Annotated in this window: 133 protein-coding genes and 1 tRNA gene (1 of these 134 only partly in view); 83 read left to right on the top strand and 51 right to left on the bottom strand. The window is 53.6% G+C overall.

The features are described 5' to 3' along the window. Positions 1-306: 306 nt before the first annotated feature. Both IMQ33_RS07970 and mdtD read left to right on the top strand, forming a co-directional pair. The gene (locus tag IMQ33_RS07970; protein ID WP_065683388.1) at positions 307-996 is read left to right on the top strand and encodes a FadR/GntR family transcriptional regulator; all 690 of its coding nucleotides are present in this window, start codon (positions 307-309) and stop codon (positions 994-996) included. Between the two features lie 37 nt (positions 997-1,033). Continuing rightward, positions 1,034-2,452: a multidrug transporter subunit MdtD gene (mdtD, locus tag IMQ33_RS07965; RefSeq protein ID WP_161713296.1), complete on the top strand. Its 1,419-nt coding sequence runs from the start codon at positions 1,034-1,036 to the stop codon at positions 2,450-2,452. On the opposite strand, the gene rbsR is transcribed toward mdtD, so the two are convergent. The 7 genes from rbsR to kup form a co-directional block, all read right to left on the bottom strand. Beyond that, a complete protein-coding gene (gene rbsR, locus IMQ33_RS07960) occupies positions 2,449-3,450 on the bottom strand; it encodes a ribose operon transcriptional repressor RbsR (RefSeq protein WP_098929366.1) in 1,002 nt (333 codons plus the stop codon). The two genes, mdtD and rbsR, sit on opposite strands and share 4 nt — an antisense overlap. A gap of 4 nt (positions 3,451-3,454) precedes the next feature. Further along, positions 3,455-4,381, bottom strand: coding sequence for a ribokinase (rbsK, locus tag IMQ33_RS07955; protein ID WP_024527391.1), 927 nt, complete (start codon positions 4,379-4,381; stop codon positions 3,455-3,457). A 62-nt stretch (positions 4,382-4,443) separates the two neighbouring features. Next, positions 4,444-5,331, bottom strand: coding sequence for a ribose ABC transporter substrate-binding protein RbsB (gene rbsB, locus IMQ33_RS07950; RefSeq protein ID WP_024484669.1), 888 nt, complete (start codon positions 5,329-5,331; stop codon positions 4,444-4,446). Between the two features lie 25 nt (positions 5,332-5,356). Then, complete coding sequence (gene rbsC, locus IMQ33_RS07945; RefSeq protein ID WP_024484670.1) at positions 5,357-6,325, bottom strand: ribose ABC transporter permease; 969 nt, start codon at positions 6,323-6,325, stop codon at positions 5,357-5,359. A 6-nt stretch (positions 6,326-6,331) separates the two neighbouring features. After that, positions 6,332-7,837, bottom strand: a complete 1,506-nt coding sequence (gene rbsA, locus IMQ33_RS07940; protein WP_021181446.1) for a ribose ABC transporter ATP-binding protein RbsA — start codon at positions 7,835-7,837, stop codon at positions 6,332-6,334. Between the two features lie 7 nt (positions 7,838-7,844). Continuing rightward, positions 7,845-8,264: a D-ribose pyranase gene (gene rbsD / locus IMQ33_RS07935; RefSeq protein ID WP_021181445.1), complete on the bottom strand. Its 420-nt coding sequence runs from the start codon at positions 8,262-8,264 to the stop codon at positions 7,845-7,847. Positions 8,265-8,430: 166 nt separating this feature from the next. After that, a complete protein-coding gene (kup, locus tag IMQ33_RS07930) occupies positions 8,431-10,299 on the bottom strand; it encodes a low affinity potassium transporter Kup (RefSeq protein ID WP_065683392.1) in 1,869 nt (622 codons plus the stop codon). Between the two features lie 309 nt (positions 10,300-10,608). On the opposite strand from kup, the gene ravA reads away from it, so the two are divergent. Then, complete coding sequence (gene ravA, locus IMQ33_RS07925) at positions 10,609-12,117, top strand: ATPase RavA (protein ID WP_098929365.1); 1,509 nt, start codon at positions 10,609-10,611, stop codon at positions 12,115-12,117. A 2-nt stretch (positions 12,118-12,119) separates the two neighbouring features. After that, entirely contained in the window at positions 12,120-13,583 is a 1,464-nt protein-coding gene (gene viaA / locus IMQ33_RS07920; protein WP_065683394.1) for an ATPase RavA stimulator ViaA, read from the top strand. Between the two features lie 3 nt (positions 13,584-13,586). Here the strand turns inward: viaA and asnA are convergent, their stop codons facing one another. Beyond that, on the bottom strand, positions 13,587-14,579 hold the full coding sequence (gene asnA / locus IMQ33_RS07915; RefSeq protein ID WP_024527384.1) for an aspartate--ammonia ligase: 993 nt from the start codon (positions 14,577-14,579) through the stop codon (positions 13,587-13,589). A gap of 155 nt (positions 14,580-14,734) precedes the next feature. Between asnA and asnC the strand changes: the two genes are divergently transcribed. The 18 genes from asnC (at position 14,735) to IMQ33_RS07825 (ending at position 33,701) form a co-directional block, all read left to right on the top strand. After that, on the top strand, positions 14,735-15,196 hold the full coding sequence (gene asnC / locus IMQ33_RS07910) for a transcriptional regulator AsnC (RefSeq protein WP_021181440.1): 462 nt from the start codon (positions 14,735-14,737) through the stop codon (positions 15,194-15,196). A gap of 394 nt (positions 15,197-15,590) precedes the next feature. Continuing rightward, positions 15,591-16,178 carry a DUF308 domain-containing protein gene (locus IMQ33_RS07905; RefSeq protein ID WP_065683396.1) on the top strand — a complete coding sequence of 196 codons (588 nt, stop codon included), beginning with the start codon at positions 15,591-15,593 and terminating at the stop codon, positions 16,176-16,178. 50 nt (positions 16,179-16,228) lie between these two features. Then, on the top strand, positions 16,229-16,543 hold the full coding sequence (gene hdeB, locus IMQ33_RS07900; protein ID WP_065683397.1) for an acid-activated periplasmic chaperone HdeB: 315 nt from the start codon (positions 16,229-16,231) through the stop codon (positions 16,541-16,543). Positions 16,544-16,736: 193 nt separating this feature from the next. After that, positions 16,737-18,203: a basic amino acid/polyamine antiporter gene (locus IMQ33_RS07895; protein WP_196062661.1), complete on the top strand. Its 1,467-nt coding sequence runs from the start codon at positions 16,737-16,739 to the stop codon at positions 18,201-18,203. A gap of 82 nt (positions 18,204-18,285) precedes the next feature. Continuing rightward, positions 18,286-20,658, top strand: coding sequence for an Orn/Lys/Arg decarboxylase N-terminal domain-containing protein (locus IMQ33_RS07890; RefSeq protein WP_196062660.1), 2,373 nt, complete (start codon positions 18,286-18,288; stop codon positions 20,656-20,658). 72 nt (positions 20,659-20,730) lie between these two features. Beyond that, positions 20,731-22,242 carry a basic amino acid/polyamine antiporter gene (locus IMQ33_RS07885; RefSeq protein WP_074423314.1) on the top strand — a complete coding sequence of 504 codons (1,512 nt, stop codon included), beginning with the start codon at positions 20,731-20,733 and terminating at the stop codon, positions 22,240-22,242. A gap of 471 nt (positions 22,243-22,713) precedes the next feature. Then, positions 22,714-23,154 carry an FMN-binding protein MioC gene (gene mioC, locus IMQ33_RS07880; RefSeq protein ID WP_024484681.1) on the top strand — a complete coding sequence of 147 codons (441 nt, stop codon included), beginning with the start codon at positions 22,714-22,716 and terminating at the stop codon, positions 23,152-23,154. Positions 23,155-23,535: 381 nt separating this feature from the next. Next, the gene (gene mnmG / locus IMQ33_RS07875) at positions 23,536-25,425 is read left to right on the top strand and encodes a tRNA uridine-5-carboxymethylaminomethyl(34) synthesis enzyme MnmG (protein ID WP_021181433.1); all 1,890 of its coding nucleotides are present in this window, start codon (positions 23,536-23,538) and stop codon (positions 25,423-25,425) included. Positions 25,426-25,564: 139 nt separating this feature from the next. Continuing rightward, the gene (rsmG, locus tag IMQ33_RS07870) at positions 25,565-26,185 is read left to right on the top strand and encodes a 16S rRNA (guanine(527)-N(7))-methyltransferase RsmG (protein ID WP_098929363.1); all 621 of its coding nucleotides are present in this window, start codon (positions 25,565-25,567) and stop codon (positions 26,183-26,185) included. A 636-nt stretch (positions 26,186-26,821) separates the two neighbouring features. Then, positions 26,822-27,205 carry a F0F1 ATP synthase subunit I gene (gene atpI / locus IMQ33_RS07865; RefSeq protein ID WP_024484684.1) on the top strand — a complete coding sequence of 128 codons (384 nt, stop codon included), beginning with the start codon at positions 26,822-26,824 and terminating at the stop codon, positions 27,203-27,205. A 22-nt stretch (positions 27,206-27,227) separates the two neighbouring features. Continuing rightward, a complete protein-coding gene (gene atpB, locus IMQ33_RS07860) occupies positions 27,228-28,007 on the top strand; it encodes a F0F1 ATP synthase subunit A (protein WP_065683402.1) in 780 nt (259 codons plus the stop codon). Between the two features lie 49 nt (positions 28,008-28,056). Next, positions 28,057-28,296 carry a F0F1 ATP synthase subunit C gene (atpE, locus tag IMQ33_RS07855; RefSeq protein WP_004393045.1) on the top strand — a complete coding sequence of 80 codons (240 nt, stop codon included), beginning with the start codon at positions 28,057-28,059 and terminating at the stop codon, positions 28,294-28,296. Positions 28,297-28,352: 56 nt separating this feature from the next. Further along, positions 28,353-28,823 carry a F0F1 ATP synthase subunit B gene (gene atpF / locus IMQ33_RS07850; protein ID WP_024484686.1) on the top strand — a complete coding sequence of 157 codons (471 nt, stop codon included), beginning with the start codon at positions 28,353-28,355 and terminating at the stop codon, positions 28,821-28,823. 14 nt (positions 28,824-28,837) lie between these two features. After that, complete coding sequence (atpH, locus tag IMQ33_RS07845) at positions 28,838-29,371, top strand: F0F1 ATP synthase subunit delta (protein ID WP_024527380.1); 534 nt, start codon at positions 28,838-28,840, stop codon at positions 29,369-29,371. A gap of 12 nt (positions 29,372-29,383) precedes the next feature. Then, positions 29,384-30,925: a F0F1 ATP synthase subunit alpha gene (gene atpA, locus IMQ33_RS07840; RefSeq protein WP_065683403.1), complete on the top strand. Its 1,542-nt coding sequence runs from the start codon at positions 29,384-29,386 to the stop codon at positions 30,923-30,925. Positions 30,926-30,982: 57 nt separating this feature from the next. Then, on the top strand, positions 30,983-31,846 hold the full coding sequence (gene atpG / locus IMQ33_RS07835; protein ID WP_021181426.1) for a F0F1 ATP synthase subunit gamma: 864 nt from the start codon (positions 30,983-30,985) through the stop codon (positions 31,844-31,846). Between the two features lie 32 nt (positions 31,847-31,878). Further along, complete coding sequence (gene atpD, locus IMQ33_RS07830) at positions 31,879-33,261, top strand: F0F1 ATP synthase subunit beta (protein WP_024484688.1); 1,383 nt, start codon at positions 31,879-31,881, stop codon at positions 33,259-33,261. Between the two features lie 20 nt (positions 33,262-33,281). After that, complete coding sequence (locus IMQ33_RS07825) at positions 33,282-33,701, top strand: F0F1 ATP synthase subunit epsilon (RefSeq protein WP_004933814.1); 420 nt, start codon at positions 33,282-33,284, stop codon at positions 33,699-33,701. Here the strand turns inward: IMQ33_RS07825 and IMQ33_RS07820 are convergent. Beyond that, on the bottom strand, positions 33,682-33,948 hold the full coding sequence (locus IMQ33_RS07820; protein WP_196062659.1) for a hypothetical protein: 267 nt from the start codon (positions 33,946-33,948) through the stop codon (positions 33,682-33,684). The genes IMQ33_RS07825 and IMQ33_RS07820 overlap by 20 nt on opposite strands. 47 nt (positions 33,949-33,995) lie before the next feature. Here IMQ33_RS07820 and glmU point away from each other — a divergent pair, with 47 nt between their 5' ends. From glmU to IMQ33_RS07755, 13 genes are all read left to right on the top strand, one after another. Further along, positions 33,996-35,366, top strand: a complete 1,371-nt coding sequence (gene glmU / locus IMQ33_RS07815) for a bifunctional UDP-N-acetylglucosamine diphosphorylase/glucosamine-1-phosphate N-acetyltransferase GlmU (RefSeq protein ID WP_196062658.1) — start codon at positions 33,996-33,998, stop codon at positions 35,364-35,366. A 348-nt stretch (positions 35,367-35,714) separates the two neighbouring features. Next, complete coding sequence (glmS, locus tag IMQ33_RS07810) at positions 35,715-37,544, top strand: glutamine--fructose-6-phosphate transaminase (isomerizing) (RefSeq protein ID WP_098929362.1); 1,830 nt, start codon at positions 35,715-35,717, stop codon at positions 37,542-37,544. Between the two features lie 122 nt (positions 37,545-37,666). After that, positions 37,667-38,782: a hypothetical protein gene (locus IMQ33_RS07805; RefSeq protein WP_196062657.1), complete on the top strand. Its 1,116-nt coding sequence runs from the start codon at positions 37,667-37,669 to the stop codon at positions 38,780-38,782. 1 nt (position 38,783) lies between these two features. Continuing rightward, positions 38,784-39,863, top strand: coding sequence for a GNAT family N-acetyltransferase (locus IMQ33_RS07800; protein ID WP_196062656.1), 1,080 nt, complete (start codon positions 38,784-38,786; stop codon positions 39,861-39,863). A 327-nt stretch (positions 39,864-40,190) separates the two neighbouring features. Continuing rightward, positions 40,191-41,231 carry a phosphate ABC transporter substrate-binding protein PstS gene (pstS, locus tag IMQ33_RS07795; RefSeq protein ID WP_065683408.1) on the top strand — a complete coding sequence of 347 codons (1,041 nt, stop codon included), beginning with the start codon at positions 40,191-40,193 and terminating at the stop codon, positions 41,229-41,231. Positions 41,232-41,321: 90 nt separating this feature from the next. Then, positions 41,322-42,278 carry a phosphate ABC transporter permease PstC gene (gene pstC, locus IMQ33_RS07790; protein WP_024527373.1) on the top strand — a complete coding sequence of 319 codons (957 nt, stop codon included), beginning with the start codon at positions 41,322-41,324 and terminating at the stop codon, positions 42,276-42,278. A gap of 1 nt (position 42,279) precedes the next feature. Next, positions 42,280-43,170 (top strand): phosphate ABC transporter permease PstA, encoded by an 891-nt coding sequence (gene pstA / locus IMQ33_RS07785; protein ID WP_065683409.1) that lies wholly within the window; start codon positions 42,280-42,282, stop codon positions 43,168-43,170. Positions 43,171-43,223: 53 nt separating this feature from the next. Continuing rightward, the gene (pstB, locus tag IMQ33_RS07780) at positions 43,224-43,994 is read left to right on the top strand and encodes a phosphate ABC transporter ATP-binding protein PstB (RefSeq protein ID WP_370454353.1); all 771 of its coding nucleotides are present in this window, start codon (positions 43,224-43,226) and stop codon (positions 43,992-43,994) included. A 12-nt stretch (positions 43,995-44,006) separates the two neighbouring features. After that, a complete protein-coding gene (gene phoU, locus IMQ33_RS07775) occupies positions 44,007-44,738 on the top strand; it encodes a phosphate signaling complex protein PhoU (protein ID WP_024484696.1) in 732 nt (243 codons plus the stop codon). A gap of 167 nt (positions 44,739-44,905) precedes the next feature. Next, positions 44,906-45,745: an ABC transporter substrate-binding protein gene (locus IMQ33_RS07770; protein WP_065683411.1), complete on the top strand. Its 840-nt coding sequence runs from the start codon at positions 44,906-44,908 to the stop codon at positions 45,743-45,745. 70 nt (positions 45,746-45,815) lie between these two features. Next, a complete protein-coding gene (locus tag IMQ33_RS07765; protein ID WP_196062655.1) occupies positions 45,816-46,541 on the top strand; it encodes an amino acid ABC transporter permease in 726 nt (241 codons plus the stop codon). 1 nt (position 46,542) lies between these two features. Beyond that, the gene (locus tag IMQ33_RS07760) at positions 46,543-47,283 is read left to right on the top strand and encodes an amino acid ABC transporter permease (RefSeq protein ID WP_024527369.1); all 741 of its coding nucleotides are present in this window, start codon (positions 46,543-46,545) and stop codon (positions 47,281-47,283) included. Positions 47,284-47,487: 204 nt separating this feature from the next. Then, on the top strand, positions 47,488-48,048 hold the full coding sequence (locus tag IMQ33_RS07755; protein ID WP_024527368.1) for a DUF1440 domain-containing protein: 561 nt from the start codon (positions 47,488-47,490) through the stop codon (positions 48,046-48,048). A gap of 46 nt (positions 48,049-48,094) precedes the next feature. Here IMQ33_RS07755 and yieH read toward each other — a convergent pair whose 3' ends face one another. Beyond that, positions 48,095-48,760 carry a 6-phosphogluconate phosphatase gene (gene yieH, locus IMQ33_RS07750; protein ID WP_065683413.1) on the bottom strand — a complete coding sequence of 222 codons (666 nt, stop codon included), beginning with the start codon at positions 48,758-48,760 and terminating at the stop codon, positions 48,095-48,097. 212 nt (positions 48,761-48,972) lie between these two features. On the opposite strand from yieH, the gene IMQ33_RS07745 reads away from it, so the two are divergent. Next, complete coding sequence (locus tag IMQ33_RS07745) at positions 48,973-50,310, top strand: NCS2 family permease (protein WP_021181404.1); 1,338 nt, start codon at positions 48,973-48,975, stop codon at positions 50,308-50,310. An 80-nt stretch (positions 50,311-50,390) separates the two neighbouring features. Here the strand turns inward: IMQ33_RS07745 and IMQ33_RS07740 are convergent, their stop codons facing one another. From IMQ33_RS07740 to rpmH, 8 genes are all read right to left on the bottom strand, one after another. After that, the gene (locus IMQ33_RS07740) at positions 50,391-51,443 is read right to left on the bottom strand and encodes a hypothetical protein (protein WP_196062654.1); all 1,053 of its coding nucleotides are present in this window, start codon (positions 51,441-51,443) and stop codon (positions 50,391-50,393) included. 92 nt (positions 51,444-51,535) lie between these two features. Next, positions 51,536-52,102, bottom strand: coding sequence for an NADPH-dependent FMN reductase (locus tag IMQ33_RS07735; protein WP_024483320.1), 567 nt, complete (start codon positions 52,100-52,102; stop codon positions 51,536-51,538). A 188-nt stretch (positions 52,103-52,290) separates the two neighbouring features. Then, positions 52,291-53,010 (bottom strand): 4'-phosphopantetheinyl transferase superfamily protein, encoded by a 720-nt coding sequence (locus tag IMQ33_RS07730; RefSeq protein WP_098929357.1) that lies wholly within the window; start codon positions 53,008-53,010, stop codon positions 52,291-52,293. 255 nt (positions 53,011-53,265) lie between these two features. Next, on the bottom strand, positions 53,266-54,630 hold the full coding sequence (gene mnmE, locus IMQ33_RS07725) for a tRNA uridine-5-carboxymethylaminomethyl(34) synthesis GTPase MnmE (RefSeq protein WP_161713283.1): 1,365 nt from the start codon (positions 54,628-54,630) through the stop codon (positions 53,266-53,268). Between the two features lie 113 nt (positions 54,631-54,743). Next, positions 54,744-56,384, bottom strand: coding sequence for a membrane protein insertase YidC (yidC, locus tag IMQ33_RS07720; protein WP_024483314.1), 1,641 nt, complete (start codon positions 56,382-56,384; stop codon positions 54,744-54,746). Positions 56,385-56,386: 2 nt separating this feature from the next. Continuing rightward, a complete protein-coding gene (gene yidD, locus IMQ33_RS07715; protein ID WP_025120915.1) occupies positions 56,387-56,644 on the bottom strand; it encodes a membrane protein insertion efficiency factor YidD in 258 nt (85 codons plus the stop codon). After that, positions 56,608-56,967, bottom strand: a complete 360-nt coding sequence (rnpA, locus tag IMQ33_RS07710; protein ID WP_025123954.1) for a ribonuclease P protein component — start codon at positions 56,965-56,967, stop codon at positions 56,608-56,610. The genes yidD and rnpA overlap by 37 nt, the downstream gene beginning before the upstream one ends. A gap of 18 nt (positions 56,968-56,985) precedes the next feature. Beyond that, the gene (rpmH, locus tag IMQ33_RS07705) at positions 56,986-57,126 is read right to left on the bottom strand and encodes a 50S ribosomal protein L34 (protein WP_004093983.1); all 141 of its coding nucleotides are present in this window, start codon (positions 57,124-57,126) and stop codon (positions 56,986-56,988) included. A gap of 684 nt (positions 57,127-57,810) precedes the next feature. Here rpmH and dnaA point away from each other — a divergent pair. From dnaA to yidA, 5 genes are all read left to right on the top strand, one after another. Continuing rightward, on the top strand, positions 57,811-59,205 hold the full coding sequence (gene dnaA / locus IMQ33_RS07700; protein WP_021181394.1) for a chromosomal replication initiator protein DnaA: 1,395 nt from the start codon (positions 57,811-57,813) through the stop codon (positions 59,203-59,205). A 5-nt stretch (positions 59,206-59,210) separates the two neighbouring features. Then, positions 59,211-60,311 carry a DNA polymerase III subunit beta gene (gene dnaN, locus IMQ33_RS07695; protein WP_021181393.1) on the top strand — a complete coding sequence of 367 codons (1,101 nt, stop codon included), beginning with the start codon at positions 59,211-59,213 and terminating at the stop codon, positions 60,309-60,311. Positions 60,312-60,466: 155 nt separating this feature from the next. Then, positions 60,467-61,552: a DNA replication/repair protein RecF gene (gene recF, locus IMQ33_RS07690; protein ID WP_021181392.1), complete on the top strand. Its 1,086-nt coding sequence runs from the start codon at positions 60,467-60,469 to the stop codon at positions 61,550-61,552. An 18-nt stretch (positions 61,553-61,570) separates the two neighbouring features. Beyond that, positions 61,571-63,985, top strand: coding sequence for a DNA topoisomerase (ATP-hydrolyzing) subunit B (gene gyrB, locus IMQ33_RS07685; protein WP_196062653.1), 2,415 nt, complete (start codon positions 61,571-61,573; stop codon positions 63,983-63,985). 125 nt (positions 63,986-64,110) lie between these two features. Next, complete coding sequence (yidA, locus tag IMQ33_RS07680; RefSeq protein ID WP_196062652.1) at positions 64,111-64,920, top strand: sugar-phosphatase; 810 nt, start codon at positions 64,111-64,113, stop codon at positions 64,918-64,920. Between the two features lie 217 nt (positions 64,921-65,137). On the opposite strand, the gene IMQ33_RS07675 is transcribed toward yidA, so the two are convergent. The 3 genes from IMQ33_RS07675 to IMQ33_RS07665 all read right to left on the bottom strand — a co-directional run bounded on the left by IMQ33_RS07675 (position 65,138) and on the right by IMQ33_RS07665 (position 69,113). After that, a complete protein-coding gene (locus tag IMQ33_RS07675; RefSeq protein WP_196062651.1) occupies positions 65,138-67,702 on the bottom strand; it encodes a fimbria/pilus outer membrane usher protein in 2,565 nt (854 codons plus the stop codon). Between the two features lie 101 nt (positions 67,703-67,803). Next, positions 67,804-68,481, bottom strand: coding sequence for a molecular chaperone (locus IMQ33_RS07670; RefSeq protein WP_196062650.1), 678 nt, complete (start codon positions 68,479-68,481; stop codon positions 67,804-67,806). A 101-nt stretch (positions 68,482-68,582) separates the two neighbouring features. Further along, on the bottom strand, positions 68,583-69,113 hold the full coding sequence (locus IMQ33_RS07665; RefSeq protein ID WP_196062649.1) for a fimbrial protein: 531 nt from the start codon (positions 69,111-69,113) through the stop codon (positions 68,583-68,585). Between the two features lie 588 nt (positions 69,114-69,701). On the opposite strand from IMQ33_RS07665, the gene IMQ33_RS26380 reads away from it, so the two are divergent. The 6 genes from IMQ33_RS26380 to IMQ33_RS07635 all read left to right on the top strand — a co-directional run bounded on the left by IMQ33_RS26380 (position 69,702) and on the right by IMQ33_RS07635 (position 78,278). Further along, entirely contained in the window at positions 69,702-70,718 is a 1,017-nt protein-coding gene (locus IMQ33_RS26380; RefSeq protein ID WP_196061646.1) for a fimbrial protein, read from the top strand. 944 nt (positions 70,719-71,662) lie between these two features. Further along, positions 71,663-72,187, top strand: a complete 525-nt coding sequence (locus IMQ33_RS07655; RefSeq protein WP_074030836.1) for a fimbrial protein — start codon at positions 71,663-71,665, stop codon at positions 72,185-72,187. A 75-nt stretch (positions 72,188-72,262) separates the two neighbouring features. Beyond that, positions 72,263-72,934 carry a molecular chaperone gene (locus IMQ33_RS07650; protein ID WP_196061647.1) on the top strand — a complete coding sequence of 224 codons (672 nt, stop codon included), beginning with the start codon at positions 72,263-72,265 and terminating at the stop codon, positions 72,932-72,934. Between the two features lie 142 nt (positions 72,935-73,076). Next, positions 73,077-75,638 carry a fimbria/pilus outer membrane usher protein gene (locus IMQ33_RS07645; protein WP_196061648.1) on the top strand — a complete coding sequence of 854 codons (2,562 nt, stop codon included), beginning with the start codon at positions 73,077-73,079 and terminating at the stop codon, positions 75,636-75,638. Positions 75,639-75,648: 10 nt separating this feature from the next. Then, positions 75,649-76,677 (top strand): fimbrial protein, encoded by a 1,029-nt coding sequence (locus tag IMQ33_RS07640; RefSeq protein ID WP_081375808.1) that lies wholly within the window; start codon positions 75,649-75,651, stop codon positions 76,675-76,677. Positions 76,678-76,997: 320 nt separating this feature from the next. Further along, positions 76,998-78,278, top strand: a complete 1,281-nt coding sequence (locus IMQ33_RS07635; RefSeq protein WP_186579032.1) for a DUF3748 domain-containing protein — start codon at positions 76,998-77,000, stop codon at positions 78,276-78,278. On the opposite strand, the gene IMQ33_RS07630 is transcribed toward IMQ33_RS07635, so the two are convergent. Beyond that, positions 78,279-78,638 carry a YceK/YidQ family lipoprotein gene (locus IMQ33_RS07630; RefSeq protein WP_196061649.1) on the bottom strand — a complete coding sequence of 120 codons (360 nt, stop codon included), beginning with the start codon at positions 78,636-78,638 and terminating at the stop codon, positions 78,279-78,281. Positions 78,639-78,944: 306 nt separating this feature from the next. Between IMQ33_RS07630 and ibpA the strand changes: the two genes are divergently transcribed. From ibpA to IMQ33_RS07615, 3 genes are all read left to right on the top strand, one after another. Further along, on the top strand, positions 78,945-79,358 hold the full coding sequence (gene ibpA / locus IMQ33_RS07625) for a small heat shock chaperone IbpA (RefSeq protein ID WP_021181374.1): 414 nt from the start codon (positions 78,945-78,947) through the stop codon (positions 79,356-79,358). Between the two features lie 69 nt (positions 79,359-79,427). Then, on the top strand, positions 79,428-79,856 hold the full coding sequence (gene ibpB / locus IMQ33_RS07620; RefSeq protein ID WP_024483305.1) for a small heat shock chaperone IbpB: 429 nt from the start codon (positions 79,428-79,430) through the stop codon (positions 79,854-79,856). A gap of 167 nt (positions 79,857-80,023) precedes the next feature. Further along, positions 80,024-81,682 (top strand): putative transporter, encoded by a 1,659-nt coding sequence (locus IMQ33_RS07615; RefSeq protein ID WP_196061650.1) that lies wholly within the window; start codon positions 80,024-80,026, stop codon positions 81,680-81,682. 59 nt (positions 81,683-81,741) lie between these two features. Here the strand turns inward: IMQ33_RS07615 and IMQ33_RS07610 are convergent, their stop codons facing one another. Together IMQ33_RS07610 and IMQ33_RS07605 are read right to left on the bottom strand one after the other, a co-directional pair. Then, positions 81,742-82,992 carry a valine--pyruvate transaminase gene (locus IMQ33_RS07610; RefSeq protein ID WP_024527350.1) on the bottom strand — a complete coding sequence of 417 codons (1,251 nt, stop codon included), beginning with the start codon at positions 82,990-82,992 and terminating at the stop codon, positions 81,742-81,744. Between the two features lie 134 nt (positions 82,993-83,126). Next, a complete protein-coding gene (locus tag IMQ33_RS07605) occupies positions 83,127-85,193 on the bottom strand; it encodes an alpha-amylase (RefSeq protein WP_196061651.1) in 2,067 nt (688 codons plus the stop codon). 188 nt (positions 85,194-85,381) lie between these two features. On the opposite strand from IMQ33_RS07605, the gene IMQ33_RS07600 reads away from it, so the two are divergent. Then, entirely contained in the window at positions 85,382-85,630 is a 249-nt protein-coding gene (locus IMQ33_RS07600; RefSeq protein ID WP_024527348.1) for a CopG family ribbon-helix-helix protein, read from the top strand. Continuing rightward, on the top strand, positions 85,620-85,907 hold the full coding sequence (locus IMQ33_RS07595) for a type II toxin-antitoxin system RelE/ParE family toxin (protein ID WP_071784396.1): 288 nt from the start codon (positions 85,620-85,622) through the stop codon (positions 85,905-85,907). Before IMQ33_RS07600 ends, IMQ33_RS07595 begins: the two co-directional genes overlap by 11 nt. A gap of 141 nt (positions 85,908-86,048) precedes the next feature. Here IMQ33_RS07595 and ghrB read toward each other — a convergent pair whose 3' ends face one another. From ghrB to IMQ33_RS07525, 14 genes are all read right to left on the bottom strand, one after another. Further along, positions 86,049-87,023 carry a glyoxylate/hydroxypyruvate reductase GhrB gene (ghrB, locus tag IMQ33_RS07590; RefSeq protein ID WP_196061652.1) on the bottom strand — a complete coding sequence of 325 codons (975 nt, stop codon included), beginning with the start codon at positions 87,021-87,023 and terminating at the stop codon, positions 86,049-86,051. An 81-nt stretch (positions 87,024-87,104) separates the two neighbouring features. Then, the gene (locus tag IMQ33_RS07585; protein WP_065683425.1) at positions 87,105-88,373 is read right to left on the bottom strand and encodes an MFS transporter; all 1,269 of its coding nucleotides are present in this window, start codon (positions 88,371-88,373) and stop codon (positions 87,105-87,107) included. Positions 88,374-88,495: 122 nt separating this feature from the next. Continuing rightward, the gene (locus IMQ33_RS07580) at positions 88,496-89,443 is read right to left on the bottom strand and encodes a sugar kinase (RefSeq protein ID WP_230326657.1); all 948 of its coding nucleotides are present in this window, start codon (positions 89,441-89,443) and stop codon (positions 88,496-88,498) included. Then, positions 89,440-90,198: a sugar phosphate isomerase/epimerase gene (locus IMQ33_RS07575; RefSeq protein ID WP_161713276.1), complete on the bottom strand. Its 759-nt coding sequence runs from the start codon at positions 90,196-90,198 to the stop codon at positions 89,440-89,442. The genes IMQ33_RS07580 and IMQ33_RS07575 overlap by 4 nt, the downstream gene beginning before the upstream one ends. Before the next feature lie 433 nt (positions 90,199-90,631). Next, positions 90,632-91,666 (bottom strand): LacI family DNA-binding transcriptional regulator, encoded by a 1,035-nt coding sequence (locus IMQ33_RS07570; RefSeq protein ID WP_065683427.1) that lies wholly within the window; start codon positions 91,664-91,666, stop codon positions 90,632-90,634. Between the two features lie 70 nt (positions 91,667-91,736). Further along, entirely contained in the window at positions 91,737-93,008 is a 1,272-nt protein-coding gene (locus IMQ33_RS07565; protein WP_196061653.1) for an MFS transporter, read from the bottom strand. A gap of 82 nt (positions 93,009-93,090) precedes the next feature. Continuing rightward, complete coding sequence (locus IMQ33_RS07560) at positions 93,091-95,217, bottom strand: alpha-galactosidase (RefSeq protein ID WP_196061654.1); 2,127 nt, start codon at positions 95,215-95,217, stop codon at positions 93,091-93,093. 129 nt (positions 95,218-95,346) lie between these two features. Further along, a complete protein-coding gene (locus IMQ33_RS07555) occupies positions 95,347-96,354 on the bottom strand; it encodes a LacI family DNA-binding transcriptional regulator (protein WP_161738891.1) in 1,008 nt (335 codons plus the stop codon). Between the two features lie 118 nt (positions 96,355-96,472). Continuing rightward, positions 96,473-97,132 carry an OmpA family lipoprotein gene (locus tag IMQ33_RS07550; protein WP_024527339.1) on the bottom strand — a complete coding sequence of 220 codons (660 nt, stop codon included), beginning with the start codon at positions 97,130-97,132 and terminating at the stop codon, positions 96,473-96,475. 280 nt (positions 97,133-97,412) lie between these two features. Further along, positions 97,413-98,849, bottom strand: a complete 1,437-nt coding sequence (locus IMQ33_RS07545; protein ID WP_196061655.1) for a 6-phospho-beta-glucosidase — start codon at positions 98,847-98,849, stop codon at positions 97,413-97,415. A 26-nt stretch (positions 98,850-98,875) separates the two neighbouring features. Next, complete coding sequence (locus IMQ33_RS07540; RefSeq protein ID WP_024527337.1) at positions 98,876-100,384, bottom strand: PTS transporter subunit EIIC; 1,509 nt, start codon at positions 100,382-100,384, stop codon at positions 98,876-98,878. A gap of 176 nt (positions 100,385-100,560) precedes the next feature. Continuing rightward, a complete protein-coding gene (locus IMQ33_RS07535; protein ID WP_065683432.1) occupies positions 100,561-101,292 on the bottom strand; it encodes a MurR/RpiR family transcriptional regulator in 732 nt (243 codons plus the stop codon). A 76-nt stretch (positions 101,293-101,368) separates the two neighbouring features. Continuing rightward, complete coding sequence (locus IMQ33_RS07530) at positions 101,369-101,815, bottom strand: N-acetyltransferase (RefSeq protein ID WP_024527336.1); 447 nt, start codon at positions 101,813-101,815, stop codon at positions 101,369-101,371. Then, positions 101,812-102,384 (bottom strand): DNA-3-methyladenine glycosylase I, encoded by a 573-nt coding sequence (locus IMQ33_RS07525; protein WP_024527335.1) that lies wholly within the window; start codon positions 102,382-102,384, stop codon positions 101,812-101,814. Before IMQ33_RS07525 ends, IMQ33_RS07530 begins: the two co-directional genes overlap by 4 nt. Before the next feature lie 193 nt (positions 102,385-102,577). Between IMQ33_RS07525 and IMQ33_RS07520 the strand changes: the two genes are divergently transcribed. From IMQ33_RS07520 to IMQ33_RS07485, 8 genes are all read left to right on the top strand, one after another. Beyond that, positions 102,578-104,566, top strand: a complete 1,989-nt coding sequence (locus IMQ33_RS07520; protein ID WP_196061656.1) for an autotransporter outer membrane beta-barrel domain-containing protein — start codon at positions 102,578-102,580, stop codon at positions 104,564-104,566. A gap of 812 nt (positions 104,567-105,378) precedes the next feature. After that, positions 105,379-106,122 carry a LuxR family transcriptional regulator gene (locus IMQ33_RS07515; protein ID WP_065683435.1) on the top strand — a complete coding sequence of 248 codons (744 nt, stop codon included), beginning with the start codon at positions 105,379-105,381 and terminating at the stop codon, positions 106,120-106,122. Between the two features lie 292 nt (positions 106,123-106,414). Next, complete coding sequence (glyQ, locus tag IMQ33_RS07510; protein WP_024483285.1) at positions 106,415-107,323, top strand: glycine--tRNA ligase subunit alpha; 909 nt, start codon at positions 106,415-106,417, stop codon at positions 107,321-107,323. Between the two features lie 8 nt (positions 107,324-107,331). After that, a complete protein-coding gene (gene glyS, locus IMQ33_RS07505) occupies positions 107,332-109,401 on the top strand; it encodes a glycine--tRNA ligase subunit beta (protein WP_196061657.1) in 2,070 nt (689 codons plus the stop codon). 197 nt (positions 109,402-109,598) lie between these two features. Then, entirely contained in the window at positions 109,599-110,318 is a 720-nt protein-coding gene (locus tag IMQ33_RS07500) for a DUF3053 domain-containing protein (RefSeq protein ID WP_196061658.1), read from the top strand. A gap of 547 nt (positions 110,319-110,865) precedes the next feature. Then, positions 110,866-112,782, top strand: coding sequence for a PTS mannitol transporter subunit IICBA (locus tag IMQ33_RS07495; RefSeq protein ID WP_065683438.1), 1,917 nt, complete (start codon positions 110,866-110,868; stop codon positions 112,780-112,782). A 63-nt stretch (positions 112,783-112,845) separates the two neighbouring features. After that, positions 112,846-113,994, top strand: coding sequence for a mannitol-1-phosphate 5-dehydrogenase (locus tag IMQ33_RS07490; protein WP_065683439.1), 1,149 nt, complete (start codon positions 112,846-112,848; stop codon positions 113,992-113,994). Positions 113,995-114,158: 164 nt separating this feature from the next. Continuing rightward, positions 114,159-114,716 carry an MltR family transcriptional regulator gene (locus IMQ33_RS07485; protein ID WP_024483278.1) on the top strand — a complete coding sequence of 186 codons (558 nt, stop codon included), beginning with the start codon at positions 114,159-114,161 and terminating at the stop codon, positions 114,714-114,716. Here IMQ33_RS07485 and IMQ33_RS07480 read toward each other — a convergent pair. Beyond that, positions 114,713-115,321 (bottom strand): LysE family translocator, encoded by a 609-nt coding sequence (locus IMQ33_RS07480; RefSeq protein ID WP_196061659.1) that lies wholly within the window; start codon positions 115,319-115,321, stop codon positions 114,713-114,715. The two genes, IMQ33_RS07485 and IMQ33_RS07480, sit on opposite strands and share 4 nt — an antisense overlap. A 137-nt stretch (positions 115,322-115,458) precedes the next feature. On the opposite strand from IMQ33_RS07480, the gene IMQ33_RS07475 reads away from it, so the two are divergent. Both IMQ33_RS07475 and IMQ33_RS07470 read left to right on the top strand, forming a co-directional pair. After that, entirely contained in the window at positions 115,459-116,928 is a 1,470-nt protein-coding gene (locus IMQ33_RS07475; protein ID WP_196061660.1) for a PLP-dependent aminotransferase family protein, read from the top strand. A 67-nt stretch (positions 116,929-116,995) separates the two neighbouring features. Continuing rightward, positions 116,996-117,358, top strand: a complete 363-nt coding sequence (locus IMQ33_RS07470) for a YibL family ribosome-associated protein (protein ID WP_024483275.1) — start codon at positions 116,996-116,998, stop codon at positions 117,356-117,358. A gap of 52 nt (positions 117,359-117,410) precedes the next feature. Here IMQ33_RS07470 and IMQ33_RS07465 read toward each other — a convergent pair whose 3' ends face one another. The 5 genes from IMQ33_RS07465 to fdhD all read right to left on the bottom strand — a co-directional run bounded on the left by IMQ33_RS07465 (position 117,411) and on the right by fdhD (position 122,638). Beyond that, positions 117,411-118,193, bottom strand: coding sequence for a class I SAM-dependent methyltransferase (locus IMQ33_RS07465; protein ID WP_196061661.1), 783 nt, complete (start codon positions 118,191-118,193; stop codon positions 117,411-117,413). Positions 118,194-118,242: 49 nt separating this feature from the next. Further along, complete coding sequence (gene yiiM / locus IMQ33_RS07460) at positions 118,243-118,914, bottom strand: 6-hydroxyaminopurine reductase (protein ID WP_196061662.1); 672 nt, start codon at positions 118,912-118,914, stop codon at positions 118,243-118,245. 100 nt (positions 118,915-119,014) lie between these two features. After that, entirely contained in the window at positions 119,015-120,937 is a 1,923-nt protein-coding gene (locus IMQ33_RS07455) for a methyl-accepting chemotaxis protein (RefSeq protein ID WP_196061663.1), read from the bottom strand. Positions 120,938-121,058: 121 nt separating this feature from the next. Continuing rightward, the gene (gene sodA / locus IMQ33_RS07450) at positions 121,059-121,682 is read right to left on the bottom strand and encodes a superoxide dismutase [Mn] (RefSeq protein WP_024483271.1); all 624 of its coding nucleotides are present in this window, start codon (positions 121,680-121,682) and stop codon (positions 121,059-121,061) included. Between the two features lie 128 nt (positions 121,683-121,810). Continuing rightward, positions 121,811-122,638 carry a formate dehydrogenase accessory sulfurtransferase FdhD gene (gene fdhD / locus IMQ33_RS07445; protein WP_037434388.1) on the bottom strand — a complete coding sequence of 276 codons (828 nt, stop codon included), beginning with the start codon at positions 122,636-122,638 and terminating at the stop codon, positions 121,811-121,813. A gap of 173 nt (positions 122,639-122,811) precedes the next feature. On the opposite strand from fdhD, the gene fdnG reads away from it, so the two are divergent. The 8 genes from fdnG (at position 122,812) to IMQ33_RS07405 (ending at position 134,235) form a co-directional block, all read left to right on the top strand. Then, entirely contained in the window at positions 122,812-125,859 is a 3,048-nt protein-coding gene (fdnG, locus tag IMQ33_RS07440; protein ID WP_080673316.1) for a formate dehydrogenase-N subunit alpha, read from the top strand. Between the two features lie 12 nt (positions 125,860-125,871). Continuing rightward, positions 125,872-126,783, top strand: a complete 912-nt coding sequence (gene fdxH, locus IMQ33_RS07435; protein ID WP_021807291.1) for a formate dehydrogenase subunit beta — start codon at positions 125,872-125,874, stop codon at positions 126,781-126,783. Continuing rightward, a complete protein-coding gene (gene fdoI / locus IMQ33_RS07430) occupies positions 126,780-127,418 on the top strand; it encodes a formate dehydrogenase cytochrome b556 subunit (RefSeq protein ID WP_024527318.1) in 639 nt (212 codons plus the stop codon). The genes fdxH and fdoI overlap by 4 nt, the downstream gene beginning before the upstream one ends. Further along, positions 127,415-128,344 carry a formate dehydrogenase accessory protein FdhE gene (gene fdhE / locus IMQ33_RS07425; RefSeq protein WP_024527317.1) on the top strand — a complete coding sequence of 310 codons (930 nt, stop codon included), beginning with the start codon at positions 127,415-127,417 and terminating at the stop codon, positions 128,342-128,344. Before fdoI ends, fdhE begins: the two co-directional genes overlap by 4 nt. Before the next feature lie 181 nt (positions 128,345-128,525). Next, positions 128,526-129,176 (top strand): DcrB-related protein, encoded by a 651-nt coding sequence (locus tag IMQ33_RS07420; protein WP_098929312.1) that lies wholly within the window; start codon positions 128,526-128,528, stop codon positions 129,174-129,176. A gap of 71 nt (positions 129,177-129,247) precedes the next feature. Further along, positions 129,248-130,639 (top strand): L-seryl-tRNA(Sec) selenium transferase, encoded by a 1,392-nt coding sequence (gene selA / locus IMQ33_RS07415; RefSeq protein WP_196061664.1) that lies wholly within the window; start codon positions 129,248-129,250, stop codon positions 130,637-130,639. Further along, positions 130,636-132,477, top strand: coding sequence for a selenocysteine-specific translation elongation factor (selB, locus tag IMQ33_RS07410; protein WP_161738883.1), 1,842 nt, complete (start codon positions 130,636-130,638; stop codon positions 132,475-132,477). Before selA ends, selB begins: the two co-directional genes overlap by 4 nt. A 219-nt stretch (positions 132,478-132,696) precedes the next feature. Beyond that, entirely contained in the window at positions 132,697-134,235 is a 1,539-nt protein-coding gene (locus tag IMQ33_RS07405; protein ID WP_098929306.1) for an aldehyde dehydrogenase family protein, read from the top strand. A gap of 45 nt (positions 134,236-134,280) precedes the next feature. Here IMQ33_RS07405 and IMQ33_RS07400 read toward each other — a convergent pair whose 3' ends face one another. After that, positions 134,281-135,525 carry an MFS transporter gene (locus IMQ33_RS07400; RefSeq protein WP_065683537.1) on the bottom strand — a complete coding sequence of 415 codons (1,245 nt, stop codon included), beginning with the start codon at positions 135,523-135,525 and terminating at the stop codon, positions 134,281-134,283. Positions 135,526-135,755: 230 nt separating this feature from the next. On the opposite strand from IMQ33_RS07400, the gene IMQ33_RS07395 reads away from it, so the two are divergent. After that, complete coding sequence (locus IMQ33_RS07395; protein ID WP_196061665.1) at positions 135,756-136,748, top strand: acyltransferase; 993 nt, start codon at positions 135,756-135,758, stop codon at positions 136,746-136,748. Here IMQ33_RS07395 and IMQ33_RS07390 read toward each other — a convergent pair. Together IMQ33_RS07390 and IMQ33_RS07385 are read right to left on the bottom strand one after the other, a co-directional pair. Continuing rightward, a complete protein-coding gene (locus IMQ33_RS07390; RefSeq protein ID WP_173410062.1) occupies positions 136,745-137,662 on the bottom strand; it encodes a GlxA family transcriptional regulator in 918 nt (305 codons plus the stop codon). The genes IMQ33_RS07395 and IMQ33_RS07390 overlap by 4 nt on opposite strands. A 2-nt stretch (positions 137,663-137,664) precedes the next feature. Further along, positions 137,665-138,216, bottom strand: coding sequence for a cysteine hydrolase family protein (locus tag IMQ33_RS07385; protein WP_196061666.1), 552 nt, complete (start codon positions 138,214-138,216; stop codon positions 137,665-137,667). A 245-nt stretch (positions 138,217-138,461) separates the two neighbouring features. Here IMQ33_RS07385 and IMQ33_RS07380 point away from each other — a divergent pair, with 245 nt between their 5' ends. Further along, the gene (locus tag IMQ33_RS07380) at positions 138,462-139,004 is read left to right on the top strand and encodes a CS1 type fimbrial major subunit (protein WP_196061667.1); all 543 of its coding nucleotides are present in this window, start codon (positions 138,462-138,464) and stop codon (positions 139,002-139,004) included. Positions 139,005-139,103: 99 nt separating this feature from the next. Here the strand turns inward: IMQ33_RS07380 and xylB are convergent, their stop codons facing one another. Together xylB and xylA are read right to left on the bottom strand one after the other, a co-directional pair. Then, positions 139,104-140,555, bottom strand: coding sequence for a xylulokinase (gene xylB / locus IMQ33_RS07375; protein WP_196061668.1), 1,452 nt, complete (start codon positions 140,553-140,555; stop codon positions 139,104-139,106). A gap of 51 nt (positions 140,556-140,606) precedes the next feature. Continuing rightward, positions 140,607-141,926 carry a xylose isomerase gene (xylA, locus tag IMQ33_RS07370; protein WP_074030879.1) on the bottom strand — a complete coding sequence of 440 codons (1,320 nt, stop codon included), beginning with the start codon at positions 141,924-141,926 and terminating at the stop codon, positions 140,607-140,609. Between the two features lie 376 nt (positions 141,927-142,302). Between xylA and xylF the strand changes: the two genes are divergently transcribed. The 8 genes from xylF to IMQ33_RS07330 all read left to right on the top strand — a co-directional run bounded on the left by xylF (position 142,303) and on the right by IMQ33_RS07330 (position 153,568). Next, entirely contained in the window at positions 142,303-143,298 is a 996-nt protein-coding gene (gene xylF / locus IMQ33_RS07365; protein WP_161713234.1) for a D-xylose ABC transporter substrate-binding protein, read from the top strand. 28 nt (positions 143,299-143,326) lie between these two features. Then, positions 143,327-144,868, top strand: coding sequence for a xylose ABC transporter ATP-binding protein (locus tag IMQ33_RS07360; protein ID WP_065683455.1), 1,542 nt, complete (start codon positions 143,327-143,329; stop codon positions 144,866-144,868). Beyond that, the gene (xylH, locus tag IMQ33_RS07355; protein WP_024527305.1) at positions 144,846-146,030 is read left to right on the top strand and encodes a xylose ABC transporter permease XylH; all 1,185 of its coding nucleotides are present in this window, start codon (positions 144,846-144,848) and stop codon (positions 146,028-146,030) included. Before IMQ33_RS07360 ends, xylH begins: the two co-directional genes overlap by 23 nt. Positions 146,031-146,081: 51 nt before the next feature. Further along, entirely contained in the window at positions 146,082-147,260 is a 1,179-nt protein-coding gene (xylR, locus tag IMQ33_RS07350) for a D-xylose utilization transcriptional activator XylR (RefSeq protein WP_024527304.1), read from the top strand. A gap of 115 nt (positions 147,261-147,375) precedes the next feature. Then, positions 147,376-148,722: an esterase-like activity of phytase family protein gene (locus IMQ33_RS07345; protein ID WP_065683458.1), complete on the top strand. Its 1,347-nt coding sequence runs from the start codon at positions 147,376-147,378 to the stop codon at positions 148,720-148,722. A 260-nt stretch (positions 148,723-148,982) separates the two neighbouring features. Beyond that, complete coding sequence (locus tag IMQ33_RS07340) at positions 148,983-149,672, top strand: helix-turn-helix transcriptional regulator (protein ID WP_196061669.1); 690 nt, start codon at positions 148,983-148,985, stop codon at positions 149,670-149,672. Positions 149,673-149,891: 219 nt separating this feature from the next. Further along, positions 149,892-152,135 (top strand): Orn/Lys/Arg decarboxylase N-terminal domain-containing protein, encoded by a 2,244-nt coding sequence (locus IMQ33_RS07335; protein WP_370571821.1) that lies wholly within the window; start codon positions 149,892-149,894, stop codon positions 152,133-152,135. A gap of 80 nt (positions 152,136-152,215) precedes the next feature. Continuing rightward, positions 152,216-153,568, top strand: coding sequence for an amino acid permease (locus IMQ33_RS07330; protein ID WP_059199219.1), 1,353 nt, complete (start codon positions 152,216-152,218; stop codon positions 153,566-153,568). Positions 153,569-153,934: 366 nt separating this feature from the next. On the opposite strand, the gene IMQ33_RS07325 is transcribed toward IMQ33_RS07330, so the two are convergent. After that, positions 153,935-154,879: an Rpn family recombination-promoting nuclease/putative transposase gene (locus tag IMQ33_RS07325; protein ID WP_186529653.1), complete on the bottom strand. Its 945-nt coding sequence runs from the start codon at positions 154,877-154,879 to the stop codon at positions 153,935-153,937. Between the two features lie 670 nt (positions 154,880-155,549). Continuing rightward, positions 155,550-156,134 (bottom strand): DJ-1/PfpI family protein, encoded by a 585-nt coding sequence (locus IMQ33_RS07320; protein ID WP_021181316.1) that lies wholly within the window; start codon positions 156,132-156,134, stop codon positions 155,550-155,552. 174 nt (positions 156,135-156,308) lie between these two features. Between IMQ33_RS07320 and IMQ33_RS07315 the strand changes: the two genes are divergently transcribed. The 3 genes from IMQ33_RS07315 to IMQ33_RS07305 all read left to right on the top strand — a co-directional run. Then, positions 156,309-156,403 (top strand) — tRNA-Sec (locus IMQ33_RS07315). A 595-nt stretch (positions 156,404-156,998) separates the two neighbouring features. Then, a complete protein-coding gene (locus IMQ33_RS07310) occupies positions 156,999-160,286 on the top strand; it encodes an STY4851/ECs_5259 family protein (protein ID WP_196061671.1) in 3,288 nt (1,095 codons plus the stop codon). A gap of 12 nt (positions 160,287-160,298) precedes the next feature. Then, positions 160,299-166,049: the 5' portion of a DEAD/DEAH box helicase gene (locus IMQ33_RS07305; RefSeq protein WP_196061672.1), read on the top strand. Its footprint extends 570 nt past the window's final position; only the first 5,751 of its 6,321 coding nucleotides appear in the window; the start codon lies at positions 160,299-160,301; its stop codon lies off the right edge, out of view.

Genomic DNA, 166,049 nt, shown 5'->3' with positions numbered 1-166,049 from the left:
GGCGTATACTACGCGATTCCCCTGAAGAGTCAACCTTTATTTCGATGTTTTCACCGGGTTGGTCTTCCTGGCTGGGCGACTGGTTCTCGTTAGAGGAGTCGTTGTTCCCGGTCAGTGGAGGCGCATTATAGGGAGTTCTCGGAAGGGCGCAACCCCTAAATTCAAAAAACTTTTCAAGCGCGGCTTTTTTCGGCAAAACGCTGTCTTGTTCGTCGTTTTTGCCACTTTTTCCCGAAAACAGCCGTAGAAGCTGGCGCTCCCTGGCGTAAAATGAAAGATAACAATGCAGTTAAAGGAACCGCAGCCATGCAATTCGATGCTCAACAACAGGCGGCACAGCGTAATCTTTCTTATCTGCTGGCAGAAAAGCTCGGCCAACAGATCCTGGCCGGTGAATATCAAGCCGGCAGCATCCTGCCAGGCGAGATGGATTTGGCAGAACAGTTTGGCGTCAGCCGCACTGCGGTACGTGAAGCGGTAAAAATGCTGGCGGCCAAAGGCATGCTGTTACCGCGCCCCCGCATCGGCACCAGGGTCATGCCGCAAAGCCAATGGAACTTCCTCGATCAGGATCTGCTGACCTGGTGGATGACCAGGGAAAACTTCGACCAGGTAATGCAGCACTTCCTTATCCTACGCACGTCGCTCGAACCTCAAGCTTGTACATTGGCAGCAATCAATGCTACCCCGGAGCAAAAGGCGCGATTAGTCACTCTGATGGCAGAAATGCAGGCGCTACATGTGGATTTTGACCGCGAACGCTGGATTGAAGTCGATACCCAATACCACCAGTTGATCTATGAAGCCAGCGCCAATCCGTTTCTCACCTCGTTCGCCAACCTGTTCAGCTCGGTGTATCAAAGCTATTTCCGGGCGATCACCGGTAATGAAGTGATCAAGCTGCAACACCATCAGGCCATTGTGGATGCCATCGTCGCCAGTGACAGCACCGCAGCCCTCACTGCATGCCAAACATTGTTGCAGGGGAATGCGTAAACTCCGCAGCTATATATAGAAGGAAAATGGGATCACGATGACAAAATCTGCACGCAGCATGGCAGGGTTGCCTTGGATCGCCGCGATGGCGTTCTTTATGCAGGCATTGGATGCCACTATTCTCAATACCGCCTTACCGGCGATAGCCCACAGCCTAGACCGTTCCCCCTTGGCGATGCAGTCGGCGGTGATCAGTTACACCCTGACGGTTGCGATGCTAATCCCGGTGAGCGGCTGGCTGGCCGATCGCTTCGGTACCCGGCGGGTGTTTATTATCGCCGTATCTCTGTTTACCTTTGGCTCACTATTATGTGCCTTGTCACCGACGCTGAGTTTCCTGGTTGCCTCACGTATTTTACAGGGGATTGGCGGCGCGATGATGATGCCGGTGGCACGCCTTGCCCTGTTGCGGGCCTATCCGCGTAGTGAGCTGTTGCCGGTACTGAACTTTGTCACCATGCCTGGCCTGGTTGGGCCAATAATGGGGCCGCTGCTTGGCGGCTGGCTGGTGACCTACGCTACCTGGCATTGGATCTTCTTGATTAACATCCCGATAGGCTTACTCGGCATCGTCTACGCCCGCAAATACATGCCGGATTTCACCACGCCGAAGCGGCCCTTTGATTTCATCGGCTTTATGCTGTTTGGCCTTAGCCTGGTACTTATCTCCACCGGCCTGGAGCTATTAGGCGAGCAGGTACTGGCCAATTACATTTCTCTGGGGGTGTTCCTGAGCGGCTTTGTGATGCTGTTTGGTTATATCATTCACGCCCGCCGCCACGCTCAGCCGCTGATTGGGCTGGATCTGTTCAAGACCCGCACCTTTTCCGTCGGCATTGCCGGTAACGTGGCCTCGCGGCTGGGGACCGGCTGCGTTCCGTTCCTGATGCCGTTGATGCTGCAGGTGGCCTTTGGCTATTCGGCGATCGTCGCCGGTTGCATGATGGCCCCGACGGCGGTGGGTTCTCTGATGGCCAAGTCTACCGTTACCCAGGTGTTGCGCTGGTTCGGCTATCGTAAGACGTTGGTGGGTATCACTATCATTATCGGCGTGTTGATTGCGCAGTTCTCACTGCAAAGCCCAGGTATGCCGCTGTGGCTGATGATTTTGCCACTGTTTGTTCTAGGGATGGCGATGTCGACGCAGTTTACCGCCATGAATACCATCAGCCTGGCAGACCTGAACGATGGCAACGCCAGTTCCGGCAATAGCGTACTGGCAGTGACACAGCAGTTGTCTATCAGCTTTGGCGTGGCGATCAGTGCCGCCGTGTTGCGCTTCTATGGCTCGATGGAAATCGGCACCATGATCGATCAGTTCCACTACACCTTTATTACCATGGGGATAGTGACCGTCGCTTCGGCCTTCGTCTTTATGCTGTTAAGAAGAAAAGACGGCAATAACCTGATCACCGGCAAAGAGAAATCACGCAAAGAAGCAAAGGTGACCCGTTAGCGGTAGCCGACAGAGTCTCTTTCCACCAGCTCTGGCGTCAGCACCAGGATCTGGGCATCACGTTCGGGGTTTTGCAGGCGGTTGATGAGCGCATCGATCGCCAGTTCCCCGAGCGAATCTTTGGGCTGATGAATGGTGCTAAGCGGTGGGGCCAGATATTTGGCCAGTTCGATATCGTCGTAACCCATCACGGCCATGTCATGTGGCACCGCCAGCCCGGCCTGATACAGCGCCTGGTAAACGCCCACGGCGACGGCATCGTTGCCAGCAAACACCGCATGGGGAGGCTCGGCCAACGCCAACAACTGCTTCATGGCATGCACGCCCCCTTCAAACTCAAAGTCGCAATACACCTCATAGCCCGGCAGGATTTCAAGACCGGCACGCTTCATGGCACGGCGATAGCCTTCCAAACGATGGCGCGCGGTCGTTTTATCCAGTGGCCCGGCGATACAAGCGATTTGGCGATAGCCGCGAGCGATCAGATGATCGGTAGCCATTTCCCCCCCCAGCAACGAGTTATCCTGGATGATATCGTTGGCGCCTTCGAACGGCGACCAGTCCATCATCACGATCGGCAAAGAGGGGTAACGGCTCAGCGCATCCTGCGAAGGGCGGTGGTTTTCGGTACACATCACCAGCAGGCCATCCACCCGCTTTTGCAACAGCGTTTCCATGCTGCTGTTCATGCGCGCCACATCTTCCTCGGTGTTGCACAGGATCAGGCTGTAGCCACGTTCATAGCAGCTGCGTTCCACGCCGCGCACCACTTCGGCATAAAATGGGTTATTGCTGGAGGTCACCAGCATGCCGATGGTGCGCGTCGTATTGAGTTTCAGGCTACGCGCCAGTGCGGAAGGGGCATAGTTAAGCTGTTCCACGGCCACCATGACTTTGTCACGCACGCTGTCGCTGACAAAGCGATTGTTATTGATCACGTGCGAGACCGTCGAGGTTGAAACACCCGCCAGACGGGCGACATCTTTCATGGTAGCCAAAGCGTTATCCCTGTTGCTGCAAGAAGGCGTCAATCTCTTCACGCCATGGCACGGAAGGTTGTGCACCCGGCCGGGTAACGGCAATGGCCGCCGCCGCATGGGCGAAACGCACCGCATCACTCATCACTTTGCCTTCGAGCAAAGCAGTAACCAAGGCACCGTTGAACGTATCACCGGCCGCGATGGTATCCACCGCCTTGACCTTAAAGCCCGGAACCAATTTGCCTTTACCGTTTTCGCTCAACCACACACCACGGCTACCGAGGGTGATAATCACGCAGCCGATGCCTTTATCATGCAGGATGTTGGCGGCACGCTCGGCGTCAGCGTCATTATTCACCGCGATACCGGTCAGCCGCTGGGCTTCGGTTTCGTTCGGGGTGATCATGTCGATCATGGCTAACAGTTCGTCAGGCAGCTCACAGGCCGGAGCCGGATTAAGGATCACCTGGGTTTGGTGCTGCTTGGCCAGTTTGGCGGCGGCAATCACCGTTTCCAGCGGTGATTCAAGCTGCATCAGTAACGCATCCGCATCGATAACCCGTTGCCGATAGCGGTTGAGATAATCGGGAGTGACCGCCGCGTTGGCACCGGCATCGATACCAATCACGTTCTCGCCTTCGGCATTAACGAAAATCAGCGCCACGCCGGTGGTGCTGCCAGTGATAGCTTCAATCGGTTGGGTGTCAATGCGATCTGTTGCCAGCTGTTGGCGAATACGTTCACCAATATCGTCTTCGCCTACACAGGCAATAAAGGCAATATCCGCACCGCTGCGCCCAGCAGCCACCGCCTGGTTAGCCCCTTTGCCACCAAAGGCCACCTTATACTGCTGGCCGATCACCGTTTCACCCGGCTGGGGAAATTGGTTGATATTGAGGATATGGTCGGCATTGATGCTGCCCAAAACCACCAGCTTTGCTGTTTCCATCACAGGGATCCCTTAAATTGCGCGCCATCGTCACGCCCCGTTCCGATGGCGCTGGAGATGACTTACTTGGTAACCAGTTTCAAATCAACCGGGATAGTCGCCGGTACTTTCTCACCTTTCAAGATCTTATCTGCCGTTTCTACGCCAATCACACCGATCTGATCCGGACGCTGTGCCACGGTGGCAGCCAGTTTACCGCCTTCAACCGCTTTCACGCCGTCTGCGGTGCCGTCAAAGCCAACCACGATGACATCCGTTTTACCGGCTGTTTGCAATGCACGCAGCGCACCCAGAGCCATTTCATCGTTCTGTGCAAACACTGCTTGCACGTCTGGATGCGCGGTCAGCAGGTTCTGCATGACGTTCAGACCCTTGGTACGATCGAAATCCGCCGGCTGGCTGGCCAGCAGTTTAAACTTGTTCTGCTCCAGTGACTGTTGGAAGCCTTCACCACGTTCACGGGCAGCAGATGTCCCGGCAATGCCTTCCAGCTGGATCACTTTAGCGTCAGCACCGGCTTTCTGGGCAATAAAGTCACCGGCCATTTTACCGCCCACGCGGTTGTCGGAAGCGATATGGCTAACCACTTCGCCTTTCGCTGCCATACGGTCGAGCGTAATGACTGGGATCTTGGCCTGGTTGGCCATCTTGATGGCGTTACCTACCGCGTCAGAGTCGGTTGGGTTAATCAGCAGCAGTTTCGGGTTCTGCACCATCAGATCCTGCACGTTGGCCAACTCTTTCGCCGGGTTGTTCTGGGAGTCCAGCACCACCAGGTTATAACCCAGCTTGTTGGCTTCCAACTGCGCCCCCTCTTTCATCGAAACAAAGAACGGGTTGTTGAGCGTAGAAACCACCAGCGCGATGGTGTCTTTTGCCAAGGCGTTAGCGCTCAGAGTGGCAGTTAATGCGATGGCCGAAACTAAGGTTGCCAGTTTTTTCATTTTCATGGTCGTGATTCCTGTAGGGGAGAGGTTACTTGTTACTTTTGTTGTCTACCAGAACCGCCAGCAGAATAACGGCTGCTTTCACGATCATTTGGTAGTAGGAAGAAACACCCAGTAAATTCAAACCGTTATTCAGGAAGCCAAGGATCAGCGCCCCGATCAGGGTACCGACGATGCGCCCTTTACCCCCAGCCAGGCTGGTACCACCCAGCACCACCGCAGCGATGGCATCCAGCTCATAGCCGGTACCCGCAGTAGGTTGTGCAGAGGACAGGCGCGCCACTTCAATGACCCCAGCCAGTGCCGCCAGCAGGCCGCACAGGGAGTAAACGATGATTTTAACCCTATCGACGCTGATACCGGAAAGGCGGGTAGCCGCTTCGTTGCCGCCCAGCGCATAAATATAGCGGCCAAGACGGGTATGATGCAGCATATACCAGGCGGCGATAAACACGATGGCCATGATCCAGATCGGGGTAGGAACGCCCAACGGACGGCCAATCCCGAACCAGCCAAAGGTGTCGGCAACGTCGGTAAAGCCGGTATTGACCGGGCTACCGTTGGTGTACACCATGGTCACACCGCGCAGTAACAGCATCATCACCAGGGTGGCGATAAACGCCTGAACCTTGCCTTTGGCAACGATAATCCCGGTGCAGGCACCTACGGCAGCCCCCAACGCCAGCGCAGCGGCAACGGCCACCACCGCATTGACTTCAAATCCGACAATCGAAGCAGCTACCGCTCCGGTCAGCGCCAACAGCGATCCGACCGACAAATCGATGCCGGAAGTCAGGATCACCAACGTCATGCCGACCGCCATAATGGCGTTCACCGAGGTTTGCTGCAGGATGTTGAACAGGTTATTAACGGTGAAGAAATTCGGGCTCATCGAAGACACCACGGCAATCAGCACCAGCAGGGCAATCAGCGATTTCTGCTCCAACAGCCACTCTTTACTGAACCAGCGCTTAGCTGCGACACTTTGTGAACTCATATCTGATTACTCCTGCTTTACGCCGTATTGCTTGCCGACGGCTGCTGCCATCAGCACTTCCTGGGTGGCCTGTTCAATCGGGAATTCGCCGCTGAGGTGGCCTTCGTGCATCACCAGGATGCGGTCACTCATGCCCAGCACCTCCGGCATTTCCGAAGACACCAGAATGATGCTCAGCCCTTCCTGCTTGAACTGGTTGATTAACTGGTAGATCTCTTTTTTGGCCCCGACGTCGACGCCGCGGGTCGGTTCGTCGAGGATCAGCACCTTTGGCCGGGTCATCAAGCCACGGGCAATTGCCACTTTTTGCTGATTACCGCCGGAAAGCAGGCCAATCGGTTGCTCCATCGACGGCGTTTTAATATTGAACAGGCGAATAAAATCACTGACGGCGATCTGCTCGTCGGCATGTTTCAGGCCACCACCGGCACGGCTGAAATAGCGCAGCGCGGTGAGCGACATGTTTTCCTTCACCGACATCCCCAGTACCAGACCATCACGTTTACGGTCTTCGGAGATATAGACGATACCGTTGGCCAGGCCGTCCTGAGGAGTACGAGTTACCACCTCATGGCCGTCCAGGTTGACGGTGCCGCTTTTACGTGGCGCCGCACCGTACAGGATCTTCATCAGTTCGGTACGCCCAGCCCCCATCAGGCCAGCCACACCCAGAATCTCACCGCGGTATAAAGTAAAGCTGACGTCATGCACACCAGGGCCGGAAACGTGGCTCACCTGCAGGCGTTTTTCACCGCGCGGCAGATTCAGGCGTGGATACTGCTCTTCCAGCTTGCGGCCCACCATCATTTCAATCAGCGAATCTTCATTCAGTTCGGCAACCGGCCGCTCGGCAATAAATTGCCCGTCACGGAATACGGTCACATCGTCGCAGATTTCGAAGATCTCTTTCAGGCGGTGGGAGATATAAACAATGCCACGGCCTTCGGCTTTCAGCTCGTTGATCACTTTAAACAGCGAGGCGGTTTCGGTATCGGTCAGGGCATCGGTCGGCTCATCCATGATGATCACTTTGGATTCAAAGCTCAGCACCTTGGCAATTTCCACCATTTGCTGATCGCCAATCGACAATTCCCCCACCAGCCGGTGGCTGCTGTAACGCAGGTTCAAACGCGCCAGCAGTTTGTCCGCTTCGGCATACATGCGTTTCCAGTCGATGCGGCCAAAGCGGTTAACGAACTCGCGGCCAAGAAAGATGTTCTCGGCAATGGTCAGCTGCGGGATCAGGTTCAGTTCCTGGTGGATGATGCCGATCCCTGCTTCCTGCGAATCCTTCGGCCCGTTGAAGGCCACTTCCTTGCCGAGGAAATATTGGCTGCCCGCATCTTTGTTGTAGATACCGGTCAGCACTTTCATCATGGTGGATTTGCCGGCACCGTTTTCCCCCACCAGCGCCATTACCCTGCCGGGATAAACGCTCAGGGCGGCCCCAGAAAGCGCCTTCACGCCGGGAAAGGCCTTATCGATCCCTTTCAGTTGCAGTAAAGGTTGCATAGGTGCCTCAGAAAGTTACGCCGGAGCACAGGATTACGTTCGCGTAGGGCGAACATTCTCCGCTGCGGATCACGGCCCGGCTATGTTCGGTTTGCGCTTTAAACGCGCTGTGGCTGATATAGCTGATGCTGATGGTGTTGCCCTGGTGTTGGCCAAGCTGCGTCAGTTGGGCCAGCAACGCTTCGTGGAGCGATGGGTTATGCTTGACGATCTCTTCCGCCAAGATGGCGCTCTCTACCTGCATTTCCTGCGTTACCACGCCGACAACCTGCAAGAATGTCGGCACCCCTTGGGTCAGCGCCAGATCGATACGCGGCGTCACGGCAGGGATCGGCAAGCCAGCATCACAAATCGCGATCTGATCGGTGTGGCCGAGACGAGAGACCACCGCAGAAACGTCAGAATTCAGTAGTACGCCTTTTTTCATGAGTAAACTCCAGCAGCGAAACGTTTCGCTATTGGGTCAGTTTAGAAAATCAGCAGGGGAAGACAACCCTGTAATAGCGGAAATGTGATCGCCATCGAAACGTTTCGCTCACGTTCGATAAAGCGTAGCTAAAAAAGAAGGGCTCAGCAAATGCTGAGCCCCTGATTTAGATTTCGACCTGGGTTCCCAGTTCGATGACCCGGTTGGGCGGGATCTCAAACTGGTCGGCAGCCCGCAATGCGTTGCGGCTCAGGGCGATAAACAGCTTGCCGCGCAGGAACAGATACCACGGCCGTTTGGTGAGGATCAGCGATTCATGGGACATAAAGAACGACGTCTCCATCATCCGGCATGGCAGCCCTTCCAACCCACAGCGGTGGAAGACTTCCTCAACGTTCGGCGTTTCACGCCAGCCATAGCTGGCCACCACCCGCCAGAAGGTCGGGGACAGTTGTTCAATCGTTACCCGCCGGACGTTATGCACATAAGGGGCATCTTCGGTACGCAAGGTCAGCAGCACCACCCGCTCATGCAGCACTTTGTTGTGCTTGAGGTTATGCAGCAGAGCAAACGGGATCACGTTAATCGCCCGCGACATAAACACAGCGGTGCCAGGCACGCGAACCGGCGGTGATTTTTCCAGTGAGGCAATCAGTGCTTCAAGGGAGTTACCGTGTTCATGCATCCGGCGCAGCAGGCGGAAGCGTTCGCTCTTCCAGGTAATCATGATCAGGAACATCACCAAGGCCAACATCAGTGGCAACCAACCACCAGAGAACAGCTTCAGGGCGTTCGCCGAGAACATCGGCACATCGATAATCAGCAGCATCGCCAGAATGCCCCCCACCAGGAAGCGATTCCAATGCCAATTCTTGATGGCGACCGAGGTGATCAGGATGCTGGTCAATACCATGGTGCCGGTCACCGCAATACCATAGGCCGCGGCCAGGTTGCTGGAGTGTTCAAAGCCCACAATCACCAACACCACGGCGATATACAGGGTCCAGTTGATCACCGGGATATAGATCTGGCCGGACTCCATTTCCGAGGTATGAATGATGCGCATCGGTGACAGATAGCCCAGACGAACGGCCTGGCGGGTCAACGAGAAGACGCCGGAAATTACCGCCTGCGAGGCGATCACCGTGGCCAGCGTGGCCAATATCAACAGCGGGATCAGTGCCCAGTCTGGGGCCAAAAGGAAGAACGGGTTCTTGATCGCTTCCGGGTTTTTCAGCAGCAATGCCCCTTGGCCGAAGTAATTGAGCACCAGCGAAGGCAGCACTACGGTGAACCAGGCCAGGCGGATCGGGAATTTGCCAAAGTGGCCCATATCGGCATACAGCGCTTCCACACCGGTAATCGACAGCACCACCGCACCGAGCGCGAAGAACGATACCTTCTTATATTCAACAAAGAAGTTGAAGGCCCATTTCGGGTTCAGCGCCTGCAACACTTCCGGGTTGGCGATAATGCTGCGCGCCCCCAGAACGGCCAACACGATAAACCACAGCAGCATCACCGGGGCAAACAGTTTGCCCACGCTACCGGTGCCATGTTTTTGGATTGCAAACAGTAAGGTCAGTACCAGAATAGAGAGCGGGACAATGTAGGGATCCAGCGACGGTGCGGCAATCTCCAACCCTTCGATCGCCGACATCACCGAGATCGCCGGGGTGATCACCACCTCGCCATAGAAGAAGCTGCCACCAATCAGGCCCAGGATCACCAGCAAAGAGGTGGTACGCGCCGAGGTATGGCGCCCAGCCAAAGACATTAACGTCAGTATCCCGCCTTCACCGGCGTTATCCGCACGCATGACGTAGGTGAGATACTTCAGGGAAACGATGACAATCAACATCCAGAAGATTAAGGAAAGGAAACCAAACACCACGTCGGGACGGACGTCAAAACCGTAATGGCCGGAAAAACATTCTCGCAAGGTATAGAGCGGGCTGGTGCCGATATCACCGTAAACGACCCCAATAGCCGCCAGGGTAACCGCCGATAAAGACTGTTTATGTTCTGTGCTCATAGTTTGCTTCTTTTGCTAGATCATCCGTCAACCGACGCATCAGCATCAGGCTAAAGATACGGGCTCTAAGATCCGTCACACCCGGTAAAAGGCGCACAGTATGCATCATTTATAGCACTTGCCTACTCTACTATCTGACCCCAAAAATAAACAAAATGTGAATCAGCCCCCTTGTTGAGCATAGAAAAATTTTACTAATCAACCAGCTATAAGGCTAAAAATAATGATGGTTTATCATCGAATTCTCTAGCAAGATTGGCTGTCGGCCTGGGTGGCAGGCTCTAACCTCCGGACAACGCGAGCTATTTTATGGCGTCATCAACACTTCTGGCAGAACGGATCTCCCGCCTCAGCAGTGCGCTGGAGAGCGGCCTTTATGAACGGCAAGAGGCTATCAGGCTGTGCTTGCTGGCGGCCTTGTGCGGGGAAAGCGTGTTCTTGCTCGGCCCACCGGGGATCGCCAAGAGTCTGATCGCCCGCCGGCTGAAATTTGCCTTCCGCAGCGCTCGCTCATTTGAATACCTGATGACGCGCTTTTCCACTCCGGAAGAGGTGTTTGGCCCTCTGTCGATCCAGGCACTGAAAGATGAAGGCCGCTATCAGCGCCTGACTGCGGGTTATCTGCCCGAAGCCGAGATCGTGTTTCTTGATGAAATCTGGAAGGCAGGCCCGGCTATCCTCAATACCCTGCTGACCGCCATCAACGAGCGCCGTTTCCGTAACGGCAATAGTGAAGAGCCCATTCCGCTGCGCCTGCTGGTCACCGCCTCCAATGAATTACCCGAGGCCGATAGCAGCCTTGAAGCGTTGTATGACCGTATGCTGATCCGGCTGTGGCTTGATAAGGTGCAGGATAAGCAGAATTTCCGCTCTCTGTTGGTGGCCCGCCAGAATGAAAGCGACAACCCGGTGCCCGAGGCGCTGAGCATCAGCGATGAAGAGTTCCATCAATGGCAACCGCTGATCGATAAGGTCAAACTGCCGGAAAACTGCTTTGAACTGATTTTCCTGCTGCGCCAACGGTTAGACGCTTTGGAACAGGCGCCTTATGTTTCCGACCGGCGTTGGAAGAAATCCCTGCGCTTACTGCAGGCCTGTGCCTTTTTCAGCGGCCGCGACACCATCGTGCCATTGGATTTAATGCTGTTGAAGGATTGCCTGTGGCACGATCGGACATCATTAAAGTTGTTACAGCAACAAATCGATCAGTTGCTGACCGAACAGGCCTACCAGCAACAAACCTTGTTGATACAACTACAGCAGATCCACACCCGCTGGATGCAGCATCAACAGCAGCAGAGCCATCGCCAGGCCATCCAACTGGTGAAAAAAGGCGGCATGTTCAGCCGCAAGCCACAATACGTGCTGGAGCATCCGCTCACTGGCACCACTTTGACGCTGCTGCTGCAAAAACCACTACAGCTGCACGACATCCAGGTTAACCACCTGAGTATCGAAAGCAGCATGCTGGAAAGCTGGCTGCAAAAAGGCGGTGACGTGCGCGCCAAGCTCAACGGCATTGGTTTTGCCCAGCAGATCGATCTGGAAGTCGATGAGCAACTGCACCTTACCGTGTTAGACGTCAGCCGCCAGCCCTCCCTGCTGGCCATGCCGGGTAAGCCGAGCGGCGGAACCCCACCAGAATTTCTGGACGAAATTGAAACACTCAGCCAGCGCCAGGCGGAACAGCGGCGGCTATTCAGCCAGCATCAACCTTGCCTGTTCACCCCTGCCGCCGGGTTGGCGAAAATTGAAGCCAGCCTGCTGCAGGTGGCCGAGCAGATCAAACAGCTGTCCCAGCAAATGCGCGGCCAGTAACCATGCTGAGCCTCGAAACGCTCGATATGCTGTTGTCGATCTCCGAAGGCGAGCTGATCGAAGAGCTGATCATTGGCATGTTGGCCACGCCGCAGTTGGCGGTGTTTTTCAATAAATTCCCGGCGATACGTCGGGCGATCAACCGCGATCTGCCTCATTGGAAGTTACAGCTGAAAGATCGCATTCAGCAAGCCGTGGTGCCGCCGGTTCTGGCGCAAGAGTTTTACCGCTATCAGCAGTGCCAGTTGGAAAGCCACGGCCAGTTCTCGCAAAACCTTAACGATACGCTCGATCTGCTACGCCAATACGCGTCGCCGTTTTACACCCAGGCACGGAGTATGGTGGACGCAGCCGATCTCACCACTCACCCGCTCGATGGCAGTTTCCAGACCCTGTTTCTGCAACGCTGGCGCATTAGCCTGACGCTGCAGGCCACGATGCTGCACCATAAGTTACTGGAGCAGGAGCGTGAACAACTGATGGCCGAGCTACAAGAACGGTTGGCGCTGAGCGGCGCACTGGAGCCGGTGCTGGCAGAGAACGACACGGCCGCAGGCCGATTGTGGGATATGAGCAAAGGCCAGTTACAACGTGGTGACTACCAACGGCTGGTGGAGTACGGGGACTTCCTGCAACAGCAGCCAGAGCTACAAAAGCTGGCACAGCAACTGGGCCGCAGCTATGAAGCCAAGGCGGTGCAGCAACAAGATGCGCAGCCGGAACCATACCGGGTGATGGTGCAGGTACCCGCCATTCAGCCGGAAGAGGTCAGCGGTATACACCAAAGTGACGACATCCTGCGGCTACTGCCACCCGAACTGGCGGCGTTGGGCATTGAAGAGCTGGAGTTTGAGTTTTACCGGCGGCTGCTGGAAAAACGGTTGCTGACCTATCGCCTGCAAGGGGATGCCTGGCAGGAGCAGATCATGATGCGCCAAGTCACCCATCAGCAGCAGGACCGGCAGCCACGCGGGCCGTTTATTGTCTGCGTAGATACTTCCGGCTCAATGGGCGGCTTTAATGAACAATGCGCCAAGGCCTTTTGCCTGGCACTGTTGCGCATCGCACTGGCAGACAACCGCCGCTGCTACATCATGCTGTTTGCCAGCCAGATTGTGCACTATGAACTGACGGCCGCCAGCGGTATCGAACAGGCGGTGCGGTTTCTGGGCCAACATTTTCGTGGCGGGACGGATTTGGCCGCCTGCCTGAATGCCACCGTCAGCAAAATGGCGGAAAGCGACTGGTTTGACGCCGATGCGGTGATTATTTCCGATTTTATTGCCCAGCGGCTGCCGGAAGAGGTGATCAAGAAAGTGAAGTCACAGCAGCAAAGCCACCAGCAACGCTTTCATGCGGTGGCCATGTCAGCCTATGGCAAACCCGGCATCATGCGCATCTTCGATCATATCTGGCGCTTTGATACCGGGTTAAAAAGCCGTTTACTACGGCGCTGGAGTCGCTAGCTGTTACAGCAGCCCTTCAACGCTCTCGCGTACTTCTGGTCCCCACACGCCACACTGTACTTGCCCAATATGTGACAGTTGCAGCAACAGCATCACCAGGCGTGATTGACCAATCCCGCCACCAATCGTCTGAGGCATTTCACCACGCAGCAGGGACTGGTGCCATTCCAGCTTCAGGCGATCCAGATCGTCGGTTAACGCCAGCTGATGTTGCAGCGCCGCCGCATCGACACGGATGCCCATTGAAGAAAGTTCAAACGCATCCTGCAATACCGGGTTCCACACCACGATGTCACCGTTCAACCCTTTCAGCCCTTCAATACCTGGCGTGGTCCAGTCATCATAATCCGGTGCACGCACGTCATGGGATTTGCCATGTGAGAGTTTGCCACCAATACCAATCAGGAATACCGCTCCCAATTCTTTGGCGATCGCACGTTCACGGCCTTTGGCATCCAGCTCAGGGTAACGTTGCAGCAGCGTTTCGCTGTGAACAAAGTGGATCTGTTCTGGCAGGAACGGTGCCAGACCAAATTCACGGCTCACCGCGGCTTCCGTTTCTTTTATAGAGGCATAGATCCGCTTAACGGTATCTTGCAGGTAAGCCGGGCTACGTTCGCCATCTCCCATTACACGTTCCCAATCCCACTGATCGACATACACCGAGTGGATCGGCGTCAGGCGATCTTCATCCGGGCGCAGCGCTTTCATATGGGTATACACACCTTCACCCGCGCTGAAATCGTGCTCGCCCAGGGTTTTACGCTTCCATTTAGCCAGCGAGTGCACTACTTCAAACGTCGAGTCCGGCAGGCTTTTGACTTTCACCTGAACGGCTTTTTCGCTGCCAGAAAGGTTATCTTGAGTACCGTCACCCAGTCGGCTGAGGATCGGAGCCTGCACTTCAATCAGGCCAAGCTGCTGTTCCAACTGGCGGGAGAAGAAGGATTTCACGAAGCTGATTTGTTGTTGTTTTTGGATAAACTGCTTTTTCATTGCCGTATCTCTTGAATAATCTGTCTAGTTGCCAATGATTAAGCAACAGAATGGCACCTAAATTCAATATCCATCAATCAATATTGCCTTTTCGCTTTTAATCGGTCATTTTTAAGCGGTGATAATTCAACAATCAGCAATTAAAGGGGCATTTAATGGCAGAAATTTATCAGATCGATAATCTCGATCGCGGCATCCTCAACGCATTAATGGAGAATGCTCGCATGCCTTACGCTGAACTGGCGAAGAATTTTGCCGTCAGCCCCGGCACCATTCATGTGCGGGTGGAGAAGATGAAGCAGGCCGGGATCATCACCGGAACGCGGGTGGATGTGAACCCAAAACAGCTGGGCTACGACGTCTGCTGCTTTATCGGCATCATATTGAAGAGTGCCAAGGACTACCCTTCGGCGCTGAAAAAGCTCGAAAGCCTGGAGGAAGTGGTGGAAGCCTATTACACCACCGGCCACTACAGCGTGTTTATCAAGGTGATGTGCCGCTCGATCGATGCGTTGCAACAGGTACTGATCAACAAGATCCAGACTATCGACGAGATCCAGTCAACAGAGACGCTGATCTCGTTGCAGAATCCTATCATGCGAACTATTACGCCTTAATAAGCGATTTTTCACAGCCCACAAGCCTCAATGATAGGCCCGTGGTGCTGTGTAAGGCAGCCCGAAACCTGATTGAGAAAAATCACTTTGCCAGAGAGTAAAAGACAGAACATATCAAAAAGATTGAAAATCGGGTCTACGAAGGTCACGTTTGCATCAATAGGGTGTTTCTGACGCATGTGAAGCATTTGTTAAATTATTTAATCATGCACGTAAATATCACTAATCTGTAAATAATTATAAATGTAAGTCTTACATATGTAGGAATCATACGACATCTGTAGTTATACGCTCTTATATACCTAATGAGTCGTTTAAAATATTATTCTCTCACTTTATAGAACTACACTTTGATCATGCACTGATAGCAGGCGTGGCAAGCAAGGGAGAGATCATGGTTTATATTGACAGTGATACCATTAACAAACTCAGTCTCCGGGCATTGAGTAAATATAAAAAAAATGTTTTATTTTTAGCCGTACTGCTTTTACTGTGCGGTACTTTATGTCTACTCGTCCCTGTCTATTCTGGCATTGCTTTAAGCTATCTTTTAGGAAGCTTGTTTGTTATTTCAGGGGTATACTCCTTCGTCAGCGCATTAGCTTTTAGAAAAAACACTTCGAGTTTTTTTTCATTGTGTCTATTTTGCATTATTTATATTTTCCTAGGAATTAGCTTTTTATCAAGCCCAATGGTGGGAATGAACATTCTTTCAATGCTCATTTGCATTCTATTTTTGTTGGGGGGACTGAGTCGCCTGACTACAGCATTTAACAATAGTGAAATGATTGGGCGTTACTGGTGTATTTTTATCGGGATCCTGGATTTTGCTATTGCATTCCTCTGGTTGAGTGCTGGTGAAAACACATCATATCTATTAACCGTAATGTTAATCGGTCTTGAAATGGTGTTAACGTCATGGTTTTTATTCATGCTTAACTATGGTTTTAACCATCATAAAGACAATCAATCCTTCACTTGATTTCGAAACATTTTTCATTCTTATTTAATATTAATTAGGAGAGAGTTACCATGACTAAATTTACGAAAAACATCCTTATCGCTTCTGCTTTGATTGTGTCTAGTATTAATATTGCCAATGCAGAAACTACGGATAAAACAACCCCACAGGATATGACTTGCAAAGAGTTTATTGATCTGAATCCTAAGGCGATGACCCCTGTAGCATTCTGGGTAGTCAATAAAGATAATGTTTATCAGCAAGGTGACTATGTTGACTGGAATGAAGTAGAAACCATCTTCGTTCCGCAGGTCATCAAAGCCTGCAAGCAAAAACCTGAAAGCAAGCTGGAAGAACTTAAGCAATGGTTTAACGAAGTTAAATAATACCATCAGATAAAGTCAGCTATCTACGATAACTGACTTTATCAGTATAACAAAAATTAACGCTCCACAAACACTCCTCAAAATCAGATAATAATCTCAGTTGGAGTTTCGGGGTTTTTACTTTAAAAGGCAGAAGGATTTTCGCTAAAAAATAACAATATATACTGTTATTTTTATAATAGGAAGATAAATTATGCCTACAGGTATAGCAGCAAAAGATAGCAATCAAAAATTAGGTCTATTGGCATTAGTTGCTATCGTAGTCAGTTCGATGATTGGCAGTGGCGTTGATGGCCTACCACAGAATATGTCCGCCAGTTCAGCAGTGGGTTCTGTGGCTATAGCTTGGCTAATCTGCGGCTTCGGGATGTTTTTCATTTCTCGTACATTTATTATTCTTTCGGATATTCGTCCAGACCTACAGGCTGGTATCTACATGTATGCTCAGGAAGGTTTTGGTACCTTCTGCGCATTTATTGTCGTATGGGGCTATTGGCTGATGACTATTTTCAGCAACGTCGCCTTTGGTATCATGGTGATGGATACCCTGAATTATTTTATCCCGGGAGGGTTTAGAGGCGGAAACAATATCCCTTCAATTATTGGCATATCTATTCTTATCTGGGGATTCAATTTTTTGGTGCTGTCCGGGACAAGACTGGCAGGTGCGGTAAATATTATAGGGACGTTAGCAAAACTAATACCTCTAGTTATATTTGTATTCGTTCTAGTTTATTTCCTTAACGTTAACGAACTCACCAGTAACATCTGGGCAAACAATCCTTTATTTCCTAAGGAGTATCTAGGCTCGGTATTCTCCCAGATAAAGTCGCCACTTGATGTCGCGCTATGGTGTTTTATTGGTGTTGAGGGCGCCGTTGCGTTGTCTGGAAGAGTAAAAAACAAAAAAGATGTCGGCAGGGCAACCTTAATTGGTTTTATTATTTCACTTATCATATGTATCTTGATTTCTATCCTACCTTTCGGGGTCTTGACTCAAAAAGAACTGAGCGTGATCGCCACACCGTCAACCGCAGGGATCCTGAAGATTGTTGTCGGCGAGTGGGGCGAAAGACTGATTAATATTGGCGTGCTGATCTCGGTGTTAACCAGTTGGTTAGCCTGGACCATGATTTGTGCAGAAATTCCTATGGTTGCAGCTCAAAACTCAGCCTTCCCAGAAAAATTTGCTAGACGAAACCATCAAGGAGCGGCATCGGTTTCGCTATGGGTCAGCAGCGCTTTAATGCAGCTTGTGGTTTTAATGGTCTACTTTTCAAGTAACGCCTGGATAGCCATGCTCTCGATTTCAGCCTTGACAGTATTACCAGTTTATCTGCTGTCCACCGCTTACTTATGCAAGTTATGTATCAATGGTGAATATAATAATTATGCTCGTAATGGCCGTATCAGTGCACTAATCAGTGGCGTGATAGGGCTGTTATTTTGCTTGTTTATGTTTTACGCCAGCGAACCGAAATATCTTGCCATGGTGCCTATGCTATTAACGTTAGGCTTACCTTTATTCTTTTGGGCACGTATTCATGAGGGAGGCATGAAAAACATATTTAAAGGGAATGAAATAAAAATTTTCTTATCATTAATCGCTCTTGATGCGTTTACAGGGTTTCTCTTTATGAATGGTACGATAAAGCTATAACCAATTTTTTGTTCATACGTCATTTTTTGTCGCCGATTAATCGGTGGCTACTAATTTATTCATTCAAAAAAGGTAATTAATCATGAAGTTTAATCACAATATTTTGTTTGTATCCTCTCGAGGATTAAAACAAGATAATCCCGCGACACAAGCTCTTGAAGAGCTCAACGCGGCTGTTAAAGCCAGAGGATTTACTACCTTCATTGTGGATCATATGAGCGATGCAGTGAAGGTTATTAATGAAAGCCAAAAATACAGTGCGGTAGGGATTTACTGGGACTCAAGCAATCCTAAAATAGATATTGAATGTCAGGAGTTCATTGAATTTTTCCGTAAGCGAAATGCCACTGTGCCTCTTTTATTATTATCTGAAGACAATGTCACTGACAGGGTTCCCCTTGCTATACTCAAAGAGATAAATGAGTATATTTATTTGTTTTCTGAAACCCCAACCTTCACTGCCAATCGTATTTATACGCTTATTCACCGATATGCTGAAAACCTGCTGCCGCCTTACTTTAAAACGTTAAAAAACTTTACCGAAGACGGTGACTATTACTGGGACTGCCCAGGGCACATGGGGGGCATGGCCTATTTAAAGCATCCCGTCGGTACTGAATTTATCAACTTCTTCGGCGAAAACATGATGCGGGCCGATATCGGAGTCGCTACAGCTGAAATGGGGGATTATCTCATCCATGCTGGGCCGTCCAAAAAATCAGAAGACATCGCCGCAGAACTTTTTGGCGCTGATTGGACGTTCTATGGCGTTTCCGGCTCATCCGGCTCCAATCGTATCGTGGCTCAAGGGGCGGTCGCAGCGGATGAAATTGCCATTGTCGACCGTAACTGCCATAAATCGCTAAATCATGGCCTAACGCTTTCCCAGGCACGCCCGGTCTACCTTAAGCCCACACGTAATGCCTATGGGCTGATTGGCCCAATACCGACCCAACGCCTGAAAAAAGAAAGTATTGATGAGTTGGTCGCCAAAAGCCCGCTAACTTCAGATGCGGTAAACACGTCGCCCACTTATGCGGTTGTCACTAACTGTACCTATGATGGTTTCTGTTACAACGTTAATGACGTGGTGAAATATTTGGGAGCCAGCGTACCGCGCATTCATTTTGACGAAGCCTGGTATGCGTATGCCCGTTTCCATCCGATGTATAAGAACCGTTTCGCAATGGACGTTGAAGATACTCCCGATCGTCCGACCATTTTTGCCGTGCAGTCGACCCATAAAATGCTGCCTTCTCTATCAATGGCCTCAATGATCCATGTGAAAAAAAGCCACCGTGCTCCGCTGGATTTCGATGATTTTAACGATTCATTCATGATGCACGGCACCACATCTCCCTTTTACCCGATCATTGCTTCAATTGATGTAGCGGTAAGTATGATGCAAGGAGATTCCGGCCGTTCCTTGGTACAGGAGTCGATCGATGAAGCCATTGCGTTCCGTAAAGCCGTCGTTTCCGTTAAACGCCAGATTCGTGAGCAAGAGGGCGAATCAGCCTGGTTTTTTGACGTTCTACAGCCGGCGGAGGTTCATGATAAGGCAACGGGTAAACAGTACAGCTTTGAAGAGGCTCCGCTTGAGCTACTCAACCAGGGTCCTGAATGTTGGGAATTATGTGCGGGCGATAGCTGGCACGGTTTTCACGATGAAGATCTGGTTGATACCAATAGCATGCTTGATCCGGTAAAAGTCACCATTACCTGCCCAGGTATTAACCTGGACGGTAGTTACCAAGAGCAGGGTATTCCTGGCTATTTGATTACCAAATTCCTTGATGACAAAAGGATTGAAATTGCCCGCACCGGCGATTACACGATCCTCATTCTGTTCTCTGTTGGTATCACCAAAGGGAAATGGGGCACGTTAATTGAAAGCCTGCTGACCTTTAAAAAACTCTATGACTCCGATGCGCTTGCCGTTGATGCTATTGCGTCTTTGAAAGGCCAATCACCGCATTACGATAACTTGACCCTGAAACAACTCTGCCAGCAGATGCATGAAAAAATGTGCGAGCTGGATCTGATGAACCACATTAATGAGGCGGTTAATACCGACCCTGAACCGGTGATGACTCCGGCTGCGGCCTATCAGAAAGTGCTGCGCTATAAGGCGGAACACATCCGCCTGGATGATTTTTCTGGCCGTATTGCCGCCAGCATGTTGGTTCCTTACCCACCAGGTATCCCGGTCTTGATGCCAGGTGAACGTCTGCCAGTTGGCGACAAAGGCATTATGGGCTATCTGCGAGCTTTACAGGACTTTGATAAACACTTCCCAGGTTTTGAACATGAGATCCAGGGTATCAACGTTGATGAAAACGGTGACTTTTGGGTAAGAGCCATCGTTGAAGATGAACGCAAGGCTGTAAAACGGCCGGAACAGCTCCGTTTCAAACGCCGGGTTTCTACAACTATTAAAAAAGGTCGCCAATAATCATCTAGTTATCTCATCACTCCGATCCGCCAGGGCCGGGGTGATGTCTATTCCGTTGCAAGGGTTTTATTTATGTCAAATCAATCTTCAACATCATCAACGAGTGCTACTGACACAGCAAAGACAGACGGCGAGCACAAGCTCGGGCTAATTGCATTAATCGCCATTGTTGTAGGATCTATGCTTGGCGGTGGTGTATTTAGCCTTCCCCAAAACACAGCTGCTACCTCGGCAGTAGGGCCGATCATTATCGCGTGGCTTATCGCAGGTATTGGTATCTACTTTATCGCGAACTCATTCCGCCTGTTGTCCGACCTGCGCCCCGACCTACAGGCGGGTGTCTATATGTATGCCCAGGAAGGCTTCGGCTCATTTATTGCTTTCAACGTCGCCTGGGGATACTGGCTGATGACTGCCTTTGGCAACGTCGCCTTCGCCGTAATCTTGATGGACGCGTTAAACCAGTTTTTCCCCGGTGTATTCACCGATGGCAATAACCTGAATTCAATTATCTGCGGTTCGGTTTTGATTTGGGGTTACAACTTCCTGGTCTTGTCCGGGACGAAAGTTGCAGGTTTTGTGAACACCCTCGGTACCATTGCCAAACTTGTACCACTGGTGTTGTTTGTTGTCATACTGGGCTTCTTAATCAATTATTCTCAGCTGTTTAGCAACTTTTGGGGAACTGCACCACAAATCGTCGAAGGGGTCGGCAACCACGCTAAACCCGTATCACTGATGTCGCAAATCCTTGCCCCAATGACGGTAACACTGTGGGCATTTATTGGCGTAGAAGGCGCAGTCGTTCTTTCTGGACGTGCCAAAAACAAGAAAGATGTCGGCAAGGCCACGCTACTGGGGTTTTTATTGGCACTTATCATCTACATACTGATGTCAATATTGCCGTTTGGCGTAATGCCGCAGGCTGAACTCGCTCAGGTCAGTAATCCTTCAACCGCAGGCGTCCTGGCGAAAGTAGTCGGTCACTGGGGCGGTTGGTTAATGAACGTGGGACTGATTATTTCTGTGCTGGCTGGCTGGTTAGCCTGGACGATGCTCTGTGCTGAAATTCCCATGGTTGCAGGGCAAAAAGGCGCTTTCCCACGGGCTTTTGCGCGCACCAATAGCAAACAGGCTGCCAATGTTTCCCTTTGGGTCAGCAGTTTTGTAATGCAGGCCGCGATGTTATTAGTCTATTTTTCTAATGACGCCTGGAACACGATGTACAACATTAGTGCATTGATGGTGGTGCCTGCATACATCACCACGACCTTGTATATGGCGAAAATTTGCCTCAATCGTGAGTATGATCAGTATGCCAAAAAGGGTCGTAAATTTGCCCTTGTCAGCGGCATTCTTGGCGTCATATTCTGCCTGTTTATCCTTTATGCCAGCCAAATCCAGTATGTGGCGCTGGTTCCCATTCTGCTTACCTGCGGGCTACCGGTGTTCATATGGTCTCGTAAAGAGAAGGGTGACAATCAGCCGCTGTTCCAGAATAAAGAAATTTTATATCTGTCCATCCTGTTGCTGCTTGATGCCATCGTCATCTGGTTGCTTATGATGGGGCGTATCACGCTATAAACGATCTCTTGCCCCCTAGCCCAAGAGAACCTAGGGGAGCGAAGCTGCTATTTGATGACCTCAGGCTTCATTGAAAGAGCCAGTGTTTAAGGAATTGGTGACATGGTTAACCACAGCCGCGGCTGATCATGTCATCACACCGCCAGTAACGCTTGCTTCTGCACTCATGCACAGGGCTTTTCGCCCCACCCTCTGTCTTATCCACCAACTGAAAAATAAAACTTATCCTCGTATAGGAACAACCACGGCAAGGTTGGCAAGATGGCTTCAGCCCCCACCCAATGATTTTCTAGCTATTTAAATCAATCAATTATGAAAAAACACCGCCATTATTATGTCTAATGAAGCGTTGATGTTGTTGGTGGATCCTGCTTACGCCGATCGTTATACCCATATTATCCACAGGTAGATCCCAGCTGATTCACAGAGTACAATACGGCCTCTTGAGTTTAAGGTTGGGATCATTCATTCATGGCAGACATTACTCTGATCAGTGGCAGCACGCTTGGCAGCGCAGAATACGTGGCTGAACATTTGGCCGAGAAACTTGAAGAAGCAGGTTTCTCAACGGAAATGCTGCATGGCCCTGAATTGGATGAATTGACGCTGTCAGGCCGCTGGCTGGTGGTTTCCTCCACTCACGGTGCCGGTGATTTACCAGATAACTTGCAGCCGCTGTTAGAACAACTGGCAGAGCAGCAACCTGATTTATCGCAGGTGCAGTTCGGTGCCGTCGGTTTGGGCAGTTCTGAGTACGATACCTTCTGTGGTGCGATCAAACAGATCGACGATCTTTTCCAGGCTCGTGGAGCGAAAAGGATCGGCGATCGTCTAGAGATCGACGTGACCCAACATGAAATTCCCGAGGATCCTGCCGAAGAATGGCTGAAGAATTGGATTATTTTACTCTAATTCGGTTAAAGATCGCGCGAACGATTGTGTATAACTAGGCTTAAAAGCAGGGTATAAGCGGTAGTTATCCCAATAACAACCGTCGTACGCTTTCTGTCCTGTGGATAACATGCCATTTAGATCCCAGCTTATACTGGCCAGGATCACCGATCATTCACAGCAAACGATCCTGCTTAATCGGCTGATCTTTATGTGGAATAATCACTTATCCACAGAGGATCGCGATCCTAATAAGAGATCTAATAAAGAGATCTTTAAATAAAAAAGATCTTCTTTTAATTACCTAAGATCCTGACCGCTTGGTCGATCGACTAAACTTGAGTAGAATCCTCCCCCCAGGGCAAACAACGATCGTTCGCAAGTACTCCGAGGTGCTGTTCCATGTTTTATCCAGAGCAATTTGACGTCATTATCATCGGTGGTGGCCATGCCGGAACCGAAGCCGCCATGGCTGCGGCACGTATGGGACGTCAGACTTTATTACTGACCCACAATATCGACACGCTGGGACAAATGTCCTGTAATCCGGCGATCGGTGGTATCGGGAAAGGGCATCTGGTCAAAGAAATCGATGCACTCGGCGGGCTGATGGCCAAGGCGATCGACCATGCGGGCATCCAGTTTAGGATACTAAACGCCAGCAAAGGCCCGGCAGTGCGAGCCACTCGAGCTCAGGCAGATCGCGTCCTGTATCGCCAAGCCGTTCGTACCGCATTGGAGAACCAGCCAAACCTGATGATCTTCCAACAACCGGTTGAGGATCTGATCGTCGAGAACGATCGAGTGGTGGGTGCGGTGACCCAGATGGGGCTGAAATTCCGTGCCAAAGCGGTAGTGCTGACAGTAGGCACCTTCCTGGATGGCAAGATCCACATCGGCCTGGAAAACTACAGCGGTGGCCGTGCTGGGGATCCTCCGTCGATCTCTTTGTCACAGCGCCTGCGTGAACTGCCTCTGCGTGTCAATCGCCTGAAAACGGGTACACCTCCCCGTATCGATGCACGCACCATAGATTTCAGCGTTCTGGCTGAGCAGCATGGCGATACGCCAATTCCAGTGTTTTCTTTCCTGGGCAACGCCAGCCAGCATCCACAACAGGTGCCGTGCTACATCACGCACACCAATGAAAAAACCCATGACGTGATCCGCAATAACCTCGATCGTAGCCCGATGTATGCCGGGATCATCGAAGGGATCGGCCCACGCTATTGCCCATCGATCGAAGACAAGGTGATGCGCTTTGCCGATCGTAATGCGCACCAGATCTTCCTGGAACCTGAAGGGTTAACCAGCAACGAGATCTACCCGAACGGGATTTCCACCAGTTTGCCGTTTGACGTGCAGATGCAGATCGTGCGTTCGATGGAAGGGATGCAAAATGCCCGTATCGTTCGCCCTGGCTATGCCATCGAGTACGATTTCTTCGATCCACGTGATCTGAAGCCCACGTTGGAAAGCAAATTTATTCAAGGGCTGTTCTTCGCAGGCCAGATCAACGGCACCACCGGTTACGAAGAAGCTGCTGCACAAGGCCTGTTGGCTGGGTTGAACGCCGGACGTTATGCCGTTGAAGACGAAGGCTGGTCACCACGCCGCGATCAGGCTTACCTTGGGGTGCTGGTGGACGATCTCAGTACACTGGGCACCAAAGAGCCGTACCGCATGTTTACCTCACGTGCCGAATACCGTCTGATGCTACGTGAAGACAACGCCGATCTGCGCCTGACGGAAAAAGGCCGTGAACTGGGGCTGGTTGACGATGAGCGCTGGCAGCGCTACTGCGAAAAGCTTGAGCACATCGAACAGGAACGCCAGCGTCTGCGTGATATCTGGGTGCACCCGCATTCAGAGAACGTCGAGCAGGTTAACGTCCTGCTGAAAGCTCCTCTGTCACGTGAAGCCAACGGCGAAGAACTGCTGCGCCGTCCAGAAATGGATTATGGCCAACTGACCGCGGTGGCAGCTTTTGCTCCTGCACTGGCAGACACCGAAGCCGCTGAGCAAGTGGAAATTCAGGTGAAATACGAAGGGTACATCGCTCGCCAGCAAGATGAGATCGACAAACAACAGCGCAACGAGAACACCGTGCTGCCGCTGGATCTCGATTATCGTCAGGTCTCCGGATTGTCCAACGAGGTGATCGCCAAACTGAACGATCACAAGCCTAATTCGATCGGTCAGGCTTCGCGCATTTCCGGTATCACCCCAGCAGCGATCTCTATTTTGCTGATCTGGCTGAAAAAGCAGGGCTTATTGCGCCGCAGCGCATAAATCCACTCACCGAGTGGCCGTTTGCCTATCTCCTGAGCAAACGGCCGCTGACATCATCTCAAGCCTGAATTATCATAGGCTGCCTAAGAGAGCAGTTGCAGATTGGCCTGCTGTTCCACGCCTGTCAGAGGACTCTGTTGTGCAAAAAAAATTGGATTCGTTGCTTGCAGCGGCTGGAATTTCGCTTCCCGATCAACAAAAGCAGCAATTGTTGGGCTATGTCGCTATGCTCGACAAGTGGAACAAGGCTTACAACCTCACTTCTGTACGCGATCCGCAGCAAATGCTGGTGCGTCATATCATGGACAGCATAGTGGTGAATGCCCATCTGACAGGTTCACGCTTTATTGACGTTGGCACCGGCCCGGGTTTGCCAGGCATTCCGTTGGCAATAGTGCGGCCCGATGCCCATTTCACCCTGTTAGACAGCCTGGGCAAGCGCGTACGCTTCCTGCGCCAGGTACAGCATGAGTTGGGGCTGAACAATATCGAGCCGGTACAGAGCCGTGTGGAAGAGTTTGTGGCAGAGCCGCCGTTTGATGGTGTGATCAGCCGGGCTTTTGCTTCACTGCAAGACATGTTGGCTTGGTGTCACCATCTGCCAGCCAAAGGGCAGGGTCGTTTTTATGCGCTGAAAGGGGTTTGCCCGCAAGACGAGTTGGCCCAGTTGCCAGAAGGGATTTCTCTGGAGTCGGTGGTGCGTTTGCAGGTGCCGGAGCTGGATGGCGAGCGCCATTTGATCGTCCTGAAAGCCCACTAAAGCCAAATCAGAATTGTTTAGCATCAAATAATCAGCGATTGGTGTAGGGTACAGAAGGTAAATAGCAAGCAGGCTAATCAGATTGGCCCTTTCTTTCGTTTATTTACCTTCAATTAACATTCTTGTGTCAAAAATGCATCATTCCAGTGAGTGATAGTCACGTTAGCAACAATGTGCGAAAGATTCCGATTTGCTGTCAGTGTTAATTGAGTGTTGCTTTATTATTCCTGTGAATGTCAATAAAAGGTTTTTACGGGGTATAAGGATTGTTTTTGAACGGTTACGTTGTAATGATTTGATTTATAATATTTTTTGATCGCCCAAAAAGCTAAAGACCTAGGTCGTGAACCTGGGCTATAACTCATTAATAGTCAGTATTGTGATCGGTTGCACGTTTCTTACCGCAACCGTGGAATAGTCAGACAAATAAATGCGAGCGATTATTCCGGCCATTTTCTTGTGAAAATAGCCCGAAAAGGGGAAATTTAAATAATTGTTCACCTTTTCGCTACTTATCGATTGAATTCGTTGGAGTGGCCCGTATAATTTGCACGTTTTTTGCTGCTTGACTCAGAACCGCAAAGGCAGTTTTATACGTCGGCATACCCCCTCAGGGGTACGGAGAGAACAAACGTCATGTCTGTGTCCCTGTACAGCGGAAAAGTTGCACGCAAGTTGCTGTTGCTGCAGTTAATGACTTTTGTTTTGATCAGCGCTGCTTTCGGCCTGAAAAGTCTGGAGTGGAGCGGTTCGGCACTGGCAGGTGGCTTGGCTGCCTGGTTACCCAATGCCATGTTTATGCTGTTTGCCTTGCGTCATCAGGCACAGACGCCGGCACCCGGACGGGTTGCCTGGTCGTTCGCCATTGGTGAAGGGCTAAAGGTCGTGATCACCATCGTTTTGCTGATCGTGGCGCTTGGGGTGTTCAAAGCGGCGTTTGTACCGCTTGGCCTGACCTATTTAGCGGTGTTGATTGTGCAGATAGTGGCACCAGCCGTGATTAACAGTTACCGAACTTAACTAAATAAGGGTAAGAGGCATCATGTCTGCAGGAGAAGTCTTGACTCCACAGGAGTATATCGGTCACCACCTGACGCAGCTTCAGGTCGGGACGGGGTTCTGGTCGATTAACGTCGACTCGATGTTTTTCTCCATTGTCCTCGGGGTGGTCTTTCTGGCGGTTTTCCGCAAGGTAGCCAAAAACGCCACCAGCGGCGTGCCCGGAAAGTTGCAAACCGCCGTTGAGCTGATCGTTGGCTTTGTCGATAACAGCGTTAAAGATATGTACCACGGCAAGAGCAAGGTCATTGCTCCGCTGGCGCTGACGGTATTCGTCTGGGTGTTCCTGATGAACCTGATGGACCTGATCCCGGTCGACTTCCTGCCGTTTATCGCTGAGAATTATCTCGGTCTGCCAGCACTGCGCGCGGTGCCTACCGCCGACGTGAACATCACGCTGTCGATGGCGTTGGCCGTATTTGTCCTGATCCTGTTCTATAGCATTAAAATGAAAGGCATTGGTGGGTTCGTCAAAGAGTTAACCATGCAGCCGTTCAACCACCCGGTATTTATTCCCATTAACCTGATCCTTGAAGGTGTCAGCCTGCTGTCCAAACCTGTTTCACTGGGTCTGCGACTGTTCGGCAACATGTATGCGGGTGAGTTGATCTTCATCCTGATTGCTGGTCTGTTGCCGTGGTGGTCACAGTGGATGCTGAGTTTGCCTTGGGCAATCTTCCACATCCTGATCATTACGCTTCAAGCCTTTATTTTCATGGTTCTGACGATCGTCTATCTGTCGATGGCGTCTGAAGAGCACTGATTTTCTTAAAACACTTGCACTATTAAACTGAAACAAACTGGAGACTGTCATGGAAAACCTGAATATGGATCTGCTGTACATGGCTGCCGCTATTATGATGGGGTTAGCGGCAATCGGTGCTGCGATCGGTATCGGCATCCTGGGTGGTAAATTCTTGGAAGGCGCTGCACGTCAACCTGATCTGATCCCTCTGTTGCGTACACAGTTCTTTATCGTTATGGGCCTGGTTGACGCCATCCCGATGATCGCTGTTGGTCTGGGTCTTTACGTGATGTTTGCTGTCGCGTAAGTAGGGGTAACCCTCTACAAATAACCATTAATTAACTTTTAAAGAGGCATTGTGCTGTGAATATTAACGCAACAATCCTCGGCCAGGCTATCGCGTTCATCCTGTTTGTCTGGTTCTGCATGAAGTATGTATGGCCGCCGATTATGGCAGCCATCGAGAAGCGTCAGAAAGAAATTGCTGATGGCCTCGCTTCTGCAGAACGTGGCAAAAAAGATTTGGACTTAGCGCAGGCCACTGCGACCGACCAGCTGAAAACTGCCAAAGCGGAAGCCCAGGCGATTATTGAGCAAGCAAACAAACGCAAAGCTCAGATCGTGGACGAAGCGAAAGCAGAAGCCGAGCAGGAGCGTAACAAAATCGTCGCGCAGGCTCAGGCTGAGATCGAAGCCGAACGTAAGCGCGCTCGTGAAGAGTTGCGTAAGCAAGTCGCGATGCTGGCAATTGCCGGTGCCGAGAAGATCATCGAACGTTCCGTGGATGAAGCTGCTAACAGCGACATCGTTGATAAACTGGTCGCTGAACTGTAAGGAGGGAGGGGCTGATGTCTGAATTTATCACCGTAGCTCGCCCCTACGCCAAAGCAGCTTTTGACTTTGCCGTTGAGAACCAAAGCGTAGAACGCTGGCAGCAAATGCTGGCGTTTACTGCTGTTGTCACACGTAATGAACAGATGGCGGAACTGCTTTCCGGTGCTGTTGCACCTGAAACCTTGTCCAACACGTTTATTGCGGTTTGTGGCGATGAGCTCGACGAACATGGCCAGAACTTTATCCGTGTAATGGCCGAAAATGGGCGTTTACTGGTCCTTCCTGCGGTACTGCAACAGTTCATAGAACTGCGCGCCGCGCTGGAATCCACCGTCGAAGTCGAGGTGCTCTCATCGAGCGCACTGAACGACACACAGCAAGCCAAGATTATCGCTGCGATGGAAAAACGTCTGTCACGCAAAGTTAAGCTGAATTGCAAAATTGACAAGTCTGTACTGGCCGGTGTCATTATCCGTGCCGGTGATCTGGTGATCGATGGCAGCGTACGTGGCCGTCTCGAGCGCCTGGCAGACGTCTTGCAGTCTTAAGGGGACTGGAGCATGCAACTGAATTCCACCGAAATCAGCGAACTGATCAAGCAGCGCATTGCTCAGTTCAATGTAGTGAGCGAAGCTCACAATGAAGGTACCATCGTTTCCGTCAGCGACGGGATCATCCGCGTACACGGTTTGGCCGAGGTTATGCAGGGCGAAATGATCGCACTGCCAGGCAACCGTTATGCAATTGCATTGAACCTGGAGCGTGACTCTGTAGGTGCCGTGGTAATGGGTCCGTATTCGGATCTGGCCGAAGGCATGAAGGTAAAATGTACCGGCCGTATTCTGGAAGTTCCAGTTGGCCGTGGCCTGCTGGGCCGTGTGGTCAACACCCTGGGCGCACCTATCGACGGTAAAGGCCCGGTTGAACATGACGGTTTCTCCCCGGTTGAAACTATCGCACCTGGCGTTATCGAGCGTCAGTCTGTTGATCAGCCTGTACAGACCGGCTACAAATCGGTCGACGCCATGATCCCAATCGGTCGTGGCCAGCGTGAGCTGGTGATCGGCGACCGTCAAACCGGTAAAACTGCCCTGGCGATCGATGCGATCATCAACCAGCGCGATTCCGGCATCAAATGTGTTTACGTGGCTATCGGCCAGAAAGCGTCTACCATCGCTAACGTGGTGCGCAAGCTGGAAGAGCACGGCGCACTGGCCAACACCATCGTGGTTGTGGCTACCGCGTCAGAATCCGCTGCACTGCAATACCTGGCACCATATGCCGGTTGCGCAATGGGCGAATACTTCCGTGACCGCGGTGAAGATGCGCTGATCGTATACGATGACCTGTCCAAACAGGCCGTTGCTTACCGTCAGATCTCCCTGCTGCTTCGCCGTCCACCAGGTCGTGAAGCTTACCCAGGCGACGTATTCTACCTCCACTCCCGTTTGCTGGAGCGTGCTGCGCGTGTTAACGCCGACTACGTTGAAGCCTTCACCAAAGGTGAAGTCAAAGGCCAAACCGGTTCACTGACCGCTCTGCCGATCATTGAAACCCAGGCGGGTGACGTTTCCGCGTTCGTTCCGACCAACGTAATCTCGATTACCGATGGTCAGATCTTCCTGGAATCCAACCTGTTTAACTCCGGTATTCGTCCGGCGGTTAACCCGGGTATTTCCGTATCCCGTGTGGGTGGTGCAGCACAGACCAAGATCATGAAAAAACTGTCCGGTGGTATTCGTACCGCTCTGGCACAGTATCGTGAACTGGCTGCGTTCTCTCAGTTCGCTTCCGATCTGGACGATGCAACGCGTAAACAGCTGAGCCACGGTCAGAAAGTGACCGAGCTGCTGAAACAGAAACAGTATGCGCCGATGTCCGTCGCACAACAGTCTCTGGTGCTGTTTGCCGCCGAGCGTGGCTACCTGAACGACGTAGAAGTGGCGAAAGTCGTCAGTTTCGAAGCCGCTCTGGTTGCTTTTGCGGACCGCGAGCATGCCGAACTGCTGAACCACATCAACCAAACTGGTGCTTATAACGATGAGATCGAAGGCAAGCTGAAAGGCATCCTCGATACCTTCAAGGCAACCCAGTCCTGGTAACGCATAGCGGCCTGCCGTTGCAAGACGGCAGGCCGCTGGCAATGAGGAGAAGCAGAGATGGCCGGCGCAAAAGAGATACGTAGTAAGATCGCCAGCGTGCAAAACACGCAGAAGATCACTAAAGCGATGGAAATGGTCGCCGCCTCCAAAATGCGTAAATCGCAGGAACGCATGGCGGCCAGCCGTCCTTATGCAGAGACCATGCGCGAGGTGATTGGTCACCTGGCTTTAGGGAATCTGGAATATAAGCACCCGTACCTGGATGAGCGTGACGTTAAGCGCGTCGGGTATCTGGTAGTGTCTACTGACCGTGGTCTCTGTGGCGGCTTGAACATCAACCTGTTCAAGAAGCTGTTGGCAGAGATGAAAGGCTGGTCTGAAAAAGGCGTTGAAGCTGATTTAGCGCTGATTGGCTCAAAAGCGGCCTCTTTCTTTGGTTCCGTGGGCGGCAACGTGGTTGCCCAGGTGACCGGCATGGGGGATAACCCTTCCCTGTCGGATCTGATCGGTCCAGTGAAAGTGATGCTGCAAGCCTACGACGAAGGTCGTTTAGACAAGCTGTACGTTGTCAGCAACAAATTTGTTAATACGATGTCCCAGGAACCGCAGTTACTGCAACTTCTGCCATTGCCACCTTCTGATGACAGTGAACTGAAGAAAAAATCCTGGGATTACCTGTATGAACCCGATCCAAAAGTGCTGCTTGATACCTTGCTGCGCCGTTATGTGGAATCGCAAGTTTATCAGGGCGTCGTGGAAAACCTGGCCAGCGAGCAGGCCGCACGAATGGTAGCGATGAAAGCCGCAACCGATAACGGCGGTAGCCTGATCAAAGAGCTGCAGTTGGTATACAACAAGGCGCGTCAGGCCAGCATCACTCAGGAACTCACCGAGATCGTTTCGGGAGCCTCCGCGGTTTAAGCTAGGTTTACGAATTACGTAGAGGATTCAAGATGGCTACTGGAAAGATTATCCAGGTAATCGGCGCCGTGGTGGACGTCGAGTTCCCTCAGGATGCCGTACCGAAAGTGTACAACGCTCTTGAGGTTGCAAACGGCACCGAGAAATTGGTGCTGGAAGTTCAGCAACAACTGGGTGGCGGCGTGGTTCGCTGTATCGCAATGGGGACCTCAGACGGTCTGCGTCGTGGTCTGGCCGTAACCGACCTGCAGCACCCAATTGAAGTACCGGTAGGTAAAGCTACCCTGGGCCGTATCATGAACGTATTGGGTGAACCAATCGACATGAAGGGCGACATCGGCGAAGAAGAACGTTGGGCTATTCACCGCCCGGCGCCAAGCTACGAAGAGTTGTCCAGCTCCCAGGATCTGCTGGAAACCGGTATCAAGGTAATGGACCTGATCTGCCCGTTCGCCAAGGGGGGGAAAGTCGGTCTGTTCGGTGGTGCTGGTGTAGGTAAAACCGTAAACATGATGGAGCTGATCCGTAACATCGCGATCGAGCACTCCGGTTATTCTGTGTTTGCGGGCGTGGGTGAACGTACTCGTGAGGGTAACGACTTCTACCACGAAATGACCGACTCCAACGTACTGGACAAAGTTTCCCTGGTTTACGGCCAGATGAACGAGCCACCAGGTAACCGTCTGCGCGTTGCGCTGACCGGGCTGACCATGGCTGAGAAGTTCCGTGACGAAGGTCGTGACGTACTGCTGTTCGTCGATAACATCTACCGTTATACCCTGGCCGGTACCGAAGTGTCCGCACTTCTGGGCCGTATGCCATCGGCGGTAGGTTATCAGCCAACGCTGGCGGAAGAGATGGGTGTTCTGCAAGAACGTATCACCTCTACCAAGACCGGTTCAATCACCTCTGTGCAGGCCGTTTACGTTCCTGCGGATGACTTGACTGACCCATCACCAGCCACCACCTTTGCTCACTTGGATGCAACCGTGGTACTGAGCCGTAACATCGCTTCTCTGGGTATCTACCCGGCCGTTGACCCGCTGGATTCCACCAGCCGTCAGCTGGATCCGCTGGTAGTTGGCCAGGAGCACTACGACGTAGCGCGTGGCGTGCAGTCTATTCTGCAACGCTATCAGGAACTGAAAGATATCATCGCCATCCTGGGTATGGACGAGCTGTCAGAAGACGACAAGCTGGTTGTATCCCGTGCGCGTAAAATCCAACGTTTCCTGTCTCAGCCGTTCTTCGTGGCAGAAGTCTTTACCGGTTCTCCGGGCAAGTTCGTATCGCTGAAAGATACCATCCGTGGTTTCAAAGGCATTATGGACGGCGACTATGACCACCTGCCGGAGCAGGCGTTCTACATGGTTGGCACCATTGAAGAAGCAGTGGAAAAAGCCAAGAAACTGTAACGCCTTGAGAGGAGGGTGATATGGCTATGACTTACCATCTGGATGTCGTCAGCGCGGAAAAACAGATGTTTTCCGGCCTGGTGCAGAAGATCCAGGTGACAGGCAGCGAAGGCGAACTGGGGATCTTCCCTGGCCATGCGCCGCTGCTGACTGCCATCAAGCCTGGCATGGTGCGTATTGTTAAACAGCACGGTGAAGAAGAGTTCATCTACCTGTCCGGCGGTATCCTTGAGGTACAGCCGAGCGTGGTAACCGTGCTGGCGGACACTGCCATCCGTGGAACGGACCTCGACGAAGCGAGAGCGCTGGAAGCTAAGCGTAAAGCTGAAGAGCACATCCGTAGCTCTCATGGCGATGTCGACTATGCTCAGGCATCTGCTGAACTGGCGAAAGCGATCGCGAAACTGCGCGTTATCGAGCTCACCAGAAAAGCGATGTAAACTCCCACGTTGCCTGTAGCGTGTGGAAATAAGAAAGCGGCCCCTGTGGGTCGCTTTTTTTTTGTTTTAAAATAAGCGTTTCAACCGGCCTGGCATTGTGCTGTATTAGCGCTTCCAGTGGAATTAAGCGTCGCCTATCGCCGACAGTTTTTTCGTTGTACGGTTGGATTGCAACCATCGGCGGCAGGCTAGGAGCCATGCGGCCTGCGCCGGATTCGTGTAGAGAAATATGTAGTAATTCCGTCATCAAACGGGTTTACTTTCGTCCATCAAAATGGAGTTATCAGGTTGCTTATGTCTAACAGCGCAATGAGCGTGGTTATCCTCGCCGCGGGCAAGGGAACACGCATGTATTCCGACCTTCCCAAGGTGTTACATCCGCTGGCGGGTAAGCCAATGGTGCAGCACGTCATTGATGCTGCCATGAAGCTGGGTGCCCAAAATGTCCATCTGGTTTACGGCCATGGCGGCGAGTTGCTGAAAAGCACCCTGCGCAATGATGCACTAAACTGGGTGTTGCAGGCCGAGCAGTTGGGAACCGGCCATGCGATGCAGCAGGCGGCTCCGCATTTTGCCGATGATGAAGACGTGCTGATGCTGTATGGCGATGTGCCACTGATCGCCGTCGATACGCTGACGCGCCTGCTGGCAGCCAAACCTCAGGGTGGCATTGGCCTGCTGACGGTGAAGCTGCAAGACCCGAGCGGTTATGGCCGCATCGTACGTGAAAACGGCACCGTGGTGGGCATTGTCGAACATAAAGATGCCAATGATGAGCAGCGCCAGATTAATGAGATCAATACCGGCATTCTGGTGGCCAACGGCCGCGATCTGAAGCGCTGGCTGGGCAAGCTGAACAATAATAATGCCCAGGGTGAATTCTATATCACCGACATCATTGCCCTGGCGCATGCCGAGGGTAACAAGATTGAGGCGGTACACCCGGCGCGCCTGAGCGAAGTTGAAGGCGTGAATAACCGCCTGCAACTGTCGCAGCTTGAACGCGTGTATCAGGCCGAGCAGGCAGAGAAGCTATTGCTGGCTGGCGTGATGCTGCTGGATCCGGCGCGCTTCGATCTGCGTGGCGAGCTGGAACATGGCCGCGATATCTCCATCGATGCCAACGTGATTCTCGAAGGCAAGGTCAAGCTGGGTAACCGCGTGAAGATTGGTGCCGGCTGCGTGCTGAAAAACTGCGTGATTGGCGACGACTGCGAGATCAGCCCTTACAGCGTGCTAGAAGATGCGCAGCTGGAAGCGGCCTGTACCGTTGGCCCATTTGCCCGTCTGCGCCCGGGTGCCGAACTGGCAGAAGGTGCCCACGTCGGCAACTTCGTGGAAATCAAGAAGGCTCGCCTGGGTAAAGGTTCCAAAGCTGGCCACTTGAGCTATCTGGGCGACGCCGAAATTGGCGATGATGTGAATATCGGTGCCGGTACTATCACCTGCAACTACGACGGTGCCAACAAGCACAAAACCATTATCGGCGACGGCGTGTTTGTCGGTTCGGATACTCAGCTGGTGGCTCCGGTCACCGTAGGCAAAGGGGTGACGATCGCTGCCGGTACCACGGTGACCCGTGATATAGCGGATAATGAGCTGGTGTTGAGCCGGGTCAAGCAGGTGCACATTCAAGGCTGGCAGCGTCCAACCAAGAAGAAGTAGGACCCCTCACCCCAACCCTCTCCCACAGGGAGAGGGAGCTGTTAGGCCCTGCTCTGTTGGGATAGCAAGGGTAATCATAGCAACCGCGATCGCCCCTTCAACCAAGGTGAATCAACCGGTGCTGATGTAGAAGACGTAATTTCAGACACTCTCGATCGATCCCCTCTCCCTGTGGGAGAGGGTTAGGGTGAGGGCATCACTGTTTTGCTCTGTACTTTCGTTAAAGAGCACAGAGCAAAACATAATAATCCCCATTCTCTACAGGCTCGGGGAAGCACGGTAAAACCGGCAAAAATCAGGTCAAGACATCGAAAGCGCCCGCAAGGCGTTTAATTAGGAATACAACAGATGTGTGGAATTGTAGGTGCAGTAGCGCAACGTGATATCGCCGAGATCCTGCTGGAAGGTTTACGCCGCCTGGAATACCGGGGTTACGACTCAGCGGGTCTGGCCGTGGTGGATAGCGAGGGTAACGTCAGCCGTTTACGTCGTGTCGGCAAGGTACAAAAACTGGCTGAAGCGGCAGAGCAACAGGATCTGCACGGCGGTACCGGGATTGCCCATACCCGCTGGGCGACGCACGGTGAGCCTTCGGAGGCGAACGCGCATCCTCATGTTTCAGATTACATCGCGGTGGTGCATAACGGCATTATCGAAAACTACGAACCGCTGCGTGAACAGCTGATTGAGCGTGGTTATCACTTCAGTTCTGAAACCGATACCGAGGTGATTGCTCACCTGGTGCATTGGGAACAGAAGCAGGGCGGTACATTGCTGGAAGTGGTACAGCGTGTGATCCCACAGTTGCGTGGCGCTTATGGCACCGTGGTGATGGACAGCCGCGATCCGAGCGTATTGGTGGCTGCTCGTTCAGGTAGCCCGCTGGTGATTGGCCGTGGCGTGGGCGAAAACTTCATTGCCTCCGACCAACTGGCCCTGCTGCCGGTAACCCGCCGCTTTATCTTCCTGGAAGAAGGCGACGTGGTAGAAGTGACCCGCCGCACCGTCAGCATTTTCGACAAGCAAGGTAATGCGATTGAGCGCCCAGAGATCGAATCTCAGGTGCAATACGACGCCGGTGACAAAGGCGCGTACCGTCATTACATGCAAAAAGAGATTTTTGAGCAGCCAATGGCGCTGAAAAACACCCTTGAGGGGCGTTTCAGCCATGGCAAGATCGATCTGAGTGAGCTTGGCCCGCACGCTGACGAACTGCTGTCAAAAGTGCAGCACGTGCAGATCATCGCCTGTGGGACTTCTTATCACTCGGGGATGGTGGCTCGTTACTGGTTCGAGTCGCTGGCCGGTGTGCCTTGTGACGTCGAGATTGCCTCTGAATTCCGTTATCGCAAGTCAGCGGTGCGCCCAGGCAGCCTGATCATCACCCTGTCTCAATCCGGTGAGACCGCCGATACGTTGGCAGCGTTGCGTCTGTCCAAAGAGCTGGGCTATTTGGGTTCCCTGGCCGTGTGCAACGTGGCAGGTTCTTCCCTGGTGCGCGAGTCCGACCTGGCGCTGATGACCAAGGCCGGTACCGAAATCGGTGTTGCCTCCACTAAAGCTTTTACCACACAGCTTGCTGTGCTGTTGATGCTGGTGGCGCGTCTTGGCCGGCTGAAAGGGATGGCGGAAAGCGTAGAGCATGACATCGTGCATGGCTTGCAGGCGTTACCTGCGCGTATCGAGCAGATGCTGTCACTGGATAAGAGCATCGAAGCGCTGGCGGAAGGTTTCTCTGACAAGCATCACGCACTGTTCCTTGGCCGTGGCGATCAATACCCGATCGCTATGGAAGGGGCGCTGAAGCTCAAAGAGATCTCCTATATCCACGCAGAGGCGTACGCAGCCGGTGAGCTTAAGCACGGCCCGCTGGCGTTGATCGATGCCGACATGCCGGTGATCGTGGTTGCGCCTAACAACGAGCTGTTGGAGAAGCTTAAATCCAATATCGAAGAGGTGCGTGCCCGTGGTGGCCAGCTGTATGTGTTCGCCGATCAGGATGCCGGTTTCGTCAGCAGCGAAGGGATGACCATCATCCCACTGCCGCATGTTGAAGATATAGTTGCACCGATCTTCTACACCGTGCCGTTACAGTTGTTGTCTTACTACGTCGCTCTGATCAAAGGCACCGATGTAGATCAGCCACGTAACCTGGCGAAATCCGTTACTGTGGAATAATCGCTAACCCTTCTGCTATGAATACCGTGTTGGGTTACTCAACACGGTATTTTTTTAGCCCCAGTTTTACCATTAACGCTATGATTGGCGGGTGATGCTACAGGGAAGGGAATACGTAGATAATGAATATTTTGATTACTGGAGCACGGGCTCCGGTCGCGATAGAGTGGGCGCGTATTGCGTTGCGCAGCGGGCACCGCGTCTGGTTGGCGGATAGCCTGAAGTGGCCACTAGGCCGCTTTTTACAAGGGATTGAAGGTTATCTACGGCTTCCCTCCCCGCGCCAGGATCTTGCCGGTTATCAACAGCAGCTACAAGGCTATCTCGACCAACATGCTATTGGGCTGCTGATCCCCACCTGTGAAGAGGTCTTCTACCTCTCCCAGGCGTTTGCTGCGTATATCGGGCCTACCGAGTGGCTGATGCCTGAACGGCAGTTGCTATTTGAACTGCATCATAAGTACCAAAGCCTGAGCCTGTTAACGGGATTGGGTGAGGTGCGGATCCCCGCAACCCGAATGCTGACCTCTTGCTCGCAAATTGACGACGATCCTCAGACCATTTTGAAACCGGTTTATTCACGCTTTGGTCGCCAAGTGATCCGCACGCCAAAACCGGGTGCATTGAACGATCGGCAGCTCAACGAACATATCCCCTGGGTGCAGCAGCAGAAAATAGACGGCGTGGCCTTATGCAACTATGCCGTTTTTGAGCACGGCAGGCTGATCGCGCATCAGGCTTATCAACCCAAATATTGCTTCAATCAGGCTGCAGGCAGCTACTTTGTTCCCCATCAGGATCGGCGGCTGGACGACTTTGTGCACCAGTTTGGGGAAAAAACCGGCTTTCATGGCCAGGTGGCGTTCGATTTTATCGAACAGGACGGGGTGATTTTTGTTATTGAGTGTAATCCCAGGGCCACCAGCGGCCTGCATTTGCTGGGGGCTCAGATGTCCATCGCTGCCGATGGGCAATTGCAATACCAGCCAGCGCCGCCCAAGGCGGGACATGTGGGCGTGATCATACTGTTATTCTTTGCCTGGCAGGCTTGGCGCGATAAGCAGTTGGCGACGCTATGGCGGGACTTTCGCCAAGCGCCTAATCTGCTCAACGATCACCGTTGGCCGATAAGTGCCGGAGCGCAGTGGTGTGCATTGTTGGAAATGGGATACCGCAGCTTGCGCTATCGGCGGTCCCTCACCGATGCCAGCACCTTTGATATTGAGTGGGACGGTTAGCATGGAGCAGGTTAATCATTGGCAGCGCCTGCAAGTGACCCTGCTACAACAGCCAGGCATGATTGCCAATCTCCAGACGTCGATGACCGAGTATCAACAGGATGGCTTCTGGATACCGGCGACGGTCAATGATTACGTACCCGGTAATTGCTATGTGGTTTCCCCGCTGGCGCTGATCGTCGATTACGCGCGGGATGAAATTATCAAAATCGATAACGGCGCGTTGCGGGCGCTGTGCAACGGGTTGACGCTGTTGCTGAAGTGGCCCTTATTGCTGGCACACGTCGATCGGCTCCAGGTGCTGAATAATCAGTGCCTTTCCACCAATTTGACCAGCAGCTACTGGCAATCCCTGGATACCGACGCGTTGCGGCAACAGGCATTGCAGCGCTATCCCCAGCATACGTTGATGATCCGTTCACTTAATGGGCAGCAGACTCCTGAGATGTTGGCACGGCTCTTCCAGCAAGGTTGGCTGCCTATCGTCAGCCGTCAGGTTTATTGCCTGGACGATCCTTTACGCTGGTGGGGAAAAATCAACGCGCGCCGGGATGACAAACTGCTGCATCAGATAGGATGGGAGTTCAAACGGCTGTCTGCTGATGATCCCGAACGAATGCAGTGTGCCGAACGCCTCTATAACCAGCTCTACCTGGAAAAATACAGCCGCCAGAATGTGCAGTTCACCGCCGGTTATTTATCTCAGGCCTCGCAGCTAGGTGTGTTGCAACTGTACGGCTTGTTCCACCAGCAGCAAATGGTGGGAGTGTTGGGAATTGTTCAGCTGGAACAGACGGTAACGGTGCCGATCGTCGGCTATCGAACAGAATTACCCGCGTCATTGGCGCTATATCGTCGTCTGATCGCCTTTGCATTACGCTACGCCATGGAGCACAAGCTGTTTCTCAATTTGAGTTCCGGTGCGCCGGATTTTAAGCGGGTTCGTGGTTGCCAACCGGTGATTGAATACAGCATGGTTTATGTCCGGCACCTGAACGTTTATCAGCGTAGCGTCTGGGCGGTGATTTCCTGGCTTTCCCGCAAGGTCTATCAGCCGTTATTGAAACGCTATCAGTTATGAATATTACTCAGATATCGCCCTGCAACTTGGGGATAGTGCGCCAGCGATTGGCAATATGACAAACGTGTAAAAAAGAGCGAAAACCGCTCATATTCAGAGAGATAGTGCAGCAACAGGCAGATTTTTGCAGATTGTTTTATGTCTGAAAATGACATCATCTCACTGATTTTAATCAAATTAATATCAATTACTCTCCGCTGTAATATAACTGTCATATTTCGTACATTTTACTGTCACCAAACTGTCCTATTTTCCCTCCTGCAGCAATACTTACTCTGATGAAAACGACTCACAGTCGATTTTTGAAATATCCCATTAGGAGGGATTATGAAACTGATGCGTACCACCGTCGCCAGTATTGTGGCAGCGACTTTCTCTTTGGCCTCTGTGTCCGCCTTCGCTGCTGCTAGCCTGACCGGTGCAGGTGCGACATTCCCCGCTCCGGTGTATGCCAAGTGGGCAGATTCTTATCAGAAAGAAACCGGCAACAAGGTTAACTATCAGGGGATTGGTTCCTCTGGTGGTGTGAAGCAAATCATCGCCAACACCGTTGACTTTGGTGCTTCTGATGCCCCGCTGTCCGATGAAAAACTGGCTGCGGACGGCCTGTTCCAGTTCCCTACCGTGATCGGTGGCGTGGTACTGGCGGTGAATATTCCGGGCATCAAATCCGGTGAGCTGACTCTGGATGGTCAAACCCTGGGTGATATCTACCTGGGCAACATCAAAAAATGGAATGACCCGGCGATCGTTAAACTGAACCCGGGCGTCAAGCTGCCGGATCAGGCTATCGCCGTGGTGCGTCGTGCTGATGGTTCCGGGACTTCTTTCGTCTTCACCAGCTATCTGGCCAAGGCTAACGCGCAGTGGAAAGAGAAAATTGGTGCAGGCTCAACCGTTAACTGGCCAACCGGCCTGGGTGGCAAGGGCAATGACGGCATCGCCGCGTTCGTTCAGCGTCTGCCCGGCTCTATCGGCTATGTTGAATATGCTTACGCCAAGCAGAACAACCTGGCCTACACTAAATTAGTGTCTGCCGATGGCAAAGCTGTTAGCCCAACCGAAGAGAGCTTCAGCGCTGCAGCCAAAGGCGTGGATTGGAGCAAAACCTTCGCGCAGGACCTGACCAACCAGAAAGGCGACAACGTCTGGCCTATCACCTCCACCACCTTCATCCTGGTGCACAAAGAGCAGAAGAAGCCTGAGCAGGGCGCAGAAGTGCTGAAGTTCTTTGACTGGGCTTACAAGACCGGTGCCAAACAGGCTAGCGAACTGGATTACGCCGCCTTGCCTGCCGAAGTGGTTGAGCAAATCCGTGCTGCCTGGAAAACCAACATCAAAGACAGCTCCGGTAAGGCCTTGTTCTAACAACGCAGGGGGTGCGGAAGACCGTGCCTCAACCTGACTGTCGGGGCCTGGCGTGCCGGGCCCTCCAAGCTTTAAACAGAAGAGTAATCTATGGCTGAGTACAAGCCGACCATTAAAGCACCGGGTAAAAACGGTGACATCATCTTCAGCGCGCTGGTCAGACTGGCTGCGCTGATTACCTTATTGTTGCTGGGCGGCATTATCGTTTCGCTGATTATCGCCTCCTGGCCAAGCATGCAGAAGTTCGGTTTTGCCTTCCTGTGGACCAAAGAGTGGGATGCGCCAGCCGAGCAGTTTGGTGCGCTGGTGCCGATCTACGGTACGGTCGTCACCTCGGTGATTGCGCTGATTATCGCTGTGCCGGTCAGTTTTGGTATTGCCCTGTTCCTGACCGAGTTGGCCCCTAACTGGCTCAAGCGCCCATTGGGGATTGCGATAGAACTGTTAGCGGCGATCCCAAGCATCGTTTACGGCATGTGGGGCCTGTTCGTGTTTGCCCCGCTGTTCGCCAAATATTTCCAGACCCCGGTGGGGGAAGTGCTGTCCGGTATCCCGATCGTAGGCGAGCTGTTTTCCGGCCCGGCATTTGGTATCGGTATTCTGGCTGCCGGGGTGATCCTGGCCATTATGATTATTCCTTACATTGCGGCGGTGATGCGCGATGTGTTCGAACAGACCCCGGTGATGATGAAAGAGTCGGCCTATGGTATCGGCTGCACCACCTGGGAGGTGATCTGGCGCATTGTGCTGCCGTTCACCAAAAACGGCGTGATTGGCGGCGTGATGCTTGGCCTGGGGCGCGCCCTGGGGGAAACCATGGCGGTGACCTTTATCATCGGTAACACCTACCAGCTCGACAGCTTCTCGCTGTATATGCCGGGCAACAGCATCACCTCGGCGTTGGCCAACGAATTCGCCGAAGCGGAATCCGGGCTACACACCTCTGCATTGATGCAGCTTGGGCTGATCCTGTTTGTGATCACCTTTATCGTCCTGGCGCTGTCGAAGTTGATGGTGATGCGCCTGGCCAAGCGTGAGGGTCGCTAACATGGCAACGATGGATATGCAAAACCCGGTAGCACTGGCGGAAAGCCGCCGTAAAATGCAGGCCTGGCGTCGGCAGAAAAACCGTCTGGCGCTGTTCCTGTCGATGGCGACTATGGCCTTTGGCTTGTTCTGGCTGGTGTGGATCCTGTTCTCGACCGTCACCAAGGGCATCGACGGCATGTCGCTGGCGTTGTTTACCGAAATGACGCCACCGCCGAATACCGCGGGCGGTGGTCTGGCTAACGCCATCGCCGGTAGCGGCTTGTTGATCCTGTGGGCGACCATCTTCGGTACTCCGTTGGGCATCATGGCGGGGATCTACCTGGCGGAATACGGCCGTAAATCCTGGTTGGCGGAAGTGATCCGCTTTATCAACGATATTCTGTTATCTGCACCGTCGATAGTGGTGGGCCTGTTCGTTTACACCGTGGTGGTAGCGAAAATGGAACACTTCTCCGGTTGGGCCGGGATTATTGCGCTGGCTCTGTTGCAGATCCCGATCGTGATCCGCACCACCGAGAACATGCTCAAGCTGGTACCGGACACGCTGCGTGAAGCGGCCTATGCGCTGGGGACACCGAAATGGCGCATGATTTCCGCCATTACGCTGAAGGCGTCGGTCTCCGGCATCATCACCGGCGTACTGCTGGCGATTGCGCGTATCGCCGGGGAAACAGCCCCGTTGCTGTTTACTTCGCTGTCGAATCAGTTCTGGAGCACCGACCTGATGCAGCCGATCGCCAACCTGCCGGTCACCATTTTCAAGTTTGCCATGAGCCCGTTTGCCGAATGGCAGCAGCTGGCCTGGGCCGGGGTGCTGTTGATCACCCTGTGCGTACTGTTACTGAATATCCTGGCGCGTGTGATTTTCGCCAAGAAAAAGCATTCATAAAAATTTAGGTGCCGCTCAGGCGACACCGTGAAAAGAGAGAAGTCTTGATGAGTATGGTTGACTCCACTTCCAGCAGCAAAATTCAGGTACGCGATCTGAACTTTTACTACGGCAAATTCCATGCGCTGAAAAACATCACGCTGGATATCGCCAAGAACAAGGTGACCGCGTTTATTGGCCCGTCTGGTTGCGGCAAATCGACGCTGCTGCGGACCTTCAACAAGATGTACCAGCTCTACCCCGAGCAGCGTGCCGAAGGCGATATCCTGCTGGATGGGCAAAACATCCTGACGGATAACCAGGATATCGCGCTGCTGCGTGCCAAGGTGGGCATGGTGTTCCAAAAGCCAACGCCGTTCCCGATGTCGATTTATGACAACATCGCCTTTGGCGTGCGACTGTTCGAGAAGTTGTCCCGTGCGGATATGGACGAGCGTGTCCAATGGGCGCTGACCAAGGCGGCACTGTGGAACGAGACCAAGGACAAGCTGCACCAGAGCGGTTACAGCCTGTCCGGCGGCCAGCAGCAACGCCTGTGCATTGCGCGCGGCATTGCCATTCGCCCGGAAGTGCTGTTGTTGGATGAGCCTTGCTCCGCGCTGGATCCAATTTCCACCGGCAAGATTGAAGAGCTGATCAGCGAGCTGAAGTCTGACTACACCGTGGTGATCGTGACCCACAATATGCAGCAGGCGGCGCGTTGTTCCGACTCCACCGCATTTATGTATCTGGGTGAGTTGATCGAGTTCAGCGATACTGACACTCTGTTTACCGCGCCACAGAAGAAGCAGACCGAAGACTACATTACTGGCCGCTATGGTTGATTAGGATGCATCATGGATAACCTGAATTTAAACAAACACATCTCCGGCCAGTTCAATGCTGAACTCGAGCACATCCGCACCCAGGTGCTGACCATGGGCGGGCTGGTGGAGCAACAGCTGACCGACGCCATTACCGCGATGCATAACCAGGACGGTGAACTGGCCAAACGGGTGATCGAGGGTGATGCCAAGGTCAATATGATGGAAGTGGCGATCGATGAGGCCTGTGTGCGTATCATTGCCAAACGCCAGCCGACCGCCAGCGACCTGCGCCTGGTGATGGCGATCATCAAGACCATTTCCGAGCTGGAACGCATCGGCGACGTAGCGGACAAGATCTGTCGCACCGCACTGGAGAAATTCTCGCACCAGCATCAGCCGTTGCTGGTCAGCCTGGAGTCACTGGGCCGCCACACCGTGCAGATGCTGCACGACGTGCTGGATGCCTTTGCGCGTATGGATCTGGATGAAGCGATCCGGATTTACCGCGAAGACAAGAAGGTCGATCAGGAATATGAAGGCATCGTGCGCCAGTTGATGACCTACATGATGGAGGATACGCGCACCATTCCGAGCGTGCTGACGGCGCTGTTCTGTGCCCGCTCTATCGAGCGTATCGGCGATCGCTGCCAGAATATTTGCGAATTCATCTTCTACTTCGTCAAAGGCCAGGATTTCCGCCATATCGGTGGCGATGCGCTGGACAAGCTGTTGTCAGACGGTAAAGACGAGAAAAAAGCGTAATTCAACCAGTGAGTTATTCTAGAAGGCGCTGAAAATGGCGCCTTTATGCCATTTAAAAACCGTAAAGTTAAAAAGGTTATAACTATAGCGTTTAATATTATTTCCTGACCTAAGTGAGGCTTGCTAGCTTATCAGCCAGCGGGACATCAATCACTTGGGAGCTTTTCATGAAACAGCGCGTCTTAGCCTTATCTCTGTTAGCCAGCCTGACCAGCCTTGCCACCGGTGTGGCACATGCCGATAAACTCGATGATATTCAAAAAGCTGGCGTGGTGCGTATTGCGGTATTCGATAGCAACCCACCGTTTGGTTATGTCGATCCGCAAAGCAAAAAGCTGGTGGGTTATGACGTGGACGTGGCTGAAGCCATTGGTAAGGCGCTGGGCGTCAAGGTTGAACTGCGCGCCACCAACCCGGCTAACCGCATTCCTTTGCTTGTATCCAAAAAGGTTGATCTGATTGCGGCCAACTTCACCATCACCGACGAGCGTGCCAAAGAGGTGAATTTCAGCGTGCCGTATTTTGCTACCGGCCAGAAATTCATTGCCCATAAGGGCGTGCTGAAAACCCCGGAAGACATCAAAAAACTGCGGATCGGCGCGGATAAAGGCACCGTGCAGGAAATTACCCTGCGCGAGCATTACCCAACGGCCAAAGTGATCTCTTACGACGATACCCCACTGGCGTTTGTCGCCCTGCGTAACGGCAACGTGCAGGCGATCACCCAGGACGATGCCAAGCTGGTTGGCCTACTGGGCAACCTGCCGGCCGCGCAAAAAGCCGACTTTGAAATCTCTCCGTTTAGCATCACCAAAGAGTATCAAGGCGTTGGTATTCCAAAAGGCGAAGATCGCCTCACGGCGACCATTAACGATACCTTGATCAAACTGGAAAAAGACGGCGATGCGGTGAAGATTTACGATCGCTGGTTTGGCCCGGAAACCAAAACCGCCCAACCGCGTGGCGATTTCAAGATCGGCCCGTTGGATCAGCAACCTAAAGCCTAATCTCCCTTCTCCCTCTCCCCCCGGTTTTGTATAGTGGTGGAGAGGGTTGGGGCGAGGGGAAGTACCACGCATGAATCTGCAACAACTCTCAGATTGGCTGTTGGCGCCGCAGTATCTGAGCTGGCTATGGAACGGCTTCTTGATGACCTTATGGCTGTCGGCCTGTGCCGGGCTGGCGGCAACGCTGCTGGGTTTTGGCCTGGCGGCGATGCGGGACAGCAGCCTGCGCCCGTTAAGCTGGCTGGCGGTGGCCTACAGCGCACTATTTCGCAATACTCCTCTGCTGGTGCAACTGTTCTTCTGGTATTTCGCCGCCGGGCAAATCCTGCCCTCCTTTGCCATGCAATGGCTGAATACCCCCCATCAGTTAGGCTTTCTCGACTGGCCCTCGTTTGAATTCCTGGCGGGCTTCTTCGGCCTGACGCTTTATTCCACCGCGTTTATTGCCGAAGAGATCCGCTCTGGCATCCGTGGCGTCGCCGGTGGGCAAAAGCATGCCGCCTACGCGTTAGGGCTGACCGGCTGGCAATCGATGCGCTATGTGGTGCTGCCGCAGGCGCTGAAAATCGCTTTCCCGCCGCTGCTGGGGCAGTACATGAACGTGATTAAGAACTCGTCGCTGACTATGGCGATCGGCCTGGCTGAGCTGTCTTACGCTTCGCGCCAGGTGGAAACCGAAACCTTGCGGACCTTCCAGGCGTTTGGCGTGGCAACGGTGTTGTATATCGCCATTATTGCCCTGTTGGAAGCTTGGGGCATGTGGCGTCAACAGCGCAAACCGCTGGGGGGATACTAAGATGGACTTTACCGTTATCCAGGAAAACCTGGGCTACCTGCTGTGGGGCACCTTCCCGGACGGGCCTTTGGGCGGTGCTGCGTTGACGTTGGCGATCAGCCTGATGGCCGGGCTGGCGTCGGCTATTCTGGGGACGTTGCTGGGTGTCGCGCTGGCGATGTCGCGTGGGGTGCTGGCTGGGTTATTGGCGATGGTGCTCGGATTCTTCCGCGCCATCCCGGTGATCATGCTGATTTTTTGGACTTACTTCCTATTGCCAATCGTGTTTGGCGTCGACATCCCGGAAATAACCACCGTGGTGTGCGCGTTGGCATTGATCGCCTCGGCCTACCTGGCCCATGCGGTAAAAGCGGGGATCGTGGCTATCGGTGCCGGGCAGTGGCAGGCGGGGCTATCGCTCGGTTTAAACCGCTGGCAGGTGCTGCGGATGATCGTCTTGCCGCAGGCGCTGCGCATGATGGTGCCTTCGTTTATCAACCAGTGGATCTCGCTGATTAAAGACACTTCGCTGGCGTACATCGTCGGCGTGGGTGAGTTGACCTTCCTGGCTACCCAGGTCAACAACCGCAGCATGGTTTACCCGATGGAGGTGTTCCTGTTTGTGGCGCTGGTCTATTTCATCTTCTGCCTGACGCTGGACGTGCTGGCGAACGGGTTGAACAAACGCCTTAGCCCGCAGACTAAAGCGCTAAAACGCAGCTGGCGCTGGTGGCGCAATCGCCCGCCGTTACCGGCTAGTTAATCAGGCTACAGTAGGAATGGTTGCCCCTATCTATACTATGGCTAATTAATTGGCATGATGTCGGGGCTTTAAATATTATAATTTCTTATCGTATTGCGTTAAATTTATGATGATGATCAATGCATTGCTTTTTTATCATGCAGCTTGAGTTATTTAGAGTATAAGTAAGAGTGATTTATATATTTCCATTGGATGGTTATCATTATGAAAATTAGTGCGTTATTTATAAAAACGGATCCAGGTCGGCGGCGGTATGGCGTTGCCTTGTTTGTTGGCATTATTGGCGGGATCCTCTCTGCTTTTGTCAAGTGGGGGGCAGAGGTTCCGCTACCGCCAAGAACCCTGAGTGATGGCCGGGCTGAATTTAACCCGCCCTATCTTTTTTTGAGAGATTATCTTGGGATAGATCCAACCGGTACGGTATATACCTTTTCTGAGCATATTATTAATCCGGTTATGGTTACGCACGTCATATTTTCGTTGGTCTTTGCGATAGGTTACTGCTTGGTTGCCGAAGTTTTTCCAAAGGTCAAACTTTGGCAGGGGGTGCTGGCGGGTATCATTGCCACCGTTGCCGTGCATGGCATTAGTTTCCCTTTGCTTGGTTTGACTCCTCCGCTTTCAATGCTGCCATTTGATGAGTACCTTTCTGAAATTTTGGGGCATATATTTTGGTTTTGGGTGATTGAGATAGTACGTCGGGACTTACGTAACAGAATTACCCATGAGCCTGATGCCGAAGTTCCGCTGGGATCCTACCGTTAATCGATAACGTTCAGCGGGGTATTCTCCCCGCTGAATATCAACGTGGTTAACGGGTAAGCTGCCAACCCCGCTGTTGCCACAGCGCAGGCAGTTGTGCCAGATCGTCAAACGTCGTCACCAACGGGTGATCGATCGGTTGATTATGAGGATCGGCGCAGAAGTAGAACACCGGAATGCCAGCCGCGATCCCTGCCTGGGCACCGGCAACGGAATCATCCACCAAAATACAGCGCTCTACGGGCACCTGCATCTGTTCGGCGGCATGGAAAACGATGGCCGGATCGGGTTTCCAGCGTTGAATATCGTAGCCGCTGAACAACCGGTCATCAAAATAGGACAGCATGTCGGTTAACCCCAGCGAATGCTGCATTTTGCTGACTGGGCCGTTAGAAACGGTGCACATCGGGGCATCCATCTGTGCCAGCAGCTCGCGCGCACCGGCAATCGGCTGGAGCTCGGCATCAAACAGACGGGCCACTTCCTGGCGAAAAATCGGCTCCAGATCGCTGGTGGGTAAATTTACCCCTTGCTCAGCGTTAACCCGCTCAATGATCTCGTAGAGTTTGATCCCTTTGTACTTTTTAAATACTTCTTCCAGTGCCAGCTCGATGCCGTAGTGGGCAAACATATGCACATAGGCCTTGCTGCACAGCACTTCGCTATCTACCAGCGTGCCATCGCAATCAAATAAAACACATTCAACCTGATTCATTGGGGTAAGCGCCCTCGGTTAAGTCATGACTGCTGTTACTTTAACCGGATCGCAGCGGGTTGTCCCCCTTTGGCAATCAATCTCAATAAATACAACTTGTTGGCCGTTTTAGCCGTAAAGATGGCGAAAAAAACCTGTGAGCGAGGTCAAAACCCGGACTTTTTGTTATAGGATAGCCAGCGACAGTCCTAATCCCTCTTCGGAATTCTATAATGAGCAAACAAGACCTCAGCCTTGATGCCAATCAGGGCTTGCTTGAGCGCGTGTTTAAACTCAAGCAGCATGGCACCACGGTACGTACGGAAACGATTGCCGGCCTCACCACCTTTTTAACCATGGTGTATATCGTGTTCGTTAACCCGCAGATCCTGGGTGCGGCGGGCATGGACACTCAGGCGGTGTTTGTCACTACCTGCCTGGTTGCCGCTTTAGGCAGTATCCTGATGGGCTTGCTGGCTAACCTGCCGGTGGCGCTGGCTCCGGCGATGGGCCTCAACGCATTCTTCGCGTTTGTGGTGGTCGGCGCGATGGGGATTTCATGGCAGGTCGGCATGGGCGCTATTTTCTGGGGCGCAATCGGTTTCCTGTTGCTGACCATTTTCCGTATTCGCTACTGGATGATTGCCAATATCCCGCTGAGCCTGCGCGTGGGCATCACCAGCGGTATCGGCCTGTTTATCGCCATGATGGGGCTGAAAAACGCCGGTATCGTGGTCGCCAACCCGGATACGCTGGTAGCAGTAGGCAATCTGACCTCCCACAGCGTGCTGCTGGGAGCCTTGGGTTTCTTTATTATCGCGGTGCTGGCTTCGCGTAATATCCATGCTGCGGTACTGGTCTCCATCGTGGTGACTACGCTGATCGGCTGGGCATTGGGCGACGTGAAGTATGGCGGCGTATTTTCCCTACCGCCTGACGTCACCTCCGTGGTCGGCCAGGTGGATATCGCCGGGGCGCTGAATATCGGCCTGGCAGGTGTGATCTTTTCCTTTATGCTGGTTAACCTGTTTGACTCCTCGGGTACGCTGATCGGAGTGACCGACAAGGCTGGCCTGACGGATGAAAACGGCAAGTTCCCGCGTATGAAGCAGGCGCTGTACGTGGACAGCATCACCTCGGTAGCCGGTGCTTTTGCGGGTACGTCTTCGGTCACCGCCTATATTGAAAGCTCCTCTGGGGTGGCCGTTGGTGGGCGCACTGGCCTGACCGCCGTGGTAGTAGGCATTCTCTTCCTGCTGGTGATTTTCCTGTCACCGCTGGCGGGAATGGTGCCAACCTATGCTGCAGCGGGCGCGCTGATTTATGTGGGGGTGCTGATGACCTCCAGCCTGGCGCGGGTGAAGTGGGAAGATATGACCGAAGCGGTTCCGGCCTTTGTGACCGCCGCCATGATGCCTTTCAGCTTCTCGATCACCGAAGGGATTGCCCTGGGCTTTATCTCTTACTGCATCATGAAGCTGGGCACCGGCCGCTGGCGTGAAATCAGCCCCTGCGTGATCGTGGTGGCGCTGCTGTTTGTGCTGAAAATTGCGTTTGTTGACGGGCATTAATACCCGCAGCGTAGGGGCCTAACGTGCGTTAGGCCCTGATAAATTCAGCAACATTGAGGGGCATTCTGCCCCTGTTACTCTCAAGCGCCCGGTGAGGCATCCTGCTCTCTACCCATTACCCAGCGTAAAGGCCGGTTATACCGCGTCTGCCAGCCACCGATATTATCTTCCCCCTCGGCAAAATTGGCGATCTCGACCTGATTTTTGTCTCTGAACAAGTCAGCAAAATCAAGAGCCAGCGCTCGATCGTTGAAATTCTGCCGATCGTAATAGGCAATCATGATGCGTTTGTTTTCTGCCAGTGAATGCTTTGCCGGGAGAAGGCGGCCCTTCGGGGCAATCAGCAGCGCTCCGGAATAAAATTGCGGGTAATTGGCCATCAGGTTAGCTGCATGTAACGCCCCCTGACCACGTGCGGTCAGGTAAACCTGTTGGAGATTAAGCTTCAGCTTGGGGCCCAGGCTTTCCAGGGTGCGTTGAATGGCGTTCTGGGTGCTGGTAGAGCTGTAGTTAGACCAGCGAAAGCTCCCTTCCGCCAGCATCTGCGTGCCGTTTATCTCAATATAGGCCACCCCGGCCTCGGCAAACAGCAGCCGATCTTCCGGGATGATGGCGGCGGCTTTCCCGTAGGGATGGAGGTAGACGATGGTTGGCCAGCCTCCGGCCGGTGGCTCGCCATTCGGCACGGCATAGTGAGGTTTACCTTCAAACTTTGCGGCGTGTTGTTGATAGCGCGCTTTGGTGGTCGCCAGAATTGAACGGTAGGTGTCACTTTGCTGAATGCTGCTGAACGAGTCGTCTTCCAGCAGATTGTAGTAATACCACAACCCTCGCTTGGCGCTAAGTTGCAGATAACGTTCGGCTAGCTCGGTCTGGCCCTGTTCGGCTGAGGAGGCAGCCAGTTGAAAGGGGGCCCAGATATTACGGGCATCTTCACGCATCAGCGTCAGATATAACGACGTGGCGCCGGCTTTTTTATCTTCCTGATTGTAGGCTGAGCGGGGCAATGGCTTACTCAGCGGGCTATGGATAGGCAGTTCTAACGGCTCTTCTCCCTCAGGATAGAGCATGGGTGCAGCAAACAATGGACAGGTGGCAAAAGCCAAAAAGATGGCTAAAATAAAAAAAGGCATGATTTTATAACTTTGTTTTTCAATAATATTAATGAGAAAACGATTAAAAACGGCGCCTTCGATAGTGTTATCTCCGGGCGCCGCCTGGCAGCTTATTTTACACGGCGGATATAGTCGCTGAATGCGGACAACTGGCCGGTCAGGAAATCCCGTGTGCCTTGGTCCACCAGTTCACCCGCCTGCTCATCAACCTTATTCTGTATCACTCCCCCCATAAACTCGGGTTTGTTGATTACCATGGCATCCAGGAATACCAGGATCTGGCGTAGGTGATATTGGCAACGTGCGCCACCAATCGGCCCCATTGAGCTGGTCTGGATCGCCACCGGTTTGCCGGCAAGCGGTTGGTTAGGCAAACGGGACAGCCAGTCGATGGCGTTTTTCAGGCCACCTGGCACAGAGTAGTTATATTCTGGCGTTACGATGATCACGCCGTCTGCCTGGCGGATTTGTTCGGCAATGGCTTCCACCGTGGCCGGGAAACCCTCTTCTTGCTGGTGGTCTGCATCGTACAGTGGGATATCGCGTATGGAGGGAAGGGCTTCGATAGTGACACCCTGAGGAGCTAACTGAGGTAAAGCGCGTGCGACTATGGCGTTATAAGAGCCTTTACGTAGGCTCCCCAGTAGCGTAACGATCTTTAGTGCTTGCTCTGACATTTTGATTCTCCCTTTTCTGATGAACAGACTCAGCTTAGAACAACCAGCAGATAATAGGGCAAATAGGTGATGTATCCTAGGCAGAGTCTAAGTCTTTATCTGTTTTTACAATTCAAAGCAGTAAATCATGCGTTAAGGAAAGTTTTGTTTTGTATATTCCCCCGAAGACAGACGTTAAATCGGTGCTTTCAACGTGTAACAGAAGCGAGGCTGGTCAATTTCAAAAAGTGCGTGGAGGGAGGTGGGTTACGTGATGAAATTTCGTTGCATTTCTGTAAGCCCTGGCTTTCGTCATATTGCCAGCAGATCAGCCGATCCAAGCCAGGCTGATGGGCGCAGGCCCAGCTGAGATATTCACCGGCATCACTCATGACGTGCACGTTGGGCAAGGTGTTGCAGCGTAATTGGCCGGAAAAAGGGTGCAAATTCAGCAAACCCTGGCCGCTGTTACCCAAGCCGGCCAGTTTCAGCACGCATTGGCGAATGCTCCACAGTTGGGTTTCGGCTTCCAGACGGTCGTGCTGCGCCGCAATCCAGGCGTTCTCCGTGGTGCTGGAGTATTGATGCAGCAGGTTGTGGCTCCGTGCGCGCATCACCTCAATATCCAACCCTACCTTGCCTTCCAGGCTCAGTAGCACGCCGATGGTATTGCCAGCATAGGCGAGGCTGAAGTCAGGTAGATGATGATCGGCAAAGCACGGTCGCCCGGTCGGTGCCGTAGCAATGGGAGGAAGTACCGGGATACCATACAAATAAAATATCATTTCGGCCAACAGGATCCGGCCTTGCAAAAAACGCCGACGGCGCTTGACGGAGAAGCGAGCAGTTCTTTCGATCAGGTCTTTAGGTAGCCGATGGGTCTCTAAACGCTCTGCAACCGTATCCCATCGGATAAAATGACAAGCCATTGTTCACTCCATGACCGAGGCTCATAAAAAAACTGGAGTGCTAGAGTAAGCATTACGTTAAGATTTTTCATTAAGAATTCGCATGATCTTTTTCTTAATTATTCTTCTGTTGAATGAAAAAGCAGCGGAGTGGTAGGAGTGCGGCGCGCGGGCTCGCGGGGCAGGCTTGGGCGGGTGTAAAAATAAAGCCAAGCATTAACAGTGAGTTAATGCTTGGCTTTGGATACTGAAGAGGTCGTGTATCTGAACGTTGGGTTACTTACCAATACAGAAGCTGGAGAAGATGCGCCCGAGCAGGTCATCGGAGGTAAACTCCCCGGTGATTTCGCTCAATGCCTGCTGTGCCAACCGCAGTTCTTCGGCCAGCAACTCCCCCGCGTAAGCGCTCACTAACTGTTCTTTACCCTGCACCAGATGCTGTGCCGCCTGCTCCAGTGCCTGCAAGTGACGGCGGCGGGCCAGGAAGCCGCCTTCCATATTGCTGGTGAAGCCCATACTCTGTTTCAGATGGTCACGCAGCAGGTCGATCCCCTCACCGGTACGCGCCGACAGGCGAATTAGTGAGTGACCATTTACTTCGCTCAGGCCCAATGTCTCGCCGGTAATGTCGGCCTTGTTGCGCACGACGGTGATTGGCAAGGTACTTGGCAGGCGCGCCATAAATTCTGGCCAGATCTCGGCGGGTTCGGTGGCGTCGGTGGTGGTGCCATCCACCATAAACAGCACGCGATCCGCCTGTTCGATCTCGTTCCAGGCACGTTCGATGCCAATACGCTCAACTTCGTCGCTGGCTTCCCGCAGCCCGGCGGTATCGATAATGTGTAGTGGCATGCCATCGATATGAATATGTTCACGCAACACATCGCGCGTGGTACCTGCAATGTCGGTGACGATGGCCGCTTCACGCCCTGCCAGCTCATTAAGCAGGCTCGATTTGCCAGCGTTGGGCCGCCCAGCGATCACTACCTTCATCCCTTCACGCAGCAGGCTGCCTTGACGCGCCTCGGCCCGTACGCCGTCCAGATCGGCCATCACGCCGTTCAGCTGAGCTTCGATTTTGCCGTCCGAAAGGAAGTCGATCTCCTCATCTGGGAAGTCGATCGCCGCTTCTACATAAATGCGCAGGTGAGTGAGCGTTTCCACAAGCTGATGGATACGGATGGAAAAAGCGCCTTGCAGCGAGTTCATGGCTGAACGGGCTGCCTGTTCGGAACTGGCATCGATCAGATCGGCAATGGCTTCGGCCTGGGCCAGATCCAGCTTGTCATTGAGGAAAGCGCGCTCCGAGAACTCCCCAGGGCGGGCAATCCGCACGTCTGGCAGCGCCAACACGCGTTTGAGCAGCAGATCGAGGATCACCGGCCCACCGTGGCCCTGTAGTTCCAGCACGTCTTCACCGGTAAAGGAATTGGGGCCGGGGAACCACAGTGCAATCCCCTGATCCAGCGTGTTGCCTTCGGCGTCACGGAATGGCAGATAATCGGCATAACGCGGCTTGGGCAGTTTACCGAGTACCGCCAGGGCAACGTCCTTGGCTCCGCGGCCTGAAATGCGCAGGATGCCGACACCGCCGCGTCCGGGCGGAGTAGCAAGAGCAGCGATGGTATCGGTGGTGTTCATAGCGGTTTATCTCTCTGACAATATGCAAAAAGGCGGTCTAATGACCGCCTCTACTGGCAACGTGGCTGGTGTCGTAGGGGCACTGGCCCCTACGGATGTTGCCTAAAACAAGACTAGACTTTCTTCTTGTCGCGGCTGTGCAGACCACGTTTTTCCAGCCCGCGGTAAATCAACTGCTGCTGGACGATGGTCACCAGGTTACTGACGATATAGTACAGCACCAGACCAGACGGGAACCACAGGAAGAACACTGTGAAGATCACCGGCATAAAGGTCATGATTTTCTGCTGCATCGGGTCAGTCACGGTGGTTGGTGACATCTTCTGGATGAAGTACATGGTCACACCCATCAGCACCGGCAGGATGTAGTACGGGTCTTGCGCCGACAGGTCATGGATCCACCAGATGAACGGCGCATGACGCAGCTCAACCGAGCCCATCAGCATGTAGTACAAGGCCAGGAAGATTGGCATCTGGATAACCAGCGGCAAGCAACCCCCTAACGGGTTCACCTTCTCAGCTTTGTACAGCGCCATCATTTCCTGGCTCATACGCTGCTTGTCATCACCGATACGTTCACGCATCGCCTGCAGTTTTGGCTGCAGCATGCGCATTTTGGCCATCGAGGTGTACTGCGCTTTGGTCAGCGGGTACATGATGCCGCGCACGATGAAGGTGATGATGATGATCGAGAAGCCCCAGTTGCCGATGAAACTGTGAATGAACTTCAGCAGTTTGAACAGCGGTTGGGAGATGAACCACAGCCAGCCGTAATCAACGGTCAGATCCAGATGCGGTGCCAGTTGGGCCATCTGATCTTGCAGCTCCGGGCCAACCCACAGGGTCGCATTCAGCTGCTTCTCAGCGCCTGGCTGTACAATCACTGGCTCAGCTTTAAAGCCGATGGCAGACAGGTTGGTACCTGGCTTAGAGGTATAGAAAGTGTTGACGCCCTGAGTCTGCGGCACCCACGCGGTGGCGAAGTACTGTTGCAACATCGCAATCCAGCCGCCTTGGGTGGTGACGTTCAGATTCTCATCCTTGTCGAACGCATACTTTTGGTATTTGTCTTCACTGGAAGAGTAAGCCGCACCACGGAAGGTATGCAGCGCAAAGTTGTTGCTGCCGGTGTCACGATGCTTAGGCAAGTCGGTGGTCTGCTTCAACTGGCCAAACAGGGTCAGTTCCAGCGGAGTCGCGCTTTTGTTGACGATGGAGTAGTCCACGCCAACGGCATAATGGTTACGCTTGAGCACAAAGGTCTTGGTGAAGACCGAACCGTCTTTGCCGGTAAAGGTCAGCGGAATACGCAGTTCATCCTGGCCATCAGCCAGCGTGAAGGTATCCTGCGCCGCCTCAAACAGAGGACGCTCGCCGTTTGCCGGGTTATCTGGGCCGTCTCTGCCCGTCAGGCCGCTTTGTGCCTGGTAGACGAATGACGGGGTGGATTCCAGCAGCGTAAATGGAGTCGATGAACCCAGGGTATCCGGGTAGGCCAACAGTTTAGCCTGCTCGATATCGCCACCACGGGTATTGATGGTCAGCGACAGCACGTCAGTGTTAACGGTGATCAGTTTACCCTGGCCACTGCCTGGTACAGCTGAACTTGCGGCATCACCGGTTGCTGGGTTCGCAGTCTGTTGCGTGGTCTGGGTGGCTACTGGTTGCGGAGCGTTGTCCACTTGCCAGGCCTGCCAGATCATGAAAGACACGAACAGCAGAGCGATGAGGAGAAGATTGCGTTGCGAATCCATCGTTAGTGTTCTCTGTTATCGTCGGTTTTCGGCGGCACGGGATCATCGCCACCTGGGTTCAAAGGGTGGCATTTTAATACGCGTTTCAATGTCAACCAACTGCCTTTTAACATGCCAAACCTGCGTAATGCCTCAATTGCGTAATGAGAACATGTCGGCTGGAAGCGACAACGTGGCCCAAGCAGCGGGCTGAGCACGAGCTGATACGCCCGAACCAGCCCGATCAGGATGCGGGAGCCTGGCGACAGTGGCGACGCCATAATTTTTCCAAAGCTTCCGTCAGTGCACGATTATCCAAATCCGCTATCCCTTTTTTGGCCACCACCACAAAATCCATCGCCGGTAGCTCGTGCTGAAGTAAACGGAAGCTTTCGCGGGTTAGGCGTTTGATCCGGTTGCGTTCATGCGCGCGTTTGACGTGTTTTTTGGCGACGGTAAGACCGATGCGGGGATGCCCCAGCTGGTTCAGGCGGCCGAGGATGGTGATTTGCGGCGTGCCAGCCCGTTGTGGCTGCTGGAAGACGAAAGTGAAATGAGTGGGAGTTAACAAACGTAACTCCCTAGGAAAAGCGAGCTTAACCACTCAGCGGGTTAGCTTTTATTACTTAGAAACAGTCAGACGAGTACGGCCTTTCGCACGACGGCGGGCCAGAACTTGACGACCATTCTTGGTGGCCATACGAGCACGGAAACCGTGGCTACGGTTACGCTTCAGTACGGACGGTTGGAAAGTGCGTTTCATAGCGATTTCTACCTAAACTTAAATGAAATACTGATAAGTCAAATGCGTTTGGCTACTCGGCGTGAAGATGACCGACGCCTCAATCGCAATACATAAAGAGGCGGGATTGTAATAATTGTACAGTCCTGAGTCAATTCACATCGCGCTAGCCTACCTGGTTGTCTGCCAATTCGGAGTAAAATCCGGTGTTGGCCCGTGGTCACCGCAGAATCCTGTCTTGGCTAAATGACTCACCATTAAGGAACCAGGTATCACACGTGGGCGAAGATTATACGGACTCGGGGGTAAATCACAAGGATCTCCGTACGATCCTGCGTGTTTTCTGCAAGGATCCGCGTGGATAACCAGGTATAACCTGTGAAAGGCGCTAAAACCCGGCCCCACAGGCTCAGATCTCATCGGTGTCGATCCCGCGTTGATTAAAAACTGGCCACTCTTCACGGGCTGTGGATAAAATGGATCTAATCTGTGATGAAGGGGAGGATCTCTTGCGCAGATTGCGCTATGATCCGTCATTCCGATCGCGATCCCAAAACAGGATCGTTAAGGGCATAAACCGTGAAAGGCGGTTCGCATACCCTACAGGTTTTTCAGCCAATACCGGGCGTGTGTCAAAAATCATGAGTTATAAAAAAGTAGCCTGATTCTTTTCTTTTTATTGATCTTGTTCGAGTGGAGTCCGCCGTGTCACTTTCGCTTTGGCAGCAGTGTCTTGCCCGATTGCAGGATGAGTTACCTGCCACAGAATTTAGTATGTGGATACGCCCATTGCAGGCGGAACTGAGTGACAATACCCTGGCGCTGTATGCGCCCAATCGTTTTGTGCTGGATTGGGTTCGCGATAAGTACTTAAACAATATCAATGGCCTGTTGAATGATTTCTGCGGTACGGATGCGCCGCTTTTGCGTTTTGAGGTGGGCAGCAAGCCACTGACACAAACCCTCAGCCAGCCCGTGATGGCCAGCGTCAACAGCGCTCCGGTCGCCCCAGTGGTGCGCACGGCTGCACCGTCCCGCCCAAGCTGGGACAATGCGGCACCGCCGCCTGAGCTGTCCTATCGTTCCAACGTCAACCCCAAGCACACCTTCGATAACTTCGTTGAGGGTAAGTCTAACCAGCTGGCTCGTGCTGCGGCGCGGCAGGTGGCAGACAATCCGGGGGGCGCTTATAACCCACTGTTCCTGTATGGCGGTACCGGCCTGGGTAAAACGCACCTGTTGCATGCGGTAGGTAACGGCATCATGGCGCGTAAGGCCAATGCCAAAGTGGTGTATATGCACTCGGAACGCTTTGTGCAGGACATGGTCAAGGCGCTGCAAAATAACGCCATTGAAGAATTCAAACGCTACTACCGCTCGGTGGATGCGTTGCTGATCGATGATATTCAATTCTTTGCCAACAAAGAGCGTTCACAGGAAGAGTTCTTCCATACCTTTAACGCCCTGTTGGAAGGTAATCAACAGATCATCCTGACCTCGGATCGCTATCCAAAAGAGATCAACGGGGTGGAAGATCGTTTGAAATCCCGCTTCGGCTGGGGCCTGACGGTGGCGATCGAGCCGCCGGAGCTGGAAACCCGCGTCGCGATCCTGATGAAAAAGGCCGACGAGAACGATATCCGTCTGCCGGGCGAAGTGGCGTTCTTTATCGCCAAACGCCTGCGTTCCAACGTGCGTGAGCTCGAAGGGGCGCTGAACCGGGTGATCGCCAACGCCAACTTTACTGGCCGCGCCATCACCATCGATTTCGTGCGTGAAGCGCTGCGGGATCTGCTGGCGTTGCAGGAAAAACTGGTCACCATCGACAATATCCAGAAGACGGTGGCCGAGTACTACAAAATCAAAATCGCGGACCTGCTGTCTAAACGGCGTTCGCGCTCGGTTGCCCGCCCGCGCCAGATGGCGATGGCATTGGCAAAAGAGCTCACCAACCACAGCCTGCCAGAAATCGGCGATGCGTTTGGTGGCCGCGACCATACTACGGTGTTGCACGCCTGCCGGAAGATTGAGCAGTTGCGTGAGGAAAGTCACGACATCAAAGAAGATTTCTCCAATTTAATCAGAACATTGTCGTCATAGCCCATATGAAATTTATCGTTGAACGTGAGCATCTGCTAAAACCGCTGCAACAGGTGAGCAGCCCACTGGGTGGCCGCCCGACGCTGCCAATTCTGGGTAACCTGCTGCTGCAGGTGACGGAAGGTTCCCTGTTGCTGACAGGTACCGATCTGGAGATGGAGATGGTGGCCCGCGTTGCCCTGTCTCAGCCCCATGAAGCGGGCGCGACGACCGTCCCCGCGCGTAAATTCTTTGATATCTGCCGTGGCCTGCCGGAAGGGGCTGAGATTACGGTGATCCTCGAAGGCGACCGTATGCTGGTGCGTTCTGGCCGCAGCCGTTTCTCGCTGTCCACGCTGCCGGCGATAGACTTCCCGAACCTGGATGATTGGCAGAGCGAGGTGGAGTTCACCTTGCCGCAGGCGACGTTAAAGCGCCTGATCGAAGCCACCCAGTTTTCGATGGCTCATCAGGATGTGCGCTATTACCTGAACGGTATGCTGTTTGAAACCGAAGGGGAAGAGCTGCGCACCGTGGCTACCGACGGCCACCGCCTGGCGGTGTGTTCGATGCCGATTGGCCAGCAGTTGCCCACCCATTCGGTGATCGTGCCGCGTAAAGGGGTGATGGAACTGGTCCGCTTGCTGGACGGTGGTGATACGCCGCTACGGGTGCAGATTGGTAGCAACAACATCCGCGCCCACGTCGGTGATTTTATCTTCACCTCCAAGCTGGTTGACGGCCGTTTCCCTGATTATCGCCGCGTATTGCCGAAGAATCCGGACAAAACGCTGGAAGCGGGCTGTGACCTGCTCAAGCAGGCGTTTGCCCGTGCAGCCATTCTGTCGAACGAAAAGTTCCGCGGTGTGCGCCTGTACGTCAGCCAGAACCAGCTCAAGATCACCGCCAACAACCCGGAACAGGAAGAGGCGGAAGAGATCCTCGATGTCAGCTATGATGGCACCGAGATGGAAATTGGTTTCAACGTCAGCTATGTGCTGGACGTGCTGAACGCGCTCAAGTGTGAAGATGTGCGCCTGCTGCTGACCGATTCCGTTTCCAGCGTGCAGATCGAGGACGGCGCCAGTAAGTCTGCCGCCTACGTCGTCATGCCAATGCGACTGTAGAAATTATCGGGCTATCTTACTTGCCCCTTTGCGATTGGGCAGTGCTCGCAATCCTCACGTACTTTAAGTACGCAGCGGTTGCTGTGCGCTGGCCGCCCGCAAATGATCTGCGACGATAACGCCCTGGATTGTTAGATGATGAAGACAACTACAGTATGGCTCTGACGCGCTTACTGATTAAAGATTTCCGCAATATCGAAGCTGCCGATCTGGCGCCTGCACCGGGGTTTAACTTCCTGGTGGGGGCCAACGGCAGCGGCAAGACCAGCGTGCTGGAGGCGGTTTATACCCTTGGTCATGGGCGCGCATTTCGCAGCCTGCAGGCCGGGCGAGTGATCCGCCACGATCAGCCGGAGTTTGTGTTGCATGGCCGGATCGAAGGCAGCGGGCGCGAATTATCGGTAGGACTGAGTAAAAGCCGTCAGGGTGACAGCAAAGTGCGCATCGATGGCAGTGATGGCCATAAGGTGGCAGAGCTGGCACAGCTACTGCCCATGCAGTTGATCACCCCCGAAGGTTTTACCCTGCTTAATGGCGGGCCGAAGTATCGGCGTGCCTTCCTGGACTGGGGTTGTTTTCACAATGAACCCGGTTTTTTCACCGCCTGGAGCAACCTGAAAAGGTTACTGAAGCAGCGCAATGCCGCGCTGCGCCAGGTCAATCGCTATGCGCAGATCCGCGCCTGGGATCAGGAACTGATCCCGTTGGCCGAGCGTATCAGTGAGTGGCGGGCAGCTTACAGCGACGCAATTGCCGCGGATATCACCGCGACCTGCGCGCAGTTTTTGCCCGAATTTGCCCTGAGTTTCTCTTTCCAGCGTGGCTGGGACAAAGAGAGCGACTACGGAGAGCTGCTGGAGCGCCAGTTTGAGCGCGACAGGGCGTTAACCTATACCGCGGTGGGGCCGCATAAAGCGGACTTCCGCATTCGTGCTGAAGGCACGCCGGTAGAGGATTTGTTATCGCGCGGTCAGCTTAAACTGCTGATGTGCGCATTGCGCTTGGCGCAGGGTGAGTTTCTCACCCGCCAGAGCGGGCGGCGTTGCCTGTATCTGATTGATGATTTTGCCTCCGAGCTGGACACCGGCCGTCGCCGGTTGCTGGCCGATCGCCTGAAAGCCACCCAGGCTCAGGTTTTTGTCAGTGCGGTAAGCGCTGAACAAGTAACCGACATGATGGGTGAAAAGGGCAAGATGTTCCGCGTGGAACAAGGTAAAATAGAGGTTCAACCACAGGACTAAAATGAGCGAGAAACGTTGATGTCGAATTCTTATGACTCCTCAAGTATCAAGGTATTAAAAGGGCTGGATGCGGTACGTAAGCGTCCGGGCATGTATATCGGTGATACTGATGACGGCACCGGTCTGCACCACATGGTATTCGAGGTCGTGGACAACGCTATCGACGAAGCACTCGCTGGCCACTGTAGCGACATTCAGGTGACGATCCACGCCGACAACTCCGTCTCGGTGCAGGATGATGGCCGTGGTATCCCAACCGGTATCCACGAAGAGGAAGGGGTGTCTGCGGCACAGGTCATCATGACCGTACTGCACGCCGGCGGTAAGTTTGACGACAACTCCTATAAGGTATCCGGCGGTCTGCACGGCGTAGGCGTTTCGGTTGTTAACGCCCTGTCAGAAAAGCTGGAACTGGTGATCCGCCGTGAAGGCAAGGTCCATGAGCAAACTTACAAGCATGGCGAACCACAGGCCCCGCTGAAAGTCGTCGGTGAAACCGACCAGACAGGTACTACCCTGCGCTTCTGGCCGAGCTTCCAGACCTTTACCAATAACATCGAGTTTGAGTACGACATCCTGGCCAAGCGCCTGCGTGAACTGTCGTTCCTCAACTCGGGCGTTTCTATTCGCCTGAAAGACAAGCGCAACGACAGAGAAGACCACTTCCATTATGAAGGCGGTATCCGTGCGTTTGTGGAATACCTGAACAAGAACAAGACGCCGATCCACCCAACGGTGTTCTACTTCTCAACCGTGAAAGACGATATCGGTGTGGAAGTGGCGCTGCAGTGGAACGATGGTTTCCAGGAAAACATCTACTGCTTCACCAACAACATCCCGCAGCGTGATGGGGGGACTCACCTGGCCGGCTTCCGTGCCGCGATGACCCGTACCCTGAACACCTACATGGATAAAGAAGGCTACAGCAAAAAGTCCAAAATCAGCGCCACCGGTGATGATGCGCGTGAAGGTCTGATTGCCGTGGTGTCGGTGAAAGTGCCCGATCCTAAATTCTCTTCCCAGACCAAAGACAAGCTGGTGTCTTCGGAAGTGAAAACGGCGGTCGAATCGCTGATGAACGAGAAGCTGGTGGATTACCTGATGGAAAACCCAGCGGACGCCAAGATCGTGGTTGGTAAAATCATCGATGCGGCCCGTGCTCGTGAAGCGGCGCGTAAAGCGCGTGAAATGACCCGCCGTAAAGGCGCGCTGGATTTGGCTGGCTTGCCAGGCAAACTGGCGGACTGTCAGGAACGTGACCCGGCGTTGTCCGAACTCTACCTGGTGGAAGGGGACTCCGCGGGCGGCTCAGCCAAGCAGGGCCGTAACCGTAAGAATCAGGCGATCTTGCCGCTGAAAGGGAAAATCCTCAACGTTGAGAAAGCCCGCTTCGACAAGATGCTGTCCTCACAGGAAGTTGCCACGCTGATCACCGCGCTGGGTTGCGGCATTGGCCGTGACGAATACAACCCGGACAAACTGCGTTATCACAGCATCATTATCATGACCGATGCCGACGTCGACGGCTCGCACATCCGTACGCTGCTGTTGACCTTCTTCTATCGTCAGATGCCGGAAATCATCGAGCGTGGCCACGTGTATATTGCCCAGCCGCCGCTGTACAAGGTGAAAAAAGGCAAGCAGGAACAGTACATCAAAGACGACGAGGCGATGGATCAGTATCAGATCTCCATCGCCCTCGACGGCGCGACCCTGCACACCAACGGTTCTGCGCCAGCCTTGGCGGGTGAGCCGTTGGAGAAGCTGGTAGCCGAGCATTACGCCGTACAGAAACAGATTGGCCGGATGGAACGCCGCTACCCGCGCGCGTTGCTGAACAACCTGATCTACCAGCCAACCTTGAACGAAGAAGATCTGGGCGACCGCGCCAAGGTGGAAAACTGGATCGAATCGCTGGTGAAATTGCTCAACGATAACGAGCAGCACGGCAGCAGCTACAGCTCGGTGGTGGTTGAAAACCGTGAGCGCCAGATGTTCGAACCGGTGCTGCGTATCCGTACCCATGGTGTGGATACCGACTACCCGCTGGACTTTGAATTTATCCGCGGTGGTGAATACCGCAGGATCTGCGCGCTGGGCGAAAAACTGCGTGGCCTGCTGGAAGAAGATGCCTATATCGAACGTGGCGAACGTCGCCAGCCGGTAGACAGCTTCGAACAGGCGTTGGAGTGGCTGGTGAAAGAGTCACGCCGTGGCCTGTCGATCCAGCGCTATAAAGGGTTGGGCGAAATGAACCCGGACCAGCTGTGGGAAACCACCATGGATCCCGATCAGCGGCGTATGCTGCGCGTAGCGGTGAAAGACGCTATTGCGGCAGATCAGCTGTTCACCACCCTGATGGGCGATGCGGTTGAACCACGCCGTGCCTTTATCGAAGAAAACGCCCTGAAAGCGGCGAATATCGATATCTAACGCCTTATTTGGCTATTAAAAATCCGCGCCGGTTCGCCCGCGCGGATTTTTTTATGCCGTTTTTAGCACTAACAAGGCAAGCTGAAACGCGTTAGCATGAGAAAAAACCACTGGGAGACACTCGAATGGCTATTGAACTGATTGCAATTGATATGGACGGCACGCTGCTCAATCCGCAGCACCAGATTACGCCAGCGGTAAAGCAGGCGCTGACCGCCGCGCGCGCTAAAGGCGTGCATGTGGTGCTGGCTACCGGGCGGCCTTATGTTGGCGTGCAGGACTATCTGCGTCAGTTGGATATTCAGGGTGAGGGCGATTTCTGCATCACCTATAACGGTGCCCTGGTGCTGAAGGCGACGGACGGGGCCTGTGTGTTGCAAGAAACCCTCGGCTTTGACGATTATCTCTATTTTGAGCAGTTGGCACGGGAGTTCGGCGTTCATTACCAGGCGTTTGATTTCGATACCCTGTACACGCCGAATAAAGACATTGGCAAATATACCGTCCATGAATCCCAAATGACCGGTATCCCGCTGAAATACCGCAGCGTGGAAGAGATGGATCGCACTATGCGTTTCCCGAAGGTGATGATGATTGATGAGCCTGCCTTACTGGACGATGCGATAGCCCGCTTGCCTTCAGAGGCCTGGGATCGCTACACCATCATGAAAAGCGCCCCTTACTTCCTGGAGATCCTGCATAAGAATGTGGATAAGGGAGCTGGTGTCAGAATGCTGGCTGAACATTTGGGTATCAAGCAGGAAAACGTGATGGCGTTAGGCGATCAGGCTAATGATATTGCGATGATCGAGTATGCCGGGATGGGCGTAGCGATGGGCAATGCTATTCCAGAATTAAAGGAAATTGCCCAGCACGTGACCGGCACCAATACCGAAGACGGCGTCGCACTGGCGATCGAGAAGTTCGTGCTGTAGTTGCCCCTCACCCCAACCCTTATGTCTTGATCTTCTCCGCCTTAGCGGAGAAGATCAAGACATAAGGGTTGGGGGACAATAGCCTGCAGGTATTTTTCCAGCACGATATTTTTCCTGCACAACACAACCGCCACTTTTTTCCCCTAAACTCGAGAACCAATTAGCAGGCGGCAGCCAATGCCACACCGGCAGTGCTTTCGATAATCTATCGGTATAATCATTTGCACTGTCCGCTTAGCTCAGGAACATTCATCGTATTTTGTGCTTTTTTGGTCAACGAGTAACTGACTTGGCATTTCTGCTCTGTGCCATTGCCCCACTGAACATTAACAACACCGCGTTCAGCAAGACCAGTCAGATACACTTGACCGTTGTCTCCAACGATAAAACCCTGTTCGGTTTTCTGTGCCTGATTAGTCACTGTTGCGCCGAACGGTACAGGGGTTCCATCTTTCCGTAACACCGTCATCATCGCACGTTGTCCGACGTTAGCCTCGAAGGTGGCGCGGACTAAAGCTCCCCGAGTAGGAACAACACTTTGGGTATTTTGCACTATATCAACCTCATACGGTAGCGTTTCGGTATTCAACTGCACCTGATTTTTACGGTAAGGAGTGCCATAAGGTACGATGGCGTAGCCACGCCCGTCGGTTTTAACCCCCGCTTGGTTGCCTACACTCACACCGGCAGCACCCTGCGCCTTTACCAGTACAGCTGTTTCTCCCAGTTGCTGGCCAAAAGTCACTCCATCCTCATGCGCTACAATACCACCCTGCAGGCCATAGCTCAGCCTTTGGCTATTTGGTTCATAGGCGTAACCAGCGTTGATTTGGCCGTAGGTTCCGCGATAATCTGCATTCAGGTTAGTCGTGCTGCCCCCGCCCTGGTTGACGTGCCCTTGCTGCATACTCCAGTTCAGATTGTTGTTCGTCAACGCGGTACCACTCAGGCCCACAGTGTTTGTTGTGGCATTTTTCTGACTAGTGCTCATGCTATAGGTGGCATAGCTATTTCCCATCCAACGATTGAGTGGCACGCTTACATTGAAGGAAAATACCTGATCACGTTCGTAGGTGCGCCCGCTGTTTCCCCTATTGTTGCCGCTAGCTACTGAATCTTCGTTGTAGTTGTAAGAAAATCCATAATTGATGCCATTCCAACTGTTATTGTAACCGGTACCGATGGAACGCATGGTTCGGTTGTTGTTCCAATAGTCCTCGCTCACCCAGCTCAAAGATAAAGCACCAGCGCCTTCCCACAGGTTTTGACTGAGTGTCACTTCGGAACGGTTGCGCCTGCGTTCCATCTGCGACTGCACACCTTCATTTCGATAGGTATCCATAACCTCTTGCAGGCTGTAGTAGCCGTCGGTTGAGTATCGATATCCGGCAATCGCAAAGTTGGTTCCTGTCTGAACAATATTCTTGCTATAGCGGATACGTAATGATTGGCCACTCTCATCTGGCTGATCCTGCTGCGTAGACCTGGTATGGGTGATATCAGTGGAAAGTGCGCCGAAACGGCCAAGGTTTTTACCCAAACCGATTGCCACTGACTGGTAATTATTCGCAAATTGCACACCGCCATAGGCGGTTAAGCCGTGAGGCAGACCGTATATACCCGTCAGTTGGCTGAAAGGCGTCTGAGCCACTTTGCTGTCATAGGAACGATATTGCCCACCGGTTAAGGTATATTTGAAATATCCTTCACGCTGCAGTACGGGAAGTGAAGCAAATGGTATGACAAGTTGTTGCTCACTGCCGTCGGCTTCTTTGATTGTCACAAACAGGTCACCGCTGCTGCCGGTCGGGTACATATCATTGATTTCAAATGCACCTGGAGCTACAAAACTCTGGTAAATCACATAGCCGTTTTGGCGAATGACAACCTGAGCATTGGTTCGCGCCACGCCACGTACTACCGGGGCATAGCCTTTCAGGCTGTCGGGTATCATGTCATCGTCCGACGCCATCTGTGCACCACGGAACGGTACGCTGTCAAACACGTCGCTTGGCGAAGTACTGTCCCCCAGAATCAGTCGACTCTTCAGCGCGATGACGTCGCGTTGTGCGTATGAGTAGACAGTATTCCATTTATCCTGCCCGCTATTATCACGTTGCCAAGTGGTATAGTTGCGTAACCTCCAGGGCCCGATATTTATACCGGGCCGCAGGTTGGCAAACTGACTGCTGCTGTTAGCGTTGTTCGTACTGGCAGTGGCACCTTTCAGACTGTAGTTTAACAAAAAGGCTGAAATGCCATTATCCCACTGTTCTTCAGGTACATAGCCACGAGCCTTCTGCGACATGGCTGCCTGTGGAACACTCAGCAGCAACTGCTGTGCGCTGAAGCGAAATTCAGCACTGGCCTGCGGAATTGCACCTAAATTAGCACACTGGTTTTCCACATCACTGATGTTGGTAAACAGTTCTGTTCTTACCCCCATAGCTTGTAATTGTTCAACGCTCAGGCAAGGTTGCAGGCTTTCTTTACCTTCTTTATCTTTCGACGCTTTAAACTCAACATCACTTGTGCTCTGGCGTTCTTTGTTGAGATAAATATCAACTCGATAAGTGCCCGGGATCTGCATATTACTATCTTCAAATACGCTCAGATCTGCGCTGCCTTGATGTGAATTATCAATCTCAAGCAACGCTGGATTAAAATAGTCCTGAGCCTGTGCATCGAAAGATACGCTAGCCAATAAAGTTAATTGAGCGGTAATTAAATACCCCCACTTGCTGACACGTAGTAAGCGGTGTATATAATTTTTATTATTCATCCGTTTTAATCCATTGTTTGCAAGGAAACTGTTTGACCGTTGTATTAGCATTTTTGAGTGCGTGCTGAATTTCTTGGATAATTTATTTTTACTTAAGATAGTTACATTTTGCTCACATGTTCTTTGCCCACGGCACCGTAATCACTGATAATCATCCAGCTTACGCTGTTGCCGGTAGCTCCTGCTGGCAATGTAAATCTCGCCGTATCACCTGGTGCGACATAAGTTGCCTCTTTCACTTCTTTACCGGTCACTTTCACTTGCTGGAAGTTCATGTAAAAAGAGGTAGGGTTGGTGACTTGCAGAGTGTTGCCATTACGCTGCCAAATCAGTTTGTCAGTCACTTCTTCTGGGGTGCCTTTCAGGTTCTTAGGCCTGTAAATCAGCTTGATACGTGTTTTCACCGCAATTTGTAGAGTATTCTTGCTCTCATCCTTTACCGTTGATGGGATGGATTTAATGTTGAGCCAGAACAGTGATTCCTTATCTTCTGGTAGATTGCCGCCCACACGGACAACACGCATCAAGTTTTCCTGCCCTGCATTTAAACGGAACAGTGGTGGAGTGATCATGAAAGGGGCTTTTTTAGCGCCGTCCACGTCGTTCTCAACCCAGCTCTGGATTAGGTAGGGCACTTTGTCTGGGTTGCTGACGGCCAGTGAAGATTCCTTCTTGCTACCGTCATAAATCAGACGTGTACCGCCGATAACCACACCTGCCTGCGCAGTACTGCTGATCACCAGCAATGTCGTCAGTAGAGTAATAGGGGAAAATTTCATAAGAGACTCCAATATCTATAAAAAAATAGGCCAACCCATTTTTGTGTCGGCCAGGGTTCACAATATTTACGCCATAGCCCAAATAATGGGCTGCTCAGACCTTAGTTGTAATTAATGGTGAAGTTAGCCGTTGCGTTAGCTTTACCTGGTTTAATCTCAGCAACATCAGTGATAGCAATGTAGCTCGCGGTGAAACCAAGGTTATTCACCGCACCTTTTGTCAAGGGATAAGCCTGGGAAGCGCTAAACAACGGCAACACATTGTTGCTGGCGTCAGACAACTGGATGCCAACGCCTTCTGCAACATCTACATCAGGAGACAGAGCTAATACGCTGTTGTCGCCATTAACAGTCGCGCCATCAAATTTAATTTTCACACTGGTTACTGTGTCCGGGCAATTTTTCAACTCCAGAGAAAACTGTGTAGTAGATACCTTGGAGCCAACCGAAGAGAATGCCGTTTTTGAGATTTTACCCAGCGTTACCTCCAAGGGTGAACCTACAGAGTTAGTCACTTCACAAGCGGCATCAGTGATTTCACCGGTGAAATTTATTTGCCCATCTGCAGCGTATGCTGTTGTACCAACTACAGAAGAAGCCAATACGGTCATTGCAATAATATTCTTTTTCATTAAGTTATTCCTTACTTACTTTATTAGTTAATAATACTGTTCTCTATATTAAGAGGTGTCAGTATGGTTTGACTCTTTAGCGAACAAGTGTAGAACGGCCTTTATATAAAGGCTGCTCTCAATAAACACGATAAGAAATTTATCGAAGCTGATACATTAAAGAGGACATCAAGGTAACTCGCATACTTATGCTTGTGTATTTCTTGATGTGGTGAACTATAGTCCCCACATGCTATTCGTGTAAATAAACTTTTAATTATCAGTGATAACAAAATTTATTTTTTATCAAGAAAAATCTTGATTATCAATGCGAAGGATAAAGTGATTGGTAATTTACAATTATTACTATTTTTTAATTCAAGATACTATTACTTTTTTCTATCGCTAATAAAAAATAGTTCATTCTCGATTGTGAAGGAAAGTATTATAATAGATCTTGATTCAAAGATAGCGATTTATCTTTATCACATGATAGAAAATGTTGTTTCAACGCACTGTCGGCATGAAAACGCCAAGATCTATCCATGGCAACAATTTGTATCTAGTTAATAACCATATTTCGCTCATTATAACTCAGGTAAAGTATAAGTGAAAAAAATAAAATTCAAGGTGTGTTTATTCTTCGTGTCAGTATGGTTTTTCATGCCATTCTGTGCCCAAGCCTTCACATGTTCGGCCCAAACAACGGCGACTACACTCACCTTGCCCGATATTTCGATACGAAAAGATTTACCCGTCGGTTCACCGATTGGTAACTTAATTACTACAGATTTTATTGATACATATAAGTGTACAAATACTGCCCCGCTCATCACTAGTCAGAGTTTTGGGATCAAAGCTGCTGGAACGTACGTAACGAAAATCGATGGTAAAAGAATCTACGCTACCGGTGTTGAAGGGGTCGGCTACGCAATTCAGGGGCAGTCAGGTAACACTTGTGGTACCTTAGCTTGGGTTGATGGAACCAATATGGGCGACACGAATGCAAATAACAGGCTTTTTTGTAATGCCAATGGCTTGTTATCAACCCAGGCGATAACAGGTCAGATCGGGATACAGCTTTATAAAACAGCGCAGGTCACAGGCTCTGGTTCTGTACGTTCTCGACAAGTAGGTTCATTTATTATTTTTAATAATAGAACCAGCTGGACGCAACCAGAACCTACTGTATCTATAAATTCATTCAATATAAAAACACTGACCTGTAGCGTCGACAGCAGCACGATCAGTGTTGTAATGGGAGACGTAGATAGAAATGCATTTAAGGGCGTTGGTTCTTGGCCCGGAGATGCTAGAACTAAAGTTTTTACCATTCCTCTCACATGCGCAGCTGAAACACGGGTCACTGTCCAAATAGACGGTGATACTCCAAATGCAGCAGAGGGATTATTGAATTTAACCGCGTCGGGTAATAGCGCCACTGGTGCAGCTGTCCAGATCTTGCACGATAGCAAACCATTAGCACTCGGCAGCAAAGTCGAAATCGGTTTGTCCACATCCGGAAGTAACTCGCTCGCATTTCAGGCCCGTTATTATCAAACCTCTAATGATATAACCCCTGGAAAGGCAAATGCGACGGCGACATTCACGCTTACTTATCAATAACAACTTCGCTGTAGACAGTCACAGGGTTCAGTAGTAACCCTGTGCATCCCTCGCCGTTCGATAAATGTCTGGAAATGATTGACGAAGCCAACAGAGGACTACCGGCGTTCTACCGGAGCAGTTGCTATAGAGAGAGATTGCCGCGCCTGCGAGCGGATAATGAAGTGGCGTTTCTAGCGGATAATCACGAGGGTTTTACCCCGCGAGAGGAAGTCAGTTTGCGTTACGGCTAGTAGATGGCATTAGCGTTCTCAGAAAGTAGGATTTTATGAAGCGTCGATGTAAGGCTGTGATTATTGATAAAATCTATTAAAACAAAGTGTTAAATGATTATTTTAAAGTGAGCGTTATTAAGGTCGTCATTCCGTATTAAGTTGAATGGAAAAGCCAGTGCAGGTAGACGAACCCGCTTTGATAAAGAGGCTTAACCTCATGGGTATCGGTGTCCACTACAGGATAAGAAATGTGGTGTTCTGATCCTGATTGCAGCCAGAAGTTAGATTTATTCAATAAAGCCTCTTTTTGAGTAAAGATACCCTGGAATTCGAATTGGATAATTGATGATGGTTTGCAGTGATAAGTTTTTCCTATAAGAGATGAATAAAATTATTTTAAATTAATTTGTCGTAGTTGCGTTGTTAACATGTGTGTGTAGCAGTCTGATTTTCATTGTTTTTTTTAATTTAAATAAGTTTTTTATATCGCTGATAAATAAAAATTACATTTACAGTATTATCTTTTTTTGTCTATATTAATCGCGTTAAATGACACCTCGCGTAAAGCGAAGAATATCCTTTTTGTGATATGCCTTTCACAGAGACGTTATAGGACGCTATTGGCCGAGCGGTTATTTAACCGTAATGAATAGTATTGCATGGATTGATGTTTCGACGTCACGTTAAATCATAAATGCGCATTAGTCGCATTTGAAAGGAAAGTCTTAAATGAAAAAGAATATTATCGTTGCTACTTTGGTTGCTGCTGCCGCTATGGCCACTGTTTCTGCTTTTGCTGCTGATGGCCAGATTAATTTCACCGGTTCTGTAATCGATGCTGCTTGTAACGTTACTAATGCTACCAGCGGTTCTTTAGATGTTAGTTTGGGTAAAGTGTCTAAGACTGCGTTTGCTGCTGCGGGTGACAAAACTGCAGCTACCAAGTTCACCTTACAGGTGAGTGGTTGCCCAACAGGCGTAGACAGCGTCAACGTTAAATTCGACGGCACTACCGTTGCTGGTGACAACAGCGTTTTAGCCCTGACTCAGGACGCTGGCGTCGCTACAGGTGTGGGTATCCAGTTGGCTGACGCATCACAAAGCGTACTGCCGTTAAATACAGCTTCCACCAATTACGCTCTGACATCAGGTGCGGCCAACCTTGATTTCGTTGCGCGTTATATCGCAACGGCAGCAACCGTAACCAGCGGCCCAGCCAACGCAGTAGCAAGCTTCTCTATTGTTTATAACTAAGAACTAATCTGGTTGGCGATAATTATAAATAACGGGGCTATAGCCCCGTTATTTATATCATGGAGGATATAAAATATGAATTTCTCACCTGCGCTAATTTTAGCACTGTTATTTACCGCTCATATGTCACAGGCAGGTGTCATTGTAGGCGGAACCCGACTGATTTATGACGGCAATAAGAAGGAGTCTTCACTGAGCGTCAGCAACCCGGATCAAAAAGCGTATTTAGTGCAGACATGGGTTGAAAGCACCGATGGTGTTGAGAAAGCCCCCTTTATTGTGACCCCACCGCTATTTCGCTTGGACGCTGGGCAAGAGAACCTGCTGCGTGTAGTGCGTGCGGGCGGCAATCTACCAGAGGATAAGGAATCACTATTCTGGATGAACATCAAGGCCATTCCGTCGGCAGAAAAAGAAAGTGACAGAAATACGCTACAAATTGCCATCAAAACACGTATGAAGCTGATTTATCGCCCTCATGGGTTGAAAGGGGCCCCAGACAACATGGCCGACAAACTCACTTGGCAGCGCAGTGGTAATGAGCTTCGCGTGACCAACCCGACCCCGTACTACATGAACTTTCAAAAGGTAAAAGTGGCGGGTAAGGACGTGAAAGAGGCAACCCTTGTGGCCCCAGGCACTACTGCCCGCTTCGCCTTGCCTGCCGGTGTGAGTAGTGGAAGCGTGAGTTGGACCATCATCAATGATTTTGGCGGAGCCGGCAAAGAGCATACTGGCTCACTTTAAGTCACAAAGGGTACAGATAAAAACGCGGTAACTCAGAAAAGCCTTGAACGTTAAAACATCGGAAGAAAAGGCATTCTTCTGTAGGCCGCTGGAAAAATGAATGAATAGTGACAAAGGCCAAGTTAATTATATGACTAGAAATATGCAAAAAAGTCAGTCTTCACTGCGTGTCAGCCCGCTTGCGTATTTTATTGCAGTACACATGACCCTGTTGGGGGGGGTGTCCTTTGAAACACAGGCACGTGAGTTTTTTAACCCGGCGCTGCTGGAGACAGATAATCCACAACACGGGAAAACCGACCTGTCAGTGTTTGAAGAGCGGGCGATGCAGGCTCCTGGCTCTTACCGGGTAGATATCTATCTCAATAATGAACAGCAGGACACGCGTGAAGTTGAATTCAAGATAGGGAAAAGCGCCGAAGGTAAAGAGGGGCTGCAGCCTTGTCTGACGGTCGCTCAACTGAATGAAATGGGTGTTAAAACCGACCTGTTTCCTGCCATTGGGAAAGCTGAAGCACAGTGTGCCAACCTCAATGCCATCCCGCAAGCCAGCGCCGAGTTCCGCTTCAGTGCTCAACAACTCTTGCTGAGTATTCCCCAGGCGGCGATGTCGCAAAAAGCACGGGGCTACGTACCGGAAACCCAGTGGAATGATGGTATTTCGTCTTTCTTGCTGAATTACAGCCTGAGTGGTGCAAACACCGTTGCCCGTGACAATAACAACGGCGATAGCAATAGTCAGTTTGCCAACCTGCGGCCTGGCATTAACTTCGGCCCGTGGCGGTTGCGCAACTACACCACCTGGAACCGTGACAGCCAAGGTAAGAGTGAATGGAGCACAGTGTATACCTACGCTGCACGCAACATCGTTTCGCTCAAGAGCCAACTGGTGCTGGGGGACAGTACTTCACCAAGCGATGTGTTTGACGGCGTACCGTTCCGTGGTGCACAGATGGCGTCGGACGATGACATGATACCCGACAGCCTGAAGGGCTATGCACCATCAGTGCGGGGTATTGCCCGGAGCAATGCCCAGGTGACCATCCGCCAAAACGGCTATGTGATTTACCAGACCTTTGTGGCACCAGGGGCTTTTGAAATCAATGACATGTTCCCGACCGGCGGCAGCGGCAACCTGTACGTGACCATACGTGAGTCGGACGGCAGAGAACAGGAACTGGTGGTGCCATATGCATCACTGCCGGTGCTGCAGCGTGAAGGACGCTTGAAATACGCGGTGACCAGCGGGCAATACCGCTCATACGACAGCAGCGTGGAGAAAACCCCCTTCGGCCAAGCCACCGCAATTTACGGCTTGCCCTATGGGCTGACTGCCTACGGCGGCGGGCAGTTCGCCAACGAGAAGTACCACTCTCTGGCGCTGGGGATGGGAAAAAACCTGGGTGACTTTGGTGCCTTGTCGACGGATGTGACCCAGGCATGGTCGACCATGAAAGACCAACCACAGGAGAATGGTCAGTCGTGGCGTATCCGTTACAGCAAGAACTTTGTCCAGACCGGGACCAACTTTGCGATTGCGGGTTACCGCTACTCTACCGACGGCTACTACTCCTTGCAGGAAGTACTGGATACCCATCGGGACCAAGCCAGCCAACCGTTGGTTGAACGCCGCCGCAACCGTTCCGAACTGACCATGAACCAGAACCTGTGGGAAGGGGCGGGTACCCTTTCGCTGAGCTGGATCAGTGAAGATTACTGGAATAGCAATCGCACCATGCGCTCTATCGGTGCGGGGTACAACAACAGCTGGAACGGTATCAGCTATGGGTTGAACTACAGCTATAACGAGAACGCTACCGCCAGCGGCAGCAATGGCAGCGGGCGCGTGTATGACAAAGACCAGGTGTTTTCGCTTGGTGTCAGCGTGCCGTTGGACCGCTGGGTGAGGAATACCTACGCCAGCTACAGCCTGAATACCAGTCAGAAAGGTGGGACCACCCACACTGCGGGTATGAATGGAACGGCCCTGGCCGCTAATAACCTGAGTTGGGGGGTGCAGCAGGGGTACGGTACCAACGGTGTGGGTAACAGCGGCAGTCTGAATGCCGATTATCGTGGTACTTATGGGCAGGTGAATGCCGGTTATGGTTATGACAACAACAGTCAGCGCCTGAATTACGGAGTGCAGGGGGGGGTTGTCTTGCATGAGAACGGTGTGACCTTCGGTCAATTACTTGGGGAAACTGTGACACTGGTGAAAGCGCCGGGTGCCGTAGGTGTCGATGTCGGTGGCCAAACTGGGGTGAAAACCGACTGGCGGGGTTATGCCATAGTGCCGTACAGCAGCCCATATCGTAAGAATCAGGTGCGGTTAAATACCGAAACACTGCCGGACAATGTCGACCTGACGCTGTCGAGCCAGAACGTGGTTCCAACGCGAGGGGCGGTTATCCGCGCCGACTTTGCTACTAACGTGGGGCAGCGTGTTTTGATGACCTTGCTTAAGGTTGGCAGTGTACCAGTGCCATTTGGCGCAACGGTCAGTGACCCGATGCAGAAGACAGCGCAGGGCTTTATCGTGGGCGACAACGGTCAGGTGTATATGACGGGGTTGGCGGAGAGCGGCTCCCTCAATGTGCAATGGGGAACCGAAGCAGATCAGCGGTGCCAGGTGAATTATACGCTGGCGAAACAGACAGTAGAGCATGCCAGGGTTCAGATCCTGAACGGGCAATGCCGGTAAGGGAAGTGTGATGGGAATGAAAAAGATAGCGGCGATAGTGTTCTGTATGCTCGCGGGCATGAATATGGCCCAGGCGGCGTCCGTCTGGGGATCCTGTACTCCTGATAAAGGGACACAAGTTTTTGGTTTTGATTTTAAGCCAAAAATTGCCACGGTGGCAGAGAATCAGGCGGGACTTACTAAGGCAAGAATATATAACTGGAATCTGGGAGGAACATATCCTGGTACGTGTAACTGTGGCACTAATGAGGGAGGCAATAACTACTACAAAGCCGAGATACCGGGCTTGGTATTCGATCGCACTCTGAGTGGCCTGAATTATTATGCAATAAATAAATATCTCTCCATCGCCAGTGAACTGTATATTGGCGGGAATGTTAAAGATTACGTTGCCACACCTATAAACGATTATAGTAATAATTCTGGCACCATGTGTGCAGTTTCCTCGAATTATGCATCAGGTAGCCAAGGGTATGTTTCTTTATATTTTATCCGTCCTTTTGTAGGGGAAGTAGTGATTCCGCCGACGCCAATACTGAAGATCTATGGCACAAAAATAAAGGGACGCTATGACACGATACCGTTGGCACAGGTCACCATGAGTGCAACGGTAACTGTCCCTCAATCCTGTAATATTAACGCGGGTCAGGTCATTAACGTGAACTTTGGGGATATAAAAGCGGGCGATATAATAACCAAGGGGGCGGGGGTTGACGGTTTTACCCCCAAAGTCGTGGATTTGACGCTGGCGTGCAGCAATATTTCTGATGGTGTAAAAATCAGTTTATCTATCAACGGTGAAATCTCATCGGGGGATGAGACCGCGCTGGCAACCAGTAATACAGATATCGGTATACGGATATTGGATGCCATGGGGGGAACTGTCACACCTAACGGTGGGTTATTACCCGTTAGCATGAATTACGCAACCCAAACTGGTACTAGCACCATGAGTGTGGCCCCGATTAATGTGACTGGCAACAGGCCATCCGCAGGACTGTTTAATGCAACTGCCACCATAAGAGCGGAGATGGAGTAATTAGGGAAAAAGGTAGCCATTTTATACTTGTGAGAAAAGCTGGCACGCATTGATATTGACCATGGGGGCAGAATATCTGCCTCCTTTTTAAGTGTCAGGGATTTAGCTTAAATCCGCGTCTAGGCCGTAAACTCATTCCCGACATTTTCCATTCCTTAGCCCTTCACCTTAGCCCTCTCCACAGGCAAGTGTTCATCAGGTACTCGATCGGTACTGCGGAAGAGGGGGGGAGATCAGTCACCCAAACCTGAGTGGTGTGAAACAGCCAGGCCGATCGGGTACTATGGCGGTTCTATGCCAGCCGGTATATAGGAGCCGCCATGAGCCATCAGGAACGACAACTGACTTTTGATCCACGAGGTCATCAGCTCACCAACATTAACGTCTGGACGCCTTGTAGCCAATGGCTGGCGTATGACGTACGGCCAAGCGGCGCATCCTTTACCGGGCTGAGTATTGAACGGGTGAACGTTGCCAGCGGTCAGGTGGAGGTGGTTTATCGGGCGCAGCATGGAGCCCATGTCGGCGTGGTAACGGTGAGCCCGGATGCGCCAGCGCGTTATGTGTTTATCCATGGGCCGGAACACCCGGACAGCCACTGGCATTATGACTTCCACCATCGCCGTGGCGTGATCGTCAGCGAGCCGGATCGTGAATTGGCGATCACCCTCGACGCCCTGGACATTACAGCCCCCTATACCCCTGGTGCGCTGCGTGGCGGTACCCACGTGCATGTATTCAGCCCAGATGCCAGCCGCCTGAGCTTCACCTATAACGACCATGTGATGCATGAACTCGATCCGGCACTGGATTTGCGCAATGTCGGCATAGCGGTGCCGCTGCAAGGGGTCAATCCGCCCAAGCAGCACCCGCGTGAATACGACGGTAGCCATTACTGTGTACTGGTTAGCGCAACCACGCCAACCCCGCAGCCGGGCAGCGATCAAATCAATCGGGCTTATGAAGAAGGCTGGATTGGCCTGCAAGGCTATAGCAAACCCGATGGCAGCCGCCAGCGTTGGGCGTTGGCGTTTATCGGCGACACCCTCTCGCAGCAGGGGGAAAAACTGCCGGAAGTGTTTGTGGTGGATTTGCCGGAAAACGATGCCGACTATGCCAAAGCCGGAGATGCTCCCTTGCAGGGAACGGCAACAACCTTACCTGCCCCCCCGTTGGGGGTTCAACAACGGCGGTTAACCTATACCGGCCAACGCAAGTATCCTGGGGTTGCCACCACGCCACGCCATTGGTTGCGGAGTTCGCCAGACGGCAGCGCCATCGCCTTCCTGATGCAGGACGATCGGGGCATTGTGCAACTGTGGACTATTTCCCCAAATGGCGGGGAGGCGAATCAGGTGACACAAGCGGATCACAGCATCCAGTCGGCCTTCAGTTGGCATCCGCAGGGGGGCAAGATTGCGCTGGTGTGTGATAACAGCGTGATGCTGTGCGATATCGCCAATGGCAATCTGCAGCGCCTGACCAAGCGGACTGCGCAGCCACCACTGGGGGACGCCGTGGTGTTTTCACCGGACGGCAAACAGGTGGCCTTTATGCGTGAAGTCGCCGGATTTAACCAGATTTTTGTGGTGGCGGTTTAACTACGGCCCGGCCAGTGCTGGCGAGGTTGCCATGCCCTGGCCTGGATTGCCGCTGACAGCCAGATTTCGCTCTTCATCATGCTGGATACGGGCTTTGGGTGAGGCTGCCGCTTTATCGCTGCCTGAGCGCAGGTAGTCGTAAGGCAGCAAAATGGTGTCCATTGCCGCCGACAGGGGCAGGTCGATCGCCAGCAGGGGCATCATGGCCCAACTGGTATCTTCGCTCTTCATCATATCGACATTGGCGCGCGTACCGGAGTAATAACCCTGGTCGGCCCCGGTGTGGCTGGCTACGCTGGAGCAACCGTTAGTGGTCAGCAGCAGGCAACCGGTCGCTATCATTTTTTTTATTGGTTTCATTCGTCCATCCTGAGGGGGTACACATCCCCTGAAATTTGCTGATTTATAACATCCAGCCAAAGCATTGAAAGATGCAACGTTCCGCACTGTGGCGGCTATCTCACTTTGAGTGTATGTGATAAACAAATTTTCGCCGTTTCCATTGGCAATTATTTCATCATCACCAGTTGAAATGTGGAAAGCAAACCCCATCTTCTTTACAAGGCCAAATTAAGAATTTGCCGTAAGGGAATTCAAGCCTTATAGCCTGTCCATGATGGAAGGCTTCATTATCAACCTCGCTGAAGTGCCTTAGGAGGCTGTTTTATGCGCAACTTTGATCTTTCCCCGCTGTACCGTTCCGCGATCGGTTTTGATCGCCTGTTCAACGCCCTTGAGGCTGGCCAAAGCCAGGGTAACGGTGGTTATCCGCCGTACAACGTTGAGCTGGTTGATGAAAATCATTACCGCATTGCCATCGCGGTGGCCGGGTTTGCCGAGCAGGAACTGGAGATCACCACGCAAGATAATCTGTTGATTGTGCGCGGGGCCCACACCAACGAACCTGCTGAGAGAACCTATTTATATCAAGGCATTGCCGAGCGTAATTTTGAACGCAAATTCCAGCTGGCCGAGCATATTCAAATTAGAGGCGCCAAACTGGAAAACGGCCTGCTGTATATCGATCTGGAACGTATCGTGCCGGAAACATTAAAGCCGCGTCGGATCGAAATTAAGTAATTGTTGTATCACCGTGCCTGCCGTTAGGGGGCAAACTTTGAATCTCGCTTCTTTGAAGGAGTTTATACTATGCGTAACTACGATTTATCCCCACTTCTGCGTCAATGGATCGGTTTTGACAAGCTGGCCAGTTCAATGGGCGGCCAGGAGCCACAAGGGTTCCCGCCATATAACATTGAGAAAAGCGACGACAACCACTATCGCATTTCCCTGGCGTTAGCCGGGTTCAAACAGAGCGAACTGGATATTGAAGTGGAAGGCCCGCGCCTGACCGTGCGTGGCAACCCCACACCGCCGGAAAAACAGGTGGAGTATCTGCATCAGGGGCTGGTGTGCAAAGAGTTCAGCCTGACCTTTACCCTGGCAGAGCACCTGCAGGTGGCCGAAGCCAAATTTGAAAACGGCCTGCTGCATATCGATCTGGTACGCCACGTGCCGGAAGCCTTGCAGCCACAACGCATCAGCATCGGCAGCACTCCGGAGCTGGAAGCCAAATAACCGGCTGAAAAAAAACAAAAACTTGCGGGGGAGGTCCATTCGGGCCTCCCCCGTTGCATTCTGTGGCATACCCCACATTACCCCCCTACGCCTTATGTCAGAATCCCTATTAATTGCAGGCATTTAATCGCATACCGATTGTTAAACTTATGGTAAGGATGTGACGTATGAGTGATATCGCCCTGACCGTCAGCATGTTGGCGTTGGTGGCTATTCTCGGGTTATGGATTGGCAACTGGAAAGTGTATGGCGTGGGTTTAGGGATAGGCGGCGTCTTGTTCGGCGGCATCATCGTCGGACACTTTGCACAGACTTACCAGATCACTCTCAACGGCGACATGCTGCACTTTATTCAGGAGTTCGGTCTGATCCTGTTTGTTTACACCATCGGTATCCAGGTTGGTCCTGGTTTCTTCTCGTCCCTGCGCGTTTCCGGCCTCAAACTCAATGGCTTCGCCATTCTGCTGGTGCTGGTAGGCGGCGTGGTAGCGGCGATTGTCCATAAGCTGTTTGCCGTGCCGTTGCCGATCATTCTCGGCGTGTTCTCCGGTGCGGTTACCAACACCCCGGCGCTCGGTGCTGGGCAGCAGATACTCACCGATCTTGGTTCCGATCCGGCGCTGGTTAACCGCATGGGGATGGGCTATGCGATGGCCTATCCGTTCGGTATCTGCGGCATTCTGCTGGTGATGTGGCTGATCAGGCTGTTCTTCCGCATCAATATCGATAAGGAAGCCCAGGAGTTTGAAGATAGCCTGGGGAGTAATCGCGAACTGTTGCAGACCATGAACGTGGCGGTGCGTAACCCCAATCTGCAAGGCATGGCCATCAAGAATGTGCCGCTGCTCAACAGTGATGACATCATCTGTTCGCGCCTCAAGCGCGGCGATTTACTGATGGTGCCTGCCCCGCATGAGACGCTGGAACTGGGGGATTTCCTGCACCTGGTCGGCAAGCGCGAAAAGCTGGAAAATGCCCGGCTGGTGATTGGCGAGGAGGTCGACGTTTCGCTCTCCACCCGAGGGACTTCACTGCAAGTGGTTCGTGCGGTCGTGACCAACGAAAAGGTGCTGGGTAAAAAAATCCGCGATCTGGAGTTGAAGCAAAAATATGAAGTGGTGGTCTCGCGCCTTAACCGTGCCGGGGTCGAGCTGGTGGCTGGCAGCAATGTTACGCTGCAGTTCGGGGATATCCTCAACCTGGTGGGGCGGCCAGAATCTATCGAGGCGGTGGCGGCGATTGTAGGTAACGCCCAGCAGAAGCTGCAACAGGTGCAGATGCTGCCGGTCTTTATTGGTATTGGCCTTGGGGTGCTGTTGGGATCTATCCCGCTGTTTATCCCCGGTTTCCCGGCGGCGTTGCGGTTGGGTTTGGCCGGTGGTCCGCTGGTGGTGGCCCTGATCCTGGGGCGTATCGGCAGCATCGGCAAGCTGTACTGGTTTATGCCGCCCAGTGCCAACCTGGCGCTGCGTGAACTGGGGATCGTACTGTTCCTGGCCGTGGTTGGCCTGAAGTCTGGTGGGAACTTTATTGATACCCTGCTGCATGGAGATGGGTTGGCATGGGTCGGTTACGGTGCGTTAATCACCTCGATCCCGCTGATTAGCGTGGGTGTTTTGGCTCGGGTGGTGGGTAAGATGAACTACCTGACGCTCTCCGGCATGCTGGCTGGTTCAATGACCGATCCACCAGCGCTGGCCTTTGCCAACGGCCTGCACCCTACCAGCGGCGCTGCGGCGCTCTCTTATGCCACGGTCTACCCGCTGGCAATGTTCCTGCGCATCATGTCACCGCAGCTGCTGGCGGTGCTGTTCTGGGCGATGTAGCCAGCAAAAGGGGCTCCGCTTGCGGAGCCCCAATATACAGCTGACAAAATCTCAACCGGCTACGCTTCCTGGTGCGCGCGCTCAACTTCTTCGGCCAGGATCATCACGCCACGCTCAATATCTTCCGGATTAGGTACATAGTTCATGCGCATACATTGATGCGTATGCGGCCATTCATGCTCCAGCCCCGGGAAGAAGTAGTGGCCTGGCACCATCAATACGCCACGCTTTTTCAGCCGTTGATACAGCAGCTCGGTGGTGATGGGCAGATCCTTGAACCACAGCCAGAGGAAGATAGCCCCTTCCGGTTTATGGATCAGGCAGCGCTCTGGCGACAGGTAACGGCGAATAATGCCGATGGTCTGCTCGACACGCTGCTTGTAGAACGGGCGGATCACCTCGTTGGATAAACGCAACAGATCACCACGCTCAATCATCTCCGTGGCCAGCGCCGGGCCGATGCTGCCTGGGGACAGGCTGATGATGCCGTTCATATTGGTCAGTGCGGTAATGACCTTCTCGTCGGCAATCACGATGCCACAGCGTGAGCCAGGCAGGCCCAGCTTGGACAAGCTCATGCACAGGATGATGTTCGGGTTCCACAGCGGCGTGGCTTCGCTGAAAATAATACCGGGGAACGGCACGCCGTAAGCGTTATCGATCACCAGTGGGATATCACGCTGCTGCGCCAACAGATCGAGCTTCATCAGCTCTTCGTCGGTGATCACGTTGCCGGTCGGGTTGGTGGGGCGCGATACGCAGATCATGCCGATGTCGTCACCGATGTTCAGATGCTCAAAATCGACGTGATACTTGAACTGGCCGTCTGGCAGCAGTTCGATATTGGGTTTGGCAGAGACAAACAGCCCTTCATCCAACCCGGAATCGGCATAGCCAATATATTCTGGTGCCAGCGGGAACAGCACGCGGCGGCGGGTGCCGTCGGCGTAGCGGCCAGCAAACAGGTTAAACAAGTAGAAAAACGCGCTCTGGCTGCCATTTGTCAGTGCAATATTCTGTGGTTCGATCTGCCAGCCAAGCTCTTCTTGCAGCATGGTGGCCAGCGCTTTCAGCAGGGCGTCTTTGCCTTGTGGGCCGTCGTAGTTGCACAGTGCCTCAGTCAGCTTGCCCTGATCGAGCATCTCCTGGCACAGCTGTTTGAAGTAGCTGTCCATCTCTGGGATGTGCGCCGGGTTACCGCCGCCGAGCATGATGGCACCTGGCGTGCGCAGGCCTTCATTGAGATCGTCCATCAAGCGGGTGATGCCCGCGTAACGGGTAAATTTGTCGCCGAAAAGTGAAAAATTCATAGCTGCTGCAATATGGTTGTAAGCGGGTAGACGCCCACCATACCGCCAGATAAAAGCGGGTGCAATGCGGCTGACATCTTACCCGCCGGGCATAGATGTTGCTCGGCGGGGTTTTTACAGCATAACACGCTGAATTATTGTGACCGATCGCCAGCCCACACCACCATCACCTTATCGCCCCCATGCTGGCGACTAAAGGCATAGTAATGAGGCGTTTGCTGGGATTGCTGCGTACCGGCACCGATTGCCGGGTGGCGCTCGCGGAACTGGCCTAGCCGCTGCCAATGTGCCAACAACGGCGCTTTGGCTCCTTGCAATTCACCCCAGTTCATATCCGAGCGTGTGCCTTGTAAAGGATCGGAGCCAGTAGGGCCAAACGGCCGGCCACTCTCATCACCGTAATAAATCTGAACCGCGCCCGGGGCCAATAACAGTAGGTCTGCCGCTCGTTGCTGCAAAGGCAATGCACCTTTGGCATCGCTGGCGAAGAACAGGCGAGTGTCGTGCGAGGAAATATAGCTCAGCACGTTGAAGCCCTGCAGCTTGTTCGCCATCTGCTGATAGGTGGCATCGATATTGGAGAAGCAGCCCAGCGCCTGCGAGGCCTGATCCTGAAAATCGAAGTTGATCATCGCATCGAAGCCGTGCTGGTAATAGTCGCTTTTCATCACCCCGTGGCCCCAGGCTTCACCGGTCATCCAGAACGGTGCGTTATCCAGCGCCTGCTTGGGGTTGGCCGCTTTCCACTCTGCCAGTGCCTCGGTGGCTCGTTGCTTTAGCAGGTCCAGCGTGGGTTTATCGACGTGCTTGGCGGTATCAACGCGGAAACCGTCAATGCCATAGTCACGCACCCATTGGCTGAGCCAGACCGTCAGATAATCGCGGGTGGTGGCTCCTGGGATTTCGCGTGCGGCGGTATCAGGTTTATGGCGGAAGAACAGCGGTAGGCCGCTGGCTCCGGGCGCTTCAGTTTTGATGTCCGGAAGGAAAGCCAGTGACATGGTCAGGTCGTCAAAGCCCGGTGAGTCGTAATCGCCGATATCGGTGCGGATCCAGTTTTTCCCCCACCATTGGCTCCAGCCTGCTTTATCGCTGAAGTTGATGTAGTCGTTAAAGCTGTGCCAGCTCTGGCCAGGCCCAGGTTGCCAATCGCCCCAGTTTTTGCCGAGGGTTTTTGCGGCTTCATCACCCTTCAGGTACAGCGAGCCGAACTGAAACTGCTGCATATCGGCCAGCGTGGCATAGCCGACGTGATTGACCACCACGTCAAACAGGATGCGGATCCCCCGCTGATGTGCTTGCTCCACCAGATTACGCAGATCCTGCTCGTTGCCCATATTGGCATCGAGCTTGGTCCAGTCCTGATGGTAGTAACCGTGATAGGCATAATGTGGGAAATCCCCTTTGGTACCGCCGCCTACCCAGCCGTGGATCTGCTCCAACGGGGAACTGATCCACAGGGCGTTGACCCCCAGTTGTTGCAGATAATCCAGCTTTTTCGTCAACCCGGCGAGGTCGCCGCCGTGGAAGGTGCCGATCTCCTGCATGCCATCGCCGTGGCGGCCATAGCTGTGATCGTTGGCCGGGTTGCCGTTTTCAAAGCGATCGGTCAGCACAAAATAGACCGTGGCATTGTGCCAGTCGAAAGCCGCCTGTGGCGGCGTATTGGCTGATTCCAGCAATAGCAGCCCCCCGCTGTTGGCCGCCGGTTGCAGGGTGACCTGGCCCTGAACCACCGTGGCGGTCTGGCCGGAGTAAAAATCACGCACCGTTTCGCCTTCGGCAAAGGTGTCCTTCACCGCGATCGTGATCGGCTGGCCATCCCAGCGTTGGCAGGTGCGAGCCACGGCGGCGACGGTTTTTTCCGGTTCGGCCTTCAGGCTGAGCTGCAAGGTAGGCGTACCGCTGCGGGTATCGATCCGCACCTGATAATCACCATCGCGAAATAATCGCCAACTGACCGGCTCGCTATCGCTACAGGGCTGCAGCGACAACGTCTGGTTCAGCTTAACCGCGTCGCTGGGCTGCCAGCACTGTTGGTTCTGATACAGCCGCAACGGCAGTTGGCCTTTGGCCAGGGTTGCCTGGCTGGTAAATAAACCGCTGGTAGTTTCGCTGAAGACCGGGAAGCTTTGTAGCGTCCAGTTAGCCAGCGCTGCGGGTGACAGCAGCATCAGCAGGGGAAGGGTCAGGCGTTTCATTGGCTCTCCTTACTCGTGGCAGGAAGCGTTTTTATCGTGGGGTAGCCCAGTGTGCTTTATGCAGAAAAAATCGCCTCATCCCAGGGTAAGAATTTGGGGGCGGAGGGGGAAGGGGGAGAGGTTTGACTATGCGCTGTTGGTTTTTTAATCTATATTGTCATGTATACATTGTAGTGTGAGGTAAACTTATGAGCGTGATGTCTGTTCGGCTATCCGACGATCTCAGTGAGCAGCTTGAAGCCTTAGCAGAAGCGACCGGCAGAACGAAATCATTTTTGGCGACTCAGGCGATACAAGATTTTTTAAGCCGCGAGGCATGGCAGGTTGCTGAAATTCAACAGGCAATCGTTGAAGCCGATAATGGTGACTTTGCATCTGATGATGAAATGGCGGCCCGTTTTAAGAAAATGGGGGTGACTATTAGCAATGAAAATTAAATGGCTAAGGAAAGCTGCAACAAATTTTGATGATGAATATGAATGGCTTTACCAAGAGGATCCGCAAGTAGCGACAGAATTTGCTAAAGAGGTGGTTCGCTCGGTGAACTTGCTGGTTACGCAACCTGCTTTAGGAAGACCTGGTCGAGTAATGGGTACCCGAGAAATTGTCATGCAAACTTTCCCTTACTTGATCCCTTACCGGATTAAAAATAAGGAAATACATATTCTTAGAGTATTTCATACACGAAGGCGACCGCCGGAGAAACGCTGGTAACTGAGGTTATTATGGTTTTCAACGACCCGCTAGAACACCAGAAAGTGAGTGATGAGTTTGTCCATCAGGCTGTGATTAGTGAAACGCTTACAGGTTCTTTTGATGAGATGCCAGTTGGTAAACGCTGGCATCTCATAAGGGTTACTTGTTCAGCAGCTGCGGGTTAACGCAGTTTTCTGTGACCGTACCGGTCAAGGCGGCAATCAGGTTATCCACGGCGCACTCGGCCATGCCGTAGCGAGTCTCATGGGTGGCGGAACCAATATGCGGCAAAGCGACCACGTTGGCCATTTTCAGCAGCGGCGAATCGACCGCGACCGGCTCTTGCTCGAACACATCCAACCCAGCGGCGTGAATGGTGCCGTCCTGTAAGGCTTCAATCAGCGCTTGCTCATCCACCACCGGGCCACGCCCTGCGTTGATCAGAATTCCGCTCTGCTTCATCTTCGCCAGCTGTTTGCGGCCAATCAGATGGAAGGTTTGCTCGGTGAGCGGCAGCGTAATGCACAGGAAGTCCGACTCGGCCAGCAGCGTATCAAGATCGCAGCGGCGGGCATTGAAGCGTTGCTCTGCTTCTTCATGTGTACGGCGCGCGTTGTACAACACCGGCATGCCAAAGCCGAGGTGCGCACGCTGAGCCAGCGCCAGGCCGATGCGGCCCATGCCGAGGATGCCGATGGTTTTATGATGCACGTCAACGCCGTACCAGTCAGGCCCGATGCTGCCTTGCCATTCTCCTGCCTTGACCCGCTCGGCCACCTCGACCACCCGGCGTGCGGTGGCCAGCACCAGGCTCATGATGGTATCGGCCACGGTTTCGGTCAGGACGGTTGGGGTATGCATCAACAGCACCCGGTGGGCGTTGAGCGCTGCGACGTCAAAGTTGTCGTAACCGACGGAGACGGTGGATGCCGCACGCAGTTTGGGGGCGCGTTGCAAAAAGGCTTCGTCAATCTTGCCGCCGGAACCGAGGATGCCTTCGGCCTGTTGTAGCGCCTGATCGAAGGCGGCGTTGTCCAGTTGCAGACCGTCGAAGGCATGAACGGTAAAGTGCTGGTCCAGCTTGGCACGCAGGTCGGCAGGAATACTTTTGTACAACACGATTGCAGGCTTCATCAAATAACTCCATCTGGCGAACGAGATGTTCAACATAACATATTGCAGGAGAGTGAAGGGCTGAGCCCCCCACTCGCAAGATTAGGCCACCTGTGGCTGAGCTTCGTTACGTGCAGGCTTGACGATCAGCGTCAGCCCCACCGAGGCCAGCAGCGCGATAGCCATAAACATATAGGAGGCTGCCGGGCTGCCGGTCGCCCCGTTGAGGTAGCCGACAAACCAGGAACCGAAGAAGGAGCCCAGCGCGCCCATGCTGTTAATCAACGCCATGGCACCCCCGGCGACGTTTCTTGGCAGCATCTCCGGAATGATGGCGAAAAACGGACCGTAAGGCGCATACATGGCCGCCCCGGCGACCACCAGCAGACCATAGGAGATCCAGAAATGGTTCGGGCCAATGGCGTAGGAGGCGAAGAAGGCCAGCGCGCCGATCAGCAACAGCGGCCAGACAAACAGCTTGCGGTTCTGCATCTTGTCCGATGCCCAGGAAACCACGATCATCGCAATGGTGGCGGCCAGATAAGGTACTGATGACAACCAGCCCGCTTCAACCATCCCCATCTGCATACCGCTGCGCAGGATCGAAGGTAGCCACAGCACAAAGCCATACACGCCGATGCTCCAGGCAAAATATTGCATGCACAGCAGGATCACGTTGCGCGAGCGGAAGGCTTCGCCGTAGTTGCGTACCGCCTTGATGCCTTTCTGCTCCTCGGCCAGTTGCTGTTGCAACGCCAGCTTTTCCTGATCGCTCAGCCAGCCGACCTGTGACGGCTTGTCTTTGACCAGTACCCACCAGCAGAATGCCCAGATCACCGCTGGAACCCCTTCGATGATAAACATTTCACGCCAGCCAAAGGCGTGGATCAGGTAGCCGGAAACCACCGACATCCACAACACCGTGACCGGATTGCCGAGGATCAGGAAGGTGTTGGCGCGGGAGCGTTCAGACTTGGTAAACCAGTTGCTGATGTAAATCAGCATCGCGGGCATTACCGCAGCTTCCACCACGCCGAGGATAAAGCGGATCGCCGCCAGCATCGGGATATTGCTGACCATGCCGGTCAGCGAGGCGCACCCGCCCCACAGGATCAAACACCAGAAAATCAGCTTCTTGACGCTGCGGCGTTCGGCGTAGATGGCACCGGGAATTTGGAAGAAGAAATAGCCGAGGAAAAACAGGGCACCCAGCAGAGATGACATCCCTTTGGTGATGCCAAGATCGTCATTAATCCCGGCGGCGGAGGCAAAGCTAAAATTGGCGCGGTCCAGATAGGCCAGGCTGTAGGTGATAAACACGATGGGCATGATGTACCACCAGCGTTTGGCCGCAATAGTTGCTTTATTCATGTGCAGAACCCTTCAGTGGAGTCTTCTCACCAGCGCTGGCTTGTCGCCATCCGCTGGGGCTTGTGCTCTCCCGGCGTGCCTCGGTTGTAGGGACAGAGGTGGGCGCTCATTGGAGCAAATGATTATTCCGCCAGTGCGGCGCGGGTTGGCAACCCTTCGCTGTCGCCGATGGCCTGGATGGCCAGCGAACCGATCTTGTTGCCGCGTTGCACTGCCTGTAACAGCGTTTTGCCTTCCAGCAGGGCGCTCAGCGTCCCTACTGCGAAGCCGTCTCCGGCACCGACGGTATCTACCACGTTGGTGACTTTGACCGCGGGTACCGCAGCCTGGTCGCCGGCGGCGGTTTTAAACCAGGCACCCTCTGGTCCGGTTTTGATGATCACGGCCTGTACGCCGCGCTCCAGATAGAAGTCGGCGATACCTTCTGCGGTGGATTGCCCGGTCAGGATCTGGCCCTCTTTTAACCCTGGCAGCACCCAGTCGGCCGCGCAGGCCAGCTTGTTGAGCTGTTCGATCATCAGTTCCCGGCTAGACCACAGCACCGGGCGCAGGTTGGGGTCGAAGGAAATGGTTTTGCCCAGGGCGCGCATCTCGGCAGCGGCGAAATGGCACAGCTCCAGCGACTCGGCAGACAGGGCGGCGGCCACCCCACTCAGGTGCAGGTGGCGCGCCCCAGCGAAGTAGTCGCGGTCAAAATCGACGGTGGAAAGATGGCTAGCGGCGGAGCCTTTGCGGAAATACTCCACACTGGGATCGGTTCCATCCGTGTTTTTAGATTTCAGCTGAAAACCGGTTGGGTAGCGGCCATCGACGGTGACCTGCTGGGCGTTAACCCCTTCTTTCGCCAGCTGTTGCAAGGTAAAGCGGCCAAAGGAGTCGTTACCTATCCGGCTTACCCAGCCGACGTTTAAACCCAGGCGGGCCAGCCCGATCGCCACGTTCAGTTCGGCACCGGCGATGCGTTTGGTAAAGGTTTCTACCTCGGCCAAATCGCCCGTTTGCGCGGCGACAAACATCGCCATGGCTTCACCCAGCGTTACGACGTCTAAAGAATTTTGCGTGTTCATCATGCCTGCTCCCCGCGTAACACATCCACGTAATGGCGGGTTACCGCCTCAAGATCGCTGCCCTGTAGTGGGAACTCGATGCCGCGCGGCACGTCCTGCGGCAAGCGGGCCAGCACTTCACGCCAGCTACCGTCGGTGTCATCCAGGGCGATGGCGCGCCAGCCGCGTGGGCCAAGGGTGGCGGCTTTAACATGAATATAGCCAACGTGTGCGGCCAGCAGATTGGCGGCGGCCAGGGCGTCTTGCCCCACCCAATGCCAGTTGGCCATGTCGAACGTCATGCCGACCGGCAACTGGCTCGCTTCCACCGCATGGAAAAAGGCGTTCATCAACGACAGGATGCCGCAGTCTGGCGTTTGATCGTTCTCGACCACCAGTTGGGTTGCGGATTGCCCCAGCGCGATTTTTAACTCGGTAAAGTCAAAGCCCGGTTGGTAGTGACCCAAGGCCAGCTTGAGACGGCTGGCTTGCAGGATCTTCGCCTCAGCCAAAAAGGCGGGCAGATTCGGGTTAAGGGTATGCTGTGGCGTAAACAGTGACTCAGGTGCGGAATACACGGCGGCCAGTTGGTGTTGCTGTAGGGCTTTTGCCAGGGTGGGTAATGCATCCAGCTCCTGCGGGGAAAGCAGTTCACGGCGGATTTCCACGCCGTCGGCACCGGCCTGGGCGATCAGGGGTAACAACGCCGCCTGGCCACCTAGCTGTTGCACTCTGTCGTTGCCGTAGGCGCTGGTTACTACAATAATCTGTTGCTTCATCTTTTGGCTCCTGAGGTGACCTATCACCACCGCTACTGTTGTTGTAACGGTAAATGGAACCGGTTCCATTGAAAAGCAGCAGCATGCAGAACTATGATCGCAATCACGGAGTTGGTTAAAAAACGGCCCCTCACCCCAGCCCTCTCCCACAGGGAGAGGGCGCTGATAGTCCCTGCTCTGTTGGAGGAACGAAGATAATCTCAGCAAGGCTTGAGCTTCCATTTATCCAGGGAGAGTCAACGAATGCACATGATGAGTCACCGTACTTTCAGGCTAACTCGATCGGTCCCTTGTGGGAGCTATCCAGAGTACGTAGTTAGCCCGTGCAGCTTCGGAAATAGGGAGTAAGAACAATAAAGGCAAGGTATTACGCAAAACAATAAACGAACTCGATCGGTCCCCTCTCACTAACGGAGAGGGTTAGGGTGAGGAGTCAACGCAGGGTGGAGCCACGGACGATCAGCTCACCGGAGAATAGCTGTTCGCTAACGGGAGCATCGAGGCCCTGAATACGCTGCACCAGCAGCTCCAACGCGGCATGCCCTATCTGGTAGGTGGGCTGTTTCAGGGTGGTGATCCCCACCCCGGCCAGTTCGGCCCAATCCAGTTCGTCAAACCCCAGCAAGCCAATGTCGTTGCCCCACTGCATGCCCAGGTGGCGCATAGCGCGCGCAACTTGCAGCGTTAAGGCACCGTTGGCCGAGATCACCGCTTTACGCATCCCGCGATGGCGGGTGTTGAAGGTCTGTAATACCGTTGCCAGCTTTTCGGCGTCGTTTAGCGGAGTTTCGGCCTGCTCGGCGGACAAATCGGGATGTTGGGCCATCGTCTGGCGAAAAGCGTGCAGACGCTCAAGCCGGGTATTCACGGTGCCAATCGGCTCACTGAGGAACAGGATAGCCTCGAAACCCTGTTGCAGCAGGTGTTCCGTTGCGGTGGCGGTGGCCTGGTGGTTATTCAAACCCACCACATCGCAGGCAAAGTCGGGGATTTTACGGTCGATCAGCACCATCGGCAGCATCGACTGTTGCAGCATGGAGAGCGCGTCTTCACGCATCCCGACGGCGTTCACCACAATCCCTTCCACCCGGTAGCTGCTCAGCAACTGGAGGTAATGCTGTTCCTGATTGATCTCGTTATTGGTGTTACAGACCAGCAGGGTAAAGCCATGCTGGCGGCAAGCTGCTTCGATGCCGCGCATCACGTCGACGGAATAGGGATTGGTGATATCGGCGATGATCAAACCGATCAGCCGCGTTTGTCCGCCCTTCAGGCTGCGTGCCATCTGGCTTGGGCGATAGTCGAGCTGCTGGATCGCCATATCGATACGTTGCTTGAGGGCGTCGGAGAGCAGGTGCTGTTCACCATTGAGATAGCGCGACACGCTGGTTTTGCCGGTTTGGGCGTGTTTTGCCACATCACTGATGGTGGCGCGCCCTGAGGCACGCGTTGCTTTATCACTGCTCACAGCCAATCTCCCCTGCGGTTCAATGCCAAGGAGACTAACACACCAAGCCTAAAGCCGGGAATGACCCATGTCAGGAGGTGGCCTCCTGCGCTTTGGCCTGCGGCTGGATTTTCTTGTCGGGGCTGCTGAGGGTGAAAACAGAAATCAGCGTGACGCCCAAGGCAAGGCTGCCGAGGATCAGGTAAGTTTCGGCGAACCCCATACGGTCATACAGGCTACCTGCAAAGGCAGAGAGGAAGATGGCGGCCCCCTGTTTGGCAAACTGGAAACCAATCAGATAGATCGTGGCGGAAAGGCGGGTATCAAAGTTGGCGGTGATGTACTTGAAGGAACCGACCAGCAAGAAAGGCACTTCCAGCGCGTGCAGCATTTTCAGCATGATGACTTCCAGTGCCGTTGTGGCAAAGGCGGAGCCAATAATGCGTATCGACATGATGGTACCGGCCAGCAGCAGAGTATTTTTTGCTCCGATGCGGTTAATAATCCACGGCGAACAGAACATGATCAGCGCATTGGCCAACTCTCCGGCGGTGGTCGCATAGCCGAAGACCTCGGTACCGCGCTGGGGAGAACTGAAGAAGGTTTTAAAGAAGTTGGCAAACTGTTGATCGAACACGTCATAGACGCAGGCTACCCCGACCACATACAGGATGAACATCCACATCTTCGGCATTCTGAACAGCTCTGCCACCATCCTCAGATTGAACTGGCTCTGATTAGCCCCCAGCTTGCCCATGACAATGGCGTTAGGATTTTCGCGCGGCTTGGCCAGTATCAGGAGTAACATCAGTAGCACTGCCGCTCCAGATCCCATCCAGAAGACGATATCAGGATTGATGTTGAATAACACTCCGGCGGTAGACGCACAGATCCCCCAGCCGAAACAGCCAAACATCCGCGCCTTGCCGTATTCGAAGGCACTTTTGCGGCTGACTCGTTCGATATAAGCCTCAACGGCTCCTGCTCCCCCTGAGAAAGCAAATCCGATATAGGCCCCGCCCACCATGGCTCCGAGCAAGACGTTCATTTTCAACAACGGTGCAAAGACGTAGAGGAAGAAGGGAGCAAAGAAAAACAGCAACAGGGTAATCACCCAAAGCAGATGTTTTTTCAGCCCGAGCTTATCGGAAATAATGCCGAAAATGGGTTGAAATAGAATGGCAAACAGAGACAGACAGGAAAATACCAGGCCAGTTTCGGTTTTATTCAGCCCGATGACTTCCGACAGCCAGATTGGCAGAAACGGAAAGCAGGTGGCCATAATGAAAAAGTAGAGGAAAAAGAAAGCGCCAAATATCCAGAAGTTACGGTTATTTTTATAGGTACAGACGGTGGCGTTCATGGTGATTGTCCTTCTACGACGAGCTTTGGGTGTGCAGCGGCTCGCCGTGGTGAGCGCTGCACCTGCAAATCTATGGGATAACTCAGAGCTGTTCGAGGCCGATCAGCATGGCGCTTTCCGGATCCAGTACCGGTAACGCCAGGCCAACCTGCGCCAGCCATTCCCCGCTAACGTCGCAGGGCTGTTTCATCCAGGCGGGCAACTGGCGCATGGTATGGCCGCCCTGCTGCTGGTGAATGAGCGGCGGGGTATCCAGCAGGGTGATGCGATAACGAGCATCCGGCCTCAACCCTGGAATGCGCAAATTACCCGGCAGTTGGTGATTCGGCATCGTCAACTGGCTGACCAGAATGACAGCTCGCTCCTGTCCTGGGGCAACCACACCATTAATCTGGGTGCTTGGGTCGTGATGATCGATACGGATAACATCGCCGCTATGTAGCAATGGCCGGAGAGATTTGTGCAACGCCACATAGCGGACGAAACCAAGCTGTTCGGTGTCGCCTTCTTTGACCGGGTCCAGTTCTATACCCATGTGTCCGAACAACGCCGTCAGGCCGCGAAAACCGATGCTGTGCTGACGTTCGGTGGCGTGACATTGTCGGTTGCCGATGTGTGAGCCCATCACTTCCGGGGGGAAGAAATAGCTCATGCCGCGTTGAATGGTTTGGCGTTCCAGCGCGTCGTTGTTGTCGGAGGTCCAGAAGCGGTGGCAGCGTTGCAGGACCTCAAAATCGATTCGGCCCCCACCGGAGGCGCAGGATTCGAATTCCACCTGCGGGAAGCGTTCCCTCAAGCTATCCAGCAAGCGATAGAATTGCTCGGTCTGGGCTGTCAGCGAGGCGCGGCCAAGGTGAGCGGGTTGTACGATCTCGCGGTTCATGTCCCACTTGATGTAGTCGATATCATGATTGCTCAGTAGCCAGTTCATGCGTTCCAGCAGGTATTCGAAGACCTGTGGGTTGCACAGATCGAGCACGTACTGAAAACGCCCGGTAGGTTGCTGATAGCCCGGTAAACCTAACACCCAGTCGGGGTGAGCCCGGAACAGATCGGAATCTGGATTGATCATCTCCGGCTCCACCCAGATACCGAATTCCATGCCTAGTTGTTTAACATGCCCGATCACCGGAGCCAGCCCGTTCGGGTATTTTTTCTCGTCCAGGTACCAGTCGCCAAGTGCGGCGCGATCGTGGTCGCGCCCACGGAACCAGCCGTCATCAATGATAAAGCGTTCTACACCCAGTTCGGCCGACTTGGTGGCCATCTGCATGATGTACTCGGGCTGGTGGTCGAAATAGATGCCCTCCCAGGTATTGAGATGCACGGGGCGCGGCCTGTGGTCGGGGAAGCGCAGAATATTCTGGCGGACATAACGGTGAAACTGCTGGCTAAGTGCATTCAGACCAGTACGAGAGCTGGCAGCATACAGCCAGGGGGTGCTTAGGCTGGCTCCGCCTTCCAGTTCCTGCTCGCCTGGCAGGTACAGGGCCTCTGCCTGCAACAGGCGGCGGCCATCGGTTTTCACATCGGCGCGCAGACGATGGTTGCCGCTCCAGCCAAGATGGATACCCCAGACTTCCCCCTGTTGCTCGCTGAAGCCACGGCTACCTACCATCATGCCGGGGAAGTATTCATGAGAGCTGCGACCTCGGCGGTTTTCCTGCAGGTACCCGCCATGCTCAAGGGTGATGCGGTGCGGTTGGAACTCGCGGATCCAGCGGCCATGGAACGCCATCACTTCACCAGCACGCTCAGGCAATGGCAGTGTCAACGCCAAGCGGTTAACCCAGTAACGAGCAGCATGGTGATTGATCAACGTATGGCGCATTTTTAGCACGCCGCTGGCGCTGTCCAATTGCAGTTCGCTGCGTAGTTGCAGCCCTGCCTGTGGGTCTTCTGCCAGGATCAGCAACTGATTGTCCTGATGCGTGATTTCGCTGGTGGTGAACACGGGTGACCAATCGTAACCGTCACGATGGCCTTCCACTCCCGGCGAGCCAAACAGACCGCGTCCAGATTCTGCCGCTAGCGTCAGAGGCGTATCTACATCCAGCCTGCCGTTTGGCACCGCCCGGCTTAGCGTCAAGACATCCTCCGGCATAAACCCGCTTAAATGGGGGCCCCAATAGAGAATTTCGGCAAACGGCTGGCAACGAACAATGACGTCGGTCGTGGGGCTGGTTAACCGCACAATGGTGGGTTCCATCTTTTGACTCCTTTACGATCTTTGGCTCAACTCAGTGGCGTCATCATTGATCCGAAACGTTTCGGATTAAAACCTAAACGTTTCGGATCTGTGATCTGGTCGGGCAAAAAACGGCGTTGTTTTAAACGATCAGGAGGTCAAGGGGAGTTCGTCCGGGTTGGGTTTTAGCACCGGTTGCCACAGTACTTGTAATTTTTGCAGCGGTTCACCACGGATCAGGCCAAGAGTCATTTGCGCGATTTGTTGGCCGACCTCCGCGCGGGTGGCTTGGACGATGGCGGCTACAGGCAGGTCGAGCAGGCTTTCCGCTGGTAATCCGTCATACACCACCAGAGAAACCCCTCCGGGGCCGAGTTTATTGGCATCACGTAGCGCCATTGCTGCCCCCTCGCCGTGACCGTTGCAGTCGGTAATGATTGCCGTCGGTGGATCGGCCAACGCCAATAACGCTTGGGTGGTCAGATAACCCGCGCGACGGCTTGGCGTGATACTGCACAGATAATCGTCACGTTGTTGCAGTTGGTGGCTGGCCAATCCATCCAGATAACCTTGGCGGCGCTGGCTGATAAACGACTGCTGGTTATTTTCGCCCAGATAGGCAATTTTCCGGTGGCCCAGCGCCACCAGATAGTCCACGGCCATCAGGCTGCCAGCGCGGTTATCAAAATCAAACCAGGCGTAATCTTTCTCCAGCTGGCTGCGGCCCAGGGCCAGAAAGGGGAAGTTAAGCCGCTGTAATTCCTGCAGACGCGGATCGTTGTCTAGCGTATGGGCAACAATCAATGCATCAACACGTTTGCTGGCAATCAGGCGAGTAAAGGCATGATGGGGTGCATCATCTGCCACCAACAGCAGATCGATCTCGTGGCGTACCAACTCGTTGCTGATACAACCGATCATTTCCATCAAGGTAGAGTTACTTAACGTGTAGTTATTGAACGGGAAAACCAGCCCAACGGCGTCGATTTTGCCCATTTTCAAACGGCGTGCCAGGGTATTGGGGCGATAACCCAAACGCTCTGCCTCAGCCTCTACCCGTTGGCGCGTATCTTGGGCGACGTCGCCGTAGCCATTCAGGGCGCGACTCACGGTGGTAACGGAGAGATCCAATGCTTTGGCAATCGCTTTCAGGGACATATTTCACTCTACAGAAGGTATTGGGATGCCGGGCGAGAGTAACACAGGCAGAGGAATTGGCGGGAGAGGCGAGGGCAGGAAATGCGAACTGGCGGGGCAAAGGCCCCGCACTGTGTGCTTACAGCGGGCTGAGGGTGATCTCAACGCGACGGTTTTGTGCCTTGCCTGCGGTGGTGCTGTTGGAGGCAATCGGGTTATCCGGGCCGGCACCGATTGAACGGATGCGGTTGGCGGCGACCCCTTGGGTGATCAGCGCGCTGGCCACACCGTCAGCACGTTGTTGGGACAGCGTCATATTATGCGCGCGAGCCCCGGTGCTGTCGGTGTAACCCACCACGTTGACGGCGGTTTTTTCATACTCTTTCAGCACCATCGCTACGCCGGTCAGGGTGTTGGCTCCTGCCGGTTTCAGCGTGCTGCTGTCGGTATCGAAGGTCACGTTGTTTGGCATATTCAGCACGATATTATCGCCCTGACGGGTAACGCTAACGCCGGTGCCTTTCATTTTGTCGCGCAGTTTGGCTTCCTGCACGTCCATGTAGTATCCGGCTCCACCGCCCAATGCGGCACCGGCTGCGGCGCCGATCAGCGCGCCTTTACCACGGTCTTTTTTCGATGAAGAGATCATGCCGATACCGGCACCCAGGGCTGCGCCAACGCCAGCGCCAATACCGGACTTGCCGGCTTCTGACTCCCCGGTGTAAGGGTTGGTGGTACAAGCCGATAGCGTCATGGCAACGGCTACTGCACCAGCAATTATCGCAATGCGTTTTTTCATTGTTAGTTCCTTTAAAAGCAGGGATATCTGCGTGCGCTACTCCAAACTGGAGGCGCTAAATCATCGGCATTCAGCCGCGAGCCCCAAAACGGGCCGCGCAACTATGACGTACCTTTTGGCCAGCAGTTCCGATAAAAATCGTGACAAATTATAAACCTGTAAGCCAGGCAGGAAGGTAGCCGCCAAATCGCCGCTTGGGAACCAGAACAAACTGAATTAATGCAGGAAGGGTTGATCTTTAGGACAAAGGGGCGAAGAGTTTCGCCCCGATGAGATGCGGTTAAGCTAACGTTTCGCCATTGCTGGCGATCACGCGGCGATACCAGTCGAAGCTCTGTTTCTTCGAGCGGGCAAAGCTGCCGCTGCCGTCGTCGTGCTTATCCACGTAGATAAAACCGTAGCGCTTACTGTATTGCCCGGTGGTGAAGGACACGCAGTCGATACAGCCCCAGGGGGTAAAGCCCATCAGCTCAACGCCGTCGTCGATCACCGCTTTTTTCATCTGCTCGATGTGCGAGCGGAGATAGGCGATGCGGTAATCGTCGTGGATCTTGCCATCGGCCTCGGGCTTATCCAGCGCACCGAAGCCGTTCTCGACGATAAACAGCGGCTTCTGGTAGCGTTCATAGAGGATGTTGAGCGTATAGCGCAGCCCCACCGGATCGATCTGCCAGCCCCAGTCGGACGCTTTCACATAGGGGTTCGGCACGCTGCCTTCAAAACCGGCCAGCGCCGTGCCCGTGCCGATGGAGTCCGCCTGTACCGCGTTACTCATGTAGTAGCTCAGGCCGATATAGTCTGCACAACCTTCACGCAGGATCTGCTCATCTTCCGGCTGCATCTGGATGTGGTAACCCTTGCGCTCCCATTCGTGCAGAATGTAGGACGGGTAATAGCCGCGCATATGCACATCGCCAAACAGGAAGCGTTCACGCATCGCCTCTTGCGCATACATCACATCATCCGGATTACAGGAGAACGGATACAGCGGTACCATGGCGATCATGCAGCCAATCTGCAATGCCGGGTTGATGGCATGCCCCAGTTTGACCACCTGTGCGCTGGCGACAAACTGATGGTGCAGCACCTGGTACATGCACTCTTCCGGGTTCGGTTCCTGGGTGAAAATCACCCCTGAACAGCAGTAGCCGAACAGCGGGGTCTTCCAGTTGCGCTGGTTGTTGATCTCGTTGAAGGTCATCCAGTACTTCACTTTGTGCTGGTAACGGGAGATGACCACTTCGCTAAAGCGCACAAAGAAATCGACCACCTTGCGATTCTTCCAGCCGCCATACTCTTTCACCAGATGCCATGGCATCTCGAAATGGGAAAGGGTGATCACCGGCTCAATGCCGTATTTCAGCAACTCGTCAAACAGGTTGTCGTAGAACTGTAATCCTTCCTCGTTCGGCTCCAGCTCATCCCCCAGCGGGAAGATGCGCGACCAGGCAATAGAGGTGCGGAAGCACTTGAAGCCCATTTCGGCAAACAGCGCGATATCGCCTTTATAACGGTGATAGAAGTCCACCGCGTCGTGGTTGGCGTAGAGGTAACCAGGTTCAATGCCGTCGGTGATCACGCGATCGACGCCGTGGGCACCGCTGGACAGTACATCGACGATGCTTGGACCTTTACCGCCCTGATCCCAGCCGCCTTCAACCTGGTGCGCCGCTACCGCGCCGCCCCACAGGAAATCATCCGGTAACTGTTTTTTCATAACGTTGGTTCTCTTGGTAGATGAATTTAGGCCATTTCAGGCTTGTTGAGCGGTGCCGTTGGCGCAGGCTGTTCCTCTTTGAAGCCGACGATATAGGTTAGTACGGCACCAAGCACAAACGCCACGCAGATGGACAGCAGGAAGCCAAGGAACTGTGGCATATGGCCTTCTTTAAAGAACACCGGCAGCACGGCAATCCCCGGTAGGCAATAACTCCATGACACTGCGTTGAAGGCTCCGGCAATGGAACCCCCGACCGCGCCGGCGACACAGCCGCAAATCATGGGGCGTTTCAGACGCAACGCTACGCCGTAGATGGCGGGTTCCGTGATGCCAAACAGCGCGGTCATGCCTGCAGACAGCGAAACGCGCTTCATCTCCGGGTCTTTGGATTTCAAATAGACGCCCAGCACGGCACCCGCCATGGCAAACACCGGCGAGGCCTGCAGGCCGGTAAAGGTGTCATAGCCCAGCGTGGCATAGTTTCCCACGGTGACCGGCGTGATCCCCCAGTGTACGCCCAGCGTTACCAACGGCATCCACAGTGCGCCTACCACCGCTCCGGCAATGGAAGGGCTGAGGTGATACAGCGTGTTATAGACGCCGCCGATGGCCCCGCCAATCATGTTACCGATCGGGCCAAAGGCCAGCAGCGTCAGCGGCACCATGATCGCGATACAGAACATCGGCGTGAACAGGTTGCGGATCACCAGCGGCAGGATGCGTTCAAAGAAACGCTGTACATAAGACATGATCCAGACCATCAGGATGATCGGGATCACCGAGGCGGTGTAGCTGAGATACTGCACCGGCATGCCCAGGAAGGTGAGGGGATCGGCGTTAATCGGGATACCGGCCACCTCGGCCAGCACCCTGGCAATCTGTGGGTTATTGACGGCTTCCTGCATCAAGGCCTGCATGGCCGGATCGGCAGAGTTCACCAACAGAATTTTATTGGCGGTGAGCATGTTCATATAGTCTGGAGAGACCAGCGCACAGGCCGCGATCACTGCGGTGAAAGGATTGACGTTGAATTTTTTCGCGGCGGTGAAGGCCACCATCACCGGCAGGAAGGTGAAGCCGGTCCAGGAAACGAAGTTCAGAATACGATAGGTGCCACTGGCCGGATCCATCCAGCCTAAGGCAGCAAACAGCGAGATGAGCCCCTGCAATACCCCGCAGGCTGCCAGCGGATACAGGAAGGGGGCGAAGATGCTGGAGATAATGTCCATCAGGCGGCTGACGATGCCGACGTTCGGCGCGCTGACCGCCACGTTCTCATCCATATTGACCAGCTTGAGCACTTCCCGATAGGCATCGCCGACGTGGTTGCCGATCACCACCTGCAATTGGCCACTGGATTCGATAACGGTAATAACGCCTTTGACCCGTTTCAGCGTGTCTTTATCGGCCTGACTACTGTCTTTTAAAATAAATCGCAAACGTGTGGCACAATGTGTGACATTAATCACATTATTATCGCCGCCAATCAGGCGTACGATCTCTTTTGCCGAGTCAGCATAATTAATTGCCATCAACGTAACTCCATCTGTGGTGTACAGAAATATCGGGCTTTATTGTCGCTCTAAGGTGATTTCTAAATGGATAGTAACAAACAGCAAGGGAATGTCACGATATAACAAAATGGCGAAATAGTGATTTGTCACATGCAAAAAACAGGGTGTTATTTAGCGTGATTTAGCTAATAAAATTAATGGCCAAGACTTTTTGCCAGCTTTTTCCCTATCGCTTCCAATATATACATCACAGGTACTTGGGTAGTGATATCATATTCGCTGGCAATGCGGATTTGCGGCATGTGGTAAGAGAGATTAAAGTCCGCCATGCGCGCCAGTGAAGAGGTTTCACTATTGGTAATGCTGACGATCTTACAGTTATGCAGGCTAAATTGGCTGGCCAGTTTAAGAATTTCCGGCGTTTCTCCAGAAACCGATAAAATAATGGCTACCGCATTTTTATACATATCGCTGCTGATGGGATAATAAGGGTCATCGATATAATTACTGAATTTACCAACGTTAGAGAAAAAGCGAGCGCCGTACTTACCTAACGTGCCGGATGTTCCTGCTCCGACAAAGATGATCCGTTCCGCATTGGCAATGTGTGCTGCCGCATCGGTAATTAACTGCTCAAACTCTTCATTGTTAATACTTTTGAAGAAGCTGACAATTTCACTGACGCCGGAGGTTAGCAGCAGCTTGTCTTCCTGTTCCAGATAGAGTTTAAAGCGAATGCGGAATTCCGAATAGCCGCTGAAATTCATTTTCTTACAAAAGCGTAATACCGTGGTGGTGGAGACCTTGGCACCCTCCGCCAGCTCGCGAATGGTCATATACATAACCTTGTCCTTATTTTTGATGACGTAGTTGTACACCATCAATTCAAGACCGTTGAGCTTGGATAAGGCGATATGGGTAAACATGCTGGATCTCGTTGACAAGGTTGGCTGCCAAAGTACCAGAAGCGGGCAGGGATGACAAAGCCCGCCCGCGGCTTCTTCAGGGATGGCGCAGTTCCGCGGTGGCCCAGTTCATGATCAGCGTATGGGCCTGGGTCTCCTGATTGAACTGGCGTTGTACTTCACTGAACCCAAGCTTGCGGTAAAAGGCGCAGGCCCGCAGATTCTGCTCGTATACCTCCAGGCTTAGCCAGCCGTGCTGTTGCTGTACTTGCTCCATCAGCGCGGCTCCGACGCCTTGGCCGTGGAAGCGCTCATCGACAAACAGCGCGCCCACAAAGCGTTCATCCAGCACGCTGATAAAACCGGCGATCTGCTGGTGGTGCAGATAAACCCAGGTTTTGGCACGCGGCAGATAGCTTTCACGCACCAACTGGGCAGTTTGCTGCCAATAATCGGCCGCGATAAACGGATGGGCCTGGGTGGTGCTTGCCAGCCACAGCGTCATCAGCGGCTCGATATCGGCCGGAACGGCGGTACGGATCATGCCTGGCGCTGCTTTGGGTGGCAGAAGCACCCGGTAAGATGATCGTTCACCAGGCCGCTGGCCTGCATAAAGGCATAGCAGGTGGTTGAGCCGATAAACTTAAAGCCGCGCTTTTTCAGCGCCTTGGACAGGGCATCGGACTGGTCGGTTTTGGCGGGGACTTCGCCAAGCGCCTGCCAGTGATTGAGCAGCGGCTTGCCGGTGACGAACTGCCAGATAAAGGTGACAAAATCTTCTCCGGCGGCCTCCATCGCCAGATAGGCCTTGGCATTATTGATAATGGCCTCGATCTTGCCGCGGTGGCGGATAATGCCGCTGTCTTGCATCAGCGTTGCCACGTCTTGTTCGGTCATGGCTGCAATGCGCTGCGGATCGAAATTGTGGAAGGCACGGCGGTAGTTTTCACGCTTTTTCAGCACGGTGATCCAGGAAAGACCCGCCTGCTGGCCTTCCAGGCACAGCATTTCGAACAGCTCGCGTGCGTCGGTGGTGGGTACGCCCCATTCCTGGTCATGATACTCAAGATATAGCGGATCGGCGGTAACCCAACCGCAACGTTCGTTGGCCATACGAGGATTCCTTATGCTGTAATTATTTACAGGTAATCATCGCCGTAAGCCGCCCGCTTGGCAACCCTTTGCACGATTTATCGTCAGTTAACTTGACGTTATGTGAATCCCCGCAATATTTACTACACGGCTATGGCGATAACTGCCAACGATAAGAACAGGATTTCCTCTATCTATGACTAGGAGTCTATTTATGCCTCTGAAAAGACAGGGCAAGCACACTCCAACGGTGCTTGCCGTGGCGTTAGCTTTTTGCCTCAGTGCTACGGCACAGGCTTACGATCAACTTTACGTGTTTGGTGACAGCCTGAGTGATACCGGCAATAACGGCCGCTTCACTTATGACAGTAACCAACATCAGCTATATGACGAAATACTGGGCCAGCGTATCGGTGCTGCGCTGGTGGCGTCCGATAACGGTGGCTACAACTATGCTGCCGGTGGTGGTGTGGCCGTACCGGCGCTAAACCCTGCGGACAACACCGAGGATCAGCTACAAAGCTACCTTGCGCGGGTTAACGGCAGGGCCGACGGCGACGGTCTGTATATTCACTGGGTTGGTGGCAACGATCTGGCCGCCGCGGCGATGAATGTGCCGACCGCACCGGAGGTGGCTTTCACTAGCGCCTTGGCTGCGGCGACGCAGGTGCACGCTTTACTGAACGCCGGTGCCGGGACGGTAATAGTGCCAACGGTACCGAATATCGGCTCAACCCCGCAACTGATGGAACTGATTATCCAGCAGGCGCTGGGGCCAGTGCAGGGTGCGGCTATACTGGCGGCGTATGGCAAGCTTAATACTCTCGCTACGCCGGATAACGCTTCGCGCCAGCAGGCGATCCATCAGGCTTTAGGTGCCGCTGCACAGCAGGCCAGCAGCAATCCTCTGGTGCAGCAGGCCATTGCTGCCCAATTGAGCGCGGCTTTTGACAGTTTCAGCGCCCAGGCGGCCCAGCTTACCGATTTTTATAACCAGAGCGAAGATCGCCTGCTGGCTCAGGGCGGCGGTAATATCGTGCGCGTTGATGTCAACAAACTGTTCAGCGAGGCGATCGCCAACCCGGGCCAGTTTGGTTTTACCAACACTGCCGGTATGGCCTGCCCAGCGGGAGTGTCTTCGGCGGTATGCAGTTCGTCCATGCCAGGTTTTAACAGCGAGCAGGCTTATCTGTTTGCCGACCATTTCCACCCCAGCCCGCAGGCTCATCAACTGATCGCCGATTATATTCAGGCGGTATTGGATGGCCCGGCGCAGGCGGTGGCTCTCAACCAGGCAACCGCCGCTTTCGCGCGTGATAGCCGTGCTACCTTGGACAGCCGTCTTCAGCAGTTACGCACCAGCAGCAATCCTCAGGGGTCGTTGGGCGTGTTCGGCGGCTATGCCGGGCAACGTTACGATTATTCTGCCAATACAGTTGCCGGGGATGGCGACGCCACCACGCATAACCTAACGCTGGGCGTGGATTACCAACTGACGGATGAGTGGCTGATAGGTGCGCTAATCTCGGGTTCCAACGACAATCAGCAACCTTCCAGCCGTTACGATTATAAGGCGCGCGGAGTGCTGCTTTCGGCCTTCAGCTCCGTGACGCTATTTGAGCAAGGTTGGGTTAATGCCGATTTGCACTATGCCAGCGTGAATTACGACGACATTAACCGCAGTATGCAGTTGGGTTCGCTAACCCGAACAGAAACCGGCGATACCGATGGTAAGCAGTGGGGCGCACGCGTTACGGCGGAGTATGACTTCCCGATCGCTTCGTACCTCACCACCGGGCCGATGGCCCAGTTTGCCTGGGATTACAGCAACGTCTCCGGTTATAGCGAGAATGGCGACGACAGTACGGCCATGCGTTTCAACGATCAGACCTATCATTCGCAGATCGGCGCTGTAGGATGGCGATTGGATAGCCAGCTCGGGATAGTGAATCCGTATGCGGAGGTGAGCTATCAGCACCAGTTTGGTGATGGCGTTTACCGGGCAGGCGGTGGATTGAAATCGACCCAGACCTCATTCACCCGCGACAGCGCCAGCCAGGATAAAAACTGGATGGATATCACCTTGGGGGCGAATATGCCGTTGAGCGATCGGGTGGCGGCGTTTGCGACAGTTTCGCAAACCAGCGGCTTGAGCAGCGGTGAGCAATTTATGTACAACGTGGGGGTCAGCGCGCGTTTTTGAAGAATGGCTTTAAACTTGATTGCCCGGTGCCAGACGGTTTGGTGCCGGGAAGAATAGGAAGGAGCTGTGCTTACCATTATTATGGGACAGTGCCTGATCTCAGGGGCTGTCAGCTCTGTTTGCCATCGCCTTGCCCAAGCCCTTCACCGAAAAAGTACAGTGTCTGACTGTACTTTAGTATAACTATCATTTGCTCCTAAAAGACTTTATCGTTACGCCATAAGAACAAAAGATTTAAATAAAAAAAACTGATCCCGTTTAAAGGATCAGGAGCCAATTCGGCCAACACCAGGGAAATTTTGTTGTCATTATTATAAATAACAGGTTGTCTGTCAATTGTTCTCTCGCTCGCTAATCAACGAGTGGGAGGCTTTTGCGTGCCTTAAATATATAAAAAACGTATCAATTTCAGCCCCTATCATTAGTTTTTTAGCTTTAACCCGGTATCGACAATCAGAAAGTCAGTTATTATCAGATATGACGTAGTGTTTTTTGCTGAATGTTAACATTTTTGGCAAAAAAACACCCAATTTAAAACACTTCAGCAACTAAACGTTTATCACGCAAACTGTCGCAAACTCGTTATTAACGCAGCGAAAAAATCAGGTTTTGATGTCTTGGGGTGAGTGTGGTTAAAAAAGCACAGTGATTTCATTAAATATATCAAGCATTAAAATCTTCACGGTGTTATTGCTTAAAGGCTCACGGAATTTTTTTACTTACTATTAGTTTTCTGTTTTTTTTATGATAAAATATTACTTCTATGCTGTGCTCTGAAATTTGTAACGGGAATTTCAATAAGGAGACTTTGCGTGCCGAGTTTATTCTTTAATAATGAATTTATTAACTCAGTCATAAAGAGCTATTTGGAAGTGAACTTACAAGAGTATAACAGCATAAAGTACGCTTATGCGATCATGAGCAAAATAAATCCTGCCGACTTCGCCATTATTTCCAACAAAACAGAATGGTTTGAGTTTTATACCGCAAATAACTACCAGTTCATCGATCCGGTATTGATTGCCACATCCCGCCGAGTGACCCCTTTCTTCTGGGATGAAAGTATTACGATCAGCTCCGGGGCAAAATACCCCAATATTTTTGATATGGCCAAGAACTATAATGTCATCAATGGCTATACGTTTGTGTTGCACGATCACAACAATAATCTGGTGGTGCTGTCTCTTATTATGGATGATTCCTGTGACGAAAATATAGAAGAGATTCTCAAAGAGAACCAACATAAACTGCAAATGCTGTTGATCACCGTGCATGATAAATTAATCGCACTTTATCACGAACTGAATAACACCAGCGATTATGACCAAATCAACCAAAAAGAGCTGCTCTCCAAGCGCGAGAATGAGGTGATTTACTGGGCAAGCATGGGAAAATCCTATCAGGAAATTGCGCTGATTTTGGGGATCAAGCTCACCACAGTAAAATATCATATCGGCAACGTGGTCAAAAAATTAGGCGTTACCAATGCCAAACATGCCATCAGGCTTGGCGTTGAACTGAAGCTCATCAGGCCGGTGTTTTCCGATCGGGAATGAGAGTGATCAAGAGCTCAACGTTGCCTTCCGGCTTGAACGTGTCGATGATCATTGTCGGGTGGTGTTGCGGTATTACACACCGTTGCTTAAGCCAACCCTAAATTGGGGCCTATCGCCTGGCTCAACCCCGTTCAGGCAACAGCTATCAACCCGATCCCTTCCTAACTGGCCGCGAAGCGCGCTTTTTTCACGAAGATTGACACTTGCTGCGGGATTCTGGCTGTATATCTTACGGTCAACGGGTATACTGACCCATTCTGTTAAATCCACTTGTATCGCGTGCGAAATCAACATGCAAAAGTTTGATACCAAGACCTTTCAGGGTCTGATCCTGACACTACAGGACTATTGGGCGCGCCAGGGCTGCACCATCGTGCAACCGCTGGACATGGAAGTTGGCGCGGGGACATCCCACCCGATGACCTGCCTGCGTGCACTGGGCCCGGAGCCAATGGCCACCGCCTATGTGCAACCTTCACGCCGCCCAACCGACGGCCGTTACGGGGAAAACCCGAACCGCCTGCAGCATTACTACCAATTCCAGGTGGTGATTAAGCCATCGCCAGAAAACATTCAGGAACTCTACCTGGGTTCCTTGAAGGAACTGGGTCTGGATCCGACCATCCACGATATCCGCTTTGTGGAAGACAACTGGGAAAACCCGACGCTCGGCGCCTGGGGTCTGGGTTGGGAAGTGTGGTTAAACGGCATGGAAGTCACGCAGTTTACCTATTTCCAGCAGGTTGGCGGTATGGAGTGCAAACCGGTCACCGGCGAGATCACCTACGGTCTGGAACGCTTGGCGATGTACATCCAGGGCGTGGACAGCGTCTACGATCTGGTGTGGAGCAACGGCCCGTTGGGCGTTACCACCTACGGCGACGTGTTCCATCAGAACGAAGTGGAGCAGTCCACCTATAACTTCGAATACGCCGATGTCGATTTCCTGTTCTCCTGCTTCGAGCAGTATGAGAAGGAAGCGCAAACGCTGCTGGCATTGGAGAAACCGCTGCCACTGCCGGCTTATGAACGTATCCTCAAGGCTGCTCATACCTTCAACCTGTTGGATGCACGCAAGGCGATCTCGGTTACCGAGCGTCAGCGCTATATTCTGCGTATTCGCACGCTGACCAAAGCCGTTGCCGAGGCCTACTACGCTTCCCGCGAAGCGCTGGGCTTCCCAATGTGTAACAAGAAGTAGAGGCAGCTATGACACAACAGACTTTCCTGGTGGAAATCGGCACGGAAGAGCTGCCGCCGAAGGCTCTTCGCTCACTGGCAGAAGCCTTTGCTGCCAACTTTTCCGCTGAACTGGACAACGCTGGCCTGGAACATGGCGAAGTGAAGTGGTTTGCCGCTCCGCGCCGCCTGGCGTTGAAAGTGACGGATCTGAGTGCTGCGCAGGCCGATCGTGAAGTTGAAAAACGCGGTCCAGCCATTGCCCAGGCGTTCGATGCCGAAGGCAAACCGAGCAAAGCGGCCGAAGGTTGGGCGCGTGGCTGCGGTATTACCGTCGATCAGGCCGAGCGCCTGGTGACCGATAAAGGCGAATGGCTGCTGTATCGCGCCCATGTGCCAGGCCAATCTGCCCAGCAACTGCTGGCCGGTATGGTGAGCACCGCGCTGTCCAAGCTGCCAATCCCGAAACTGATGCGCTGGGGCGATAAAGAAACCCAGTTCGTCCGCCCTGTGCATACCGTGACCATGCTGCTGGGGGCAGAACTGATCCCTGGCACCGTGCTGGGTATCGACTCAGCACGCACTATTCGCGGCCACCGCTTTATGGGTGAAGCCGAGTTCAGCATCGATAACGCCGATCAATACCCGCAGATCCTGTTGGAGCGCGGCAAAGTGGTGGCGGATTATCAAACCCGTAAAGCGTTGATCAAGCGCGATGCCGAGCTGGCTGCACAACAGATTGGCGGTAAAGCCGATCTGAGCGAGAGCCTGCTGGAAGAGGTTACCTCGTTGGTCGAATGGCCAGTGGTGCTGACCGCCAAGTTCGAAGAGAAATTCCTGGCGGTGCCTGCGGAAGCGCTGGTGTACACCATGAAGGGCGATCAGAAGTATTTCCCGGTGTATGACGCCGCGGGCAAACTGCTGCCAAACTTTATCTTCGTCGCCAATATCGAGTCGAAAGATCCGCAGCAAATCATCTCCGGTAACGAGAAGGTGGTGCGCCCACGTCTGGCTGATGCCGAATTCTTCTTCAATACCGATCGCAAGCAACGCCTGGAAGACAATCTGCCGCGTCTGGAAACCGTGCTGTTCCAACAGCAACTGGGCACCCTGCGCGCCAAGACCGACCGTATCCAGGCCATGGCAGGCTGGATCGCCGGCCAGATCGGGGCTGACGTCAACCACGCTACGCGTGCCGGGCTACTGTCTAAGTGCGATCTGATGACCAACATGGTGTTCGAATTCACCGACACCCAAGGCGTCATGGGCATGCACTATGCGCGCCACGACGGTGAAGCTGAAGACGTGGCAGTGGCGTTGAACGAACAGTACCAGCCACGCTTTGCCGGTGATGAACTGCCGCAATCGTTGGTGGCCTGCTCGTTGGCGATTGCCGACAAGATGGACACCCTGGCCGGGATCTTCGGCATCGGGCAACATCCAAAAGGTGATAAAGACCCGTTCGCACTGCGCCGTGCTGCGCTGGGCGTGCTGCGTATTATCGTTGAGAAAAACCTGCCGCTGGATCTGCAAACCCTGACCGAAGAAGCTGTCCGCCTGTATGGTGACAAGCTGACCAACGCCAAGGTGGTGGACGAGGTTGTCGACTTTATGCTGGGCCGTTTCCGCGCCTGGTATCAGGAAGAAGGCCATGCGGTGGATACCATCCAGGCCGTATTGGCACGTCGTCCAACCAAGCCAGCCGACTTCGATGCGCGGGTAAAAGCGGTGACGCATTTCCGTACGCTGGAAGCAGCAGCGGCATTGGCGGCGGCCAACAAGCGCGTTTCCAATATCCTGGCCAAATCCAACGATACGCTGCTGGACCAGGTCCACGCTTCGGTATTGAAAGAACCGGCCGAGCTGAAGTTGGCAACCCACTTGGTGGTGCTGCGCGATAAGCTGCAACCGTTCTTTGCGGAAGGCCGCTACCAGGAAGCGCTGGTAGAACTGGCCGCACTGCGTGAAACCGTGGATGCGTTTTTCGACAGCGTGATGGTGATGGCAGAAGATGAAGCGGTGCGCGTGAACCGCCTGACGTTGCTGAGCAAGCTTCGTGAGCTGTTCCTGCAGGTCGCGGATATCTCCGTGCTGCAATAATGGTGTAAAGCCCAAGAAAAAGCGCCTGCGGGCGCTTTTTCATCTCTGATGGCGGCAGCGAAACGATAGGTTATTCTGAGTACCTCGCATAATCACATTTCGTATCGCTGGCAGTTGATCTATTCTTTAGACGCACGGAGGGCGGCAGACGGCATGGAATCTGATAAAAGACACGTTTATAACAGGAGTTATGTCACATGGCTGTAGGGATCCAGAGCAGAAGTTTCGCGCGTTGGCTGGCACCGGTGTTGGCATTGTTGGTGGTTATGCAACTGACCGCCTGCGGCGATAAAGAGCCGGAGCAACGCAAGGCATTCGTTGATTACTTACAGAATACGGTCATGCGCAGTGGCGTACATATCCCGACGTTGAGCGAAGATCAGAAACAGAAATTCGGTGCTTATACCGGCGATTATGCCATTCTGGTGGGTTTTTCCCAGCAGTTGACGAAGTCGGTGGACGCCAGCCTGACCCCGGCGCTGGAGCAGGTTAATCAGATCCGTACCGCGCAGGACTATATGAGCAAGCGCGATAGTCTGCAACAGTCGATCGGCGCGTTAAACCTGCTAGGCCAGCAGATCCAGACTGCCAAGGCACAGGCGGATACCGCTCGTGCGGCGCTGAAACAGCCGGACGATCTGAAAACGGTATACAACCAGGCGTATGACAAGATTGTTACCGCACCGGCCAATGCGCTGATGCCAGCGATCCCAACCACCGCCGGTTTTGTCCAGGACCTGGTACAGGTAGGTGATTTCCTGCAGGCTCAGGGCAATCAGGTCAGCTTCAACAACGGCGGCGTACAGTTCCGCACCCAGCAGCAGGCGACGCAGTACAACACCATGATGTCCAATCTGGTGGCCAAACAGCAGGACTTGCTGAACGCACAGAAAACCGTGCAGGCGGTAATGCAGTAACCTTCGTTCTAAACAATGTATGTGGGCCAGCGTTTGGTACCACATACATTATTCCGCTTTTTTCCAACTCCTTGCCCCTCCCTCCCCCACGTATTTTCTGTACTACACTTCACTTATTCATCACATCTCTTAATGTAGTTTTCTTTCATCCACGCCATGGTTATTTCCCGACGGTGTGGATGCCCACAGGGAAGATGTCATTTCAGGCCACGGCACGGTGGTCGGATGTAAAATAAATTGTGATGTTTGTCACATTTCAAAAACAAACAGCAGGGGTGTAAATGTGACTAATGTCACGTTTTTGTCGCATTTCGCCGGTATATCTTCGCGTTGTATTTTTTTTACACCGGATAAGTGTGATGAACATCACTAAATACACCGGGGTATGGGGGCAATGTTAGTGATGGTGATCACAAAAATTCCGTGAAGTTCGCGTAGTAAAAAGAGCGTGGTAGAGTCCGTTTCGCAAACAGCATCAACAGGGCTAGAACGTTACAACAATTATCGCGCGCTCTTATTGTCAGCGCGTAACAATAGGGGTGTGTTTATGTTTTCACCAGACATCAAGGTTAAAGTGCAAAACTTTGGCCGTTTCCTGAGTAACATGGTGATGCCCAACATTGGCGCATTCATCGCCTGGGGTATCATCACTGCGCTATTCATTCCTACCGGCTGGCTGCCAAACGAGACGTTAGCCAAGCTGGTTGGGCCAATGATCACCTACCTGCTGCCACTGCTGATCGGTTATACCGGCGGTAAACTGGTGGGCGGCGAGCGTGGCGGTGTGGTCGGTGCCATCACCACCATGGGCGTGATCGTCGGTGCAGACATGCCGATGTTCCTCGGTGCCATGATTGTTGGGCCGCTGGGTGGTTGGGCAATCAAGCATTTTGACCGTTGGGTCGACGGTAAGATCAAGAGCGGCTTCGAGATGTTGGTCAACAACTTCTCCGCTGGCATCATCGGTATGCTGTTGGCAATCCTGGCCTTTATGGGTATCGGGCCATTGGTTGAAGCGCTGTCCAAAGTGTTGGCGGCTGGCGTGCATATCATGGTGGTCAACAACCTGCTGCCATTGACCTCGATCTTCGTTGAACCGGCGAAAATCCTGTTCCTGAACAACGCCATCAACCACGGTATCTTCTCACCGCTGGGCATCCAGCAGGCGACGGAAACCGGTAAATCAATCTTCTTCCTGATCGAAGCCAACCCAGGCCCAGGTTTGGGCGTGCTGATGGCCTATATGTTCTTTGGCCGTGGTAGTGCCAAGCAGTCTGCTGGCGGTGCGGCGATCATCCACTTCCTGGGTGGTATCCACGAAATCTACTTCCCATACGTGCTGATGAATCCACGCCTGATCCTGGCGGTTATTCTGGGCGGTATGACCGGCGTATTCACCCTGACTCTGCTGAACGGCGGCCTGGTATCTCCTGCTTCCCCTGGTTCTATCCTGGCGGTGCTGGCGATGACGCCAAAAGGCGCCTACTTCGCCAACCTGGCGGCGGTATTTGCGGCGTTCCTGGTCTCCTTTGTGGTCTCATCTTTCCTGTTGAAAACCTCGAAAGTGAAAGAGGAAGACGATCTGGAAGAGGCGACCCGCCGTATCCAGGACATGAAAGCCCAGTCTAAAGGTGGTGCCGCGGTAAACGCAGCGGTAGACGGCGATCTGAGCACCGTGCGTAAAATCATCGTAGCTTGCGATGCGGGTATGGGCTCCAGCGCCATGGGTGCCGGCGTGCTGCGCAAGAAAGTGGCGGACGCGGGGCTGAAGAATATCTCCGTAACCAATAGCGCGATCAACAGCCTGCCGGAAGATGTGGATCTGGTAATCACTCACCGCGATCTGACCGAGCGTGCGATGCGCCATGCGCCGCAGGCCCAGCACATCTCGCTGACCAACTTCCTGGATAGCCATCTGTACAGTGATTTGACCGCCCGTCTGGTGGCCGCTAACAAGACCAGCGAAACCGAGCAGAAGGTTATCTCCACCCTGGATGACAGCTTTGACGCCAGCGAACAGAACCTGTTCAAACTGGGTGAAAGCAACGTGTTCCTCGGCTTGCAGGCCATTGATAAAGAGCAGGCCATTCGCTTTGCCGGTGAGCAACTGGTGAAGGGCGGCTATGTCGAGCCAGAATATGTTCCGGCCATGTTGGAACGTGAAAAGCTGACCTCTACCTATCTGGGCGAATCCATTGCCGTGCCGCATGGCACCATCGAAGCCAAAGACCGCGTGCTGCGCACCGGCGTAGTGTTCTGCCAGTATCCGCAGGGCGTACGTTTCGGTGACGAAGAGGATGAAGTTGCACGCCTGGTTATCGGTATCGCGGCGCGTAACAACGAGCATATCCAGGTGATCACCAGCCTGACCAATGCGTTGGATGATGAAACCGTCATCGAGCGGCTGGCGAATACCACCAGCGTCCAGGAAGTGTTGGATTTGCTGGGCGGCAAGAAGGCCTGATAACAGAATTATTTTAAAGGGTGCAGCTTGCTGCACCTTTCTACATTTAAGAAAGGGTGGAATATGAAAGCATTACACTTCGGAGCCGGTAATATTGGCCGTGGCTTTATTGGCAAACTGCTTGCCGACGCGCACGCCGAACTGACTTTTGCTGACGTTAACCAGACGGTGCTGGACGCGTTGAACCAACGCAAAAGCTACCAGGTACATGTGGTGGGCGAGCAGGCGCGCGTTGAAGAGGTGAATAACGTCAGTGCCGTTAACAGCGGTAGCGAAGAGGCGGTGGCCCTGATTGCCCAGGCCGATATCGTCACGACCGCCGTTGGTCCGCAGATCCTCGCCAGAATTGCCGGGACTATCGCCAAAGGCCTGACCCTGCGCCATCAGCAAGGCAATACTCAGCCGCTGAATATCATCGCCTGTGAAAACATGGTGCGTGGCACCAGCCAGCTCAAGCAGCACGTGTTCGACGCACTGCCACAGGATGAACAGGCCTGGGTTGAGCAGCATATCGGCTTTGTCGATTCTGCCGTAGACCGTATCGTGCCGCCTGCAGAGGCGGGCAGCAACGATCCGCTGGAAGTGACGGTAGAAACCTTCAGCGAGTGGATCGTCGATCAGACCCAATTCAAGGGCCAACCGCCAGCCATCGCCGGCATGGAACTGACCGACAACCTGATGGCGTTTGTTGAGCGTAAGCTGTTTACCCTCAATACCGGCCATGCGATCACCGCCTACCTGGGCCAGCGCGCCAAGCTGTTGACCATTCGTGATGCGATCCTCGATCCGGTCATCCGCCAGGTGGTCAAAGGGGCGATGCAAGAGAGCGGTGCGGTGCTGATCAAGCGCTACGGTTTTGACGCCGACAAGCATGCCGCCTATATCAACAAAATCCTGTCCCGCTTCGAAAACCCGTATCTGCACGATGACGTAGAGCGTGTAGGCCGTCAGCCGCTGCGCAAACTGAGCGCGGGCGATCGCCTGATCAAGCCGTTATTGGGCACGTTGGAATACGGCTTGCCGCACGCCAACCTGATCAAGGGAATTGCCGCCGCCATGAGCTACCGCAGCGAGCAGGACCCACAGGCACAAGAACTGGTAGACTTGCTGACAAAACTGGGTCCAAAAGCCGCGCTGGCGCAAATTTCCGGTTTACCGGCCGACAGCAAGGTTGTGGAAGAGGCGGTTGCTGTGTATAACGCCTTGCAGTAAACGCTGTGATATCAAACCAGTGTAAGCAAACTCATTCCCTTTCCCCACGGATAAGGGGTAGGGTGAGGGGGCAAGGCGTCTTTGCCCCCCATTCGGGCTCACTCCCTGCGGTTAACGGGGAGCGCCCGAGTGACCACACCACCCACGCGATTCGAAAAGCGAAGATGATCGAGACACAGGCATTCGAAAACAAGGTTCTGGAAAAGCTGAACGCTGGCAAGACGGTGCGCAGTTTTCTGATTGCAGCGGTCGAGCTGTTGGCAGAAGCGCTTAACGTCCTGGTGGTGCAGGTTTTCCGTAAAGATGACTATGCGGTGAAATATGCCGTCGAACCTCTGTTGTCCGGTGCCGGGCCGCTTGGTGAACTTTCGGTTCGTCTGAAGCTGATGTACGGGCTGGGGGTGATTTCCCGCCACGAATACGAAGATGCCGAACTGCTGATGGCGATGCGTGAAGAGCTGAACCACGACGGTTCGGAATATCGCTTTATTGATGATGAGATACTCGGCCCCTTCGGTGAGCTCCACTGCGTCAGCGCTTTGCCGCCGGTTCCCACTTTTCTACAGCCCGGCGAGGCGGATGAATCGTTGATCGCCATGCAACACCAGCGTTACCAGCAGATGGTACGCTCCACCATGGTGCTGTCGATTACCGAGCTGCTGGCGGAAATCGGCGCCAAACAGCCCTCCCGGCTCTCCCCGCTCGGTGCTCAAAAGCCTTAAGCCATCAGCGTCCGCCATTCGTCAAACAGCAGCCATAACGCGGTTGCTGCCATTAAGCTCGCCATCACGCCGTTAAATAACCGCAGTTTCCAGGTCACACGCAGAGCGTGGCGTAGCCGATCGCCCATCAACGCCCAAATCAAGATGCAGGGGATATTCACCGCGGTGAAGCCTGCAATGGTTAAAAGCGTTTGATGTAGCGACGCTCCCTCATGAGGCGTGAACAGGATTGCCACGTTGATAGCCATCAGCCAGGCTTTCGGGTTGACCGCCTGGAACAAGGCTCCGCCAATAAAGTGCATTGGCCGCGTCTGCTGTTTTGCATCCGGTGAGGCCGCCTTATACAGTTTCCACGATAGCCACAGCAGGTACGCACAGCCCATTACCGCCAGCGGAAAGCGGATGGTATCGGCCCAGTTAAGGATCAGCGCCAGCAATAGCGTGGTGAGGGCTAACTGTGTTGCACAGCCCAGGCTGATACCAAACACCATCGGCAGGGTACGCCGCAGGCCGAAATTGACGCCGGACGAGGCGAGCAGCAGGTTATTGGGGCCAGGAGTAATCGACATCACGGTCACGTAACTGATAAAAGCAGAGTCCAGCATAAGGTTTTTCCATACATGATTGGGGGTGATCATCAGCATAAGGGCTATGGGGTGATGGTGACAGAGCCAGAAATAAGCTATTGTCATGGTTACAGTTACGCTGATTTCTAACTGTACCCATTGCCTGGAGAGAAATTGTGACCCTGCTCGACGAGATCCCGGAAACCCGCTACCTGCAACTGGCGGAGACATTGTCGGCCGCTATCCACCGTGGCACTTTACCGCCCGGTAGCCGCCTGCCTTCGGTGCGCCGCTGCGCACAGAGCCACAGCGTCAGCATCAATACCGTGGTGGCAGCCTATCGCCAGTTGGAAGACCGGGGGCTGATCGAGGCACGGCCACAGTCTGGCTTTTACGTGCGGGCGACCTTGCCTGCGTTGAAAACGGCGTCGGCACCCAGCAACCGGGTAGAGCAACCGGCGGATGATGTGCTGGCCCTGATCGATACGGTTTTCGCCGCCCAGCAGAACCCGGCCTTCACCAATTTGTCGCTCGCCTGCCCGCAAACCGTGGATTTTTATCCCGGTGGCAAGCTGGGGCGGATGTTGTCATCGCAGTTACGCCGCCAGCCTAATCTGATTGGCCAATACGCTTTGCCGCCGGGCAGCCTGCGGTTGCGCCAACAGATCGCCCGGCGCTCGATGACGTTGGGCATGTTGCTGGAGCCGAGTGACATCACGCTGACGCACGGTTGCATGGAAGCCTTGCAGCTGGCGCTCAGGGTGACCACCAAGCCGGGCGACTGCGTGGGGTTGGAGTCGCCTACCTATTTTTACCTGTTGCCGCTGCTCGCCAGCCTGGGGTTGAAAGCGCTGGAAATCCCCACCGACCCGCAGCATGGCCTGTCGCTGGATGCGCTGGAGTTGCTGCTGCAGGAGAAACGGCTGAATGCGGTCATCGCCATGCCGACGATACAGAATCCGCTGGGCTGCACCATGCCGCTGGCGTCGAAAAAACGGTTGGCACGCTTGATGAACGATCATCAAGTGCCGCTGATCGAAGATGGGCTGTATGCCGAGCTGCAATTTGGCAGCGCGCTCAGCCCGGCGGTGAAGGCGTTCGATAGCGACGGCTGGGTGCTGTTTTGCTCCAGCTTCACTAAAACGCTGGCACCGGATTTCCGCATCGGCTGGGTGGTCGGAGGGCGGTTCAGTGATGCGCTGCGCAAGCTGAAGGCGGTGTCTTCGATGTCGGAGTCGCACTTGTTGTCAGAGACGCTGGCTATGTTCCTGGAGGCGGGGGGATACGATCATCATCTGCGCAATTTGCGCAAACGCTATGCGGCGCAGGTGGAAGAGGCCAGGGCGCTGATTGCCCGCCATTTCCCGTGCGGGACAAGAGCTACCCAGCCTGCCGGTGGGTTTGTGTTCTGGGTGGAGTTCCCACCAGGGGTGGACACGGTGGTGCTGTTCCATCAGTTGCTGGATGAGCAGATCTGTCTGACGCCCGGAACGCTATATTCTCCAAGCGGGCGTTATCATAACGGCCTGCGCCTCTCCTGCTGCTATCCATTTAACGCCCGTTATACCCAGGCGCTGGCGCGGGTGGGGGCAAAAGCCTGTGAGATGAGCGGCCTGCCTGCGGGAATTGCGCAAGGTGAGGAGTAACCTGCCGTGCATTTTGCTACACTAGCGGAATATTTTTTACGCCATAGAACAAAACAGGCCAGAGACGATGAAAGAGAAAGAAAAAGCCGAGATTAAGCGCCTGAGCGATTTGCTGGACGCACTGAACCACAAAGACACCGTGGTGATCCAGCAGGGTAACACCGACCTGATTGCGCAACATCTCAAAGAAAAAGAGAAGCTGAAGACCGAGATCGAGCGCCTGAAAAACGTGCGCGTGGAAAAACTGAGTGCGGAAGCGCAGAAGTTGAGCCAACTGCCGTTCAGCCGTGAGATCACCAAGAAAGAGCAGGCGGATATGGGCACGCTGAAGAAAAGCGCCCGTGGCCTGATCGTGGTGCACCCAATGACCGCACTTGGCCGCGAGATGGGCCTGAAAGTGGTTACCGGCTACGCCAAAAAAGCGTTCTGATAACCAGCCCCGGAGAACATCGTCTTAGCCTGACGATGTTCTCCGGGTTGCTTTATCCGGCTTTAGTCGTAAAGAACGCGCAGGTGTGGTAAGGCACCGTGAGCGTTTCCTTCCCCCGCAGCTCCTCTTCCTCTGCCACCAGTTGGCGGATTTGTTCGATCACCTGTTCCTGCTGTTGTTGCGGCAACGCGGCGATAAAGCTGGTGGATCGCACACGGTTATAAATCACATCCTCCGGCGCTCCGCTATGCCCCAGCATAAACACCTGTTCCTGCAGCTGGACAAAACCCGGGTAAGGAAACAGCCTGCGCCATTCACCGGTATAAAAACGCGGCGCATCTCCTTCGTGGCGATCGACTATCTGATTGAGTTTGCGTACCCAGCCAACCCGCGCATCGCGCATATTCCACACCAGGCCAAGTTTGCCGCCGGGTTTCAGCACGCGCTGAATTTCCGCCAGCGCCTGACGTGTGGCAAACCAGTGAAAGGACTGCGCGCACACCACGGCATCCACAGACTCATCCGGCAGCGGGAGTGATTCGGCGGTACCTGCCAGCGTTTTCACCTGAGGGAATGCCGCCGCCAGCTTTTCCAGCATCTGCGCCACCGGTTCAACGGCGATGACGTTGGCACCGGTCTCCAGTAGACGCGGAGTGAACTTGCCGGTGCCTGCACCCAGATCTATGACGGTCTTACCGGGCTGTAGCTCGAGTACCTCACGCAGCCAAACGGCGATTTCCGCCGGATAATCCGGGCGGCCTAAAACGTAGCGATCCGCATTGGCCTGATAGCCAGCCGCAGCCGCGTGATGAATGGAATGAGGTGATGTAGCCATAACGCAGCTCCCTAATCCAGATCGATAGATGTCTTCTGCCTGGTGCCGATTAACGGCCAAGCAGACGGCGGTTGAGGTCTTCGATTTTGCCGCTGGTGATGCGCGTCAGCATGGTTTTGCTCCAACTGGCCGACAGCCCCGCAACCGACAGTAGACGACGGTATTGCTCTTCATCGAACGGCATGTGCCAGGCAATGCTGATGGCTTCTGCGACGGAAACATCACTATTGCGGGTTACCAGCTCAAGCGGCTGATCACCACTGACCATCCCAGTTGATACCACGCGATACAGCCAGCCGCAGCGGCCGGTTTGCTGCATAAGTACCGAAATATCGTCGATAGCGAAATGGTAATTGAGTTTGAAACACGGAGAGCGCGGTTGGGTCACCTGGATCAGCGCTTCGCCCCAGCGGAAAATATCCCCCATAAACACGTTATGCTCGGTCAGGCCGAGGGTCGAAATATTCTCACCAAAGGCTGGCGCGCAGAACTGTTCTGCCTGAGCGGGGAACTGTTCACGCCAGTGGTCGTAATGCTCGCGCGGGTAGTGGCAAAGGGCGCGGTCAGGCCCGCCGTGGTAGCTTTTTTCTGCCTGCTCATCGCCTGCCAGACCCAAGGGGGTAAGCTTCAGCGTACCCTCCACCAGGCGTTTGGCGATAGCGCTGGGGCGGCCACCTTCATAGGGTTGAATCGAACCGAGATAGACGTCTGGGTGGTGCATGCTAGCCTCCATTCACGCTCGTTAATGCCGTCTAGCATAGCCTGAGTCGAGGGGGAGGAACAGAATAACCCGCCCGGAGATCACCGGGCGGGCGGAGGGGTTAGAAGGTCGTCCAGTTGTCTTCGGCGCTGGCGCTCGGTTTGGCCATTGATGGCGATTTGAGCTGGGCAGTTTTGGTTTCCACTGGCGCAGCCTTATCTGCCAGGCGGAATACCGAGACGCTTTGCAGTAGCATTTCGGCCTGTTCTTCCAGCGAATCGGCGGCAGCAGCAGACTCTTCCACTAGTGCGGCGTTTTGCTGAGTGGTGTGATCCATTTCCACGATGGCCTGGCCAATCTGCGCGATGCCCCTGGTCTGTTCATCGGAGGCGGCGGCTATTTCAGCCATGATATCGCGCACGTGGGTGACCGAGCGGACGATTTGTTCCATGGTGTTGCCGGTGTCTTCCACCAGTGCGGTACCGCTCTGTACCCGGTTGACCGACTCGGTGATCAACCCTTCGATTTCTTTCGCCGCCTGGGCGCTGCGCTGGGCCAGATTGCGGACTTCGCTGGCAACAACCGAGAAACCGCGCCCTTGCTCGCCTGCCCGGGCTGCCTCTACGGCGGCGTTCAGGGCCAGGATGTTGGTCTGGAAGGCAATGCCGTTGATCAGGGTAGTAATTTCGGCGATCCGCTGCGAACTGTTAGAAATATCCCGCATGGTGCTGACGACGTTGTTGACCAGTTTGCCGCCCTGCTGTGCGGTTTGCGAGGCATCGGTCGCCAGCTGGTTAGCGTGATGGGCGTTGTCGGCATTCTGCTTCACCGTAGCGGTGAGCTGTTCCATGCTGGCGGCGGTTTCTTCCACCGCGGCGGCCTGCTGTTCGGTACGTGAAGAGAGATCGGTATTGCCCGCAGCGATTTCCCCGGCGGCGGTGGAGACCTGGCTGACCCCCATCTGGATTTTCTCAATCATATCGCGCAGATTCTGGCTCATGGCGGCGACGGCGTTAAGCAACTGGCCCAGTTCATCACGGCGAGTGCTGGTTTGCGCCTGGCGTAGATCACCCTTGGCAATGCGTTCTGCCAGTTCCAGGGTGCTGTTGAGTGGGCGAGTGATCTGCAATGTGATACGCCATGACACCAGTAGGCCAGCAAGGATGGCGATCGCCGTGGTGATCCCCATCTGCCACTGTGCGGTATTGATATTATTGTGCGTCTGCGTCAGCTCATCCTTCATGAAATTGTTAACCAGCGTACCGATCTCGTCAGCGTAGCCACCGAGCTGTTTACTGATCTTGATCTCATTCTCAACGGCGGGCAGGTAGGCCGCGATGTGGCCTTTATACTCGTCAAGCACGGTCAACAGAGGTTGGAGCAACGGGCGCTGTGACTCGTTCAGGCGTTGGCTGAGCGTGTTGGCGGCGCTACGGGCGTCGTCGATAGCGCTGAGTAATGGGATTTCGGAGTCGCGATTGGGTTGCAGCACCAGGCCACGGGCATAGTAGCGGATCTGGGTCAGCTTCTGGTTCAACTGGATAAACGCCAGTTGCAGATCGGCAGCACCCAGTTGGCGTTCAACTTGGCTCAGGCTGTCCTGAACTTCGGACATGTTCCAGCTGGCTCGTACCGCGTCTTTATCCACCACGGCTTTGGCAAACATTTTCTGTTGTTGCTCATAGTTACCCAGCAACACCACCAAAAGCTCCAGATCCTTGCGGCTTTGCGCATCCCAATTCAGGTTTTGCGCGTGGCTGGCCAACTGCAACGCGTTCTCGATATGTTTGCGGTTACGTTCAAGGTAGTCGGTATTGTAATTTTGGCTAAACATGGCTCGGGTGTATTTAGCCTGACTGATTTCGCCCGTTAACTGATAGCTGAAATCGATGCGGTCGCTGCGTGATTCGATAAGATTGAGGTAGGTTATCCCGGTGCCAGCGATAACGATCGCCAGTATCAACATCAGAGAGAATCCGAGTCCGAGCTTTTTACCTACGGTGAGATGAACGATTTTTCCTGCCAAAGCTTTCAATGCCGCCATGATTTATCCCTCTTTAGGCGTTGGTCAATTGAACAAAGCATCGGCAAGGGGCGGTTAAACTTTAGCGGACAACGGGCAAAAAAATGCCCGCATCAGCGGGCATCATCGGAGATAAGCCAAATTATTTCTTGGCTTCGGCGAAGCGTTTGGCCGCTTCGTCCCAGTTCACCACGTTCCAGAATGCCTTGATGTAGTCAGGGCGACGGTTCTGGAATTTCAGGTAGTAAGCGTGTTCCCACACGTCCAGGCCAACGATTGGCAAGCCTGAAGCGCCGGAGACGGCTTCGCCCATCAGCGGGCTGTCCTGGTTAGCGGTAGATACCACGGCCAGTTTGTCGCCTTTCAGCACCAGCCAAGCCCAGCCAGAACCGAAACGGGTGGCGGCGGCTTTCTCGAACTCTTCCTGGAATTTCTCTACGCTGCCGAAATCGCGCTCGATAGCGGCTTTCAGATCGCCACCCAGCGTGGTGCCGGTTTTCAGGCCTTTCCAGAACAGGCTGTGGTTAGCGTGGCCGCCTGCGTTGTTGCGCATAAAGGTGCGCTTGTCTGCAGGGACTTTATCCAGATCCTGGATCAGCTCTTCTACGCTCAGCGAAGCCAGCTCAGGGTAAGCTTCCAGCACGGTGTTGGCGTTGTTGACATAGGTCTGGTGGTGTTTGGTGTGATGGATTTCCATCGTCTGCTTGTCGAAATGCGGTTCTAGTGCGTCGTAAGCGTAAGGTAGGGATGGCAGTGAATAACTCATGATCATCATCTCCAGTAGTGTAGGGCGGCGCAAAATGTGAGCACCGCGTAAGCAGTATGATGCATTATAATTAATTAAATGATATTGAAAATGATTATCAATGCCCTACAGACTGTGTGGTTTAGGGATTAATCGGTAATACGCTGCGGGTGAGTAAACACCGTTGCCCGGCCTGGCTTGCTAAAGCCAACCAATGTCAGGTTGCTGCGCTCGGCGATTTCCACCGCCAGCGAGGTGGCGGCAGACACCACGAACAGGATCTCGGCGCCGCACATGGCGGATTTTTGCACCATCTCATAGCTGGCCCGGCTGGAAACCAGGATCGCCCCTTGCTGCCAGCCCTGTTTGGCGCGTATGCCGATCATTTTGTCCAGTGCCACATGGCGGCCAACGTCTTCGCAGCCGCCCAGTAGTTCACCCTGCGGTGAGATCCAACCTGCGGCGTGGGTACACCCCGTCAACTGGCCGACGTTCTGCACCTGGCGCAACTGGCTGAGGGCGCGATCGAGATTGGCCAGCGAGAAGGTCTGGGTAAAGGGCAGTGGTGTGACCGGCCGGAAGATATCCGCCAACTGTTCAATGCCACAAACGCCGCACCCTGTGCGGCCAGCCATCGCCCGGCGGCGCTCCTTCAGCCCGGCAAAGCGGCGGCTGGAAAGCTCGATTTGTACTTCCATGCCGTTGCAGGTGGGATTAACCTCTATACTGAAGATATCCCGTGGTGAGTCGATAATCCCTTCCGAGAGGGAAAAACCGAGGGCGAACGCCTCAAGATCCTTTGGCGTACACATCATCACCACGTGAGAAATACCGTTATACACCAGCGCGACCGGCACCTCTTCGGCGAGCCAATCTTGCTCTGTGGTGGTCAGTTGCCCGCGCTGGTACACCGGAGCCTGGATCAGGCCCGTGAGCGCGTTCACATTTGTGGGCTGCTCTTGGTTAATTTTGTTCACTTTCCTGGCACCTGTTTGTAACAACCCTACGCCTGCTATGGTATTATTGCGGCGCCGTTGCGGCCCATTTGGCCAATACCCACATAAGAATAGTGATTTTAGCGCTTCCCGCTTTAAGGGGGAAAGCGTCATTTGAAACAATGTGACAACACGAGAGAGAAAGGAGACCCCCCATGCAGGTCAGCAGAAGGCAGTTCTTTAAGATCTGCGCTGGCGGTATGGCAGGAACCACGGTGGCCGCACTGGGCTTTAGCCCGGCGGTGGCATTGGCGGAAACCCGGCAGTACAAGTTGCTGCGCGCCCGTGAAACCCGTAATACCTGCACGTATTGTTCCGTCGGCTGTGGGCTGTTGATGTACAGCCTTGGTGATGGCGCCAAAAACGCCAAAGAGAGCATCTTCCATATCGAAGGGGATCCAGACCATCCGGTAAACCGTGGTGCACTGTGCCCGAAAGGTGCAGGTCTGGTGGATTTCATCCACAGCGAAAGCCGTCTCCAATACCCAGAATATCGCGCTCCAGGCTCGGACAAGTGGCAACGCATCAGTTGGGACGACGCCTTCACCCGCATCGCCAAACTGATGAAAGAAGACCGCGATGCCAACTTCGAAGCCACCAACGCCGCTGGCGTAACGGTGAACCGTTGGCTCTCCACCGGGATGCTGTGTGCTTCGGCCTCCAGCAACGAAACCGGTATGCTGACCCAAAAATTTAGTCGCGCTCTCGGCATGCTTGCCGTAGATAACCAGGCGCGTGTCTGACACGGACCAACGGTAGCAAGTCTTGCTCCAACATTTGGTCGCGGTGCGATGACCAACCACTGGGTTGATATCAAGAACGCCGACTTAATTATCGTCATGGGTGGGAATGCGGCAGAAGCGCATCCAGTGGGATTCCGCTGGGCGATGGAAGCCAAAATTCATAATAAAGCCAAGCTGATCGTCATCGATCCGCGCTTTACCCGTACTGCATCCGTGGCGGATTTCTACACGCCTATCCGTTCAGGTACCGACATTGCTTTCCTGTCGGGCGTCTTGCTGTACCTGATCACCAATAACAAGATTAACCGCGAATACGTGGACGCCTACACCAACGCCAGCCTGCTGGTGCGGGAAGACTTCACCTTTGACGACGGCCTGTTCAGCGGCTACGACGCGGACAATCGCAAATACGATAAAACCACCTGGAATTACCAGCTCGACGAGAACGGCTTCGCCAAGCGTGATACTACGCTACAGGACCCGAACTGCGTGTGGAACCTGCTGAAAAAGCACATCAGCCGTTATACGCCAGAGGTGGTCACCAACATCTGCGGCACGCCAACCGAGGATTTCCTCAAGGTGTGCGAATATATCGCCGAAACCAGCGCCAACGACAAGACGGCCTCGTTCCTCTATGCCCTGGGCTGGACACAGCACTCGGTCGGTGCGCAGAACATCCGTACCATGGCGATGATCCAGCTGCTGCTTGGCAACATGGGCATGGCAGGGGGGGGCGTGAACGCCCTGCGCGGCCACTCCAATATCCAGGGGCTGACCGATTTGGGTCTGCTGTCACAAAGCCTGCCGGGCTATATGACGCTGCCTTCCGAGAAGCAGGCCGATCTGGAGACCTACCTGAAAGCGAACACGCCGAAGGCGCTGCTGCCGGGCCAGGTAAACTACTGGAGCAACTACCCGAAATTCTTCGTCAGCATGATGAAGAGCTTCTACGGCGACAAAGCGCAGAAAGATAACAGCTGGGGCTTTGACTGGTTGCCGAAGTGGGACAAAGGCTACGACGTGCTGCAGTATTTCGAGATGATGTCGCAGGGGAAAGTGAATGGCTATATCTGCCAGGGCTTTAACCCGGTTGCGTCGTTCCCGAACAAGAACAAAGTGGTGGCCTCGCTGGCCAAGCTGAAGTTCCTGGTGACCATCGATCCGCTGAACACCGAAACCGCCAACTTCTGGCAGAACCACGATGAGTTCAACGACGTTGACCCATCGAAAATCCAGACCGAGGTATTCCGCCTGCCGTCCACCTGCTTTGCCGAAGAGAACGGTTCAATCGTTAACTCTGGCCGCTGGCTGCAATGGCACTGGAAAGGGGCCGATGCCCCAGGGGAAGCGCTGAACGACGGTGAAATTCTGGCGGGGCTGCTGATGCGCCTGCGCGAAATGTACACCCGTGACGGCGGCGCGGTCCCTGAGCAGTTGCTGAACATGTCCTGGGATTACCTGACTCCGGAAAATCCGAAGCCAGAAGAAGTGGCGATGGAGAGCAACGGCCGGGCACTGGCGGATGTCCTCGATCCAGACGGCAAAGTGTTGGCGAAGAAAGGCGAACTGCTGAGCACCTTCGCGCACCTGCGTGATGACGGCACCACGGCAAGTGGCTGCTGGATCTTCGCAGGCAGTTGGACGCCAGCGGGCAACCAGATGGCGCGCCGTGATAACGCCGATCCTTCAGGCCTTGGCAACACGCTGGGCTGGGCTTGGGCATGGCCGCTGAACCGCCGCATCCTGTATAACCGTGCGTCTGCGGATCCAGCGGGTAAACCGTGGGATGCCAAACGCCAGTTGCTGGAGTGGGATGGTGCCAAGTGGGGCGGGGTTGATATCCCGGACTACAGCGCCGCCGCACCGGGCAGCGACGTCGGGCCGTTTATCATGCAACCGGAAGGCATGGGCCGCCTGTTTGCCCTCGACAAACTGGCGGAAGGGCCGTTCCCTGAACACTACGAGCCGTTTGAAACGCCGCTCGGCACCAACCCGTTGCACCCGAACGTGGTGTCCAACCCGGCGGCGCGCGTGTTCAAAGACGATCTGGCCGCGATGGGCAAATCCGACAAGTTCCCGTATGTCGGTACTACCTATCGTCTGACCGAACATTTCCACTACTGGACCAAACACGCGTTGATCAACGCCATCGCTCAGCCAGAGCAGTTCATCGAAATTGGCGAGAAGCTGGCAGAGAAGAAAGGCATCAAGCAGGGTGATACGGTAAAAGTCAGCTCCAACCGTGGCTATATCAAGGCCAAGGCGGTGGTGACCAAACGTATTCGTACTCTGCAGGTAAATGGCCAGGACGTGGACACCATCGGCATCCCGATCCACTGGGGTTACGAAGGGGTGGCGAAGAAGGGCTTTATCGCCAACACGCTGACGCCGTTTGTCGGCGACGCCAATACGCAAACGCCAGAGTTCAAGGCGTTCCTGGTTAACGTGGAAAAGGTGTAACGGAGACGAATTATGGCAATGCAATCTCAAGACATCATTCGTAAATCCGCCACCAATGGCTTCACCCCGGCACCGCGCGCGCGCGATCACCAGGAAGAAGTGGCCAAGCTGATCGATGTCACTACCTGTATCGGCTGCAAAGCCTGCCAGGTGGCCTGTTCTGAATGGAACGATATCCGCGATGAAGTGGGGCACAACGTCGGGGTTTACGATAACCCCGCCGATCTGACCGCCAAATCGTGGACGGTGATGCGCTTCTCGGAAGTTGAGGAGCACGGCAAGCTGGAGTGGCTGATCCGCAAGGATGGCTGCATGCACTGCGCCGATCCGGGCTGCCTGAAGGCGTGCCCATCGGAAGGTGCCATCATCCAGTACGCCAACGGCATCGTCGATTTCCAGTCCGAACACTGCATCGGCTGCGGCTATTGCATCGCCGGTTGCCCGTTCGACGTGCCACGCATGAATGCGGAAGACAACCGGGTGTACAAATGCACCCTGTGCGTCGACCGCGTTGGCGTTGGCCAGGAACCGGCCTGTGTGAAAACCTGTCCGACCGGGGCGATCCACTTCGGCACCAAAGAAGCGATGAAAAATGTCGCGGCGGAACGTGTCGATGAACTGAAAACCCGTGGCTACCAGAATGCCGGTCTGTACGATCCGGCTGGCGTGGGCGGCACCCACGTGATGTACGTACTGCATCACGCCGATAAACCGCAGCTGTACCACGGTTTACCGGATAACCCGACCATCAGCCCGGCGGTGACCTTCTGGAAAGGGGTCTGGAAGCCGTTGGCCGCCATCGGGTTTGCTGCCACCTTTGCGGCCAGTATCTTCCATTACGTTGGCGTGGGGCCAAACCGCGTTGAAGAAGAGGAAGAGCAGGATCCGAAGGACGAGCATCATGATGAGGAGACGCGCAAATGAGGAAGGAAAAGCCAATTCAGCGCTATAGCGCGCCGGAGCGGATTAACCACTGGATTGTGGCGTTCTGCTTTATTTTTGCCGCCGTCAGCGGGCTGGGGTTCCTGTTCCCGTCCTTTAACTGGCTGATGAATATCTTTGGTACGCCACAGCTGGCACGCATCCTTCACCCCTTCACCGGGGTGTTGATGTTCGTCGCGTTCCTGCTGATGTTCCTGCGCTACTGGAAGCACAACCTGATCAACCGGGAAGATATCGTCTGGGCGAAAAACATCCACAAAATCGCCATGAATGAGGAAGTGGGTGACACTGGGCGTTATAATTTCGGTCAGAAGTGCGTATTCTGGGCGGCGATCATCAGTCTGGTGCTGTTGCTGGCCAGTGGTATCGTTATCTGGCGGCCATACTTTGCCCCATCCTTCTCCATTCCGCTGATCCGCATCGCGTTGGTGGTGCATTCGTTGGCAGCGGTGGGGTTGATCATCGTGATTATGGTGCACATTTACGCCGCGTTGTGGGTAAAAGGCACCATTACCGCGATGGTGGAAGGTTGGGTGCCGGCTGCCTGGGCCAAGAAGCATCATCCGCGCTGGTACCGTGAGGTCCGCGAGAAACAACAGGAAGACAAACCCAGATGAGTATCCGCATCGTTCCTAAAGAGCAGTTAGGGGCACAGCGTGAAAAGTCTTCAACGGCGGAAACTATTCCGCCGTTACTTTTCGCCAACTTGAAGAGCCTTTATACCCGCCGAGCCGAACGTCTGCAGCAACTGGCCGTAGACCATCCGCTGGGTGACTATCTCAATTTTGCTGCCAGCATTGCGCAAGCGCAGAACAACGCCTGCCACGATAATCCGCTGGAGCTGGATCTCGGTGAAACGCTGACTCAGAGCGCCGCTAGCGGTAAGCCGCCGTTGGACATCAGCGTCTATCCACGCAGCGAACACTGGCACAAGCTGCTGGCATCGCTGATCGCAGAACTGCGCCCGCAGGCACCGGAACACGTGCTGGCGGTGTTGGATAACCTGGAGAAATCCTCGTCCCATGAGCTGGAGCTGCTGGCCAGCGCCCTGCTGAAAGGCGAGTTTGCCAAAGTAGGCAGCGACAAAGCCCCGTTCCTTTGGGCGGCGCTGTCGTTGTATTGGGCGCAGATGGCCAGCCAGATCCCTGGCAAGGCACGGGCCGAGTACGGCGAGCATCGCCAATTCTGCCCGGTTTGCGGCAGTATCCCGGTTTCCAGCGTGGTGCATCTTGGTACCGTGAACGGCCTGCGCTATCTGCACTGCAACCTGTGCGAAAGCGAATGGCACGTGGTGCGGGTGAAATGCAGCAACTGCGAGCAAACCGGCGATCTCAACTACTGGTCACTGGAAAGTGAGCAGGCGGCCGTGAAAGCGGAAAGCTGTGGCGATTGCGGCACCTACCTGAAGATCCTCTATCAGGAGAAGGACCCGAAGGTCGAGGCGGTGGCTGACGATCTGGCTTCGCTTATCCTCGATGCCAAGATGGAAGAGGAAGGCTTTGCGCGCAGCAGTATCAACCCGTTCCTGTTCCCTGGCGAGTAATTACAGTTGGGCTTATTCGTTCGCCCCTTGCCACTGTAATTGCTCAACTCAAGTCCATCACTTTTGCAGCTCCCTCTCCCTATGGGAGGGGGCCGCAACGACTTTCGGATTAGACATCTGGCAAACCGGGAAGCGAGTTGCTACCGTTACGTCAAGACGCGTAACGCGAAAGGAAGACATGATGTTGAAGACCCTTGCCAAAGGCGCGGCGCTGGCCGTGCTGCTTACCGGGCTGGTAGCCTGCGATAACCAGGACAGCAAAAAGCCGGAAGTCCCGGCCCCCGCGCCAAAACCGGTTGTGACACAACCCGTAACGCCAGCCCCAGCGCCACCGGTGGAAGAACCCAAGCCCGCCCCCGGCCTGAACGTCTCGCTGCAAAAAGGCCAAATCACCTTTGAACTGCCGCCGGGTTTCAGCGATCAGACCAAGCTGAGCGGCATCATCAACGACGACAAGTCGACCATTCAGCTGTTCCTCGACAGCAAATCGCGCCAGCGCACCGTCGCTTCGGAAGTGATCCCGCCACCAGACATGAAGATCAATACCAGCGATGCGATGCTCAAAGAGCTGACGCAAAGCATCATTACCGAACTGTCTGACCGCTATCAGAACATCAAGAAAACCAAAGAAGAGAATTTCACCGTCGGTAAGCAGAAGTTCCATCGCCTGGATACTGAACAGACGGTCAACGGCCAAAAACTGGTTTCCACCATCGTGTTGACGGTGTTCAATAAACGGGTCGTGACGTTGCAGCTGTTAACGCCAGCTAAAACACCGGATCTACATCATGCCCTGGTACAGCGAATTATTGATACCATGCAGGTTAAATAACCTGACTGGTTTAGCTCGGCACGCCAATAAGCCAGTTTGCCGATAACCGGACACTGAAAAATCGAGTGACCATGAGCACTGAATCCCAGCACCTATACAGCCAGTTACCTGCCATCGACCGCCTGCTGCGCGACCCTGCGATTGAAACCGCCGTCGCCAAACATGGCCAGACGCTCATCAGTGAACTGCTGCGCCAGATGCAGGCGCAGGCGCGTGAAGCCATCAAGACGCAGCAACAGTTGCCCACCTGGTGTCAGGACTGGCCGCAGGCGCTACATACCCGCTTGGAGCAGCAACAGCGCCCGGCGTTGCAACCCGTGTTTAACCTCAGCGGCACCGTTTTGCACACCAACCTGGGGCGAGCGCTATTGGCGCAACCGGCGGTTGATGCGGTGGTCAGTGCCATGAGCAGTGCCGTGACGTTGGAATATGATTTGGATGGCGCAGGCCGTGGGCATCGCGATCGGGCCATCGCGGATTTGCTCTGCCAGCTCACCGGGGCGGAAGATGCCTGCATCGTTAACAATAACGCGGCGGCGGTGCTATTGATGCTGGCGGCGGTAGCGCCGGGCCAGCAGGTGGTGGTATCACGTGGCGAGCTGGTGGAGATTGGCGGCGCGTTCCGCATCCCGGACGTCATGCGCCAGGCTGGCTGCCAACTGGTGGAGGTCGGCACCACCAACCGTACACATCTGAAAGATTATCGTGCCGCCATCAACGAGCAAACCGGCCTGTTGATGAAGGTACACACCAGTAATTACAGTATTCAAGGGTTTACCGCTGCGGTCGATGAAAGCGAACTGGCAGTGTTGGGCCACGAACACGGCATTCCTGTGGCGACCGATTTGGGCAGTGGCTCGCTGATCGACATGGCGCAATACGGCTTGCCCGCCGAACCGATGCCGCAACGTCTGATTGCCGCAGGTGTCGATCTGGTGACCTTCTCCGGTGACAAACTGCTGGGCGGGCCACAGGCCGGGATTATCGTCGGTAAAAAAGATCTCATCGCCCGTCTGCAACAGCACCCACTCAAGCGCGCTCTGCGCGTAGGCAAAATCACGCTGGCGGCGCTGGAAGCCACGCTGCGGTTGTATCAACAGCCTGAGCTACTGGCAGAACACTTGCCTACCTTGCGTTTACTAACCCGTCCACAGCAACAGATGCAGGAAACAGCCGAGCGTTTGCAGAGCCAGTTGGCTCCGCGGTTTGCTGGCCGCTTCGAGCTGCGCAGCGAGCCATGCTGGTCACAGATTGGCAGCGGGTCGTTGCCGGTAGATCGTCTGCCGAGCTACGCGTTGACCTTTGCCCCACTTGATGGACGAGGCGCAACGCTAGAAGGTTTGGCTCAGCAGTGGCGCGGTTTGCCGCAGCCGGTCATTGGCCGTATCAACGACGGCAAGCTGTGGCTCGATCTGCGTTGCCTGGAACAGGAGGGCGCACTGGTTGAGGCGCTGAGCGCATGATTATTGCCACCGCTGGCCATGTCGACCACGGCAAAACCACCCTGCTACAGGCGATCACCGGCATCAATGCCGATCGCCTGCCGGAGGAACAACGCCGTGGCATGACCATCGATCTTGGTTATGCCTATTGGCCGCAGCCAGATGGCCGCGTGCTGGGGTTTATCGACGTTCCCGGCCATGAAAAATTCCTCGCTAATATGCTGGCGGGCATTGGCGGCATCGACCATGCGCTGCTGGTGGTGGCCTGCGACGATGGCGTAATGGCACAAACCCGCGAGCACCTGGCGATCCTGCGCCTGAGCGGTAGAGCGCAGTTGACGGTGGCGCTAACCAAAGCCGACCGTGTGGAGCCTGCACGAGTCGCTGAAGTGCAAACCCAGGTGTTGGCTGAATTGGCGCAGCAGGGCTGGCATGATGTGCCAGTATTTGTTACTGCGGCGGCCATGGGGGAAGGTATTGATGAGCTGCGCCAGCATCTGTTGATGTTGCAACCCGGTGAGCACTTACTATCACGCCGTTTTCGCTTGGCGGTGGATCGCGCCTTCAGCGTCAAGGGGGCCGGGCTGGTGGTGACAGGGACGGCGCTGGGCGGCAGCGTGGCGGTAGGCGATACGCTATGGCTGACCGGTGCGGATGTGCCGGTACGGGTGCGCGGCTTGCATGCGCAGAATCAGGCGGCAGAACAGGCGGTTGCCGGGCAACGTATTGCGCTGAATATCAGCGGTGACGTCAGCAAAGATCAGCTAACGCGCGGCGACTGGCTGTTGGCGCAACAACCGCCAGCGGCGGCAGAACGTATTCTGGTGGCGATAGAGGCCGACGCGCCGATCCAGCACTGGCAGTCACTGCATATTCATCATGCTGCCAGCCATATCACCGGGCGCATTGCGTTGCTGGCCGACAACCTGGCGGAGCTGATCCTCGATCGCCCGCTGTGGCTGGTGGAAAACGACCGGCTGGTGCTGCGTGATATCAGCGCACGCCAAACGTTGGGGGCTGCCCGCGTGCTGGGGCTCTCCTCGCCGAAACGGGGCAAGCGTCAGCCGGAGTATCTGGCCTGGCTGGCAGCGCTGTCTCAGGCATCCAGCGATGGACAGGTGCTGGATTTGCGTTTGCCGGGTGGCGCACTGGATTTGGCCGCGTTTGCCTGGGCGCGACAGTTGACGGATGAGGGCCTACAGGAACTGCTGGCGGGTTATGCCCTGATGATCTCTGGCGAGATGGCGTTGGCCCCGGCCAATGTGCAGGCGCATGAGCAGCGCCTGTTACAGGTGTTGGCCGAATACCATCAGCAACATGCCGATCAGCTTGGCCTGGGGCGCGCTCGTCTACGCCGTATGGCGTTACCGGCGCTGCATGAGCCGCTGGTGTTTATGATGATCGATCGGCTGCTGGCGGCGGGTTTGCTGCGTAATACGCGCGGCTGGCTGCATCTGCCAGACCACGGTTTGGCATTCAGCAGCGAGCAACAGGCGCTGTGGAGCCGCATTGAGCCGCTGTTTGGTGAAGAGCCCTGGTGGGTGCGCGATCTGGCCGCCTCGTTGGGCGAAGAGGAAAACAGCGTTCGCGCCGCGTTGCGCAAAGCGGCACAGCTTGGCTACGTCACCGCCGTGGTGGTCGATCGCTACTACCTCAGCCAGCGTATCGAACAGTTTGCCGCGATGATCCGCGAGCTGGACGCCACGCAAGGCAGCACCAATGCCGGTGATTTCCGCGATCGGCTGGGGGTTGGCCGCAAGCTGGCGATCCAGGTGCTGGAATTCTTCGATCGCAGCGGCTTTACCCGGCGTAAGGGGAACCAGCATCTGCTGCGGGATCGCGGGCTGTTCGGTGGTTGAAATTATGGGTGCATATTGTTGCACCCAGTTTAAAAGATTGTGACACCCCTCATGCGTTTGAGCATTGTTTCGCCATTTCTCCTCATAAACCCCTATCATTCCGGCTAGAGATAGTTCACCGCTTCTTAAGTTTGATCACTGGATCTGCGGCCATGGTGCCGTGAACCTGCTTACCGTCTGCGGGCGGTAAGGTTGCAGCCTCGTTAAAAGGAGATACAAATGGCGAATACCATTGCGGCAAGTCACCTCACGCCTGAAAACACCGGGTTTCCTCTCAAACTGAAAAAACGTTACGACAACTTTATCGGTGGTGCCTGGGTGGCGCCGGTACAGGGCGAGTATTACACCAACCTGACGCCGATCACCGGCCAGACGCTGTGCGAAGTAGCCAGCTCCTCCTTCCAGGATATCGAGTTGGCGCTGGATGCGGCCCACGATGCCAAAGGGGCATGGGGGAAGATGTCGGTGCAGGCGCGCGCCAACCTGCTTAACCGGGTCGCCGATCGCATGGAGCAGAATATCGATCTGCTGGCGGCGGCAGAAACCTGGGATAACGGCAAACCGATCCGCGAAACCGTCAATGCCGACGTTCCGTTAGCTATCGACCATTTCCGCTACTTTGCTGCCTGCGTACGAGCGCAAGAGGGCGGCATCAGCGAGATCGACTCCGAAACCGTCGCCTATCACTTCCACGAACCGCTGGGCGTGGTGGCACAAATCATTCCGTGGAACTTCCCGCTGCTGATGGCCTGCTGGAAGATGGCTCCGGCGCTGGCGGCGGGTAACTGCATCGTGTTGAAACCGGCCAAGCTGACGCCACTATCGGTGCTGGTGCTGATGGAACTGATCCAGGACATTCTGCCGCCAGGGGTGATCAACGTGGTCAACGGCGCAGGCGGTGAAATCGGGGAATATCTGGCGACCTCCAAGCGTATCGCCAAAGTGGCCTTTACCGGTTCGACCGAGGTGGGCCGCCAAATCATGGGCTACGCCACCCAGAACATCATTCCGGTGACGCTGGAGCTGGGCGGCAAGTCACCCAACATCTTCTTTGCCGACGTGATGGACAAAGAGGATTCGTTCTTCGACAAGGCGCTGGAAGGCTTTGCGCTGTTTGCCTTTAACCAGGGGGAAGTCTGTACCTGCCCGAGCCGGGCGCTGGTGCAGGAATCGATCTACGAGCGCTTTATGGAGCGGGCGATCAAACGGGTGGAGAGCATCCGTAGCGGCAACCCGCTGGACGCCAGCACCCAAATGGGGGCGCAGGTCTCCGAAGGGCAGATGAAGACCATCCTTAACTACATCGAGATCGGCAAGCAGGAAGGGGCCAAGGTGCTGACCGGTGGCCGACGCAAGGCGCTGGATGGCGGGTTGGCGCAAGGGTACTACATGGAGCCCACCATACTGTTCGGCAAGAACAGCATGCGGGTATTCCAGGAAGAGATTTTCGGCCCGGTGCTGGCGGTGACCACCTTCAAAGACATGGATGAAGCGCTGGCGCTGGCTAATGATACCGATTTTGGCCTGGGAGCCGGGGTGTGGAGCCGCAACGGTAACATTGCTTACCAGATGGGGCGCAACATTCAGGCGGGCCGCGTCTGGACCAACTGCTACCATGCCTACCCGGCACATGCGGCGTTCGGCGGCTACAAACAGTCGGGGATCGGGCGGGAAACCCATAAGATGATGTTGGAGCACTATCAGCAGACCAAGTGCCTGCTGGTGAGCTACTCTGAGAAACCGATGGGGCTGTTCTAAACCTTCACGCCAGCCCTCACCCAAAGGGAGAGGGCTGGTTAACCATTACACTGTGGCACTCGGTGCGGGAGTGGCGCCACCACGGTGTTTGCTGAGGAACAACGCCGTCAGCATCAGCCAGCACAGGCCGCTGATCAGATTGAACAGGCTAAACAACCCGTTACCGCCCCAGACATAGGCCACCTTGGCCAGCTCGATCCCGATGGTGAACACCGACATACTCAGCATCCCCATCACGGCCGAAACGGCACCTTTACTCACGTTGCTTGAAAACAGCGTCAGGCGATACAGACCGGCGTTCGCCAAACCAATGCCGTAGGCATAAAGGCTCAGCCCGGCGGTCATCCACAGATAGGCGTGGGCGGAAAATACCGTGGCCAGCGCGGCGAGCAGCAGGCCCAGTAGCATCGGCCATGCGCCCAGCTTGATCGGGCGTTCAATACTGAGTTTGCCAGTCACGCGGGCCAGCGTCAGGTTGCCCAGGATCAGCGCGCCAAACACCGGGATCTGCAACAGGCCATAGTCCAGCGCCGAGAGCGACTCACCCTTAATCAGGATCACCGGAGACTGGGCAATCCAGGCCAACAGCGGCAGGCTGGCAAAGCCGATAGCCAATGAACCACAGATAAAGCGCCGATTGACCAGCACCTGGCGATAGTCGCGCCACAGGTTGGCCGCCGAGAAGGCTTCCCCTTGCAGTGTGGCGGTTTCAGGCATGGCTTTCCACAGACCAACAAAGGCAATGGCGGCCAGCGCGGCAAACAGCACAAACATGCTCTGCCAGGAGGCTACGTGAACCCAGGCGGCCCCGGCCAACGGCCCTAGCAGCGGGGCGATCAACGCCACGTTAGCCATCAGCGCGGTGATCTTGATACATGTCGCCTCTTCAAACGACTCCTGAATGGTGGCATAGCCCACCGCGCCGATAAAGCACAGGCCGATCCCCTGCAGGAAGCGCATCACGATAAACTGCTCGATATTGGTGACCAGCAGAATGGCCAGGCAGGTGACGATAAAGAACAGCACCCCGGCCAGCATCACCGGGCGGCGGCCACGGCGATCTGACAGCGGGCCAAGCAGCCACTGCAAAAAAATACCGCCAGCCAGATAGGCGGTCATTGAGGTGGGCACCCACTCCACGCCGGCGTTGAAGTCGGCCACGACCGCCAGCATACCGGGCTGGATCATATCGTTGGCGATATAGGTCGCAAATTCGAACAGCACCAGACAAAGTGGGAATAAAAGCGCCTGTCGGCCTAAAAGTGCCGCAGGGGGTAATGATGTTTTCATTTTTATATTACTGATAGCAAAGAAGAAATAAGGAACTGTCAGGGCGGGGATGCGCAAACTGAGCGAGTTGTGGCGGCTATTTTGCCGCCAATTGTTCACCTTGGCAATCATAAGGTGATTTTCAGGCTCATTCTTAATAGTGCGTTTAAGCGTTGTGCTGCGCCCCCCTGAGCTATAACCTCTGATTAACATTTCTTTATGACAGAATTATAGGCAACCGACGGGCAGCAATGAGCAATAAAATTGGTTGGATAGATAACTTGCGTGCGCTGGCGTGCATGATGGTGGTGATGATCCACGCGACCACCTACTACGTCGCTAACGGTGTGGCAGTGGGTGAACATAACTGGGATATGGCTAACGTATTGAACTCGATTTCACGGGCTTCGGTGCCGCTATTCTTTATGATTTCCGGCTTTCTATTTTTTGGTGAGCGCAGTGCCAACCAAAAACACTTTATCCGCATTACCTGCTGCATTTTGTTCTACAGCGCCATTGCCCTGATTTATATTGCCTGTTTTACTCGCATCGGCTTTTGGCCCTCGCTGCGTGCCATCCTGCAAAAGCCGGTGTTTTATCACCTGTGGTTCTTTTACGCCATTGCGGTGGTCTACCTGCTTTCGCCGCTGATCAGCGTCAAACCGATCTCTGGCCGCTATCTGGCCGGGGTGATTGTCATTCTGGCGATTATCGCCAACCCTAATACCAGCAAGCTAACCCTGGATAACGTGCATCTGCTGCCGGTGAACCTGTACATCTATGGCGATACCTTCTATTACCTGCTGTATGCCTTGGCAGGGCGAGCGATCGGCATGATGGCTACCCAACGGCGCGGTATGAGCCTGTTGGCAGTGCTGTGCTTTGTCGCTAGCGTGGTACTGATTATCCGTGGCACCAAAAGCCAGATGTTTATCAACGGCAGCTTCGCCGATACGTTTTATATGTATACCGGCCCCTTGGTGTTTGTGGCGGCGGTCTCGCTGCTGGTGTGGTGCAAAAACTGCCTGCCGAACCCAATCGGCTGGCTAGGCGTGATCTCCCGCCACTCGCTGGCGATCTACGGTTTTCACGCCCTGATCGTTAACGTGATGCGTAACCGCCACTGGGAGTTTCCGGCCTATCCGCTGCTGGATATCTTCTGGGTGTTTGGCATGGCGCTTGGCGTGAGCCTGCTGCTGTCGATGGGGTTACAGAAAGTGGATACCCGGCGGCTGGTGTCTTAAGCCTGCCAGCGCTGCTGTGCCCGCCGCAGTTGGCGGCCAGAGGAGAAGCCTGCGGTTAGCGCGGCTTTTTCCAGACCGTAGCCCTGTTGCAGCCGTTGCTGTGCGACCGCCAGCCGCAGCTGTTCATGATATTCCCGTACGCTGAGGCCGATATGCAGGCGGAACAGCCGGGCCAGATGGCGGCTGCTGACGTGGGCTTTCTCCGCCACCTGGGGGACCGACCACTCGGCCTCCGGCTCGGCGGCCATGACATCCTGCGCCCGGTGCACGGCAGGATGCAGATGATTGCGGTAGCGTAGCCACGGGGAAAGCTGCGGATCGTCGCCGGAGCGGCGGAAATAAACCACCATCTCACGGGCAATCTCCAACGCGCGGTCAGCCCCACAGTGTTGATTAACCAGGTGCAGGGCCAGATCGATACCGGCGGTGATACCCGCGCTGGTAAACACCCCACGATCCTCAACGAAAATACGGTTTTCCTTCACCTGCGCGGCCGGTGCCTGCTGGCGCAGACGGTCGAGCACGGCGTGGTGAGTGGTGCAGTGATAGCCGTCGAGCAAGCCTGCCTGGGCGGCCAATAGCGCACCGGAACAGACGCAAACCAGATCAATCTGCCGCTGGGCCAAAGCCGGGCGCAAGGCCCGGAGCCAATTGCGTGCCAGAGCCGCTTCCTCGCTAGCAAAGTAATGCGTTGAGTCCGCCACCCCCGGTATCACCAGAATATCCCCTTCGTTCCACTGTTGCGGTAAGGGGGCCAACTGGCCGATCGTCATGCCGATGGAACAGGTAATCTGCGGCACCGGGCTGACATAGTGCAGCTGGAACCGCCCGGTAAGTCGCAATACCTCTGCCGGGCCGCTGACATCCAGTAACAGCACGTTGGGGAGCATCAGAAAGTAAACGGCCTTGGGCATGATTATTCCTGTGAAAGTTGTGCCAATGCTTCATCGACGCTGGCAATGGTGGCAAAGCGGTCGACCAGCACGGTTTCAGTATGCCGCTTTAGCTGCTCGGGGGTAAAGAGGCTGCCGCCCGGGTGATGCATCGGGAAAGTGAGCGTCGCTTCGGTCACAAACGTCACTTTATAGCCCAGATCCGAGGCGACGCGGGTGGTGGTTTCACAGCATTGCTCGGTGCGAATGCCGCTGATAATCAGATGGTCGATCTGGCGTTCACGCAGCCAGGCATCCAGGCCAGATTCGGTCAGCGCATTGTGTACTCGCTTTTGCACCGTAACGTCAGCCTGATGGCTCAGAAACGGCAGGCGTTTCACGTAACCAGACGCCAAAGAGAACGGCCCCTCAGGCGAGACATGGAACACATCGACCAGCGGCACCCCTTGCTGCTGGCAACCCGCGATCAGGCGTGTCAGCGCCTGTTGAAACGCAGGCAGATCGTCTTCCTGCCAGAACGGGCGGTGTTGAAAGGATTGTTGAACATCGATGATCAATAGTGCGCTATGTGACATTTTCGGCCCTCCTGAATGTGGTGTAAGACCATATTGCGCTTGCAACAAGGCAGAAAGAAGGTCAAAAACGGCCATCATGATGGCAACAACGGACGGGATGAAGTTTGCGGGCGGTTACCGATAATAATCCCGGTGAACGCGGTATTGATTACTATAATTGATTGACCGTCCTTTGGCTGGAACGAGGAGGGTAATAAGGCAAGGCCAAGACCCCACCGTTAACTTATCTGAATGGGCAATCAAACATGAAAAAACGCCAGTTGGCAGTAATTATCGCGGGTGGACTGCTGTTTTTTTCAGGGATGAGTCAGGCACAAGAACATAACGCATCGGTCACCAAAACCATCACCATCACCGCCACGCTCGGAGACAGTATTTTTGTTTCTCGCCCGCAGGGTGGGGATTGGTATCAGACGGTGGATTTAGCGGCCACCGATGGCACACAGCAATCGTTCGCCAGCAGTATACCGGTACAGGTTTGGAGCACGACGCCGCAGTTCAACGTGTCGCTGGTTCATCCACTTGAGATCGCCCGCACCGATTCGGCTTATAAAATGGATGGGGTTAAGGTTAAGTTTGCCGGTGAGGGCAGCAATGGCAAAGATCTTGGTGCTAGTGGCGCCGCGCAAACCTTCAATCAGAAAGTGAAGGTGGGCAATGGCTATCAAAGCGTTTATCAGTTGAAGGTAAACGCTAATGCGCCTAAGAGCAACGGCAATACCGACACTCAAGGTTTGTATACCGGGGAAATGGTGATGCTGTTTGAGATCGCGGCCAGCTCGATTTAGCCCTCAATACTGAGCCATTTAAAGCCCAATGCTAACGGCAACAGCCAAGTACATACATAGGTGTTGGATATGTATGTACCTGGCAGAGGCGTTGGTGAATTACATCAGCGGCTGCAGGCAGCGGTAAAGTTCGCGGAAGGTGTTGCGTTGGGCTGCGTAATATTGATGCCGTTCGGTATCCGGCTCATGCACCTGCTCTAACGGCAATTCGGGCAGTAGGGTGCTCAATGACACGCCAGGGTTCAGCGCAATCTGTGCCAGACGCGCGGCGCCTAATGCCGGGCCAACGTCACCACCGGTGCGGTATTCCAGCCGCTGGCCGCTGATATCCGCCAGCATCTGGCGCCAGAACGGGCTACGTGCGCCGCCGCCAATCAAGGTGATAGCCGTGGGTTGCAGGCCGCTGGCATGCAGCACGTCCATGCCATCTGCCAGTGCATAACCCACCCCTTCCAGCACCGCTCGTGCGAGATCGTTCGGCCCATGTTGATGAGTGAAGCCCCAGAAGGCCCCTTTGGCATTCGGGTTGTTGTGCGGCGTACGTTCGCCGGAAAGATAGGGCAAGAACCACAGCGGCGTTTCAGCAGGAGCAGCCTGCTCAACGTTACGCAGCAGGGTGGCAACGCTGTCGACATTGGTTAACTGGCAGGCCCAGTCCAGGCAGGACGCCGCGCTGAGCATCACCGACATCAGGTGCCAGGTCTGCGGCAGCGCATGGCAGAAGCTGTGTACCGCGCTGGCCGGGTTACTGAGGAAGCCGTCGCTGACGGCGAAGTAGACGCCAGAGGTTCCCAGCGACAGCATCGCCTGCCCGGCCTGATACAGCCCGACGCCGATCGCTCCGGCGGCATTGTCACCCCCGCCAGCCACCACCGGCACCGGTGCCATCCCCCAGCGTTGGGCCAGCTCGCTATGCACTTGCCCGGTGATCTGGTTGCCCTCAAACAGCGCAGGCATTTGCTCACGCGTCAGCTCGCAGGCATCAAGCATGGCATCGCTCCAGTCACGTTTGGCGACGTTCAGCCACATTGTCCCTGCGGCATCGGACATATCGCTGGCAAACTCGCCGGTGATGCACCAACGCAGGTAATCCTTCGGCAATAACACCTTATCGATCTGCTGGAAAATCTGTGGTTCGTGCTCCTTGACCCACAATAGCTTGGGGGCGGTGAAGCCGGGCATCATCAGGTTACCGGTGATTTCCCGTGAGCTAGGTACGGTTTGTTCCAGTGCCTGGCATTGCGCAAAGCTGCGGCCATCGTTCCACAGGATGGCCGGGCGCAATACCCGTTGCTGTTTATCCAGTAACGTTGCGCCATGCATTTGCCCGGTCAGGCCAATGGCTTGGACCTGTTGCAGGCTATGCTGTTTAGCTAATGCCAACATGGCGCGGTCGGTGGCCTGCCACCAATCTTGTGGGTCTTGTTCAGACCATAGGGGATGGGGGCGCGAGATGGGCAGCGGTTCGCTCTGGCTGGCCAGCAGTTGGCCTTGCTCGCCTAGCAGGATGACTTTCACGCCGGAAGTACCGAGATCGATTCCAATATACATGAGCACGGATCCTTTGAAGCGCAGTGAGCGGACCCACCGCGCCGTAGAGAGTTAGCCGAACAGGTAGCGGTTGACCAGGTTCTCCAGCTTTTCCTGATGCCCACTGGCATGTTGTGGTGCCAGCACCTGTTGCTCGGCGTGCTGTGCCAGCGCTTCGAGCGACAGTTTCCCTTGCAGGATCTGTTGGCCCAGCTCACCGTTCCAACCGGCATAGCGTTTGGCAACCTGCTGATGTAGCTGACCATCTTCGATCATGCGGGCGGCCACTTTCAGCGCCAGCGCCATGGTGTCCATCGCGCCGATATGGCCGTAGAACAGATCATATTTGTCGGTACTTTGGCGGCGCACCTTCGAGTCAAAGTTCAGCCCGCCGGTAGTGAAGCCGCCGGCCTTGAGGATTTCGAACATCACCAGCGCGTTTTCTTCCACGCTGTTCGGGAACTGATCGGTATCCCAACCTAGCTGTGGATCGCCCCGGTTGGCATCGACCGAGCCGAATATCCCCAGCGCGATGGCGGTGGCGATCTCGTGGTGGAACGAATGCCCGGCCAGCGTGGCGTGGTTGGCCTCGATGTTCACCTTGATCTCTTTTTCCAGGCCGAACTGTTTAAGGAAACCGTAAACGGTGGCGACGTCGTAATCGTACTGATGCTTGGTCGGCTCCTGGGGTTTGGGCTCGATCAGCAGTGTACCCTGGAAGCCGATCTTATGTTTGTGCTCAACCACCATCTGCATAAAGCGGCCAATCTGTTCACGCTCCTGACGCAGATCGGTATTGAGCAGGGTTTCATAGCCTTCACGCCCGCCCCACAGCACATAGTTTTCACCGCCCAGCTTGTGGGTGGCATTCATGGCCGTGAACACCTGAGTTGCTGCCCAACTGAAGACTTCCGGATCCGGGTTAGTCGCCGCCCCGGCACCGTAACGCGGATGGGTGAAGCAGTTGGCGGTGCCCCACAGCAGCTTCACGCCGCTGCTTTGCTGTTTCTCTGCCAGCACGTCGGTCATGACCGCAAAGTTGTTCAGATACTCTTTTAGCGTGGCCCCTTCCGGCGATACGTCGATATCGTGGAAGCAGTAGTAAGGCACGTTCAGCTTATGGAAAAACTCGAACGCCACGTCGGCCTTGCGTTTGGCCAGCTCCAGCGCTTCACCCGGCTGTTGCCAGGGACGATCGAAGGCCCCGATGCCGAACATGTCTGCCCCGTTCCAGCAGAAGGTGTGCCAGTAGCAGGCGGCGAAGCGCAGGTGGTCGGCCATACGTTTGCCGAGGATGATTTCATCGGGGTTGTAGTGGCGGAAAGCCAACGGGTTATTGCTGCTGGTGCCTTCGTAACGAACCTGTTCAAGCTGATCAAAATAGGATTGCATGAGTGACTCCTTGGTAGCGGTGCCCGGCGAAAAGGATGCGGGATGCGCTCATCTTCGGAGTAAGTGGTGGAATGCTCAATTACGTTATTTCACTCTTAAATTCACAGAATTATTAAATGTGCGCGGGATCTCATAATTCAACGAAGGGCCGGTTTTACTGGTCGCGGGTTATTTCACAGGTTTAAAACATGACCGCCATCATAAAATCAACATTAAACCAAAAACCGTAATTCACTGGTGAAAATCTGTAATTGCTGAACATCGCATAAGCGACAACAATCCACGGGAAGTTTCGTGCTTTATCTCGTCACCTTTCAATTTTGCCGTTTGAAAGCGTATGGATAACTATTTCCCTACACAACTCAAGGGTTATAAAATGAAATTCAAACCACTCTTGCTTTCTGCTTGCGCACTGCTGCTACTGGCCAGCCAACCGGGCTACAGCCAACAGATTAAAATCGGTATGGCCATCGACGACCTGCGCCTGGAGCGTTGGCAAAAAGACCGCGATATTTTTGTCAAAAAAGCCAACGCCTTGGGGGCCGATGTGTTTGTGCAGTCGGCTAACGGCAATGAAGAAACCCAAATGGCGCAGATCGAGAATATGATCAACCGCGGCGTCGATGTCCTGGTGATCATCCCCTATAACGGCCAAGTGCTGAGCAACGTGATTAGCGAGGCGAAACGCGAAGGCATCAAGGTCTTGGCTTATGACCGCATGATCAACAATGCCGATATCGATTTCTACATCTCGTTTGATAATGAGAAAGTGGGCGAGATGCAGGCAGAAAGCCTGGTGCAGCGCGTGCCGCAGGGCAACTATTTCCTGATGGGCGGCTCGCCGGTGGATAATAACGCCAAGCTGTTCCGCAAGGGGCAGATGACCGTGCTGCAACCGCTGATCGACAGCGGTAAGATCAAGATAGTGGGCGATCAGTGGGCCGACGGGTGGCTGCCGGAAAACGCGCTGAAGATTATGGAAAACGCCCTGACGGCCAACAATAACCATATCGATGCGGTAGTGGCCTCCAACGATGCCACCGCGGGTGGAGCCATTCAGGCACTGGCTGCGCAAGGGTTGGCGGGTAAGGTGGCGATCTCTGGCCAGGACGCCGATCTGGCGGCGGTAAAACGCATCGTGGCGGGCACCCAGACCATGACGGTCTATAAACCGATCAGCAAACTGGCCGACGAAGCGGCGGATATCGCCGTGCAACTGGGCAAAGGGGAACAACCCAAGTCTAACGCCAAATTAAATAATGGCAGTAAAGAGGTTTCGGCCTGGCTATTAACCCCGGTACAGGTGGATAAAACGAATATCGAGAGTACGATTATTGCCGATGGTTTCCATAAGCAATCGGACCTTAATTAATGGCAACGCCATCTGGGGGGAGTGAATAATGCCCTGCCTGCTAGAAATGCGAAATATCACTAAACAATTCGGCGCAGTGAAAGCCGTGGATAATGTCAGCCTGCACTTGGAGGCGGGGCAGGTATTATCCTTGTGCGGTGAAAATGGCTCAGGAAAATCCACCTTGATGAAAGTGCTGTGCGGAATATATCCGCACGGCAGTTATCAGGGCGATATTTATTTTTCGGGCGAGATCGTTACGGCGAAAACCATTCGCGATACCGAGCAGAAAGGTATCGCCATCATTCACCAGGAATTGGCCCTGGTGAAGCAGATGACGGTGCTGGAGAACCTGTTTCTCGGCAACGAGTGGGGCCGCTATGGGGTGATGGATTACGACAACATGTACCTGCGGTGCCAGCGCATGCTGGCACAGGTCAAGCTGGAGGTTGACCCCAATACCCGCGTGGGTGAACTGGGGTTGGGCCAACAGCAACTGGTGGAGATCGCCAAGGCCTTGAACAAACAGGTGCGCCTGTTGGTACTCGATGAGCCCACCGCCTCATTGACCGAAAGTGAAACCGCCACGTTGCTGGCGATCATTGCGGATCTGCGCGATCACGGGATCGCCTGTATCTACATTTCGCACAAGCTCAACGAGGTGAAAGCGATCTCGGACTTTATCTGCGTGATCCGCGATGGCAAGCACATTGGCACCCGGCCTGCGGCGGAGATGAGCGAGGACGATATCATCGCCATGATGGTTGGCCGTGAGCTGACCGAGCTGTATCCGCAGGAACCCCATACCATCGGCGAGGTGGTCCTGCAGGTGGAAAACCTCACTGCCTGGCACCCGGTCAACCGGCATATCCGCCGGGCCGATAATGTGTCTTTTACCCTGCGGCGTGGGGAGATCCTCGGCGTGGCCGGGCTGGTTGGCTCCGGGCGTACCGAAACCATGCAGTGCCTGTTTGGCGCCTATGCGGGGCGTTGGCAGGGCAATATCACCATTGCAGGGCAGGCGGCCACCATCACCAACTGCCGCGAGGCAATGCGATATGGCATCGCCATGGTGCCAGAAGACCGCAAGCGCGATGGCATTGTGCCAGTGATGGGCGTGGGGGCCAACATGACGTTGGCGGCGCTGGGGGATTTCAGTGGCGCATTGACGGTGCTGGATGATGCGCAGGAGCAGGCAACTATCCAACAATCGCTGGCACGGTTGCGGGTAAAAACGTCTTCTGCGGAGCTGGCTATCGCGCGTCTCAGCGGGGGTAACCAGCAGAAAGCCATCCTGGCGAAGTGCCTGTTGCTGAACCCGCAAATCCTCATTCTGGATGAGCCAACGCGCGGCATTGATATCGGGGCCAAGCAAGAGATTTACAAACTGATCAATCAATTGGCACAACGGGGGCTCGCGGTGATTGTGGTGTCCTCCGAATTGCCGGAGGTGCTGGGGTTAAGCGATCGAGTATTGGTGATGCATCAGGGGCAGATCAAAGCTGATTTGGTGAACCGCGATCTGACCCAGGAACAGGTAATGGAAGCGGCCTTGAGGAGTGAAACACATGTTGAAAAGCACGCAATCTGAAGCCAGCCTGCCGCCAGTGGAGGCAAAAAAGCCGCCGTTCGGGCTGAAAACCGTCAACCTGCAGGTGTTCGTGATGCTGGCGGCGATCGCCGTCATCATGCTGTTCTTTACCTTTACCACCGAAGGGGCCTATCTCAGCGCCCGTAACATCTCCAACCTGCTGCGCCAGACGGCGATCACCGGCATTCTGGCGGTGGGCATGGTGTTCGTGATTATTTCGGCGGAGATCGACCTTTCCGTTGGCTCAATGATGGGGCTGTTGGGCGGCGCGGCGGCGATCTTTGACGTCTGGTTCGGCTGGCCGCTGCCGTTGACCATTGTGGTCACGCTGTTGGCGGGGCTGTTGCTGGGGGCGTGGAATGGCTGGTGGGTAGCCTATCGTAAAGTCCCTTCGTTTATCGTCACTCTGGCGGGGATGTTGGCGTTTCGCGGTATTCTGATCGGCATTACCAATGGCACCACCGTATCACCCACCAGCAATGCCATGTCACAGATTGGCCAGAGCTACCTGCCCAACGGAGTGGGTTTTGGCATTGGCGCGGTCGGCCTGATGCTGTTTGTGGCCTGGCAGTGGCGGCGGCGTAGTAGACGTACGCAACTGGGCTTGCCGGTAGCGGCAGCGAGCGGCGATGTCACCCGGCAGAGCATCATGGCAATCCTGGTATTAGGGGCGATTTACCTGCTGAACGACTATCGTGGGGTACCAACGCCGGTGCTGATCCTGACCGCATTGATGCTGGCAGGGATCTTTATGGCGTCGCGTACCGCCTTTGGCCGCCGTATTTATGCCATCGGCGGTAATATTGATGCCGCGCGGCTTTCCGGGGTTAACGTTGAGCGTACCAAGCTGGCGGTGTTTGCCATCAACGGCCTGATGGTGGCGATTGCCGGGCTGATCCTCAGTTCGCGCCTAGGGGCCGGTTCGCCTTCTGCCGGTAACATTGCCGAGCTGGATGCTATCGCCGCCTGCGTGATCGGTGGCACCAGCCTGGCAGGGGGGATTGGTAGCGTGGCGGGAGCGGTGATGGGGGCGTTTATCATGGCCTCATTGGATAACGGCATGAGCATGTTGGACGTGCCGACGTTCTGGCAATATATCGTCAAAGGCGCGATCCTGCTGCTGGCGGTGTGGATGGATTCCGCGACCAAACGCCGGGTCTAGGCGCGGCTTTACACTTGTAGCTGTGACCGTATTTATTGCTGGGGAGCCCCCATGTTTAAGAAGCGCTACCGTATTACGCTGCTGTTCAACGCCAATAAAGTGTATGACCGCCAGGTGGTGGAGGGCGTTGGGGAGTATTTACAGGCGTCGCAAAGTGATTGGGATATCTTTATCGAAGAGGATTTTCGCTGCCGCATCGATAATATCAAGGACTGGTTGGGGGACGGCGTGATCGCCGATTTCGACGACCGGAATATTGAGCAACTGTTGCGTAATGTCCAGGTGCCGCTGGTTGGCGTCGGGGGCTCTTATCATCGGGAGGCGGATTACCCGCCGGTGCATTACATCGCGACCGATAACCATGCGCTGGTGGAAGCGGCGTTTATGCACCTGAAAGAAAAAGGGCTGAACCGCTTTGCGTTCTATGGCCTGCCGGCCGAGGGGGGGAAGCGTTGGGCGCAGGAACGTGAACAGGCTTTCCGCCAGTTGGTGGCGGCGGAACAGTATCAAGGGGTGGTGTATCAGGGGATGGAAACCGCGCCGGAGAACTGGCAATACGCCCAGAATCGCCTGGCGGACTGGGTGCAGACTTTGCCCCAGCAGACCGGGATTATAGCCGTTACCGATGCGCGGGCGCGCCACCTGTTACAGGTGTGCGAGCACCTGGATATTCCCGTGCCGGAAAAACTCTGTGTGATTGGCATCGATAACGAAGAGCTGACGCGCTATCTATCGCGCGTGGCGTTGTCGTCGGTGGTGCAGGGGACACGCCAGATGGGCTATCGTGCCGCCAAGCTGTTACATCAACTGCTTGATCAACGTGATCTGCCGCTACAGCGTATTCTGGTGCCGCCGGTGAAGGTGATTGAACGGCGGTCTACCGATTTCCGTTCACTGCGCGACCCGGCGGTGATCCAGGCCATGCACTATATCCGTTACCATGCCTGCAAGGGGATCAAGGTGGAGCAGGTACTGGATGCGGTGGGCATGTCCCGTTCCAATCTGGAAAAGCGCTTCAAGGATGAAACCGGCCAGACGATCCATAACGCCATCCACCAAGAAAAGCTCGATCGCGCCCGCAATTTACTCACCGCGACCTCATTACCCATCAATGAAATTTCCCAGATGTGTGGCTACCCATCGTTGCAGTACTTCTATTCGGTGTTCAAGAAAGGCTATGACATGACGCCCAAAGAGTGCCGCGACCGTTTTGGGGAGGTCGGCTATTGAAACCGCAGTACCGGCACTGTTGGTCACGCGGCACATAATATTTCTGTCATTACGGCTCCCTATAGTGGCGTTGCTTTTTACCTTTGGGCAAAACCATTATCAGGGAGTACATAATATGCATAATTTACCATCCCGCCTGGCACTGCTGGCCAGTTGCCTGGCATTCAGCACCACGCTATGGGCGCAGGCTCAGGAAGTCCCCGCCGTGCTGGCCGGGCACGCCGTATTACCGGTGAAGTCCAGCGTCACTGCCCCCCAGGATGCACCAACCGATCTGCAACAGAGTGGTAAATACACCAGTGGCAAACGCATCACCGAACTGGGTAGCGTCGCGGGGAAATCTGCCGATCGGCTGACCGGCATCGGGCTACCCATCAATGGCCAGCCGTTGCAGGGGCATTCCGGTATCAAACACATGCCGGATGGCACCTACTGGGTGCTGACCGACAACGGCTTTGGCAGCAAGGCCAACTCGCCGGACGCCATGCTGTATCTCAACCATTACCGTATCGATTTCAAGGAAGGCACGGTAACGCCGCTAAAAACGCTGTTCCTGCACGATCCCGATAAAAAAGTCCCGTTCCATATCGTCAATGAAAGCACCGACAAACGTTACTTGACCGGCAGCGATTTCGATCCGGAAAGCTTCCAGTTTGCCGACGATGCCCTATGGATCGGCGATGAATTTGGCCCTTACCTGATTAAAGCGGATTTGAACGGCAAGGTGCTGGCGGTATTTGATACCCAGGTTGACGGCAAGGTAGTGAAATCGCCGGATAACCCGACGCTGACGCTGCCAGGTGCGCCGGATGGCAAGCAGAACTTCCAGGTGGCGCGCTCCAAGGGCTTTGAAGGAATGGCGGTATCACCAGACGGTAGTAAGCTGTATCCCCTGCTGGAAGGGGCGCTGTGGGACGGCGAACAGTTTGAGAACGTGGCGGGTAAACGCTACCTGCGGGTGCTGGAGTTTGACGTCAAACAGCAGGCATGGACTGGCCGCAGCTGGCAGTATGTGTTGGAAGACAATCAGAACGCCATCGGTGATTTCAATATGATCGACGCCAATCATGGCCTGGTGATCGAACGTGATAATGGTGAAGGCACAGCCGATAAAGCCTGTGCGGCAGGCGCGCCAACGGATAACTGCTTCAGCCAGATCGCCAAATTCAAACGGGTCTACAAAATAGCGTTTTCCGACGCCAACGTCGGCAAACCGGTAGAAAAACTGGCGTATATCGATTTGCTGAACATTCAGGACCCGCAGAAGCTGGCGCGCAAGCCGCTGAATAACGGCGTGCTGACCTTCCCGTTCTTCACTATCGAGAATGTCGACGTGGTGGATGGCAGCCATATCATCGTGGGGAACGACAATAACTTCCCGTTCTCTTCCAGCCGTGAACCCAACGTGGCGGATGATAACGAATTTATTTTGCTGGATGTGAAAGCCCTGCTACAACCGTAAAATTTTCCTTTATCGCCAAGCCTTCTCCTGATGGGGTGAAGGCTTTTTTATTCCGGTGATGAAGGAATACGTTAAGTGACTCCGTTTTGGTGGGAGCATAGTAGATATAGGACGCGGTCATTTTCAGGTAAGTATATTAATAAAACGTTACTTTCAATCTTGCCGCTTCAGGTTGGCTTTCTGGTAGTCTGCTCTGGGCGTTTTACACTATGTCGCCATTTGTATTGTGAATAATGGCACCAAGGATTGAAGGTGGGAAAATGTCTCGTGTCAGTACCGAAAGTATTATTGCGAAATTAAATTCGTTAGCTATTGCTATTCCTTTGGAGATCTTGATTGCGTGGGAGTCTAGTGATGAGGCTTGGTGTTTAAAGGATGTGCATAAAAAGCCGGTGTATGCCAATGCCAGATATGGCCTATTACTGAAACCGGAAGGAAGTGGGAGACCTTCTGCACTGGCCCCTTTTAAGCCCTTTATCTCAATCCATGACCAACGCGTTATTGATGAGGTGAGGAAGATTGAGGCAGTAGGGATCCTCCCTATTGATAGCAAACGCATATTCAGCGTGTTTTATTGTGAACGCATGCCCTACTACGACAAACAGGCTCATTGCTCCGGTATTATCAGCCATATCAAGCCACTGCACTCCATCACACCGCGTTTTTTTGTCTCTGGTGATGGCATCGGTAAATTAACCGTTGCTTGTCCCTCCGAGATTTTATCCGCTAAGGAATGGGTCGTGGCTTTTCTGCTGTTACAAGGCATGGCGGAGAAGGAGATTGCCAGTATTCTCAACAGAACGCTGAGAACGGTAAAGTTCCATAAAAGTAACATTCTGGCGAAAGTCCATTGTGAAACCACACGGGAGTTTATATTTTTTGCCAGAAAGCAGCAATGGCAATTCTATATCCCACCGTTATTTTCTAAACCCTGTTATATCATCCGCTAATCATCTCACTACAAAACTGTACCTTTGGTACAGTTTATTGTTTGCGCTTCAAGAGTATGCTCGCTTTCATCATCTGGCATCCCAGTTGATATCTCAATGACATGGATGAGAAGAGGTCATACAATGAGTTATGCAAGCAATCTTGATTTTCCAATATTAATTGTTTCTGTACGCGATAATAAAATACAGGTCGATGATAGCTATCATGCGATAAAGGAGGTGCTGGCATTAAATAACTACCATTTTATCCACGCGGAAACCAATGAAACGGCCCTGGCGATGGCCAGAAAAGAAGCGGGTATCGGTTGTATCATTATTAATGAGTGTGATGGGGCTAACCTGGGTGAGGGATCTCCCATTATCAAGGAGATAATTCGCGTGATCCGCGCTAAAAACAGCCGGGTGCCCATCTTCTTTTCGTCAAGTGTGCCTTTGTTAGGGCGTTTATCGACGGAGGTGATTCAAGAGATCCATGAGTACATCAACATCAGCGAAGATACGCCCAAGTTTATTGCTGGCCGCATTCATCTAGCTATACGTCAGTATGTTGAGAACCTGCTGCCGCCTTATTTCGCCGCGCTAAAAAGTTACGCGTTAGACAGCCCTTACTATTGGGATTGCCCGGGGCATCAAGGGGGGGTTGCCTATCTTAAGCACCCGGTAGGCCGTGAGTTTATCAATTACTTTGGCGAAAACCTGATGCGGGCAGACATCGGTATCTCTACGCCGGAAATGGGGGACTGGCTTGAGCATAAGGGAGCGCCGGGCGAATCGGAAACGCGAGCCGCCAAACTCTTTGGCGCGGACAAAACCTTCTATGTGACAGGGGGCTCATCCCAGTCTAACCAGATAGTGGGCCACTCAATTGATTTAAAAGATAAAATAATCCTGGTTGACCGCAATTGCCACAAGTCCGTCAACCATGAGCTGACCATCACCCAGGCTAAACCGGTCTATTTCCAGCCTGCGCGTAATGGGCTCGGCATTATTGGCTTGATCTCTCCCGATCAATTTGAGGCCAGAGCGATCCAGCAAAAAATTGATGACAGCGTGCTGGCTTATCAGGCAGAAGACCGCTGCCCCGCTTATGCCATCATCACTAACTGCACTTACGACGGTTTGATTTATGACGTCACCGCCGTCACCCAAACGCTGGCCAAGTCGGTACCCCGGATCAAATTTGATGAAGCCTGGTATGCCTATGCGAAATTCCACCCCCTCTATCAGGGGAGGTTCGCCATGGATGTCCCCGAAGATAAAGACAACGGCCCAACGCTGTATGCCGTGCAATCGACACACAAGATGCTGGCGGCCTTTTCTTCAGCCTCGATGATACATATCCGCAATTCCAAGCGTGCCCCGGTGGATTACGACATTTTCAACCAGGCTTTTATGATGCACGGCACCACGTCACCGTTCTATCCGATCATTGCCTCGATGGATGTGGCGACCGCCATGATGGAGGGGCAAGCCGGTAAGACATTGGTCGATGAAGCTATTCACGATGCCATCAGCTTCCGCAAGACGCTGGTGACCGTCGCAGACAAGCTCAAAGCGGAAAAAAGTGACAAGGGATGGTTCTTCGATGTCTGGCAGCCGAGCACGTTGCTGCAGGAGGGCAAAAAGGTTCCCTTCACCCAGGTTGCCGACGAGGTGCTAGCCAACGATCCCACCTGCTGGCAGCTGCGAGCGGGAGAGGCATGGCACGGCTTCGGCGATTTGCCTGAGGGTTATGCGATGTTGGATCCCATCAAGGTCACCATTACCTGCCCTGGGCTGAACGCGCAAGGAAAGATGAATGTTTTCGGCATCCCCGCGCCGGTAGTGGCAAAATTCCTGGATACCCAGCGTATTATCCCGGCCCGCAACGGCGACTACACCATTCTGGTGTTATTTGCATTGGGTTCTACCCAGGGCAAATGGAATACCCTGATCGACATGCTGATGATATTTAAACATCACTATGACGAGAATACCCCGCTGACCTCGGTGCTTCCGCAGGTTGCGGCCAGCTCCCCCGCCTATCGCAACATGGGCATCGGTGATTTATGCCGGTCGATCCATCAGGCCAATATCGAGCTGAAAATTGCCGAGCTTTTGGAGCTTGCCTGTTCTGCAGAGGCCATCCCCGTTCTTACCCCCTCCCAGGCCTATCAATGCCTGATCTCCGACCAAACCGAGCAGGTCAAGGCTGCCGACATAAACAACCGCACGCTGGGCGTGATGATAACCCCTTACCCACCGGGTATTCCGCTCATCATGCCGGGTGAAAAAGTGACGTCAGAATCACGAGCCATCGTCGATTACCTGGTGGCCTTGCAGACCTTCGGCCAGCGCTTCCCCGGCTTTGAACATGAACTGCAGGGGGTGGAAGTGGATGAGAACGGCACTTATTGGGTGCGATGCATAAAAGAAACGCCTGCCAGCGCTGCCGACAAGGTTCCTGTTTCCACCATGCGTTAATCAGCCTGCGCATTATCCCCATGGGTGCGATCCGCACCCTCTTCAAGATTTGTATCAACGCAATAATGATGGGAAATATCATGGCTTCTGTTAATACTGCCTCCGTAAAAAAAATGGGGTTGGTCGCCCTGACGTTGGTGACTGCCTCTAACATGATGGGATCCGGGGTCTTTATGCTGCCAACCAATCTGGCAGGCATCGGGTCTATCTCTTTATTTGGCTGGGTGATTACCATTGTCGGCGTGATTGCCCTGGCGCTGGTGTTTGCCAAGAACAGCATGGTGACACCGCGTGATGGCGGCATTATTGCCTATGCCAGCGACGCGTTCGGGCCATTTATTGGCTTTCAGACCACCATCTGTTACTGGATCAGCGCCTGGGTGGGTAACGTGGCGCTGCTGGTGGCGGGTGTGGGTTACCTGAGTTATTTCTTCCCCATTCTCAAAGATCCGCTTGTCAGCTCTATCACCGCCATTGTTATCCTCTGGGGGTTTATCGCTCTGGCTTCTTTGGGGGCAAGGGTGGCCGGGCGCTCCCAATCATTCACCGCCTGCTGCATGCTGGTGGTGGTATTGGGCATCGGTTTTATTGGCTGGTTCTGGTTCAAACCCGCGTTGTTCACCGAGGTTTATAATGGCACCAAGGGTAGCGACGCTTCGGCAATCCTCTCCGCCGCATCTTTGGCTTTGTGGGGCTTTCTGGGTGTGGAATCCGCAGTGGTATCCAGCGGACAGGTGGAAAACCCCGAATCCACCGTGCCCAAGGCGACGGTATTGGGGTTGCTGATTGCCGCCGTGTGTTATGTCACCAGCTGTTCGGTGATTATGGGATTGGTACCGCATAGTGAATTGGTGAATTCCGCCGCCCCCTTTGCCGACGCCGCTCGTTATATGTTTGGTGAATTTGCCGGGGAAGTGGTTTCTGCACTGAGCATTATCGCCTGTTTCGGCTCGATCTCTGGCTGGCTGATCTTGCAGTCTGAAGCCCCAAAAGCTGGCGCGAAGCAGGGGCTATTCCCGAAATTCTTTGCCGTGGTGAACAAAAACGATGTACCGATGAAGGGGCTGATTTTCACTGGCGTGCTGATGACCGTGGTATTACTGACCACGGCTTCGCCTAATCTGGCAAAACAGTTTCAGGTGATTGTGCTGATGTCGGTGTTCGCCTCTTTACTGCCCTATATCTATGCGCTGGTCGCGCTACCGATCATCATGGTGGCCAAATCCTTGAATAAGGGCGGGGGCTTTATTTTCTACTGCACGTTGGCGGTGATTGGCATTCTCTACAGTCTGTTTGCCCTGTTCGGATCGGGAGGCAATGCCATGTTCTGGGGGGTATTGATGATGATGCTCACCATCCCGTTATATGCACTGGTTGCGGCAAAACGCAGCAAAAGCGGGATAAAAACACTGTACCTGGATAGCGAGGAGTAGCCGTAAAAAACAGAAAGCGCGGTAACAATGAAGGCGTTACTGCAACAGTGAATGGCTCTTTTATCTCAAAGCCTTCTCCTTGGGGGGAGGCTTTTTATAAAGGTGACAAATAAAATACAGCGAATCACCCCTTTTCGGGGAGATATAAAACCCTGCCATTATTAGTTGTTCATTTTAACTAAACGCGTTACTTTCAATTTTGCGTAATATCCTAGCGGTGAGGCTAAGTGGCAATTCTACATTTCGTCGTTATTTGCCAAACCTTGCTATATCATCAGGTAATAGTCCCACTAAAAATAGTCCCTTTGCGACTATTCAGATATTGGCAAGGTCCGACAATAAGGCTAGAGCATTGTTCTAATAAGATTAGTGGCGGATCTGTGCCAGCTCGTCTTCGGTCAGACCGGTCATTTTCATGACGGTGTTGCGATCGAGACCGTTCTGCAGCATGGTGCGGGCAATTTTCAGCGTAGCATCGCGCTCGCCTTCTGAATGCCCTTCCTGCCGACCAAGCTGAATGCCCTTCTCGATACCCTTCTCAATGCCCTTCTGTTCAAGCTGTTGTGCGATGGTCATCAGTGTGTCCCCATGTTGCGGCACTCGCTGTGCCAGTTGGCGTACAAAGGCTTCGGCGTCTGACGTTTCGCCCGCCTGTACAATATAGTGTACCAGCGATACTACCTGTGATGAAGAGAGATATCCGGCTAGTAAGATGGGAGCGAGCCTATCCACCAGTTCTGCCAGATCCCGATGATGAATGTGCTTCTGCAGTAGTGTCAGAGCCGCCATGCTGCGATGGCCTGCGATTTCATCATCAGGGATGACGGTGACATCGACAAGCGGAAAAGCAGCGCTGTAAAGTTTACCGGCCAGCTCTGGGTTAGCAAACTCATCCAGCCACCGGGTGGAATAGGGGTATGGGCTGCGCTTACCGGTATAGAATAGCATCGGTATTACCAGAGGCAGCTTTTTGTGGCCCGCTTCCAGATGGCGCTGCATGGCCGCTACAGCGTACCTGATGAGCCTGAAAGCCATGTGTTGATCCGGGGTGGACTGGTGTTCGATGAGCACGTGGACATAACCGTCATCCCCAACAGTGGTTTTCAGGCTGTAGAGCACGTCGCTGAAGTACTGGCGGAGGTTATCTTCCACAAAGGAGCCTGATTCCAGTTTCAGGGTATTAAGGTCGCAGATGGCACGCAGCTCTGCCGGGAGGTGTAGTTCCATGAAATCACGGGCAACCTCTGGCTGGGTCAGGAACTGTCTGAATGTGGCATCGTGGGGTGTTGGCGTGTTGTTTTTCTTTTTCATCATAATCATTTCACTCCGATACTGATTTTAAGCTGACGTTATTATTTTTCGCATGTCTCTCCATTGATTAACTCCGGCGAACTTATATTCAGGTCATTTATTAATTCACCGAGGTTTTTATTAAGATATGAAATTAATTCAGATTTTGTTTGTGGCATACTCATAAAGAATTCCCTCTCTTTTTTAGCATAGATCCCGTGAAGGCATTGCATGGTGTAATTATGGACTACCGACTATTACAGGGGAAGAGGTATTGGCGACGTCACGTTTCCTTCAACCGACTACGCACCTATGGTCATATATATTTGCTCCGAAAAATTCAGAAAAATAGCCATGTTGTCATCAATCTGAATAATTTCTGCCAAAGATGCAGCCAATTCTCACATTTCTTTTTCGTGGTTAAAAAATGATGGGCCGGTTAGGGAGGATTTTTACCAGCGTACTGATGACCGTGGTATTACTGACCACGGCTTCGCCCTAATCGGGCAAAACAGTTACAGGTCATTGTTATGCATTGGTTGTCGCTAAACACAGTAAAAGCGGGATCAAAACGTTGTACCTGGTTAGCGAGGAATAGCCGTAAAAAACAGAAAGCGCGGTAACAATTTTCGTTCCCGGTCAACAACCGGAAAACGCAAACTGTGCCGCGCCTAGTTAGCAGCAGTAGCGATTAATGCACTGCCTGTGGGGCTTGCCAGTTTTCGTGATAGATATGTACGGCTTGCTCTTGCGTGGTAGTGCGATCGCCGGTCAGGCGGTAGGCCACGGTGAAGGCAAAATCAAACGCGGCCCCCAACCCTTGGCCACTGATCAGATTGCCATCTTCCACAACCCTTTCAGCCACGTAGGTACCATCTTCGATCTCCTGATGCAGATCGCCAGAACAGACATAACGGCGGCCTTGCAGCAGTTTGTTGGCAGCCAGCACGCGAGCGGCGGCAGAACACAGCGGGCAGATCAGCTTGGCAGCACGATCGTGGCGGCGGATAAACTCCACGACCAGCTCGTTTTCCGCCATTGCGGCGGTAGCCTGCGGCCCTCCGGGGATCACCACGGCATCGTACAGTTGGTCCATGCGGCGTTCCAACAGAGCATCGGCAAACATACGTATCTGGTGATAGCTGCGCAGCTCCAGCCTATCCTGGCAGGACAGCAGCTCTACCTCTATCTCCATACGACGTAACACGTCGATCACGATAACCGCCTCGGCCTCTTCAAATCCTTCGCTCAGCAGGACGGCAACTTTCTTGGTCATAGCATCTCCAGCAATGTACGGGTTAATAACCCGGGCTCTGCTAGGGTAGCAGATAAAAGGCGGGAGTTTTGTGCGGGAGAGCAAGTGTAAGAAGGGGATCGCGGAAACTTGAATTCCCTCTTAGCAGCTAGGGGGATTCGCGCTATAATCTGCGACTTGCTTCCTGTATCCAGAGGAAGATCCTCGTCCCCGGTGGGGCGGCTGGACTTCAAATCCAGTTGGGGCCGCCAGCGGTCCTGGGCAGGTTCGACTCCTGTGATCTTCCGCCATTCGATGTATTCTGAACTCCACTAAAGTCAATAAATCCCTTATAATAGCAGCATCCGTAGTGCCTACAATCGCGCGAACTATCTGGATGAACGATGGCTGATGCTGCAGTGGTTTTGGATGAAAACAGAGAGAGGCCGGTAAGTTCATTCGATTTTTCGAAACTACACGCCTTGAAATAACTCCATTTGGTCATAGCCCCCTCATTCTAAGTAATAATATGCAAAAAGACATCTAGCCTCAAAGATGGCTGGATGTCTTTTTTTATGGCTCGCATGGAACTATATTGATTGCACAGGATACAATGGTAAAAACTCGCTAGACTTGAGCACCTGTTAGCGGATTTCTCCGTACATTCTGATTTCATAGCCTTTGTTACTTAAGTGAAATTTTCTTTCGATAGATAGCTATAAATCAAAGCGATGAATAGCATGCGATCAATTAATATTTTATATTATTTAAATAGAAATTATTTGCAATTTTTACCTATAAAATTAGTGATTGTGGTCCAACTGGCATGGGCGTATCCTGATCTGTTTTTTCATGGATAATCTTGGGTCTTGGGGTTTTGTTTCGCTTGTCTGTAAGGAGTTTGCTTTGAGTCAATCAGAATGCACTTCTTGGTTAAAATGTACTTCCTGGCTAAGTAATTTTCTTAATCGTAGAGGATTGAGGCAACCGGATGGTCGACCTCTATATGAATATCATGCGACCAACGATGAATACAATAATCTAACTCAGCTGCTTCGTGCGATTGCCCAATTGAAGAGTAATGTTGATGATAAAGGTTATGCTGCCTGTTTTGTCCTTTTTTGCTCTGAATGGTATCGCAGAGATTATGAACGCCATTGTGGGTGGACATGGGACCCTATTTATAAAACATTGGGGGTATCATTAACAGCTGCTGAGTTAAGGAATGTTATCCCTAAAGGGATGGAAGGCTACTGGATCCGCCCAATTCGATTTTATGAATCGGAGCGACGTAATTTTCTCGGAACATTGTTCAGTGAGGGTGGGTTACCATTTCGCTTACTGAAGGAATCGGATAGTCATTTTCAGGCTGTATTCTCCCGGATCCTCAATCAATATGAGCAGGCACAACTGGCAGGATTTTCCGTTCTTTCGCTGGTAAGAACCGTCGTAGAAAAGTCAGCATTGCCAACTGTTTTTAGTGAAGATACTTCTGTTGAACTCATCAGCCATATAGCGGAAAAGCTTAGCTCGTTGGTTCTGTTGTACAATCTGAGTAATCATACCGAACCAGTGAAGCAGCTTGATAAGGTTCATCCTAAATGGCGGGATGAGTTCCCCATGCCACTGGATGATGAAACAGGCACCCACTTTCTCAATGGGTTATTATGCACAGCTTCTGTAGAAACTAAATCCCGCTTACAAAAAAATAAGGGTACCGGTTGTCAATTCTATTGGTCGGAAAACCATCCGGATCAAATACGAGCGATAGTTTCGCTGCCTGATAAACTCTCTTTCCCGATCATCAGCGAACCCTCAACAACTCGATTCGAACTTGCTATTTATGAAGATGGAGACGAAGTTGCCAGCCTTGGCCCTGTCTATGCCACCCTAGAAAATGCTCATGCCATAGTTCGCCTACGCAAAAGTCAATCGATATTTGCCAGACATGAACCATCTGCGAGTTTATCGTTGGTTGCACGGGCTGGTGGGATGATTGTTGGTGCAATAAAACTGGATGATAGCGAAATCCCTATTGGCGAGGTACCACTTACTTTTGTTGCTGATGAGGGCCGCTGGTTATTGCAAGGGCAAGCTTCTTGTAGTGTACGTAACAGCGATGTCCTTATTGTTTTACCTCGAGAAAAGACCACTCTTTTGGGATACGAAGTTTCCCTGAGTACAGTGCCAATATTAGGGTTAAAAACGCTCATTGTAAAAGGGTGTCAGGAAGTCACTATTTCCGGAGATGAAATATACCGGATACGTACCGGCAGAGAGCAATCTAATCTAGGGGGATTTGATTTTTATGGTAAACGGGTGACCTGGAATTGCCAGCCTGATGAAACATTCCTTGGCGTACCTAAAGTTACGGCGAAAAATCTGGATATTGAAGATATACAGTTCAAACGTTACCTGAATGGCATATCGTTAGATGAATGTCAGGTACAAGAGATGATGGGAACGCAATATGTTTCTGTCAGAAATACTAACAATGAAACACTACTACGTCGAAAAATTGGGGTATTACCAGCAGATTTTACTGTTGAAATAAATGGGAGAGAGGAAGCCAACGAAGGCTCTATTGTTATCTCAACGCAACATCCCTGTATGTCTGTCTTAAAAAATAAAACACTGGAGGTTGCGCGTAAACGCACGGCGGGACGTACCGAAATATTACTCAAAGCAGAAGGAATGCCTCCTGCGTTTGTCTCTCTGCAAATTTATCCAAATTTAGGAGCAGACCCTATAGAGATGATTCTACCTTTCCCGGCGAAAGGCTGCCTGGTCTTTGATGCAGATGGGAATCCTCTGGATAAAAATATCACTCTGCATGATTTACTTGGCTCCAGAGCCTATTTGTTTGGTAAAAATGGTGAACCGACACGCTTTTCACTGGAATTGCATTTGCGCTCTATAAGTGGGCTACAGGCATGGCATGAATGGCGTTATACGGCGGGAGAACATCCGGTCGAACTTAATTTATATAGCCTGAGAGAGCATGTCGAAAATTTGCTGTCTCTTGAGACGGGAATTGACCAGGTTGTAGAGATGCGGATCAAAGGTGCTGGCGCTGCGATAAGCTGGCAGATCCGCCGCTACAAATACAGTTTGCGTTATGATTACGAAAGAGAACTTCTCATCAGCCAGTCAGCTAATTATCGTGCCAGGCAAATACCTTCTCCTGTCATCATGCTATTGAGCGAGCCGGAGAGGAAAGCTACCCCTTTATCATCAAGAATGAGCGAAGGTGTGTCCGTCGGTGAATATGAGTTGAGTACTATCGTAAACAAAAATGGGCCATGGTTAGTTGTTCCTAAAATGGGTGAGGAAATGTCGTTCCGTCCTTGCTTTATTCGTGGTGAGCCTTCGTTACCTGCAGAGGGAAGTAGCATCCGTTCATTGCAGAAAGCCACCCAACTTTTTAATCCTCAGGCGGAAGTGAATACCATCACGCTAGTGCTCGATCAGATGGCTAACGATCCGGCTCATTCAGGCTGGCAGTTTATGCGTAGCCTGTATGAGCAATTTGGCTATCTACCGCTGGCAACTTTTGAAGTATGGCGTGCACTGGTAAAGCACCCGCCGGCGCTGGCGATGTCGCTCTTCAAATTTGAAATGTTAGCCGATTATCTGAACCGCATAGAGAATGAGTTTCCCATTTTATGGGAGTTCTTTCCCATCTTTGAAATCAAAGCCGCAGCCGAGCGTTTTCAATTATTTTTGAGTCAAAAAGGTGCGCCGGAAGAAACCCAAACTGCACTAGTGAAGAGTATGTATCAGCGGTTGGGGATCGTATTCCCAACGTATGCCGACGAAATTGAGAAATGGTTAAGCGACAGACAATTACCCCCACCTATTCCAGAGTTCTTAGTTCACGAGTGGTATCTGGAGCTTAGACGTGAGCATAGTGAGGATCACTGGCCAGAGTACGGCTGCAATCGTCTGCATAGCTGGATGATGTCACAAAAAGATCCGGTGATCGACATTTATCCTGAAGCGAATTATCACTGTTCCGTAGCTTGGTTACCCGTCTTTGCGGCGGCTGTTGCAAGCGGTAAAACCTCTTTTGAGACGGTATTTGATCGTAAACCTGGTGCCGTGTTTTTCCTAAGGCAGGTCAGGGATTTCGACTCACGCTGGTTTAAGGCCATTTTCCAGTGCAGCCTTCTGCGTTATGTTTCTGAAAAATAAAAAGGAATAAGGATGACTACAGGCTATTTTTCGTCACTGATTGAACAATCGTTGTCTCGTTCAACTGAAGCAACGCTGAGTATCATGGGGGTCACCAACCCACAGTTGCGTGAGCATCTCGCGCATCAAATGGGCGCCGATTGTGGGCAATCCGGCTCATTCCTTGCTTCCCCAGTATTTCAGCAAATGTTTGGTTGGAAAGAGTCAAACCACACGATGCGTAGCCTGACGGAAGGCAAAGCATTGCTGAGTAAAGCAGTGGTTGATTCATTGGACGATCAGAACAATGGACGCTATCGTTTTGGTGCTGACTGGAAACCCTTTACTCACCAGTTAGCCAGTTGGAAGGCTTTGCTGGAACAGAAACATTCGGTGGTGGTAACCAGTGGTACGGGTTCAGGCAAAACAGAATGTTTTATGGTTCCTGTGCTGGAAGATCTCTACCGGGAGTTGCATGAAAACGGCAACAATCCGCTGGTCGGTGTCAGGGCCCTTTTTCTCTACCCGCTTAACGCCCTGATTAATTCACAGCGTGAGCGTCTGGATGCCTGGACACGTGGCTTTGGTAGCGGGATTCGATACTGCCTCTATAACGGCAACACCGAAAATCTACACGCCTCTGTAAAGAGCGAGCAGGCTAAAAGGCCGAATGACGTCCTGTCACGCGAAAAGATGCGCGAGGTGCCTGCCCCTATTCTGGTGACCAATGGCACGATGCTGGAATATATGATGGTCCGCCAGATCGACGCCCCGATTATCCAGCAATCCAAAGCACAAAAATCACTACGCTGGATCGTATTGGATGAAGCGCATACCTATGTCGGCTCGCAGGCCGCTGAATTGGCACTCCAGTTACGTCGCGTGATGACGGCCTTTGGCGTGACGCCAGATGATGTGCGCTTTGTGGCAACCTCTGCGACCATTGCCGGAAGCTACGCCGAAAAACAACTGAAAAAATTCCTCTCTGACTTATCCGGCATACCGCAGGAGCGTATTGACGTGCTGGATGGAAGCCGGGTGATCCCGGAACTGGAACCGTGCAAACATGTTTATCAGCCGCTGGAAGAAATTGAGCAGATACCCGATACAGAAATGAAAGGCGTAAGTCCGGAACGTTTTTGTGCACTGACGCATTCACCTGAAGCGCGTTATTTACGTGAGATGCTGGTCAGCCAACCAAATCCAATGAAGCTGGATGAGATGACGCAGCGGTTGAACTCGCTGACAAAACAGCATTATAGCCAGCAGGATGTGCTGCGATGGATCGACATCTGTTCTGGTACTCAACCAAATGCAAAGGATCCGGCATTTCTTAAGGTCAGGGCGCATATCTTCCAGCGCAATACCCAGGGAGTATGGGCCTGTGTCGATAAAGAGTGCAGGCTAAAACATAGTACACCGCTGGAAAAAGGTTGGCCTTTTGGCTACGTGTATGTGAACCAAAGACAAAATTGCGACTGTGGAAGCCCGGTTTACGAACTGGCGTTCTGTAATGAATGTAACGAGCCACATCTTCTGGCACGGGACAAAAAAGGCAAACTTGTCCAATGGGAAAATAAAGGCGGCGATGAATTCTCTTTGCAGGATGATGTGCCTGTTGAACATGACGCCACAGACGAAAAAGTTGAGAAAGAGAGTACTTTCCGGTCTCCGCTTATTATTGCCGCAGAAAATACCAACGTGGCGGGTTATACCCTACAGCGACTGGATCGCCAGACGCGTCGCATTGGGGTTATTAACAATGACAGCATCCCGCTGGTTATTAACGATATTGAACAGGTTTGTAGCGCCAGTGGCTGTGGTTACAGAGGCATGAGCGGGAAACAACCGTTCCGCCGCGCGTTATTGGGCGGGCCATTTTATGTCACCAACATTGTGCCAACCGTTCTGGAGTATTGTCAGGACTTTGTCAGTGGAGAAGGAAAAGAGGGCGTTGGTCCTGATTCGTTACCAGGGCGAGGTCGTCGACTCATCACCTTTACCGATAGTCGACAGGGAACAGCAAGAATGGCGGTGCGCATGCAGCAAGAAGCAGAGCGCAGTCGTTTACGCGGTAGCGTGGTAGAAATCCTGAGCTGGCATCAACGAACACAGACTTCCACAACACCGAATGCTAATGCAGATCTGGAAAAGTTAGCGGCCAGGGCAAAACAGTACCGCGAGCAGGCTGAGGAATATCGAAGCTGGGGAATGCCGGAACAAGCGAAATTGGCAGAAACGCAAGCTGAACAGCTCGAACAGGCCATTCAGGCCGCAACCGGTGGTAAAGTTGCGACTATTCTGGTTTCTCGAACCTGGGCGGAAATGGTCAATGAGCTTAAAGATAAAGCCGATATTCGCGGCCCCATTCTGCAATATAACCATTATCTGAAGCCTGAAGTTTTCAATGAAAACGGCGGGCCGCTGAAGCTTTCTGACATGTTGCTTTTCCGGGAATTCATGCGCCGCCCCAAACGGACTAACAGCTTGGAAACGCAAGGATTAGTTCAGGTTGGTTACCAAGGGTTGGAGAAAATACATAAGATCCCGGTGCACTGGCAGGAAAAAGGGCTGACGCTGGATGATTGGCACGATTTTCTCAAGGTTACGCTGGATCTGTACGTTCGTGAAAACAACTTCACACAACTGGACGACGAGTTGAAAAACTGGATTGGTAGCCGTTTTTCATCGAAATTCGTTCGTAACCCGGAATCGAAAGATCCTGTAGATAATCAGAACAAACGCTGGCCACAAATTCGTAACGGCAACCTATCCCATCGTTTAGCGAAGTTGCTCATGTTGGGGGCTGGCTTCAAAACAGCAAATACAGCGACTATTGATATTATCAATACGTGGCTTAAAGAAGCATGGAATCAACTTACAGGGCCACTTGCAGTACTGAAGTCTGATGGCAACCGTTTTTATTTACCGAAAGAGCATCTGATTTTTTCTTTAATCACGGATGCCTGGATTTGTCCGGTAACCAATAAAATTCTGGATACGGCCTTTAAAGGCTTAACCCCTTATCTACCAACCCACATTTCGTTTGAACATCTCACCCAGGAGCAATATGACGCCTTTATCGCGCAGAAAGTAACCATGCCGGAAATCTGGAGGCTGGATCGTTCGCAGGAAGACTACGCCCCAGGTCTAGCGAAAGTGCGTGACTGGGTCAGCAAGGAACCGTTGATCGCGCAATTACGTTCGGAAAACGTCTGGACGGATATAAACGATCGTGTAGTGGAAGGCGGCTTTTATTACCGCACTGCCGAGCACTCTGCCCAGCAATCGTCAGAACGTCTACAAAGCTATGAAAAGATGTTCAAGAATGGGCAGCTTAATGTTCTCAACTGTTCCACCACCATGGAAATGGGGGTCGATATTGGCGGCATTACCGCAGTGGTGATGAACAACGTACCACCGCATCCGGCCAACTATTTACAGCGCGCCGGGCGAGCTGGACGTAGCCAAGAATCGCGCGCGATCTCCTACACGCTATGTAAAGGGAACCCGCACGACCAGCAGGTTTTTGCCAACCCACTCTGGCCGTTTGAGACCATGATCCCGGCACCGATGGTTGCGATGAACTCTGCCCGGTTGGTGCAACGCCATATCAACGCGTTATTGCTGTCTGACTTTTTATGTAACGTCATTGGCGAAACGGATAAAGAGAAAACCAGTCTCGACAGCATCTGGTTTTTCGGTGAAGACGACGGACATTCAAAATGTGAACGCTTTAAAGTCTGGCTTGAACGTCCAGAGCTTGATATCGACCCAGCGCTGGAACAACTGGTCAAAGGCACTGCGTTACATGGTGCCCGACCCGACCTGCTACGGGATAAAACAATCAACGCGATCGATTTCCTGCAACGGCGATGGCTTTCCGTCTATCGTGATCTTGTAGCTCAGGAGTGCGAGTCGCAGCCGCAAACGCCTTATCGCAAGCGCATAGAACTGGAGAAAAAACGGCACTGCGGCGAGTATTTGCTACGCGATCTTGCGGCCAGAACTTTCCTGCCAGGATACGGCTTCCCGACAGATGTGGTGACTTTTGATAACTTCACTATGGAAGACTATATCCGTGAAAAATCGTGGAAAAGCCGAGATAAAAAAGATCGCGAAGATAACGTGTCACGCTATAAAGGGCTGCCCTCCCGTAACCTAGGTGTCGCCATCCGTGAATATGCGCCGGGTGCAGAGATTATTCTTGATGGCCGGGTCTTCCGCTCTGCCGGTGTCTCACTTCATTGGCACAATATTAATGCCGACACCAATGAAGCCCAGCGTCTGGATTGTGCCTGGCGCTGTCACAAATGCGGGACCATCGGCTATGAAGAGGGGATGAGCAGTTCCGGGACACTCTATTGTACCAATAGCGCCTGTGGTGAAAAAATTATCATGGATAATCGCCGTCAGGTGCTACAACCTGCCGGGTTTGTGACCGATGCGCATGCGCCAGTGACGAACAATATTGAAAGTATGAAATTCATCCCTGTCGTCCCTGCCTGGGTATTTGTTAAAGCAGAGCCCGTGCCGCTGCCTAATCCGATAATGGGGTATATGGTATCAGGGGCTGATGGGCATGTTTTCCAGCAAAGTCTTGGGGAAGGCGGGCATGGTTACGCATTGTGCCTGAGCTGTGGCCGTGCAGAGTCGATGCTGAATGCGAACGATGCACCGAAAAGTATGGAAGCTCACTACCCACCGCGTCCGGGAAAAGCGGATCGCGATAACCAGAACCACCGTCTGATTTGCCCTGGTTCGACGGCGCTCATGAAGAACGTCACGATGGGAGCATTGGCGCGAACGGACGTCTTTGAAATGGTTCTGCGCAGGCCGCAAAACGGCGAGTATCTCCCGGATAACACGGAAGAGGGGCGGATTGTCGCCATGACCCTGGCGGTTGCACTACGTCAGGCGCTGGCAGGCGTTCTGGGTATCTCCGCCGCAGAACTGGGCTACGCCGTGCGTCCGGTCAGACGGGAAGACGGGCAATCGGTATTAGCCGTTCAGCTTTACGATATGATCAGCGGTGGTGCCGGTTTTGCCTCCAGTGCGCCGTTGCACATCGAGGCTATGCTGCAAGGAATGGTCAAACAATTGGGTTGCCGCCATTGCGATACCTCATGCAGTGAATGCCTGCTCGACTCCCAGACACGTCACGATCACGATTTACTGGATCATAAAGCGGCGCTGGCCTGGCTTGGGGATGACTTCACGTACTACATTGGTTTACCGGCTGAGGAGACATTCTCGCTACCGGATGCCCGCTACTGCCCGGGAGCCATTGGCGATACCATTCGCCGGGCGATTAACGAAGGGGCTGAAAAACTCACGCTGTGGATGAACGGTTCGCTTAATGAGTGGGATCTATATGCCCGCCAGTTCCGGGCGGCCATTCAGAGCTACCGGGTAAAAGACAACGTCGCTGTCGACCTTGTCATCCCTGCTGGTGTGGATGACCCGGAACTGTTGCATGAACTTTCGCAGTTTACTGCTCTGGGTGTGCGGTTGTGTCATACCGAACAAGAACTGCATTTGCCGATTGTTGCACAAATCGACTTTGCCGATCGCGTGATGACGCTGGCCTCACGCAGCCAGCAAGCAACGATTCCGGGGCCGGGCTGGCATCTAAATGACGAACTGGTGGTTAGCAGCCTCGGTTATAAATCGGTAGAGCTGTGCGAGTTCGTTCTACCAGGGAAAGCCGCGAACTATGTTGAGCGGGTAAAAGACATTCAGATCCACAAACAATTGAATGGCCCGCTTTCGCAGTTTGGACAA

Source organism: Serratia sp. Res13-Sevr-LER1-36-b (assembly GCF_015673035.1).
GTDB classification, from domain to species: Bacteria; Pseudomonadota; Gammaproteobacteria; order Enterobacterales; family Enterobacteriaceae; genus Chania; species Chania fonticola_C.
The sequence above is the reverse complement of the archived record's forward strand: the minus strand, read 5'-3'. Positions and strand labels throughout refer to the sequence as shown.

What these genes read in the sequence shown, in the direction of transcription:
- glyQ (WP_024483285.1), top strand. Translation starts at nt 106,415, where the DNA reads ATGCAAAAGTTTGATACCAAGACCTTTCAGGGTCTGATCCTGACACTA.
- rbsK (WP_024527391.1), bottom strand. Translation starts at nt 4,381, where the DNA reads ATGGAAACAGCAAAGCTGGTGGTTTTGGGCAGCATCAATGCCGACCAT.
- xylR (WP_024527304.1), top strand. Translation starts at nt 146,082, where the DNA reads ATGTTTAAGAAGCGCTACCGTATTACGCTGCTGTTCAACGCCAATAAA.
- IMQ33_RS07765 (WP_196062655.1), top strand. Translation starts at nt 45,816, where the DNA reads ATGAATCTGCAACAACTCTCAGATTGGCTGTTGGCGCCGCAGTATCTG.
- IMQ33_RS07735 (WP_024483320.1), bottom strand. Translation starts at nt 52,102, where the DNA reads ATGTCAGAGCAAGCACTAAAGATCGTTACGCTACTGGGGAGCCTACGT.
- IMQ33_RS07760 (WP_024527369.1), top strand. Translation starts at nt 46,543, where the DNA reads ATGGACTTTACCGTTATCCAGGAAAACCTGGGCTACCTGCTGTGGGGC.
- IMQ33_RS07465 (WP_196061661.1), bottom strand. Translation starts at nt 118,193, where the DNA reads ATGGCTACATCACCTCATTCCATTCATCACGCGGCTGCGGCTGGCTAT.
- IMQ33_RS07555 (WP_161738891.1), bottom strand. Translation starts at nt 96,354, where the DNA reads ATGTCCCTGAAAGCGATTGCCAAAGCATTGGATCTCTCCGTTACCACC.
- IMQ33_RS07635 (WP_186579032.1), top strand. Translation starts at nt 76,998, where the DNA reads ATGAGCCATCAGGAACGACAACTGACTTTTGATCCACGAGGTCATCAG.
- hdeB (WP_065683397.1), top strand. Translation starts at nt 16,229, where the DNA reads ATGACTAAATTTACGAAAAACATCCTTATCGCTTCTGCTTTGATTGTG.
- IMQ33_RS07890 (WP_196062660.1), top strand. Translation starts at nt 18,286, where the DNA reads ATGAAGTTTAATCACAATATTTTGTTTGTATCCTCTCGAGGATTAAAA.
- IMQ33_RS07495 (WP_065683438.1), top strand. Translation starts at nt 110,866, where the DNA reads ATGTTTTCACCAGACATCAAGGTTAAAGTGCAAAACTTTGGCCGTTTC.
- phoU (WP_024484696.1), top strand. Translation starts at nt 44,007, where the DNA reads ATGGATAACCTGAATTTAAACAAACACATCTCCGGCCAGTTCAATGCT.
- IMQ33_RS07535 (WP_065683432.1), bottom strand. Translation starts at nt 101,292, where the DNA reads ATGTTTACCCATATCGCCTTATCCAAGCTCAACGGTCTTGAATTGATG.
- ravA (WP_098929365.1), top strand. Translation starts at nt 10,609, where the DNA reads ATGGCGTCATCAACACTTCTGGCAGAACGGATCTCCCGCCTCAGCAGT.
- fdoI (WP_024527318.1), top strand. Translation starts at nt 126,780, where the DNA reads ATGAGGAAGGAAAAGCCAATTCAGCGCTATAGCGCGCCGGAGCGGATT.
- kup (WP_065683392.1), bottom strand. Translation starts at nt 10,299, where the DNA reads ATGAGCACAGAACATAAACAGTCTTTATCGGCGGTTACCCTGGCGGCT.
- rbsA (WP_021181446.1), bottom strand. Translation starts at nt 7,837, where the DNA reads ATGCAACCTTTACTGCAACTGAAAGGGATCGATAAGGCCTTTCCCGGC.
- yidD (WP_025120915.1), bottom strand. Translation starts at nt 56,644, where the DNA reads ATGGCGTCGCCACTGTCGCCAGGCTCCCGCATCCTGATCGGGCTGGTT.
- IMQ33_RS07600 (WP_024527348.1), top strand. Translation starts at nt 85,382, where the DNA reads ATGAGCGTGATGTCTGTTCGGCTATCCGACGATCTCAGTGAGCAGCTT.
- IMQ33_RS07485 (WP_024483278.1), top strand. Translation starts at nt 114,159, where the DNA reads ATGATCGAGACACAGGCATTCGAAAACAAGGTTCTGGAAAAGCTGAAC.
- IMQ33_RS07560 (WP_196061654.1), bottom strand. Translation starts at nt 95,217, where the DNA reads ATGGAACCCACCATTGTGCGGTTAACCAGCCCCACGACCGACGTCATT.
- IMQ33_RS07325 (WP_186529653.1), bottom strand. Translation starts at nt 154,879, where the DNA reads ATGAAAAAGAAAAACAACACGCCAACACCCCACGATGCCACATTCAGA.
- IMQ33_RS07805 (WP_196062657.1), top strand. Translation starts at nt 37,667, where the DNA reads ATGAATATTTTGATTACTGGAGCACGGGCTCCGGTCGCGATAGAGTGG.
- IMQ33_RS07645 (WP_196061648.1), top strand. Translation starts at nt 73,077, where the DNA reads ATGCAAAAAAGTCAGTCTTCACTGCGTGTCAGCCCGCTTGCGTATTTT.
- pstS (WP_065683408.1), top strand. Translation starts at nt 40,191, where the DNA reads ATGAAACTGATGCGTACCACCGTCGCCAGTATTGTGGCAGCGACTTTC.
- dnaN (WP_021181393.1), top strand. Translation starts at nt 59,211, where the DNA reads ATGAAATTTATCGTTGAACGTGAGCATCTGCTAAAACCGCTGCAACAG.
- IMQ33_RS07670 (WP_196062650.1), bottom strand. Translation starts at nt 68,481, where the DNA reads ATGAAATTTTCCCCTATTACTCTACTGACGACATTGCTGGTGATCAGC.
- IMQ33_RS07550 (WP_024527339.1), bottom strand. Translation starts at nt 97,132, where the DNA reads ATGAAAAAACGCATTGCGATAATTGCTGGTGCAGTAGCCGTTGCCATG.
- yiiM (WP_196061662.1), bottom strand. Translation starts at nt 118,914, where the DNA reads ATGCACCACCCAGACGTCTATCTCGGTTCGATTCAACCCTATGAAGGT.
- rbsC (WP_024484670.1), bottom strand. Translation starts at nt 6,325, where the DNA reads ATGAGTTCACAAAGTGTCGCAGCTAAGCGCTGGTTCAGTAAAGAGTGG.
- IMQ33_RS07595 (WP_071784396.1), top strand. Translation starts at nt 85,620, where the DNA reads ATGAAAATTAAATGGCTAAGGAAAGCTGCAACAAATTTTGATGATGAA.
- IMQ33_RS07405 (WP_098929306.1), top strand. Translation starts at nt 132,697, where the DNA reads ATGGCGAATACCATTGCGGCAAGTCACCTCACGCCTGAAAACACCGGG.
- IMQ33_RS07905 (WP_065683396.1), top strand. Translation starts at nt 15,591, where the DNA reads ATGGTTTATATTGACAGTGATACCATTAACAAACTCAGTCTCCGGGCA.
- IMQ33_RS07800 (WP_196062656.1), top strand. Translation starts at nt 38,784, where the DNA reads ATGGAGCAGGTTAATCATTGGCAGCGCCTGCAAGTGACCCTGCTACAA.
- xylH (WP_024527305.1), top strand. Translation starts at nt 144,846, where the DNA reads ATGTTGAAAAGCACGCAATCTGAAGCCAGCCTGCCGCCAGTGGAGGCA.
- IMQ33_RS07360 (WP_065683455.1), top strand. Translation starts at nt 143,327, where the DNA reads ATGCCCTGCCTGCTAGAAATGCGAAATATCACTAAACAATTCGGCGCA.
- atpH (WP_024527380.1), top strand. Translation starts at nt 28,838, where the DNA reads ATGTCTGAATTTATCACCGTAGCTCGCCCCTACGCCAAAGCAGCTTTT.
- fdxH (WP_021807291.1), top strand. Translation starts at nt 125,872, where the DNA reads ATGGCAATGCAATCTCAAGACATCATTCGTAAATCCGCCACCAATGGC.
- IMQ33_RS07540 (WP_024527337.1), bottom strand. Translation starts at nt 100,384, where the DNA reads ATGGCAATTAATTATGCTGACTCGGCAAAAGAGATCGTACGCCTGATT.
- xylB (WP_196061668.1), bottom strand. Translation starts at nt 140,555, where the DNA reads ATGTATATTGGAATCGATCTCGGTACTTCCGGCGTGAAAGTCATCCTG.
- selA (WP_196061664.1), top strand. Translation starts at nt 129,248, where the DNA reads ATGAGCACTGAATCCCAGCACCTATACAGCCAGTTACCTGCCATCGAC.
- IMQ33_RS07745 (WP_021181404.1), top strand. Translation starts at nt 48,973, where the DNA reads ATGAGCAAACAAGACCTCAGCCTTGATGCCAATCAGGGCTTGCTTGAG.
- glmS (WP_098929362.1), top strand. Translation starts at nt 35,715, where the DNA reads ATGTGTGGAATTGTAGGTGCAGTAGCGCAACGTGATATCGCCGAGATC.
- IMQ33_RS07565 (WP_196061653.1), bottom strand. Translation starts at nt 93,008, where the DNA reads ATGAACGCCACCGTCTGTACCTATAAAAATAACCGTAACTTCTGGATA.
- atpG (WP_021181426.1), top strand. Translation starts at nt 30,983, where the DNA reads ATGGCCGGCGCAAAAGAGATACGTAGTAAGATCGCCAGCGTGCAAAAC.
- rpmH (WP_004093983.1), bottom strand. Translation starts at nt 57,126, where the DNA reads ATGAAACGCACTTTCCAACCGTCCGTACTGAAGCGTAACCGTAGCCAC.
- yieH (WP_065683413.1), bottom strand. Translation starts at nt 48,760, where the DNA reads ATGAATCAGGTTGAATGTGTTTTATTTGATTGCGATGGCACGCTGGTA.
- IMQ33_RS07575 (WP_161713276.1), bottom strand. Translation starts at nt 90,198, where the DNA reads ATGAAGCAACAGATTATTGTAGTAACCAGCGCCTACGGCAACGACAGA.
- asnA (WP_024527384.1), bottom strand. Translation starts at nt 14,579, where the DNA reads ATGAAAAAGCAGTTTATCCAAAAACAACAACAAATCAGCTTCGTGAAA.
- IMQ33_RS07520 (WP_196061656.1), top strand. Translation starts at nt 102,578, where the DNA reads ATGCCTCTGAAAAGACAGGGCAAGCACACTCCAACGGTGCTTGCCGTG.
- IMQ33_RS07970 (WP_065683388.1), top strand. Translation starts at nt 307, where the DNA reads ATGCAATTCGATGCTCAACAACAGGCGGCACAGCGTAATCTTTCTTAT.
- viaA (WP_065683394.1), top strand. Translation starts at nt 12,120, where the DNA reads ATGCTGAGCCTCGAAACGCTCGATATGCTGTTGTCGATCTCCGAAGGC.
- IMQ33_RS07385 (WP_196061666.1), bottom strand. Translation starts at nt 138,216, where the DNA reads ATGTCACATAGCGCACTATTGATCATCGATGTTCAACAATCCTTTCAA.
- glmU (WP_196062658.1), top strand. Translation starts at nt 33,996, where the DNA reads ATGTCTAACAGCGCAATGAGCGTGGTTATCCTCGCCGCGGGCAAGGGA.
- IMQ33_RS07755 (WP_024527368.1), top strand. Translation starts at nt 47,488, where the DNA reads ATGAAAATTAGTGCGTTATTTATAAAAACGGATCCAGGTCGGCGGCGG.
- xylF (WP_161713234.1), top strand. Translation starts at nt 142,303, where the DNA reads ATGAAATTCAAACCACTCTTGCTTTCTGCTTGCGCACTGCTGCTACTG.
- fdhE (WP_024527317.1), top strand. Translation starts at nt 127,415, where the DNA reads ATGAGTATCCGCATCGTTCCTAAAGAGCAGTTAGGGGCACAGCGTGAA.
- IMQ33_RS07665 (WP_196062649.1), bottom strand. Translation starts at nt 69,113, where the DNA reads ATGAAAAAGAATATTATTGCAATGACCGTATTGGCTTCTTCTGTAGTT.
- IMQ33_RS07530 (WP_024527336.1), bottom strand. Translation starts at nt 101,815, where the DNA reads ATGATCCGTACCGCCGTTCCGGCCGATATCGAGCCGCTGATGACGCTG.
- pstA (WP_065683409.1), top strand. Translation starts at nt 42,280, where the DNA reads ATGGCAACGATGGATATGCAAAACCCGGTAGCACTGGCGGAAAGCCGC.
- glyS (WP_196061657.1), top strand. Translation starts at nt 107,332, where the DNA reads ATGACACAACAGACTTTCCTGGTGGAAATCGGCACGGAAGAGCTGCCG.
- mdtD (WP_161713296.1), top strand. Translation starts at nt 1,034, where the DNA reads ATGACAAAATCTGCACGCAGCATGGCAGGGTTGCCTTGGATCGCCGCG.
- mioC (WP_024484681.1), top strand. Translation starts at nt 22,714, where the DNA reads ATGGCAGACATTACTCTGATCAGTGGCAGCACGCTTGGCAGCGCAGAA.
- IMQ33_RS07820 (WP_196062659.1), bottom strand. Translation starts at nt 33,948, where the DNA reads ATGACGGAATTACTACATATTTCTCTACACGAATCCGGCGCAGGCCGC.
- pstB (WP_370454353.1), top strand. Translation starts at nt 43,224, where the DNA reads ATGGTTGACTCCACTTCCAGCAGCAAAATTCAGGTACGCGATCTGAAC.
- ibpB (WP_024483305.1), top strand. Translation starts at nt 79,428, where the DNA reads ATGCGTAACTACGATTTATCCCCACTTCTGCGTCAATGGATCGGTTTT.
- IMQ33_RS07615 (WP_196061650.1), top strand. Translation starts at nt 80,024, where the DNA reads ATGAGTGATATCGCCCTGACCGTCAGCATGTTGGCGTTGGTGGCTATT.
- IMQ33_RS07380 (WP_196061667.1), top strand. Translation starts at nt 138,462, where the DNA reads ATGAAAAAACGCCAGTTGGCAGTAATTATCGCGGGTGGACTGCTGTTT.
- atpA (WP_065683403.1), top strand. Translation starts at nt 29,384, where the DNA reads ATGCAACTGAATTCCACCGAAATCAGCGAACTGATCAAGCAGCGCATT.
- IMQ33_RS07585 (WP_065683425.1), bottom strand. Translation starts at nt 88,373, where the DNA reads ATGAATAAAGCAACTATTGCGGCCAAACGCTGGTGGTACATCATGCCC.
- ibpA (WP_021181374.1), top strand. Translation starts at nt 78,945, where the DNA reads ATGCGCAACTTTGATCTTTCCCCGCTGTACCGTTCCGCGATCGGTTTT.
- IMQ33_RS07455 (WP_196061663.1), bottom strand. Translation starts at nt 120,937, where the DNA reads ATGGCGGCATTGAAAGCTTTGGCAGGAAAAATCGTTCATCTCACCGTA.
- IMQ33_RS07470 (WP_024483275.1), top strand. Translation starts at nt 116,996, where the DNA reads ATGAAAGAGAAAGAAAAAGCCGAGATTAAGCGCCTGAGCGATTTGCTG.
- IMQ33_RS07650 (WP_196061647.1), top strand. Translation starts at nt 72,263, where the DNA reads ATGAATTTCTCACCTGCGCTAATTTTAGCACTGTTATTTACCGCTCAT.
- atpB (WP_065683402.1), top strand. Translation starts at nt 27,228, where the DNA reads ATGTCTGCAGGAGAAGTCTTGACTCCACAGGAGTATATCGGTCACCAC.
- IMQ33_RS07885 (WP_074423314.1), top strand. Translation starts at nt 20,731, where the DNA reads ATGTCAAATCAATCTTCAACATCATCAACGAGTGCTACTGACACAGCA.
- IMQ33_RS07630 (WP_196061649.1), bottom strand. Translation starts at nt 78,638, where the DNA reads ATGAAACCAATAAAAAAAATGATAGCGACCGGTTGCCTGCTGCTGACC.
- rbsB (WP_024484669.1), bottom strand. Translation starts at nt 5,331, where the DNA reads ATGAAAATGAAAAAACTGGCAACCTTAGTTTCGGCCATCGCATTAACT.
- mnmE (WP_161713283.1), bottom strand. Translation starts at nt 54,630, where the DNA reads ATGAACACCACCGATACCATCGCTGCTCTTGCTACTCCGCCCGGACGC.
- ghrB (WP_196061652.1), bottom strand. Translation starts at nt 87,023, where the DNA reads ATGAAGCCTGCAATCGTGTTGTACAAAAGTATTCCTGCCGACCTGCGT.
- IMQ33_RS07675 (WP_196062651.1), bottom strand. Translation starts at nt 67,702, where the DNA reads ATGAATAATAAAAATTATATACACCGCTTACTACGTGTCAGCAAGTGG.
- yidA (WP_196062652.1), top strand. Translation starts at nt 64,111, where the DNA reads ATGGCTATTGAACTGATTGCAATTGATATGGACGGCACGCTGCTCAAT.
- atpE (WP_004393045.1), top strand. Translation starts at nt 28,057, where the DNA reads ATGGAAAACCTGAATATGGATCTGCTGTACATGGCTGCCGCTATTATG.
- pstC (WP_024527373.1), top strand. Translation starts at nt 41,322, where the DNA reads ATGGCTGAGTACAAGCCGACCATTAAAGCACCGGGTAAAAACGGTGAC.
- IMQ33_RS07345 (WP_065683458.1), top strand. Translation starts at nt 147,376, where the DNA reads ATGCATAATTTACCATCCCGCCTGGCACTGCTGGCCAGTTGCCTGGCA.
- IMQ33_RS07610 (WP_024527350.1), bottom strand. Translation starts at nt 82,992, where the DNA reads ATGAATTTTTCACTTTTCGGCGACAAATTTACCCGTTACGCGGGCATC.
- IMQ33_RS07340 (WP_196061669.1), top strand. Translation starts at nt 148,983, where the DNA reads ATGTCTCGTGTCAGTACCGAAAGTATTATTGCGAAATTAAATTCGTTA.
- xylA (WP_074030879.1), bottom strand. Translation starts at nt 141,926, where the DNA reads ATGCAATCCTATTTTGATCAGCTTGAACAGGTTCGTTACGAAGGCACC.
- IMQ33_RS07490 (WP_065683439.1), top strand. Translation starts at nt 112,846, where the DNA reads ATGAAAGCATTACACTTCGGAGCCGGTAATATTGGCCGTGGCTTTATT.
- atpD (WP_024484688.1), top strand. Translation starts at nt 31,879, where the DNA reads ATGGCTACTGGAAAGATTATCCAGGTAATCGGCGCCGTGGTGGACGTC.
- IMQ33_RS07640 (WP_081375808.1), top strand. Translation starts at nt 75,649, where the DNA reads ATGGGAATGAAAAAGATAGCGGCGATAGTGTTCTGTATGCTCGCGGGC.
- recF (WP_021181392.1), top strand. Translation starts at nt 60,467, where the DNA reads ATGGCTCTGACGCGCTTACTGATTAAAGATTTCCGCAATATCGAAGCT.
- IMQ33_RS07895 (WP_196062661.1), top strand. Translation starts at nt 16,737, where the DNA reads ATGCCTACAGGTATAGCAGCAAAAGATAGCAATCAAAAATTAGGTCTA.
- IMQ33_RS07525 (WP_024527335.1), bottom strand. Translation starts at nt 102,384, where the DNA reads ATGGCCAACGAACGTTGCGGTTGGGTTACCGCCGATCCGCTATATCTT.
- sodA (WP_024483271.1), bottom strand. Translation starts at nt 121,682, where the DNA reads ATGAGTTATTCACTGCCATCCCTACCTTACGCTTACGACGCACTAGAA.
- asnC (WP_021181440.1), top strand. Translation starts at nt 14,735, where the DNA reads ATGGCAGAAATTTATCAGATCGATAATCTCGATCGCGGCATCCTCAAC.
- IMQ33_RS07740 (WP_196062654.1), bottom strand. Translation starts at nt 51,443, where the DNA reads ATGCCTTTTTTTATTTTAGCCATCTTTTTGGCTTTTGCCACCTGTCCA.
- IMQ33_RS07400 (WP_065683537.1), bottom strand. Translation starts at nt 135,525, where the DNA reads ATGAAAACATCATTACCCCCTGCGGCACTTTTAGGCCGACAGGCGCTT.
- IMQ33_RS07395 (WP_196061665.1), top strand. Translation starts at nt 135,756, where the DNA reads ATGAGCAATAAAATTGGTTGGATAGATAACTTGCGTGCGCTGGCGTGC.
- IMQ33_RS07605 (WP_196061651.1), bottom strand. Translation starts at nt 85,193, where the DNA reads ATGAAACGCCTGACCCTTCCCCTGCTGATGCTGCTGTCACCCGCAGCG.
- yidC (WP_024483314.1), bottom strand. Translation starts at nt 56,384, where the DNA reads ATGGATTCGCAACGCAATCTTCTCCTCATCGCTCTGCTGTTCGTGTCT.
- IMQ33_RS07730 (WP_098929357.1), bottom strand. Translation starts at nt 53,010, where the DNA reads ATGGCTTGTCATTTTATCCGATGGGATACGGTTGCAGAGCGTTTAGAG.
- IMQ33_RS07390 (WP_173410062.1), bottom strand. Translation starts at nt 137,662, where the DNA reads ATGCCCAAGGCCGTTTACTTTCTGATGCTCCCCAACGTGCTGTTACTG.
- gyrB (WP_196062653.1), top strand. Translation starts at nt 61,571, where the DNA reads ATGTCGAATTCTTATGACTCCTCAAGTATCAAGGTATTAAAAGGGCTG.
- IMQ33_RS07545 (WP_196061655.1), bottom strand. Translation starts at nt 98,849, where the DNA reads ATGAAAAAACAGTTACCGGATGATTTCCTGTGGGGCGGCGCGGTAGCG.
- atpI (WP_024484684.1), top strand. Translation starts at nt 26,822, where the DNA reads ATGTCTGTGTCCCTGTACAGCGGAAAAGTTGCACGCAAGTTGCTGTTG.
- rbsD (WP_021181445.1), bottom strand. Translation starts at nt 8,264, where the DNA reads ATGAAAAAAGGCGTACTACTGAATTCTGACGTTTCTGCGGTGGTCTCT.
- IMQ33_RS07330 (WP_059199219.1), top strand. Translation starts at nt 152,216, where the DNA reads ATGGCTTCTGTTAATACTGCCTCCGTAAAAAAAATGGGGTTGGTCGCC.
- IMQ33_RS07770 (WP_065683411.1), top strand. Translation starts at nt 44,906, where the DNA reads ATGAAACAGCGCGTCTTAGCCTTATCTCTGTTAGCCAGCCTGACCAGC.
- IMQ33_RS07500 (WP_196061658.1), top strand. Translation starts at nt 109,599, where the DNA reads ATGGCTGTAGGGATCCAGAGCAGAAGTTTCGCGCGTTGGCTGGCACCG.
- IMQ33_RS07480 (WP_196061659.1), bottom strand. Translation starts at nt 115,321, where the DNA reads ATGCTGGACTCTGCTTTTATCAGTTACGTGACCGTGATGTCGATTACT.
- IMQ33_RS07420 (WP_098929312.1), top strand. Translation starts at nt 128,526, where the DNA reads ATGTTGAAGACCCTTGCCAAAGGCGCGGCGCTGGCCGTGCTGCTTACC.
- IMQ33_RS07655 (WP_074030836.1), top strand. Translation starts at nt 71,663, where the DNA reads ATGAAAAAGAATATTATCGTTGCTACTTTGGTTGCTGCTGCCGCTATG.
- IMQ33_RS07825 (WP_004933814.1), top strand. Translation starts at nt 33,282, where the DNA reads ATGGCTATGACTTACCATCTGGATGTCGTCAGCGCGGAAAAACAGATG.
- IMQ33_RS07580 (WP_230326657.1), bottom strand. Translation starts at nt 89,443, where the DNA reads ATGATGAACACGCAAAATTCTTTAGACGTCGTAACGCTGGGTGAAGCC.
- selB (WP_161738883.1), top strand. Translation starts at nt 130,636, where the DNA reads ATGATTATTGCCACCGCTGGCCATGTCGACCACGGCAAAACCACCCTG.
- IMQ33_RS07320 (WP_021181316.1), bottom strand. Translation starts at nt 156,134, where the DNA reads ATGACCAAGAAAGTTGCCGTCCTGCTGAGCGAAGGATTTGAAGAGGCC.
- mnmG (WP_021181433.1), top strand. Translation starts at nt 23,536, where the DNA reads ATGTTTTATCCAGAGCAATTTGACGTCATTATCATCGGTGGTGGCCAT.